Genomic DNA, 230,686 nt, shown 5'->3' on the forward strand with positions numbered 1-230,686 from the left:
GGCCAGCCGTCGTAATTTTTGCATTTGCTCTGATCTTTCGGGACTCTCTGTTTACGTCTTGGGCTGTGAGTGGCTTGCTTTTGTTCTTGGTCGTCTCAGAGGTACTGCTCATGTGCATTCGCGGTACTGTGGGCCCGAACCGTTTCGGCCCCGATCCGCTGGCGACCGGTGGGCCTGAGCAGGCTCCGGTGCCCGCTTCTGAATGAAAGGCCGCTTCTAGAGCAGTGAGCGCAAAAGTGATTCCGGTTTTGCGCAAAATCACTGCGTCAGGTTTAACGCACGCTGGTCTGGGGCGAGCTGAAGGACCGATAAGCCCGGCAGGAATATTGTCTCAATGATGTTTCTGCCTGGGCATATTGGTGCAGATTTGCAGGGAAAAATTCATCAAATTGCGTTCAATTGACCAGGCAGGCTGATTTGGTGTTGGCCTTTTGGGGTAAGGACGTGTACCCTGCATGGAGCAGTATGATTGTCATGCGTCCTTTTGGTTGATGGCCCTGTGATTTGTTTTTCAGGGCTGACGTGTGATAGGTGGGCATGGGGTGAACATGCCCTGCGAAGATGGGAATGTGGTGGGTAGCGCAGGAAAAGCTGAAGTGCTTTCTTTCCCGACGAACGCCGCCAGTTTTCATGAGGATTGTAGATCTGGGGAATGAGCGCCCTCTGGAATGAGAGGGCTGTTTTTGGGGTGTGAAGGAGAGGCATGCCATGAGCCTCAAGGTTGGACAGCAGACAATTACGATGCCGTCAGCATCGACGTCGCGCACTGCGGCGGCGAACCACGCTGCGCCAACCGATCTGTTTCAGCAAGTCAGCGGCCTGTCCGGGGCCAACACTGCTGGACCGGATAGCGACACCCTTGATTTCAGCAGCAGTTGGGGTGGCTTCCAGAGCTATGATGATCGTGGGCAGAAAAAGGGCAACCGCTCGCTGCTCGACGGTGTTCGCTTTGGGGACATTCTGGCTACCGAGGAAGTTGGGACCACGCTGGTCAATTATCAGGCCATGCATGACGTCCTGCCGATGCCGACCCTGCGCTTCGGGGCGATGCTGTACGAAAATGCGATGCGGGCAGTGACCAATAATGGTGTGGTCCGTCCCCTTGGTGGGACCGTCAACCGCTTGCTGTAAAGCCCCGCTCTTGTCAGAGCGGGCAGCCTTCCCCAAATCAAAAGCGTGCTTTTTGGGATAGGAACCCCGATCATGTCTGATTCCTTGTCAATGGCATTGGCCGGATTGCGCAACGCCGAGCAGCAGGCTGCGACGGCCGCGATCCACCTTGCCCACTCGAATTCCAGCGTTCAGGCTGAAGCCGAGAACGAAGCCCTGCGCAGCAACGCAGCAGCCTCTACCGGTCGGACGCAGATGGTGGATCAGGCGGCGGTCTGGTCGGCACGGGCCCCCGAGCAACAGGCTGTGCCCGCCGCAGAGGCTGCGACGGACCCGGTCAGCGATGTTGTTCAGTTGCAACAGGCCAGCAATGCCTATGCTGCCAGTGCCACCATGGTGAGCGCAGAAGAGAAAATGACCCAGCAGGCCCTGAGCGTTCTGGGTTGAGCGTTCTGGGTTGAGCGTTCAGGGGTAAGATGACGCCTTGTCAGGATCGGGAGCACACACGATGAGTGCCGGGCTGGAACCTCCTGACGGGCAAGGTAACGACGCCGCCGAGCGATCGCGCATCCTGTTGTATCATCAGGCCAGTAAGCATTCCTCACGTGGGTATGCTCCATCGCCGGGATTCCTTGACTGGGACTCTCAGCCGGACCCCTTTCGGACCTTTGAGCAGACCCGGCGTATTCCCCTGCCGCTGCACCGGCGCGTTCAGGCTGCTGGATTCCATCAGCTGCATCGGGACGCACTGCCATCGTTGTCTTTCAGTGCCTCAACCATTGGGCTGCTGTGCGAACTGGCATGGGGGCTGAGTGCATGGAAAGCCGCCGATGGGGCTCGCTGGGCTTTGCGCTGTGTGCCATCAAGTGGCAACCTGCACCCAACCGAAGCCTATCTGCTGCTGTGGGGAGAGGCGGTTGGGCTGCCTGCCGGGGTTTATCATTATCACCCGCTGGATCATGCGCTGGAATGCCGGGCCGAACTGGGCGAACAGCAGGTTCAGGCATTGCGGCATGCCTATCCTGACCATGTCGGCATGGCCGGGCTGTCGTCGATTGGCTGGCGGGAAGAGTGGAAATATGGCTCGCGCGCGTTCCGCTATTGCCAACTGGATGTGGGGCATGCGGTCGGAAGCCTGGCCTATGCCGCGCGCGTCTGTGGCTGGGGGGCTGCCGTTGACCCACGGCTGACCGATGATGATATCGAAGCCCTGCTGGGGCTGAGCGATCGCGACAGCTATGCGGATCGGGAACGGGAACGCCCGGACGTGCTGATCTGGCTTGAAAGCCGTGGTCAACAGGCGCTGCCGCCCGATCTGGCACCACTTCGTGCGGTGACCGGAACAGTGACCTGGCAGGGGCGGGCCTCGCAGGTCGGCCGTGAAATGATTGTCTGGCCAGAGGTGGCGCTGGCCGAATCCGTGACCCGGAAAACGGTGGACGTGCCCGTCTGCTGGCCTGAACCCCGGTGCTTGCCAGTGGACCCGGCCCCTGAACATGACTGCCCGGCAGACAGGCTGATTCGCCAGCGCCGTAGCGCCCAGCGCATGGACCCGGCGGGAACGATGCATGCCGCGGATTTCCGGCGGTTGCTCGGGCGCGTGTTGCCGGGGGTGGAGAGATGGTCGCCGCTGCATGCTCTGCCGTTTCAGCCTGCCATCCAGCTGATGTTTCTGGTGCATGGTGTCGAGGGTTTTGCCCCCGGGGCCTACCTTCTGGACCGGGGGCTACCGGACTGGCCGCAATGGTCCGCCGGGCGACCGTGGCAGGCTGCCGATCCGCATCTGCCCCTGTATGGCTTGCCCGAGGCGCAGGACCTGCGGCGACTGGCCTCGCAGATGTCGTGCTATCAGGGCATTGCAGGGCGGGGCGCTGTGACAGTGGTGATGGTGGCCGATATGGCCGAAACGCTGGCCCGCGAAGGGGCGTGGGCCTATCGGCGTCTGCACTGGGAAGCCGGGCTGTTGGGACAAATCCTCTATCTGGAGGCCGAAGCCAGCGGTTTGCGCGGCACCGGCATCGGGTGCTTCATGGATGATGACAGCGTGGCCCTCAGCGGGCTGCGCGGTGGGGCGGATGGTCGTTGGCAAACGGTCTATCATTTCACCATCGGGGCGGCGATTGACGACCCGCGCCTGCAAAGCGAACCGGCCTATCCTGTTGCTGTTTCTCTTGACGGATCAGCGCAGGAAGGCTGAAATACCACTGGCTCCCCCAAGGCCCTCCCACCCTGAGACCGGAGCCTTGTTGATGCCTGTTCCCGATATTGACGATTACCTTGACCTGTTCCGGCTGTACGGCGGTCGGCTGGACAAGATCTATCTGACCTCCGAAAAAGAAGATCAGTACCGGTTCCTGTTCGAGCAGGTGTGCCGGTTGCTGGCGCAGTCTTCGGGCTTTAACCTTGCCATGCCCCGCCCCTTTGTCACCACGGCACAGAAGTATCTGGCCGGGGATGCCGGTGCGCTCGCCAAGCTGTCCGACCCGGAGGTCCGTCACTTCATGCTGAGTGACCTGTATGACTATATCGAGTTACAGGCGCGCCTTGCGGGCAAATGGTCCGAGCTGTGAGCTTTCAATGTGAACCATGCTCACAGCTTTTCGCAACAACAATGCGCCAGCGGCGTAGCAGCAGGGAATTACTGACCACGCTGACACTGGAAAAGGCCATCGCCGCCCCGGCTAGCGCCGGGCTGAGGCTGCCACTGGCAGCCAGCGGCAGGGCGACCACGTTGTAGGCAAAAGCCCAGAACAGGTTCTGGCGGATTTTGCGATAGGTGGCGGCGCTGATGTCCAGCGCTTGCGCCACCAGTGCCGGATCACTGCGCATCAGGGTCAGGTCGGCGGTTTCCATCGCCACATCCGATCCGCTGCCCATCGCCATTGCCACATCGGCCTTGGCCAGAGCGGGAGCATCGTTGACACCATCCCCGACCATGGCGACGATATATCCCTGTGCCTGCAAGGATTCGACCTGCGCGGCTTTTTGATCGGGCAGGACTTCGGCCCGGATATCGCTGATCCCCAGCGGGGTGGCAATCGCTTCGGCGGTTTTGGCCCGGTCGCCGGTCAGCATCACCACATGAACGCCAGCCTGCTGCAACGCCTGTACCGCTGCTGCTGCCGTTGGGCGGGCGGCGTCGCTGAGGGCGATCAGGCCGTTCAGCGACGGGCCGTGTCCGCCATCCTGCGCTGCCCAGATCACGCTGTTGCCCTGCTGTTCCAGGTCGCTGGCCGTTTGCTCCAGCGCAGGTGGCACCGCCACTCCGTTCAGCTCCATAAAGACCCGACTGCCAATGATCACCGAAGCCCCGGCAAGGGTGGCCTGAATGCCGCGGCCGGGGACAGCCTGAAAGCCTTGCAGGGGCGGCAAGGGCAGGGACCGGCTGGCGGCTTCGCTGAGGATCGCTTTGCCAAGCGGGTGTTCGCTGCCCTGCTGGGCGGCGGCGACCAGCGTCAACAGCGCCTCGGGTGTTCCCGTGACCGGATGCAGGCTGCCGACCGTCGGCTGCCCAATGGTCAGGGTGCCGGTCTTGTCAAACACCACGGCGGTGACGGCATGGGCGCGTTCCAGGGCTTCGGCATTCTTGATCAGGATGCCATGACGGGCGGCAACGCCGGTGCCAACCATGATGGCGGTCGGTGTTGCCAGCCCCAGAGCGCAGGGGCAGGCGATCACCAGTACCGCGACGGCGGCGGCAAAGGCCAGATTGGGAGCCCCGAAACCCAACCACCAGACCGCAAAGGTCATCGCGGCCAGCACCAGAACCACCGGGACAAAGATAGCTGAAATACGGTCAACCAGTTTCTGCACCGGTGCCTTTGACGCTTGCGCATCGGAGACCAGCCGGATGATGCGGGCCAGCGTGCTGTTGCTGCCGACAGCGGTTGTCTCGACGATCAGCAGGCCGGTTCCGTTGATGGCTCCGCCGGTAACGCTGTCTCCGGGGGCCTTGGCAACAGGCAGGCTTTCGCCGGTCAGCAGGCTTTCGTCAACCGCGCTGTCCCCCTTGACCACCACACCATCGACCGGAAAACGCTCGCCGGGGCGCACGATTACCTGATCTCCCAACGCGACGGCTTCGGGGGGAAGCTCGACCTCTTGCCCGTTGCGCAGCACGCGAGCGACGGGGGGGCGGAGGGCCATCAGGGCATGGATGGCAGCCGCTGCACCGCGTTTGGCCCGTCCTTCCAGCCATTTGCCCAGCAGGACCAGCGTCACCACCACCGCCGAGGCTTCGAAATACAGTTCGGGGTGGTGCGGGATGGTGAAGGTGCGCCATGCCGACAGGCCCCAGGCGGCCGAGGTTCCCAGCACCACCAGCACATCCATGTTGCCACTGCCCGAGCGCAGGCTTTTCCACGCGCCGCGATAAAAGCGCAGCCCGACGGTGAACTGGACAATCGAGGCCAACAGCAGTTGCACCATCGGCGGCAACCGCCATGACAGCAGGCCAAAATGCGCCAGCATTTCGCTGAGTAGGGGCAGGGTCAGGGCTGCCGACAGCAGCACGACGGTCAGATCGTGGCGGCTGGCTTTGCGGGCGGTGGCCATTGCCTGCTGATGTTGTTCGGCGTCCGAGGTGAGCAGGGTTCCGCTGAAGCCGGCCCGCTGGACGGCATCCAGAATGTCTGCCGGGGGCACAACACCGGTCGGAACGGTCAGTCTGGCCTGTTCGGTGGCAAGATTGACGCTGACGCTGTGGATGCCGGGAACCTTGCCAAGAACCTTTTCCAGCCGGGTCGAGCAGGCGGCGCAGGTCATGCCACCAATCTGGACGGTCAGGGTTTGCTCGGGGACGCTGAAACCGGCGGCACTGACCGCCTGCGCCAATGCCTCGGTGGTGGTGCTGGCAGGGTCAAAGGTGATGTCGGCCCGCTCGCTGGCCAGACTGACGTCGGCACTCTGCACGCCGGGTTGTTTCCCCAGCACGCGCTGCAATCGCCCGGAACAGGCGGCACAGGTCATGCCGTTGATGGGGAAGCTGGCTTTTTTCAGCGCGGCGGCAGAATGGCTCATGACGGCGAGGCTTTCGTCAGGGAAAGGCGGCTGTCTCGATATAGAAGGCCCGCAGCGGGAACGGTCAAGGGGGTGATCGGGAATAAGCAAGCATTTAACGCGGGCTGCGGACAAAAGCGTAACCGCACAGGCTGGCAAGGATCGACAGGACCATCGCACCCAGAAACGCCAGTCCGCCAAAGGCCTGATAGGCCGGTCCGGCTGCCAGCAGAGCAATACCGGGGATCAGGCCCATCGCAACCGACGAATACAGCGCCTGGGCGCGGACTTGCAGGCGAGGATCAACGTCGCGGGCGATGGTGTGCATGGCGCCCAGATGGGTGGCCCCAAAGGTTGCGGCGTGCAGGGTCTGGAACGGAGCCAGCCCCAATGGAGACGTGATGAAGGCCAGTGCAGCCCAGCGGACAATGCCGGTGACGGCGCCGAACAACACCAGCTTGTCGGCACCGACCTTTTGCACAATCCGGCCGGAAAAGGCGAACAGGGCAATTTCGGCAACCACGCCAATGCTCCACAACAGCCCGATGGTGCCACCGTCCAGCCCCTGAGACTGCCAATACAGGGTGGCAAAGCCATAATAGACGCAGTGGCTGGCCTGCGTGATGGCGGCGGTGCCCAGAAACAGCAGATAGCGGCGGTTGCGGAACAGCGCCCTAAAGGGAAGTTTAGGGCCGCTGCGGCTGATCAGTGGCGGATCGGGCGCGCGCACGACGGTCACCACCGTTGCGGCCACTCCGAGCAGGATCAGCCACAGGATGCCGGACGCCGCCCAGTGATCGACCGCTTGCCCGGCCAGTGCGGACAGGGCGATGAACGACAGCGACCCCCACAGGCGGGTGCGGCCATAGTCAAGGCGTCCCTGTGTGGTCAGGGTCATGGTGATGGTTTCGGTCAGCGGCATCAGTCCGGCCAGCAGGGAGCCAGCGAGAACCCCCAGACACAACAGGGCAGGAAAGCTGTAGGCAAACGGATAGAGGGCGTATAGCAGCATTGATGCCGAGGCGAGGGCAATCATCACCATCCGGCGGTGCCCCCGGCTATCAACAAACTGCGCAATCAAGGGGTTGGTGACCACCTTGGCCCAATAGATCGCCCCCAGCAGGATACCGATTTCGACCGGCTGCATGCCCCGGTCCTTCAGCCACAGCGGCCAGAACGGCATCTGGACCCCGATCACCGAGAACAGGGCGGCATAGAGGAACCCCAGACGCAGCCCTTCGGACGAGCGGGGAGGGACGGGCGGGCGTGATGTCATGTGCAGGACAGCCAGAGGCAAGGCCCGCACGGCGGGCGATACGGTGGGCGAAAGTGCCGGAAAAGCCCGCCATGATGCTCTTTCGTCCAGGGAAGGGCAAGGGGCGAGATGCAGGGCGAAAAATAACCATAATCTCCCTGCATGGCAGGCATTGCCGAACAGGGGGTGCTGGAGTTAAAGTAAGGTTTAGAGCGTTGCACGGGGTGGTCGGCAAAAAGCCCGGGAACCGGTGTTTTCTGACTGCGGTGTGACGTCAAGGAAAAGACTGTCGTGCTTTGTGCGGGTTGCGTGCACGATGGTCTGGTTCGGTTAAAATCAATCGTGGAGGAAACACCGTGACCGGCACCAATCCCTATGAGTTGCACCTGGACCGCAATGCGGCGAACTATGTTCCGCTGACCCCGCTGTCGATGATCAAGCGGGCGGCGCACGTGTTCCCGGATCGGACTTCGGTGGTTCATGGTGCGCGCCGTTTCACCTGGAAAGAAACCTATGCCCGCAGCCGTCAACTGGCCTCTGTGCTGGAACGGCTGGGCGTTCAGACCGGGGATACGGTGTCGATTCTGGCGCACAACACGCCGGAAATGTACGAAGCCCATTTCGGGGTGCCGATGTGCGGCGGCGTTCTGAACGCCATCAACACCCGTCTGGATGCGGACAACATCGCCTTCATTCTCGATCACGGCGAATGCAAGATCCTGATTGCCGACCGCGAATTCGGTGAACTGGTGACCCATATTCTCGGCAAGGTCGCCTATAAGCCGAAGGTGTTCTTCATTGATGATCCGGAATGCGACAATCCCGGCCCGGCGATCGGCGAAAAGGATTACGAGGCGCTGATTGCCGATGGTGATCCGGATTACGCGTGGAAAATGCCGGACAATGAATGGGATGCCATTGCCCTGAACTACACCTCGGGCACCACCGGCAACCCCAAGGGGGTGGTCTATCACCATCGTGGTGCCTATCTGACCGCCGTGTCGAACGCGCTCGACTGGAATATGGACAAGCATCCGGTTCTGTTGTCGAACGTGCCGATGTTCCACTGCAACGCCTGGTGTTTCCCGTGGACGGTGGCGATGAAGGCCGGGACTTTTGTCTGTCAGCGCCGGGTGTCGGCCAAGGTGATCTATGATGCGATTGCCGATCACAAGGTGGCCTACATCAACGGGGCGCCGATCGTTCTGGGGTTGATCCTGAACGCCCGCGAAGATGAAAAGCGCGAGTTCAACCACATCGTCAACGTGATGACCGCCGCCGCCCCGCCGCCGGCAAGTGTGCTGGCCGGGATGGAGCGTGAAGGCTTCCGCGTGACCCACGTCTATGGCCTGACCGAAACCTATGGCCCGAGTGTGGTGTGTGCGTGGAAAGACGAGTGGGACGTCAACGACATGGACGAACGCGCCCGTCTGAAGTCCCGTCAGGGGGTGGCCTATACCGCGCAGGAAGACCTGATGGTCGCCGACGCGGAAACCATGCAGCCGGTGCCGTGGGATGGGCAGACGCTGGGCGAAGTGTTCTGCCGTGGCAATCAGGTGATGAAGGGTTACCTCAAGAACCCGCGCGCCAGCGACGAGGCCTTTGCCGGTGGCTGGTTCCATACCGGTGACCTGGGGGTGATGCACCCCGATGGCTATATTCAGCTGAAGGACCGCTCCAAGGACATCATCATCTCGGGCGGGGAAAACATCTCCTCGATCGAAGTCGAAGGCGTCCTGCACAAGCATCCGGCGGTGGCACTGGCCGCTGTGGTGGCCAAGCCCGATGAAAAGTGGGGGGAAACCCCGTGCGCCTTCATCGAGCTTAAGCCCGGCTCCTCGGTCACCATCGAGGACATGAAGGCGTTCTGCCGCGACAATCTGGCGCACTTCAAGTGCCCGCGTGACATTCGCTTCATCGAGCTGCCGAAGACCTCGACCGGGAAAATCCAGAAATTCATCCTGCGCAAGCAGTTGCAGGATGAAGTCGGTGACAGCATTCCGTTGTGAGGCTGATCACCCCATAACTGACCATAACTGCCATGATGAGGCCGCCCCTTGTTGACAGGGGGCGGCCTTTGTCATGAAACTCTCTGTGCAGGGCAGAAAGAAGGGTGGGGCGAATGGATGAGTGGATGTGGCTGATTGCCGGTGTTCTGGTGCTGTTGGGCATTATCGCAGTGGTGGTGGCCTTGCCGGTGTGGTTGATTGTCAGGCGGGTTCGCTCTCACTCTGGCGTGCCTGTTCCACCTGTTGCCCATGTCGATATCATCGAGGAAAAGACCGTGATGGAAGACTCCTCTCCGGTTGTCCAGCCTGTTGTCCATGCGGCCCCTGTGCCTGTTGCTGCGCCCCGCTCGATCTGGTCGGAACATGACGTGCTGGTGCGCTTTGTGCTGGTGGCGGTGATTGGCCTGTTCATGCTGGTGCCGCTGAGCCTGATTGATGGTCAGGCTCAGGATCGGGGCGATCTGCGGGCGTCGGTGACGCGCGACATTGCCGCGACCTGGGGGCAGGCGCAGGAACTGGGGGGGCCGACACTGCTGATCCCGGTGACCGTGCGGACCAAGAGCAAAGACGACGGGGTTGTCGAGGTTGCCGACACCCTGGTGCTGTTGCCAAAGGTTCTGCAGATCGGGGCGACCATCAACACCGAAATCCGCACGCGCGGGATTTACGAAAGCGTGGTCTATACCGCACCATTGCAGGTCAAGGGAACCTTTGACCTGAAGCCGGTGGCCGGTTTCCTGAAGGATCGCGGCTGGATCACCCCGCACTATGATCAGGCCTATTTCAGCTTTGGCCTGTCGCAAACCTCCTCCCTGCGCGATGTCGAGCCGCTGATGTTCGATGGCCAGAGCATTGCCTTTGCCCCCGGTGCCCGCAATCGCGCCCTGTTCGAGCAGGGATTTCATGCTCCGATAGCAGAAAAGCTCAGCGCCAGCGCGATCTATCCGTTTGAAATGACTGTCACCGTGAAGGGCTCGGAAGGGCTGCGGTTCCTGCCGTTGGGGGAACAGACCTCGGTGCAGGTCAACTCTGCCTGGCCGCATCCGTCCTTTCAGGGCAACGCCCTGCCGGACGAGCATCAGATTTCTGAAAGCGGCTTTTCAGCGCACTGGACCATTCCCAATCTGACGCGCAACTATCAGCAGGTTGCCTTGTCTTCGGAATGGAATGCCCGCATCAACGAATTCACCTTTGGCGTTGACCTGTTCGAGCCGGTCAAGCTGTACGGCGAAATCCTGCGGGCAACCAAATACGGCATCCTGTTTATCGCCCTGACCTTTGCCCTGTTTCTGGCCAACGAGCTGCATTCCACCAACCGCCGCCTGCACCCGGTGCAGTACGGCATGGTCGGGGTGGCGATGAGCCTGTTTTACCTGCTGTTGCTCGCTCTGGCCGAGCACATGCCCTTTGTCTGGGCCTATATTCTGGCCTCGCTGGTGGCGGTGGCGATGAATGGTGTCTATGTCGGCTTTGCCCTGCGCGCCTGGCCGCGCGGCATCCGGTTGGGAATTGGTCTGGCCCTGTTGCATGCATTGCTGTTTACCGTGCTGCGGATGGAAGATTACTCGCTGCTGATGGGGACGGTGTTGCTGCTGATCACGGTCGGCATGTTGATGCACGCCACCCGGCGACTGGGAAATAACGGATAACAGCCGGTCGCGGACTGGGTGTTTTGGCAAGGAGACGAAGTGCATGCGCTATCACCTGCTTGGGCAACGCTGCGCGGCTGCCCCGCTGAAGGTCAGCTCCATCAGCATGGGAACGATGACCTTTGGCGAGCAAAACACCCCTGAGCAAGCCCATGAGCTGCTGGATATCGCCTATGACGGCGGGGTGAACTTTTTTGATGTGGCCGAGATGTATCCGATTTCGCCCCGCCCGGAAACACAGGGGCGCAGCGAAGAAATCCTTGGGGATTGGGTGCGGGCGCGCAACAACCGCCATCAGGTGGTGATCGCCTCGAAAGTCACCGGGCGCGGGGTGATGCCGTGGATCAGGGGCGAAGAGCGTGTGCTGGATCGCCGTAACATCGCCGAAGCCATTGATGGTTCGTTGCGGCGGCTGAAAACCGATTACCTTGACCTTTATTATCTGCACTGGCCTGACCGGCAGACCAATAATTTCGGTCGCTTGGGCTATGTCCACAATCCCGAAGAGCAATCAACGCCGCTGGCGGAAAGCCTGCTGGCGCTGGCCGATCTGGTAAAGGCCGGGAAAATCCGCCATGTCGGAATTTCCAATGAAACTCCCTGGGGGCTGGCGCAATACCTGCTGCTGGCGGCGCAGAACCCGGAATTGCCTCGGGTGGCCGCCATTCAGAACCCCTATTCGCTGATCAACCGCACCTTTGAAATCGGTCTGGCGGAAATGGCCATCCGTGAAGACGTGCCGCTGGTGGCCTATTCGCCGCTGGCTGGCGGCGTCCTGACCGGAAAATACATGGACGGCGAGCGCCCGGCAGACTCGCGGATGGTGTTGTGGCCAAAGCGCTATACCCGCTATACCAAGCCGTTGGCACAGGTGGCGGTTGAACGCTATACCCTGATTGCCGAACGGCATGGCCTGCACCCGGCGCAAATGGCGCTGGCCTTTGCGGCCTCGCGGTCTTTTGCCGCTTCGGCCATTGTTGGTGCGACCAAGCCCGAGCAGTTGAAGCTGACGCTGGCGGCGCAGGATCTGGTGCTGGGGGGCGATGCGTTGATGGATATCGAGGCCGAGCATACGCTTTGCCCTAATCCTGCCCCATAAGGCGAGGTAGACTTTTCTGTCGGAGGGAGGCAATGCCCCCTTTCCGACGGGAGCGTTTTTTTGGAGAGTAAAACATGCAGCCAGGAAAAGTTCCGGGTCAGCAGGGGCGCCTGTCAGGGCGTGTTCGCGCCTGTTCCCGCACCCTGATACTGGCCTCCTTGCTCGGCGTGGCTGCCTGTCAGCCGACGATCAAGGTCGAGGCCCCGGACAAGCCGATTGTGATCAACCTGAACGTCAAGATCGAGCAGGAAGTCCGGATCAAGGTTGAAAAGGATGTGGACAGCTTGCTGGAGCAGAACAATGAACTGTTCTAACGTCATGGTCCGAGCGGTGGGGCTGGGTATTCTGGCCGGCTGGCTGCTGCTGGCTGCGCCGCAGGCGGCATGGGCCGGGCCGGTCGACGATGCCAAGGCTCAGGGCGAGATCGGCGAGCGGGCCGATGGCTTGCTGGGGGCGGTCAAGCCCGCTGGTGTTTCATCTGACGTGGCACAGATGATCAGCCGGATCAACAGCGAACGGATGGGCAAATATCGTGACATCGCCAACCAGAACAGCACCTCTGTTCAGGCAGTTCAGGCGATTGCCGGACGCAAACTGATGGATAAGGCGGCTGCCGGTCAGTACATCAATCAGGGAAGCGGCTGGGTCAAGAAGTAGGGAGCGGTTCAGGCGGGGCGCTTGTCGGCAAAATCCTGGAGCTGGATACGCTGGACACCCCCGCTGCGGACGACCGAGTTACCAGCGGGTTCTGTCACCGATGGAGTGGCGCCAGACCCGAACACGGTCGGATGAACCGCCTCGAATTCGTTCCGGTTTCCGCTCTGCTCTGGCCGGTTCCCGCTCTGCTCTGGCCGACCGTATTCAGGTGAGGCGGCAGGCGGTGCGGCCGTTTCGGCCATCGGAGCCGCCGCGTGCTCTGCCTCGTCCCGCGGGCGATCGTCGCGGCGTTTCTGGCTGATGGCGGCACGGCGGGCGGCTTCTTCGCGCAGGGCGGCGATTTCCTGCTCGGCAGTGGACAGGCGCTTGCGTAGTTGGGCAATGATGTTGCGCAGCTCGGCGCGCTCGTCGCGGGAGCCAGCATCAAGGTCCTGCGCCAGAGAGGTCAGGCGATCTTCGATGGTTTGCAGGCGGTTGCTGTTTTCCTGCTCGATGGCCTGCTTGATCTTGCTGATGTCTTCACCAACTTCCGATCGCATCCATTTGGCTTTTTTGCCCAGATCTTCCTCGATCTTGCGCAAGCCGCCTTCCATGTCCGAGCGGATTTCCACCTTGATCTGATAGGCGTTCTTGACCAGCTGTGACATATAAGACAGCAGGCCGATCACGAAAACGGCGACGACAGCAACGCCGAGTGTAATGCCTGTGATCGAAACATAATCCATTGATCGCGTCCTATCCACACAGGGGAATTGCCATCGGGCGAAAGAGGCAGGAAAAAGCCGAAGTTCGCCGGGCTCAGGCAGCCGAGTATAGGCCTGTGTGCGCGGCTTGTCGTCAGACCGTACAAAGACAGAGATGCTGCCTCTTGTTATGACCTGTCGAGCGTATGGGGTCAATGGTCTAGATGGGGTGAGGAGGGAAGCGATGAATAAAAGGTGTATCCCCTGATTGCTCCCTTTTGATGAGAAAAATGGTTGATTCCGTTTCCCGGTTTTACAACGTCGGGCTTTCGGTTTAGCATCGGGGGGATGGGATTTGAATCCCGGATATCGAACGTCCTGCCTGTATTGTAGCAAACCCCTGGCGCAGTCTGTGCCTGCTGGTACCGGTTTATCGTGGAGCAGGTATTGTGTGCGGTAAAGGCCGATCAAATGACTCGTTTATGGTGTCATATGTTCGGGGTGCGCGGTCTGCGGGACCACATGGCGTGCTGGCAATATGTCAGGTGCTGATATGTGCGGATTGGTTGTGAAACTGATCCGGGCGGTGTCTGTTGCCAAGGCAGGATATCCGGCTTCACACTCATCATTATAAAGATCTGTTCCTCGCTGATAACGAGCAAACAAGAGGCATCCCATGTCTGATAGTAAAGCTGCTTTTGGCGCCTCGTCCAAAACCAGCTCCCGGGGGCGCGAACCGCGCGAGCGTACGCCCTCTGATGACGTTTCTGCCCAGACTACAGAAGAATTGATTGCCTGGATTACCGCACGCGGGATTACCGAGGTCGAATGCCTGGTCCCGGACATGGCCGGTGTGCCGCGCGGCAAAATCCTTCCGGCCCACAAATTCATCTCCGGCTTGAAAGACCGTGGTCTTCGGTTGCCGGAAAGCCTGTTTATCCAGTCTGTGACCGGTGATTATCCCGAAGAGGAAATCATGCCGGATGTTGATCAGGACATGTACCTGCGGCCCGACCCGGCAACAGTGCGAATGGTGCCGTGGTATCAGGAGCCAACGGCGCAGGTGATCAACGATTGCTATTACCGTGATGCATCGCCGGTAGAAATGGCTCCGCGTCATGTGCTGCGGCGGGTTCTCGCGCTCTATGAAGAGCGTGGCTGGAAACCGATTATCGCCCCCGAGCTGGAATTCTATCTGGTGAAGGTCAACCCTGACCCGGATTATCCGCTGGAACCACCGATCGGGCGTTCCGGGCGTCCCGAAATCGGCCGTCAGGCCTATGGCATTGATGCCGTCAACGAGTTCGATCCGCTATTTGAAGACGTTTATGATTATGCCGAAGCGCAGAATCTGGACGTGGACACCCTGCACCACGAAGCCGGTGCGGCGCAGATGGAGATCAACTTTGAACATGGGGAACCGCTTGATCTGGCCGATCAGGTGTTCCTGTTCAAGCGCACGGTGCATCAGACCGCGCTCCGGCACAATGTTTATGCCACCTTTATGGCCAAGCCGCTGGAAGGGCAGCCGGGAAGTGCCATGCACATCCATCAGTCGGTGTGGGATCTTGATGGCAACAAGACGCTGTTTGCCAACGAGGACGGCAGCGAAAGCGACCTGTTCCGCTGGCACATCGGCGGGCTGCAAAAGTATCTGCCGCAGGCGATGCTGCTGCTGGCTCCGAACGTCAACAGTTACCGTCGTCTGGTGAAAAACTACTCGGCTCCGATCAACATGCATTGGGGGCGTGACAACCGCACGGTCGGTTTGCGTGTTCCGTTGTCCGAGGCACGTAATACCCGTATTGAAAACCGCCTGTCCGGGGCCGATGCCAATCCGTATCTGGCGATGGCGGCGTCGTTGCTGTGTGGCTATCTGGGGATGGTGGACCGGCTGGAACCGACCAAGCCGATCACTGGTTCGGGCTATACCAAGGCCCACGCCCTGCCCAAGCATTTGCCGGATGCCATCGAACGGTTCCAGCATGCCCGCCGCCTGCATGAAATGTTCGGGCCGATGTTCTGTCAGGCCTTCGTCGCGGTCAAAGGGGCCGAGTGGGACGCCTATCAGGATGTGGTCTCGTCGTGGGAGCGGGAATTCCTGTTGCTGAACGTGTAAGCCAGAGCTGTGGGCGCAAAGGCGGGCACAGGACACGACAAAAAGATCATGGAGCGCTGCTCCACACCTCGCCGGGGCCTTGAGGCCCCGGACTTCATTGACTTGATATTGAAAGAAAAATGGGGGTTCTGGGCCTCAGGCCCCGAATGGGTTTGGGCGAGAGCCCATTCCTTTCCATCAACTGTCGTGCACTGTGGCGTCAGGTTTAACGCTCATTGCTCTAGAAACGCTCGCCGTCCTTATGGCGCAGGTTCCAGGCCTCGTTGACGTGGCCGGGGTTTCCCCAAACCGACGTTGGCTTTTCCCGCCAGTGAGACAAGACGAACTCCGCCTGACGCTGGCTCAGGCGTTTGAAAGCGGCCATTGCGACCGCATATTCCTTGGAACTTATAAACGTGCTATAGGGCGGGCGGGCTTGCAGGCGGGTGACCACTTCGGAAAACAGACAGCGATCTGCGCCCACTGCGCGGCAAACGACAGCCAGGGCTTCCCCGTTATCGTGATAAAGAATCCGATGCACCGCTGCGACCGGCAGGCGGGTCAGGTGCTGCATTTCAGTTTCTGCTGCCTTCATGTCGCCATTGCGCAGGGCAACCATCAGACCGCCAAATCCTGATGGAATGGACGAGGGGGCATGGGTTTGCCGGACAGATTCTTCATGCAGAGCCGAATGGCTGGCCTGACTGATTTCGGCATCAAGACGGGCACTAAGGGCTTCACCATAGTTTTGTGCAATAAACTGCTTCAGGGCTTGACCGACCCACTGGTACATCAGTGCCGCCATTTCGGCCCGCATCTCCGGGCGCAGGAGCAACGGCTGATGCAGCGGGGCCGTCGTGCGTGAAATCGTGACGACCCGCTTGAAGGCATGATCGGAGAACCGTGTGCCTTGATTGCGGACCAGATTCAGGATGACGTCTTCGTCCCCCAGATAGACCAGCACATCACAGACCTTGCTGGAAACGTCTTCGCGGACACTGACGGCCAGACGATGTTCATGGGTGCGCTCGACGATGATCTTGATCAGATCATCATCATTCAGGCGTGGGCTCAGCATGATCACTGGCCGGGCAATCTCGATCTGATCGTTGGCGAGCAGAACCAGCAACGAATGCGGGATATCGTCGCGAACGGCAAACTGCTCTGCCAGCCGCCGCCGGATGGCATGTTCAGCTCCGGGGTACAGGCGTTCCAGAATATCATAGGCAATGATGGCTTCGTTGTGGGTCAGCGGGTCGCCGTCATTGATGCACATATCGGAAACGACGCAGGCGAGTTCTGCTTCGTCCAGATGATCTGCTGGTTCCAGGAACGACAGCAGCAAGGCGGTGCGAGAGCGTGTCATGCCATTCGGCCCATAGAGAGACAGGGAGAGCGCATCGGTCAAGCTTCCCCCTTTTCTAAGCAAGGCTAAACCATACCGATCTTACCGCTTAGTATCCATCTATCATACCGCATACGCTGTGATCTGGGTCACTGATCAAAAGTCTATGGAACACCACACAGGTGTATGATCCGAAGCCTTTTCTTCCCCGCGTGGCTTGCGATCTATGCCGGAAGCCATAAGACGGTCTGCGGCCAGCGGAGAGAGCAACAGGTGATCAATGCGCACGCCGCGATCTTTTGGCCAGGCTCCGGCCTGATAGTCCCAAAAAGAATAGCGATTCGGCTCGCGGTTCAGGGCACGATAGGCATCCGTCCAGCCCGCATGGCGCAGACTCCAGAACCGCTGACGGCTCTCTGGGCGGCACAGCGCATCATCCCGCCATCCGATCGGGTCGTACACATCCTCATCCGTGGGGCAGATGTTGTAATCACCGGCCAGAACGGTCATCTCGTTGCGGGCGAAAAGGCGCTGGGCGTGGCGGTTCAGTCGGTCCATCCACGACAGCTTGTAAGGAAACTTTTCGGTATCGACGGGGTTGCCATTGGGCAGGTACAGGCTGGCAATGGTGATGCGGTCAGCGATGCGGGCCTGAATGTACCGCGCTTGCGGATCGTCGGGGCAGGGTGAGCCATCGAGATCGGGCAGCCCTCGCTGCACATCAGCGACGGGCAGGCGCGACAGGATTGCAACGCCGTTATAGGTCTTTTGACCATGGACCTCGCAGCGATAGCCAAGAGCCTCGATTTCCAGAAAAGGAAACGCCTCGTCCACGCACTTCAATTCCTGTAGCAGGACCACATCCGGGCTTGCCTCCTGGAGCCAGCGGAGAACATGCGGCAGGCGCGCCTTGATCGAGTTTACGTTCCAGGTAGCAATCTTGACCATGATAACCTTATCTTCTTACAAACAGGGCGGAGCCGCCTGCCTTGATCCGACGACAGCCCTTGATCCGACGACAGCAGCGTGAGCGCAGAAAGAGGAATAGAACCATGCCTGGGGGGCCAATGGATAGAGCCTTTTCAATTCGGGTCGGGTGTGCCGCGACGATCCTGATGGCACTGGCGATGCCGTCTTACGCGCAGTCACAAGGTCAATGCCCCGCAGTGACCGAGCCGGTGCGGCTGGACATCAAGCCGCAGCCGGGAGGAGAGCGGATTGACCACAGCAAAAGCAAAAAGGCCATTCAGGATCTGGTGAACCGGGCAAAAACAAAGGGGCAATTTGTCGCGGGAGTCCAAAATCCTGACGGCGGCCAGTATGTCTGGTCTTCCATTGGCGTCACCAATGCCAGTTTCGTGGTCAGCTCGACGGCAGAGACCATGGTCAGCCGAACGCCGTCCGGGGTCTGCGGCCATTTTACGGCGGTCACGCTGGTGATCGGCTTTCAGGAGCAGGTGATTTATATCCCGCGGGACTATCCGGAAGGCAGTTGTCAGTATCAGGCGGTGCTGGATCACGAACGCCAGCATGTTGCCATCAACCGCCGGACCGTGGCCGAATACCTGCCGGGGCTGCAAGGGCAGGCACAGCAGGTTCTGGATCGCGCAGGAAGTTCCTTTGCCAGCAGTCAGAGCGGGTTGGAGCGGAAAATGAACGATCGTCTTGGTACGCTGATCGAGCCTTTGCTGGTGCCGATGCAGCAGACCCAGCGTCAGCGTAACCAGACGCTGGACAGTGCCGAGAACTATCGTTCAATTCAGGCGTTGTGCTCCGACTGGTGAGGCTGCCTTCGTGTGGGGGAGCACGTTAGATCAGCGTGCGTTAAATCTGACGCCACAGTAACGACAGTAAGGAAACAAGGACGTGGAGCGCTGCTTCACACCTCGCTGGGGCCAGTCGGCCCCAGACCTCATTGACTTGATATTGAAAGAAAAAATGGGGGTTCGGGGCCTCAGGCCCCGAGCGGTTTCAGGCGGCAGCCTGCACCTTCTTGCTAACTGCCGTGTACCGTGACTTGACACAGGCACACTGATCTAACCTTTTGTTCTGTCGCATTGTTTTTGCGAAAACAGGTTTCCACTTTTCGCACCCGGCTAACGCCGCAGGCGATAGCCGGTTGTGTCAATGGCGGTGGGGCGGCCAGCCACCAGATCGGCCAGTATCTGGGCGCTGCCCGCAGCCATCGTCCAGCCCAGCGTGCCGTGTCCGGTGTTCAGGTACAAGTTTGCGACCGGGCTTTGGCACAGGTACGGCAGGCTGTCCGGTGTTTTGGGGCGTAGGCCACACCATAAGGTCGCCTGACGATAATCTCCTGCCTTGGGAAACAGGGCCTCGGCGTTGGAACGGATTTGCTCGGCCCGCTTTTGGCGCAACTGCTGATCCCAACCAGCCAGCTCGGCAGTACCAGCCCCTCGCAGGCGGTTACCCAGTCGGGAATAGACCATTTTATGTTCATCGTCAGTGATGGAAATGGTCGGAGCGTTGGGTTCGTTGTCTGCCAGAGGCAAGGTCATCGAATACCCCTTGGCCGGATAAATGGGCAGAGAAAAACCTAATGAACGTACGATTTTTGGGCTGAAGCTACCCATGCACAGCACATAGGCGTCGGCCTGAAACCGGCGACTAACCGGTTGTCCGGTGGGGTCCAGTTGCTCGCAGACAACGCCCGCAATGCCGCTTTTGCTGGTCTCCAGGCATTGGACACTCGTTCCATATTGAAAGTCTACTCCGATGGCTGCCGCCTGCCGGGCAATGGCCTGAGTGAACCTGTGGGCATCGCCGGATTCATCATCGGCGGAATACAACCCGCCGACCAGCTGGGGGGCGGCTGAGGCAAGGGCTGGTTCGAGGGCGACCACGGCGGCAGGGGTCAGGATGTCCTGCGGCAGCCCGCTCCGCCCCATGATTTCGGCTGAACGGCATTGGGCTTCGTATTCCCGGGGATCGCGGAAAATATGCAGGATACCCCGTGTCAGGGCATCATAGGACAAGCCCAGCTCTTGCCTCAGCCCCTGGAGAACCGTGCGGGAATGCATGGCAAGGGCGACGGTGTGCCGGGTGTTGTGGGCGCAGGCAGAGGGCGTGCAGTTGGCGAGGAAACGCAGCCCCCATGCCCATAGCGCCGGATCCCGGCGGAACCAGCGGAAAATCAGCGGGGCATCATCACGGCCAAGCCATTTCAAGGCTTTGAGCGGTGTCTGGGGCGTGGCCCATGGGGTGGCGTGCGAAACGGAAATCTGGCCGCCATTGGCAAAGCTGGTTTCCATTCCTGCTGCAGGCTGGCGGTCGATAACTGTAACGCGATGACCGTCACGGGCCAGAAACCAGGCGCTGGTGGCGCCAGTAACCCCAGCCCCCAAAACCACGATATCCACCGCCTATCCTCCTGATGGGATTGGGCCAATTGACTGCTGACGTTATAAGGCCTGTGGGCCGGGCTGGAAAGGGGCGGGAAGCCCTGCTACCCTGTTTTCATGCCTGCCATACAGTTGGCGCACGTCCCGCATACGATCCGCGAGGTCCGTCGTGAGTGTTTCCGGTCTTTTGCCTTCGAGCCAGCACGCCGCGTTGCTGACTGTCGAACAAATGTCCGCCGTTGATGCCGCCGCCGCCCGGGCCGGGGTGCCAACGCTGGACTTGATGGAAAATGCCGGTCGTGCGGTGGCCCGTGACGTGATGGCGATACACGAGGACCGCAAGGGGTTGGTGGTGGTGCTGTGTGGCCCCGGCAATAACGGCGGAGACGGCTTTGTCGTCGCCCGCCTGTTGCGTCAAGGCGGCTATCGGGTTCGGTTGGCCTGCTGTGTTGATGTGACGGTGCTGCGTGGGGATGCTCTGGTGAATGCGCATCGGTGGCAGGCCCTGCAGGAGCCGGTCGTGCCATTGACCGAGGATTGCCTGGACGGGGCTGCTCTGGTTGTTGATGCGATGTTCGGGGCTGGCCTCAGCCGTCCGGTAGACGGTGATGTTCTGGCATGCATCCGTAGAATAAACGATCGTTCTATAAAGTGTATTGCGGTCGATGTGCCGTCTGGTGTGGCAGGGAATAGTGGGGAGATTCTGGGGGACGCACCGCGCTGCCTCTCGACAGTGACCTTTTTCCGCCCCAAGCCTGCTCATTTCCTGTATCCCGCCAAGGCGTACTGCGGAGCCTTGCGGGTGGCTGACATCGGCTTGACCCCGCAGCATGAAGCAGGGTTGCTTTGCCAGACATTCCTCAACGGAACGGCTGTCTGGGCTTTGCCGCGCCCATCGTGGAGCGACCATAAATACAGCCGTGGGCATGTGCTGATCTTTGGCAGTGCCGCCATGAGCGGAGCCGCCCGGCTGGCAATGCGGGGAGCCCGGCGCATTGGTGCCGGGCTGGTAACGGCGGCGGTTCCTGCATCGGCGTTGGCAGTCTATGGCAGCGATGCACCCGGCGCTTTGCAGGTACCATGGGACAGCGAGGATGATGCGCTGAAGGCTTTGCAGGATGCACACCGGACCGTGGTTGTCATCGGACCGGGGCTGCCTGCCGATGACGAAACCCGCAGGTTGGTGCTGATGGCCTTGAGGCAAGGGCAGAGAACGATTGTTCTGGATGCCGGTGGGCTGTCCGCTTTTGCTGATCACCCTGATGTTTTGTTTGCTGCGATCCAGTCCTCTGCCGGGCAGGTGGTGCTGACACCCCACGAAGGAGAGTTCAAGCGACTGTTCAGCAGTCTGGCGGGGAGCCGTCTTGACCGCAGCCGTCAAGCCGCCGTCCTGAGCGGGGCGTGCGTTTTGCTGAAGGGGGCCGATACGCTGGTGGCGCGACCTGATGGTGCGGTGGTCATCACGCCGCAGGCCTCGCCCTATCTGGCCACCGCAGGCAGTGGCGATGTGCTGGCCGGATTTATCGCCGGGCTGGCAGCGCAAGGCATGTCTGCGTTTTCCGCTACGGCTGCCGGAGCCTGGCTCCATGCCGAGGTGGGGCGGCAGCTTGGGCCGGGACTGATCGCAGAGGATCTTCCCGAATGTCTACCCACAGTCTTGCGTCGTCTGCTGGTGGAGACCACCTTATAAGGGTAGGCATATTAGGATATTATAGCGATCGGTGAAAATGCGTCGCGCAATGATCAAAACCAGTTTGGGGCAAAACCAGTTTGGGGGGAGTGCCATGGCAGAATTCTTTTCACCGGGCCTGATGGAGCGCCTGGGAACCTTGTGGCGCGATTTGGTGCCGCAACGTGAAGAGCCGATGGTCGAAGGGCTGCAGCCGGACCTGCCTGATAGTGACCGCGAGATTGTGCGGGCACAGATGCAGTCCTGCCTTGAAGGCAAGGGTGGGGACGTATCCGCCCGCACCCGCGCAGCGCAACTGGGGAAGGCTTACCTCAGCCTGAATGCCAAGGGAAAGGAGCGTTTCCTGCGTCTGATGGCCGAAGACTTTGACACCGATCATCGGGCGGTGGATGCCGCGATTTCGCGCCTGCTGGCGGCTGTTGATCCCGAGGTGCGGGATAAGGCTGAACGGTCGTTGCGAAAAACACTTGATGCGCCGCGCCGCAAGCTGTTGACGCAGTTCAATGCCCTGCCGAATGGCGTCAAGTTTCTGGTGGACATGCGTTCGGATTTGATGCCGCTGGCTAAAAAGGATCGCCATCTGCGCGGGTTGGAAAATGACCTGAAGTATCTGCTGCGCAGTTGGTTTGATGTGGGTTTTCTGGAATTGCGGCAGATCACCTGGGACAGCCCGGCGAGCATTCTGGAAAAAATCGTTGCCTACGAAGCGGTGCATGCGATCAAGGATTGGCACGATCTGAAGAACCGCCTGGATTCAGACCGGCGGCTCTATGCCTTTTTCCACCCACGGATGCCTGATGAGCCGCTGATTTTTGTCCAGGTGGCCCTGTTGGCCGGTCTGGCGGGGAACATTCAGGAGTTGCTGGATATCGGTGCGCCGGTGGGGGATGCCAGTGAAGCCAATACAGCGATTTTCTATTCGATCTCGAATGCCCAGCGCGGGCTGGATGGCATCTCGTTCGGCAATTTCCTGATCAAGAAAGTGGTGCAGACGCTGTCCAAGGAATTCAGTAACCTGAAGACGTTTGCCACCTTGTCGCCGATGCCGGGGTTCCGCAAATGGCTGGATGGCTATCTGGCGGAAAAGGGCGATGCAGCCTTGCTGCCCGCCGAGCAGAAGCAACTGGCAGCCTTTGCCAAAAAGCAGGGGCTGAGTGGAAAAACTGGCTTGGCAGGATGCCTGCAACGTCCGGATTTGCTGGAGGATGCTGCCCTGGCCGAGGTGGTCCGTGAGCCGTTGATCCGGCTGGGGGCCCTGTATCTGGCGCTGGAAAAACGTCCGGCACGCGAGGAAGGCGGAGTGGCAACGGCGGCCAATCCGGTGGCGCATTTTCATCTGACCAACGGTGCGCGGATCGAACGGCTGAACTGGGTGGGCGACCGTTCGGTGAACGGAATGGAGCAGGCCTATGGCCTGATGGTCAACTATCTGTACAAGCTGAATGAAATCGAGCGGAACCATGAAATCTACAGCGAGCAGGGCAAGGCTGTCCTGTCATCGTCTGTGCGGGCTTTGCTCAAGGGTTGAATGGCACAGGTACAGGACCACAACGGCTCTTTCCGACCTTGTGGTCCTGTGCCCGTGACGTCAAATGGTTAGCGGGTCTTGGGAATAGGGGAGAGGGAAAAGCCGGTAATGTCCGGCAACGGGCGTCCAAAGAAATACCCCTGCCCGAAATCCACCCCGACCTCTTTCAGCAACCACATGGTCCGGCTGTCTTCCACCATTTCGCCGATGCTCTGAATGTTCATGTCACGGCACAGGTGTGCGATGGCCTTCAGAAAAGGCTTGCCATGTGTGGTGTGGAAGGCGTCCAGAATATAGCTGCCGTCAATTTTGACGTAATCAACCTTCAGGGCCTTGAGATAGTTGAAGGCAGCGGCTCCGGCGCCAAAATCGTCAATCGAGACCTTACAGCCGAACGAGCGTATTTTCTGCAGGATCTTGTTGGCAGATTCGAGGTCGGCCAGTTCGGAGGATTCCGTCAATTCGAACATCATCCGTGGCAGGATATCGCGGTTTTCCAGCAGCAACAGGAACAGTCCATGGACGAACGCCTCGTTTGACAGGCTTTTTCCTGACAGATTAACGGCAATTTGCGCTGATCCGTGCAGCTTTTTACCTGCCCGCAACGCGGCAATGGCTTTTTTGACCACCATGGTGTCGAATTCGTTGACCACCCCGAAATCTTCGGCAAAGCCGATGAAACGCGCCGGCAGGAACAGTCGTTCTCCTTGCTGCATGCGGGCGAGGGCTTCGTAGTGGTGGACGCTCCATGCCTTCAGGTCGACGATGGGCTGGTACACCAAAGTAAACGAATCAGAATTCAAAGCCTCGCGGAATGCTGTCACCTTGGTCAGCGTTTCGTCCAGTGCTTGCTGGTAACCCTGACTGAGGGATTTCAGCGTAAAATCCTTACCGCCATTTTCGGCAAACGAGGTCAGGGTATAGATCAGCGCCTTGTTCAGGTCTTCTTCGGTGATCACGCTGCGATCCAGCTCGACACTGACCGCCTTGACTTCCAGCCCGGCGCCGGACGGGTCGAACAGGGATGCGATGTCGGAAATGCGACTGGACATCTGTTCGACTTGCAGGGACTTATCGTGGATGATGCCGAATTTGGTATCGTCGATCTGCCCGATTGAATTCCCGCCCACCGACCAGGCACGCAGGTAACTTTCGACGCCTTGCAAAAAGGTACCGATAGCCTCGGAATCCATCCGTTCGTTCAGCGATGAATCTGCCAGATCGATCAGGGTCATGCGCAATTCGTCCCCGAACTGGGCTGCCTCCTGCATCCGCTGTTCGGCCATCTGGGCGAATTCTTCTTTGGTACGCGCAGGCGCGGTAATCTGTGTCTTGCCCGGATTGCCGCCATGGGCACGGCTGGCTGTCAGGTAAAGGGTTTCCTTGCGGCCGGGAAAGCACAAACCCGACAGGGATGCGGCGACGGGTTGACGCCCTGCAGCCTGAAAATGGATGCGGATGCGGTCCATGCGACCGACAGTCTCAATACGGCGGATCAGTTCCTGCAGCATGGTCTGATCTTCGGGGGCGACCAGATTCAGCAGGGATTGACCGACAAGGGCCTCGGGGGCTCCCCCCAGCAGGGATTCCGATGCTCCGGCGCAGTAGGTGATTGTCCGCTGGTCATCCAGCTCGATCAATGCCTCGGCGCCTGCGAAGGCAAAGGCCACAAAGCGGTCGCGTTGTTCGCGCAATTTGGCAGAGGAGTCTGGGCTCTGCGACATCGGCAGCCTCTCGGAGTGGGGGGTAAAGAATGGTATAAGCGACTAAAATCGTAATTTTTTCTCTATCACATATTGTTCTATATTGATAGAGATCATGGATAGTCTTTTTATACCAATGAATGGAACTAATGCTTGAAGTGAATGTTCATTCATTCGTCTTATGCGGAAAGCGATAAAAAAGGAGGTTTGTCCGGCGTTTCTCATCTTTTCAGACTTTCCAGTGAAAGGGATCAGAGAAAAGGGATATACGCGCCATACTGGCATGCAGTAGGTTGAAGAGGTTGAGTGTCGGGGCTTGAGAGCCTGGTGCAGACAGGTATAGTGCCCGCCAAGGGGATGGCTCCCCGGCAGTCTTCAGGAAACCTTCGGAGGTTGGCAAGATGAGCAGCGCCGTGCAGGCAGAACGTATCGGCTTTATCGGTCTTGGGATCATGGGCCAAAGCATGGCAGGCCACATTCTGGCGGCCGGATATGAGGTGCATGTTTTCAGCCGGACGAAGGAAAAAGCCGAAGCATTGCTGGAGGCTGGTGCCGTCTGGCACGATACGCCCGCTTCGCTGGCGCGGGTCTGCACCATTGTTATCACCATGGTCGGCTACCCCCATGATGTCGAAGCCGTTTATCTGGGCGATGACGGGCTGGTCCCGAACATGGCGCCCGGTGGTTTGGTGATCGACATGACCACCTCGCAACCGGCCTTGGCCCGCCGCATTCATGCGCAGGCTGCCGAGCGGGGAATTGCCGCGCTTGATGCTCCGGTATCAGGGGGAGATGTGGGCGCCCGCAATGCGACGCTGGCGATCATGGTCGGTGGTGATGAAGCCGCCTATCTGCGTGCCCTGCCGTTGTTTCAGGTAATGGGCAAGTCGATTGCCCTGCTGGGGGGCGCAGGTGCCGGTCAACACACCAAAATGGTGAATCAGATCGTGATCGCCGGGACCATTGTCGGGGTGGCCGAAGCCCTGAGCTATGGTGCCCATGCCGGGCTTGATCTGGAAAAGGTATTGGGGGTCATCGGTGGCGGTGCGGCTGGTGGGTTCCAGTTGAATGTTCTGGGCAAGCGAATGAGCGAGGGCGATTTTGCCCCTGGTTTCTTTGTGCACCATTTCCTGAAGGATATGGGGATCGCGGCCAGTGAGGCCGAGGCCATGGGGCTGGACCTGCGGGGGTTGCAGACCGCGTTGCACCAGTTTGGCCGGTTTGCCGAACAGGGTGGCCGCGAGTGCGGGACGCAGGGGATCTTTACGTTGTACCAGCAGCAAGGGCAGGGGGCTGGGCCCTCGGCAGACGGCGACGAGTAGCAGGGAGGGGAATGATGCAGTTTACCGGTGAATACAGCGTTCCTGCACCACGGAGCAAAGTGTGGGATGCCTTGAACGACCCCTCCATTTTGCGCGTGTGCATTGAGGGATGTGAAGAACTGGCATGGAGTGGTCCGGAAACCCTGTCGGCGACGATCAGGGCCAGCGTTGGCCCGATCAGTGCCCGTTTTGCCGGAAAACTCTGGCTGAGCGACGTGGTGCCGTTGTGCTCCTATACCCTGAATGGGCAGGGGGAAGGTGGTGCAGCGGGCTTTGTCAAAGGCTTTGCCTCTGTCAAGCTGAGTGATCAGGACGATGGCGGGTGCTGCCTGCGCTACCGTTGTGAAACCAATATTGGCGGCATCCTGGCCGACGTTGGCAGCAAGCTGGTCAAGGGAATGGCGGACCGTACGGCCCATGAATTCTTTGACCGCTTTACCCGCCGTCTGATTGTTGCCATGGCAGCAGCCTCCAAGCAGGAGGAAGATCGCCTGAGTGGGGGTGAGGCGGAGCCTGTGGGCGACGACATTCTTTTTGCCTCGACCGGTGCTGCGCGCACGTTGCTGGCAGACTGGGATGCGCTCCTGGATGATGGGAGTGTCGCCGCCAAAGCACCGAGTGGGTCCATCACATCCTTGCCGCGGCCCGTGGTTCCGCTGAGTGATCCCCGGCTGCTGGTTATTGCGGGTGGGTTTGGTTTGTTTGCGTTGATCGTCCTGTTGCTGGCGGTGTTGCGGTAACGCTGAGGGCGGGTTTCGTATTTTTTAAAGCCACGATACCCGCTCTGGATCCTGGTGTTTGGCGTGGAGATGGATATGGATATGTCCAGGCAGACAGAAGTTGACGTGCAGATTCTGTATTGTACTGCGGCAGATCAGCAGCAAGCCTTGGCGATTGGGCAATCGCTGGTTGATGCCCGACTGGCGGCATGCGTGAATATTCTAGGACCGACGACGTCAATATATCGCTGGGAAGACAAAACTGAAACCTCTACAGAGGTTGCATTCATAGTGAAGACGACAGCGACGTGTGTCGACCCGGCCATTTCATTAATCAAGAATATGCATTCTTACGAATTACCATGCATTGTTACAGTTCCTGTATCCGGGGGTTGTGGCGACTTTCTGTCATGGATGAGGCAGAGTGTTGCTCGCTGATATGAATTTATGCGTTATTTATAGAAAGTAGTATTATCGGCAGGGCAGGTGATGTAGTTCTTTTGGCTGCCATTTTTTATGTGATTACATGTTGAAATAGCCTGCAACAAAGGACTATTGTCACCCTTGCGTATGACGCAAAGGGTCCTGCCTGTGGGGCATGAGACCAGTGAGGCCAAAAAGGCCCATCATAATAACAAGCAGTCTTCGGCTGTAGCGCTCAAGGAGAAGGACGTGTGCGAGTTCCTGCTCTTGCTTTTTGTGTTGGTGTTTCCGTTGCGTTTACTGGCTCGGCGTGAAACCCAGCGCCGTCATCGTCTGGACGTTGCCTTCCATCGTGCATCATCCAGTCGGGGATCCGGAATTGGGTCTGCGTACTCGGTATTCGGGCGGCGGTAGTCGGCGCGTTCGGCATCCTGTCCAATGGGAACATTCACAGGGTGTCTTCGTCGGCAGTATGAAAGATGGTGCGCCGTTTCGATCGTGCCTGATCGTGGTGTATCGTCTGTTTGTTACCTCGGTGGCGTGTGTAACGCGTTGTTGATGTAACTGGAGAACCGCGACCACGAGTTTGCGGTGACTCGGGTAATAAAAAAGAGAGTCCCCAAAGCAGGGGGACTCTCTTTTTCATCTATGGTTCTGAGTATGGTGCAGGGTCATGGCGGCCAGCCAGCGCTGTCCATCGGCGGCCAGCATGCTCAGCCGTGCGGCCGCTTGCCAGACAGTTTCAGCCTGCATTTTTGCCTGCTGTTCGATCTCGGCTGCCGCGTCAGCCAGTTCCCGTATCCCCAGAAAGCCTGCCGCACTTTTCAGGCTGTGCGTCGCATATTCCATTTCCGAGTGATTGCGGGTCGAAATGGCGGTGTTGATGGTATCCAGCAGGTTTCGGCAGCTATGGCTGAAATCGTTGTTCAGTTCCTGCAGGATGTCGATTCCCAGATCCCGGACCAAATCTGCAATGATGGCAGGATCGTTCGGATTATGCCCGGCACAGATGCCCCGCGTGGGGAGCAGGGTTGGAGCGGGCAGGCGCAGGGCCGGTGTCTGCGCCGATGATGATGGCTCTACCAGAGACAGAATGACCTGATAAAGCTGCTTGGGGTCAATGGGCTTGGAAACAAAAGCATTCATGCCGGCATCAAGGCATTCTTGGGCATCGGCTTGCGAAGCGGCGGCCGTCAAGGCGATAACGGGTAAGGTTCCATAGGGAGGTGGCAGTCGGCGCAGCGCCTGTACAGCCTCAATCCCGTTCATGTCCGGCATGTGCCGATCCATCAGGATCAGGTCGAACCGGGTGTGCTGCAGGGCGGCCAGTGCCTGCCGGCCATTTTCAACGGCGACAACACGCGCGCCCTGACGTTCGAGCAACCCAATGGCAACCCGCTGGTTGACAATATTGTCCTCAGCCAAAAGAATCGAGAGGGATGGCAGAGAGGGAGAGGGGCCTTCCACCGGGGGGCTCATGACGGCGAAGTGTGGTGATGGCGTGTTTGACCGCTTGGACGGGGCGGCAAACAGCCACTCGATGGCTGCTTTCAGGCTGCTTTCCCGTATCGGCTCGGCAATCCACGGAATGGCAGTCTCTTTGGCTGGCGGTAAGCGCTTTGACCCACAGGAAAGGATCAGGGCTCGCGGTGAGCTGCCGACACCGCTGTTGCTGGCCACCGTTTGCAGGCAGGCGGCGATGTCGGCCCCCAAACGCGTGCTGGCAATGATGGCTCCGCCCTGCTGCAGCAATGGGCCGCAATCGTACAGGTCTTCCATGGTCGCGGCCTGACCAACGATCAGTCCCCACATTTCCAGTTGCCGGGTCAGAAGCTGACGGGCTATCGGGTCCGGGTCGGCGATCAGGACCATCTGGCCTTCCGGGATATGGGGAATGGGGCGACCGGGGCCAGTGGAGGAGGAATGGCCCAGACGCAGGGTGACAATAAAGGTTGTCCCCTGGTCAAGGGTGCTGTGAACGGTGATGGTGCCATCCATCAGCTCGGCCAGTTGTTTGCTGATCGACAGTCCCAGACCGGTGCCACCAAAACGGCGGTTGACCCATGCCCCTGCCTGTTCATAGCGGCGGAACAAACGGGTTTTTTCCTCCTCTGACAGGCCAATGCCGGTATCCGTGATGCTGAACAGCACCGTTACGCCAGCATCACCGGGCAGGGGCGGGGCGATGCTGGTTGCCACACTGACGCTGCCGCGTTCCGTAAACTTGACCGCATTGCCGATCAGGTTCATCAGGATCTGGCGCACACGGGCTCCGTCGCCGATCAGTGTGTCCGGGACATCGGCGGCGGCGTGGCAGGCCAGCGCCAGCCCCTTGTCGGATGCCTGGGCGGCGATCAGGGCCATGCAGTCTTCGACCATGCTGACCGGGTGGAACGGCAGCTTCTCCAGCTCGATACGACCAGCCTCCAGTTTGGACAGATCCAGAATTTCGTTCAGAATACCCAGCAAGGTCTCCCCGGATGAAACGATCGTTTGTGCCAAATCCTGCTGTTCGGGTTGCAGGTCACTGTCCAGCAACAGGCGACTGAGCCCCAGTACGCCGTTCATCGGGGTGCGGACTTCGTGGGAAATGACCGCAATGAACTCACTCTTGGCCTTTGCCAGCCCTTCGGCCTGCTCTTTGGCCATGGAAATACGCTCATTCTCCAGCCGCAAACGCTGGTTCATGTGCTCGACATCCAGCATCGCTCCCTGGGCAAAAATGGCGCTGACATAGGCGGCAATGGCCTGCAACGTCTCCCGGTCCCCTTGCCCCAGCCGGGGCATGAACGGTTTCTGCTCACGGGTGCGGCCGGTGATGATGATTGCCATCACGTCGTTGTCCTGAATGACCGGAACAGCGATCAGGAATGGCAGCGACAGAGCGGTCCGCAGGTCGTGCAGGTGATCGCGGCCACTTTCTCTGGTGATCAGTACGTAACCGTTCTGCAGCAGGGTATCAACAGGCACATGGATCTCTGTTGCCAGCAGGGCTTCGGCCTGATTGCGCTCATAGCCCTGGGTCAGGGCGACGGTGAACGTGTCGCGGGCAACCGGCCTGAGAACGACTGTCCGTTCCATGTTCAGGGTGGCGTTAACCCGTTGGCAGGTGGTCTGGAAAATGGCGTGGGCGTTCGAGGTCGGGGTCAGCGCTGCACTCAGGCCCGCCAGCAGCGAAAAGCCCCGTCGCTTCTGCTCCAGCTCGTGGCGCAGGGTTGATCCAACCGCATCGGCCTTGACCAGTCGGGCGGCCAATTGTTCGGCCTGCCGCTGGAAATAGTCGGCTCGTTGCTGCTGTTCGGACAGGGCTGCCAGCAGTGCGGTGGGGTCATCTGTTGGGGGGGCAGAGGTTGGGGCTGGCCGTTCGTTCATGGCATTCCCCTATGCAGGCAGACTGAACAGGCAGAACACCCCGGTCCAGTCCAGTGGTTGCGGGCGGCCACGCACCGGAGCAATTTCGACACCCGAGTAAAAGCCCAGCAAGGGGACGCGTCCGGCAACGGCATCCTGCACGACGGCACCGTCTTCTCCGTCCAGCCCGGAATATGCCGCAGCACGGCCCGCGCAGTTGATGTACAGGGCAAACAGGGGGCGTCGGGCCGCTGCCGCCTCAAACAGGGCGTCAATTTTGGGGGCGATGTAATCAAAAGTGACCGAGCGGTGCATCAGCTGGACCTCGCACCCTTGTACGAGATCCGGTTCAAACATGATCAGGCTGCCGGTTTCTTCGTTGGCTTTCAGGCACATGCGGTTGACATAGGCAGTTTCATCCGGCTCGTCCCATTTTTCCCCCATGTTGCGGCCAAGGGTGACGAAAAAGCCGTATTCCTTGGGACTGACTCCGGAATCCCCCAGCAGTTCGGCAATCACCTCCAGTGCGGGACGGTGATCTATCTCGTGGATGACGGCTCCGTCAGCCTTGGTGATGGTGCGATAGCCGGTGGCGGGCATGCAGCCATGCATGATCACGCTGTCCATCCGGATACCACCCCACAGGACCAGAGCAAAAACGCTCTGCTGGCGCAGGTCGTCGTCAATCCACTGCCAGGTCGGGCGGCCCGTCATGTCTCCGCACAGGCCCGCCCCGACCAGATGGGGAAAGCCGTCCATGGCGGTGTGGACCCCATTCAGAATGGGGGTGGCCATGTTCAGCTTCATGCGGCCACTGGTCCGATCAACGGAGTCATACAACATGATGACCGCCGCATCATCATCCAGCGGCAGGGCGCGCAGGCTTTCGCCCAGTCGATGACCGGCGGCTTCCTGATCACGGGCGAGATCGCCTTCGGCAAGGATCGCCCATTGCACGGTCTCGAAGTGGAAAACCGCAATGCCGACCTGCAGGCCGCCATAGCCGAGGCAGTTATTGGTAATTGCCCCAACCGACCAGCCACCGATCAGGCGGGGCGATGGGCCGACCACCGAACGGATACCGGCATGCAAGGCCGCCGGATCGTGCTGGGCGGTCGAGAAAATCATCACCAGATCACAGGAAGATGCAGGGGGGAGGCCGGAAAGGGCCGTCGAGACGGCCTCAATTCCCGCCATGCGGCTGTCGCCGTGTTCGCTGTATCCGACACCGACGCGCATTGCCCTTCCCCCTTTTTGGTCCCGTACATTCGAGCTTTGTTTGTTGATGAGTGGCGATTTTACTCGATGACAACCGTGGTGGTCACGGGAATCATTGCTTCAATGGTTTTCAGGATGGCGGATTTGCGGTCGAGGGTTTCCTTGGCCCGGCGCAGCTTTTCGGGATCATTGCCTTTCAGCCGGACAGTGTAATGGACGCCTTTGGCGCTGCTGGGGACGCTCCGGTCCAATCCCAGCAGCCCCAGCATGTTCCAGTCAACTTCGGTGGTGACCTCGATGTCGTCCAGCTCGGTGTCGAACAGGGCAGCATTGGTGGCGATGCCAGCGGTCAGGCAGCCGCACAGGGCCGCAGCAATCAGTTCACCGGGGCCGGGGCCCTGATCGGTTCCCCCCAGAACGGCAGGCTCATCGCAAACGATTTTGAACGAACGGCCTGCCGGGGCTGCCGGTTGGCCGTTGGCATAAAACTGGTCTACCGAGATGGTGCTGCGTGTGCCGCCTTCCCAGCGGGATGTGGCGACGAATTTGACCTGTCCCTGAGCGGGGTCAGTTTTCACCGCATCGACGTAAGTGGCGATAGAAGCAAGATCAACGCCATTGTTCTGTGTTGCCATGGGGATACTCCCTGTCAGAGATCAGTCTTGCCCCTATGCTAACAGTAAGCTCTGGCGATGGCGAACGGCGTTCTTCCTATGGGGGTGGCAAATACCCATTTTCTAGGTATGGATATGCTTGTTGAGCGAAAGTCGTCGCCATATTTTCCATCAAGAGGGATAGTGGATGGCGATGATTTCAAGGTGATCAGCTCCGGCAGGGGTTTGAACGGGCACCACATCCCCGACCTGAGCTTTCATCAAGGCGCGGGCAACGGGCGAAAGCCAGGAAATGCTGCCTTGTGTCAGGTCGGCTTCGTCTTGTCCGAGGATGGTGACGGTGACTTCTTCGTCCCGATCATTGATGTAGACCACCGTGGCACCAAAAAACACCCGTGAGCGGTTCTTTTGCTGGGTCGGGTCAACGACCTCGGCGCAATCAAGGCGCTTGGTCAGAAAGCGGACCCGACGGTCAATCTCGCGCAGGCGCTTTTTGCCATAGATGTAATCGCCGTTTTCCGAGCGGTCACCGTTGGCGGCGGCCCGGCTGACGGCCTCAACCACCTTTGGGCGTTCGCTGCCCCACAGATGCTTCAGCTCGGCGCGCAGTTTTTCCAGCCCGGCCGGGGAAACCAGGTTGCGGGGGCCGGGGGTGACCGTATCAGGGGGAGGGGCGGGGGGACGTGCCATGGGGGTGTTTGCGTCCGATACAAGAAAGGCTGGCACCAAAAAGATCGGGGACGCCTTGCGACATCCCCGCCCTTTTTGGTGTGCTTGAGCATTGTGCGAAAAGTGGGAACCGGTTTTCGCAAAACAATGCGGCATTAAAAAACCTGCATTGTGCGAAAAGTGGGAACCGGTTTTCGCAAAACAATGCGGCATGGAAAAACCTGCATTGTGCGAAAAGTGGGAACCGGTTTTCGCAAAACAATGCGATAATACAAAAGGCAAGACCAGCGTGCGTCAGGTTTGACGCACGCTGGTCTGGAAAAATCAGCCCAGTTCTTTGGCCAGTTCCGGCAGAGCCTGGAACAGGTCGGCCACCAGACCATAGTCGGCAACCTGGAAAATCGGGGCTTCTTCGTCCTTGTTGATGGCGACGATCACCTTGCTGTCCTTCATCCCGGCCAGATGCTGGATCGCACCCGAGATGCCGACGGCAACGTACAGTTCCGGTGCCACGATCTTGCCGGTCTGACCGACCTGATAGTCGTTCGGCACGAACCCGGCATCGACGGCGGCGCGCGAGGCACCGACGGCGGCACCCAGCTTGTCGGCCACGGCTTCGACCAGCACGAAGTTCTCGCCCGAACCCATGCCGCGACCACCGGACACGATGATTTTGGCCGAGGTCAGTTCGGGACGTTCCGACTTGGACAGTTCCTGACCGACGAAGCTGGAGGTGCCAGCGGTGGCAGCAGCCGGAGCCGCTTCGACCGCAGCCGAACCACCGGTGGCGGCAACGGCATCAAAGGCGGTGGCACGCACGGTGAGCACCTTCAGGGCATCGCTGCTCTGCACGGTGGCCAGAGCGTTGCCGGCATAGATCGGACGGACGAAGGTGTCCGCCGAAACCACGCCGCAGACGTCGGACAGCATCGCAACGTCCTTCAGGGCGGCCACGCGCGGCAGGAAATTCTTGCCGAAGGTGGTCGCCGGAGCCAGAACGTGGCTGTAGCCACCGGCCAGCGAAGCGACCAGATCGCCCATCGGCTCGGCGAGAGCGTGGGTGTAGGCGGCATCATCAACCACCAGCACCTTTGCCACGCCAGCCACCTGAGCGACCGCCTGAGCTGCGGCCTGGCAGCCCGAACCGGCAACCAGAACGGTGATGTCGCCACCAATGGCCTGAGCAGCAGCCAGAGTGTTGAGGGTCGCTGCCTTCAGAGCCGAACCGTCGTGTTCGGCAATGACCAGAATGCTCATCGTCAGATCACCTTCGCTTCGTTCTTCAGCTTTTCCACCAGCTCGGCCACCGAGCCGACCTTCACGCCAGCCTGACGGACCGCCGGCTCTTCGACCGACAGGGTCTTCAGGCGCGGAGCCGGGTCAACGCCCAGATCGGCCGGAGAGACGGTTTCGATCGGCTTCTTCTTGGCCTTCATGATGTTCGGCAGCGACGCATAGCGCGGGGTGTTCAGGCGCAGGTCGGTGGTCACCACGGCCTTGCCCTTCAGGGCAACGGTTTCCAGACCGCCGTCGATTTCGCGGGTGACGTTGACCACGCCATCGCCAAGCTCGACCTTGGAGGCAAAGGTACCCTGCGGCCAGCCCAGCAGGGCGGCCAGCATCTGACCGGTCTGGTTGCTGTCGTCGTCAATGGCCTGCTTGCCGACGATCACCAGATCGGGGCTTTCCTTGTCAACCAGCGCCTTCAGGCACTTGGCAACGGCCAGCGGCTGCAGGTCGGCATCGGTCTGCACCAGAACGCCACGGTCGCCACCCATCGCCAGAGCGGTACGGATGGTTTCCTGGCACCCGGCAACGCCCATCGACACCACAACGATTTCCGAAACCTTGCCGGCTTCCTTGAGGCGAACGGCCTCTTCGACGGCGATTTCATCGAACGGGTTCATCGACATCTTGACGTTGGCAAGCTCAACGCCCGACTTGTCGGACTTAACGCGGACCTTGACGTTGTAGTCAACGACCCGCTTGACAGCGACCAGGACCTTCATGTCCGTTGGCTCCTCCGCAGGGGTGGGTGGGGGTAGAACAGCATTCCACAGGCCGGAACGGGCCAGTGGTTTCAACAGGACCGCCGTGGCCTGCGCGGGGCAGTCCGGGCGGACAGTAAAACTTTGCCAATGGCGGCATGATCTGCTGACGGTGACGTACCCGGCCAACCAAACAACCGTTCAACAGCTTGTGCTTATCGGCGTGGTCAGAAAAGCAGGCTCTGCTGTCTCTGGCAAGGGTCGTTTACGTGATAGCAGTCATATCGCAGCCTTTTGGCCCGACAAGCGCAGGATCAGCCTTCGGCAGTGTCGCCGGAGGCTGTGGACGCCCGTTCGGCATCCTCCAGCCGTCGAATGGCTTCTTCGCGCAGTTCATGCAACTCGGCAATCACCTCGTCGATTTCCTGCCGCTTGCGGTGCAATTCATCCAGTCGGCGGCCAATTTTTTGTAGACCGACACGATATTGGTGGGCGCCCCCAGGCCCCGTACCATAGAGTTCGATGTATTCAAGAACGTCATCCAGGGAAAACCCCAGGCGGCGCAGCTTGAGAATCAGGGTCAGGCGGGCGCGGTCCCGATAGTTGTAAACGCGCGCACCGGCTGAACGGGCAGGCTTCAGCAACCCTTTTTCCTCGTAAAAGCGCAAGGCTTGCGGGGTCAGGGCAACTTCTTTTGCCAGTTCGGAAACGCTGTACAGGCGCGCCTTATCGCTCATGCGAAACAGTCCTACCTTAACCAGTCCTGCCCGATTCCTGCTGTTCCGGTGGGTCACGGTCCACGGAATGATCAGGAGATTCGGATTACGAACCGGAGACTGCCGCAGCTTTACGTTAAAGTCAACTTTAGTTTGCGCCCTCTTCCGCTTTTTTTCAGCGTGAAAAGCTGAGATACGGCGGCTTCATGGGGCGGAAACGGGAGGCGCTGCCGGAAAGGAGAGGGATCACCTCTCTGTAAAGCGCGGCGGCATTTTACATGGATGGTGCGCCTATTCCATGAAAAAATACCATTCAAATGTTCTTTTTGTATCAATATTGCCAAAAACCGGGCCTCGCCTGTCATCAAAAGACGAGGCCCGGTCGCTGTCATCGTTCAAAATCGCCTTGTTCAGCACCCTTGTGGCAGGCTTTGCAATTGGCCTTGGAGCCGACCTGCTCCCACTGGCGGGGGGAGACTTCGTTGCGATGTTCGCGGACCCACCACCCCTGTTCGCTAATCCGTGTGAGCGGGGCGCCGGTGCTGAGCGAACCCCGTCCGGCATTGCGGGTCAGATAGTCGGTGATGGCGGTGACTTTGGCCGGGGGTAGGGAGGCATCTTCGCCAAAGTGATTGGAGAGGTCCCCCATCACCGCCTGCCAACTGGCGGCGGGCATCAGGGCTGCCGGAAACGGCATGTGACAGGCGCCGCATTCCTGCCGGGTCAACGGGTCGGTTACCGGGGGAACCCGGTCGTCGTCATCCCCCCGTGAGCCATGATGATCACCGGCAAAGCTGGCCGCCGGAAACAGCAGGCCGGTTCCGGCCATCAGGAGCGAGGCAAAGGTAAAGGAACGAAAAAAGCTCATGGCGCACCTTACTGCTGGCTGAGGTAGGTGATGAAGTCACCCTTTTCGACCGCCGTGCAGGCACGGCCAAGAACGCTCGAACAGTTCCGCTCGAACCACTTGTCGATCTTTTCCTGATCGGTAAAGCGGGTCGGTTGCTGCGAAACCGCCATCGGTTCGATGCTTTTCCCCGCTCGGGTCTGTCCGGGTTGACGGGGGTCCATGCCGTGGCAGGTGGTGCAAGACGGGGTGTCTGGCTTGCCTCCGCTGTGGGCGCTTTGGAAGAACGTCTTGCCACGGGCGGCGTCAAAGCCGGTAAAGGCAGGCTGTTCGGCTTTGGCCTGAGCTGCCAGTGCAGCCAGAATGTCGTCACGAGGACCCGCAGCCCAAGCCGCGGTGCCAGTGACCAGAGCGGCGGCAAGGCCGCCAACAATCAACAGAGAACGCATTCTACTTCTCCAACCAGTCCAGAACTCCCCGTTTTCATCGGGTGTTGTCTTGTGAGGGTGAGGGTATTGGGGCAGGCGCTTTTTACCGGGGTGGAATGGCGATCTCTGCCCGGTGGAAACCGCCGGAATCTGCCGGACTTTGAACATCCTGATGGCAGGCCCGGCAATTTCCCTGACTGCCGATATTTTTTTGACGAAAGGTTTCAATCGGTATCTGGCGGTGATGGTCTTGCCAGAAGGGGGTGGCGGTGATGCGGGTCGGGTTGTGATAGTCAACCCGCCGGAAGGCGTGTCCAGCCTTGTTATCCCAGCTTTCGGCAGCATGGCGGGGCAGCCAGCCCTGCAGGGCCGAGACTTTGGCAGCCGGAAGGGAGGCGTCTTCGCCGAAATGGTCATCCAGCGTTGCCAGCACGTCCGACCATGAGGATGCAGGCAGCAGTGCCGGAGGGTAGGCCATATGGCAGGCGCCGCACTCCTGCTCGTAGATGGCGGTGGCGTTGGCTTCTTCTTCTGTTTGCCAAAGGGGCAGCGGGTGCACAGGGCCATGGCCGCTGATCAACAGCGCCGACAGGCCGACCAATAGGGTAATCAGGCTGGCCCCACCCCACAGGCGAAGAGGGGGCAGCGATGCCGGAATCATCACTGGAGGGGTATGGCTGCCATCTCGTCGCCCGATAACCATCGCCCGTACCAGCGCGCTTCCGAGCAATCGGCTCTCGACGATGACGCCCAGCAAATGCCCCCCAACGGCCAGCAGCAGAAGGATGGCCATGGTTGCATGCAGGGTTCCGGCCAGCTCGCCGATCGAGAACGGAACCCATGATCCCAGTGGCCCGGCTTTTTCAATACCTCCATAGGCGATGGTGCCGGACAGCACCATGGTCAGGATCAGGACCAGCAGGGCCACAACCATCGCCGCCCCCAGAGGAGGGTGACCCGGCCAGGCATGACCTTCGGGCGGGTACTGGCGCGACAGAATCTGACGGGTATGCAGATGCAGGGTGGCTTTGCGGAGTGGAAAAAAGGCGAAACGTTCCCACCACGGCCCCCCCAGCCCCCACAGCAGGCGGACCAGCAGGATAAAGCCGGTACTGCTTCCAACCCAGACATGAACGGCCAATGCTGACGGAGGGCCAAGCCATGCTGTTCCCCACGCCGCAAAGCAGCAGCAGACCAGCCCCCAATGCAGGACACGGACGGTGAGGCTCCAGGGCGGCAAAGGGACGCGGGAGGGTGGCATGGTGCGACTTTCTGATTACCAGAGTGGCCCGAAGGTAAGGACAAGGTAACGGGATGCCATCCCGAATGCCTCGTGAATACCGTGTCAGGTAATCAGATTAGTGATTTTTAATGAATGAACCCTGAGCCGGATGTTCAGGATTCATTCATGTGTTGGGTCGGGCCATGAGGACGGTATTCCGTCCTGCGGCTTTTGCCTGATACAGGGCTTCATCGGCAAGGCGGATCAGTGACGGAACCGCGTCGCCATCATGCCCGACAGAAGCCAATGCTGATACGCCGCAGCTGAGGGTAACCGTGAAGCGGTGGCCATTGATGCTGTGTTTGATCTGCGAAAAAGCCTCGCGGATGGAGTTCATCACCTCCAGCCCCTTGTCGATCGGGGTATCGACCAGCAGTATGGCAAATTCTTCACCACCCATGCGGCCGATGATATCCGAGCGGCGCAATCTTTGCCGCAACAGACGTGACAGTGCCGTCAGCACGCTGTCACCCGCCTGATGGCCGTAGGTGTCGTTGACCGATTTGAAGTGGTCAAGGTCTACCAGGGCAAAGCACAGGGGCCACTTCAGGCGGTGGGCCAGGGCGACCTGGTGCTGGGCTTCGTGGACGATGGCAGCGTGGTTCAACAGGCCGGTCAGGCCGTCGGTCACAATTTTCTCCCGCAAGGCACGGGCGCGCAGGGCGCGGGCGCGGACCAGTGTGGCGAGATGGGCCCCATCAACCGGTTTGTGCAGATAGTCGTCCCCACCCAGTGCCAGACCGCGCAACCGGGAATCCGGGCGTTTGTCAGCGGTCAGGAACACCAGCGGCAAGGTCGCATATTGCGGAATCTGGCGAATGGCCATTGCCACTTCAAAGCCATCCCAGCGAGGCATGTTCCGGTCAAGAACCACAACGTCCGGCTGAACAGACCCCAGTGTTTCCAGCAGCGTCTGCGGGCTGGGCAGGCAGGTCGGGGTCATGCCGGCGTTGGAAAACTGATAGGACAGCAGTTCGGACAGGGCCGGGTCGTCATCGACCAGCACCACCTGAATTGGACGGTTGTCCTTTGGGCGGGTCAACCGGTCGAGCAGGGCAAGGATTTCTTGTCCTTCCAACGGCGGAGTCAACAGGCCCTGTACCCCGGCGCGGGCCATCAGAACACGGGCTTGCAGGCTCTGGTCCGTGCCGATAGCCAGCACAGGCACCCGACGCTGAATGATCCGGGCCACGCTGTCGGCATCCTGTTGCGAGCACAGAACGACCACTACCGACGACAGTTGGGGGGGCTGCAGATCGTTCAGGGGCAGGTCCAGTGCCAGTTGTTCGAGGGACTTTGCGGAAACAGTTAAACCAAACGGTTCCAGCAAGGTTGGCAGGGCCGGGTATTGCTCCATGATGTCCGGCAGAACCCAGACATCCGACGCGCTGGCCAGTGGGGCATGGGCATCCAGTGGATCGCCAAGGGCGGGGCTTCCGCTGGCGGAATGTGCCTGTAGAATGCTGCTCTCGGACAGGCGTTGCGTGTTCATTGACCCATCCAGTGCCTGATACAGGGCACGGAACTGGGCCAGATCGCTGTCGTTGAAGGAATCTCCCCGACGCTGAATGGCCGACATGTAGACATCCAGCGAGGCGGCGGCCTGCCCCAGACCATCCAGCCCCAGACTGCCCGCCGAACCGGCCAGCTTGTGGACATCATGATGCAGGTCCGACAGGGCCGACAGGTGGCGCAGGTCGCGCTGGGCGTCGATGGCGGTGCTGATCTGGGCATACAGGGCACGCAGGGTTTCCTGCCGTTCCCCCAGACTGTTGATGTATTTTTCGACCAGACCTTGCAGGCGGTTCAGGTGGGTCCCGCTCATTTCAGGCCCCCGTTTGTCTGAAGCCCCTGATGGTACAGGGCGATAACCTGTTCGGCCAAAGACATCGGGTCAAACGGCTTGGAAATGACCCCGACGGCGCCCAGCGCCTGATAGCGGGGGACTTCATGGGCCTGAACCTTGGCAGTCATGAAAATAACCGGCAAATGCTCGCCACCCGGCATCCGGCGCAGAGCATCGAGAGTGGTCGGGCCATCCATGCCCGGCATCATGACATCCAGCAGGACCAGATTGGCCCGTGATGTCGGAAACGCCTGCAGGGCTTCGCTACCCGACGAACAGACGGTCAGCGACATTCCCCCCAGATCTTCCAGGGCCAGACGGGCAATTTCCTGAATATCAGGGTCGTCTTCTACGTACAGGACCCGAATTGCCTCGTCACTCATGCTTTCCTCGATCTCGGCAGGCTGTAGGACACAAAATACAAGGTAATCCTTGGTTGGACAACGAAAGATGTGCCGCGCTTTCGTCGCATGCTTTCTCTCCCGCCGGGCTGAGCTCCTGCCTTTATCCAGCTTTGGGGGTCAACTGTCAGGCGTTGGCCTGATGCGGGCCAGTTGCCGAATGGTTTGCAGCAGGTATTCCCCACTGATTTTGCTTTTTTGCAGGGCAGCATCAACCCGGCGGGCGTCTTCCAGTGTCGGTTCAGAACCCGAGAAAATCACCACCTGCGGGCGGTCCGGGTGATGGGCGACATCGGTCAGCAGACTGTTACCGTCGCCGTCCGGCAAGCCGAGGTCCAGCAAAACCACATCCCAATGCCCTTGGGCCAGCAACGGGCGTGCTTCGGCCAATGTTGCAGCGCCTTGAATGTCGGCCATGTTCTGGAACAGCAGGCTGATGGTCTCGCGGAAATCGGGGTCGTCTTCGACATGCAGCATCCGCAGGCGGCTGCGCCCGGCGGCAGAGGCCCCGGCCACGCTTTGTCGCAGGGCTTCGCGCAGGCGCTTTTCATCAATGGGCTTGCCGATCCAGTCCACGATCCCCAACGCCGCCCCATCCAGTCGGCGGGCATTTTCCTGGGCCACGGCCGAGACAACGATCACGGGCAGAGAGGCGTACTGCGGATGGCGTTTCAGTTCGCGGGCCAGCGACAAGCCATCGGTGTCGGGCAACAGGACATCCATGGTGACGGCGGCATAGGCACTGTTTTTCAGCAGGTCCCAAGCCTGTGCGGCAGAACTGGCAACGTCGGTCACAAAGCCGTCGTTGGCCAGCAGCATCTGCATCAGGTGGGCAACATCGGGATCATCCTCGATCACCAGCACGCGCGGCATGACCAGGCTTTGCAGGCCACTGATGGTGCTGTCATTCCCCCGCAAGGCATTTTGCGTCGGGTCGGGGGCTTCGGAGGAGGTGGAAGAAAGGGATTTCTGCTGAATCTGGCGCGGCGATGCCAGCGGCAGGTTCATGATGAAGGTTGCCCCTTGTCCGGGAATGCTCTCAAAGCCCAGATCACCGCCGTGCCTTTCGGCGATGGCGCGGGAAATGGACAGCCCCAGACCGGTTCCGCCCTTGCTGCGGGTATCGGTGGCGTCTGCCTGCGAGAATTTTTCGAACACGTGGGGACGGAATTCGGTGCTGATCCCGGGACCGTGGTCCTTGACCTCCAGAATGACCTGATCGTCGCGCAGAATGACCCGGACGATCACCGTTTCATTCGGTGGCGAGAATTTCAGGGCGTTGGAGAGCAGGTTGGTGACCACCTGCAAGATGCGGTTGAAGTCGCCCTGAACGATGATGACCGAGTAATCCGTTTCCAGCGAAACGTGGACGCTGTACTGCTGGGCGTAGCTGGTATTTTCTTCGATTGCCCGCTCGGCCACGGCAATCAGATTGATCGCAGCCATGTCAAAGGCCATGCCGCCTGCTTCGATTTTCTGGATGTCCAGAATGTCGTTGACCAGATTGACCAGCCGTTGACAGTTGGAATGGGCGATTTCGATCAGGCGTTTGGCCTTGGGCGGCAGCTCCCCGACGGCTCCACCGGCGATCAGGCCCAGCGAGCCACGGATAGAGGTCAGGGGCGTGCGCAGTTCATGGCTGACGGTTGAAACGAATTCGTCTTTCAGACGCTCCATCCGCTTGCGCTCGGAAACGTCGCGGCACATGCCGATGAAAAACCGCTGTGAGCCGAAATAAACTTCGCTGACCCCCAGTTCCAGCGGAAAGGCGCTGCCATCCTTGCGCTGTCCGGTGACTTCCCGTCCACCGGTGCCGATGATCTTGCGCAATCCGGTGGACAGGTAGCTGGACAGATAGCTGTCGTGGATGCTGCGATGGGGTTCGCTCATCAGCAAGGAGACGTTGCGACCGATCAGTTCCCGGGCCGAATAGCCAAAGATGGTTTCGGCGGCCGGGTTGACCGACTGCATGATGCCGCGTTCGTCGATGGTGATGATGCCGTCAACCACCGTGTTGACGATGCTGCGATAGCGGGCCTCGCTATCCGCCAGGGCCTGACGGGACATTTTGGCTTCGGTAATTTCGACGCCCGCCCCACGGAAACCGACCACCGTTCCATCGGGGGACACAACCGGAACGCCGGAAAGACGCAGCCAGATCATCTGTGCGGTATGGTTGCTGCGCAGGTCGGGACGGACAACGGCATTGGACAGGTTTTCCGTCTGGGTGTTGCGGTTGGCAATCACCTCCATCACGAACGGCGTTCCGCGCAGGATGGCCTGTGTCAGACGGTCACTGCTGGAGGTGTCGAGAACGGTTGACAGCGGTTTGCCCAGCAGCTCGGCCGGGGTCAGGCCCAACGTTGAGCGGGCCCGTTCAGACAGATAGCTGAGATGGCCGTCCCCATTGATTTCCCAGATGAATTCGCCTAATGCCTCGGCGACATCCCGGAAACGTTCTTCGCTTTTCTGCAAGGCGCGCTCGGCATCGCGGCGGCGGGTCATGTCGCGGGCAATGGCAAAGACACGCCCGCCTTCTCCCACCGCTGACCAGGACAGCCAGACGGACTTGCCAGTGGCCGTGCGGTAGCGCAGGGAAACGTCCTGGACGGCTTCGCCGGTGATCAGACGGGCATTCAGGCGGCGGGCTTCTTCGCGGTCCAGCGGGTGAACCAGATCAAAGTGGCTGATCCCCTCCAGTTCTTCGGTGGAATAGCCCAAAACGCGATGCCATGCCGGGTTGGCGCGCAAAAAGAAACCTGCGGCATCCGTAATGCATACCGGGTCCGGGGAGAGGTCAAACAGACGGTCGCGATCACGGGTGGCGCGGGAGACCGGGCCCCACATGGCGACCAGCACAATCAGGACGACACCCAGCAATCCGGCGTCACGGAACAGGCCGCGCTGGAAATCGCCCATGATGGCATCCCACGGCCTGCTGACGGCAACGGCCAGTGGCAGGTCTGCCACGCGATGGACGGCCACCAGCCCAAGGGATTGACCGTCAGGGGAAACCGCCTCGAACAGCAGCTCTGGGGGCGAGTCCGGCTGGAAGATGGTCTGCCACATGCGGTTGTTGAGAAACGGAACCGAAGAGGCAGGCATGCCACTGCTGGGTGGATTGGCCTGTGCGCCTTCCTGTTGCACGCTGTCAATCAGTCGTTCGCCCTGGGAAATCAAGGCGATGGAAATGGCATCGGTCTGGCTGAGGCGTTGATGCTGTTCGTGAAACCAGTTGACGCTGAGGGTGGCCAGTACGACCCCGGCAAAGTCGCTGCGGGAGTCTATCAGGGGGCGGCTCATGCCGACAAACCAGCGGCCCAGCAGGCGGCCATAGGTTGGTTCCCCGATGAACAGGTGGTCAGCAATGGGAACACCGGGGGGACGTTGGGCGAAATACTGGAAATAGTCGCGATCGGCCACCAGCAGGGAAGACGCCCCCAGCGCCGTCGATTGCCCGGTCATCAGCGTGCCGCCAACATCGACCAGCGACAGGGATTCGACATGGGGTAACGCTGCCTTCAGGCTGCGCAAATAATTTTCGCTTTTGGCGGAAATGTTGCCGTTCACCCCTTCCTGTGAAGCCTGAACCGATCGCAGGGCCGTATCGGCAACCTCGATGGCCCGCGCGGTGTTCTCTGCCAGAATGGCGGAGCGGGCATGGAGGAAGGCTGCCCCTGCGTCCCTGGCGGCGCGCCAGCTTTGCAGCTCGAACCAGCCAGCCCACCCGACCAGCACGGTCAGGGCGAGTAACAGCGCAAAAATGAACGTACGGTTTCCTTGCGACACGCTGGCGTACCTTTTCTTCTCTTGCTGCTGCCAGGGGCGGTCTGCGTTGGCAGGGTCTGGCCATTTTGGCGTTTGCTTGACTGGCTGGGAAACCGGCGTGTATTTCCCGTGCGACACCCCGAACAGAGTACCGACCGAACAGAAGGCTGACCAGATCGGATCGTGGTGGAAAACAGGGCAAGCGGGAATTTTTGTATTCTGTTTTATCCTTGAAATGAAGGAAAAGATTGCAACCACCCTCGGATCAGGTCTGGAAAGACAGCCCGCTGATGTGTGTCGCTCTGGCGGCAGGCCGTAAACCGCTTGCGCAAACAGCCAGAGTGGTAAAAACTCGGGGCATAAATTCTCTGATCATATCTGAACCTATGGGTGCCCCGATGTCGCGCCGCCAGCAGTTTATCGAAGAAATCAACACGCTCACCCTGACATTTCCCGGGAACGCGACCACCAGGCGGATCAGCGGGAACGCATTTGACATGTCGCATTATCGTGCCTTGCTGTTGTCAATGTTCCTGGTCGCGCGGGAAGGCCCGGTTGTTTCCGAACTGGCGGCGGAAAATTGCCCGTCCGGGTTGGGCGGGATCAGGGATACCCTGCTGCGGAGCGCCGAAGACGGGGCTGATCACTGGACGTGGATCATTGATGATTTGCAGGCCGTCGGCTATGACGGCCCAGACCCGGCAGAGTGTATCCCCCCTGCTGCAACGCAGGCATACGTTGGTTACAACCACTTTCTCGCGTCCCGCCATCCGGTCGCCCGTCTGGGAGTGATTGCGGCGGTCGAGGCCATTGGCCGGAATTTCAGCAGTAATTACAGCTCGAAGGTCTTTCAGCGCCTGCAATTGAAGTCCGCTCAGGCAACATTTTTCTTTCGCCGCTCGCGCGAGGAAACCTCGCTGCAAGACATCTTGCAGGTTCTGGAGCAGGCTGATCTGTGTGACCGCACCTGGCAATGGGTGGTGGCGGGAACCCGCACAGGGGGAAGCCTCTATCGCGCCATCTACGATACCCAGGAGTAAGACTCAGATGTCCCCGGCAATACGGCGCAGGGCAGGGATGTCGCAGCGGTAGCGATTGAGCTGGACATCCGTCAGAACGCCCTGTCGGCGGAATTCGGCGATGGTTCTGCTGGCGGTTTCGGTGGTGACGCCCAACATCGCACCGACATCTTCGCGGGAAAACAGGTCGCAATAGGCTTCGCTGTCTTCCAGTCTTGTGGGTCTGCAGTATGGCACGGCATCCCGACCCGTCGAATCCCTGCCTGCCAGTTGTTGACCGGTCGAGGCAAGGGTCAGCAGCAGGCGGGCCACCCGCGCCTTGGCATTGCCGGTTGACAATTCGGTCAGCCATTCGTCGGCCTGCCGGACGGACTGGTGCCATCGTTTCATCAGCTGGCTGTGCAGGCGAGGTGTTTCGACGGACAGACGGTTGACGACGTCTTGCGGAATACGGCACAGCAGGGCAGGGCGGAGAACGAGCGCACTGTGCTCGTAGGTTTGTCCGACCAGAATCTCCAGCCCCAGAGTGTCACCGGGACGCAGCAGGCGGACAATGCGCTGGCTGCCGTCGGGCAGGTATTGCACCAGTTTGATCAGCCCGCTGCGCAGGGTGAAAACGGCATGGCCTTCGTCTTCCGCATGATAGACTGCCTGACCGGGGTCCAGAGACAATTCGTCAATGGGCAAGTGAATCAGGTTGAAATCACTGGCCTGAAGATCAGCAAACAAGGCCAGATCACGGATGGAACATCCCTGGCATTCTGCCTGTCCCCCCCAGGCTGCCTCAATTCTGCTTGTCTTCACGGTCCTTGCGGCCTCCAATAGTCAGGACTGGATGAGAGCATTTTCAAGGTGACCGTCTACGGCCAACGGTTCGGAAAATGCGGCACTAAAAGCAGAGAGCGTTTTCGCTCCGTGTGAGAACGCTCTAAATATGAACCACGCTTCCCGGCTGTTTAGCAACCGGGAAAGTATGCTTTCTGACAGACCCCCTGAAAAATGAACGGGATAGGTCCGATGTCGTGTGATGGCAGAGAGGTCTTGCCAATGCCGCCGTTACTGAAGCTGGAGGCTCTGGCCCCGTTGGTGCAGTCACCGTTGCACCCTGAAGGTGCCTCGTTCGAGGTCCGGGCTGGAACGACCGTCGCCATCATGGGGCCGTCCGGGTGCGGGAAATCCCGCCTGTTGCGGACCATCGCCGATCTCGAGCCGTCCAGTGGGACGGTTTGGCTGAATGGGCAGGAAAAGAAGACCATACCCGCTCCGCTCTGGCGGCGCAGAGTGGTCTATTGTGCCGCTGAGTCTGGCTGGTGGGCCGATCGCGTGGGCGATCACTTTCAGCCGTCGGTCCGGTTGACGATGGCTCTGGAGGCTGTCGGGCTTCCGGCCGAGGCGATGGAGTGGAGTGTTCCCCGCTTGTCCAGTGGCGAACGCCAACGGCTGGCTTTGCTGCGTGCCCTGACCTTGCCATCGGAAGACGGCGAGGGCAGGGTCTACCTGCTGGATGAGCCAACCGCCGCCCTCGACCCGGACAGTACTCTGCGAGTGGAGGCTCTGCTGCGCACCGTTCTGTCCCCATCCTGTGCAGTTCTGATGATCACGCATCATCGCGAGCAGGCTGCCCGGCTGGCCAATCGCTTGCTTTGTTTCGATGCGGGACGGCTTGTTGCAAAGGCTCTGGCACCATGATCAACACCAGCACCTATATCGCCCTGCGCGATCTTGATTTGTTCATCGCCTCGGGGCTGGTGATCCTGAATGCCATCCTGTCATTGTTGTTGGGGCTGGGGGTGGCCCGCCAGATGCTGATCGCGGCGGTGCGGATGGTGGTTCAGCTGGCGGTGATGGCGCTGGTCCTGGTGGCGCTGTTCCGTCACGCAACGCCAGCCCTGACCGCGCTGACCTGTCTGGTGATGCTGGTTTTTGCCGGCTACGAGATCAGTAACCGGCAGGCCCGACCCTTGGCGGGCTGGTGGACGTGGGGCCTGAGCACCGGGGCGGTCTTCCTGTCCGGGACCGCCGTCAGCCTGTTGGCCCTGACCACCCAGATCCACGCCGAGCCATGGTGGGATCCCCGCTATGCCCTGCCTTTGCTGGGAATGATCGTCGGCAATACCATGAACGGCATCAGCCAGAGCCTGAATGCACTGACCTCGCAGGCCTATGGCGACCGTCTGGCCATCGAAGCCCGTCTGGCGTTGGGCGGCACACGCTGGCAGGCCTTGCAACCCGCAATCCGGGCTGCGGCGCGGGCTGGACTGATGGGGATCATCAACAGCATGGCCAGTTCTGGACTGGTGTTCATTCCCGGTATGATGGCAGGCCAGTTGTTGACCGGTGTGCCGCCGATGGATGCCGCTCGTTACCAGATTTTGATCATGTTCCTGATTGCGGGCGGGACCGGGTTGGGAACCGTGATCGCCATCATACTGGGAGCATTGCGCCTGACCGACGACCGGCACCGGCTGCGGCTGGAGCGTTTGCAGGTGCGAACGAAGCTTTAGGATAATTTACCCATATATAAAATAAGAGTACTATGGTTGCTGTTCTGAGACAGGGGGCGCAAAAGCAGCCCCGGTGTTGCGCACCACCCCTGCGACAGTACAAGCGACCAAAGACAGGAGGCCATCATGTCAACATCTCAGGAGCATGGATCCGCGCCGATCATGTACCGTGTGTGCTGGGCGTCAGTCGTCGGTGGTGCCTATGGGCAGGGCCGCCCGATGCCGCGTGACGTTGCCGAGTTTATCGCCTATGACGAATCCCTCGCTCATCCTTTGCGGACCTATTGGCTTGAACAGTGCCCCGATGGGCTGGAAAACGGGATGCATCGGGCCAGAAAGCACTGATCATCATGAAACTTGCCATTGCACCCCACTGATCCTGCCGGATCGGTGGGGTTTTCTGTTTTTACTCTTCTGCGGTGTCATCCTGCCCGGCGAGATCAGTCAGCCGCTGGCGGTCGGCGACGAAAATACGGCCCCCCTGGCTGGTGATGCCATCGGCCTTCAGGCGGTTGAGGGCGCGTGAAAAGCTTTCTGGCGTCATCCCCAGACGAGCCGCTACCAGCCCCTTGTCATAGGGCAGGTTCAGAACGATTGGCTCTCCGTCGGCGGTGGCCTGATCGGCATCGCGGAGAAGATCGGCCAGAAAGGCGGCCAGACGGTGGGCGGTGGATAGGAAATGGCGTCGCTCGGTTTCGGCAATCAGTCCATGCAGGCGCTGGGACAGCAGGCCGATGATCTTCATTGCCAGACCGGGGGTTCTATCCACTTCGGCCATCAGCACGGCGGCAGGGATCACCAGCAACCGCCCATCGGCAGCTCCCTCGGCCTGCGCGGGATAGCGGCCCAGACCAAAGGCTGCCGGCTCGGCAAAGCTTTCACCGGGACGGAACACATGGAGAACAGCCTCGCCGCCATCGGCGGTCAGGCGGAATACCTTGACCCAGCCTTCCAGCACCAGAAACAGGTTTTCGGCCAGATCACCCTGACAGAACAGGGTCTCCCCGCGTTTGAAAGAACGTTGATGGCACCGGGCCAGAACCATCTCGCGGGTGCTGACCGGCAAGGCAGCATAGAGCGGAGCCCGTAAAATGGTCTGTTCGTCGTGGACAGAGGGCTGAAAGGGCATGATGCGCTGGGCTTTCAGGAAGACGCAGGGGGGAAGGTGTGGGCTGGATACCAGACCCGCAGGCTGTGCCGGATCGTCCGCAGGATTGCGGGCAACGCCATCAACAGGGACTGCAGTCCGTCAGACGGGGCCTGGAGCAGCGCGATAATCTCCTGCGTGGCTGCATCCAGTGCGGTGAAGCCAAAATTTCGCGCTGTTGCTTGCAAGTCGCGGGTGATGGCAATGGCGCTGGGCCAGTCTTGCTGCTGGGCATGAAGGCGTATGCTGTGGCAAAGGCTGTCGGCATCTCCCAGGAACAAATCAAGAAGATTAAGGGTGTCCTCTTCCCCAAGGGCATCCTCCAGGGCTTGCAAAGTCGCCGGTTTATCCGCCGGAAGGGCTTTGTCGGCAAGAGGGAGGGGTACGACTTGCGCGATGCTGCGTTCCAGATCGCTCAGGGCGATCGGTTTGGTGATGGCCAGCGATGCCCCGGCCAGCAGACTGTCTTCGGCGCTTTGCGGGTCGGTTGCAGCGGTGATGATGATCACCGGCAAGTCCGAAATCGGAGGCGGCAACTGACGCAGGCGGCGCACCGTTCCCAGACCGTCCAGCAGCGGCATGCGCAGATCCAGCAGCACCAGGTCTATAGCGTGCGTTTGCAGGGCTTCCAGCGCTTTCAGACCATTCTCGACGGCAACAACCGTATGACCCAGCCGTTGCAACAGGCCGCTGATGACCTTGCGGTTGACGATGTTGTCCTCGGCAATCAGGACCGTCAGGGGGCGTACCGGTTTCCGGGGGACAACAGGCGGTGCGTCAAACAGTTGGGCGGCGAGGGAGGGCGGTGGTGTCTCTGAGCGGGAGGTCGGGCTTTGCGGCAGGTCGATCCAGAACCAGAACCGCGAACCGCGCCCTTCCTCGCTTTCAAAGCCGATATCCCCGTCCATCAGGGAGATGATCTTGCGGGAAATGGCCAGCCCCAGTCCTGTCCCCCCAAAGCGGCGGGAAATCGAGCTGTTCGCCTGCATGAAGTGGGTAAACAAAAGGGGCTGAACGTCGCTGGCGATGCCGATGCCGGTATCGCTGACGGAAAAATGCAGGCGCTGCAGGGGCGGTTCGGCGGTCGTGAGCACTTCACAGTGGGCAGTCACGCAGATTTCGCCGGAACTGGTGAACTTGATGGCGTTGGAAATCAGGTTCAGCAGAACTTGCTGGACGCGATGACCATCTCCCAGGACAAAGGCTGGCAGCTCGTTCGGAATCTGCTTGGTGAAACGCAGACCCTTTTCTTCCGCTTTGCCGTCCATCAGGGAACAGACCTGCTGAAGAAGCACGCGGGGCGAGAACGGAGCAGCCTCCAGATCCATGCGGCCAGCTTCCAGCTTGGAAAAGTCGAGGATGTCGTTCAGGACGGTCAGCAACGACTGGCCGGACTGGTTGATCGTTTCGGCATAGTCCCGCTGCTGCTCATCAAGATCGCAGTCCAGCAGCAACTGGCTCATCCCCAGAATGCCGTTCATTGGCGTTCTGATTTCGTGGCTCATCATCGCCAGAAATTCGGACTTGGCCCGCGCGGCCTGCTCGGCGGCTTCTTTGGCCCGGCGGAGGGCTTCCTGTTCTGCCCGGCGGGTGGTGGTGTCGCGGACGGTGGAAACAAACAGGTCTTCGCCGCCAATTTCGGCCTGATTGATCGACAGGTCCATCGGGAACAACGACCCGTCACGGCGACGGCCAATAACTTCGCGTGCCGGAATGCCAACCACATGCGAGGAACGGGTCTGGCGATAGTGGGTCAGATAGCGGTCATGGGTCAGGGCGTCGCGGTCCGCCATGAGAACATTGATGGAACGCCCGAGGATATCGACGCTTCTCCAGCCGAAAATCCGTTCGGCGGCGGGGCTGAAGGTGCGGATGTGGCCATAAAGATCAATGGTGACGATGCCCTCGGGGACCGCTTCGACCAGCGCCCGGGAATGGGCTTCGCTGGCCTGCAGGGCGCGGGTCCGTTCGGCCACGGCCAGTTCCAGATTGCGCCGTCCCGTTTCAAGGTCCGCCAACGCCTGATAGCTGCGCAGGGCGGTAATGGTGGCGGTCAGCAGGCTCTGGGCGGTCAGTTCGCTTTTGGCGCGGTAGTCATTGATGTCATAGCGCAGGATCACATCCCGCTCAGGGGCCTGACCGGGCTGCCCCGTGCGCAGGATGATCCGCAGGGCGCTCAGGCCCAGTTCCTCCCGGAGCCAGGGGACCAGAGCCAGTCCGGCATCGTCGGTTTCCATCACCACGTCCAGCAACAGCACGGCAGTGTCGAGGTTTTCGCTTAGCAGGCGGCGGGCCCCGGCAGCCGAGGTCGCAGACAGCATGGTGACCGGGCGACCGGCAAAGATGAAGCCGTCGATCACCAGATTGGTGACATGGTGCATTTCGGGGTCGTCATCGACCACCAGAACCTTCCACGGGGTTGCCCCGGGAATGACGGCGCTTTTCTCACAGGGGTCTTCGGGTAAAAAAGCGATATCGTCGTTCATGGGAGGTCAATACCAGCTATCACGGGTGGCACGGTCTGCCGATGTCCTTCAGGGTGCAGTGTAACCGGTCAGGATGCAAGGGTAACTCAGGCATATCCGACGGTTGCGACACATTTGCAGATATACGTCAATGGTAATATAGTCGTATCATTGGAAACAAATACGATGCTCTGGCCAAAGGATATATTGCGGCGCACCATCCGGATGGCCACGATGAGGGCGTCAGGGCAGCATGTGCAAACATCAACACCTGCTCTAACAGGCCGACAGAGGGGTGTCACGGAAATTTCTTTGGTTTTGCAGGCCATTCCTGCGAACTTGGACCCATTCATTGTAGGGGATTGTGTCCGTCGTTGCGGATATGGTTTCCTGCCAGTCTTTCCTGCCCCCTCGTGTGCCCCTGTCGTCTCAGGCAGGCTCCGCACCACGCGACCCACCTCAAAGCCCAAGGACCCAAGGCTCGAGCCATGAAAACCATCGAGAACAAGACCTTTGACGAGCTGTCGATCGGGGACACCGCGACGATGACTCGCACCCTGACCCGTGACGACGCTGAAATGTTTGCCGTTCTGTCGTCGGATTACAATCCGACCCATCTGGACGATGAATGGGCCAGCCGGTTGCTGAAGTCGCAAAAGATCAGCGGACATGGCATGTGGGGCGGCTCGCTGTTTTCTGCCTTGTTGGGCAATGAACTGCCGGGGCCGGGATCGGTCTACAAGAAACAGGATCTGGTATTCCATCGCGCCATCGAGTTGGGGGATACCCTGACCCTGACCCTGACCTTGAAGGAAAAGGATGCGGCAACCCAGCATCTGGTGTTTGCCTGTGAGGCCCTGAACCAGAAGGGTGAACTGGTGATCGAAGGCACCGCCGAGGTGCTGGCGCCGACGGAAAAGGTTACTTTCGATGCCAGCGCCCTGCCGGAAGTTCATCTGCGCCACCGTCACCATGTTTTCGAGAACCTGATTGCCAAGGTCAAGGAAACGCCGTCGGTGAAGGTGGCTGTCTGTCATCCGTGCGATGAAGTGTCGCTCGGCGGGGCCGTTGAGGCGGCGCGTCTTGGCATGATCGAGCCGGTTCTGGTCGGCCCGTCGGACAAGATCAAGGCGACCGCCGAACAGTACGGTTATGACATCAGCGGCTACGAGATTGTGGATGTCGAACACAGCCACGGTGCCGCCGAGACCTCGGTTGCCCTGTGCCGCAGCGGTGTCTGTGAGGCGCTGATGAAAGGCAGCCTGCACACCGACGAGCTGATGCACGAAGTGGCCCGTCGTGACACCGGCCTGCGCACCGGTCGCCGGATCAGCCATATTTTCGTGATGGACGTCCCGACCTATCCCAAGCCGCTGTACATCACCGATGCGGCGATCAACATTTATCCGACGCTGGAAGACAAGGTGGACATTGCCCAGAACTGCATCGATCTGGTGCAGGTGATGGGGGTTGAGAAGCCGCTGGTGGCCATTCTGTCCGCCGTTGAAACGGTGTACCCGAAAATCCAGTCTACTCTGGATGCCGCGGCGCTGTGCAAAATGGCCGACCGTGGGCAGATCACCGGGGCGATTCTCGATGGTCCGCTGGCCTTTGACAATGCCATCTCGGCCGAAGCGGCCCGCATCAAGAAGATCAGCAGCCCGGTTGCCGGGCAGGCCGACATTCTGCTGGTCCCCGATCTGGAAGCGGGCAACATGCTGGCCAAGCAGTTGTCCTATCTGGCCGAAGCCGATGCCGCCGGTATCGTTCTGGGCGCGCGGGTGCCGATCATTCTGACCAGCCGTGCGGACAGTGCCAAGGCGCGTCTGGCGTCGTGTGCGGTGGCTGCCCTCTATGCGCAGGCCCGCCGCACTGGCCAGAAAAAGCTGATGACCGGCAAGGGAGCTTGAGTCCATGAGTAACGGTATTCTGGTGATCAACGCCGGGTCTTCGTCATCGAAGTTCTCGGTGTATGTGATGGATGGTGGTCTGCACTTTGTCACCAAGGGGCAGGTCGAAGGTATTGGGGTTGGCATCCAGCCCCATTTCTCGGCGGTCAACGCCGCCGGGGAAACCATTGCCGATGAGCTGTGGCCGTCCTTTGAGGTCGGCAAGCGGCATTCCAGCCTGTTGCGTCTGCTGATCGACTGGATCGAGGGCCATCTGGGCGATGCCACCCTGAAGGCCGTCGGCCATCGTGTCGTTCACGGGGGACAAAAGTTTGCCGCCCCGGCGATAGTGACGCCCGAGGTGGTGAGTGAGCTGAAGGGGCTGGTGGCCTTGGCCCCGCTGCACCAGCCGCACAACATCGGTCCGATCGAAACGCTGCACGACATGCATCCCGAGCTGCCGCAGGTGGCCTGCTTTGATACGGCGTTCCACACCACCAAGCGGCTGGAGGCGTCGTTGCTGGGCCTGCCGCGCAAGTATCTGGACGCCGGTGTTCGCCGCTATGGCTTCCACGGTTTGTCCTATGAGTACATCGCCAGCAAGCTGGCCGAAGTGGCGCCGCAGGTGGCCAAGGGCCGGGTGGTGATCGCTCATCTCGGTTCAGGGGCCAGCATGTGCGGGATCAAGGATGGCCGTTCGGTAGATAGCTCGATGGGCTTTACCGCCGTTGATGGCTTGATGATGGGAACCCGCACCGGTGCGCTTGATCCGGGCGTGGTCCTGCACATGGTCCAGAGTGAAGGCATGGACGGCAAGGCATTGGAAAAGCTCCTGTACAAGGACTCTGGCCTGCTGGGGGTGTCGGGGGGGCTGTCCAACGACATGCGCGTGCTGTTGGCGTCGGATGATCCGAATGCCCGCGAAGCGGTTGACCTGTTCGTCTATCGCATCGTCAAGGAAATCGGAGCCTTGGCCTGCGCGCTGGGCGGGATTGATGCGCTGGTGTTCACCGCCGGAATTGGCGAGCACTCCGCTGAAGTTCGCAAGCGGGTGATCGAACAGGTCAAATGGTTGGGCATCACCCTTGATCCGGTGGCCAACCAGAACAATGCCTTGTGTGTCAGTACGTCTGACAGCTCGGTGAGTGCGTGGGCCATTCCGACAGACGAAGAACTGATGATCGCCCGCCACACCCAGCGGCTGGTGTTCGGGGTGTAAATCTGCTGTCACGGGACAGGAGACGACAGCAACAAGATGTGGACTGCATGCTCCATGCCTCGCCGGGGCATTGGCCCCAAGTGAACGTTCGGGGCCGGAGGCCCCGGGCGGGTGCGGACGGCAGTCCACCACCCTCCTTCAACTGTCGTGACTGGGAAAGGCTTACCTCAGAGCATCGCTGTTGATGACCAGCGTCCCTGAGAAAATGTCATGCAAGGCCCGCCGACGGCTGTTGAACAGGGTGAATGCCAACAGCAGCGGGAAGGTGAGGGTTAGATAAAACAGGGCAACCATCAGGACCGCATGGAAAAAGCTCAAAGGGGAGCCTTCCAGTGTGCAGACCTCGATCCCCATCAAGCGCATGCCGATGGTCTGCCCTCGTGGGCCGATGATCAGCAGTGTGTGATAGGCGAGGGGGACCAGCGGAGCCAGCGGCCACAGGAACCAGCCAGCAAGGCCCAGAGTCATAAAGGACAGGGTGCTGATGCCCAGCCATAGCAGGCCACCAATCATCGCCAGAATGATCAGGTCGATCCCGTAAGCGAAACAGCGTTTTAAAGTGATGCCGTCATACAGGAACGGTGCCGCCATGGCGTCGGGCAAGGGGCGCCCACCATAGGATGAGTGAGACGAAGAAGGGGCCATCAGGACCTCGGGTAGAAGTATGGGGTAAAAAGAGCTGGGTCCATTTGATGTGGGGGCGGTAATCCGCGCCGCAAGTGGTGCTTTTTCATGCTTGTTTTCCGGTCAGGCTGAATGCAATCGGGGCCCCTGAAGTGTCTCAGGGGCCCCGACGGTCTGGAAAAGTTTACTGCCCGGTAATCACGCTGGGGATCGGCGGAGCCTCCAGTGGTTTGGGGGCCTTGCCGTCATGGTTGTCTTCACGCAGCAGGATGATGGAAATGCGGCGGTTCTGCGAGCTGTCCGGCTTGTTGGGCAGGAGGGGATCTGCTCCGGCCAACCCTGAAACACGGGCGATGCGGTCATCTTCGATACCGGCCTGTAACAGCACGCGCCGGCTCGCCAGGGCCCGGTCGGCCGACAGTTCCCAATTGCCATACCCGGAAGGGTCGGTGAATCCGGCGCTGTCAGTGTGGCCCGAGATGGCGACCTTTTGCGGCAACTGCTGAATGACGCGACCGACCAGTTGCAGCATCTTGCGGGTATGCTCGTACATGCCGCTGGACCCCGGCGGGAACATCGGCAGGCCATCCTGATCGACAATCTGAATACGCAGCCCTTCCGGGGTATTATCCACCATCAGGCTGTTCTTCATCTTTTTCATTTCAGGCATGGAGCCAATGGCTTCCAGCAGTTGTTTCTGCGTTTCCTGAAACTGCTTGTCTTCGGCGGCCTGACCAGCAGAGGGCTTCACGCCATCGCTGTCACTCTCGCCCGCGCCATCTTCGTTCTTGTCCGATTGCCCTTGCTGGGGATCGGTGAAATCCTGGCCGCCTGACCCGATGGTTGACGGCGGCAGGTTGATGGAGACGGTCGGCTGTCCGGCGTTGGACTGGCTGGCACCTTCCCCGATGACCTGCCCGCCCAGCATGCCGCCTGCACCACTGGGCGTCTGGGACACGGCAGTCGGGGCGAAGTAGTTGGAGATCCCCTTCAGCTGTTCTTCGGTGACCGAGTTCAACAGCCACAGCAGCAGGAAGAACGCCATCATCGCGGTCACGAAGTCAGCATAGGCCACCTTCCACGCACCACCATGGGCGGCGGCACCGCCCTTTTTGATGCGCTTGATGATAATCGGGGACTTGCCGTCTTCTTCTGCCATCGTCCGGAGGATCCTTGCAGTCCTGAGCCATCATGCCCAGCAGGGAAAGAGGAGGAGGGCTCCGGGGCGAAATAACCCCGGAGCGACTGTCACATCAATCACTGGTAAGGTTGGTGATTGTTTCTTCCACTTCCGCAAACGAAGGGCGGACGTGACCGGGCAGGATTTTGCGGGCAAATTCGATCGAAACCTGCGGTGCGTAGCCCTGCATGTGGGCAAGGAGCGCGGCCTTGATGCAGTTCAGATACTCGGTTTCCGACGCAAAGGCTGCCTCCATCGCGCGGGCAAACGGAGCAAAGAAGCCGTAAGACAGCAGCACGCCCATGAATGTCCCCACCAGGGCGGCACCGATCAGATGCCCCAGCACTTCCGGCGGCTCGGTGATCGACCCCATGGTGTGAATAACGCCGAGCACCGCGGCCACGATCCCCAGCGCGGGCATGCCGTCAGCCATGTTGTTGACGGCGTGGGCAACCTCATGGTGTTCGCGATGGTGGGCATCGATTTCCTCGGCGATGATCGTTTCGACTTCGTGGGCATTGTTGGTGCCCAGAGTCAAAAGGCGCAGATAATCGCACAGAAACACCAGCGTGTGGTGATCACTGGAAAAGCCGGGGAACTTCTGGAACAGCGGGCTTTCCTCTGGCCGTTCCACATGGCTTTCCAGCGCCAGATCGCCCTTGGTTTTGGCCAGGCGGAACACCGAGTACAGCATGCTCAGCAGTTCCATATAGCTGGCTTTGCTGTGCCGCGGACCTTTCATCATCGGGCCGAGGGCCTTGATGGTGCCACTGAGAACGGCCTTTGGACTGCCGATCACAAATGACCCGAAGGCCGCACCAAAAATGATGATGAATTCGAAGGGCTGCCAAAGGACGCCCAGATGGCCGCCGTTACCGGCGTAGCCGCCGATCACGCTGCCCAGAACAATGATTGTGCCAATGATGACTAGCATGAAGCCTTCCGTCGCCCCGTGAGACCGTGGTGATCATAACGGCCAATACCCTAATGAGGTTTTAATCAACGGTTACTGAAACTTCAACGAAAACCGATGCGCAGTGCAAAACTTCCTTCGCAATCGCTAAAAAAGACGCTGAAACACCTTGGATTGTAGAGCCTTTGGCAAATCTGTCGTTGGCTCGCCAGACCTTTCATGCTAATTCGGAATAAGGTCAGGAAGCGCGGCCATGAAATCAGGTGGAAGAATAATGGAACTGGATGAGCGTTCATTTCGTAAGGCATTGGGTTCGTTTGCCTCTGGCGTGACGGTGGTTACGGCAACCGACGCCGATGGCGCGCCGGTGGGGGTCACGGTCAGCGCCTTTTCGTCCCTGTCGCTGACACCGCCCCTGATCCTGTTCTGCCTTGACCGCCGCAACAAGGCGCTGGATGCCTATAGCAAAGGCCATTTTGTGGTCAATATCCTGCGCGAAGATCAGCGTCAGGCATCAATCCAGTTCGCCAGCAAGGTTGACGACAAGTGGAAGGGCATTGCCTATACCACCAACGAGCACGGCGTGCGGATGATTGAGAACAGCCTGGCCCAGATGGAATGCTCGGTGCATGAAGTGCTGGACGGCGGTGACCACCTGATCATCATCGGTAAGGTCGAAAAGATTGAATGCCAGACCGGTGGGCAGCCGCTGCTGTATTTCCGTGGGGCCTATGCCGATCTGGGCGAAGGCGTCTGAAGCGGTTTGCATCGCCGTTGTGCAGCATGAAAAAAGCCAGCCCTGATATTGGGCTGGCTTTTTTTTGTCATGCCGAACGCGGTTTTTACCCCATGTTGACGATGATCGTCTTTTTGTGGGTGAAGTGTTCAAGCATCGATTCCAGCGTGGCTTCCTTGCCAAGGCCCGACAGCTTGGTGCCGCCATAGGACAGGTTGGGCTGGACCACCAGGTTCTGGTTGACCTGCACAAAGCCCGCCTCCAGCCGGTGGGCAGCATCAAGCGCCGTTTTCAGGTCACGGGTCCAGATGGTTGCCGCCAGCCCGTATTCGGAATTGTTTGCCTCGGCCAGCACCGCTTCGTAATCGGTGAAGCGGAACACGCAGCAGACCGGGCCAAAGATTTCTTCGCGGGCCGGGGCGGCATCGGCAGGCAGGTCGGTGAAGATCACCGGCTGAATGAACAGCCCATCCTTCAGGGAAGGATCCTCAGGCAGCTGCGAGCAAACATGCGCGGTGCCATGCTTTTTGCCTTCGGAAATATAATGCTGCACCCGTGCGAACTGGTCGGGGGAAATGATGGTGCCGATGTCGGTGGCTTCGTCCAGTGGGTCACCCATCTTCATCGCATCGACGTTGGCCTTCAGGCGGCGGACGAATTCATCGTGCAGGCTGTCGTGAACGTAAATCCGCGAGCTGGCGGTGCAGCTTTGCCCCTGACGGGTAAAGCGCATCCCCGCCGTTGCTCCGGCGATGGCCTTTTCCAGATCGGCATCGCCCATAATGATCATCGGGCTTTTGCCGCCCAGCTCCAGCGTGACCGGGATCAACTTGTCGGCGGCCATGCGCGAGACGATCTTGCCGGTTTCGACCGAGCCGGTGAAGGTCACCTTGCCGACCTTGGGATGCGACACCAGCGGAGCGCCGCATTCCGGCCCAAAGCCGGAGAGAATGTTGAACAGGCCGGCGGGCAGCACCTCGTTCATGATCTGGCAGACGCGCAGAACGGTCAGTGGCGCTTCTTCGGCGGATTTCACCACCACCGCGTTGCCTGCGACCAGTGCCGGGGCAACCTTCAGCGCCATCAGCAGCAGCGGTACGTTCCACGGAATGATCGCCCCCACCACGCCGATCGGCTCGCGCACGGTGACGGTCAGCATCGAGGGGTTAAAGGGGACGCTTTCCCCCTTCAGTTCTGATGCCAGCCCACCAAAGAACACAAAGGCATCGGCCAGAACGCTGGCTTCGATCCGGCTTTCAGTGCGCAGGGCCTTGCCGGTTTCCAGCGCAATCAGGCGGCCAAGTTCATCCACATGGTCCATCAGGCGGCGACCACATTCGACCACCAGCTTGCCGCGTTCGCGGGCAGGCATGGCTTTCCAGGCCTTTTGCGCCTTGGCGGCTGCCGTGACAGCGGCGTCAACATCGCGGGCGTCGCCCTCGGCGGCGGTCCCGATCACGGCCCCTGTCGCCGGGTTGATCACGTCAAACGACGTGCCGGAGGCAGCCGGAACCAGAGCGCCGTTGATCAGGTGCAATCCTGACAGCGAGCGGGCGAGGGCGAACGGATCGGTATTCGGGGTGATGGTCATGAATGAACTCCGGCGGTTGTTTTCAGTCCTGGACGTTGGACCTGTTTGTTGTCTGTCATGATCGTGCCGGTGTTCCCGAGCTGCTGGCGGGCGTGGAATGCCCGCTCAGGAGGTCAGGTACCCGGTTGGCAGGGTTGACAGGAAGTCGGCAAAGACATCCCCCTGCACGTTGACATGGCGATTCATCGCCTTTCCGGCAGCTTCGGGATCCACGGCGAGGATCGCTTCGACCACCTTTTTGTGCTCGGCAAGAGATTCGTGGATACGGCCCGGACGGTTGAGCTGGTGACGGCGATAGGGGGCTGTCCGGTTGTGCAGGCTGCGGGTCATCTCCTCCAGCACATGGTTATGGCTGCCGTTGTAAATGGCATCATGAAACTGGCGGTTGTTGGTGTAATAGGCGTCAAGGTCGACCTGTTCGGCAAACTGGTCGGCTTCGGCGATAATGGTCTGCAAGGCATGGCGTTCGGCTTCGGTCATCCGGCGGGCGGCCAGACGGGCGCACATCCCCTCCAGCTCCGCCATGATCTCGAACATTTCGATCAACCGGGGCAGGGTGATCACTGCCACTACCGCTCCTTGCCGGGGGCGGACTTCGATCAGGTGAGAGGCAGACAACTGGCGCAAGGCCTCGCGCACCGGGGTGCGGGAGACGTTGAACCGCTGCGCCAGTGACTGTTCGTCCAGCCGGTCGCCGGGTTTCAGGCGACCGGTGAAAATTTCTTCTTCCAGCGTGCGGCGCAGTTGGTCGGCACGGGTTGGGTTGTGTTTTGACATGGGCCGTCAGTCTTTCCAGGCAAGAGCCGCCTTGGGCGGAGGGTGATCTTCCGTTGTAGGCGGCTTCGGCGACTTTTGGAACCCCACAGCGCGGCATTTCTGCACAGGATACCTGACTGTGAATCGCTCACCTGCAATTATTGTATACATTTATGTGCCATTTGGTATCCAAAAAAACAACGCGGTGAAAAAATTGCCTCAGCGTATGATGATCCATACCGGGAAGATCAAATTTCCGCGCATTCCACCACCAGCAATTCACCACAAGGAGAAACCATGACCGCAGGCGATATCCCGGCAACTCCACGGTTCGGCACCGTGCGCTGTCTTCGGCCCGAAGGCTTCCGGGCGATGGCCTATACCGAATGGGGAAGCGAGCACAGCACGCGTGTGGTGGTCTGTGTCCATGGGTTGACCCGCAACGGGCGCGACTTTGACTGGCTGGCCGCGGTTCTGGCCGGGCAGGGCTATCGGGTGGTATGCCCGGATGTTCTGGGGCGTGGCAGTTCGGACTGGCTGCTGGACCCGACCGGCTATGGCTATCCGCTGTACATGGCTGATCTGGCCGCCCTGCTGGCGCGTTATGAGGGCTGCGACATCAGCTGGATCGGCACGTCGATGGGCGGGCTGTTGGGAATGTTCCTCGCCGCAGCCGACAAGACCCCGATCCGGCGGCTGGTCATGAACGACGTCGGGCCGTTTTTGCCCAAAGCGGCGCTGGAGCGCATTGTGGAGTACGTGGGGAAGGCACCCACGTTCAGCTCTCCGGCATCGGCAGAAAGCTATCTGCGCACCATTCTGGCCGGGTTCGGGCCGCTGAGTGATGCCCAGTGGCAGCACCTGACCCAGCACAGCGTCAAGGCACAGACGCAAGGGGGCTTTGGTCTGGCCTATGATCCGGCGATTGCCGTGCCGCTACAGGCTGCTCCGGTGGATGATGTGAACCTGTGGCCGGTCTGGGGACAGGTCCGCTGCCCGGTGCTGGTTATCCGCGGTGCCCTGTCCGACCTGCTGCCGGTGGAGTGTGTGGCAGGCATGCGTGCCAGCCATCCGGCATGCAGCGAGTTCACCGTACCGGAGACGGGCCATGCGCCGCTGTTGGCTTCGGCGGCAGAGCAGGATGCGATCCTGAGATGGTTGCGGGCGGCGGAGTAGATTTATTTAAAGTGGTGAGCGCAAGGTTTTGCGCATCATCACTCCGTCAGATCACAGGGCATGACAGTTGGTGGAAACAGTGCAGGCTGCCGCCTGAACTGCTCGGGGGATAATTCCCCCGAACCCCCCATCTTTCTTTAAAAATCAAATCAATGGGGTCCGGGGCCTCAAGGCCCCGGCGAGGTATGGAGCAGCGCTCCATGACCCTTCTTTCTTTTTGTTGCCTACTGTGGCATGGCTTATTTTAGTTGTTGCAGGCGCTTGGCGGCATCAACGGCGAAATACGTCAGGATGGCTCCGGCTCCGGCGCGCTTGAAGCACAGCAGGCTTTCCAGGATGACCTTTTCCGGTGACAGCCAGCCGTTGTTCACCGCCGCCATGATCATGGCGTATTCGCCGCTGACCTGATAGGCCCAGGTGGGAACCTTAAAGGTGCTGCTGATGCGCTGAATGATGTCGAGATAAGGCATGCCGGGTTTGATGATGACCATGTCGGCGCCTTCTTCCAGATCGATGGCGACTTCGCGCAGCGCCTCGTCGGTGTTGGCGGGGTCCATCTGGTAGGTTTTCTTGTCGCCGCCCTGCAGGGTGCCGCCGGTGCCGACCGCATCGCGGAACGGGCCATAGAACCCCGAGGCATATTTGGCGGCGTAAGAGCACACCTGCGTATCAATGAACCCGTGCGCATCAAGACATTCACGCACCGCCCGAATGCGGCCATCCATCATGTCTGACGGGGCAACCACATCGCTGCCAGCCTGCGCCTGCACCAGCGCCTGCTTGCACAGGGCCTCGACGGTTTCGTCGTTGACGACATAACCATCACGCAGGATGCCGTCATGGCCCGAGGTGGTGTAAGGGTCCAGCGCCACGTCACAGATCACCCCCAGATTGGGCAGGGCGGCCTTCAGGGCGCGGGTGGCGCGGCAGATCAGGTTGTCGGGGTTGGCGGATTCGCTGCCCTCCAGATCCTTCAGGTGCTCCGGGGTGCGCGGAAACAGGGCGACTGCCGGAATGCCCAGGTCGTGGGCTTCGCGGCAGGCTTCGACCAGACGGTCAATGGAGTAACGGAACACACCCGGCATTGACGGAACCGGCTCGATCTGGTTTTCGCCTTCGATAATGAAAACCGGCCAGATCAGGTCATTCGCCGACAAGCTGTTCTCGGCCACCAGACGGCGGGACCAGTCATGGCGACGGTTCCGGCGCAGACGGATATGGGGGAACGGGCCGGTGAACGAAAGAGTGTCGGACGATGTGCTCACAATGACTCCTTTGCCGGAAAGAGCGGCGTATGGTGTGCTTCACAAAGGCTGACCCGCCGTCACCCTCCAGCGGATAACGGCGGGCCATGGAAAAAGGCTTTGAGTGTTTACACCTTTTCAAGCGCCTGGGCCAGATCGGCCAGAATGTCTTCGGGGTGTTCAATCCCGATCGACAGGCGGACATAGCCCGGCGTCACACCCGAAGACAGTTGATCTTCCGGGGAAAGTTGCGAATGGGTGGTGCTGGCCGGGTGGATGGCCAGCGAGCGGGCATCCCCAATATTGGCGACGTGATAGAACAGGTTCAAAGAGTCGATCAGCTTCTTTCCTGCCTCGACACCGCCCTTCAGTTCAAAGCCGATCAGGCTGCCGTAGCTGCGCGTCAGATAGGCATCGGCGCGACGGCGGGCTTCGCCGGTTTGCAGGCCGGGGAAGGTCACCGAGGATACCTTGGGGTGATCCTTGAGGAAGTCGGCCACCTTGAGGGCGTTTTCACCGTGGGCGCGCAGACGCAGGGGCAGGGTTTCGACGCCCTGAATCAACTGGAACGAATTGAACGGGCTGATGGCCGCGCCCATGTCGCGCAGCAGGGTGCAGCGCATGCGCAGGATGTAGGCAATCGGTCCCAGCGGCTTGACCGCCTCGGTCCACACCGCGCCGTGATAGGACGGATCGGGGCGGTTGAGGGTCGGGAAACGCTCGCCATAGGCTTCCCAGTCAAAATTACCGCCATCAATCACCAGACCACCGATCGAGGTGCCGTGCCCGCCAATCCATTTGGTGCCGGAATAGAGCACCACCGCAGCACCATGGTCCAGCGGACGGCAGATTACCGGGGCGGCGGTGTTGTCAACGATCAGCGGAATGCCGAGCGAGCGGCCAATATCGGCCACTTCCTTGATCGGGAACACCTGCAGCTTGGGGTTCGGCAGCGTTTCGGCATAGATGCAACGGGTGCGTTCGTCGGCGGCGGCGCGGAAGGCTTCGGGGTCTGCCGGGTCAACAAAGCGGGCTTCGATACCCATTTGCTTGAAAACGTTGGCAAACAGGTTCCAGGTGCCGCCGTAAAGGTCGGTCGAGGTCAGGAAGTTGTCGCCCGCTTCGCACAGGTTCAGCACGGCATAGGTCGAGGCCGCCTGCCCCGAGGCCACGGCCAGGGCCGCTGCGCCGCCTTCCAGTGCGGCAATGCGCTGTTCCAGCGCATCGGTGGTGGGGTTCATCAGGCGGGTATAGATGTTGCCCAGTTCTTTCAGGGCAAACAGGTTCGCCGCATGGGTGGTGTCGTGGAATTCATAGGACGTGGTCTGGTAAATTGGCACCGCGACGGCGGTCGTTGCCGGGTCGGCGCGATAACTGCCACCATGAAGGGCCAGTGTCTCAGGATGGGTGCTTTTGAAATCCATGGCGGACGTCTCTCCTTGAGAAGTGCGGGCGTACCCCGGCAGGCTCTGCCGGGTGGGGGGGAGGGGGTGGACCGTTGAGGTCTCATTTTTCCCGTTCCGAAACGGTCATATCACCGTTCCGGCACAGAGGACGGGTTTTTTCCGGGGGATTTTCAAACAGTGCGGATCTGCTGCAGGAACTGGACCACCGACGTGTTGAGCGCGTCCGCTTTCTGGTTGAGGTCCCTGGCTGCGCCGGAAACCTCTTCGGACGACTCGTTGGTTTCCTGTGCGGCCTGCAACACCGCCTGCACATTGGAAGAAACTTCGGCTGTTCCGCGGGCGGCTTCGGTGATGTTGTGCGAGATTTCCTGCGTTGCACTGCCCTGCTGTTGAACGGCGAAGGAAATGCTCTGGGCGATTTCTCCGACCCGTTCGATGGTCGAGGCGATTTCGCGCGTTGCCGAAACCGCCGCCTGGGCTTCGGCCTGAACCGAGGTGATGTGGCGGGTGATTTCCTCGGTTGCGCGGGCGGTCTGGGTGGCCAGAGCCTTCACCTCGTTGGCGACGACCGCAAAACCCTTGCCTGCTTCGCCGGCGCGGGCAGCCTCGATGGTGGCGTTCAGGGCCAGCAGGTTGGTCTGGCTGGCGATGTCATTGATCAGCTGGACGACTTCGCCGATCTTGACGGCGGCATCAGACAGCCCGGTCATGGTGCTGTTGGTCTGGCGTGCCTGCTGTTCGGCACGGGTGGCGACGTCGGTGGATTCCTGGACCTGCTCGGCGATGGCGACAATCGAGCGGTTGAGTTCTTCGGTTGCGGCTGCCACCGAGTCCGCGTTGCGGCTGGCGGCCTGCGTCGCCTCGGCGGCGGCTTCGGCTTGTCGGGAGGTCTGGTTGGCGGAATTGTCCAGAGAGCGTGCCGTTCCCCCCAGTGCCGTCACCGAGCCGTTGACCGCTGTCAGCAAACCGGAAATGGTCTGCTCAAAATCAGAGGTCAGGGTTGCCATCCGGCGGGCGCGTTGAACCTGCTGTTCGGCTTCCTGTGCCTCGCGGGCCAGCATGGCCGCCCGCTCCACCGCATTGGCCTTGAAGATTTCAAGCGCCTGCACGATGTCGCCCACCTCGTCCTTGCTGCTGGCGTGCGGAACATCGGCCTGCAGGTCACCATCGGCCAGCCGCAGCATGGCGGTGGTTGCCGCTCGCAGCGGGCGCACCGAACGGATGTTCCACCAGGCAAAGCTGGCCCCGACCGCCACCGCAACGGCACACATGATGATCATCAGGGTGACAAAGGCACTGGCCACCTCGCGGGTTTCGTGGGACAGCGTCTGGTTCTTGCTTTCCTGCAGGTCAATGAAGGCATTGATCCGGGCCAGCCATTCGACAAAAATCGGGCGGACAGTGTGCAGGGTGTTGGTTGCCGTTGCCATGTCGCCGGATTTACGACTGTTGATCACGGTGGTGATCAGGGGGAGGGCTTTGGCTTCGGTTTCCTTGATCGCGGCGTACATCTGGCGTTCTTGCGGCGAAATGTCACTCATCTTGCCAAACAGATCGTCCATGGCGGTCGATGCCTGCTTGTAAAAGCCGCTCAGGCGCTCGATGTCTGCCAAAGTACGCTGCAGCTCGGTTTGGTCTTCCAGCAAGACAACGTCGCGGATGGCGATCGAGCGATCATGGACGCTGCCCCGAAAGTTGATGGCATGGCGTTGCTTGACGCTGTTGACGTCGATCATCGTGCCCAGATTGCCACTGATGATATTGACTTTCAGGGCAGCGATGATGGTCAGCAGGATCATCAGCAACAGGATTGCGCTAAAGCCGATCACCTGCCGACTGGCGATGCTGAGGGATCGTCCGTTTGACGGTGGTGTGGGGGACAGCTGGGAATGGGCCGACATTCTGGGGCTCCGTGCGCAAGGGATGGCGTGATCCGGCAGGGCGGTATCGGCCGGTTAATATGGACCATATTGCGGAATATACAAGGGTGGCATCGATCGTGGGTCTCTGTGTATGGAATGTGATAAAATTTTGTATACAATGATTGACCGCACGTACAAAAAAGCTATGATCAGACAAAACAGGTCGCCTGCAGGCCGTGTCCAGTCGGGCCGGATGCACACAAGGGGCGACAAGAAATGCCGATGGAGGATGTGATGGATTTTCAGCTGTCAGACGATCAGCGCCAGTTTCAGGACGTGGCCCGGGATTTTGCCAGGAACGAAATGGCCCCCCATGCCAAGGATTGGGATGAACATCACATTTTTCCCGAAGATACCTTGCGCAAGGCCGCCGGGCTGGGCTTTGCCGGTATTTATGTGCGCGAAGACGTTGGCGGCAGCGGGCTGGGGCGGCTGGATGCGGCGGTCATTTTTGAAGAACTGGCGAGCGCCTGCCCGTCAACCGCGGCCTACATCTCGATCCACAACATGGCATCGTGGATGATCGACCGCTTCGGGTCGGATGAACAGCGCCGGATGTGGTTGCCATCCCTGTGTACCATGGAGCATTTTGCCAGCTATTGCCTGACCGAGCCGGGTGCCGGTTCGGATGCTGCCAGCCTGAAGACCCGCGCCGAGCGGGACGGTGACCATTATGTGCTGAATGGCTCCAAGGCGTTCATTTCCGGGGGTGGGCGATCGGATGTCTATGTGGTGATGGTCCGAACCGGTGGCGATGGCCCGAAAGGCATCTCAACGCTGGTTGTCCCCAAAGGAACGCCCGGGCTGTCGTTTGGCAAGCAGGAAGAAAAGATGGGCTGGAACAGCCAGCCCACCGCCGCGGTGATTTTCGAGGACTGCCGCGTTCCGGTTGCCAATCGTCTGGGTGAAGAGGGCGATGGTTTCAAAATCGCCATGATGGGGCTGGACGGCGGACGCCTGAACATCGGGGCTTGCTCTTTGGGCGGCGCAAAGGCGGCCTTGGCAGCCGCACTGGACTATGCGCAGGTGCGCAAGCAGTTCGGCAAGGCTCTGGTGGAATTCCAGGCCCTGCAATTCAAGCTGGCAGATATGGAAACCGACCTGACAGCGGCCCGGTTGCTGCTGCACCGGGCGGCCACGGCACTGGATGCCAAAGAGCCCGATGCTACCAAGCTCTGTGCGATGGCCAAGCGCTATGCCACCGATGCCGGGTTCAGGATTTGCAATGACTCTCTCCAGCTGCATGGTGGTTACGGGTATATCCGGGAATATCCCATCGAACGCCTGCTGCGTGATCTGCGGGTTCACCAGATTCTGGAGGGAACCAACGAAATCATGCGCGTGATCATTGCGCGAAAGATGCTGTCCTGAGAGCATAGGAACATCTGATATGCGCAGAGGGAGCTCGCGATGAGCGTCGAGACTGAAACCGCTGGTGAAATTCTGTTCGCATCTGCCGATGGGCTGGCCACGGTCCTGCTGAACCGACCTAGGGCGCTGAACGCCTTGTCATTGAACAAGGTTCGTCAGTTGGACCCGATGCTGCGGCAATGGGCGGCGGATGACAGCGTCCATTGTGTGGTGGTCGAGGGGGCCGGGGACAAGGCGTTTTGCGCCGGGGGGGACATTCGCGCCCTGTGGGATGCCAACCGGACGGGCGATCTGGAAACCCTGCGGACCTTCTTTGCCGAGGAATACCGCCTGAACCGGCTGATTCGGACCTATCCCAAACCCTATGTCGCCCTGATGGACGGCATCACCATGGGCGGTGGGGTTGGTATTTCCATTCATGGCTCGCACCGGATTGCCACGGAACGGACGCTGTTTGCGATGCCGGAAACCGGTATCGGGATGATCCCGGATGTGGGGGGAACGTATTTCCTGCCCCGCCTGCCCGGGCATGTCGGGCTGTTTCTGGGACTGACCGGTGCACGGCTGAAGGCAGCGGATGCCTATGCGATCGGGATTGCCACCCACGTCATTCCCAGCGAACGGCGGGACGAGGTGGTTGCGGCGCTGCGTGAGGCCGAGCGTGAAGAATTGACGCCGGACCAGTTGCAGACGGCAGTGACCTGCATTCTTGAAATGTTCCATGAGGATCCGGGAACCGGGGCGCTGGAACGCCATCAGGATGACATCGAAAACCTGTTCAACCGGGCCAGTGTCGAAGAGATCATGGAAGCCTTGCTCAGCGATGGCCGCCCATGGGCGCAGGAGCAGGCAAAAACTCTGGCCAGCAAGTCCCCCTTTGCGCTGAAGGTGACCTTCCGGCAATTGCAACTGGGGGCACAGCTGGAATTTGATCGCTGCATGCAGGTCGAATGGCGTGTTTCCCAGCGTCTTGCCGCCGGTCCCGACTTTGCCGAAGGGGTGCGGGCGGTGATTGTGGACAAGGATAATGCACCGCGGTGGTCTGCGGCATCGCTGGCCGAGGTGGACAACGCGGTGGTTGATGCTCTGTTTGCCCCCTTGCCGGGGGGAGATCTGGAGCTGTCGTAAAGGCAGAGCGGGCACAAGCCTGCCTGTCTTCATCATAACAATGACGGGAGACGTTCTATGGCAAGTGTTGGGTTTATCGGTCTGGGCAACATGGGTGGCCCGATGGCAGCCAACCTGGTGAAGGCCGGTTTTGCGGTCAAGGCGTTCGATCTGGGCGAAGCTGCCTGCGCGCGTGCCCGCGAGCGTGGATGCACGATCGTTCCCAGTGTTGCCGAGGCGGCATCCGACGTTGATGTGGTGGTCAGCATGCTGCCTGCCGGAACCCATGTGCGGGCCGTTTATACCGGTCCCGAGGGTGTTCTGGCCCATGCCCGGCCGGGGACGTTGATGATTGATTGTTCGACCATCGATGTGGATTCTGCCCGCGTGGTGGCAAAGGCCTGTGACGATGCTGGCATGGCCATGATTGATGCCCCGGTTTCCGGTGGTGTTGGCGGGGCTGAGGCGGGAACCCTGACTTTTATGGTCGGAGGACCGGACGCATCCTTTGAGGCAGCTCAGCCTTATCTGCAGGCGATGGGAAAGACCATTGTCCATGCTGGTGGGGCAGGGAACGGGCAGGCGGCAAAAATCTGCAACAACATGCTGTTGGGGATCGGCATGATCGGGACTTGCGAGGCTTTTGCCCTTGCTGGCCGGTTGGGGCTTGATGCCCAGAAACTGTTCGATATCAGCTCCAAGGCATCGGGGCAGAACTGGTCGATGACCTCATACTGCCCTGTTCCGGGGCCGGTTCCGACGTCGCCGGCCAATCGGGCCTATCAGCCGGGTTTTGCTGCCGACATGATGCTGAAAGACCTGAAGCTGGCGCAGGATGCGGCGGCAAAGGTTGGGGCCGCGACGCCATTGGGCGGGGCTGCCGAGGCCCTGTACCAGTTGTTCAGTGCCCAGGGGCATGGAGGCATGGACTTTTCGGGGATCATCAAAATGCTGGACGGCAGCCTGGGCCGGGATGCCTGAGCTGTTCGGTACGATCAGCAGATGACGACAGGTGTTTGAAAAATGGCTTTGGAGCAGGGCTCTGCGTCCTGCGGGTTTACAGTCAAGGCTTTTAAAGCGTTCAGGTTACAGGAAAAGAGGCTTTACGCTCTGGACGGTTCGCGCCATGCTGGGGCCTCTTTTTTCTGCGGCGAGACAGGATCATGCCTGCAAATGTGCCAACCGGCGGTTCCGGTTTGGGTGAAGTTTTATTCGAAATCAAAGTGTTTGGAGCATCTGCGCGAGTGTCAGCGCTTCATGTCTCCAGTAACACCGAAGTGACAGTAATCTGTCCGGCAACCTTGCACAAGACATCGATGCAGCAAGCGGCCCTGCGGAAGCTTCGCTTCGTGCTGGAGAAAAAGCCGTAGTGGGCAGGGAGCGTTTTCACACTGAGTGAAAGCGTTCCCCGTTCCCACTTTTATTCTCATATATTCTCGATCTTTTGCGAACAAGCTACTCCCTTTATACAAATAACTATTCAGAAGATAAATTATGCGACTGAAGCACGAGGATTCTTAACGAGAGTAGACAAAGAAAGCGCCATACCAGATTACAAAGCCAACAAAACCCTCAAACGCCGCAATCTGTTTACAGGGCAGGGGCGTCTGGGGTCATGATTGCTCATAACCCCAGAGCCACAGGGTAGGGGGCTTATTCGGCGCCAAGAATTTCCAGCACCAACCGCATGGCCATCTCGGCAGTTTGCAGGCGGATGCTATCGCGATCACCATCAAACAGGCAGATCCGGTGCAGTGTGTTGCCACCTTCTGTCACCACTGCAATATGGACCGTTCCAACCGGCTTGCTCTCGCTGCCGCCTCCGGGCCCCGCGACGCCGGTAACGGCAACAGCCACACCCGCCGGGCTTTCTTCCAGCGCGCCACGGGCCATCGCAAAGGCAACGGCTTCGCTGACCGCCCCGTCCCGGCGGATCAAGGACGGAGGGATTTCCAGCATGGTTTCTTTGGCGCTGTTGCCATAGGTCACATAGCCCGCATGAAAAACGTCCGAGCTGCCCGGAATGGCGGTGATAATCGCTCCGATCAGGCCGCCAGTGCAGGATTCAGCCGTGACCAGCAGAATACCTCGCTCCCGGCAGGCTTTGAGAACGTTTTCAGCCAGATCCAGCACCGAGGAGGGAAAAAATGCCATGATGGGCCTCTTGTTATCGCCTTGGATAATCAGGGAAGGGGGAGAGTTGTCAGAGACAGTATAATAATAATGGGTATAGCGGCAAGTGCACCAGCCAGCAGATCATCGAGCATGATCCCCAGGCCGCCATGAATGGAGCGGTCAAACCAGCAAATGGGCCAGGGCTTCAGGATGTCAAAAATGCGAAAGGCAACGAAGGAAAGGATATACGCTGGCTGGCCGACACTCAGCAGGCACAGGGCAATGGTCATCCAGACCCCGGCAACCTCATCAATCACAATAAGTCCAGGGTCTTGGGTATTGGTTTTCCTGACATAGAGAGCGCTGCCCCACCACCCGATGACAAAAACGGTGAGGGCGGCAGAAAGCAGCACATATCCAGCATGAGCATCACCGGAAAGTGTTATGATTCCCCACGCAAATGGTAAAGCTGCAAGCGTTCCGAACGTTCCCGGTGCCTTGGGCGACAGGCCCGAACCAAGCCAGGTCACCAACATGAGTAATGCGAATGAAACGGTCTTCCGGCCTCTTTCAACTACAGGGGGAGCCGGTGGCGCGGGCGGGTGGGTGTGCATGGGAATGCTCTTGAATTTTGAGACTGTATGACGCTTTTACTTGATATACCGTGCGAGGGAAAGGTACCTTGGCTGATAATATGCTCATGAAAACCGCCCGCCTTTCAGACGGGGTGCGCCCCTGTGACAAAGGATAAGCATGTCAGACTTCGATCCGCGCAAATACCACCTGTCACCCAGCCAAAAGGCCCTTGAACGCCTTTTTCCTGAGCGTCAGGTCATGGTGCGGAGCGACGAGCGGACTCGCAGCCTGCGTTTTTCAACTGCAGCGCAGGTTTCTGCTACAGCAATTCTAGCCTTGGTTGCGGGTTGGGTTGGTTTCAGCACCTATATGTATCTGAATAACGAAGCCATCATTGCGACAAAGCAGGAAGAGGTGGCCCGGGCGCAGACCGCGTATAAGGGGTTGCTGGCTCAGGTCACGGTTTACCGTGACAAGATTTCAGAAGTTACTGAAAATCTTGAAGAAAACCATGCCAGATCCCTTTCTCTGGCCGATCAGGCTACGGTGCCGTCTGTTGCCTTGAATGATGATGTCGGGAAGGATCGACCGGGGCAGCACATGCGGAATGTCCGGGAGGGCCTTGCCGAGCCTGCCCGGCAGGGAGCGCAGGATATCGCTTCGGCGGCGACCGATCTTGACCGGGAACGGGCCACGCAGGAGCGAGCCGGGTTGCGCCAGCAGCTTCGGCGGCTTGAGCAGGAAATGACCACGCTGGCAACGGCGGCGGAAACCTTCGATCCGAACCAGAGCGGCGTTGATGATCTGGAAGTCCGCCGTGTCGTATTACAGCGGGATCTGGCAACCAGCGAGAGCCAATCGCTGAAGGAGCAGATCAAGACGCTGGAAAACCGAATTGCTGAGTTGCAAAACACTCAATTGCAATTGGTCAAGAATTTCTCGACTGTCGCCCGCAACCGGTCGCAGGATCTGGAAGAGGCTTTGAAGGGCACGGGTCTGAGCATTGATGCTCTGGTGAAAGACCGCTCTTCATCCCTTAACCAGGGCGGGCCGTTCATCCCGGTGGCTGCCGTTGATCCAGCGGACCCGTCGGCAAAAACCCTGGTCAGTCTGAACGAGCAGTATTCCCGCTGGAACAGCATGCAAGGGCTGGCGGAAATTCTGCCAATCGGGCAACCTTTAAGGGATTATCGAGTTACCAGTACGTTTGGGGTGCGGGTTGACCCGGTGAATGGTGATCGCGCCATTCACGAAGGGCTTGATCTATCCGCACCGTATCAAACCCCGGTGGCGGCGACAGGGGAAGGACGTGTCTCTTTTGCCGGGTGGCGTGGCCGGTATGGCAGGGTCGTTGAAATTGACCACGGAAACGGGTTGAAGACCCGCTATGGTCATCTTTACAAAACTTTGGTGCGCAAGGGAGATCTGGTGGACCGGAACACCAGGATCGGCTTGTTGGGAAATTCTGGACGGAGCACGGGGCCGCACGTCCACTACGAAGTCATCGTGAATGGTCAGCCGTGTGACCCTTCCATTTTTATCAAGGCGGGCATTAATGTTCTCTAAGGCTAGCAAGTCATCCAGCCGCGATACGCGTTCCGAAAATTCAGGGCGCTCTGTTCCGTCCATCATTAGTGCAGACCTGACCATCACTGGCGACCTTTCCAGCACCGGCGAGATTCAAATCGACGGTACAGTGCGCGGCGATATTCGTTGCAGCGCACTGATTATTGGCTCGAACGGGTCCGTTTCCGGTGAAGTCGATGCCGAGAGCGTCCGCCTGCACGGCAAACTGGAAGGTCAGGTGCGGGCCAAGACAGTCTTTCTTGCGTCGACGGCTCATATGGTCGGTGACATCACCCATGAAAGTCTGGCCATCGAGCCCGGTGCCTTCATGGAAGGCCACTGCCGCCGCATGACCGACAACGCCAAAAAGGCTTCGGCCATTGAGAGCGGAAAGAGTCCGGCTCTGGGGTTCGAAGCTGCCCGGTCGGTGATCACCGCGATTGATGCCAAGGACAAAAAAGCCGAAGCCGCTGCGGGTTAAGTTTATTTAGAGCAGTGTGCAGTGTTCTGGATGCGCCTGACGGACAGGTTCCGTCAGGCGCATTTGTGTGCCTTATCCGCCCCGCTTAAGGTCTTGTTCAAGCGTGTAGCGGATTTCGCTTTTGCTCAGTCGGGCGCGATAAACGGCAACGGATTCCAGCACGCGCTGGACATAGTTCCGCGTCTCGGTAAAGGGGATCATTTCAACCCAGTCGATGGGATCGATTTCACCCTGCCGGGGATCGCCAAATTCCTGCACCCAGTTTTTAGGCCGACCGGGGCCGGCATTATACCCGGCAACGGCCATGATGTATGACCCCTGAAACCCGTTGATCAGGCCTTCCAGATAACTGCTGCCCAGTTGCACATTGTGACTGGGGTCGCTGGTCAACTGATAGGTCGCATGCGGGATACCCTGCTTTTTGGCCACATGCTGGGCGGTGGCTGGCAGCAACTGCATCAACCCCTGAGCCCCTGCACCCGAGATGGCACGGCTGTTGAAATTGCTTTCCTGCCGGATGACCGACAGAACCAGAGCTTTTTCCGGGGTGTTGTCGGTAATCTGCAACGATGCCGGCAGCGGGTATGCCACATCCAGAACATGCGTTCCCTTTTGTGCCGCCCGGCGGGACATGGCGACGGCCAGATCAGGGCGCAACTCGGTGCCGAGCATGACGGCAAGGGCACGTTGTCCCTCGGTCGGGGCGTCTTCGGTCAGGCGGAACAGGAAGGAACGGGCCTGATCCTCCTGACTGATCTGCCCTAGAGCGCGGACGACCGCGGTCAGGTCGCTGTTGTTAAAGGCGCGTCGGTCTTCGTCGGTGATCTGCGGGGCACGGGGCAATCCCGGACGCTGGCTTGGGTCGAGGCGGGCGGCAGCCAGCTGACCATAATAGCTGGTGGCCTGTTCTGCTGCCTTGGTATACCACCGCTGGGCTTCGGCCTTTTGTCCCCCGGCTTCGGCGGCGCGACCGGTCCAGTAGGCGGCACGGCCAACGCTGATTGGCGAGGTGACAACGGCATCCGCGCGTTTAAAGTGCTTGAGGGCGGTGTCCGTATCTTTCAGGAACCGCAGGGCAATCCAGCCCGCCAGCCATTCAGCTTCGGCATAACTGGTCCCCGAGGTCATTTTGTGACCAGCGGCCAGCCGATATGCCTGAGAGACAAAGCCCCGCCGGAGGTAGCTGCGGGCCAGCAGGGATCGTTCCTGCCACCAGTGTTGAGGATGTACACTATCGGCTTCACGGGCCTTGAAAAGCTCGATGGCCTCGTCTTCCTGCCCCTGCTTGCGGCGGAAGGTGATCCGGTCGAGCAGCAGGCCGGGGTCATTGCGCAGGGCAGCCGGCACCTTGTTGAGCAGCGCATTGGCCGTCTTGTCGCGGCGCTGCAAGGCCATCCGGGCCTGGATCAGGGCGCGGTGGTCGGGGTCAAGCAGCTTGAGCATCCGCTCGGCTGAAACGTCATGGTCGTTCCACAGCAGGGCACTGGCGCGCCGTTGATGATGGGCAAGAGTGAGGTAGGACGAGAAGCGGGCCAGAAATTCTTGTTCATCCCTGGCGGAAAATGCCTCGTTAACCCATGCATCCCGCACAACTTCGATCGCCTGTTCGGTTTTGCCGGTGGCCATCAGCGTTGTGGCGAGAATCATTTTCCCTTTGGCGCTGAACGGCGGGTTGCTGGCAAACCAGCGCAACAGCGTTTGCGGAGACTCATCGCCACTCATGGCGTCTTCGGCGCGGCGGAGCAGGGCCGTCTGTGCTGGCCAGCCGGGGTGAGTGGTCACAAAGGCTGAAATGGTCTCGAAGCTATAGCCGCTATCAGGTTGTTGCATGTACCGCCACAGCAGGACGTCACGCAAAACAGGATTGCGGGCCTGATCCGCCAGTGAAATGGCGCTCGGCCATTGCCCGCGGGTGGCAAGGTCAAAGGCCTGCTGATAAAGGCTTTGATCGCCGTCGCTCAGGGGGGCCGCCTGCGCCGCCGCAATGGCCGGACTGTCGCCAACAGGCAGCAGGAAGGGGGAGGAAAATCCCAGCAGAGCGGCAACCAGCAACGCCGGGGAGGCAATCTTGAGGGAATGATGCCGGAACCGGCGGGCGGGTGAATGCTGGGTCTGCAGGACAGCGGATAACTTGAGCACGGCACTTCCCCTCTGGTGCGCCACCTGAAAGCGATGACTGCTCAATTTAGGGGTTAGCGCGTTCTTCAACAACCCTTCCTTCACAAAAGCTGATGTGACATCTTGCCGAACGGGCAAGAGATCGCTATGGTCGTCGCCTTATTTCTGCACACTTTAGGCTCAACGGAGCACAGCATGTTCAAGGGGTCCATCACCGCCCTCATTACGCCTTTCACTGCCGATGGCGCCGTGGATGAAAAGGCGTTCCAGGACTTCGTCCAGTGGCAGATCGACCAGGGCACCGACGGCCTGGTTCCGGTCGGCACCACCGGCGAATCTCCCACCCTGACCCACGACGAGCACAAACGTGTCGTCGAGCTGTGCATCGAAGTGGCTAAAGGTAAAGTGCCGGTGATCGCGGGCTCTGGCTCGAATTCGACGCATGAAACCATCGATCTGACCCGTTCGGCGGAAAAGGCCGGTGCCGATGCGGCGTTGCTGGTCATGCCGTACTACAACAAGCCGTCGCAGGAAGGCATGTACCAGCATTTCAAGGCTGTGCATGACGCCACCGACATCCCGCTGGTGATCTACAACATCCCCGGCCGCAGCGTTGTCGATATGTCGGTCGAGACCATGGCCCGTCTGGCCGAGCTGCCGCGCATCGTTGGTGTGAAGGATGCCACCGCTGATCTTGCCCGTCCGCTGAAGACCCGTCTGGCAATCAAGTCTGATTTCTGCCAGCTGTCGGGTGAAGATGCCACCATCACCGCCTTCCTGGCTCAGGGTGGCGTGGGGTGCATTTCGGTGACCTCGAACGTGGCTCCGGCCCTGTGCGCCCAGCTGCATGATGCCTGGCAGGCTGGCGACTATGCCACCGTCTGGGAACTGCGTGATCGCCTGATGCCGCTGCATGATGCGATGTTCTGCGAAACCAGCCCGGCTCCGGTCAAGTATGCCGCGTCGCTGCTGGGCAAGTGCCAGAATGTCCTGCGCCTGCCGATGATTCCGGTCAGCCCGGCCGCACAGGAAAAAGTCAAGGCCGCAATGGTCTCTGCCGGTGTGCTGGACGCCTGATCCTTCATGGCGAAAGATAAAGGCGGAAGTGGTCTGATCTCTGTCGGGCGGGTGGCTGAAAACCGCCGCGCCCGCCATGACTATTTCATTCAGGACACAATAGAAGTTGGTATTGTGCTGTTCGGGACGGAGGTCAAAAGCCTCCGCCTCGGGCGCGCAAACATTCAGGATGCCTATGCCGGTCGCAAAGGAGACCTGACCGAGCTGTGGCTGTATAACGTCTATATTCCCGAATACAGCCCGGCCAAACACTTCACGCACGAAACCCGCCGTCCGCGCAAGCTGCTGCTGCACAAGCGCGAGATCGTCCGGTTGCTGAATGCGGTCAACCGTGACGGGATGACCATTGTTCCGCTGTCGATCTATTTCAATGATCAGGGCCGCGCCAAGCTCAGCCTCGGACTGGCCAAAGGCAAGAACGCGGTCGACAAGCGCGAGACGATCAAGGAACGCGACTGGAACCGGCAGAAGCAGCGGGTTTTGCGGGATCGCGGTTAAGAAGGACAGAATAATTTTGCGATTGGGGGGCTTCGGCTCCCCTTTCTGCATTTTAAGACAGCTTTTCGTTCATTCCTCTGGTTTCCCTGCTCATTCCGCCTTATATCGGAGCAACGTGCTGCGGTAATGGGATGCAAAAATGAGCGACGAGTTTCTGCCTCCGACCAGTAAGTTAACAGCGACAAAGGAAATTTGGGCTGATCAGCGCCGGGGCGAAAGCGGGGAAAAATCCGAGCGAAAGCGGCGGCTTCCTCCGGGGCAGCACCAGACGCAGGGACTGCCGGTACTGGATCTGGGCATGCAGCCGGTTGTATCGCAACAGGACTGGCAGTTTACCGTGGGTGGCCTGATCGGTGCGCCTGTCACCTGGGACTGGGCGACGTTCATGGCGCAGCCCCAAACAACGGTCACCGTTGATATTCACTGCGTCACCACCTGGAGCAGCTATGACAACGAGTTTTCCGGGGTATCCTTCCGCCACTTGCTTGATCTGATTCAGCCTGCTCCGAACGCCCGTTTTGTGATGGCGCGGAGCTTTGACGGCTATTCAACCAATGTACCGCTGGAATGGCTGGCCGATCATGATGTACTGCTGTGCCATAGCTGGAACGGCGCACCGTTATCGCGCGAGCATGGCGGGCCGGTACGCTTATTGGTGCCGAAGCTGTATTTCTGGAAAAGCGCCAAGTGGTTGCGTCATCTGACCTTCATGGAGAAAGACCAGCCGGGTTTTTGGGAGGCACGTGGATATCACATGCGCGGCGAGCCATTTCTGGAGGAACGGTATGGTTAGAGCAAATCCCGAGCAGATGGACTCATCTGCGACGACGTATTTTCTTTCAAGCCGAAGCATTAAAGTAAATGTTGTGATCGAAGGAGAGCGATATGCACTCTAATCGTCGCACTGTCATGTTGGGAGGGGCAGGGGCCATGCTGTTTGGATTGTTCGGGCGGCGCAAGGAGAGCCAGGCGATGACCGCAGAAAATGCCTACAGCTTTTCGTTTCCGGCCATCGATGGCGGAGATTTGCCCCTGTCATCGTTCCGGGGGAAAGCGGTTCTGGTGGTGAACACCGCCAGTCAGTGCGGCTTCACCAAGCAATATGAAGGCTTGCAGGCCCTGTGGGATGCCTATCGTGAGCGCGGGCTGGTCGTTCTGGGTATTCCCTCCAACGACTTCGGCGGACAGGAGCCGGGGACAGAGCAGCAAATTCAGGATTTTTGCACCACGACCTTTCGGGTCAACTTTCCGATGACCGCCAAGCAGGTTGTCTCTGGTGAGGCGGCCCACCCATTCTATCGCTGGGCGCGGGAGACACTGGGAGTCATTGCCGCCCCGAAATGGAATTTCCACAAGTACCTGATTGCCCCGGATGGCTCGTTGGTCGACTGGTTTTCGTCCGTCACCGATCCGATGAGCGACAAGGTGCGCGCTGCTGTTGATGCGGCCTTGAAAAAAAGCTGATCACAGCAGCAAGGGGGAGATGTTTCTCAGCACCTGATGGAACATCTCTTCGGTCAGCCGACCGGTGTTCACATTGTAGCGCGAGCAGTGATAGCTGTCGGCCAGAACAATGCCACAGCCCAGGTGATGCTGGGCACCGTGAGAAAAGGGGAAGCTGACTTTCCGTTCTTTCATGGTCGAAAGAACAGCGTTATGCGCAATCAACCCCAAAGCCAGAATGACCCGCAGGTTGGGCATGGCCTGCAGCTCGTCGATCAGGAACGGGCGGCAGGTGTTCTGCTCGGCAGGGGTTGGTTTGTTTTCCGGCGGAACGCAGCGTACCGCATTGGTGATGCGGGTGTTTTTCAGCATAAAGCCATCGTCGGGGCGACGCTGGTAATCGCCACCCGCCAAGCCAAAGACCTTCAGCGACGGATACAGCAGGTCGCCGGCATAGTCGCCAGTAAACGGACGTCCGGTGCAATTGGCTCCGCGCAGACCGGGGGCCAGGCCAACCACCAGCAGACTGGCATCCAGCGATCCAAACGACGGGACGGGGGCATTATGCCAGTCCGGCCATTGGCGCTGGTTGTCATTACGGAATTCGACCAGACGTGAACAGAGCTGGCAGGTGGCTTCAGGAGGGGTAAAGGTCATGGCAGGATGGCTCTGCTGAAAGGGCTATCGTCCCGGGGGGTATCAAGACAGTCGCGAAGAACGGGTACCGGTTTTCGCGCACTGTTCCAGAAAAGGCAAAGACCACCGCGCACATCGGCGCGATGGTCTTGATCTCGGTGGGTGAAGGACAGGCGTTGGAGCTGTCTTTACGTCCACAGATCCAAAGTCGTCCTTACAGATCTTCACCGTGCTGAGCCGGAGCATGCGGAGCTGGCGAAGACGGTGCGTATTGCTCGCGGTCAACCTGACGACGGATAACCGGGGCCAGTTCCAGCAGTTCCTGGAAGTGGTCGGCCTGACGGCGCAGTTCATCGGCAACCATCGGCGGCTGAGACTTGATGGTCGAAACGACGGTCACGCGCACGCCCTTGCGCTGCACGGCTTCGACCAGTCGACGGAAATCGCCATCGCCGGAAAACAGCACGATGTGGTCCACATGATCGGCCATTTCCATCACGTCGATGGCCAGCTCGATGTCCATGTTGCCCTTGACCTTGCGGCGGCCCATGGAATCGGTGAATTCCTTGGTCGGCTTGGTCACCATCGTATAGCCGTTATAATCGAGCCAATCGACCAGCGGGCGGATGGGGGAGTATTCCTGATCTTCGACCAGCGCGGTGTAATAGAACGCGCGGATCAGATGACCCTTGGAGGCGAACAGGTCGAGCAGACGCTTGTAATCGATATCGAAGCCTAAAGCCCGAGCTGCAGCGTACAGATTTGACCCGTCAATGAAGAGGGCAATGCGCTCTTGCGGATAGAAAATCATTGTCTATGCCTTTCGACTTATTGTCTATATTTTCAAGGTTTATCGGGGCCGTCTGTCTTTTCGGCAAACGTGCCAGCGATTATTTGAGTCAGCGATATGATTCATAAGCTGATGGATGAGTGGTAGAAGGCCGAACGGGACTTTACCGTCTTCGTCTTTCTAAGTAAGCCTAACCGGGTGCGATGACAAGCCCATGTTCAGGTAAATTTTTTGTAAAACCATCGGGACAACGGAGAAAAAATATAATGATACTCGTTGCGGTTGGGGCCAATCTTGACAGCATGTACGGGTCTCCCCTGAACGCTTGTCAGCAGGCAGTTCGTCTTCTTGCTGATGAAAAAATGGAAGTCCTAAGCCTGTCTCGCTGGTATGAAACGGCCCCGGTACCAATGTCTGATCAGCCATGGTACGTCAACGGGGTGGCGCTTGTTCAGTCATCCTTGTCTGCGGAAGAATGCCTGAGTGGGTTGCATCGAATTGAAGATCGCATGGGGCGCGTGCGAACGGTGGTCAATGCCCCCCGGGTCATTGACCTCGATCTGCTGGCCCATGGCGGTGACGTGCGGGAGAATGCCTCCCTCTCTCTCCCCCATCCTCGCCTGCAGGAGCGGGCCTTTGTCCTGTACCCGTTGCGCGACGTTGCCCCGGACTGGGTTCATCCCCGCCTGGGTCTGTCCGTTGACCAAATGATGGTCAGCCTGCCGCCGGATCAACAGATCCGCCCCTTGCTGCATGACTGATATTCCTTGACCTTGTGCATTGCGGTGTTGCCTTTGTTCAGGTGAGCCGCTATACACATCGGTTCCCAAAGCTTCGTCAGAATGGTGCGCCAAGCCCGAAACGGGGTGTGCACGCGGGCGTTCTGGCGGCTCGTCCTTATTGCCTGTGCGGGAGTACCCCATGGCTCGTGTTACCGTTGAAGATTGCGTTCAAAGGGTTCCGAACCGTTTTGATCTGGTTCTGCTGGCTGCGCAGCGGGCGCGGGATATCTCTGCCGGGTCGGCCCTGACCGTTGATCGTGACAACGACAAGAACCCGGTTGTTGCCCTGCGTGAAATCGCGGAATTCATGGTCTCGACCGACGAACTCGACAATGCTCTGGTGCAAAGCCTGCAGAAGCATGTCGAAGTCGATGAACCGGAAGATGACGAGTTCGATACACTGGCCAGCGAAATTGCTGTCGAGATGAGCGAAGCCATGATGGGCGGCGAGTCGGGTGACGACCTGCTGGCCGGTGAAGATGGCATGAGCGAAGATCTTGGCGACGCTGCCGTCGGTGATGACGATCTGTAAGGCTCGGTACCGCGATTGCATCTCGTGATACAGCTATAGCATCAGGGGAGTAACCAACCCACATTAGGGTGAGTTACTCCCCTGTTTTGTTTTGATGGTGGGGGTTCAGGCATCATGATGCGTCAATTTGAACTGGTGGAGCGGGTTCGGTCTTACGATCCCGGCGCCGATGAAGATGCGTTGAACCGGGCTTATGTCTATGCCGTGCAAAAGCATGGATCGCAGACCCGTGCCTCGGGTGACCCCTATTTCTCTCATCCAGTCGAGGTCGCGGGGATTCTGACCCGCTACAAACTGGACACCGCCACCATCATCACTGCCTTGCTGCACGACACCATCGAAGACACCGATGCCACCGCCGAAGAAATTCAGCGCCTGTTCGGGGATGATGTTGCCCGGCTGGTCGATGGTGTCACCAAGCTGACCCGCATCCAGTTGCAGTCTGACCAGACCAAGCAGGCAGAAAATTTCCGCAAGCTGCTGCTGGCGATGAGCGAGGACATCCGGGTTCTGCTGGTCAAGCTGGCCGACCGCGTGCACAACATGCGGACGCTGCACTATATTAAAAAGCCCGAGAAGCGCCGTCGTATCGCACTGGAAACGATGGAAATTTACGCCCCGCTGGCCGAGCGGATCGGAATGGCGGAGTTCAAGACCGAGCTTGAGGAAAACTCGTTTGCCGAGCTGCATCCCGATGCCCGCGACAGTATCGTCAATCGCCTGAAATTCCTGGAAGAGCAAGGCGGCGATCTGGTCCAGCGGATTATGGGCGAGCTGAACCAGACCTTGGCGCACAGCGGCATTCAGGCCAGCCTGGCCGGACGCGAAAAAAGCCCCTATTCGATTTGGCGCAAGATGCAGCGCAAGGATGTCGCCTTTGAACAATTGTCCGATATCATGGCCTTTCGGGTGACGGTTGACAGCCTCGAAAACTGCTATCGTGCTCTTGGTGTTCTGCATGCCGCTTACCCGATGGTGCCGGGCCGCTTCAAGGATTACATCTCGACCCCCAAACCGAACGGCTATCGGTCACTGCATACCGGAGTGATCGGCCCGGAGCGTCATCGCATCGAAATCCAGATCCGCACCGCTGAAATGCATGAAGTGGCCGAAATGGGGGTGGCAGCCCACTGGAGCTACAAGCAGGATGCCGCGGCCGCTCGAGCCCTGACCGAAGGGCGGCAATACCGCTGGCTACGGGAACTGCTGGAAATTCTGGAGCATGCCTCCAACCCGGAAGAATTCCTTGAACATACCAAACTGGAAATGTTCCAGGATCAGGTGTTCTGCTTTACTCCGAAAGGCGACCTGATTGCCTTGCCGCGTGGTGCAACGCCGGTGGATTTTGCCTATAACGTCCATTCCGAGGTGGGGGATCGCTGCGTCGGCTCCAAGGTAAACGGGCGGATGGTGCCGCTGCGGTCGCAGTTGAATAATGGTGATCAGGTCGAGATCATCACCAATCCCAAGCAGACACCCAGCCCGGAATGGGAACGCTTTGTGGTGACCGGCAAAGCGCGGGCCCGGATCCGTCGCTTCGTCCGTGGTCAGCAGCGCGGCCAGAATGTCGAGCTGGGCAAAAAGATCCTGCAACAAGCCTTCCGCTCCGAAGGCTATGACATGACCGAAAAAGGTCTGGCGGGGGTTACCAATCGCTTCCGGGCGGAAGATGTCGAAGACATCTACTGGATGGTCGGGGAGGGGCAGCTTTCTGGTCACGAAGTGGTGATGGCCGTCTACCCGGGCCTGAAAATGGCCCAGAAGGTCGGGTCAATGGTGTCGCTGGTCAAAGGGCTGGCCGGGGCGAAAAAGAAAGACACCGAAGGTACGCACCACAGCATGCCGATCCGTGGGCTGATCCCGGGGATGGCTTTGCATTATGCCCGCTGTTGCCACCCTCTGCCGGGAGACCGGATTGTTGGTATTGTGACCACTGGCAAGGGGGTGACGATTCACACCATCGACTGCGATCAGCTGGAGCAATTTTCCGAGCAGCCAGAGCGCTGGCTTGATCTGGCGTGGGATACGGAAAACGACAGTCAGCATCATGTGGGGCGCATCAACATGGTGGTCGCAAATGAACCGGGGTCGCTTGGCTCGCTGTCAACGGTCATTGCCAAGAACATGGGTAATATCACCAACCTGAAGATCACCAATCGCAGCGCTGATTTCTTTGACATGATCATTGATGTTGACGTGCGGGATGTTCGCCACCTGGTAAACATTATTGCTGCATTGAGGGCAACCCCGGCAGTGAATTCGGTGGAGCGTGCTCGCCGCTAGGGCGTTGTGCGTTCAATCTGATGCCCACGGTACACGATAGAAAGGAAACAAGGACGTGGAGCGCTGCTCCACACCTCGCCGGGGCCTTCAGGCCCCGGACCCCATGAGTTTGAGGGGGAAACAGAAGTGAGGCTGCGAGCCTCGCGGTTCCACATCCTGTTTGGACAAAAAAAGAGGGCCGCAACAAAGTGCGGCCCCTGAAGTTTAGGGAGGAAACGTCCAAGAAAGACAACATAGCCTCGCAGGGCGAGGGACACGCTATGTTGCGATGCACAAGATCGCAGGTGTAATCGTTCTTGTAAAGGCTTTTTTTCGTCAGCACGGTAATAAGTCGTAAAAGTTCTCTTGCTTTTAATCTGCGTACACAAATGAAAAGTTTTGGTTGGGCGAAAGATATTTTATTGCTCTGGGCGGAGGTTAGCTGACCGGTACCGGAGCCCTCCAGCCATCTTCCAGAGCGATACGCACCGCCTGAGCCCTGTTTGCCGCTCCCAGCTTGCGATAGATGTTGCGCAGGTGAACCTTGACCGTAATCTCCTGCACTTCGAGTTGGCGGGCGATTTCCTTGTTGGTTCCTCCGGCGATCATCAGCCCGAGAATTTCTGTTTCCCGCTGAGACAGCTTGCTCAAAAGCGGTTCCTGTTGTGCTGTCCTGATCATCGCCGGTGGGGTTGCGGCTGCCACTGGCTGCACGGGTTCAAGAAAGGCATCCAGAGCGATTGCCGGAAAAAACCGTTCTCCGCTGATAATGAAACGCAAGGCATGAACCATGGTTGGACCGCTATAGGTCTTGGGGATGTATCCTGCAGCACCAAGGGCATAGGCGTTCAGGATGTCCCCATGGCTGGTCGATCCGGACAGAATGACAACCGGAACATCTTTCAGGGTGGAGCAAAATCTTTGCAGCGCACCGTCTTCGTATCCAGGCATTCTGAGGTCGATGACGGCCAGATCGGGCTTCCTGTCTTTTTCCAGAACAGAAAAAGCCTGTTGATAGCTCTCTGCTTCAATCAGCTCAACCACCGGGGCAAGCTCATGGAGGAATGGACGAATTCCCGCGCGAACCAGTTCGTGGTCATCGGCCAGAAGAATAAGCATGACGCACCTCGTTTACCGGGTAACTTTCCTACTGTACCACCCTTTTGGGCCTATACAAAAGATTAGGATGTATGGCAGCCCACGCTGAAAGACATGGATTGAATTTCAGCCGGTCAGGCACCACAATGCCCTGAACAGATTTAGGGTGGAAACGGATTGCCTTTCCCCGTACAAAGGCAGCCGTGAGGCTTGGCACGTTACGAAGAGAGAAGGGGCGGCCATAATGGCGCTGCTTGAGTGGACCGATAAGATGAGCGTCGGCATTGACACAATCGATGCGGACCATAAAAAACTTTTATCTCTGGTGAATGAATTACATAGCGTTGTGCGCAAAAAGGAGTCGCCTGATACTGTCGGCCGCGTTTTGCGTGACCTGATGGCATATGCAGATTATCATTTCGAGGCCGAGGAACAATTGTTGCGCTTGATCCGCTACCCGGATCTGGATCGCCACAAGGAAATTCATGGCAAGCTGAAGGATCAGGTTGCCGCTCTGGAAGAGCGTTACCGTGATGATCCGAAAAAAGGCAGCGTCAGGATGTTTGACTTCCTGTCCGATTGGCTGATGCGCCATATCCTTGGCGAAGACATGAAATACAAGGCACTGCTGCTGGAAAAGCTGGGCAAGAACGCTCAGAAATAATCCTGCAGGAGGGTGGCGGCCTGATGGTTGCCACTGACCACCCGCAATGGCGTCCGTGGCGCAGAGCAGGCACGCTCAAGGGCAGGGAGAATGGTGCCGGTCTGAAAATCCTGCTCGCTGATCTCCTCAACGCCAGTGTAGTGCGCCAACCAGCGGGCAAGGCCGGTTGTCTCTGGCCATAACGGGCGGGAGCGGTAGAGCAGGGGCGTCCCGGCACAGGCTGCTTCGATATAGGTGCCATATCCGGGTTTGGTGATCACCGCATCAACGCAGGTCAGGGCCTGGTTGACGCTGAGCCCGATCCGGGGCAGATCACTGGATGCCAGCCATAGCCAGTCCGGGGTGTCGGGCCAGTGGTCCAGCATGCTCAAGGGTTCCTGAATGCCACCAAGGGCGACCAGAGCAATTTTGCGCCCCGCTCCCACAGCGGCCTCCATCTGTTGGCGTAACTGCCGGGACGGCGTGGAGCAGGGCGAGCCGACCGGGCCAATATGTATGCGGCGGTCGGTCACGCAATCCTCCCACACAATCGCCGGAGTGGTCGCCAGCAGGGCCGAGGCGTGGCCGTAGGCGTCCCGCATCGGGGCCATCAGGCTCTCGTAATCCGGCTGCCCGGTGAAAAAGCTGGCAGCAATCCCCAGCCAGGTAAACGGGCCAATGCTGCAAGCCGGAATGCCCAGCGTGCTGGCCGCGGCAAGGGGCAGATAAGCCGCGCAGGACAAGACCAGCGATGGCTTCAGGGACCGCAGAAAATCCTGTTCCTCCTGAACGTGCTGTTTCCAGTGCCGATGGCCAGCGCGATAGGCTGCGGCGCTGTCATCAACCAGCACATCGCTGGCCGAAGCCATTTTCATGCCAAAATCCAGCGCCACACCCCGCCCATAGTGCTGAAAATCCATACCTGTCAGGCGTTCGTGGAAAAAGGCACCGGGGACCGTCGAGACCACCGAAATCCGCACATCGGGCCGCTGTTCGGCAACCGACCGCAGGGCAGCGGTCAGGATGGCGGCATGCCCGTACCCATGGGGGGTAGCATAGGCAACGATGTGCGGAGAGGACGACATGCTTTAGTCAATCTGCACGGAATGGCGACCGGCGAGGTCCTGAAAGAACTGCCATGCCACACGGCCCGAACGGGAACCACGGGTGCGGTACCATTCGGTTGCTTCCCGTTGCAGGTCTTCATCCGAGATATGCAGGCCATAATGCGTGCAATAGCCGCGCACGATATCAAAGAAGGTATCCTGATTGACGTTGTGGAACCCCAGCCACAGGCCAAAGCGATCGGACAGCGAGACTTTTTCTTCCACCGCTTCGCTGGCGTGAATGGCGGTCGATTGCTCGTTCTCGATCATGTCGCGCGACAGCAGGTGGCGGCGATTCGAGGTGGCGTAGAAAATCACGTTCTTCGGGCGGCCTTCCAGCCCGCCCTCAAGGACAGCCTTCAGGGATTTATAGCTTTCATCCTGACCGTCAAACGACAGGTCATCGCAGAACAAAATGGTCGGGCGACCACCGTTTTTCAGGATCTGCAACAGGGCAGGCAGCGAAACGATGTCTTCGCGGTGAATTTCGACCAGTGCCAGACAGCCCGGACGTTCGGCATTCAGCGAGCCATGAATGGCCTTGACCAGCGAGCTTTTCCCGGTACCGCGCGCGCCCCACAGCAGGGCATTGTTGGCCGGCAGCCCGTCAACAAAGCGGCGGGTATTGTCCATCAATTGCTGGCACTGGCGCTCAACGCCCTTCAGCAGGGTGAGATCAAGACGGCTGACATCATGAACCGGAGCCAGCCATTCACCATCGGCATGCCAGACAAAAGCGTCGGCAGTGGCGGTGTCAAAGGCCGGACGGGGAGGGGGCGCCATCCGCTCCAAAGCCTCGGCAATGCGGGTCAGCAGGGGAACAATGGCTTCAGCCGAAAAGGTCACGATGATTATCCTTGTATCTGGAACGCCTTATTCCGTGCACCACAGGCCTTATTGTTGCCGTTTTCCTGCCTATAGTGCCGATAGGGGGACCGTACCATAGCGGTTTGCGTTTGCAACTCGATGTGAGGCAGTTATAGTCCCGCACCAAGACATCTTGTGTCGCACACAGGCACAAGACCATGTGCCATCCTTTACCTACTGGAGCTATTTTCGATGCTGATTTCCCCCGCTTTTGCCCAGACCGCGGCTGCCGGTGGCGTTGATCCCATGGCCATGCTGCAACAGTTCGGCCCGCTGGCGCTGATTTTTGTGGTGTTCTACATGCTGCTGATCCGCCCGCAGCAAAAGCGCATGAAGGAACACAAGGCAAAGCTGGAAGCGATCCGTCGTGGTGATCAGGTCCTGACCGGCGGCGGCATCATCGGCACCGTGATCAAGGTCGAAGACGACAAGGTGATTGTCGATCTGGCCGACAACGTGCGCGTGACCGTGCTGCGTGCCACCATCACCGACGTTCTGACCAAGACTCAGCCGGTCAAGGGCGGCAAGGACGAAGGCGATGCCGACAAGGCCGAAGACGGCAAGGCTGGTGGTCTGAAGGGCCTGCTGTCCAAAAAGTAAGGGAAAAAGCCTTGCGGCCGCGAGCAATTGCTCCTTAGCTGCCGTACAGGTCCAAAGCGTGCCACGGGGGCGTGATTGCCCTCCTGGCACGTTTATGCCATTCCCGCCGACGTTCTTGGGATGAAACTCCCCATGTTATATTTTGCCAAATGGAAAATCGGGCTGATTCTGGCGGTTTGCGTTGCCGGTATTTTTTATGCCCTTCCCAATCTGATGGCTCCACTGGGGAAGCATGACTTCCCGAGCTGGTGGCAACCGGTCAATCTGGGCCTTGACCTGCAAGGGGGCTCGCACCTGCTGCTGGAAGTCGCCGTTGACGATGTGGTCAAGGAGCAACTGAACGGTCTGGTCGAAAGCACCCGCACCACCCTGCGCGAACAAAAGATCGTCTACCGCGACCTCAGCCTGGACGGGCAGACGGTGGTGGTGCGCATTCCGGATGCCGCTGGGCGTGATGCCGCCATTGGTCAGTTGAGCAAGCTGGATCAGGCCATCACGGTCAAGGCCGAAGGGGACGATCTGGTTCGTCTGGCCTACACCGCACAGGCCCTGAATGACCGCAAGCAGGCCGCCGTCAAGCAGTCGATCGAAATCGTGCGTCGCCGTATTGATGAAAGCGGCACCCGCGAGCCGACCATCCAGCGTCAGGGCGCCGACCGCATCATCGTCGAGCTGCCGGGCGAAAGCGATCCCGAGCGGGTCAAACGCCTGATTGGCAAGACCGCCAAGCTGAATTTCCATATGGTTGATTCCTCGGTCTCGCCGGAAGACGCCCTGCGTGGTCGTGTTCCGCCGGGGTCGCGCCTGTTGCCTGCCGCTGAAGGCAGCCATGGTCCGAAGCAGTATGTCGTCAAGCGCGCGGTGGAAGTCGGCGGCGACCGCCTGACCGATGCCTCGGCAACCTTCCAGAGCACCAACAACGAACCGGTGGTGTCATTCCGCTTTGACAGCATCGGGGGCCGCCGCTTTGGCGAAGCGACCACCAAAAATGTTGGTCAGCAGTTGGCGATCGTGCTGGACGATCAGGTGATTTCCGCACCGGTGGTACGGGAACCGATCCTTGGCGGCAGTGGGGTGATCTCGGGCAGCTTTACCGTTCAGGGAGCGCAGGATCTGGCGCTGCTGCTGCGTGCTGGTGCCTTGCCTGCGCCGTTGACCGTGCTGGAAGAACGCAGCGTTGGTCCGGGGCTGGGCCAGGACTCCATTCAGGCCGGTGCCGCTGCGTCGGTGATTGGTCTGGTGGTGGTGGTGGTGTTCATGATGCTGTGCTACGGCATGTTTGGACTGATCGCCAACGTTGCGCTGGTGCTGAACCTTGTTTTGCTGCTGGCCTGCCTGCAGTTGCTGGGGGCTACCCTGACCCTGCCGGGCATCGCCGGGATCGTGCTGACCATGGGGATGGCCGTTGACGCCAACGTGCTGATCTATGAACGCATGCGTGAAGAAGAGCGGGCCGGTCGTGGAGCCTTGAATGCGGCGGAATCCGGTTTCCGCCATGCCTTCGGGACCATCTTTGACTCCAACATCACCACTCTGGCGGCGGCTGTCCTGCTGTTCTTCTTCGGGACCGGGCCGGTGCGTGGCTTCGCGGTAACCCTCAGTCTGGGGATCATCACCTCGATGTTCACCGCCACCATGTTCACCCGTTTCCTGGTATCGCTGTGGTTCCGTCGGGCTCGCCCCAAGACGTTGCCGATCTGATGATCCGCTGACAGGTAAGAGACAAAGATGATGATCAGTTTGCTCAAATTCCTGCCGCAGGAATTTACGATCGACTTCATGCGGCGGCGGTGGATCGGCTTCATTTTCTCGGCGGCGCTGACGCTGGCCTCGCTGGTGTCGATTGCGGTGCAGGGCTTCAACTTCGGGATCGACTTTTCCGGCGGTGTGCTGATCGAAGCCGAAGTCCCCGAAGGCGTCCACGTTTCAGACATCCGCGCCAAGGTGTCGAGCCTTGATCTGGGCGAAGTCGCCGTAACCACCCTGGGCGAGACCGGTCGCGAGGTTTCCTTGCGTCTGGGGCAGCCGAAGGACAGCGACGAAAAAAGCGAAATGCGTGCCGTTGCCAAGATCAAGGAAGTTCTGGGCGAAGGCTACACCTACAAGCGCGTTGATGTGGTTGGTCCGAAAGTTGGTGGCGAGCTGATTCAGGATGGCGTCTACGCCATTCTGGGGGCGATGGCCATCATCGGGATTTACATCTGGATCCGCTTTGAATGGCAGTATTCCATCGGGGCGATGCTCGGCTTGATCCATGACGTGGTGACGGCAGCGGGGATTTTCTCGATTTTCCAGATCGAATTTGACCTGACGGTGGTTGCTGCCCTGCTGACCGTGGCGGGCTATTCGATCAACGATACGGTGGTGCAGTTCGACCGCGTGCGTGAAAACCTGCGCCGCTACAAGAAAATGGAACTGTACGACCTGCTGAACCGCAGCCTGAACGAAGTGTTCACCCGCACACTGCTGACCAGCACCACCACCTTCCTTGCGGCGGCCTCGCTGCTGGCCTTTGGTGGTGACGTGCTGCGCGGCTTCAGCCTCGCGGTGACCTGGGGGGTGATCGCCGGGACCTACTCGTCGTTCTACATGGCTCTGCCGACCCTGCTGTACACCGGCCTGCGCCGCGATGACAGCGAAGACGCCGAAGTCGCCAAGACCGACGCAATGCCGTAACCGTCCGCTGCATTGCTGACATGAAAAGAGCCGCCGAGGGTGTCCCCGGCGGCTCTCTTTTTTGTACTTACGAAACCCGTCCGGGGTCCGTTTCCTGTGCTTCGTGCCACAGGGCATTGAGGATGGCAAAGCTACAGGCCAGTCCGATACCCAGAATCCAGGTGAAATACCACATTGTTGGCGTCTCCTTTAGAGCAGTGAGCGCAAAAGTGGTTCCGGGTTTGCGCAAAATCACTGCGACAAAAAACAAACAGATCGTGGAGCGCTGCTCCAAACCTCGCTGGGGCCTTAAGGCCCCAGACCCCATTCCTTTGATCATAAAAGAGAAAATGGGGGTTCGGGGCCTCAGGCCCCGAGCAGGTCCGGGCGGCAGCCCGCTCTTGTTTTCACAACTGTCGTGTACGGTGGCGTCAGGTTTAACGCACGCTGGTCTAGAGCAAATCCCGAGCAGATGGACACATCTGCGACGACGTATTTGCTTAAATAACAAATCATTAGAGCATTTATCGTGATCCTTGGAGACCGAGAAATGCTCTAGTGTGTCAGTACAGGCTCTTGCTGTTGCGGGCGACGTATTCGGCAGTAACCTTGCCACGCAACACCCGGAACACAAAGCTGGTGTAAGCCAGAATGATCGGCAGGAAGATCAAGGTGGCAATCAGCATCACGAACAGGGTGAAGGCCGACGATGTTGCATCATAGGCGGTCAGGCTGGATGCCGGATCGAGGCTGGAGGGCATCAGGAACGGGAACATGCTGACCCCGCAAGTTGCCACCACCGAGGCGATGAACAGCGAGTTGGCAATGAAGGCAATCCCCGGGCTGACCGACACCAGCAGGGCAGCGGCAAGCGCGGCAAAAATGCCGACCAGCGGCACGGCAATCATCCACGGATACTTGCCGTAATTGGCCATCCAGCTACCAGTCTCACGGACAACGGTCTTCAGCAGCGGGTTGGACGGACCATCTCCGACCACCGGCGACGAAATGGCATAGCCCTGAACGCCCGACGCCACCCACAGACCGGCCAGAATGAACAGCGCCAGCGCCACCAGCGTCATCACCCGGCCAACGGTGCGGGCCCGCTGTTGCAGAACACCTTCGGTCTTGATGTTCAGATAAGCGGCCCCCTGAGCGGCAAGCATCGTGACCGACAGCACGCCACACAGCAGGCCCAGCGGGTTCAGCAGGCCAAAGAACGAGCCTTCGTAGTAAACCCGCAAGGTGTCATCCAGCCGGAACGGCACCCCTTGCAGCAGGTTGCCAAAGGCGACGCCAAAAATCAGCGACGGCACAAAGCCACCGACAAACAGCGCCCAGTCCCAGCAGGTCCGCCACAGCGGATCACTGACCTTGTTGCGGTAATCAAAGCCAACCGGACGCATGATCAGACCGACCAGCGTCAGGAACATGGCGATGTAAAAGCCGGAAAAGGCAGCAGAATAGATGGCCGGAAAGGCAGCGAAGATGGCTCCGCCCCCCAGAATCAGCCACACCTGATTGCCTTCCCACACCGGGCCGATGCTGTTGATCATCACCCGCCGCTCGCTGTCGGTCCGGCCAATGAACGGCAACAACGTGCCGACCCCAAGATCAAAGCCGTCCATGATCGCAAAGCCGATCAGCAGAACGCCCAGGAACAGCCACCAGATCAGGCGCAGGGTTTCGTAATCGAGAAAAGAGGGAATCATGCTGTGCTCTCCCTTACACGTGCTGATGAGCGTCAGGGCTCACCGCATCGTTGACCCCCAGAGCTTCGGCGGGCCCCAGACGGATGTACTTGACCATCAGGAACACTTCGACGACCGCCAGAATGGAATAGAACAGGATGAACCCGGCCAGCGTGAACAAAACCTGCCCGCCGGTCAGCGATGACGCCGACAGGAAGGTGGGCAGCACCCCGTCAATGGTCCACGGCTGGCGGCCATGTTCGGCGACAAACCAGCCCAGTTCGGCAGCCAGCCACGGCAAGGGCAGGCTGTAGGTCAGCAGGCGCAGGAACCACGGGCTGCGCAGATAATCGCGCTTGCTGGACAGGTAAAAGGCGTAGACAAACACCACGATGAAGAACAGGCCCAGCCCGACCATCAGGCGGAACGACCAGAACAGGCTGGCGACATGCGGCACGGTGTCCAGAGCGGCAGACTGAATCTGCTGTTCACTGGCCTGACGCGGGTCTTCGACGTATTTTTTCAGCAGCAGGGCATAGCCCAGATCATCCTGACGGGCCAGCAGGGTGGCGCGGGCTTCCTGATCCTGCCGGTTGAGGCGGATTTTCTCCAGCGCATCATAGGCCACCAGCCCCTGACGGATACGCTCGGCATTTTTGGCCACCAGGTCCTTGATACCGGGAATTTCGGTGTCAATCGAGCGGGTGGCAATCAGCCCCATCAGCCACGGCAGCCTGACCTCGGCATGGGTTTCCTGCGCCTGCTGGTCCGGCAGGCCGAACAGGGTAAAGCTGGCCGGAGCGGGCTCGGTTTCCCACATCGCTTCGATGGCAGCCAGCTTCATCTGCTGGTGCTCGCTGACCGCATAGCCGCTTTCATCGCCCAGCACCACCACCGACAGCGAGGCAGCCAGACCAAAGCTGGCGGCAACGGTAAAGCTGCGCTTGGCAAAGGCGATATGCCTGCCGCGCAGCAGGTACAGCGCCGACAGCGCCAGCACGAACATCGAGCCGGTGACATAGCCCGCCGAGACGGTATGAACGAACTTTGACTGTGCCACCGGGTTGAACAGCAGGGCTCCAAAGCTGGTCAGTTCCATGCGCATGGTGTCAACGTTAAAGGTTGCCCCCACCGGATACTGCATCCAGCCGTTGGCAATCAAAATCCACAGCGCACTGAGGTTCGACCCCAACGCCACCAGCCAGGTGACGGTCAGGTGGCCGACCTTGCTCATGCGGTCCCAGCCAAAGAAGAACAGCCCGACAAAGGTGCTTTCGAGGAAGAACGCCATCAGGCCTTCGATAGCCAGCGGAGCGCCGAAAATGTCCCCGACATAATGACTGTAATAGCTCCAGTTGGTACCGAACTGGAATTCCATGGTGATACCGGTGGCCACGCCAACGGCAAAGTTGATGCCGAACAGCTTGCCCCAGAATTTGGTCATGTCGCGCCAGATTTCGCGACCGCTCATCACATAGGCGGTTTCCATGATGGCCAGCAGAAAGGACAGGCCAAGGGTCAGGGGAACAAACAGAAAATGGTACAGGGCTGTCATGCCGAATTGCAGGCGTGACAGTCCGACAAGATCCATATCGATCATGCGGTTGCTCTCGTGTCTGTCAGGGGATGCCAAACGGAGCCATGGCCCGCAACCGGGCACAAAGCCGCGTTTGCGCTGCCGCCATCGGCGAGAACGCAGGACATCACACTGAAATGAACGGTGTCGAGTGAACGAACGTCAAATTACGACACGAGAGGGCGGAGCACGGGCATCATGATCAAACCCGAGCAGGGCCATCGAGGGTTGGTCGCAAACCTGCACCGGGGGGGACAGTGCCAGGATGCGCAACGACGGCAGGGCATCCAGCAAGGCGTGCGAGAGGGAGTGCAGGCTTGCTTGCGATGCGATCGGCAAACACAACAGACACAGCCGCTCTGCGCCATGATCGCGCGTGGGCGGGGCCTTGATTTTGCCGGTGGTCAGATCCAGGATCTGGATGCCACCCGGCGTACAGATGACGATTTCGTCAGCAGATTGTGTTTGCCCGAAATCCTGTCGGGCGAATGGCAGACCGGCAAACGACGCGGTAAACAGGGTGCCGATGATCGCCAGCAGACCGAGCCACGCCATCATGCGACGGCGTGTGCGGATCGGCAGGAAAGGGAGTATCCCCAACGACGGCATGGATCACCTGTTGTGCGAAGGGCCGGTTGCCCTTCGGTCAAGGCGCATACCCTGCCTTGATCCCGGGCGGATTGTCAATATCCCTCTAAAAAGTCAGACTTATCCGAATTCATATGATAGTCCCCCGCCCAGCTTTTGCTGTGACGCGGCGCAAAAAGGTCTATAACCAGATGATGGTCAGGCTCCGCGAGGTGAGGGACGGAACATGGCAACACCCTTGACAGGATACGGCTTGCTCTGCCTGTGGGGCGGGGCGATGGCTTTGGGGGGCGTGGTGGTTTTGCGCCAGAAACGCCCGGTGCCGCCTCCTGCGCCCCCCGTTGCGCAGACGCCAAAAGACGGGAACGCCAGCGAAAAGGCCGAAGGGGAAGACAAGGCTCCGGCGATGACCCTTGACTGGTCGTCCCCGGTAGTGCGTAAAACGGTGGAAACCACCGGCCTGATCACCGGAGCAGCGGCGTTGATCGTTGGCCTGGGATTGTTGGGGCTGGGGGCCTTGCACTGAGCGATGGAATGGTGCGACGTCGGCATTGTGTTGTCCGCCCGGCCGCACGGGGAAGGCGGCGCCATCGCATCGCTGCTGACCGCCTCGCACGGGCGTCATGCCGGGCTAGTCCCCGCCGGGCGCAGCCGGTCCCAGCGCGCCACCCTTGAGCCGGGAACCCTGTTGACCTGCCGCTGGGGGGCGCGTCTGGAAAGCCACTTGGGGCGCTTTACCTGTGAGCCGGTGGAAAGCTCGGCCAGCCTGTTGCTGGGCGATCCCCGCCGCCTGAGCGTCCTGAACGCCTTTTGTGCGCTGGCAGACTGGGCGCTGCCGGAACGGCTGCCATGCCCGGACCTGTACGATGCCTCGCTGGCCTTGCTGGTCGCCCTGCAAGGGGAGGGCTGGGCTGCCGCCTATGTTCACTGGGAAATGCTGTTGCTGGCGGAAACGGGCTTTCCGCTCGATGTGTCAGCCTGTGCGGCAACTGGCCGACAGGACGAACTGGTGTGGGTGTCGCCACGCTCGGGGCGTGCGGTCTGCCGGGAGGCGGGGCAGCCCTATGCCGACCGTCTGCTGCCGTTGCCAGCCTTCCTGTTGCCAGAGCTGCCAGCGGGCATGGAGTGGCCGGAACAGTGGGATCATCCCGATATCTGCACCGGCCTCGCGCTGACCGGCTATTTCCTGCAGCACCATCTGCAAGTGACGATTGGCAAGCCACTGCCATGGGCACGCGGCCATCTGGTCAGCCGCCTGCAAACTGTTGACCGCTGAGGTCCGTTGCGGGATATAGTCAGCGCAGCCCGTTTATGGTACAGAGTTTTTGTTTTGTTCTCAGGTCTTTTCCGCCGAAGTGGACGCCGGCTCGGTGGAACGGACCCGTGTTGTATGAGCTTGGGGCATTTTCGGACGAAAAACCGGTATCCACTTTTTCTGATCCTGCCCCCGCTGCCTCAGGGATTCTCCCGCAATGACCGTTCCCGCCGAAGACATTCGCCCCGCACCTCTGGCCGATGCGCTGTCTGAACGCTATCTGGCCTATGCCCTGTCCACCATCGTTGCGCGCTCGCTGCCTGATGTGCGCGATGGCCTGAAGCCCGTGCACCGGCGTTTGCTCTATGCCATGCGCCTGCTGAAGCTGGACCCGGCAACCGGCTACAAAAAGTGCGCCCGCGTGGTGGGGGACGTGATCGGTAAGTATCACCCGCACGGGGATGCCTCGGTTTATGATGCGCTGGTGCGGCTGGCGCAGGATTTCGCCGTGCGCTATCCACTGGTGGACGGGCAGGGGAACTTTGGCAACATCGACGGCGACGGCGCGGCGGCGATGCGATACACCGAAGCCCGCCTGACCGACGTGGCGATGGCCCTGATGGACGGGCTGGATGAAAACGCCGTCGATTTCCGCGCCACCTATGACGGGGAAGAAAACGAGCCGATCGTGATGCCGGCCGCCTTTCCCAACCTGCTGGCCAACGGGTCATCCGGAATTGCGGTGGGGATGGCCACCAACATCCCGCCACACAACGCCGGGGAACTGTGCGATGCCTTGCAGCTTTTGATCCGCAACCCGGATGCTGGACTTCCCGAGCTGGTGGCGCACGTCAAGGGGCCGGACTTCCCGACCGGCGGCTCGCTGGTGGAAAGTCCGGATGCCATCCTGGAAGCCTATCGCACCGGACGCGGCAGTTTCCGTCTGCGGGCAAAGTGGGAGGTCGAACGTCTGTCCCATGGGCTGTATCAGATTGTTGTCACCGAAATTCCCTATCAGGTACAGAAATCCAAGGTCATCGAGCGCATTGCCGACCTGCTGAACGGCAAGAAACTGCCGATCCTGTCCGATGTGCGTGATGAGTCCGCCGAAGACGTGCGGATTGTTCTGGAGCCGAAAAACCGCAGCGTCGATCCCGACGTGTTGATGGAACATCTGTTCAAGAACACCGATCTGGAAATTCGCTTTGGCCTGAACATGAACGTTCTGGACGGCGACGGCGTGCCACGGGTGATGTCGCTGAAGGAGGTGCTGCAAGCCTTCCTCGACCATCGCCACGATGTGCTGATCCGTCGTTCCGGCCATCGCCTGGACAAGATCGCCCACCGGCTGGAAGTGCTGGAAGGCTATCTGATTGCCTATCTCAACCTTGATGAGGTGATCCGCATCATTCGTGAATACGATGATGCCAAGGTGCAGTTGATGAAGGCCTTCTCCCTTAGCGATGTTCAGGCTGACGCCATTCTGAACATGCGTTTGCGCTCGCTGCGCAAGCTGGAAGAAGACGAAATTCGCGGTGAGCACGGCAGCCTGTCCGGGGAAAAGGCCGAGCTTGAGGCCCTGTTGAGCAACGAGCCGCTGCGCTGGAAGGCCATTGCGGCGGAAATCACCCTGACTAAAAAGAAGTTCGGCCAGCATACCGCTCTGGGCAAGCGCCGGACGGTGGTTGCTGAGCCTCCCTCTGCCACCGTGGTGCCACTGGAAGCGGTGATCGAGCGCGAAGCCATCACCGTTCTGCTGTCGGAAAAGGGCTGGATCCGCGCGGTCAAGGGCCACGTTGACAGCTTTGACGATGTGAAGTTCAAGGATGGCGACCAGCTCAAGACCGCGTGTCAGACCCACACCACCGACCGCATCCTGATTTTCGGCACCAATGGCCGCTTTTATACCATTCTGGGCGACCGCATCCAGCGCGGGCGCGGCTTTGGCGAGCCGGTGCGCCTGATTGTCGATCTGCCGAACGAAGCCGAAATTGCCGCCCTGTTTGTGCATCAACCAAACCGCAAGCTGTTACTGGCGTCACAGGATGCCCGTGGGTTCATCGTGGCGGAAAATGACGTGATTGCGCAGACCCGGCAGGGCAAACAGATTTTGACTCCGGCGGATGGGGCGCAGGCGGTGTTCTGCCTGCCGATCGAGCCGGGCCATGATCATGTGGCGACGGTTGGTGATAACCGCAAGCTGCTGGTGTTTGCCTTGGAGGAAATCCCCGAGATGGCCCGTGGCCGGGGGGTGATCCTGCAAAAGTACAGCGATGGCGGCCTGTCGGACCTGAAGCTGTTCAAGGGCAGTGACGGCCTGACCTTCAGGCGCGGCGAGCAGACCCGCACCGAAAGCGATTTCTCGTCGTGGCTGGGCAAGCGCGCCAGTGTCGGCAAGTTACCGCCGCAGGGCTTCCCGCGGAACAATCGTTTTTAACGGAAACAAGGTCATGGAGCGCTGCTCCAAACCTCGCTGGGGCCTTTAGGCCCCAGACCCCATTCTTTTGATTATAAAAGAAAAAATGGGGGTTTGGGGCCTCAGGCCCCGAGCAGGTTCGGGCGGCAGCCCGCTCTAGTTTTCAAACTGTCATGTATTGCCCCACAAAACAAAACCCCCTCGGACATCTCTGCCCGAGGGGGTTTTCTAGAGCTGTGAGCCTTAAACATGAACCGCGCTCACAGCTCTAACCTTTTGTTCTGTCGCATTGTCTTTGCGAAAACCGGTTCCCACTTTTCGCACAATGCTTTGGACCCGGTAACGAGTTAGGCCTTGGCCAGGTTCTCGTTCACGAAGTCCCAGTTCACCAGATGATCCAGGAAGGTCGCCAGGAAGTCCGGGCGGCGGTTCTGGTAATCGAGGTAGTAGGCATGTTCCCACACGTCGCAGGTCAGCAGCGGGGTCTGGCCGTTCACCAGCGGGGTTTCGGCGTTCGGGGTCTTGGTGACCTTCAGGGTGCCGTTTTCGATCACCAGCCAAGCCCAGCCCGAACCGAACTGGGTGGCGCCAGCCTGCTTGAACTGTTCTTTGAAGGCATCAAACGAACCGAAGTCGGCGTTGATCTTGTCGGCAATCGCACCGGTCGGGGCGCCGCCGCCATTCGGCTTCATGCTGCTCCAGAAGAAGGTGTGATTCCACACCTGAGCGGCATTGTTGAACACACCAGCGTTCTTGTTCTGCCAGGAATCGGCAATCACCTCTTCGAGGGACTTGTCGACCAGCGGCGAGTCCTTCAGCAGGTTGTTCAGGTTCGTGACATACGCATTGTGATGCTTGCCGTGGTGGAACTCAAACGTCTGAGCCGACATGTGGGGTTCCAGAGCCGTCTTGTCGTAGGGCAGCGGCGGAAGTTCGAATGCCATAACCAACCTCGTTCCAGAGATATTATCGAAAAATTTTATGGTAGTTTAGAGGGATGCTAAACAGCCTGAGAAAACATAAGTGGCTGGCGGGGAGATTGTAAAGAGGCAACAGGTGAATTTTTCGGAAAAGGAAGCAGTTACCGGTCAAAAAGTGCCCGCCGGGCGGCGTCCTGACCGGATAAAACAGCGGCTTCCAGCGTGCAGGGCAGGGTTGGATGCCATGAATCTCCGGCTAAAATGATCGGGTATTGTGCCAACGCCTTTTTCATCTGCGCACAGGCCGGGTCCTGCAACAGTGTCGCCTGATGATGATTGAACAGGCGGGCAGCAGGCAAACGTTCGTACGGTCCCCCCAGACCCAAAGCGGCACGGACCTCGGCCCACAGTATCGGCAAGGCCGTTTCGTCCAGCCGCTCGGCAGCACTGATGGTCACCGAGGCGACATCCTGACGGCAGAAAATCCACTGCCCCAGCCCGCCGGTCAGCCCCAGCAGTGGAGGATAAGGACCGGGCGGCAAACGAAAATGAGCACTGACAATACGCTGAGTGGGCCGCACCGGCATGTCGGCCCTTAGTAATCGTGTGACGGCAGCCGGGGGAACAGCCAATACACATCGTTCGCCAGCCCCAAGGGCAACAGGTCCGGCTGGACAGTCAAAGGTCGCCACATCACCATCAGCCGTCCACTCGATCCGTCTGATCGGCTGACTGGTGTGCAGCCTGCACCCCTGTTGACGCAACCACGCCACCGCCGGATCAATCAGGGCGGCGGAAAGCCCCCGCGGCGCAAAGATTGGGCGGCAGGCCGCGCTTCCGCGCAGCAGGGTTTGCCGCAATACACTAGCCAGCAAGGCAGCAGACGCCTGTTCAGCTTTGGTATTCAGGATGGCTTCGGTCAGCGGCACCAACAGGCGTTGGTACAATGGAGACCCGGCAGTCTGTTGGGCAACCGTTTGTGTCTGGCCGGGCCAGCAGGCCCGCAACAACGCCAGATGGTCGCGCAGTCCCCCGTCTGGACAGCGGCGGGCAGCGGAAAACAGCCACCAGGGAATGATCCCCCTGTTCGGATGCAAGGCCCAGTGACGCTGCCGGTCGAGGTCATAAAAGGGAAAGCGGGCCTCGCCGATCTGCAATGCCGCCGCGCCACCGATGGTGCGGGCATAGGACAGCAGGGCGTGGTTGGCGGTCAGCATCAGGTGCGACCCGCCATCAATCACCCGATCCAGCAGCGGGTCATGGAAGGACCGGCAGCGCCCGCCAAACTGCGGGCTGGCTTCGTACAGAGTGACCTCGGCCCCCAACTGCCGGGCGGCGACGGCACAGGCCAGACCGGCAATGCCTCCTCCGATGATATGCAGGCGGGGGCGCGACATCGTGTGTTATGAACCGGGAGTGTAGCAGCGCAAGGCTTCGATCAGCAGGCGTATGGCTGACAGGCGGGTGCGGTTTCCAATCGCTTCGGCTTGCCATCCCCGCTGCTGCAGGCGACGGAGCAGCAGGCGGTAACTGCCCAGCATCACCCGGGCCGGACGCAACTGGCGGCGCTCCCGGTCACTGATCGCCGGGTCGTGGAACAAGTCCAGAGCTTCCTGATAGCGGCTTTCGGCTTCGGCGGCGAGCAGGGCACAGGCATGGGGGAGGGCAGGGTCGAGCAAAATCTGCGCCGGGTCATGGGTGGTGACACCGGCGTGGTCCAGCAGCGGGGCAGGCAGGTACAAACGCCCACAGTCGGCATCGGCTTTGACATCGCGCAGAATGTTGGTGAACTGCAATGCGTCCCCGGTCGCCAGGGCAAAACGGTCAATGGCCGGGCTGTTGCAGCCCAGTAAACGCACCAGTGCCATGCCGACGTAACCGGCAACCCGGCGGCAATACAGGGTAAAGGTCGCCTGATCGGGAGCCTGCAAACCCGGCGGGAGGTCCATCGCCACCCCATCCAGAATTTCCACCAGCAACGAGCGCAACAGCGGATGGCGAACCAGCAGATCGCGGACATTGGCCGCCAGTGGCTCATGGGGCAGGGTGGCCGGATTGGTCAACAGCGTCCGCCATTGCTCCAGCGCACCGGCTTTGTCGTCCGGGGGTAGCGGGCCATCGGCAATATCGTCCACCGCTCGACAAAACAGATAAAGGATAGACAGATCAGTCCGCCTGCCGATGGGCAGCAGCCGGATGGCCCAATAAAAGCTGCTGCCGGTTGCCTTCAATTCGTCCAGCAGGGAAGTGGAATGCTCGGCCACAGGAAGCTTCACCATTGGATGAGCCTCCAAAGACTGGCACCACCAGCGCGAACCCAGTCGAAGCGGGAGGGTTTCGGCGCGCTGCGTAACAGGTCATGCTGGCGGATCTGGCGCAGCAGGGCATGGGCCATGCTCAATGTTGCCGCGCTTTGGGCCGCCAGCAAACGGCTGTGGATCAGCGGCGGCAGTGCTGCCGCCCGCTGCAGCAGGGAGGCACAGTAATCACAGATTTGTCCGATCACAGCGTGCAGGGCCGGAGATGTATCCGATGCGGCCAGATCATCCAGGCTCCCCCCCGCCCGTTCCAGCCAGTCAAGGGGCAGATAGCAGCGGTTCAGGCTGTGCCAATCCTCTTTCAATCCCTGCAAATGATTGAGAATTTGTAAGGCAGCACACAGCACATCAGAAGCTTTTTCTGCTTCAGGATTAGCTTCCCTGTTCAGAGCCAGCAAGAAGCGCCCGACCGGCATCGCCGACAGGCGACAGGATTCCATCAGGTCGTCCCATGTGCGCAGGCGGGCAGGCGATGCCGCATCAATCAGAAAGGCTGACAGCAGATCATCGGCAACAGACAGGGAAATGCCCCGCTCCTGCATGCGGTTTCGCAGGGCGGTGGTGATGGTCTCGCAGGGGCTGTTGCCCCGACTGCCATGGGGGGCGCGCAGACAGTTCCGCATTTTGTGCAGCAGGGCGATCTTGTTGCCGCTTTCAAGGTCGCCATGGTCGGCGATATGGTCGGCCAGCCGGGCAAAGCGATAATAGGCAGCAACGGTGGTCCGCTGTCCGGGGGGCAAAAGCCACAGCACGGGAAAGCTCTCGCTGTCCGGGCCGACGCACTGGCTGACAAGAACGGATTCCGAAAGGGCGGGGGCTAAAACCACGGTAGGGGATTTCTCTTTGCCGTTGATGGCTTATATATCGCTACATATAGACCCGCCGGGGGGCGGGACACAACCATGCTTCGCCCTTGCGGGCCGAAACTCACGGTCAGGATCAGGAAGGACCCCGTTCATGCCATCGTCGCCGCAGGCTGCTGCCGCCCTTTCGCCGATTGCCCGCGAGGTGCAGCGCGTGGACCCGGACCGTTTTCTGACCGCCCTGTTTGCTCCGGCAGAGTTCAGGGAAGACGTTTTGGCCGTCTATGCCTTCAACAGCGAGATTGCCCGTATCCGGGAAACGGTCAACGAGCCTGTTTTGGGGGTGATGCGCGTCCAATGGTGGCGGGATACGCTTGAGGCCATCTATCGCGATCCGCAGGCGGTTCCGGCCCACCCGGTGGCGCAGGCTCTGGCGGCGGCCATCCATCGCCATACTCTTCCGCAGGAGCTGTTTGACGAGCTGCTGGAGGCGCGGGAGCGGGATATGGATGAACGTCCAATCCCTGATCAGGAAAGCCTGGCGCTGTATGTCCGCTGTACCGGCGGACATCTGGCCCGGCTGGTGGCAATGGTTCTGTGTGGACATGATGCCTCAGTGGGGGAGGTGGCCGGGAAGGTCGGTGCCGCCTATGCTCTGGGAGGCTTGCTGCGGGCAGTGCCGTTCCATGCCCGCCACGACCGACTGTATGTGCCGACCGAAATCCTGAACGACCATCAGGCGGATGTCACGGGCTTGCTGGCCGGGAAGATTGATGCCGGTGGACGGTCTGCGGTTGCCGAGTTACGGGCTGCCGCGACGACCGCCCTGCGCGAGGCCCGCCATGTCTGGAAAGGCAGCGTTGCTGCGGACCATCGCAAGGCTGCCGTCGCAGCCGTCTTGCCGGGAACGATGGCGGAAGGCTACCTGAAGCGGCTGGAGCGGGCTGGCGATGATCCGTTTGAGTCGCGTCTGGCGGTCCCGACCCGGCGGCCGGTCACACTGGCGTGGCGGGCATGGCGATCAACGTTCTGAGGAATGCCGGGGAAGGGCAGGGCTTTCCCTGTCCTTTCAACGGCCTATCCGGCATGTCTTTTTCATCGTTTACATAAAATTGTGGCCATATCTCATTATAAAAAATAGATATTTCCATTCCTGATTTCCTGTGGCATTGTTCATGTAACGGATGAAGACGATGGCTTGGCGCCTCGCCATGATACGCGGATGGGAGAAGCATCATGAACAATCCCCGCTTTACCCTTGCCCACCACCTGGGGGCAATTGCCTGCGTTCTGGTTGTCAGTTTTGTCATGCATGGCGCAATGGTGTTGAGTGGCATCGAAGGGCCCGGGCTGACACAGGGCGCTGGTCATTACACCACTGCCCGCGTGATTGCCCTGCCGGGCAGCCTGCGGTAATCCCCCCCGCATCAGTAAGTCTGATCTATCGCCGCCACCCGTCTGCACGGGTGGCGGCGACGTCTTTTGCGGGGCCGGTCACAAGATATCAGGATCGTTTGTATACATGGCCCCATCTCGCGGGCCGTTAATTTATTCCACCAGACCAGCGGCATAGGGAACAATCGTGCGGATCACAGCCCGATTGCCGCCCTAAGATTGCGTGTATTTCATGCGCCTTCGCCCTTGCTGTTGCTGGCGGAATATGCTGAAAAGCACTGTGGTTGCGTGTGAGGAGAGATGTTTTGTCTGCTTTGGCGTCCTTCGTCCGCGCCGTTGATGCGATTAACGGTGTGATTGGCCGGTGCGTGGCGTGGCTGGTTCTTGGCGTGGTTCTGGTGTGCTTTACCGTTGTGGTGGCACGCTATGGCTTTAACTGGGGCGATATTCGCCTGCAGGAATCCTATGTGTGGATGCATGCCATCGTTTTTCTGGTTGGGGCGGGCTACACCCTGCGTGAAAACGAACATGTCCGGGTTGATCTGGTTTATGCCAATATGCGCCCCCGCACCAAAGCGTGGGTTGATCTGCTGGGCACAGTGTTCTGGCTGATGCCGTGGCTGGCGGTGCTGGTTTACTTTGGCTGGCCGTTTGTTGCTTCGTCATGGGCCGTGTACGAGCCGTCGATGGAGCAGGGCGGTCTGCCCGGATACTTCCTGCTGAAATCGGTTATTTTTGTCTTTGTCGGCGTTATTGGCCTGCAGGCTTTGGCGCTGGTTGCCCGCTGCCTGCTGGTGCTGTCCGGTGAAGAGCAATGGGCAACCAAAAGCGGGAGCCACTGATCATTCGCACGCCGGATGAGGCTGGTTTCAGTTCCGTGGCTTCCCGCTGGCGAAGCCACCAAATAACAACACGGGAAAGACTATGGACCCGGTACTGATTGGTGAAATTCTGGCTGTTGTGATGTTTGTTGCCGTTCTGGTAACCGTCATGATCGGCTATCCGGTAGCATTTACCCTCGCGGGCGTCGCACTGATGTTCAGTGTGGTGGGGCATCTGCTTGGAGCCTTTGACTATTCTCTGCTGACCGGGCTGGCATCCCGGTATTTCGGCACAATGGTCAGTGAGTCTCTGGTCGCTGTCCCCCTGTTCGTGTTCATGGGGGTGATGCTCGAGCGTTCCAAGCTGGCCGAGCAGTTGCTGGAAACCATGGGGTTGCTGTTCGGGCGCTTGCCCGGTGGTCTGGGGATCTCGGTGATCATCGTTGGCACCCTGCTGGCGGCCTCGACCGGGATCGTTGGTGCGACGGTGGTGACCATGGGCCTGCTGTCGCTGCCTGCCATGCTGCGGGCTGGTTATGACCCCAAACTGGCAACCGGGATCATCTGTTCGTCGGGAACACTGGGGCAAATCATTCCGCCGTCAACGGTGCTGATCTTTCTTGGTGACCTGTTGCAGGGGGCCAACACTACGGCCCAGATGAAAAAGGGCAATTTTGCCCCTGATCCGGTGTCCGTTGGTGACCTGTTCGTTGGCGCCCTGATCCCGGGCCTGATGCTTGTCGGCCTGTATATGAGCTGGGTGGTGATCAAGGCGATTTTTCAGCCGCAAAGCTGTCCTCCACTGCCTGATGCCGGCATTAGCCGTGCCGCCCTGTGGCGGCGGGTGGTGCTGGTTCTGATCCCCCCGTTGGCGCTGATTGTTGCTGTTCTTGGCTCGATCCTGTCCGGGATTGCAACGGCAACGGAATCTGCCTCGGTTGGCGGTATCGGTGCCCTGATCCTTGCGGCAGCAAACCGTCAGCTCAGTCTGAAGGTTCTGCGGGAGGTCATTGAATCAACACTGAAAATCAGCTCGATGGTCTTTATCATCCTGCTGGGAGCATCGGTTTTCTCACTGGTGTTCCGTGGCTTGGGCGGTGAGCATCTGGTCGAACAGATGTTCAACGGCATGCCGGGCGGCAAGATGGGGGCGATCTTCACCGTCATGCTGGTGATGTTCATCCTCGGCTTTTTCCTCGACACCTTTGAAATCATTTTCATTGTGGTGCCGATCACCGCTCCGATCCTGCTGGCCATGGACGGTGTTGACCCGATCTGGCTGGGTGTCATGATGGGGTTGAACCTGCAGACCAGCTTCCTGACCCCGCCGTTCGGGTTCTCGTTGTTTTACCTGCGGGGGGTGGCGCCGCGCAGTGTGACAACAGCCCATATCTACAAGGGGGTTATTCCGTTTGTTGCCATTCAGGCGCTGATGATGGTGATCCTGTATGCGTTCCCCACCATCGCCACGGCATTGCCGAAGTACATGTTTGCCCCCCCGCCCATTGCAGCCTCGGCTCCGTCAGTGCTTGACGAGAAGGGTGTGGAAGACGATTTGATGCCCGCCAACGAGAATGGTGGAGACGCCGGACAGGGCAAAAAAGACGACCTTGGCTTTGGTGGCGACAATTCGGGCGACGATCTGATGCCCAAGGGTGGTGACGATGTGAACAAGATGTTCAAATAGCATCTTTTTTTCACTACCATGCACGGATGCCCTTTCGGTTTTCCCACTTCTGTGGCATATCGAAAGGGCATCCTTTTTTGCATCCGGGCACACTGTGGATTTGTCCAATGCAAAAATAGCTGTATCATGGATCAATGTGGTGACTTTGTTTCATAAGTCATTGGCAGATTTTGGTGCGTCTGCGAGCCTGCCGCCCTGTTTGGCCTGACCAGACAAAGGCGTTGATTGGGCCTGAAGCATGAAGGGGACGGCTGCGAATGTCAGGAGAAAGTGCGGAGCCCATGGTCTGGACCGACGAGCGGATCGAGCAGCTGAAAGAGCTGTGGGCCGAAGGTCTGACCACCGGAGAAATTGGCAAGCGACTGGGCGTTTCCAAAAACGCCGTCGTGGGCAAGGCCCATCGTCTGGGCCTGAAGGGGCGCCCCTCTCCGATCAAGCGGACCAAGGCACCGCGCCAGACTCCTGCGGCGCCCAAGGAAAAAGAGCAGAAAATCCGCTCGGTGGTCGATCTGTCGGCCCATACCTGCCGCTGGCCGATCGGTGATCCGCGCGAGCCCGGCTTCCACTTCTGTGGCGCGCCGACGATCGCCAACAAGCCGTACTGTGCCGAACACGCGGCCATTGCCTACGTCGGGGCCTCATCCCCCAAATCGCCACCCCCTCGGGATGAAGACGCCGCCTGATCCGGGAGGGCGGTATGCCATGCGTAAACAAAAAGGCCGTCGCCATGGAAGCGACGGCCTTTTTGTTTCGTGAGCCGGATTACATGGCAAACGAGTTGCCACAGCCACAGGTCGCGGTGGCATGCGGGTTGCGCACCACAAAGGCGGCAGCCATCAGGTCTTCGGCATAATCAATTTCCGAACCGGCGATCAGGTCAAGGGACGCCTCGTCGATGACAACCTTCACCTCATGGGCTTCGATCACCTGATCGTCTTCGTTGACCACCGTATCCAGATCGAATTTGTATTGAAACCCCGAGCACCCACCACCGGACACGGACAGCCGCAGCATCAGGGCCGGATTGCCTTCGGCATTCATCAGAAAGCGGACACGACCAGCGGCAGACGGGCTGATCGACAGGGAAGCGGGCATGGCGGAACTCCGTGTAATCAGGCTGTTGGCCTGTGGTCGGGTTTGCTGGGGAGCTTTGGAGACTCTAAAGCATTGTGCGACAGGATGGTAGCCCCATCCCATAAAGATGGGGAGCTGTTTGCGCCGTGTCGACATCATATGAGAACGGTGAGACAAGCGACTGCCTGATTGGCGGTTGCCAGAAAAAGGCCAGAGGGGTACTGTCGCACCATGACACACAGCACTTCCACGGCGGTGGCTCCCTATGCCAGCGTTCCTGCGCTCAGTCGCGGACGCCTGTATCCCGAACAGGGAATGGTCGAGCGGGATGCCTTTCAACGGGACCGGGACCGCATTATCCATTGCGGCGCGTTTCGTCGTCTGCAGTACAAAACGCAGGTCTTTGTCTACCACGAGGGAGAGAACTTCCGCACCCGGCTGACGCACTCGCTGGAAGTGGCGCAGATTGCGCGCTCGGTCAGTCGGTCACTGGGGCTGAACGAAGACCTGGCCGAAGCACTGGCTCTGGCCCACGATCTGGGGCATACCCCGTTCGGCCATGCCGGAGAAGACGCCCTGAAGGTCTGCATGAAGGACTATCAGGGTTTTGACCACAATGCCCAGTCGCTGCGCATCCTGACCAAGCTGGAACATCGCTATCTCGACTTCGACGGTCTGAACCTGACGTGGGAAACCCTTGAGGGACTGGTCAAGCATAACGGCCCGCTGATCACCCCGACGCGGACCAGTGACAGCCTGCCGCTGGCCATCAAGGAATATGCCGGGCTGCATGATCTCGACCTGCACAGCTACGCCGGGCCCGAGGCTCAGGTGGCGGCGCTGGCCGACGATATCGCCTATAATGCGCATGATATCGACGATGGTCTGAAAGCTGGCCTGTTTCAGGCCCGGGACCTGCTGGATGTGCCGCTGATCGGTCCGATCCTGGCCGAAGTCTCCGGGGCGCGGCCCGATCTGGAAATCTCGCGGCTGGTCTATGAAACGGTTCGCCGCCTGATCACCGCCATGGTCTATGACCTGCTGAGCGAGACACGCCGCCGCGTCGCCGAAGATCGCCCGCACTGCGTGAATGATGTCCGGGCCAACCATCGCCCGGTCGTTTCTTTTTCGGCAGAAATGGCTGAAAATGATCGGGCCTTTAAAAACTTTCTTTTCCCGAATATGTACAGGCACTACAAGGTCAACCGTATGACCTCGAAAGCCCGTCGCGTCGTCCGCGACCTGTTCGGGTTGTTGCTTGATGAGCCGCGTTTGTTGCCGCCTGATTGGCAGCGTGGGTGTGATGGGCCGCACAGCCCAAAGACCGCGCGCCGTGTAGCTGACTACATTGCCGGGATGACGGACCGTTTCGCGTTGGATGAACACAGCCGCCTTTTTGACCCATCGGTAAAACCATGAACATTTATAACGAGTTCAAGACCCTGATTGTCCAAGCCCTGGCTGCCCTGGCGGCGGATGGTGCTATTCCCGCTGGCCTCGACACCAGCAAAATCACCGTCGAGCCGCCACGCGACCCGGCGCATGGGGACATGGCGACCAACGCCGCGATGGTGCTGTGCAAGGCTGCGGGCATGAAGCCGCGCGATCTGGCGGACCAGTTGGCGGCCAGGCTGATGACTCTGGATGGCGTCGACAGCGCCGAGCCCGCCGGGCCGGGGTTCCTGAACCTGCGTATTGCCCGCGGGCTGTGGGACCGGGCGCTGCGCTCTGCCCTGCAGGCCGGGGCCTCCTATGGCGACAGCCAGATGGGCGGTGGTGAGAAGGTCAACGTCGAATACGTTTCTGCCAACCCGACCGGCCCGATGCACGTCGGCCATGGTCGTGGAGCGGTGTTTGGCGATGCTCTGGCGGCGCTGCTGGCCAAGGCTGGCTATGCGGTAACCAAGGAATACTACGTCAACGACGCCGGTGCACAGGTTGATGTGCTGGCCCGCGCCCTGCACGGTCGCTATCTGGTGGCCTGTGGTGCGATTTCCCAGGCGGAATTCGATCGCCGTCTGGAAGCCAAAGAATACCAGTACGGCGGCGACTATCTGGTTGAAACCGCCGAAATCCTGAAGTCCCGTGACGGTGACCGCTGGGTGGCGGCGGACGAAGCCGAATGGCTGCCCGCGCTGCGCGCCTTCGGGATCAGCGAAATGATGGTGCTGATCAAACAGGACCTGCTGGCTCTGGGGGTCGAACACAACGTGTTCACCTCAGAACTCGGGCTGGTGCAGGCCGGGCAGGTTGCCAAGGCCAAGGAAGCACTGGAAACACAGGGGTTGATCTATACCGGCGTGCTTGAGCCGCCGAAGGGCAAGCTGCCGGATGACTGGGAACCACGCCCGCAGACCCTGTTCCGCGCCAGCCAGTTTGGCGACGAAGTGGACCGCCCGCTGCAGAAGTCCGACGGCTCGTGGACCTATTTTGCCTCGGACATTGCTTACCACCACGACAAGTACGTGCGCGGCTTCAACCAGATGATCGACGTGTTTGGCGCCGACCATGGTGGCTATGTCAAGCGCATGCAGGCGGCGGTCAAGGCTCTGTCGGCCGGAACGGCGCATCTGGATGTCAAGCTGTGCCAGCTGGTCAAGCTGATGGACAACGGCGAGCCGGTGAAGATGTCGAAACGGGCAGGGACCTTCATCACCCTGCGCGAAGTGATCGACCACCCGGGCATCGGCAAGGATGTGTTCCGCTTCATCATGCTGACCCGCAAGAATGATGCGCCGCTGGAATTCGACTATGCCAAGGTCACCGAGCAGTCCAAGGACAACCCGGTGTTCTACGTGCAGTACGCCCACGCCCGCGCCTGTTCGGTGCAGCGGAATTTCATCGAGGCATTCCCCGACGCCGACGTGTCTGCCGAGGCTCTGGCCGGCGCGGACCTCAGCCTGCTGGCTGACGACGATGAAGTCGGGCTGATGAAGCTGATCGCCGCCTGGCCACGGGCTGTCGAGCAGGCGGCGGAATCGCATGAACCGCATCGTCTGGCCTATTTCCTGCACGATGTGGCCTCGGCGTTCCACGCTCTGTGGAACAAGGGGCGTGAGCATACGCATTTGCGGTTTGTTGAGGCCGGCAATCTGCCGCTGTCCCGGGCGCGCCTGGCGCTTGTCTGGGGCATGGTGACGGTGATAGCGTCCGGTCTGAGCGTATTCGGCGTGGAAGCGAAGAAGGAGATGCGCTGATGACAGGCGGTCGGCAACCTGGCTTCGATCAGGATGATGATGATTACGGTTACGGGAATAACCGTAACGATCTGTTGGACATTATCCCTGAGCGTTTCTCGGACGAGCCCACAGCGGAAGAAGAGCCGCAAAAGGGCCGTGGCCTGCTGATGGGGGCTGCGCTGGTCGGGATCGCTGTGGCGGGTGCCGCCGCGTGGTACCTGTTCTCGGGCAGCAGCACGCCCCAGGCCCAGGTTGACGGGGTGCCGACCATTGCAGCGACCGATGACACCTACAAGGTGAAGCCGGAACAGCCGGGCGGTATGCAGGTGCCCAATCAGGACAAGCAGGTGTATCAACGCCTGAATCCGGCGGACACCACCTCGCCGACGGCAGCCCAGCAGCAACAGCAGCAGGTCGAACGCCTGCTGCCGACCCCGGCACAGCCCAAGGCTCCGCCTGCTGTTGATCCGATGAGCGAAAGCCGGGCCGCGATGGAAAACACCCCACCGCCCGCTCCGGCACTGACCACCCAGCCGCAGGCCACAACCCGGCCGCCGTCCGTGCTCAGCACACCGGCGCCTGCGCCGGTCGCTCCGGCTCCGGTGGCGACGACGCATCCGACCGCTCTGGCGCCAACACCCAGCAAACCGGCGACGATTGCCGCCGCGCCGACGCCGCAGGCAACACCGGCTCCGGCCACTCCGGCCCCGGCTCCGCAGCAGAAAACGGCGATGGTGACGCCTCCGGCTCCGGCAGCCCCTGCCACTTCGGCGGGTGTCCCGTCGGGAAGTGGCACCGGGCCGTTCACCATTCAGCTGGCCGCTCTGCGCGACGAGGCTTCGGCTCGCAAGGTCTGGCAGCAGATGCAGCAGAAATATCCGGCCCTTCTTGGCAGCCTGTCGCTGGCCATTGAAAAATCGGATCAGGGTGCCAAGGGCGTTTTCTATCGCGTCCGTGGTACCGGACTTCCCAGCGAAGAGCGGGCGCGGTATGTTTGCGCCGAACTGTCCAAGGATAAAGTGGGGTGCTTGTTTGTCGGTAAATAACCTTCCGCCACGGGCCGTCATTCTGGGCTGTGCTGGCACGGTCCTGTCTGATGACGAAAAGCGCTTCTTTGCCGAAGCTGACCCGTTTGGCTTTATCCTGTTTGCCCGCAACGTGGAAAGCCCGCAACAATTGCGGACCTTGACCGCCGACTTGCGCGAATGCGTTGACCGGGATGCACCGATCCTGATCGATCAGGAAGGGGGGCGTGTTCGCCGCCTGCGACCGCCCCTGTGGCGCGATGCACCGCCGATGCAGCCCTTTGGTCGCTGGTATCAAAAGAACCCGCCAGCTGCCGAGGCCGCGTTGCGTCTGAACATCCACCTGATGGCCGATGAATTGCGCCAGATGGGGGTGACGGTGAACTGCGCGCCGGTTCTGGATGTTCCGGTCGAAGGGGCGCATGACATCATCGGTGACCGGGCCTTTTCGCATAAGCCGAAAATTGTTGGCCATCTGGGGCGAACCGTGTGCAAGGCATTCCTTGAGCGCGGGGTTTACCCGGTGATCAAGCATATTCCCGGCCATGGCCGTTCCCTGGAAGACAGCCATATTGGTCTGCCCGTGGTTACGGAAACGCTGGATGCGCTGGCTGAAACCGATTTTGTGCCGTTCGTGATGCTCAAGGATGCTCCTTTTGCGATGACCGCGCATATCGTCTACAGCGAAATTGACAAGGACCGTCCGGCAACGCTGTCCCCGATTGTCATCAATTCGGTGATCCGCCAGCAGATTGGTTTTGATGGCCTGCTGATGACCGATGACCTGTCGATGAAAGCGCTGAGCGGTGATTTCACCGAACTGGCGCAACAGTCTCTGGCTGCTGGCTGTGACCTGACCTTGCACTGCAACGGCGAGATGGCCGAAATGCAGGCGGTGGTCAAGGGCACTGGTCGGTTGTCTGACCGCGGGATGATGCGATGGCTGGAAGCTCAGGCACAAAAGAAAATTCCGGAAGGGCCTTTGGCCGCTGACGCTGAACAGCAACTGGAAGCAATGCTGAAGGTTGGCATGGAGATCGCCAGCAAGTCAGCCTGATACCAGACCAGCGTGCGTTACATCTGACGTCACAGGACACGACAGTTAGGGAACAAGGACGTGGAGCGCTGCTCCACACCTCGCTGGGGCCTTGAGGCCCCAGACCCCATTTCTTTGATCATAAAGGAAAAATGGGGGTTCGGGGCCTCAGGCCCCGAGCAGTTCAGGCGGCAGCCTGCACTGGTTTCACTAATTGTCGTGTACTGTGGTCTGATGCGGACAACGCCCACTGATCGCCTCTTGCCAGAGGGCTTTTCCTGACTCCATATAAACAGCACGACAGCAACCGCCGTCGTGCTGTTTTGTTTGTCGCAAGGATGAGAAAGACCGGATGGTAGACACTCTTTTGCTGGTATCGACCTGGATCATACCTGTTCTGTTTGCCATCACGCTGCACGAAGCAGCCCACGGATATGCGGCAAACGCCTTTGGCGACCCAACGGCCAAAATGGCCGGGCGACTGTCGTTGAACCCGATCCGCCATATTGATCCGTTCGGCACCGTGATCCTGCCCGGTTTGCTGTTGCTGGCCGGGCCGTTCTTGATTGGCTGGGCCAAGCCGGTGCCGGTTGATCCGCGCAATCTGCGCAATCCGCACCGGAACATGATCTGGGTTGCCCTTGCCGGACCTGCGACCAATGTGGCTCTGGCCGTCTTTACCATTTTGGCCTTGCATCTGGTTGTCACCATGCCGGATACCTTTTCGCGGGCGTGGCTGATCAAGACGGCCAGTAACATGATCAACTTTAACGTCATGCTGGCGGTGTTCAACATGCTGCCTGTGCCGCCGTTGGATGGGGGCCGGGTGCTGGTCGGGATTTTGCCGGTCCCGCTGGCCCGCAAAGTGGCGGCGCTGGAACACAAAGGGATGCTGATTCTGGTGGCCGTTCTGGTCCTGATCCCGCTGATTGGGCATCAACTGGATCAGGACTGGTCGATCATGGGGGATGTGATTGGCGTACCGACACAGTGGCTGACAAGGATGCTGCTGATTCTGTTCGGACCATAAAGTTGGAGGCGAGGGTGAGCGCAGTTGATGCCACAGACGATGCCGGGCGCGATCCGCTGCGTTCCCTCGTTCTCAATCTGGATGGCTATGAGGGCCCGATTGATGTCCTGCTGCAATTGGCGCGGGATCAAAAGGTCAATCTGATCCAGATTTCCATTCTGGCTTTGGCTGAGCAATATTTGGCCTTCATGACCATTGCCCGCGAAGAAAACCTTGAGTTGGCGGCAGATTATTTGGTCATGGCAGCATGGCTGGCCTATCTGAAATCCCGCCTGCTGCTCCCCCCCGAGCCGGGGGACGCCGAGCCCAGCGGCGAAGAAATGGCAGCGGCATTGCAATTCCAGCTGCAGCGGCTGGAAGCCATGCAAAAGGCTGGTCATGCCCTGATGGAGCGCCCCTTGCTGGGGCGCGATGTTTTTGCGCGCGGCATGCCGGAAGGCGCAACCATCATCTCCCATTCGATTTGGGACGTGACCCTGTATGATCTGCTGAAGGCCTATGCCGACCACAAACGGCGCGAAGGGGCCAGTTCGCTGGAAATTGAGCCGTTGACCCTCTATTCGGTCGATCAGGCGCTGCACCGCTTGCGGCAGGTTCTGGGGTCCATGCCGGACTGGACGCTGCTGCAACGCTATCTGCCAACGAATCTGGCCGACCCGCTGATGCACCGCTCGGCGGTTTGTGCACACTTCATCGCCTCGCTGGAACTGGTGAAGCAGGGAGTGCTGGAATTACGGCAGGAAGGCGGACATTTTTCCCCGATCCAAATCCGTGCCCGAACTGATGCTACAGTTGATGAAATCTAATCTTGCAGGTGCCCCTGTGACAGACTCCCCGTCTATCAGACGTAAAAAAACTCAGCCGAAACCCGAAGACTTTGATCATGGCCGCTTTCACGCCATCCGTCAGCTGGAAGCCATCCTGTTCGCCTCGGCCCAGCCATTGAGCGAGCGGTTGCTGGCGCAGCGGCTTTCCGTTGGATACGATATCGGGTCTTTGCTAGAGGAACTGGCCGATCATTATCGCGGCCGCGGGGTCGAACTGCGACAGGCTGACGGTCAATGGTCTTTCCGAACCGCTGCCGATCTGGCCGAAATCCTGACCATCGAACAAACGGAAAACCGCCGCCTGTCGCGGGCTGCGCTGGAAACGCTGGCGATCATTGCCTACCATCAGCCGGTGACACGGGGCGAAATCGAAGACATTCGCGGGGTCGCCCTGTCCAAAGGGACGCTTGATATCCTGCTCGAAGCCGGATGGATCCGCCCCCGGGGTCGCCGCAACACGCCGGGCCGCCCGCTGACATGGGGGACGTCAAACGGTTTCCTCGATCATTTCGGGCTGGACAGCCTGCGCGACCTGCCGGGACTGGAAGACCTGAAGGCCGCCGGCTTGCTGGATAATCGCCCGGCGATTGCCGCCTATGGGGCACGGGCGCATGATACGGAAAGTTTACTTGATACGGACGATGATTTCGCCGACAACGAAAGCCCGCAACTGGACATCCTCGAACAAAAATAGGGACTTCCGCACGGGAAGGGCAGCCTTGCGGGATGGGGGGCTTTCTGCGATGATCGGCCCCTGTTTTTATTCCTGCCCGGTCAATGCATTCAGCAGCGATTCTGGCAGGCCTGCCTGTAACAGGGAGAAGTGAGCGGTATGGGTTCCTTTAGTATTTGGCACTGGATCATCGTTCTGGTGATCATTCTGCTGCTGTTCGGCAAGAACAAGATCCCCGGCCTGATGGGGGATATGGCAAAGGGCATCACTGCCTTCAAGAAGGGTTTGAAGGACGAAGAGGCATCTCCGTCACAGCCCGCAAAGCCGATCGACCAGAATACCGCGTCGTCGCCGGTGTCCGACAAGGATCGCAGCGCCGACAAGAATTAAGGGGGTCGGGCATTCCGCCGCATGTGCGGGCTGCTGCTTTGGCAGGGCCTGGTCTGCGGTGGCGTGCCCATCTCTTTGTCGGGGGCAGTGGTCCCCCATGTTTGTTTTTATCGGTTGGGCACCAGTATCATGTTTGATCTTGGGTGGGACGAAATAGGACTGATCGTCATCGTGGCGGTGGTCGTCCTCGGGCCAAAAGAACTGCCGAATGCCATGCGCACGGCAGGGCAGTGGATGCGGAAATTCCGCATGCTGGCCAGTGATTTCCAGCGCCATCTTGATACCATGGTACAAGAGGCCGAGCTGACAGAATTACGTGACAAGGCCAAGCAGCTTGCCCAGACCGACCTGAAGTCCGAACTGACCCGGGCGGTCGATGCCGACGGAACGATCGGGCAGAGCCTGCAAACACCTGACCTGTCGTCCCCGACGTCAACGGCAGCGCCTGCTGCTCCCTCTGTAACGCCAGAGCCGGTGACTCCTGTCACGCCAGAGGCGGAAAAGGCCCCCGAAAGTGCCGCCGCCAAGCAGCCCTGAGCTTTCCCCCTGACGTGAAGTGATGTTTCAGCATGGCTAGTGCGAACAGCGAAAACCCAGACGAAAACAAGATGCCCCTGATGGAGCATCTGATCGAACTCCGGCGGCGTCTGGTGCTGTCGGCTGTTGCCTTCGTGATTGCCTTCTTTGGCTGTTATTATGTTGCCGAAGACATTTACGCCTTTCTGGTCCGCCCGCTGGCCACCATCATGGCTGAGGTCGGCGGATCGCAGCGCATGATTTATACCGCCTTGACCGAGGCCTTTTTCACCTACGTCAAGCTGGCCTCTTTCGGGGCGGCGGTGGTTTCCTTTCCGGTGATTGCCAGTCAGGTGTGGATGTTTATCGCGCCCGGCCTCTATCGCCATGAAAAGAAAGCCTTCTTTCCGTTCCTGATCGTTTCGCCGATCCTGTTCGCCGCCGGGGCGGCACTGGTCTATTTCTTTGTTATTCCAATGGCCTGGCACTTTTTACTCGGGTTTCAGACCACCCGGGCAGAAACCGTGCTGTCGATCGAGCTCGAAGCCAAGGTCGGGGAATATCTTGATCTGGTGATGAAGCTGATTCTGGCCTTTGGCATCAGCTTTCAGTTGCCGGTGGTTTTGACCCTGCTGGGCCGCGTCGGTCTGGTGACCTCTGCCGGGCTGGCGGCCAAACGGCGCTATGCCATCGTCGGTGTGTTCATCTTTGCGGCGGTGATCACGCCCCCGGACGTCATCAGCCAGGTTGGCCTCGCCGTGCCGATGCTGCTGCTGTATGAAATGTCGATCATTTCCGTCCGCATGGTGGAAAAGAGTGCCGCAGCACGCCAGCGTGAAGCAGAGGAAGAGGAGGCAGAACAGAACGCTGCCGCCGCCACTGTTGCCCCTGCCTTGACGGAACCGGCTATCAGCGAGCCGACCACTACCGAAGCTCCGAAAACCCTTTCTCAACGCCATGACTTCACCGATTCCGGCGCAAGCGGGGTTGAGGAAACCGATTTTAACACGTAAACCATAGGACAGGCCCCGGCGGAGACGGTTGTCTTTCGCCGGGGCCACCGCCGACCGCCTTTTATCCAATGGGGATACCATGCACGACCTGAAATGGATTCGCGAGAATCCGGCTGCTTTTGACGCTGGACTGGCACGCCGGGGGCTGGCCCCGATGGCAGAAACGATTCTGCGCCAGGACGAAAGCTTTCGCGCCACGGTGACCGAACTGCAATCGTTGCAGGCCCGTCGCAACGAAGCCTCAAAAGCCATTGGTGGTGCAAAAAAATCCGGCGATGACGCTCAGGCTCAGGCGCTGATGGACGAAGTGGCGACCATCAAGGAAAAGATGGCGCAACTGGAAGAGGTCCAACGGCAGGGCGAACAGGATATCGCCGCCATCCTGATGGCCATCCCGAACCTGCCGGGTGACGATGTTCCCGCTGGGGCCAGCGAAGACGACAATCAGGAAATCCGCCGCTGGGGCGAGCCGCGTGCCTTCGACTTCGAGCCAAAGGAACATGACATTCTGGGGGCCCGCCTCGGGATGGACTTTGAAACGGCGGCCAAGCTGTCCGGCGCCCGTTTTTGTGTCCTGCGAGGCCAGATGGCCCGGCTGGAACGCGCTCTGGCCCAGTTCATGCTGAACATGCATACCGAACAGCACGGCTACACCGAGATGAACACCCCGGTGATCGTCCGCGATGAGCCGCTGTATGGCACCGGCCAATTGCCGAAATTCAAGGAAGACCTGTTTGGCACCACCGAAGGTCGTTGGCTGATCCCGACTGCCGAAGTAACCTTGACCAATACCGTCAGCGACCAGATTCTGGACGCTGCCACCCTGCCGATCCGCATGACCGCCTTTACGCTGTGCTTCCGTTCCGAAGCCGGGTCGGCGGGCAAGGACACCCGTGGCATGATCCGCCAGCACCAGTTTGAAAAGGTTGAACTGGTCTCGGTCACCACGCCGGAACAGTCCGAAGACGAACACCAGCGGATGACCGCCTGCGCCGAAGAAGTCCTGCAAAAGCTGGGGCTACCTTATCGGGTGCTGGCGCTGTGTACCGGCGACATGGGCTTTTCCGCCCAGAAGACCTACGATCTGGAAGTCTGGCTGCCGGGGCAGGGCAAGTATCGCGAAATTTCATCCTGCTCGAACACTGGCGACTTTCAGGCGCGGCGCATGAAGGCCCGCTATCGCCCCGAAGGCGAGAAACAGACCCGCTTTGTCCATACCCTGAATGGATCGGCGCTTGCCGTTGGCCGGACGCTGGTTGCAGTGCTGGAAAATTACCAGCAGGCTGACGGCTCGGTGGTGATCCCCGACGTGCTGCGTCCGTACATGGGTGGTCTGGAGGTTCTGACTCCCAATGTTTGATTCCGTGTCAGACCTGTCGCACGCCCGCATCCTGATCTCCAACGACGATGGTCTGCACGGACCGGGCTTGCAGGTGCTGATCAGGATTGCCCGACAGCTGTCCAATGATGTGTGGGTGGTGGTACCGGAAACGGAACAGAGCGGGGCAGGGCACAGCCTGACCCTGCACCATCCGTTGCGCATTCGGGATGTTGACCCCGATCAACATCTCTATGCGGTCGATGGCACGCCAACAGACAGCGTTCTGCTGGCCATCAATGCGATCATGAAGGACCGCAAGCCGGATCTGGTTCTGTCCGGCGTCAATCGCGGTGCCAATCTGGCCGATGACGTAACCTATTCCGGCACGGTGGCCGCCGCAATGGAAGGAACCCTGCTGGGCGTGCCGTCCATTGCAATGAGCCAGGTGTTCACCAACGGCGATCCCGTTCGCTGGGAAACGGCGGAGCACTTTGCGCCGGACATCATCCGCAAACTGGTAGCCCATGGCTGGGGCCGCAACGTGCTGATGAACGTCAATTTCCCCGACCTGGCCCCCGAAGACGTGACCGGCATCCGGGTGACCAATCAGGGGCGGCGCAAAATCGGGGACGGGCTGATCGAACGCCACGACCCGCGAGGCCGGCCCTATATCTGGATCGGCCCCCAGCGCAGTGAGCATACCGGTCGGCCGGGGTCTGATCTGGAGGCAATCGAGCAGGGAGCCATTTCCGTGACCCCGCTGTGCATCGATCTGACCGAACAGGAAACCCTGGCGACGTTACAGCAGAAAGTCTTTGCATCGTGAGGGTGACAAGCGTGGGATGGGACAGTCTGTATCCGCAGTTGCTGGCTGCGGGCGTTTCTGACGCCCGTGTCCTTGAAGCAATGGCCTCAATCCCCCGCGAATCCTTCCTCGCCCCTCATCAGTACGGCGAAGCCTATACTGATCGTGCGTTGCCAATCGCTTGTGGCCAGACCATCAGCCAGCCAATCGTCGTCGGCCTGATGACGCAGGCCCTGATGCTGACCGGACAGGAAAAGGTCCTCGAAGTCGGAACCGGATCAGGATATCAGGCAGCGATTCTGTCCCGTCTGTGCCGCCGCCTTTATAGTCTGGAACGCCACCGCGACCTCCACACCACGGCAACAGCCCGCTTTCAGGACTTGCGCCTGCGCAACATCACCACCCTGTTGGGGGATGGCTGGCGAGGCTGGCCAGAACAAGGGCCGTTCGACCGCATTATCGTGACGGCCGCCGCCGATGAAATCCCGCAAACCCTGACCGAACAGTTGACGGTCGGGGGGATTATGGTCATTCCGGTTGGCGAACAATATCAGGACCAGCAAATGCTGCGTATTTATCGCAGCGAACAAGGGTTCCACGTCGAAGAGTTGTTTCCGGTCCGCTTTGTTCCCATGGTTCGCGGCCTGGCAACCGGCGGTCGATATTAAAAGCACGCAGGGAACGACACTTTTCGTTGCCCAAAGGATGGCCCCGAGGCTATACCAGAAGGATGAAAGAACAGACCTCTGACAGCCTCGTCCAGCGAGCCATCGCTCAGCGCTCTTGTGGCAACACAGCGCTTTTTCTGGCCGTTTCGGCAGTCCTGCTGGTCAGTGGATGCGCTCAGAACAACGCCACGCCGCCCTGGCTGCGGAAATCCCAACCCACCAGCGAAGCTCCTGTAACCAGTGGTCGGGACGTTACTTCGCTGCCCGCAACGATTACCGTCCAGCGGGGCGAGACGGTCTATGCCCTGTCACGGCGCTATGGGGTGTCGGTTAAAGAAATCATCGCCGCCAATGGAATGGAACCGCCCTATATGCTGCAAGCTGGCGGTCGGGTCACTATTCCCAAACCCGGACAGACTCCTCCGCCACGTTCTACTGCACCTGCGCCAGTGTCGGTGGCCGCAGCGCCGCCGCCGGAGCCGGTAAAGAGCGAGCCAGCAAAAGAACAACCGCCCGCACCGCCACCGCCGCCAGAAACGCAGGCCGCACCACCGCCTGCGCCCACCGCAGAGCCCGCACCTCCAACGGCACCTCCACCAGCACAGACATCGCCTGCCTCACGCGTCACCAAGCTGCCATCGCCTCCGGGGCGGGCCGGAAAGCTGTTCGGCTGGCCCGTCCAGGGCAAAGTGATCAGCGGATACGGGCCTTCGGATAACGGGACGCGCAATGACGGGATCAATATCGCCGTCCTGCGAGGAGCCTCCGTGCGAGCGGCGGAAAACGGAGTTGTGGTCTATGCGGGCAGTGAGCTGAAAGGCTTCGGGAATCTTCTGCTGATCAAGCATGATGGCGGCTGGATGACAGCCTATGCTCATAATGACAGCCTGGAGGTGGAAAAAGGGCAGGTTGTCAAAAAAGGGCAGGTGATTGCCAAGGCTGGACAAACCGGCAACGTGAGCACGCCACAGTTGCACTTTGAAGTCCGTAAAGGCTCGGGCCCGGTTAATCCGCTCGATTATATGGAAAAATCCGCTTCAAAGTAGGGGATCATCCCTGCTCGGCAACGATAAAGAAAGACCGCTCGCTGAATTGCAGGCGGTCTTTTTTCGAGCGTCTTGCGGGCTATCGTTATATCAGCCGATCGTGCTGACCTGTTCCAGCCAGGGGGTCAGCTCCGTATAGGCCCGCTTGCTGTAGGACTTCTTGCGATCACGCCCCTTCAGGCGCCGGCCACGCTCGTCGCGTTCTACCGGCGGCTCGGGGAACAGGCCAAAGTTGACATTCATCGGCTGATAGGTCTCAGCCTCGGCCCCGCCAGTGATATGCGACAGGATCGCCCCCAGCGCAGTGGTGTTCGGCGGAGACGCAAGGTCCCGGCCCAGCACTTCCGCAGCGGTAAACAGGCCAGCCATCAGACCAACAGCGGTGCTCTCCACATAGCCTTCGCAGCCGGTCACCTGTCCGGCAAAGCGGATATGCGGCAAGGCTTTCAGGCGGAGCTGCTGGTCCAGCAGGCGAGGGCTGTTCAGGAAGGTATTGCGGTGAATCCCGCCCAGCCGGGCAAATTCGGCACTTTCCAGTCCGGGAATCATGCGGAAAATGCGGCTCTGCTCGCCGTGCTTCAGCTTGGTCTGAAAGCCGACAATGTTATACAGGGTTCCCAGGGTGTTATCCTGCCGCAGCTGGATAATCGCATGGGGCTTGACCGTCGGATTGTGCGGGTTGGTCAGGCCAACCGGTTTCATCGGACCATAGGCCAGCGTCTGGCGGCCACGCTCGGCCATCACTTCGATCGGCAGGCAGCCTTCAAAATAAGGCGTGTCCTTTTCCCATTCCTTGAATTCGGTCTTTTCGGCGGCCAGCAAAGCATCAAGGAACGCCTCGTATTCGTCCTTGGTCATCGGGCAATTGATGTAGTCGGTCCCGGTGCCCTTGTCATAGCGTGACTGGAACCAAGCCTTGGAAAAGTCGATGCTGTCCTTGTAAACGATCGGAGCAATCGCATCAAAGAAAGCCAGGCTGTCTTCGGCGGTTGCCTGCCGGATGCTTTCAGCCAGCGGTGCAGAGGTCAGCGGGCCGGTGGCAATGATGGTCGGGCCCCAGTCGGCAGAGGGCAGGGTGGTCAGCTCTTCGCGGACGATGGTAATCAGCGGGTGGTCGTGCAGAGCGGTGGTGACGGCCTGCGAGAATGCCTCGCGGTCAACCGCCAGCGCGCCACCGGCAGGGACGGCGGTGGCATCGGCGGTGCGCAGGATCAGCGAGCCAGCGCGGCGCAATTCCTGATGCAGCAGGCCAACCGCATTGTATTCCGCATCATCGGAACGCAGGGAATTGGAGCAAACGAGCTCTGCCAGTCCATCGGTCTGATGGGCCTCGGTCCGCTTCACTGGCCGCATTTCGTGCAGGATCACCGGGATACCGCGTTCAGCCAACTGCCAGGCGGCTTCGCTGCCAGCAAGGCCGCCACCGACCACATGCAGGGGGGAAGAGGGAGAAGAGGGGCTCGTCATTTGCACTGCCTTATGAAAGTGGGTTTCTGGCAATTGCGGCCAGAGTCATTTATAAGGTTGGTCTAATGTTGATGCGCGCAAACCGAGGAATCCCCTGCATGCCAACCGATCCAAACCTTGAACATCTGTTCATTAGTGTCGCTGTCGCCGTCGTGGCTCTGCTGGTGATCAGAACCCTGTCCAGGCTGCTGGCCGGGATTCCGTTCGTTAGCCCTCAGACTGTCCAGCAGGCGTTAACCTCTGCCGTCTCAGACTGTCTCATTCTCGATGTCCGGCAACCGGCGGAGTTTAACGATGCGCTGGGGCATATCAAGGGGGCAATTAACATCCCGCTGGGAGATATCCCGGCTCGACTGGCCGATGTCCGCGCTCAGCTGCAAAACCATGCGCATGTGCCCGTTTATGTGGTGTGCCGTTCAGGGGCGCGGGCGACGTCGGCAGCAAAGATGCTGAAAAAGGCTGGTCTGGAGAATGTTGCAGTGATGAGCGGTGGAATGGTCTGCTGGAAGCGGGCAGGCCTGGCGACAGCGTAACACGCCAGCCTTCGGAGCCGGAATTTTGGGCCTTTGAAACAGCGGCATTGCCTTCAGGCAGTGCCGCTGTTTTTTGTTCTGTCGATCAATGCAGGCGCCAGCAAGATCGTCAAGGACTGAAGATATAGGTCTATAAGCCTATAAATGGCAGATGTCAGGTCATTTTTCAGATACTAAGCCTAGGAACTATAACCTAGGCTTAGTATCCTTGCACTTCCCCTATTCACTAAATGTCGCATAATCTATATTATGTATAATATTTATCTGAGAGAGACGTGTACTCTTCGTCCTCTGAAAAACATCAAGGATCCCGTATTCGAGACAGCGCCGAATTCTTCAGTGCTGATTTTACGCGCTTGTCGTAAGTGGGCGATTGTCGAACTGGCAGACCTCAAGAACCCCGTCACGCAAAATCCCAAAATCCAGCAAGGCCGGACAGGCCGAGGTGCCATCATAAATCGGGTGGGCCATCATGAAAGTGCCGGGCGTCTTGGCACAAAATGTCTCCATTTCGCGATAGCGTACTCCTTGATCCGACCAGCCTCGGTTCAATTTCCGCTCTTGCGGAAACCAGTTGATGCTGTCGAGGGTGTCACCGCCCGCTGAATGGGCAATGAAATGACCTTTGTCATAGCTCGATCCAAACACCTCCGCGGTCGGTCCCAAAAAACCGCGCATACGATTAGCGTCGCGCTTGTCCTGAGGTGGGCAGGAGAGGCCAAAGATACCCACGACACGAGCTTCCTGAGAAGCCTCCCCTCCAGCCTGATTACCAATGTCAAAAAACACCGTGAAAGTGGAACGATCTATCGTATTGATATAGCTTTCTGAAGTAGAATCTTCATAAGCATTAAGCCATAGGGCCTCCAGACCGCATTTTAAAATCTTGACTGCCTCAGCATGCGACTGGTTTGCAATTAGGGCATTTAGGTTTTGATAGGACTGGGAAGACATCGGTGCACTCCTTTAACGAGGGCTTACCGCATTGTGCAAAAATACCCTCTTTCTTACAAGGAAGTTAAACACAATAACTCTGTTCTTGGCATTATGCGACATCAATCACCATACCATCATAGGCAGGTTCAACCCCGGCCGGCAAAGACCGTCGTAATGTCTGATAATCAAGTCCTGGCCCCATATGGGTCAAAATTGCCCGCTTGGGACGGATGCGTTCAATCCACTCCAGCGCCAGCCCCACATGGGCATGGGTGACGTGTGGCGTGTCGGTCAGGGTTCCAATGATCCACAGGTCTACGCCGTGCAGCTTATCGAACGCTTGCTCGGACAGACGGATCACATCTGTCGTATAGGCCATCTGCCCAAAGCGGAAGCCGGTTGTCTCGCTCCATCCATGGTCCTGCGTCCAGCTGGAAACCGGTACTGGCCCAATATGGAAATCATCCTGAACCACATTCGGAACCAGCCAAGGCCGGAAGATCGGCTGTCCCTGCTCTATTCCCAGAAAGCAATATCCAAACCGTTCATGCAAAGACCCGAGAGTGTGATGGCTGGCCCAGCACGGGATTGCCCGCCCCATGGCCCGGTTGACCTCGCGCAGTTCGTCCATGCCATGGGTATGGTCGGCATGCTCGTGGGTAAAGACCACCGCATCCAGATGCCGGACATCGGCCCGCAGCAATTGTTCACGCAAATCAGGGCTGGTATCGACCAGAATACGGGTCAACCCCGCCCCTGCCCCATCCTCCACCAGAATGGAAGGTCGCAAGCGGCGATTCCGTGGCTCCTGGGGGTCACACCGTCCCCACCCCGCGCTGACCATGGGAACCCCGCCAGCACCGCCACAGCCCAGAATGGTGATCCGCATTGCCGGCAGCCTCCACAATCAAGTTGACCGTCACATATACGACCATTGGTGGAAAAAAATGGGCTATCGCCCAACCCCATTCGGGGCCTGAGGCCCCGAACCCCCATTTTTTCTTTTATGATCAAAGGAATGGGGTCTGGGGCCTCAAGGCCCCAGCGAGGTGTGGAGCAGCGCTCCACGTCCTTGTTCCTTACTATCGTGTACTGTGATGTGACGCAGGCACCCAAGTCTACCCTTTTGATTTATCGCAGTGATAGCGCGCAAAACCGGAACCATTTTTGCGATCACCGCTCTAAAACGGCGATGGAACCTTTTTGAACAGCGTAAAGAAATTCCGGCTGGTCGCCTCGGCAAACGCCTGTTCGCTCAATCCCAGTTCCTTGGCAAGACAGGCGGCGGTATGGCGGGTAAAGGCCGGTTCGTTACGCTTGCCCCGGTGCGGGATCGGTGCCAGATACGGGGCATCGGTTTCCACCAGCAGGCGATCAAGAGGCAGCATCCGGGCGCTGCCCCGGATTTCCTCGGCCTTCTTGAAGGTCGCAATCCCCGAGAACGAGATATACATCCCGTGCTCCACCGCCCGTTCGGCCACCTGATGGCTGCTGCTGAAACAGTGGATCAGGCCGGGGAAAGCCCCCTTCTCCATCTCGTCATCCAGAATGCGCAGGGTGTCGTCATCGGCATTGCGCGTGTGGATGATGATCGGCAATTGAGCCGTCCGTGCCGCCGCGATGTGAGCGCGAAAGCTGCGTTCCTGCTCGGCCCGCGGGCTATGCTCGTAATAAAAATCCAGCCCGGTTTCGCCAAAGCCGACCACCTTCGGATGCTCGGCCAGACGCATCAGGGTTTCGGCATCCACCTCTGGCTCGTTGGCGGCCTCATGCGGGTGAATGCCAACCGTGCAATAGACCTCGGGATAGGCCTCGGCCACTGCCCTCACCTGCTCGAACTTGCTGAGGTGAGTGCAGATGGTCAGCATCATCTGTACCCCGGCATCACGCGAACGAGCGATCACATCGTCCAGCTCGGCAGCAAAATCGGGAAAATCGAGATGGCAGTGGCTATCAACCAGAAACATGACCTCAGGCACCCTGACTTTCTTCAACATAGCGCGGGAACACGCCCTGCGGCTTGGGCAGCGCGGTTCCGGCCTTCAGGGCCCCCGCCTCACCCCAAAACTCAAACGACCGCTGATCAGCGGGAACCGCCAGCTGGTCCAGCATCAGACCGGCCGAGGTCGGCACCACCGTCTGCATCAGCAGCGCCACATGGCGCACGGTTTCCATCAACACCCACAGGACGGTTCCCATGCGGTCAATGTCGGTCTTGCGCAGCGCCCATGGTGCCTGATGATCGACATAGGCATTGGCGGCACGCACCACCACCCAGATGCTTTCCAGAGCATCATGGAACGCCTGCCGGTCCAGAGCCGCCCGCACCGTCGCCAGCAAATCGCGCGCCGGGGTCAACAGGGCCAGATCGTGCTCGGTCAGCGGGCCGGGGGTCGGCACCGCCGCGTCACAGTTCTTGTTGACCATCGACAGCACCCGCTGGGCCAGGTTGCCCAGATCGTTGGCCAGTTCGCTGTTCATGCGGTTGATCATCGCCTGATGGGAAAAATCGCCATCATTGCCGAACGGCACTTCGCGCAGCAGGAAATAGCGGGTCTGGTCAAGACCATAGCGATTCACCAACTCATAGGGGCTGATCACGTTGCCCAGCGACTTGGAAATCTTTTGGCCTTCGTTGGTCCACCAGCCATGAGCGAACACCCGTTGCGGGGTCGGCAGGTTGGCGGCCATCAGGAAGGCTGGCCAGTACACCGCATGGAAGCGCAGGATGTCCTTGCCGACCATGTGCAGGCTGGCCGGCCAATAGGCCTGATAATCTGCCGCCGACTGGTCGGGATAGCCGCAAGCGGTGATGTAGTTGGTCAGGGCATCCAGCCACACATACATGATGTGCGCGTCATCGCCGGGAACCGGCACCCCCCACGAGAAGGTGGTCCGCGACACCGACAGGTCGTTCAGGCCACCCTTGACGAAGCTGATCACTTCGTTGCGGCGGCTGTCGGGGGCAATGAAGTCCGGGTTCTGCTCATAGAAATCGAGCAGCGGCTGCTGCCATTTCGACAGGCGGAAGAAATAGCTCGGCTCTTCCACCCACTCGACCGGCGCGCCGGTCGGGGCCAGCTTTTCGCCGTTCGGGCCGTCCTTCAGTTCGCCTTCGCCGTAAAAGGCCTCGTCGCGGACGGCGTACCAGCCCTTGTAAGCCCCCAGATAAATCTCGTCGCGCTCGATCAGGGTTTGCCACAGGGCCTGGCAGGCCTTGCGGTGACGCTCTTCGGTGGTGCGAATGAAGTCATCATTCGAATATCCCATCGCCGCCGCCAGATCGCGGAAATTCTGCGACACCTGATCGGTAAACTCCTGCGGCGCGATTCCGCGCGCCATTGCCGACTTTTCGACCTTTTGCCCGTGTTCGTCGGTGCCGGTCAGGAACTTGACGTCGTAGCCATCCAACCGCTTGAAACGCGCCAGAACATCGCAGGCCAACGTGGTGTAGGCATGCCCGATATGCGGAGCATCGTTGACGTAGTAAATCGGGGTCGTGACGTAATAGCGCGGTTTTTCAGCAGCGGCCATGGCCTGCAATCTCCTGGGATACGGCACCGCCCCGTGGAAAGGAGGCGGAAAAACGGGGGTCAGCGGGGGCGCACCAGACGCTCGATGGCAGAAAAGGCACTGATCAGGACCTGTTTCTTGTCCAGGTTCACCGCATCGGCCCGCTCGAACAAACGGTTCACCTTTTCCCACACCTGCACCCACTGATCAAGGGGTGCTGACGCCATCAGGGTCCGAACCAAAGCATTCTCGCCGGGGATCACCTCGACCGGAGCCTGCCCGCGCCCGCCAGCGGCCAGAGCCCGCCCGAACCACCACAGGAACAGTTCGGCGGTCATCCGAAAGCCGTCATCCCCGCGCAAGGCGTGATCGGCAAAGGCATGCAGCCCGACCACATCAAGCCGTGGAAGCCCGCGCAACAACGCGATCATGGTCTGGTACAGCTCCAGCCCGCCAGCCTCGGCCAGCTCCAGCGCCCGCCCTGCGCTGCCTTCCCCCAGATGGGCCAGCGACTGCGCATCGTCAACGCCAAGGTTTGGCATGGCAGAGCGAACGAGTGTCACAACCTGCTCATCGGCCAGCGGCGACAGGGTCAGGCGGCGGCAGCGGGACCGGATGGTCGGCAACAGGCGAGCCGGATTATGGGCCAGCAACAGCAATAACGATCGTTTGGGCGGTTCTTCCAGAACCTTTAGCAAGGCATTGGCGGCATTGCGGTTCATCTCGTCGGCGGCATCCACCACCACCACTCGCCAGCCGCCATCGCCCGAGGTCATCGACAAAAAGGTGCCGATGCTGCGCACATCATCAATGACGATTTCACCTTTGCGGCGCTTCTTTTTCTCGTCCCACTGACGTTGGACGATCCGCAAGTCGGGATGCGCCCCCTGTGCAATGCGGCGGCTGACCGGATGATCTGCCGGAATGTCCAGGCTTTGCGGCGGCCCGAACAAGCCTTGCGCGCCCTGCCCGCTGCCCTCGGCCAGCACGAAGCGGGCCAGCCGATAGGCAAAGGTCGCCTTGCCGATCCCGCGCTTGCCACTGATCAGCCAGGCATGATGCATCCGACCCGATGCCCACGACGCCAGCACTTCCTGCTCGCTGGCCTCGTGGCCGACCAGATGATGGTTGGCATGGGGTTCGGGCAAGGGGGCCTGATCGGCCAGGGTTTCAGCGGCGTTCTTTTTCATGAAGCCGCCGCCAGCTCTTTAAACGACTGTTCTATTACCGCAACAATCTCACCGTGGACCGCATCAAGGGGTTGATCGGCGCTGATCACCCGGCAGCGTTCCGGCTCGGCGGCGGCAATGGTCAGAAAGCCCGTCCGCAACCGCTGATGAAAGGCCGAAGCCATGCCTTCATAGCGGTTCTCGTCGCCACCGCGCAGCCCTGCCCGTTGCAGGCCAACCTCCACCGGCAGATCAAGAACGATCGTCAAATCTGGAGAAAGTCCTTCGGAAACAAGCTGATACAGGGCGGCAAGATCACCCTGCGGCAAGCCGTGACCATAGCCCTGATAGGCCCGGGTGGAATCGTTGAAACGGTCTGAAATGACCCACGTCCCTGCCGCCAGTGCGGGGCGGATCACCCGACGCAGGTGATCCCGGCGGGCGGCGTAGTGCAACAGCGTCTCGGTCAGGCCATCCCAGCGGTCGGCACTCCCCTCGACCAGCAAGCGGCGGATTTGTTCAGCGCCTTCTGATCCCCCCGGCTCACGGGTGGTCAGGACATCGATGCCTCGGGCGCGCAAAGCCTCGGCCAGACGGCGGACCTGCGTTGACTTGCCCGCACCTTCTCCACCCTCAAAGGTGATAAAACGACCGTTAGACATGACACCCCGACAATGCTCTGAACCAGTGGGCGGTAAATGTGACGCGACAGCAGGTAACACACAGGCAACAGGAGCATGGAGCGCTGCTCTAACCTGGTTGAACGCAAAGAGTACCTTCAGGGCGTGACAGCCCCAAAGGTACCCTCTAAAAAAACAAACGTTCAGGCCTGCGGATCAATCACTGCTTGACAGCAGACGCCACGGACTCGATCTGCTTCTGGGCATGGCCAAAGATCAGGTGCTGGGCCGCAGCCCCCAGACGCCCAAAGAACCCCAGCCGGTCCACATCGGTGGCCGCCACCAGCGGCACTTCCAGCGGGGTCGGCATGTCGGTACCGTTTACCACCAGCCTTGCAATCGGCTGCCCTTTGGTGATCGGTGCCGGGATCGGGCCATTATAGACCACTTTGACATCCAGATTCTGCGCGGCCCGACGGGGCAAGGTAAAGCGCAGGTCGTGGTCGGCGACCAACTGCACTTCGTCCATATCCCCCAGCCACACATCGGCAGTGTTGACCACCTCACCCTTGGTGAACAGGGTGCGGTTTTCAAAATTCCGGAAGCCCCAGTCCATCAGCTTTTGCGCTTCATCCGACCGCGCCGCCATGGTGTCGAGACCATTGATCACCAGAATCTGGCGACGGTCATCAATCTTGGCGGTTGCCGTCAGGCCATACCCCGCCACCGAGGTGTGGCCGGTCTTCATCCCGTCGGCACCCGGCATGGTGTACAGCAACGGGTTACGGTTGTGCTGACGAATGTTGTTATAGCTGAATTCCTTCTCGCTGTAGATCGAGAAGTATTCCGGGAAGCGTTCCATGATGAAGCGCGCCAGTTTGGCCAGATCGCGCGGGGTCATGTAGTGGTTTTCGTCCGGCAGGCCGGTGGCATTCATGAAATGGCTGCCAGTCAAGCCGATTTCCTTCGCCCGGCGGTTCATCGCCTCGGCAAAGGCGGCTTCGGTACCCAGCAGGTTTTCCGCCACGGTGATGCAGGCGTCGTTCCCGGACTGGATGATGATACCGCGCAGCAGGTCTTCAACACGGACTTCCTGATTGGGATGCAGGAACATCGTCGAACTGCCCGAGGCCGCGCCGCCGGTTTTCCAGGCGTTCTGGCTGACGCGGAACTTTTCGTCCAGAGACAGCGAACCCTCCTTCAGACGATCAAAGATCATCACGGCGGTCATCAGCTTGCTCATCGAAGACGGCGGCATCCGCTCGTCGGCATTCTTGTTGAGGAGGACGGTCCCGGTTTCGTAATCCAGCAGCAAAGCCTCGCGGGCTTTGGTTTCGACAGCTTGCTGGGCATATCCGGGGGCAGCCCCCCCGAACAGGGCAGCCAGGGCCACCGCACTGGCAGCCAGGGACAGGGAAAGGCGGTAGCGGGCCATGGTCTTGATATCAGCCTCACAAGGATCCGAAAGAAAAACTGCGCTGAAACTGGCCGCTGGAGACCAGCCCGCGCATGGTACGTCAGTCGTTCACGACCTTCGCACCCGAGACACCCTTGGCCTGAACCGCCGACAACAGACGTTCGGCCTCGGATGTGCTGGACAGGGGCCCGAGGCGCACGCGATATAGCTCGCGCCCGTTGACCTGAACCGTCGAGATGGTGGCCGCCCCCAGATTTTTCAACTCTTTTTTCAGGCGTTCCGCGTTGTATTTGTCCGAGAACGCCCCCGCCTGCACATAGCTGGTCCCGGTTGTGGTCGGGGTATAGCTGGCGGCTCCGTGAGACGCGCTGCTTCCCGCCGTCGAGGTCGAGGCCCCGCCACTATAAGAAGATGAGGATGAGGATGAGGATGACGGCGGCGGCGATGACAGCGACGCCGTCGTGACCGCACCGCTACCACTGCTGCTTCCGCCCGATGACGGCGGGCTGTCCAGGCTTTCCGAACTGATCGACCCACGCGGGGCCGCCGTCACCGCCGGCATGTCCCCCGAAGCCGCAATGGCCTGCGCCTTCAGCGCCCGGCTTTCATCGGCGAGGATTTCAACACGGACGCGGGTGGTCCCCTGTTCGTGGAATCCCAGCAACTGCGCCGCCCGTTTGGACACGTCGATGATGCGGTTGCGGGCGAACGGCCCACGGTCGTTGACCCGAACCACCAGCGAGCGACCGTTTTCCATGTTGGTCACCCGCACGACGCTGGGCATCGGCAAGGTCCGGTGCGCGGCGGTCAGGTCCATCATGTCATAGGTCTCACCGTTGGCGGTGGACTTGCCATGGAACGTCGGGCCATACCACGAGGAAACGCCTTCCTCGACGTAGTTGAAATCTTCCTGCGGATAGTACCAGACGCCATCAATCTGATAGGGCTTGCCGATTTTATAGCCGCCGATCTTGCTTTGCGTCGGCGCGACCTCCTTGGCCGTATTGACGGCCAGCTTGGTTTCCGAGCAGGCACCCAGGCTCAAGGCAAGGCATGCTCCCGCCAGGACAGCCAAACGATAAGCAGCTTGTGGCTTCAACAGCGTGGGCATCTGACAGTACTGTCCTTCGGGTGCTGGAAATGGCGGAAACAGACTAGCCATAACGGGTCACAGGCGCAACCTTTACTGAGCCACCGAACGCAAACGAGACAAAACTTCCTGACTGGGATAGGCATCGGCAATCAGGCCTTGTCGGGTCTGGAATGCCTTGAGGGCGGAACGGGTCTGCCCCCCGGCCATGCCGTCAGCCGGACCGGGGTCATAGCCCAGACGGGCCAACAGGGTCTGCATCTCAGTGATGTCACTGCGCCGCAGGGGTACATCGTCGGCGGGTGGCTGCACCACCAACCCTGCCCCGCCCACCATCTGGTCGGCCAGATAAGACACCCCCAGCGCGTAGAGGATCGACTTGTTCCACACCATGATGACGCGGAAATTGTCATAGACCATAAAGGCCGGACCGCGCGCCCCGGCCGGGACAACGATGGAGGCCTGCACCCCACCCTCGCTGGCTGGCAGGGCGCTGGCACTGGCGGGCCTGACGCCTTGCGCCAGCCATTCGGAAACCGGCTTGCGAATGCTCAGGTCAGCCTGCTCATAGCTGAACCCGGTCGGCAGGATGACTTCGCGGCCCCAGCCCTGCCCGCGCTTCCAGCCTTCATCGGACAGGTATTTCGCCGCCGAGGCAAAGGTGTCCGGCAGACTGCCCCAGATGTCGCGCCGTCCGTCGCCATCGCGGTCCACCGCATGGGCGCGGAAGGTAGACGGCATGAATTGCAGGTTCCCCATCGCCCCGGCCCACGAGCCAACCATCTTGTCGGCTGGAATGTCTCCGGCATCGACAATCGCCAGCGCCGCCATCAGCTCGCGGCGGAAAAAGGCCGGGCGACGCTGATCATAGGCCAGCGTCGCCAGCGAACCGAGCACCGGAAAGCCGCCAAAGTTGCTGCCATAGTTGGTCTCCAGCCCCCAGAAGGCCAGCAGGAAACGCGCCTGCACACCGTATTGCGCCTCGATGGGCCCCAGCAACGCCTGATGTTTGGCCAACATCGCCTTGCCATCGGCAATCCGGCGGGCGGAAACGGTTTTTTGCAGATAGCTGCCAAAGGTCTGGGTGAATTCCGGCTGGCGGCGGTCCAGCTCCAGCACCCGAGGCTGCGGCTGAATACCCGGCAAGGCACGATCGAGCGTGCGGGCTGAAATGCCTTGCGCCAGAGCATCACTGCGCACCCCGTCCAGCCAGCGGCGGAAATCGGCGGGGTCGATGGTCACGCTGTCAGCGGTCGGGGCGGCCGCAGTGGAGGGAGCTGTGGTCGCCTGTGCCTGCGGAGCAGGAGGCGTTGCCTTCGCTGCATTGGTAGTAGTGGCGGACGATGCACAGCCAAACACCATCAGTGCGGCAACACAGGTGGAACCAATCACCGAGCATTTCTTGCTAACAGACTGATATGAAACCACCTGCTTTCTCCTGTTGATGGTCCGTCTGAAGACGGAAAATTTATTTCGAAGCCGGAATTAACCCGCTCTTATTCGCTGATACCCTGCAATTTCCGCAGCAAATCGTTCAGCATCTGCTGCTCGTCGCTGGTCAGCACGGACAGAACGGTTTGTTCGTTTTGAATATGCAACGGTAGCAGCTCGTCAATCAGCGCCCTCCCCTGCGGAGTGAGCACAACCAGCGTTCCCCGCCGGTCGGTCGGATGGCGCTGCCGCTCAATAAAGCCTGCTTTTTCCAGCCGATCAAGTCGATTGGTCATCCCGCCCGAGGAAACCATCGTCGCCTCGTACAGCGCGGTCGGGGTCAGGGCACAGGGATCACCGCTGCGCCGCAGGGTTGCCAGCACGTCGAATTCCCCCCCTTGCAAGCCATACCGCTCGAACAGCGGCAACAGGCGATCCCGCGAAATGTGCTGGGACGCTTCGGCCAGCCGACCGAGCACTTCCATCGGAAACGGGTCCAGATCGGGCCGTTCCCGTCGCCACTGGGCGGCAGCAAAGGCTGCCCGGTCTGACGGCTTTTGTGGAGGGTGAGACATTATGCACCAATATATCTTGATGTTAAGATACTTTTCGATAAGACAATTATAGCGCCGATCCCCTCCCGGACCAAGGGTCAATCCCCGGCAGTCCCCTGATCAAAGGGCCTTTTTGCCATGTCATCCCCCCATGCCCCCCACGCCCCCATGCTGCCGGTCATCGGTTGCGTCGTTATCGTCGGCAGCCTGTTGGGCGTCCTGACCAACACCGCCAAGCTGGCCCTGCACCACGGCTGGCAACCGCTGCCCTTCCTGTTCTGGTCCACCCTGTTCGGCGGCCTCGGCCTGTGGGGCGTGGCCATCGCCAGCCGCCAGCCGCCCGCGCTGGGCAAACGCCACCTGCTGTATTATGCCATCGCAGGCATTTTCAGCTTTGCCGTTCCCAACGGCCTGTCATTTCTGGCCATCCAGCACGTCGGCGCCAGCTTCATCGCCTTTTGCCTCGCCTTCCCGCCCCTGCTGACCTATGTGCTGGCGGTGGCGATGCGACTGGAACCCCCGGCCCTGCTGCGCACGCTGGGCATCATTCTCGGCCTGACCGGCGCCGGTGGCCTCGCCCTCAGCAAAGGCATCGCCCAGCAGGACGCCCTGCTGTGGGTGGCAATGGCCGTTGCCTCGCCGGTCTTTATCGCCATCGGCAACATCTATCGCAGCCTGCATTGGCCGCAGGGGTCGTCTCCGCTGTCGCTGGCTCCCGGCATGATGGTCGCTGCCGCGCTGGAGGTCGGGCTGGCGTCCCTGCTGGCCGGTGAAAACCCGGTCATCAGCCCCGCCGGTGTGGGCGCGTGGAGCGATATCGCCATCCAGTCCGCCATTCTGGCCATCACCTATGCGGTGTTCTTTTACCTGCAAAAGCTGGGTGGCCCGGTCGCCCTCAGCCAGATCGGCTGGGTTGCCGCCATCGTCGGCTCAACCATCGCCGTTCTGGTCCTCGGCGAAGTTCCCCCCGCCGGGCTGGGCATCGCCATGGTGCTGATTGTGCTGGGGATTGTGTTGGTCAGCCGTCGCCGGGCTGCATAAAATACTGGACGGCGGGGCAAGAACTCGATACATAAGGGGCGCTTCGGCGCCCCAACTGCGGAGGGGTGGTCGAGTGGTTTAAGGCAGCGGTCTTGAAAACCGCCGTAGGTGGAAGCCTACCGTGGGTTCGAATCCCACCCCCTCCGCCATAAAAAGCCGTCTGTCTCAAGGAGATAGACGGCTTTTTTGTTGCCTGTCGAGGAGGTGGGGAACAAAAAACAGGGTCGTGGAGCGCTGCTCCACACCTCGCCGGGGCCAGTCGGCCCCGGACCCCGTTCCTTTGGCGGTGCAGGTTGGGTTGACCGCATTTTCTGAACAGCTAAGATATTTTTGCGTACCGATCCAGAACATTCCCAGTTGCGGGTTGACCGCATTTTCTGAACAGCTAAGATTTCCGTGGTCCTTATGATGTGTATGTGCTTGTTGCGGGTTGACCGCATTTTCTGAACAGCTAAGATCGCCCCACCACCCCCAAACTACCGTTGCTCATGTTGCGGGTTGACCGCATTTTCTGAACAGCTAAGATAGGAAGGAACCCTTCCAGCGCGCATCGCCGGTTGCGGGTTGACCGCATTTTCTGAACAGCTAAGATACTGGTCTTGAAACGGTCGATTTGATTACTGTTGCGGGTTGACCGCATTTTCTGAACAGCTAAGATTGTATTTTTGCTCTCAGGCGCATTCCGTTTGTTGCGGGTTGACCGCATTTTCTGAACAGCTAAGATAGCTAGGCCGTAGTTGTGCATTGACGAACCGTTGCGGGTTGACCGCATTTTCTGAACAGCTAAGATAGAGAGCCTGTACCCCATTGATCCATATGGGATACAGGCTTTTTTCTGCGAGAAAAACCGATAGAATCAGCCCATCAAAACAGCGAAAGTTGCTCGTTTTCTGGCGAAGGCTCGTATTCACGCCCCCGCAGGCTGACGATGTTGGCATACTGTTTGTCCGTCAAGGTCACAATCTGGATATGCCCTTTGGGCGGAGCGGCGGCGGCAATATGCTTGGTCATTGCCTCGGCGGCCTCTTTCCCGGCCAGAATGCGATAATAGACGGAATACTGGGCCATGGCAAAACCATGGTCCAGCAGAACGTGGCGAAATTTTGTTGCCTGATGGCGTTCCTCAGCCTCGACCACCGGCAGATCAAACATGACCAGCATCCACAACAGACGATACCCGCTTGCCCAAGGGCCAGTCTCGCGCACCCGCATCAGGGCACCTCGGTCGAGAGTGACACCGCCGGAATGACGCGAGCATTGTGCGAAAAGTGGGAACCGGTTTTCGCAAAAACAATGCGACACAACAAAAGACTAAAGCTGTGAGCACGGCTCACGGCTTTAGGGACGCATTCCGCTCGCCCAATGCCGCCACTAATGACGACGCCAAAATCCGCACCGCTGTCATCAACGGCGTAATGCCGTCCGGCCCGGCACAATCATGCAACAACACCGCCACCAGCCGTTTTTTGACGGCAGGTGTCACCATCAGGTCAGCAGTCTCGCCGATATCCCCCACCACCGCCCGAACCACATGGTCAACGGCCGGGCGGTATGGTTCCATCAGGTCATCAATCAGGGCAAAGGCATTGGACTCATTGCAGTGATGAATGCCCAATGCCGGGGTCAGACCGACAGAAATGGCCGCCCGCGCGGTGGCCGCCCGCACCACTGCATAGCCGTAATTCAGGCAGGCATTGATCCCCGGTTCCTGTTGATCACGGCGGAAGGCGGTTCCCATCAAGGTTTGCCAGTACAGTCGGGCCGCCTGCGCCTCGATATTGTGCGGATCACCGGATTGCACCTGCTGTTGCAAAAGGCGCAATGCCTGACGAATGTGTTCATCCCCCTGCCATTGCGCCAACACCTGTTCCTGCTGGGCGATTTTTGCCCGCACGATCTGTTGCCACAACCGCTTGCGCCGCGTTTCGGACAGCGCAATCTGCTGTTTCAAAACCCCCGTCTGTTGGTAATAACCGCGATAGGGCAACATCAGACCATCAGGATGATAGTTGTCACCACATCAAATCAGCGGAATGCCGCGTTCCATCAATGCCGACAGCACCGGTTTGGTCAGGGTGATTTGATGGGCCGTTAACAGGACGGCGGTCAAATCATCCAGCGGCACCCGACCGATTTCGGTGTGATGGTCATAAATGCAGGCAAAGCCGTGCGCCAATCCCAGCGAGCGGCCTTCCTGCGCCAGTTCCAGCACGCCCCCGATCATGATGGCACCTGCACCACCCCGCTTGGGGAAATGCTCGCCTTGCGAAAATGATGCTTCTGAAGCTCATTAATCGTAACAGAACGACCATTACTTTTTGCAATTACGATGGGTTGCATATGGATACGCTTAGAAGAAGCCAGAAGTTTTACCACACGATACAGAACATCCCGGCCTCCCTCAGACAGGGCGATTACATCATCCTTGAACAGGCGGGTAATGAATTTCGCCGCCGGATGAGGTTTTCCACTGGTGACCGAAGGCGGAAGACCCTTGCTACACTCACCGTAGGACCAGAATTTCCCTTTCCATTTGAAACTCCCTGCCTTCCAGTTCCCTGGCTCCCCATCAGGCAGGGACCAGACGTCGCAACAGGCATAGCTGCCCTTGGCGTAGCCTTTGTACGGCGCACTTTTGACAGGTTCGACCGACTGGTCTTTTGCCAGAATGCGGATTGAGCGCACCCCGTGTTTTTGTCCGAATTCCGCCAACAGCCGCCGCCGCTCCGTGTCATTACTCAACGGCTTTTGGGCATTTGCCTCCAGGTACTCCCGCACCTGTGCACGCCATTGCCCGTCACGGATGACATCCAGCTCGTCTAAAGACAGATCGTCCAGCCGTTTGCGAGTCACTAGATTGTAATCGGGCTTGTGGCCATCGGGGGTTTTGACAAAGCCATAAGCGGTTTTTTTGAACATCGCCCCGCTGCCACCGTGATCGGGCTTGAACGATACCGCCAGACTGTTCAGCCGGTCGCGCAGGGCTTGCCGCAGGGGATCGGGCAAATCGGGCAGCCGCACCTGTTCGCGGTCGTGGCTCATCGCTGACGACACCCGCTGAAGCATCGAGCGGTTGGCCAGCCCGATCACAAAGGCATCCACCGTATGGTGGCGATGGTCATTGCGGTTTTTCTGGTTGTCATCGGACAACAGGCCATTCAGCCGCCACTGGCTGCGGATCATCGCCGTCAAGCGTCCCGGCGCGGGCATCACGTCCTCGCAGACGGCTGTCAGATACCGCCGGGCGGCACGGGAAATAAAGGCGGTGTCGGTCATCTGGCGGGCGATAAAGTTGGTCCCGACTTCCCAGTCATCCATCGCTGACGCGCCAAAGCGGGCCGCTTTGGCCGGAGACAGCCCCTTGGCACGCTCCAGCACTTCGGCCCAGACGATCCCTTGTTCGGCATGTTGATTGAGCCCGAATGCCTCGTAAGGGGTGCGGTTGCCCTTTAGCCGGTTGGCATTGCGGAAACTGAGGGTCAGGTTGTTCATTCCGTCGTCCAGCGTGCGCGAACGGGGCAGCAGGTGTTCCACCTCCACCTCTCCGTTCACCAGATGCTGGGCAGAGATCACCCGGCCAGTAAACACGCACCGGCGGGCGACCTCATCGCGGGCCAGCTCTTCCCACAGCTTGATCTTGCGCAGGTCTGCTGCTGTTGGCTCGGCGCCATTGGTCATCACTTTCCATTGATCAATGCGATTTTTATTGGCCTTCTCGTTTTTGGCAATCTGGCTGCTGATCGCCTCGCGCTTGACCTTGGGCAGCTTCAGGTCCCGCGACAGTTCGACCTGAATGGTGGCTGGCGGCTCGCCAAAACGGTCGATCAGTTCGTTGACCAGCTTGCGCACCTGATTGAGGGCAATATGAACTGTCGGATTGCCGATCTTGCCATAGTGCCCCTCGGGATCACTGTCTTCGGGTTTGCGTGGGTCCGCCCCCAACAGGCTACCGCGCAAGACTTCCCCGTAATACGGCAACCGCTCGTACAGGGTTTCCGACGCCTGAAAGCCCGCCAGCCGACGTTTGGCTTCGTCTTCCCCCAGCAACTCGACGGCAGCATCGTATTCATCCAGTCCCTGCGTTGCCATGATCGGCAACAGGTCTTCCATCGCCTGTCGGGAATAGCTGGTGGTCAAGGCCCCCAGCGGCAATTCCATCAACGCATGGGCCGCCGCATTGGTCAGGCCAAAGTCACGCACCAGCGACCCGACCAGCGCCGCATCATCCATGATCCGCCCGCTATCAACCGGGTTGTGCAGGCGTTCAAAGATATCATTCAGCACGTTGTCAGGCAGCGTATCCCACAGCGGCATCAGGATATTTGCTTTGGACGACTTGCGCAGGGCAGTTGCCACACGGTTGCCCTCAAGATGCTTGCGGCGATCGTCTTCGATGTTGAAACGGCTTTCTTTGGGGAACAGCGGCGTGCCGTCGGTTCCTTTCAGTTTACGGATTCCTGCAAAGGTGGCTTTCTCCTGACGGCCCAGAACATCGGCAATGGCCCGGTACTGCCCGGCAGTCAGGCGCTGGCTGCTCTGGTCCGGCATGATCACACGCAGGATGCTCAGTTCCTTGGAGATGCGGAACTGTTGCGCAATCGGGGTGTCGCGGAACGTCCGGGGATGCTGGGGATAAAAAGAGCACGCCCCCCGTTTAACTGGCCGCAAGGGGTGCTGAAACAAAATGTGGTTGTCGCGCAAGCGGTCCCAGTCCGCTGCCGTCAGCGAGGGATGGAACGGTGCCTGTACGGCGCGGATACGGTCAAATTCTGCGCGATACATGGCGCGGTCGGGATACAAATCCCCCTGCTCGCCCCGGAAACGGATCATCAGGCCAGCTTGCTCCCGTTGCCACAGGAACTCGCCCAGTGTCCATGGGGTCTGTGCGGGCGGGGCATCGTCGGGGAGAGCTTCCAGATCGGCAGTGGTCAGGACACGATACTGCAATACCCGATGAAGCTGGCTGATCTTTTGCTTGAAAACCGTCGCGTCGTCATCGGCCTTGTCCGTCTTGCGATTGGACAAAAAGCCGCGACGCACCCCCAGATGCAGCAAGACACGCCCCAGTTGGTGCGCCGTCAGCGGATGGCCTGTGGTGACCGCCAAGGCGCGCAACTGATAGGGGCTTTCCGTTAACAGGGCTGATCGTTGACTGCTCTCAACGGGTAACAGGCCATAATCGATCAGCGCCTTTGCCAATGCCTTGATACGATTGTTGCCATGGTCGCGGTTGCGCCGCATCCCCCGCGCTTGCCTTCGGTTGACAGCCAGGGATTCTCCGACACGTCCATCCGCCGCCGGTTCGCGGCCGTCAGGAATAATCCGCACCCCGGCATCGGTCAGTCGCCAGTCGCTCCAGTCAGGATCGTGTCCCTCGGAAAACGTAAAAGCACACCAGCCAATCGAATTGGTACCCAGATCAAGCCCCAGCTTCCACACCGTCACTCTCCACTTTAACGTGTTTATGCGGATCATATTGACGGATGGACTGTTTTATGACAACGTGCTCGCGTTGTTCAGAAAATGCGGTCAGCCTGTTAACACGGCTGATGCCACCAAATGCGAAAGCGGGCTCCGGCCCGCTTTTGTTTTTTCTCCGTCCCCCAGCAAACAGCCGCACACCGTGAAGCCGGAGTGGCGGCTTTTTTGTTGTCTGGACAGCAATGCTGCGCAGGCCATTCTCCTGTTCAGCCGGTGAACTGACCGTCGATGCTTTGGCAACTCCACAGACGGTGCAACAGCTTGTTATGGAAAGAATTACGGCCACTCCAGGGCCTGCAAGCCCGGTGAGGGCATTCACATGTCCCCTGTGAAGCCTGTTCCAACTCAAAAAAATAAACTCATAGGATGTATATCTCGGCAGGACGCATCGCGGGGCATCTTCCCAGAGATCCTTGTCGCTGGAATTCCAGCCACCAGACAAAAACAAGCATGGATTGCATTTGGCAGGCTTCATTTACTTTCATATGAAACAATTTTTCTCGTAAAAGTCGTATCCGTGGAATGTTAATTCAAAATAAACAAAAAGAAACTCTTCCAATAAAAACAAAATTACAATTCAAATATTGTAACACTAACAATCATTGATACAGATATGAGAATCATGTCCAAATAAAAAATCACTATTTTTCTCATTGACTCTCCATGACATCATGATGTTCCGTCTATGCCATCACTGGATGACGTGCCTTGACCACACACGTCTCTGGATGATGAACCCTAGAATGAGTTCCGGGGAAGGCAGGCGCACGCCATGAATTGCAACTTATGAGAATAATATATCCATAAGATCATTTTATGGTGGAATGCGAAACGCATAAACCCTTCAGGAGACGACAATGATTGATTTGTCCACATCCCAGCTGATCACCTACACCTATAACGGGAGCAGCTACAGTATTCAGGTCTATAAAGACAATCTGAAGGACGGTGTTTATTACATTTTGCCGCAACCGATCATCCAGATCGGCAACACGGGTCTGCCTTCGTTCTCCCTGACCTCGTTCAACAATGGCCAGGAAACGACCGGGCAGTGCAATTTCACCACCGTGCTGCAGACACCGCCCGGTGCGGTCGGAGCCGTGCAGGAGAAGTTCCCCGGTGCCATCATCGGTGCGTGGGAATGGAGCGGCGGCAGCGCCTGGTTCAACTATCAGTATCCCGACGAACAGGGTGCCATGCAGGCATTTTCGACGGTTGCCTGGCCGTCGCTGCAGCCCACCACCACCATCGGTCAGGCCGCCCAAAGCTCGGGGCAGGCATCGTGGAGCGTCAGCCTGCCCAGCCAGGCGGCTGTCCAGGCCTTCGTCAACGCTTTCAACGGGCCGAATGCCGGTGTTTTCTCGGTTGAATACCAGATGCAGGTTCCGGGATCGCTGCCCGGGGTTGATGTGACCATCTCCTTTGACTCCCAGACCGCCTACCAGTTCGAACAGACCATCAAGGTTGACAAGAACATCTGGGGGTCGGTCACCAAGGAAACCGTCACCATCAACCAGTATCTGAAGCAGTCGCAGGCCGGGACGATCAATATCGTCTGGGGTGCGATTGACCCGGACTCGTCACAGGGCCAACAGATTACCAACTGGGCCAACCAGACCCTGCAAAATCAGGTGCAGGCATCGGTCAACCAGACCATGGCCATGATGTCGCAGAATGTGCCGGCTGGTCAGGACTACACCTTCAGCATGAATCAGGTGTCGTCGTTCTCGACACACTACGTGCAGAATCAGGTGGTGATCTGGGTAGCACAAAGCGCGACCCAGCTGCCGGGCTTTACACCCGCGGTGTGGGCAGAAGTGTTCCGTACCGTTGATACCCGCCCGCTGACCGTTGTTTTTGCGCTGGAAAACACCAACCTGTCGGTGGTGGGGATCTCTGGCGTCATGCTTTACGTCAGCTCGCCGTCGGGGAATGACATTGGTACGCTGACCGATGCCTCGTCCAACTGGATCTTCTCCCGCCCGGCGGCAGTGTCTCCCTCTGGTGCACCCAACCTGAACTACAGCTATTACTATGTCGTTCAGTACGTCAGCGGACAGTCCTGGCAGTCTCCGTCGGTTGCCACCAATGCCCTGACAACTCCGGCGGTCACCATCAATGCCGGTGATCTGAAGGCGCTGGCCGTTTCGTTCCAGTGCACCAACATTCCGTTCGGGCTGGGAGCCGGCAAGGTCGACTACGTCGAAGTTGATTTCACCTTCGTCAATCCTGCCTCCGACACCCAGACGGATCCGCAGACGGTCACACAGGTTCTGACCTTCCGCGACAACCAGACGGTGACGCCGATCCAGTTCTTCACCTACCTGCCCTATACGACCCCCTACCAGTATGCGGTCAAGTACATTATGGGCGATGGCACGGCGATTACCATGGCTCCGACCACGCCGGACAATGCCAACCGGGTGCTGATCAACTCGCCGCTGACCCCGCAGACCGTGATGCTGTACGTCGAGTGGTCGAACGGCATGTCCAACGTTGGCGTCAGTGCCCGCTGGGTGGACCCCAACAACGACGTCTCGGCACCGTCAAAGACCTGGTATCTGCCGAGTTCGTCGGCCCAGCCTGCCGACTGGGAGTTTACCGCCCCCAACAATCCGGCGGCCTATCCGCAGATCACCTCTCAGCAGATGGTCATCAACGGCAAGATCGTGCGGCCGAACACCCCGTGGAACAATGACGGGGTCTTTATTGGCGTCAGTGGCACCCAGACCTCGTACACCGTTATCATCGATCCATCGCTGGTGGACTGGAACATCTGGCGAATGGTGTCGCTGAATGCCTACCTGATTGATTCTCGGGGCGGGCTGGAACAGATGCAGAGCTATTCGTTCATCAAGGGGACCGGGCCGAAGTTCCGCACCTTCCTGGTGGACGGGATCAAGACCCAGCTCGACTGGTATTACACCATGAGCTACATCCCGGCTCCCGGCATGGGGCAGACGATCAACGTGCCGCAGACCCTGTGCCAGTACAACACCCTGATCCTGTCCTCGACGGTTACCACGCGGGCGCTGTACACCAACCAGCAACTGCATCTGGATCCGGATGTGGCGGCCCCGACGCTGGCGGCGGCGCACAAGCGCCTGTGGCCTGGTCTGGCGACCCTGCCCGAGGCTGAACCTGCGACCTTTGCCTGAAAAACGGCGTGCGCCATCCAACGCACGCCCGGGGGAAACGGGGAAGACCAGCAACGGTCTTCCCCGACCTTTTCAGTCACCCTTCATCCCGGCAGGCCCGTGAGGATCCGTCCATGAGTTCGATTACCTATCACGTCCAGTCGCAAGGACTGACCGGTCCCGGTGCGACCTTATCGGAAATTGCGGTCGGCTTGACCTATGTGGACACGCTGAACGCCTACAGCGCCGAACAGTGGTTCATTCTGACTGCGGCCGAGCCAACGGCATCGTGGACCTTTGATCCTGGCCCTGCGGTGGATGGCACGCTGTTTTACCACGGCATGCTGGTCCCGCAGGCCGGTGCCGCAACATCCTTTGGCATGGCGGTGGCCGCCGGAGCGGGCAGCCCGATCGTGGTCGGTGCCAATGTTTCCCTGCCCCGTACCCTGTCGATCGTACCTGTCCAGATTGCCTGGTCGCGGGTCAGCGAGGCAGAGGTACAGGTGAACGGGCAGTACTTCCGCTTCAGCCCCAACGACACGGTTGCACGCTATCTTCCCCTGTCTGCTGCCAGCTATGACTGGTCCCTGATTTATACCCTGAACGAAGGACAAACGTTCTCCGTCCAGGCGACCGGAGCCACGGCACCGGTTCTGCTGTTGCCGCCGGTGCCTCCGCTGGCAACCATCGCCTTCTCGGTGGACTCGGCTTATTTTGACTGCCTGCCGATTGACCACATTACGGTGATGCCAACCAATCCGGGTGGACAGCCGCCGCAGATCACCCTGACGGCCAGCCAGCCCGGTCCGACAGGTGCCGATATTTTTGAAACACAGCAAGGAAGCGCCTGGACCCTGCTGTACGATTATACCTATACCGTCCACTATACCCAGGCTTCGGGCCTGTCCAGCTACACCGCGACGGTGACCGGCGAACGCAACAGCACGGTTGTCCTGAGTGAAATGGGAGTGCGCATTTTTGATGTCGCTCCGGCAATGGCTCCGGTGCTGGGCGGCATCAGCATCAGCTATACCTATGGTGCCACCACCAAAACGACACAGGCACCGGCCATCTTGCAAATCACCAGCGGTGACTATCAGCCTGGCCCGTTCTCGTATGCCGTCACCTATGCCCTCAGCGGCAGCATCGAGCCGGGAGCCGCGCTCCAGACCGGCAGCTATGCGCTGCCAGCACAAGTACCGCCGTTACCGCGGGTGATCCTTGACGGGAATCCGTTCACGGTGAAAACCACCACCGTCACTGCCAGCGGCCTGACGGACTCCCAGCGGTTTAACCTGACCCTGTTCTCGACCGAGAACGGCAACCTTGGCCTGCCCGACAACAGCCAGTGGACGATGAACGGAGCCAACAAGCCCGTGATGCTGACCAAAGCCGCTCCCAGCCAGACCTATACCTTTGCCGCCATTTCCCCGGACCTCGCAGCCTTGTCCTTTGCCGGTTCGCTGATTGATCAAACGATGGGGACTTTCACCAACGCCATTTCGGCCAACAGCAGTCTCCATCTGGCCCCGCATGCCATTCCCTATTCCATCACCGTCAACCCGACGCTGGTGGACTGGAAGACTGTTGACAGCGTGACCCTGACCCTCTGCAATGATGCCCACCCTGCTGAATCCTCAACGATGACCTTCACCCCGGCCAGCGGTTTCGAGTATGCGACCTATCCCGTCGCCCGCCCCGGATCGGTTCCCACCATCAGCTATTGCGCGGTTTACAGCCTGAGCGATGGCAGCAAGCGGACAGAAAAGCAGACGTCCGTTCCTGCACCGGCAACCCTGATACTCCCTGCAACCGGCTCATTGACAGGAGACCAATGCTGAGTCCCGATCCAACCGTCCCGGTGGGGGGAGGCCTTCCCCCCACCCTGTCGTGGGCGCACGCGGTCATATCCCGCTGGCTCCCGGCCGAGGCAGCGCGCATGGCAGAGGTACTACCCGTCGCGCTGGCGCGCCGACTGACCAGCGGGGGCGACTGGGGAGGCAGCACCCTGACCATGCCGGGCGACCCGCTGGAAATTGCCTTTGCCACCCATGATCCGCTGTCCCTGCGCTATACCGTCGATCCGGGGGTGCAAGATCTGCCGGAGTTGCTGGCCCTGTGGCACCGGCTGGGAGCCCCGACCCTGCCCTCCGAACCGCTGGAGACGGCTCAAGCCTTGTGGCAACAGGGTCAGCCGCGCTTCCACGCCTTTATCGGTGTCCGCCACCGACAGGCCGAAGACCGTTTCAAGCTGTATCTGGAAGTCCCGGAACAGGCTGCCTCTGCAGCCGAAGCCTATGCCAGCGGAGTGCTGGAGTGTCCGGGGGTTCTCCCCAACCGCCCGCAGCGGGTTGAGATGATTGGCGTTGACCCCACCGATGGCCGGATCGAAATTTACGGGCGCATCACCGACATGATGAGCCACGAAGTCGGAACCGTCCTGTGGCGGGGCGGGCTGGCTCACCGCAAGGCCGAGCTGCTGGAGCTGCTGTCGTTGTGTTTCGGCTTTCCCGTCCAGCGGGACTTGCCGGGATCGGTGTTCGGATACAGTTACGCCCGCGCCCCCACCGGCCCGGTCGCCGTCACCCTCTATACCCACGCCCGCACCCTGTTTGGCCGGGAAGGCAGCATTCGCAGTTCCCTGCTGTCGCTGGGGCGGCGGTATGGCTGGGATCTGGGGCTGTACGCCGACCTGTCCGCACCGCTGGCAAATCTGGCCGACCTGACCACCCGCCACACCATGTTCGGCATCACCTTGGTCGGCGACGCACCGCCAACGGTGAGCTTTGGACTGGCACCACCCGAGGAGAGCTGCGGATGAGCATCCCCATCAGGGCCGATCGCCTGCAACGGATTCTCGCCACCCAGACAGACCGTGGAGCCTTTCCATCGGTGGTCTTTCTGCCCGATGGGCCGGCTGACGATGAAAACGGCTTTGTCACGGCTCTGGTGCTGGATGCCCTGGCGGCTGCCGGGGAGTCACAGGCGGCCACCGCCGCCCGTGAACGGGCTCTGGACTTCCTTGCCCGCTGCGAGGCCCCGGACCAGCCGGGCAGCTTCCGCTTTTATCCCCTTGGCGAACATCCGTCCTGGATGCCCCTGCCACTGGTACCGGATGCCGATGATACCGCCCTGTTCTCGTTGGCGCTGGTCAACGGCGGACGCTGGCCTCGGGCATCTCTGGCCGAACGGGTGCTGCCGGTCCTGAACCGCTTCCGCATGGCCTGGGTCTCGGGGGCTGCCAAACCATGGCATACCGAAGGATGCCATTTCACCTGGCTGGATCCGCGCTACGTTCCCAACGACGTTGACCTGTGCGCGAATGTCAACGTTGCCACCATGGCGTGGGTGGCAGATACCCCGGCGGCGCTGACCAGCGTCACCGCCGTCGCCACCATGGTCAAGCGCGGACTCGACTGGGCGGGGCCATCGGCAGCCCGGGCCCGCCTGCTGTCACCCTATTACCCGTCCCCTGCCGAATTGGCTCACGCCCTGGCCCGTGCTGTCCGGCTGGGGGTGACTCCTTTGCGCCCACTGTGGGAGATTGCCCGAACCCATCCATGGGCGCAGGACGAAGACGACGCCCCGCTGTGCTCCTCCGACGATGGCCGCATCATCTGGCGCGCCCCTGTATTGCGAGAGGCCCGTGCGCTGGCAGCAGAGGAGAAAGCACTCACCCCGGACTGTTTTCTTTAGCCAGGGGCCCCTACCGCCGCTCGAAATCTCCGAAACGGTCTTGCAGGCGGCGGATGGCCTTGCTGCGCTCCAGCACGCTTTCCCCCTGCACGGCGATGGCGCTGGTCACCAGCAAGTCCAGCAGCGCCGCCAGCGGCATGAAGGAATCCCACGCCCGCCAGCTCATCGCCGGAATGCTGAGGGTAACGGCCCCCTCGGCCTGCCCCCAATCGCAGTGGGTGTCGGTGATCAGCAAAATCGGGATGCCTGCGGCACAGGCTTCATCAAACAACAGCTGCGACTTGCTGGCAAAGCGGCGACAGTCGATCAGCACCAGCAAGCGCCCGGCGGGATCGCCGTCGAACAGCTCCAGATAAGTTCCGTTCAGGCCATCCATATAGCGGACCGCCGGCCGAACATAGGACATCTGTTCGGAAAAATAGCGGGCGATACCGCTGATATTCTGAAAAGAGGCGATAAACACACCGCCAGCCTGCGTCAGACGACGCACGGCCTCGTCCCATTCCGGGCTGTGGGACAGCTTGTTCAGGCTTTGCAGGGCTTCGATTTGCTGGATCACCATCCCGGACACCAAACGCCCGTTCCCCTGATCGCGCCGCAGGTCATCAACCGTATCCTGCAACTCCCACGCCGAGCTGATCGGGCCGTGGCGCAGTTCGGATTTCAGGGCGTCCAGACTGCCATACCCCAACTCGCGCAGGTAGCGGGTGACGGTCATCGCACTCAGCCCGACATGGGCGGCGATGGAGGCGGCCGTCTCGAACGGAATGGTTGCCAGATTCTGGGCAAAGTACTCCGACAGCAAGCGCCCGGCCTTGGTGCGGCGGGCCTCGGGGGATTGGAACACGGCAAGAAGACTATCCATCACATCCCGCATGGCTCAGGAAAACAGCGACGCCAAGTATGCGCCATCCAGGGCTTCGACAAAACGCCCCTTGCGCCCCAGACAGGGCGTAGCGGCCAGCATGGCGTTCAGGACTGCTTCGTCAACCGCCTCGACCACCGCCATGAACATCGGGTCCAGCAGGTCATTGCCGACGGCGGTCAATGACAGCTCCGGCGGCTCGGGGAGAGGTCCGGGAGAGTTGGCGGTGCTGAAGGCCAGAAAGATATCGCCCGAGTTGTTGCCCGATGGCGTGCCGCCGCGACCAATGCCGATTGCCGCCCGTCGCGCCAGTCGTTGCAACTGGATCGGCAGCAAGGGCGCATCGGTGGTCACAATCGCAATGATCGAGCCTTTTTCCTGCGTCCACACCGCCTTGCCCGGCAACGCCTTGCCGACCGGCTTGCCGCACACCGTCAGCCATGGCCGCAGGCCGTGGTTCGCCTGCACCAGCACGCCAACGGTATAGTCCTTCCCTTTCAGGGTCACCACGCGCGAGGCAGTGCCGGTTCCGCCCTTGTACTCATAGGCGATCATCCCGGTGCCACCGCCGACACTGCCTTCGGCCACCGGCCCCGCCGTGGCGGCATCAATGGCGGCCAGCACATGATCTTCGGTGACCGACTGGGCGTAGATGTCATTCAGCCAGCCATCATAGGTCTCGGCGGCGACCGGCAGCAGCCATAGCCCGTGTCGGTCAAGGCGTGGGCCAAACTCGCGGATCATCCAGCGAATGGTGCCATGGTGCGCCCGCCCCAGAGACAGGCTGTTGGTGATGGTGATCGGCCCGGTGAACCAGCCTGCTTCGTGCAGCCAGTGCGTTCCGGTCATTTCACCATTGCCGTTCATCGCAAAGGCCCCCCCCCACACCGGCGCCAGCAAGTCCTGTCGCGGACGGGGCAGAATGGCGGTGACGCCGGTGTGCAGGGCCGGGTTGGCGGGATCGGTCAGGGTGGTCATGCCAACCGTGACACCTGCCACGTCGGTGATGGCGTTATGCAGGCCGGTCCGGCCTGGCACGGGCAGGCCCAATCCACGGGCACGCAACGAGCCGGATGGCGAGACCAGAGCAGGATCGGGCGATGAAGACATGGGGGAACCTCGCGGGCAGGGAAGCAGAACAGGGCAAACGATGCTCTGACCGGCGCATGTTAGTCAATCAACATTTTCAGAAAAATATTGTTGACTAACATTCCTTCTCTCCATCACACTTGCACAAATGATGGGCGGAAAAATTATCGCTCAAATTTTATGCATCACGATCAAAGGACGCCTCCCCCATGATGTCCGCCCCCCCATTCCCCGCCCCCGGCACCACGCCCATCGTCTGCGTCTCTGCCGCCTCCAAAAGCTTCCACACCCCCGACGGGCGGCTGGTCGAAGCCTTGAAGGCGGTCAGCCTCGACATTCCGGCAGGCAGGTTCACCACCCTGCTCGGGCCATCCGGCTGCGGCAAGACCACGCTGTTGCGCCTGATCGGCGGCTTTGAGGAACCGACCGGCGGCGGCATCTTCATTGACGGCAAGCTGATGGAAGGTATCCCGGCCCATCACCGCCCGACCAACACCGTTTTTCAGCACTATGGCCTGTTCCCTCACCTGACGGTGGCAGGCAACGTTGCTTACGGGCTGGAAATCGCCAAGGTGCCGAAAGCCGAAATACGCCAGCGGGTCGCGGAAGCGCTGGAGATGGTCCGCCTGCCGGGGATGGAAACGCGCAAGATCACCCAGCTTTCCGGCGGCCAGCAACAGCGGGTGGCGCTGGCGCGGGCATTGGTCCTGCGCCCCAAAATCCTGCTGCTGGACGAGCCGATGGCCGCGCTGGACCGGAAACTGCGCAAGGAGATGCAGACCGAGTTGAAACGCCTGCAGCACGAACTGGGCATTGCCTTCCTGTGCGTCACCCACGATCAGGAAGAAGCCCTGTCGATGTCCGATCTGGTGGTGGTGATGAATCGCGGCCAGATCGAACAGCAAGGAACGCCGCGCCAGATTTACGACCAGCCGGAAACGGAGTTTGTCGCTGGCTTTGTGGGGGAAATCTCGCTGTTCCGGGGCCGGATCGTCGGCGACAGCCTGCAAACAGAGGCAGGCACCACCCTGTTGATCGATGCCCTTGCTTCACCGCCGGATCAGCCGGTGACCGCCTGTCTGCGTCCCGAGAAACTGGCACTGGCGAAGCCCGATAGCACCACCCCCCTGCTGCACGGCACTGTCCGCGATGCCACCTATCTCGGCACGTCGACACGCCTTGAGGTCAGTCTGGGAAACAGCGAAGGAGGCATGAGCGACACCGTGATTGCCACCCTGCACGGTGACAGCCCGGCCATCGGTCAGCCGATCACCCTGACCTATTCCCCCGCCGATGTGCGCTTGCTCCGCCACCAAGGTTAAGGATATCGCCATGTCCTTTGCATCCCCCCCACCCATTCCCCGCCGCCCCTTGCTCCGTCCGGGCATGGGCAAGCTGGCACCGGGCTTTTTCCTGTTTCTCTGCCTGTTTCTGGCCCCGGTGCTGATTGTTGTGGTGTACAGCCTGCTGACCCGTGGCACCTATGGCGGGGTGGTGTGGCACCTCGATCTGGACTCCTATGCCCGTGTCCTTGGCCTGCCCAACGAAGACGAGCTGCGCGACTGGGATTTCGTCTATCTCGGCATCTTTGCCAAATCGGCGATGGTCGCCGCCGCCACCGCTGGCTTGACCCTGCTGATGGCCTTTCCCGCCGCCTGGTACATTGCCCGCCAGCCTGACCGGCGCAAGTTCATGCTGTTGACGCTGGTCACCCTGCCCTTTTTCGTCAATGCGCTGGTGCGGGTCTATGCCTGGATGCTGATCCTGCGCGCAGACGGCCTGATCAACAACCTGCTGATGGCGAGCGGGCTGATTGATCAGCCCCTGCACCTGATCTACACGCCGGGCGCAGTGGTGGTGGCGATGGTGTACCAGTATCTGCCGTTCATGGTCCTGCCGCTGTTTGCCTCGCTGGAGAAAATGGACCTCCGCCTGCTGGAAGCCTCCCGCGATCTGGGAGCCAGCGGCAGCATCACCTTTCGCCGGGTGGTTCTGCCGCTGGCCATGCCGGGGATTGTGGCTGGCATGGTGCTGGTGTTCGTGCCGGCCTTTGGCAACTTCCTTGCGCCAACCCTGATCGGGGGAGCCAAGGACCTGCAACTCGGCCCGTTGCTGGCGCAAGCCTTTCTGTCGGCCCGCGACTGGCCGTTCGGGTCGGCCATTGCCACCCTGCTCAGTGCCGTGGTGCTGCTGTGCCTGTTCGTGATGGCGCGCAGCGAAGGCCGCCAGGCCAAGGAGGCCGTGTGATGTCGCTCCGTCCCTCGCCCCTCAAGGCCGCCCTACTGGCACACCTGTGGCTGTTCTTTCTGTTCCTGTACCTGCCGATTGCCATGCTGGTGGTCTATTCGTTCAATGACAATGCCGTCAGCATGATGACGTGGAACGGCTTTACCTTTGACTGGTACTGGCGGGTGCTCGCCAATATTGGACTGATCAGTCCATCCAGCGATCTGGCCGGATCGGGCAATCTTCAGCTTTACTCCGACCCCAACCTCGGCCCGGCGGCCCTGAACAGTGTGATCGTGGCGCTGGGCTCGGCCAGTCTGGCCACCGTGATCGGCACCCTCAGCGCTCTGGGGCTGGCGCGATGCACGTTCCCCGGCAAGCTGGCCTATCGTACCGCGCTGTACCTGCCGATCGTGATCCCCGATATCGTGCTGGGGATTGCCCTGCTGGTGTTCCTGGCCGCCCTTTCCTTTCCGCTGGGTCGGGTCTCGGTGATCCTTGCCCACACGGTGTTCCTTGCCTCTTACGTCACCGTGGTGGTTGGTGCCCGTCTGGCCGGGATGAACACCGCCCTCGAAGAAGCCTCGGCCGATCTCGGGGCTTCGCCGTGGATCACCTTCTGGCGTGTCACCTTTCCCCAGCTTGTTCCCGGTATCGTCGGCGGCTTTTTGCTGTCGGTGGTGATTTCCTTCGACGATCTGGTGATCGCCTATTTCACCAGTGGTGTCGGGGCGACCACCCTGCCGGTGTACCTGTTCGGTGCCATCAAGCGCAACGTCTCGCCCGAGATCAACGCGATTTCCGTCCTGATGATGCTGTTGTCGATGGTGATCGTCGCCCTTGCCCTGTGGTTGCGCCGTCCGACACGGGCGTAATTCCCTTCCCTTTTCTTCCCCGACCTGATGGAGTTTGCTCATGCGTCGTTTGCGTCACCTTGCTGCCGCCTCGCTGACCGCCATGGCCATCGCAGCTGGCCTGCCCTCGGCCCCCGCCAGCGCGGCTCAGGAACTGCACCTTTACAACTGGACCATCTACATTGATCCCGCCGTGGTTGACGACTTCCAGAAGGAAAGCGGGATCAAGGTCACTCTGGACAACTATGGTACCAACGAAGAAATGCTGGCCAAGGTGCAGGCCGGGGCCGATGGCTATGACATCGTGTTCCCGTCGGTATTCATGCAGGATATCATGAGCCAGTTGAACCTGCTGGGGAATCCCGGGCTGAAGAGCATCGACGGCTATAACAATCTGGACCAGAAATACTTCATCGCCAAAAGCGACCCGCAGCACGAAATCTGCCTGCCCTATAACTGGGGCACCACCGGCCTGATCTATAACAAGGCCTTGACCAAAGGACAGGCCGTCGATAGCTGGAAGGTGATTTTCGAGCCGCCCGAAGCCTTGCGCGGCAAGATTGCCGTGTTGGATGACGTGCGGGAAACCATCGGGGCCGCATTGGTTTACAATGGCTTCTCGTTCAATTCTACCGATCCGAAGGAACTGGCCAAGGCACGGGACACCATCGCCAAGGCCAAGCCCTATTGGGCGGCGATGCTGACCGACGGCATCGGCGACAAGGTGATCAACGGCGACTTTGCCGTGGCGCAATGGTGGTCCGGCTCGGCGGCGCAGACGGTGGCCTCCAAGCCCGATGCGGTTGGCTATGTGATCCCCAAGGAAGGCGCCAACGGGTTCCAGGAACAGATGTGCATGCTGGCCAAGGCCCCCAATGTCGCCTCGGCCAAGGCGTTCTTCAGCTACATGATGCGCCCGGATGTCGCCGCCAAGAATACCAACTGGCTGCATGGCGGCACCACCAACAAGGCGGCTCTGACGATGGTCAACCCGGCCCTGCGCAGTGATCCGAACCTCTATCCGTCCGACGAAGTCCGCCAGCGTCTGCATCTGGTGCAGGATCTGGGCGACAAAATCCGCCTGTACGATGCGGTGTGGACCAAGATCAAGGCTGAATAACAAAGAATATACTGTATGATCTTACGCTGCTGCCCGGCGTTCCCCTGACGCCGGGCCTCTTTTCCCCGGAGCCCCCTCATGCGCCTTGCCGCCTACCAGTGCCGAGCCCTGACCGGGGACATTGCCGCCAACCTGCACCGCCTTGATCGCATTGCCTGCGCCGCCAGTGCCGCCGAGGCTGACGTGTTGGTGGTCCCGGAACTGTACCTGACCGGCTATTGTCTGGGGGACCGGACCAGCGAATTTGCCATGTCGCCCGATGCCGCTGCGTTACAGGAAGTGTCGGCCATTGCCCGCCGTCATGCGGTGGCGCTGGTGGTGGGCTATCCCGAACTGCGGGCTGGCGCGGTTTATAACACTGCCGCCCTGTGGGATCGCAGCGGAGCCTTGCTAAGCCGCTATCGCAAGATCAACCTGTTTGGCGATGAAGAAAAACGGCTTTTCCGCCCCGGCGATGCCACCGAGACCACCGCCATCGCCGGAATGAGCGTCGGCATGCTGATTTGCTATGACGTCGAATGTCCTGCCGCTGCCCGTTCGTTGGCCGATGATGGCGCACAGGTCATTCTGGCCCCAACGGCCAACATGCTGCCCTACCGTGCTGCCGCCATCACCGCCCCCCGCGCCCGTACGCTGGAAAGCGGAGCGGCGCTGGTTTACGCCAACTATACCGGCGATGAAGGCCCCCTGACCTATACCGGCCTGAGCGTCATCGTCGGCGCGGACGGCGAAGACCGCGCCCGCGCCGGAGACCAGGGTGAAGCCCTGCTGATTGCCGAGGTGTAACTGACGGGCCCGCCCGGTCAGAGCATTTTCAAGTTGACCGTCGACGGTCAACGGCTCGGAAAATGCGGCACTAAAAGGGAAGAGCGTTTTCGCTCGATGTGAAAACGCTCTAAAGCGGTAGCAGCCCACTCCACCACACTGCCCCGGCCAATACACAGGCTGCCAGCAGAACCAGATACACCCCCCACGGCTGCTTCTTTTCGGCAAACGGGTCATGCAGGGACCGAACCGCTCCGGCAGGCAAGCGGGCCTGCGTGGTCAACGAATTTCCGAACGGAATGTTGATCCGCACCCGGGCATTGACCGCCCAGCCGGTGGCGTCAAGGATCGGGGCCAGATTGCGCTGCCGCAGCTTCAGATAGGCGATCACCATCGCCGGTCCCGAGATCACCAGCACCAATCCCAGCACCGCCAGCGGCATCTGCCACCACGTCAGCCGCAGGAAGCCAGTCACCACCGAGGCAATCGCCGTCCCGATGGCCCCGACCGCCAGACCGATGGCGGCAAAGATCCCGGCAAACCGCCCGACATCAAACGCTGCCGGAACCGCCGGGGCGGGAGATGCCGCAGCTGGAGCAGGTGTTTTCGCTGCCGGAGCAGGGGCTGAAGCTGCGGCTGGGGGGGCAACGGGCAACTGGAACGATGACAGCGGGGATTGCTGCGAATGCAGGGTTGCCAGCTTCTCCAACTGGTCGTTGATCATTTTGGCAAATTTCTTGTATGGCGACCAGAACGCCTGTCCCAGACTGATCGGATGGTCAACGATCTTGATAATCGTGGCATCCCAATCCCGCCCCTCCCGGTCATAAAAGACGCCGTTGCGCCCGACCATCAACTGGTCGCTGTCCCCGACGGTGAAGGCGGCGGCGATGGTCATTTTTTCACTGCCACCTTTGCGCTGGCAGGAACAATAGACCAGATAAATCCGCGACAGGGCGGCCAGCGTGGCATGGGCCGCCACATCATTGACCCGCACACACAGATCGGCACTGCGGCCATCCAGATACAGCCGTCCGGCGAGGAAAATGGCCTTGCCCCTTCCGGCGTAGAAGTCGCGGAAGGAGACGAAATTGTTCAGCAGCCGATGCAGCCCCAGACGCAACCGAAGCAGCCGTTCGACTTCTTCGATCGCTTCGACATCCCTGGCGACGGCCAGATCAGAGGCCACCAGCGCCTCCAGATCAGCCTGCCGGTTTTGCCCGGCAATCTGCCGCAGGCGCTCCGCCCCCAGCGTCATCACTGCTGACGTCGGCTCTTGCGCCATCCACTCCAGACGGGGCTGATAGAGCGCGCAAATGTCTTGCCACTGCGCCATGGTCAGAGTCTCACACTCCCCCAGCACGGGCAGGACGACCTGCTGGCGGAAAGCCTCCAGTGCCGCTCCCCACGCCGGGTTCACCCCGCTGCGCAATGGCAGGGAGCCTTCGGCGTGGACTTCGGCCAGCGGCAGGGGAGTCAACAGGGCCAGACTGTCACTCAGTCCCTTGTCAGCCAGTTGCCCCAGAAGGTCCGGGCCGGGATTGAGCAGGTCGGTGGCATCCCGGCGATAGGCTGCCAACTGACAGCGCAGGAAATAGCCATCAATTTTCTCGCGCACCGCCAGCAGGGCTTCGGCTCCGTCCGGCGTTCCGGCCAATCCGCTGTCACCGTCCAGCCAGCCAGTCGCTTCGACAACCGCGCTGTAGAATGCCGTGATGGTGTCCAGCGTCACCCCATCGGCGCCAGAACGGTCGGTGGTTGCCCCCTGACACTGGATAATGTCGTTGATCAGGGCGATCAGGTCCGGGTCATCGCCCGCCGTTGCCACCGGAACCACGCCATCACCGTTAAAGCGGGTGGACTGGAAAATGCTTTCCGTATCCAGAGCATCACTCAGGGCCAGGGTTTCGGCATCGGGCCGCCCCTGATGAGCCAGAATCCGCCGCGCCGAGGCCAAAACCCGCGCTCCGGCCTCGCTGTCTGCGTTAATCGCCAACAGGCGCAAATCGACCCCCGGACGCACCAGTTCTTCGGGGTCGGCCAAAACGGTCTTCAGCCAGGCGATTTCGCGCAGAATGTCAGCGGCGCGCACCCGCCCGCTGCCGTCAAGGTCGAGCAGGCTCAGGGTTTGCCGATCAAATTCCAGTCCGTCAACCGGGCAGGCCAGCGCAACCCACAGCTTTTGATCAAGCGTATCAAGGGCCAGAATATCTGCACCAGTCTCCAGCCGGGCCTGATCAAAGCCACCGGCCCGGAAAAACTGCATTGCCTCTTTGCTCACCTGAAACACCTCCTGCTGTTTGTGCGTCTGGTCAGCATAGCCGATTTCGCCGGAAAGCTGCGTGCCGTTCCATCACAGTGGCACAAATTTGTTTTGACGGTGTGTTTGCCCGCCCGCGCTAGAGCAGCGTGCGCTAAATCAGAGGCAGGCACGCTGCTCTAGCTTTTTGTTTTGCCGCATTGTTGTTGCGAAAACCGGTTCCCACTTTTCGCACAATGCTGGTTTGTTCTGTCGCATTGTTGTTGCGAAAACCGGTTCCCACTTTTCGCACAATGCTCTAAACCTCTGTGCAATCCCGCAGGGATGGTCAGATGTTGGAGAGAGAAGCATGTCACTGCCCGGTGCACCCCATGGTGCGGCACGGGGTGCAACCCCTGCGCCGTTGTGGCTCAGTTACCCCGAGGCTTTCAGCCCGGAAGAATGTGCCAGCCTGATCGACATGATGATCTTTGGGGCCCATAAAAGCGCCGGGCTGGTCAACGGCAAGGCTGAACAGTCCATCCGGCAAACCGATATCCACTGGATCCCGGAAAACGACGAAACATCGTGGGTCTATCAACGTCTGGCCCAACTGGTGGCGCAAGGCAACCGCGATGCCTTTGGCTATACCCTGTCCGGCTTTGACGAGGACGCCCAGATTGGCCGCTACCAGAACGGCGGTTTTTATGACTGGCATATCGACCGTGGCGGTCGTGGGATTGGTGCCCGCCGCAAACTGACCGTTTCCGTACAGTTGTCCGATCCGACCGACTATCAGGGGGGCGAATTGCAGCTTAATCCCGATGGCCGCGTTGTGACCGCTGAAACAGCCATCGGGACCGCCGTCGTGTTCCCGGCCTATATGCTGCACCGGGTTGCCCCGGTGACGCAGGGCGTTCGCCATTCGCTGGTTATCTGGACCCACGGTCCTGATTTCACCTGATTTGTTTATCGCTGCTGCCAAAGAAAGACCCTGCCATGGCTCCGCCCCGCTCGTTCCGCCCGTCCAATCGTCCTTCCGGCCCCGGCAAGGGGCCTGCCAAAGGGCGGGGTGGCAAACGTCCGTCCACTCCGCCAGCGGCAACCCCGCACGGACCAATCCTGTCCCTGAGCATTGACCGTCTGGGAGCCCGTGGCGATGGCATCGCCCATGCTGATGGACAGACGGTCTTCGTTCCTTTTGCCTTGCCCGGCGAAACGGTGCAGGCTCAGGCGCTGTCGCGCAGCAGCGATGGCGTCAGCACGGTCCTGAAGGGGATCGAACAGCCGTCCGAACACCGTGCAGACCCTGTCTGCCCGCATTTTACCCGCTGTGGCGGTTGCGTAACCCAGCACATGGTCCGCGAGGACGAAAGCGTCTGGAAGCGGTCGCTGATCGTCGAAGCCCTCAAGCATCGGGGCTTTGAGGATGCCGACGCCCTGGTGTCGTCCACCATCGCCCTGCCCGCCGGAAGCCGCCGCCGGGCCGTGTTTGGCTATCGCCGGTTGGCGGAACGGGTGGTGGTCGGTTTCAACGAACGCGCCAGTCACCAGATCATTCCGCTGGATGCGTGCCCGGTGCTGGTCCCGGCCCTGTCATCCCTGCCAGCCCGCTTGTCTGCCCTGCTGGCCCCGGTGCTGCCCAAGGGCAGCCAGGGCGACATCATGGTCGTTGCCAGCGATACCGGCGTTGACATGATGCTGGATATCCCCGCAATTCCGGACCTCGCCGGACGGGAAGGACTGGCGGCGGTGGCAGACCAGCTTGACCTCGCCCGCCTGACGGTACGGATCGGCAAGACCCCCGAGCCGATGGTGATGCGTCGCCAACCGGTGATCACCCTGGGGAACACCCGGTTGCCGCTGCCCATTGGAGCCTTCCTGCAGCCGAGTGCCGAAGGTCAGCAGGCCTTGCAGGATCTGGTGCTGGCTGCGGTCCGGGATACCACCGGGGCGGTTGCAGACCTGTTCTGCGGCATGGGGACCTTTGCCCTGCCAATCGCAGAACTGGGCCGACAGGTGACCGCCTACGACCTCGAAGCCGTCCAGACCGCCCCCCTGCACACCACCGGCCGGGTCAAGGCTCAGGCCCGTGACCTGTTCCGCCTGCCGTTGATCATTGACGAGCTGAAGCCGTTCTCCACCATCGTCCTTGATCCTCCGCGCGCCGGAGCCCAGCAGCAATGTCAGGAACTGGTCAGGCTACCCTCCGGCGTCGGGCCGCAACGGGTGGTGATGGTGTCCTGTAGTCCGGCCACCTTCTCACGCGATGCCCGCATTCTGGCTGATGGTGGATATCAGCTGAATTCCGTCACCCCGGTTGACCAGTTTGTCTGGTCTGCCCATGTGGAACTGGTGGCAGTTTTCACCCGATAACGCTATCCTCATAGCATAATAAGGGATTCTGCACACGGACCCATCCTTCGACATGACCTTTGGGGGGCAACGCACGATGCATACTGTGGCAACCATCCTTCTTGCGACCCCTCACCCTGATGCGGTTGCGGCCTTGCTGACCAGCCTGAGCCGTAGCGGCTATGCCTGCCGGTTGACCTCCCCGGACACCCTGTCGTCGGCCATCGCGCAGGAGGCCCCTGACATTCTCCTGCTCGGGCCGGGCTTCAGCGGGAATCTGCTGGAAACAGCCCTGCACAGCGCCGCCAATGCCCCCTGCCCGGCCCTGTTGCTCGCAGCCCCCGGAGATGAGGCCGCAGTCCTCAGCGCGCAGGAGCATGCCCTGGCTGGCATTCTGCCCTGGCCTGACAGCATCGACGCCCTGCCGTACTATCTGCATCCTCTCACCCGGCTGGCAACCATGCAGAGCGAGCTGGCTCGCCGGCAACAGACCTGCCATTTGCCAGCCACGGCAGCAGGGCACGGCAATCCGTCGCTGTCAGACCCGCCTGCGTCGGTTTTGATCATCAGCACCCATCCGTCCGTGGCCAGTCTGCAGGCAACGCTGGCCCCAGAGGTTGACGTTACCACTGCGCCAGACACCTTTTCCGCACAGAGCCTGATGGAAGGACGCCGTTTTGACGCCTGCATCATGGTGCCCGACACCGACCGGGAGGCGCTGTTTGACCTGTGCCTGCAAATCCGCCGCAATCCGCGGTTGTTCAACCTGCCCGTTCTGTTTCTGGATGATGAGCAGCCGTTGAAGGCTCTGTCCATGGGGGCATCGCACGGCTTGCCACTGTCAGCCAGTGCCGCAGACCTGCGGTTTGCATTAAGGACGCTCGTTCAGCGCCAAAGGCAACGCTGGGCCTTGCGGCAAGCCATGGAGCAGACACGCTCTGCACCTTTCGCCTCCCCCATCGCCCGCGAAGCCTATAACAGCCAGTTCATGGACCAGTATGCGCGGGCTTTCCTCGCAGAACGGGCCCATCCCCATGCTTTTGCCATCGTTGGCCTGCTGTTTGCCGGGGTTGACGCCATCGAACATGAATTCGGGGCCGATGCCGAACAGAACCTGATCGCGCAAATCGCCCAGTGGTTGACGTTGCTGGTCCGCGCCGAAGATATGGTGGTGCATCTTGACGGGGCCCGCTTCTGTGTCATCCTGCCCGATACGCCACCCGAAGAAGCGGCACTGGTCATGAATCGCATTGCCGGGGTGATCTCGAACACCGACTTCGCCGTTCGCGACGTCTATCGGGTTGTCACCGTCTGGCCCTATGTCGTTCCAATGGACTTGACCCTGTGCCAACAGGCACCTAGCCTTGCTACAGAGGTCATTCAGGTGCTGGAAAGCAAAACAGCCCTGCTGTAACGCCTCCCTGGACTCTGACAGATATACTTGAGGTATCACAAAAACTGGCGCCCATGTTTGCGCACGCTGCTTCGGGACACACCATGCGGGTTGACATTATCTTTGATACGATTTGCCCTTGGTGCTTTGTTGGCAAGCGCCGTCTTGAACGCGCCCTCGCCCAGCGGCCAACTGTTGCGGCACAAATCCATTGGCGGCCATTCCTGCTGAATCCGGACATGCCGGAGCAAGGTATCCCTCGTGCTGCCTATCTGGAACGCAAGTTCGGCGGAGCGGCTAGGGTCACCCGCATGCTGAACAGTCTGGCCGAGGCAGGCAAGGCAGAGTCGATCGATTTTTGTTTTGATGCCATCCAGGTTACTCCCAACTCGGTGGACTCTCACCGTCTGGTCCAGTTCGCCCACCGACATGGCGTTGCCAATCAGGCCGTGGAAGCATTGTTCCAGGCCTATTTCGTTCATGGTCGCAATATTGGTGATCGTGACGAGCTGTTGGGCATTACCGAAGACTGTGACCTGTCCGCCGATGAATTCGAGCGCATGCTGAACAGCAATGAAGGACGGGGCGAGATTTACCTCGATAATGCCCAGACGCACCGCCTCAGCATCAACGGCGTGCCGTGCTTTATCTTTGAAAACGCCTACGGCATCGCCGGGGCACAAGATCCTGACATTCTGGTACGCATGATCGATATGGCCATTGAAGGGCCGCTCAACGACCCTCTCAGCAGCCTGCGCCCGCATGGCGATCTGGTCGGAAAGTCGGATCACGGCACACGACAGTAAGAGGACAGGGGTGTGGAGCGCTGCTCCACACCCCGCCCCCGATCTTCCTCCCTTACGGCACCGGGATCAATGCCACGGCAACGCGGCGATCCTCGGCCATCAGGACATTATAGGTCCGGCACGCGGCACCGGTATCCATCAGATCGGTCACCACACCCCGCTCTTTCAGTGCAGTCCGGACCGAGGGCGACACCAGAGCCATACGGGGTCCACAGCCGATCAACAGCACCTCCACCGCCGGTGACGCGGTCAGGATCGGTTCGAACGTCTCGAACGTCATGCTGGCAACATCGGTGGCCTGCCAGGGAACTGTCCGCAATGGCATGACGAGAACCGGCTGCTGCCACACCGTTCCCGAGATCCGAAACAGGTTATCGCCATACGACTGAATGACCTGCCGTCCTTCAGGAATTGCCGGAGTGATATCCATCAGATCATCCCTTGTCAGATCATCAAGCGCCAAACAGAAAACAGGGTTATGGAGCACTGCTCCAAACCTCGCCGGGGCCATTAGGCCCCGGACCCCATTAATTTGATATTGAAAGAAAAAATGGGGGTTCGGGGCCTCAGGCCCCGAGTGGTTCAGGCGGCAGCCTGCACTTTTCCTTCAACTGTCGTGTACTGTGATGTGAAACACATTCACAGCTCCAAGTTTCTGTTTTACCGCATTGTTTTTTTTGCGAAAACCAGAACCGCTTTTCGCACGGTGATCCAGCATCAGGCGTCGAAATCAAGGCCCCACTCGGAATAGCGTGCCCGGTCTTCGGCCCAGTCTTCGCGAACCTTGATGAACAGGAACAGATGCACCTTTTGCCCAAGGATCTCTTCCAGTTCCTTGCGGGCAGCGGCCCCGATGTGCTTGATCTGATCGCCACCCTTGCCCAGAACGATGCTTTTCTGGCTGTCGCGAGCAACAAAAATGGTCTGGTCGATCTTCACCGAGCCATCAGGACGCTCGGTCCATTTGTCCGTTTCAACGGTGATGCTGTACGGCAGTTCGTGGTACAGCTTCAGGAAGACCTTTTCACGGGTGATTTCCGCCGCCAGCATGCGCATCGGCAGATCGGACACCTCGTCTTCGGGGAACATGTAGGGCCCCAGCGGCGCGCGCGAGGCAAGGTAGCGCAGAATGTCTGCCGTACCGCGTTCCTTCAGGGCCGAAATCATGAACACTTCGCTAAAGATACCCTCGGCGTGCAGCTTGGCAGCCAGATCCAGCAGCACCGGCGGATTGACCAGATCGACCTTGTTCAGAACCAGAATCACGTCCCGATAGCCGTTCTTTTTCAGCGTCTCGATGATCGAGCTGCTGTCTTCATCCAGCCCACGCTTGCCGCTGGCCCGCTGGACATCAATCACCAGCATCACCGTGTCGGCATCGGCCAGACCAGCCCATGCCGCCGCCACCATCGCCCGTTCCAGCCGTTTTTTGGGCCGGAAGATACCGGGAGTATCAATAAAGATGATCTGAGTGTTGTCCTGCATCGCAATACCGCGAATGCGGGTACGGGTGGTCTGCACCTTGGGCGAAACAATAGAAACCTTTGTGCCGACCATCGCGTTGGTCAGCGTCGATTTGCCGGCATTCGGCGCGCCCAGCACGGCCACAAAGCCGCAACGGGTCGGAACATCATCCTGGGTGGTCGGAATCACATCATCACTCATCGTTTATCGTTTGGCCTTTTCTGCCAGGGCCTTATCCAGAAGGGTCTGTGCAGCCAACTGGGCTGCGGCACGTTTTGAAGTTCCCGTGGCGCGGGCAGGTGCCAACCCCTGCACGGAAACCTGAATGGTAAAGACAGGGCTGTGGTCCGGGCCCTCGCTGCCGACAGTCTCATAGACCGGCAGGGGCTTGCCACGCTGTTGCGCCCACTCCTGCAAGGCGGTCTTGGCGTCCTTTGGCGGGGCAGCGGCTTCTTCCATGATTGCCGACCAGTGGCGCTCGATGAACGCCTTGGCCGGGGCCAGCCCGCCATCCAGATACAGCGCGCCAAGAACAGCTTCGCACACATCGGCCAGGATCGCCGGATTTTCACGTCCACCGGCATCTTCTTCGCCCTTGGACATGGTGATAAAGCGACCGAGTTGCACCGCATCAGCCACACGCGCCAAGGCTTCCTTGCGGACCAGCGCGGTGTGACGACGAGCCAGCGACCCTTCGGCCTCGGTCGGGAATCGGCGATAAAGAATCTCGGCCACGGCCAGCCCGAGAACCCGGTCCCCAAGAAACTCCAGCCGCTCATACGAAGTCGTATCGCTGGTTGCCGCGCTGCGATGGATCAGTGCACGCGCCAGAACAGCCGGGGCTTTGAAAGAATGCCCCAGCTGCCCCATCGCACCAACCAGAATTTCATCCGGTGACACAGTCACCTTGTTCCCTTTACTCACTGCGCCTGCCCTTTGGTTTCATCCCACGCATCACTGTTTGCCACCGGCCCGATACGATCAAACAGACGTTCCCAACGAATGGCCAGCGGCCACTTCCAGACTTCCCACAGACTGGCTTCGCCATTGACGGACAAGAACAGGAACTCGGCACGACCGACAAAATTTTCAAGAGGAACAAAGCCGACATCCGCCCGGCTATCGGCAGAATTGTCGCGGTTGTCACCCATCATGAAATAGTGATCCGCCGGAACGGTAAACAGGCGGGTATCATCAAAACGGTTGTTATCGCCATTTTCGATGATCACGTGCTGCACGCCCCCGGGCAGGGTTTCAACATAGCGCTGAAACCGCAACACGCTGCCATCCGGTTCGCGGGCAACGTAGTCCGCCACACGTTGACGCGGCACTTCCTCGCCGTTGATATAGAGGCGACCGCCCCGCATCTGGACCGTATCCCCCGGCAGGCCGATCACCCGCTTGATATAGTCCTTGCTGGTATCGCGCGGCAGCTTGAACACCGCCACGTCCCCGCGTTGCGGGTCGCTCTGCATCACCCGACCGTCGAACAGCGGCAGCCCGAGCGGCAACGAATAGCGGCTGTAGCCATACGAGGACTTGGAGACGAACAGGTAGTCACCAATCAGCAGAGTCGGAATCATCGAGCCTGAAGGGATATTGAAGGGTTCGAAGGCCAGGGTCCGAATCCCCAAAGCAATGACAACTGCGTAGATGACCACACGGATCATCTCTCCAATGCCACCGTTTTTCTTATGAGACATGAAAAAGCCGCTCTAACAGATTGATAAAAGGTGAAGGTGCGGAAAACCACCTCCGGCAAGGGCTGTTGGATTGAACCCCCACACCGGAACGCTGTCAAGTTACCCGGCAGAAATTTCACCAGGAATTGCCGAACAGATGACATAGGCCTGCGCCAAAGGCCATTCATCACTGAGGCTTAGGTGAATTTGTTCCCGCCATCCGGCAGGAAGCTTTTCCCTGAGCAGAGCCAGGGCCAGCCCGTGCATCCGCAAGGATGGCTGACCACCCTGCAGGCTGATCACCTCGAAATCACAAAACCGCAACCCCTTGGCTATCCCCGTCCCCAATGCCTTTGCCCCTGCTTCCTTGGCTGCAAAGCGCTTGGCAAAAAAACCATAATAAGCCGCCTCGGTCGTACGTTGACGAGCAGCTTCGCATTCCTGTCCGGTGAAGGTTCTTTGAAGAAACCGCTCGCCAAAACGCTCGATGGTTTTCTGTATCCGGCGAATGTCCACCAGATCGCTGCCAATACCCAAGATCATTCGACCATCCGATCGCTCTGTTTTATGCCCCATCGTCCCGATCAGCACATTTTTGACCAAGGAGACATAAATATCACTATTACGAAAATCATCTTTTCCTCCCGCCCAGTTCATCGCGGCGGCCTGTTCTGTGCTCATTCTGCAACAGCCCCTCTGCAATGAGCCGCGGATATGCAAGAAGGGCTGTTCTTATCAGAAAGTTGTGCAATAAGTAGATCAGAAAAGCGTGTCGCGCTGCATCATGCATGCCGACACAGACAGTGCATGATAGACTCTTGCGAAAGGCCTGCACGATGCGTCGTTTTAAATTTGCCATGGCGGCCGGGCTTCTCGCCAGCTTGCCGCTCTCTGCTGCCAACGCTGGCTGGTACGTCGGTGCTGACGGTGGCGTGTCCTTCATTCAGGGCACCGATGCCGGTTCGTCGACCAACGAAACCGATTATGACCTCGGCATGGTTGCCCTGGGTCAGGTCGGCTACAAGGTTGGCGCCTTCGGCTTCGAAGGTGAACTGGGCTGGCGCGGTGCCGATATCGACAAGATCGGCTCGTTCAACAACACCAGCGGTGACATCAACGTTTACAGCGTGATGGGTAACGTTGTGGTTGACGTCGCCAACTTCAACGGCCTGCGTCCGTTCGTCGGCGTCGGTGTTGGTACCGCCTATGTCGATAGCGAAGGCTCGGTCGGCAACAGCCGCCAGTACGAAGGCAACGACTGGACCTTTGCCTACCAGATGTTCGCCGGCGCCGCCTATGACGTCAGCGACAACTGGAGCCTGAAGGGCCAGTACCGCTACTTCGACACCACCGAGTTCAACACCAACACCCGTTCGGGTGGCAAGTACGATCCGGACTTCAAGACCCATGAAGTGCTGGTCGGCTTCACCTACTCGTTCGGCGCTCCGGCTCCGGCTCCGACCCCTGCTCCGGCCCCGACCCCGGCTCCGGCCGCTCCGGCCCCGGCTCCGGTCGCTGCCCCGCCGAGCAACTACATGGTGTTCTTCGACTGGAACCAGTCGACCATCACCCCGGTTGCCCGTGACATTATCGTCAAGGCCGCCTCTGCTGCCAAGGCTGGCAGCAAGGCCCGTATCGACCTGACCGGCCACACCGACCGCTCGGGCACCGATGCCTATAACCTGAAGCTGTCCCTGGCCCGCGCCGAAGCCGTGAAGGCCGAACTGGCCAGCCTGGGCATCCCGGCTGAAATCGTCAACGTCGATGCCAAGGGTGAAAGCAACCCGATGGTCAAGACCGACGACGGCATCCGTGAGCCGCAGAACCGCCGCGTGGAAATCATCATCCCCTGATACGGGGGTGATGGCCTTCGGAAAGGGGAACCTCCCCTTTCCGAAGAGAACGCCAAGCAATAAAAAAACACCCTGCTTTTCGGCAGGGTGTTTTTTTATGCGCAGGAGTTATCAAATCAATGGGGTCCGGGCCTACACGGACACCACAGTACACGACAGTTAAGGAACAAGGTCGTGGAGCGCCGCTCCACACCTCGCTGGGGCCAGTCGGCCCCAGACCCCATTCCTTTGATAGTGAAGGGGTTCGGGGCCACAGGCCCCGAGCAGTCAAGGCAGCAGCCTGCACTTTCCTGTCAACTGTCGTGCCGTGTGATCTGCCGCAGTGATTTTGCGAAAACCGGTTCTCACTTTTCGCTCAAGACTCTAAAACTCCGGCATCCCCTGCAACAGGCGACCACCCAGCCGCACCGGCTGAATCTTGCGGACCAAACCGGTCAGATCATCCGTTTCAACCACACAGCCGCAAACCGTTGCCTCGCCATCGGCCGGAGCCAGACGGTCGGTCGGCATCTTGCGGGTGAAGCGAGCGATAGCCGCCTCTTTCCGCATCCCGATAACAGAATTATAATCACCACACATCCCCAAATCCGTCTGACATGCAGTCCCGCCCGGCAAAATCTGGGCATCAGCCGTGGGAATGTGGGAATGCGTCCCGAACACCAGCGATGCACGACCATCAGCAAAATGAGCCATCGACATTTTTTCGCTGGTTGCTTCGGCATGGACATCAATCACGATGGCATCCACGCCGCCTTTCCCCAAACGATATTTGTTCAGTTCCTGAGCGACAGCGGCAAACGGATCATCGAGCGGGTCCATGAACAACCGCCCCATCACCTGCATCACCAGAACTTTTTTCCCTTGCGGCGCCTGAAAAATCCCGGCCCCCCGTCCGGGCGTACCGCTCGGATAATTCATTGGCCGCAAAATGCGCGGTTCCTTGTCGATGTGGGCGATCATTTCGCGCTGGTCCCATGAATGGTTCCCCAACGTCACCACATCCACGCCCGCTTCAAAAAGATCGGATGCAATTTTGGCCGTCAGGCCAAAGCCATGGGCGGCATTTTCGGCACAGACCACCACAAAATCCAGAGCCAGGTCCTGCCGGAGCCGGGGGACTGCCGCCACCACGGCATCTCGACCGGAACGCCCCACCACATCACCAAGCGCCAGAATTCGCATTATTTATCCAGTCCCTGACAGGTCCATACCCGACCGGGTACGGCTTTCACAAAGAAAGCGATGATACAGCCGGGGAGTACAGGGGCAAGGAAAAGTTGACAGCAGGACACTGATAAACAAGCGTTTGCGCTCACGGCGGCAAATCAAAAGGTTAGATCAGTGTGCCTGCGTCAGATCACAGTACACGACAGCTGGTGCTATTCGCCCGAACCCGTTTGGCGGCGATGCCCCCAAACCCCCATTTTTCTTTAAAAATCAAGTCAATGGGGTCTGGGGCCTAAAGGCCCCAGCGAGGTGTGGAGCAGCGCTCCATGATCCTGTTTTCTGTTTGTCGTGTACTGTGGCATCAGATTCAACCCACGCTGGTCTAGGCGGCCCCGTTACTCCAGAGCAATCCGCGCTCAGTCAAAATGGCATCGAGAGGCTGATCATGCGGCAAACGCGGGACATGGGGCACCTGCTGACAGGCATAGGCCACGCCGATCGCCACCACAGACATCCCGCCCGCGCGATAGGCATCCAGCGTGCGGTCATAAAAACCACCACCATACCCCAGCCGGAATCCGGCTGGATCAAAAGCCAACAGCGGGATCAGCAGGACGGTCGGCCACACCCCCATTCCAACCGGGTGGTGGGTACCATAAAGACCGTCTTCCAGCGGCTCGCCAGCACGCCAGCGACGGAACTCCAGCGCCATCCCCTTCGCGATGACCACCGGCAAAGCGGTGGCAATTCTCCGCTCGGCCAGATCGGCCATCAAGGGCAGGATGTTGGCCTCACTGCGGATCGGCATATAGCCCGCCACCAGCGCTGCATCAGACATCCCACGGGCATAGGCGGAAAACGCCACGCGCAACCCATCGGCTGCGGCATTCCGTTCGGCAGCCGACACGGCCAAACGCTGCGCCGACATTGCCGCGCGCAAGGCTTTTTTCTCGTTTTCGATCAGGGAAGGGTCGGACAGCGGGATGATCCCCAAAGTCACAAAAGAAGCGGCGAGCCACCGTGGCCGTTGACGTCGCGTTACCTCCAATGGGCCGCGAGCACAAGGTGGGGACCATATACCAGGACCTGGATCCTGACAGAGACAGCCCCCTATCTTTATTTATAGCCCCGGGAGTAGTGCAGTCTGACGCACCCGGCAGCATCGCCTGCCATCATGTTTAAGCTGTTACCAACGACTCTGCAACACTTTCAACACGCTCAGCCAAAGATTCAATGGCAACCGCGATTGCTTCCTGTGTCCGCTCACGCACAACCTCGTCATCGCGCTTCTGTTCCAGCCGCTGACAAGCCGTTTCCAGGGTCGTTTTCATCTCGGCAACCCGCGCTTCTGCGGCCTGCACGGCAGCCTTGGCTTCGTCCAGCTCGGCCCGTGCGGCCTCGGCTTCGGACTTGCTGGTTTGCAGTTCGGCCCGCACCCCCTCAAGCTCGGACTGAACCTTTTCCATTTCGTGCTGGGCAATGGTTGCGCCCTGCAGAACGGCCAGTTCGCCGACGGTTTCCGCCAGCTCGGCCTTGAGGCCATCAATCTGCGTCTGCTGTTCGACCAGTCGGGCGGACTGCTCTTCGGTTGCCTGCTCGGCCGCCAAAGCGCGTCCTTCGGCTTGCTCCAGAGCCGAGACCAGTTCGTCCCGCTCGGACTGCAAGGCTCCAAACCGCTGCTCGACTTCAATATCCAGAGCGTCAATCGCCGAGGCATGATCGGCCTTCAGTTGCTTGACCTCGGCCTGCAGGCGAGTAATCGTGTCCTTGGCTTCGGTCGCACTGTTGCGGGCCTCGAACATCTCGTCGATGATCATCAGGCCGGTCAGGGTCAGCAGCAGCCCTTCGGACACAGCTCCCGTTGCCTTGGACAGCATCAGGGCGCGGCGGTCAAGTTCCCGCCCCAGCGATTGCGCCTGAGTTTCCTGACCATCTTCGCAGGCAACCTGATAGTTGCGACCCGCAATCGTAAGAGTAACCTGAGCCATGAACGATTAGGACTCCAGAACGGCGCGCAGGCGACCGATGGCGGCATCAATGCGCCCGGATGCCTGCTGGCTGGTCAGCTGCAAGCTTTCATAGTTGCTGCGCATGGCAGCCAGCTCGGCACTGAGGTGGGCAATGGCAGCGGCATCGGCGGCATCTTCAGCCGACGCGCTGATACGATCCTGACCGACCGCTTCCAGTCGGCTGACGGCTTTTCCCAGTCGCTGCAGGGCTTGTTCGATGCGTGTCACGGCAAAAAAATCCTGTTTTCAATGCTCTAGGAGCGAGCCTTTTTAGGCCACATCAGGATAGGGCCGAGCAGGGAAATGGTCAACCATTTTGCATCCCCTTTCCGGTCGCTCATGCTATGGTATAGGCATGATGAATGAGCCACTTTTCTTTCGCATTACATCGTATACCGATGCAATCGCGGCCTTTGCCGCTGCGTCCGGGCAGGACAGACCCCTTGCCCTGATCAGCCCGCAAACGGTTCTGTACGCACAAGGTGCCGCATGGTTCCTCAGTCTGTGCCATCAGGCTGCGACACACTTTCCACAGGTTCCCTGCACGATGATTGTTGATTGTGCCGATGCGGCGGGCTATGCCCTTGCTGCACTCGATGCCGGAGCCCCTGCCCTTGCATTGAACGCGATGCCTGCCCCGGCACGTCAGCGCCTGCAGGACATCGCGCGCCAGATGGGCCGCACCGTATACACCGATCCGCTCCCCCTCTGATCCCTTTGCACAAAGCGAGCTTTTCTGATGGCCAAGCCGAAATCCAGAAACAACAAGAAAAAGAAGTCATCCCACGACAATGTCCAGGATGGACCGGCCCAGTGCCGCCTGTACCTGATCACTCCGCCGTCAATTGCCGATCTGGACGACTTTGCCCGGACGCTCGCCGAGACCCTTGAGGCTGGTGATGTTGCCGCCTTGCAGATCCGCCTGAAAGACGTGGAGGATGATGTCATCCGCGCCGTCACCACCCGCCTGTTGCCCATTGCGCAGGACCGTGGCGTTGCGGTGCTGATGAACGACCGCCCCGATCTGGCGCAGGAACTGGGATGCGACGGGGTGCACGTCGGCCAGGAAGACACCCCTTATGACGAAGCCCGCGCCCTTGTCGGCCCGGATGCCATCGTTGGCATCACCTGCCATGACAGCCGTCATCTGGGGATGGTGGCCGCTGAGCAGGGCGCCGATTATGTGGCCTTTGGGGCATTTTTCCCGACCACCACCAAGGAAGCCCCGACCCAGGCAGACGTCGAGTTGTTGACCTGGTGGCAGGAAATGATGACCACTCCGTGCGTGGCCATTGGCGGCATCACCCCGGATAACGCCGAACCGCTGATCGCTGCTGGCGCAGATTTTCTGGCAGTTTCCTCGGGCGTGTGGGCCCATCCGCAAGGCCCGGCCGAAGCGGTGCGCCAGTTCAGCGCCCTGATCGACAAATACCTGTAACAGGCTGATTTATCAGAGAAGAGGCCGGTGCAGAAATATTGCACCGGCCTTTTTTTTGTTATCGATTAGAGCATTTTCAAGTTGACCGTCTCCGGTCAGCGGCTCGGAAAATGCGGCACTAAAAACGGAGAGCGTTTTCGCTCAGTGTGAAAACGCTCTAACCGTGGCAACCTCGGCCCACAAGACGTCTTCCAGCCGCTCGGCCCCCAGCAGGACCATCACCAGCCGGTCAATCCCCAGCGCGATCCCGGCACACTCCGGCAAGCCCAGTTCCAACGCGGCAAGAAACTCTTCGTCAATCGGATAGCGGAAGCCATACAGACGCTCTTTCAGCACCATGTCATGCTCGAAACGGCGGCGCTGCTCGGCGGCATCGGTCAGCTCGCCAAAGGCATTGGCCAGCTCGACACCCTTCCAGTAGACCTCGAACCGCTCGCAAACGCGCGGATCATCGACCTTGCGACGCGACAACGCCGCCATCGACGCTGGCCAGTCGTACAGGATCACCGGCCCGTCTTCGCCAAGGCGCGGCTCGATACGGTCAAGGGAGATGTGAAAAAAGGCATCGTCCCAGCTATCGTTCTCACCGACATAAACGCCGATGCGCCGCGCCTCGGCCTTCAGCGCCGCCGGATCGGGGGACGGATTGGCCGGATCATCGACCGTCGCCAGAATATCGATTCCGGCATATACCTGAAATGCTTCGGCAATGGTCATCCGCGTACAAGGCGGTACCGGACAGCCGGCCGCCTGCGCGGTGGCAGCAATCAGTCCTTCGACATCCTCCATCAGGTCCAGATAACTGGCCCCCCGGCGATACCATTCCAACATGGCAAATTCCGGGTGATGGGTCGTCGAGCGTTCGTTGTTGCGAAAGACCCGCGCAATCTGGAAAATGCGCGGCAGGCCACCGACCAGCAGCTTTTTCATCGCAAATTCAGGACTGGTGTGCAGGTACAGGCGCCGTTTTTCACCATACGGATCAACGAGATCCGTCCCGAATGCCTGCAAGTGCGGCTCGAGCCCCGGTGAGACCTGTAAACAGGGAGTCTCGACCTCTAGGAACTCCTGATCGGTGAAAAACCGGCGCACCGCTGCCACAATGCGGGCGCGGGCTTCCAGGGCGGGACGGCGGCGGGCAACCTGATCCGGGTGCCACCACGGCAAGGACGACGGGGTTTTGCTGTTGCTCATCATGTCAAAAGCTCTACACCGCGCAGAACATCTTGCCAAGCCGCGCCGTTCGTGTTGCCTTTGGTGGTTCAACCTGATAAGAACCGCCCCCAAGCCTGTTCTGCGGGCATACCTGTTCCACCAAACGTAAAGAAGAAGTTCGCGCCATGAAGATTCAGGCCAACAACATTCGCCCCGGCATGGTCATCGAAAACGAAGGCCGCAGCTGGACGGTCATCAAGACCCAGATCGTGCAGCCGGGCAAGGGCGGCGCCTTCATTCAGGTCGAAATGCGTGACGTCGAATCCGGCACCAAGACCCAGAGCCGCTGGCGCACCGCCGACACCGTCGAAAAGCTGGATGTGCGTCAGATCGACTGCACCTATCTGTTCGAAGACGAGTCCGGCTACAACTTCATGGACAAGGAAACCTTCGACCAGTTCTTCATGCCGGTTGACGCCGTTGGCGAAAAGGGCGGCTATCTGCAGGACGGCATGGAAGTGGTGATCGACACCATCGAAGGCAAGCCGGTTTCCGTGCAGTTGCCGCAGACCGTCGTCGTCGAAGTGATCCAGGCCGACCCGGTGGTCAAGGGCCAGACCGCGTCGTCGTCCTACAAGCCGGGCATGCTGGCCAATGGCATGCGCATCATGATTCCGCCGCACATCGAAGCCCCGATCAAGATCGTTGTGAACACCGAAAGCGGTGAATACGTCGAACGTTTCAAGGGTTAAAGTTAGGATTTCCCCGTTCTATGGCTCTTTTGCGTTCTCCCGTTCTGAATGTGATGGTCAAGGCTGCCGAAAAGGCGGCCAAGGGCCTCGTGCGCGACTTCGGCGAGCTGGAGCAGCTGCAGGTTTCCGTCAAGGGTGTGGGCGACTTCGTCTCCGCCGCCGACCTGCGTTCAGAGAAAATCATTCGCCACGAGCTTGAAAAGGCTCGCCCGGGCTATGGCTTCCTGATGGAAGAAAGCGGCTACACCGAAGGAACCGACGGCGTTCATCGCTGGATTGTCGATCCTCTGGATGGCACCACCAACTTCCTGCACGGGATTCCGCACTTTGCGATTTCGATCGCTCTGGAGCGGGAGGGCGAAATTATCGCCGGCCTGATCTACAACCCGGTCACCGATGACCGCTTCTATGCCGAAAAAGGCACCGGAGCGTTCTTCAATGACCGCCGCATGCGCGTTTCGGCCCGCCGCAAGATGGAAGAGTCCGTCATTGCCACCGGTATCCCGCACAGGGGCCGTGGCGATCACATGGCCTACATCAAGCAGTTGGCCAAAGTGATGAGCACCACTGCCGGTATCCGTCGCAATGGCGCAGCCTCGCTGGATCTGGCGTGGACCGCCGCCGGACGCGTTGATGGTTTCTGGGAAGAAGGTCTGGCCCCGTGGGATGTGGCCGCCGGCGTGCTGATGGTGCGCGAAGCCGGTGGGTACGTCAGCGGGCTGGACAGCCGCGACCCGGTGATCAGTGGCAACATCCTTGCCTCGAACGAGCCGCTGCATTACGCCCTGCTGAAACTGCTGCAAACCCAGCAGAAGCCCGCAGGTGATACCGCCGCCGCTGACAAGCAAGGCTGATCCGGGGCCTGAAGCAGTGAGCGCAAAAGTGGGAACCGGTTTTGCGCGCCATCACTGCGGCAATATAAAGAGCCAGACCAGTGTGCGTCAGATTTAACGCACACTGGTCTGGACACGGCACTCCCTGTAACGAACAGCGCGGCAACGGGCCTGAAAGCCGGTTGCCGCGCTTTCGTTGCATGGTATAGTGTGCCCCGTCCGCACCGGGATATCGACTTTGCCCGTTGAATATTCTGCCAAATACGACACAGCCGTATCCGCATGGGAGAACCGATACCGTGCTCACCGATCCCGCCGCCAAACAGCGTTCCAGCCACGCCCGCACGCGGCGTCTTGGCGTTGCAACTGCGGTCCTGCTGGCCTGTAGTCCGTTGACGGCACACGCGCAATATGTCGCCTCTTCGACATCCAGTGTGCAGGTGGACACATCGGTTCTGGAAACCCTCGGTGCCCCGCAAACCATCGCTGACCTGATGCTGCCGATGGCGTCCCGCCCGACCTCGCAGCGCCCGGGAGCGCCGTTGTCCTCAACCGGGGCCCCACCCCGGCAGGGCTTGCTGCCCGATCCCCGTCGTGCTCCGCAAAGCGAATTGCTGGTCTCACCGGGCAAGTCCCACACCACCGTTGCCCAGACTCACAAGCCGCACAAGCCATCGGTGGCAGTCACCATTCCGGCCCCGCCACCCCAGCAGGCCAGCTACACACCGCCAGCCGACGTTCCAGCCACGGCCGATGCCGGGCAGGCCGAAGCCACCGCACAGGCACGCGCCATTGCCGCCGCCAAACAGGAACTTGCCGAGCGCGACCGCATCGCCAAAGCGGATCAGATCGCCGCCCAGCGAACCGCCGAGGCTCAGGAACAACATCTCAAGGAACAGCAGGCCAAGGAACAGGCTGCCAAAGAACAGCTAGCTCGTGAGGCGGAGCTGAAAGCCGCCGCCGACGCGGAAGCAGAAGCGCAAGCCAAGGCCGCACAGGAGCAAGCCGCGGCACAGGCTGAAGCCAGCCGGAAGGCGGAAGAGCAAGCTGCCGAACAGGCCCGTCAAGCACAGCAGGCCGCCAAGGCCCGCGCTGATGCCGAAGCCCGCGAAGCCCAAGCCCAGGCTGAAGCTGAAGCCAGTCGGCGCGCTGCCGAGCAGGCCGCTGCCGAACAAGCCGCCCGCAAGGCACAAAGCGCCAGGGAAACGGCGGTTGCCGCCCTGCCCTCAGCCCCGATCGTCCCCAGCCTTCCGAGCGCCGCCCCGGCCAAGGCCAGCAGTACTCCGGCCCCGGCCTACAGCAGTGGTGAAAACCTGACCATTCCTTTTGCCTCCAATGCGGCCGACATTCCTGCCCAATCCGGCTCGGCGCTGGAAAGCATCGTCCAGAAGTTGAACAGCAACCCGGAACTGAGTGCCCGCATTCAAGCCTATGCTGCGGGTGATGACTCCAGCGTTTCAAAAGCGCGCCGCCTGTCGCTGTCCCGCGCTCTGGCGATCCGCTCGTATCTGCTGGATCGGGGCATCGCCCCCACCCGGATCGAGGTCCGCGCCCTTGGCACCCCCACCAGGGGGAACCCGGACCGGGTTGATGTCGAGATGGTCAAATCCTAGAGCAGTGAGCGCAGAAGTGGGAACCGGTTTTGCGCGCTATCACTGCGACAGATCAAAAGGTCAGACCAGCGTGCCCGCGTCATATTTAACCCACGCTGGTCTAAATCGGTGCCCAGACAGGTTAACCCGGTCATCGCTTACCTGACACAACAAGGGAGACTGCCCGCATGACCCGTCCCCATCGTTTCATGGTCCGCATGACCATCTTTCTGGCGACGGTCGCAGCCATTGCCGCAGCCCTCGCACACGGCGTTCTCCCGGCGTTTCTGGCGAACCCGGCCCTGAATGGCCTGATTTTCGGCGTCCTGTTTATCGGTATCACCCTGAACTTCCGCAACGTTCTGCGGCTGAACCCGGAAGTAAAATGGATCGAAGGCTTCCGCCGGGATGAAACGGCTGCGGTCAGCAGCACCATGTCGGTGCCTCCGCCCCGCCTGCTCGCGCCAATGGCCACCATGCTGAATGAGCACAAAGGCCGTTCGCGGTTTTCCATTTCAGCCCCGGCGATGCGCTCGCTGCTCGACGGGATCGGGTCCCGCCTTGAAGAAGAACGCGACCTCGCCCGCTACTTCATTGGCCTGTCGATCTTCCTCGGCCTGCTGGGAACGTTCTGGGGGTTGATGCAGACCGTCGGCACCATTTCCGATGTCATCAACTCGCTGGAAGTATCGGGACAACAGGAAATGGCCGCCATGTTCTCCCAGCTCAAGCAGGGCCTTGGTGGTCCGCTGCACGGCATGGGAACGGCGTTTTCCTCTTCCATGTTCGGGTTAACCGGCTCGCTGATCCTTGGCTTTCTCGATTTGCAGGCCGGGCAGGCGCAGAATGCCTTTTACAATGATCTGGAAGAATGGCTGTCCGGCGTCACCAAGCTGACCTCTGGCGGCGGCGACGGCGGTGGCGATCAGTCGGTACCGGTGTACATTCAGGCATTGCTGGAGCAGACAGCCGAAAGCATTGACGAACTTCAGCGCAGCATTGCGCGCGGCGAAGACAACCGTTCCGCCGGGCTGGCCTATCAGCGCGACCTGATTGACCGCCTGACCACCCTGACCGACCAGATGCGCGCCGAACAGCAGGTGTTGCTGAAAATGGCGGAAAGCCAGGTCGAGATGAAGGGTCTGCTAAGCAGACTGACTGAGGCTATCACCTCGATGAAGACCCCGACCGCCGGGGGAATGGACGATGCAACGCGAAGCCACATCCGCAACATGGATGTGTCCCTCAACCGGCTGGTTGATGATACCAACCGGGGCCGGGATGATGCGGTCAAGGATATCCGCTCGGAAATCAAGCTGCTGGCTCGCACGCTGGCTGCCATTGCCGATGATAATCGCCGCTGATCCCTTCCCTTTCACCTCAAAGGAGACTTCGCCATGCCGATGCGCCGTCGCCGCCAGCATAGCGTCGATATCTGGCCCGGCTTTGTCGATGCCTTGGGAAATCTGCTGATTATCCTGATCTTCGTCCTGATGGTGTTTGTTGTGGCTCAGTTTTTCCTGGGCCAAACCCTGTCGGGACGAGAAGAAGCCCTGGCCCGCGTCACCCGGCAAATCACCGAGATGACCGACCTGTTGAACATGGAAAAATCCGCCAATGCCGATCTGCGGACCAGTGTCTCCCGCCTGTCTTCGCAACTGGCCAGCGCCAACGCCCGCATTGAAGAACTGAGTGAAAACGAGCGCAGGAACGCCGAAGCCGGCCAGCGGCTGAACGATGACATTGCTGCCTTGCGGGCGCTGAAAGACAAGCTGGAACGGGAAATCACCGAAAAGGACCGCCAGCTTGCCGACCAAAGTGGTCGCCTGAATGAACAGACCCAGATTTCCGAGCAGGAACGGGCGCAAGCAGCCTTGCTGCGGGAACAACTGGCAGCGTTACAGCAGGAAATGGCCCGACTGGGTGATGCTCTGGATGCCGCAGAAAAGACCAATAAAGAGCAGCAGGTGCAAATCTCTGATCTTGGGCGGCAACTGAACCGGGCGCTGGCCACCAAGGTGGCAGAGCTGCAAAAGTACCGCTCTGAATTCTTTGGCCGCCTGCGTGGCCTGCTGGGGGATCGCAGCGATATTCGCATCGAAGGTGACCGCTTTGTCTTTCAGTCCGAAGTGCTGTTTGATACCGGCTCGGCCGAACTGAACCCCGAAGGGCAAAAACAGATTGCGGCTCTGGCCAGCACCCTCACCCAGCTGGCCAAGGAAATCCCCCCGGATATTGACTGGATTCTGCGCGTTGACGGGCATACCGACCGCCGTCCGATCAATACCGCCCTGTTCCGCTCCAATTGGGATTTGTCGGCTGCCCGTGCGATTTCGGTGGTCAATTTCCTGTCGGCCCACGGCATCCCCCCACAGCGCCTTGCCGCAGCCGGATTTGGCGAATATCAGCCACTGGCAGCAGGCAACGACGAACCTTCGATGCGCAAAAATCGCCGGATCGAGCTGAAACTGGATCAAAGATAGCCTTTACCTCCGTAAAACTGTAACTCGACCCTTGCGTTAGGGTCGGCTCTGGGATATACGAACCGCTCGTTTCTGGAGAGCAGGCCATGAAAAAAGACATCCATCCTGAATACCATGAGATCACCGTCACCATGACTGACGGTACCGAGTTCAAGACCCGTTCGACCCTGAAGGGCGAAACCCTGCGTCTGGACATCGACCCGAAGTCGCATCCGGCTTGGACCGGTCAGCACCGCCTGATTGACACTGGCGGCCAGATCGCCAAGTTCAACAAGCGTTTTGCTGCTTTCGGCCTGAAGTAAGACCCAGGCCGATTCAGGGACATGTGACCTGCGTCGGCCCGTCTTGATGATGCCAAAGACTTGAAAGCCTTGCGCCCGATCCTGACAGGTCGGGCGCAAGGCTTTTTCGCCTGCCCTCGCACTGCGGATCGTATCAGGATGGCCCCTGTCCAGGCGTCGAGCTTGCCAAAACATGGCCGAAAGGCGCTTTTCTGCCAGACCTGCGAAACCTTTCTGCTATGATGGGCGACAGGTGCCATTGCTGTTCTGACGATAAACATCGTATAGTCCATAAGAACCAGTCCATAGCATGAAAGGTGGGCACTGTTTTTTCAGAAAAGACGATTTCAGGGCACCTGTCTGGCTCGTGCTGAGCCGGGTGACTTTCATTCTGTAGCCCCCTGTGTGCGCAGCCCTTACCATTTAGCAGGAACACGGACGTATGCCGGCTATCGTTCACTATGAAGTCTATTCGTATGATGTCCGCGGCTGGACGCTGGAAACGCGCTACCCCAGCACCGAGCGTGAAACCGCCATCAACGAGGCAAAAGTCCTGGAGATGACCCTGAGCCGTCCGGTGAAGGTCATCCGCGAGACCTATTACACGGAAAGCAATCTCAGCGAAGAGACGGTTACTTTTGTCGGGCGGATCAAGCCTCAGGCTCAGGCACCACGGCGCTCGAAGGTGGGCGGATATGCCGGCGGTCCGATTGGCGGCAGCAGTGCAGGCACAGCAGGGGCACCTCCGTTCCTGACGCCTGCCCAGAAAGCCAAGCAGACCGCCGACTTCATGTTCCGCGTGCTGGTGGTCATGATTGGGTCGCTGACTGTTTCCGTGCTGGGAACCGCAGTGGCATCGATGCTGATCAATCGCTATTCGATGGTTGGCGTCTCGCTGCTGCCATCCAGCAACTCTCTGGTCCTGTTCCTGATCTTCCTCAGCCTGTTCCTGATTACCGCCGTGCCGCTGGTCATGCTGTACGTGCCGCTGGATGTCCTGCTCGGCCCCAAAAAGGGCAAACGGGCGGGATCCAGCACGTTCTCGATGCCGCTGGATCTCGACAAGGAACCAACGCCAACCGAGGACGGCAACACCACACCCTATCCCCGTCTCAGCAACCCGACCGATGTTGTCGATGCCGTCATTGCATCCCAGAATGACGATGACAGCAACAACCGCATGTCTGCCACCCTCCATCAGGAGAAAGAAGCCGAAGCGGCAAAGCAGCAGGCCGCTGCCGCCCAGCAGATCGAGGCCGAAAAAGCCCGACGTGCCGAAGAAGAGCGGCAGCGCATCGAAGCATCGACCAAAGAGCAGCAGGAGCGGGATGCGGTCATCGCCAACCTTACGGCCAGCCTTGCCACAGGGGATGACACTGCGACAGCTCCTGCGCAAGCAACGGCGGCCTTTGATGACTTTGAGCCCTTTGACCCGAACAGGATGAAAGCCCCCCTGCCCGGTGAACCCGGCTGGGATGAATGGGTTGCCACGCAGGAAGGACTGGACGACGATGCAGGGGCACTCCAGCCCCAAGAAGTCCTCGGTCATCCCGGACAATGAGCAAGGCATGTCCCAGGCCCGTCTGGTGATCATGAAATTCCTGGGGGGAGCGGTCAATGCGATCAAGATGACCCACCCCCAACTGGATGCCTACAACAAGTTCGGCGTCAACCTGTATATGGCCGGAGCCTGCGAGCTGCTGGGCGAGCACAAGAAAATCTCACCCGAACAACGCAATATGCTCATTCAGGAGACTGTTGAGGTTATCGGGACAAGGCCAGAGCAAGCCCGCCACATGATTTCCCGTCTGGATGGCTACCGCAAGGAAGGTCGTTACCGCCAGATGATCAATGCCGGTCGTGTTGCCATGGATCGCCATATTCACGGCAGCGGCGACCCGTTCATGGCGATCGGCGGCATCATGAAAGACTGGAATACGCCCCAGTCCCAGCAGGTCGCGGCAACATCGGTCACCATCCTGTTTACCGACATGGTTGGCTCGACCGACATGACCCAGACGATCGGTGATTCCGCTGCTCAGGACATCATCCGCGCCCATAATTTTATTGTTCGGGCCGCGCTGTCGCACCATAACGGCAAGGAAGTCAAGCATACCGGCGATGGCATCATGGCCAGCTTTGATTCCCCCACCGATGCTGTTGGGGCCGCCATCGAGATTCAACAGCGCGCCCGCGAGCATAACGTAAAATGGCCCAAACTTTCTCTGGGCCTGCGGATTGGCATGAATACCGGCGAACCGATCATCGAGGAAAACGACTACTTCGGAACCACGGTACAAATCGCAGCCCGCGTCTGCGCCGCCGCCGGAGCCGACCAGATATGGCTCTCCGCCGATACCCGTGCCCTGATTCCGCCCGCCTCTGGCATGCGTTTTCACAGCCACGGGGCACAGCGCCTGAAAGGGGTCAAGGCCCCGCATGAGCTGTTTGAAGTCTTGTGGACCGAAGAGCGTGCTCAGGAACTGGACCGCCTGAAGCTGCGCCGTGAAGAGATGGGGCAGCAAAAGACCGCTCAGGTGGCTCCCCGTCCGGCAGCCCCGTCCGTTCTGCCAACCCCTTACAGCCCGGAAGAAACCGCGCGTGCGCGCGAAGCCGCCCGGCAGCATTTACAGCATGATGGCGGAAAGCGGTGAAAGACGCGTCACAGGACACGACAGTTGGTAGGGAATAGCGGACTGCCGTCCACACCTGCCCGGGGCCTCCGGCCCCGAACGTTCACTTAGGGACGATGCCCCCGGACCCTTATTTCCTCTTTCAATATCAAATTAATGGGGTCTGGGGCCTTAAGGCCCCAGCGAGGTGTGGAGCAGCGCTCCACATTACTGTTGTGTACCATGGCGTCAGATTTAACGCACACTGGTCCAAGACTATAAAATCTCAGCCGCCGTTTTCCAGCTCTTCCCGCAGCATCTCGATTTCCAGCCATTGCTCTTCGGCCTCCGCCAGAGCAGCCTTTTTGACCGTCAAGCTATCGACAGTCTTCTGGAACTCGGCAGGATTGCGGTTGAACAGCGTGGGGTCCGCCATGGTTTTTTCCAGTGCGGCAATTTCCTTTTCCAGCTTGGCCATCGCCTTCGGCAGCTCTTCCAGAGCCCGCTGATGCTTGTAAGACAGCTTGGCCGAAGAAGGCTTGTTGCCACGCGGCTTGTCACCACCAGCGGATTTTTCCTCGCTCCTGGCCGCCTTAGCCGGGGCTTCGGGTTTCGGACGCTGCCGCTCGTAATCGGCATAGCCACCCGGGTACTCGCGCACCACGCCCTGCCCTTCAAAGGCGATGGTCGATGTGACCACCCGGTCGAGGAAGTCACGATCGTGGCTGACCAGCACCAGCGTTCCGTCGTAATCGGCCAGCACGTCCTGCAACAGGTCGAGCGTGTCCATGTCGAGGTCATTGGTCGGTTCGTCGAGGATCAGGAAGTTTGATGACTTGGCCAACGCTTTGGCCAGCAACAGGCGATTGCGCTCGCCTCCTGACAGGCTTCCTACCGGGCTGCGGGCCTGGCGGTCATCGAACAGGAAATCACGCATATAGCTGACGACATGGCGCAAGCGACCACGAACATCAATGCTGTCTCCGCCACTGTCGGCCAGCGTATCCCAGACCGTCCTGTTGGGGTCGAGCGCACTGCGGGTTTGGTCAAGGTAGACCATTTCCAGATTGGTCCCCAACCGCACGTCGCCGCCATCGGGCTGCAACTGTCCGGTCAGAATCTTCAGCAGGGTCGACTTGCCTGCCCCGTTCGGGCCAATGATCCCCAGTTTATCGCCACGCAGAATACGGGTTGAAAAGGGTTTCAGAATCTCGCGTCCTTCAAAGGACTTGAAAATTCCCTCAACCTCGACCACCAGCTTGCCCGATGTCGGTCCACTGTCGGCATCCATCTTCACGCTGCCGGTGCGGGCAACCATCGCCGCCCGCTCGCTGCGCATATCCTGCAATCGCCGCATCCGCCCCATGTTGCGGGTCCGGCGTGCCTTGATCCCTTGCCGGGACCAGGCAATTTCCTGCTCGATCAACTTATCAAACTTGGCCGTCTCGGTGGCCTCGCGCTCGAGGATGTCTTCGCTCCAGCTTTCAAACTGCACAAAGCCCGCCTCCAGCCGGCGGACAATGCCGCGATCCAGCCAGAACGTCACTCCTGTCAACCGGTTCAGAAAAGCGCGATCGTGGGAAATCAGCACAAAGCCACCGCGATAGGCCAGCAGCTTTTCTTCCAGCCACTGAATGGTCGGCAGATCAAGGTGGTTGGTCGGTTCATCCAGCAGCAGGATGTCCGGCTCGCCTACCAGAATGCGGGCAATCGCCGCGCGACGCTTTTCCCCGCCGGACAGGGTGGTCGGGTCGCAGTGCGGGTCCAGCTTGACCTCATCAATCAGGATGTCGACCTTGTGCAGCTCGTCCAGATGATCGCCAAGCCCGCCAGCGACGTAATCATGCAGGGTCGCATAGCCCGATGGGTCAGGTTCCTGCGGCAGATAGGCAATCCGCACGCCCGGTTGCAGGAACAGCTCCCCCTCCTCGGCATCGACCAGCCCGGCCATCACCTTGAGCAGGGTCGATTTCCCCGAGCCATTCCGGCCCACCAGACAGACACGATCACCGCGCCCGACCGAACAATCCACGCCGGTAAACAGGGGGTTCCCACCAAATCCGAGACGAATATTGCGCAGCGTCAGTAACGGGGGCGGAGCGGCCACGGGCTATTTCCTTGTTTCAAGACAATCAACGGCAAGGGTGTTCAGGGCTATCAGGGGCCACAGCCCCTGAACGCACGCTAATTCCTTTGTTCCCCCAGAGCATAGGGGCTGGTGCCGTGTACGTCCCATATCTCGCGGGCGTAATCAAGTATCGTCGCATCGGCCGAGAATTTCCCCATTCGGGCAACAGTCAGGATCGCTTTCCGTGTCCAGTCCCCCTGCTGGAGATAAGCCGCATCCACACGGTCCTGACAGGCGATATAGTCGCCATAATCTGCCAGCACGCGATACCGGTCACCACCACTGGTCAGGCTGTCAAACAGTGGCTTGAAGGCATCCGGCTCGCCGGGAGAAAAGGCTCCGTTCCGCACCATCTCCAGGGCCTCGGCCAGTTCATGGTTATCCCGGTAGATGGCCCATGGATCGTATCCATCACGGACGGTCGCGGCCACCTGATCCGCCGACAGGCCAAAGAAGAACAGGTTTTCCTCCCCGACTTCTTCGGCGATTTCGATGGTCGCGCCATCGCGGGTTCCGATGGTCAGCGCGCCATTGAGGGCCAGCTTCATGTTGCCAGTCCCCGAAGCTTCGGTGCCAGCCGTCGAAATCTGCTGGGACAGCTCGGCGGCCGGAATGATCAGCTCGGCTGTCGAAACATCGTAGTTGGGAACAAACAGAACCCTTAATGCATCACGGGAGCGGGGGTCACGGTTCACCACATCGGCCACGGCCAGAATCAAGCGGATGGTCAGCTTGGCCAGAACATAGCCCGGTGCGGCCTTGCCTGCAAAGACCACCGTCCGTGGAACCACATTCTGCCGAAACTGACGCTGGCACAAACGGTTATAGCGGGTAATGACGTGCAGCACGTTCAGAATTTGCCGCTTGTATTCGTGAATTCGTTTGATCTGAACATCGAACAGGCTGTCAGGATGGATCACCGCCCCCAGCGAACGACTGGCGAACAGGGCCAGACGCCGTTTGTTGGCCTGCTTGATGCTCAGGAATTCATCCCGGAATGCACTGTCATCCGCCAACGGCAGCAAGGCGCGCAGTCGGTCAAGGTTGGTTTGCCAACCGTCCCCGATACTGTGGGTGATCAGGCGGGCCAGCGGACGATTGGCTTGGTTCAACCAGCGACGCGGCGTGATCCCATTGGTCTTGTTGACAATTTTCCCAGGGTACAACTGTTCGAAATCAGCAAAAATGCCGTTTTTCATCAGCTCGGTATGCAGATTGGCCACACCGTTGACGTGATGACTGCCCACCACCGCCAGATGGCTCATCCGAACACGCCGCTCGCCGCTTTCATCAATCAGCGACATCCGCCGGACCAGATCATCATCACCCGGTCGCAACTGACGGATTTCGGCCAGAAAAACCGCGTTGATGTCATAAATAATCTGCAGATGACGCGGTAACAGGGCCTCGAACACCGCCACCGGCCATGTTTCCAAAGCCTCGGGCAGCAGCGTGTGATTGGTGTACGAGAACACCCCTTTGCAGATGGTCCAGGCATCAGCCCACGGGCAATGGTGCTCATCCAGCAACAACCGCATCAGCTCGGCCACGGCAATTGCCGGGTGCGTATCATTCAGCTGAATGGCAACCTTTTGCGGCATCAGGTCGAAATCGTCATCCTGCTCGCGGCGGAAACGACGCAGAATGTCTTGCAGCGATGCCGAGGAGAAAAAATATTCCTGCTTGAAGCGCAAGATGCGCCCTTGCTGAGTGCTGTCGTTGGGGTACAGCACACGAGACAGGCTTTCCGAGTCCACTTCGGCCCTGACCGCATCAAGGTATTCACCCTTGTTGAACTGGACCAGATCAAAGCCATGGGAGGCCCGTGCGGCCCACAAGCGGATCGAGTTGGCAGAAAACCCCCCATATCCGGGCACCGCCATGTCTACCGCCACCGCCATCAGTTCTTCGGCGGGATGCCAACGGAAAAAGGGCCGACCAAGGGCGTCCTGCCCCTGCTCTACCCAGCCACCGAAACGGATCGGATGCGTATATTCAGGCCGCTCGAATTCCCACGGGTTCCCATGGGTCAGCCAGTTTTCCGGCAGTTCGATCTGCTGACCATCGCGGATTTCCTGCCGGAACATGCCATGATGATAGTGGATACCATAGCCAACACCGGCAATCCCCAGTGTTGCCATGCTGTCCATGAAACAGGCTGCCAGACGCCCCAGCCCACCATTCCCAAGCGCCGCCTCTGGCTCTTCGGTTTTGATCCCCCCAAAGTCCAGACCCATGTCGGCAAAGGTCGCAAGGCACACATCCCACATGCCAACGGCAAGCAGGTTGCTTTCCAGCGACCGCCCCATCAGGAACTCAAGGGAAAGATAATAAACCTGCTTGCTGTCCGCATGGGCTGCGGCCCGCACGCTGTCCATCCACGTTTCGACCAGCATGTCCCGCACAGCCAGCGCGGTCACCTGATACCAGTCGTTCGAGGTCGCCGTTTCCGGATTTTTGGCACGCGAATGCTTCAGGTGGCTGAACAGACGACGCTTGAAAGCGTCAATATCGTTCTGAGCAACCGGATCCCACCCATCTGTAACCAGAGACTGCGGTACGGAAGGAAACGGGCTGTCCATGGCAGTATCCTCCTGCGACGGGTCATGTCCCTGACACGATTGCATCCCGGACGCTATTCCGCGTCAGGCCATCACGCGCCCGGCCATCTCCAGAAAGCCGCGCGCCGTGATCGGTTTTTCCAGAAACCCGTCAACCCCGATCTGCAAGGCCTGTTGGCGCACATCATCCGTGCTGTAGCCTGACATCATGATGACTTTGGACGCAATTCCGGCTCCCCGTGCGCGCTCGACGAACTCCAGGCCATCCATGCCGTCCATCCGCCAGTCACAAAGAACCAGATCAAAGGACCGGGTAGACAGGACCTCCAGCCCTTCCGCTCCACTTGATACAACAGAGATGGTGCGGACCCCGAGGCTTTTCAGGATCGTCTGGATAATCAACTGAAAATTACGGTTGTCTTCGACAATCAAAACCGACAGGGCGGACCAGACCAACCCCTTCTTTTCTGGCTGCGGGATTGTGCCTTGCGGAGAAAACAGGATTTGTTCAGCCGCTTGATAGGCAGCCTCGTTCCCCAGGCATTGGGCCAGATAGCCCATGTCATGCTTCTGGATGTGCTGAACCAGCCACGACCGCAGGAACTCCAGAACCTCGGCCCCCTGGACGGTCGAATTGTCCGCTTCATAGCGCTGGCAAATATCCTGAACCTGCTTCGCCAGTTCATGATGACGCTGCTGGTGTGCGATCAATCCGGGATAGCCCGCAACATCCTGCAGCCGTTCTTCGCGGGCGAAGTGATAGCGCGTGTATTCCAGCAGGGAATTCAGGGCACTGCCCAGAACGGCCCGCTCTTCGAAATTTCCAATGGCGTCATAGACCTGATTCAGTATGCTGACCAGAACCTTGTGGTCCTTGTCGATCAGCGGAATCCCGGTCTCCAGTTCTTTGGTCCAAACGATACAGGGCATGGTTCCCCCCGTTTACATGCATTATTCTCAATGCATGGCCACAGCCCGGCGGAATGTGCCCCCCACGCTCCGCCGGGCTGTCTTGCTTGTTTACGAACGCTCCAGACGCTCCACGTCACGCACGGCCCCATCCGCTGCGCTGGTGGTCATCGCCGCATAGGCCCGCAGGGCCGCCGAGACGGTCCGCTGGCGCGACGCCGGTTTCCACGCCTTGGCACCACGGGCATCCATCGCGGCCCGGCGTTCAGCCAGCACAGCATCAGACACCCGCAGGTTGATCGAACGGCCCGGAATGTCGATATCGATCATGTCGCCCGGCTCGACCAGCCCGATGGCACCACCCTGAGCGGCCTCGGGCGAGGCATGCCCGATCGACAGCCCCGACGTCCCGCCAGAGAAACGACCGTCCGTGATCAGGGCGCACTGCTTGCCCAGCCCCATCGACTTCAGATAGCTGGTCGGATACAGCATTTCCTGCATCCCGGGGCCACCCTTCGGGCCTTCGTACAGCACGACCACCACATCGCCAGCCTTGACGTCACCGCCCAGAATTTTGGCGACCGCTTCGTCCTGGCTTTCGCACACCACCGCCGGACCGGAGAACTTCAGAATGCTGTCGTCAACGCCAGCGGTCTTGACGATGCAGCCATCCAGAGCAATGTTGCCGAACAGAACCGCCAGACCACCATCCCTGGAATAGGCATGGTCCATATCCCGGATCACACCCTTGGCGCGGTCGCGGTCGACTTCGCTGTAACGGCGGGACTGCGAGAAGGCTTCAGTGGTGCGTATCCCCCCCGGAGCCGCCCGGAAGAACTCGTCAACCGCCGCATCCTGGGTCAACATCACGTCCCAGCGGTCAATGGCCTCTTTCAGGCTGGCCGCGTGGACGCTGCCGCAGTCCAGATTCAGCAGGCCACAGCGGGCCAGTTCGCCCAGAATGGCAATCACGCCACCGGCGCGATGGACGTCTTCCATGTGGATGTTGGCAACGGCGGGCGCCACCTTGGACAGGCACGGCACCTTGCGCGACAGGCGGTCGATGTCGGACATGTGGAAATCGACCTGCCCTTCACGGGCGGCGGCCAACAGGTGCAGAACGGTGTTGGTGGAACCACCCATCGCAATGTCAAGGGTCATGGCGTTCTCGAACGCCGCCTTGTTGGCGATGGCGCGCGGCAGAACCGACGCATCATCCTGTTCATAATAACGGCGGGTCAGCTCGACAATCGTCCGCGCCGCCTGCAGGAACACGCCCTTGCGATCCTCATGGGTCGCCACCAGCGAGCCGTTCCCCGGCAGGGCCAGCCCGAGGGCTTCGGTCAGGCAGTTCATCGAATTGGCGGTGAACATCCCCGAACACGATCCGCAGGTCGGGCAGGCCGAACGTTCGTATGCCGCGACGTCCTCATCGCTGACGTTCTTGTCAGCGGCGACGATCATCGCATCGATCAGGTCGATCATCTTTTCGCCGTCCTTCAGGATCACCTTGCCGGCTTCCATCGGGCCACCCGAAACGAAAATGGTCGGAATGTTGAGGCGCATCGACGCCATCAGCATGCCCGGGGTGATCTTGTCGCAGTTGGAAATGCAGATCAGGGCATCAGCGCAGTGGGCATTGACCATGTATTCCACAGAGTCAGCGATGATTTCACGCGACGGCAGGGAATACAGCATGCCATCATGGCCCATGGCGATCCCGTCATCGACCGCGATGGTATTGAATTCCTTGGCAACACCGCCAGCCGCCTCGATTTCCCGCGCTACCATCTGCCCCAGGTCCTTCAGATGGACGTGGCCCGGCACGAACTGGGTGAAGGAATTGGCGATGGCAATAATCGGCTTGCCGAAATCACTGTCGGTCATCCCGGTGGCACGCCACAGGCCACGGGCACCAGCCATATTACGACCATGGGTCGAGGTACGGGAACGATAGGCAGGCATGGGGGTCCCCAATCAGAAAGAGCATCACAGGGTAAGCCCGCCGTCATCACCGGAACATCGCGCCATCAGACCAACCGTCACGCGATCCCCAACCTGAAGCCAACGCTTTCTGGCATCCAGACACTGGAACCTTTCGCAATCAGCTTTCAGCACAGCGAGCAAGCACCCGTTAGGTTTAGACGGGTTCCCTCGGCTTGGCAAGCAAAGGCAGGAAATTCTTCACAAAGACGCCAAAGCAGCCATCCTCAGACGAACGGAGCAATCCAGTCGGGCCACAGGCCACTTTCCTGACAGCATCGCTGGCTGTCCTGCCCTGACAGGAACCCGCTTTCGACCAGCAGACAGTCCAGTCCGGCAGAGCGGCTGCCCAGCACATCAGTATGGGGACTGTCACCAATCATCAGGATCTGCGCCGGAGAAACATCGGGAAAGCGCTGGCACAAGGCCTCATACACCGCCGGGAATGGCTTGCCGAGAAACAGCGGTTCAACGCTGCCATGCCCGGCGATCCGGTGGGCATAGTATCCCGGTTCAGCGGACATTCGGCCCAGAAAGGGGCACCCCACATCCGGGTTGCAAACAATCAACGGCCGAGGGTGCTGTAGCAATGCCTGTTCAAGACGTTGGTCATCACCGTCTTCCCAGTGATTGTTGTCAATGAACAGAAACCCGTCAACCGCATCGAACTGCTCCGGCTCACGCGCCAGCGGGCGCAAGGCAAAGTCCGGCAAGGCGGTCAGAACGTCTTCGGGCACCGATGAGATGACCCCGAACACCTGCCCCGGAGACATTGCTTCCCGCAGGACCTTTGGCAACAGCGTCCGCCCTGAAATGACTTCGCTGGCCGCAAAGTCAAAGCCCCGCAGCCGTAGCCCTGCCGCGACGGCAGCAGGCTCCCGCGTAACGTCATTGGTCAGGACGCAGACCGATTTTCCCGCCTGTCGCGCCAAGGCAACCGCCCGCACAGCCTGCGGAAAGGCCTGATCGCCACAATGCAGGACGCCATAGGCATCGAATGCCAGCACCTGATAACGATCGAGGACATCAACCAGCCCTTTGACCCGTTGCGGTGTAACGGCGGCTGGTGCGGCAGGCAACCGCGGCCCGGCCTGCAGATAGACCTGCCAGGCATCGGCGAAATCGGTAAACAGCATACCGGTTATTCCTCTGGCATCTCATCCAGCTCTTTTTCCAGAGCCTTTTTCCGCTTTTTCAGCTGGTGTTCCAGATCGCGCACCGTCTTGTTGATCGACCGCACCCGCTCCAGCGCCATCCGGGCGTTGTCCACCTGGAACTGCCGGAACGGCGTGCGCAGCCCCAAAGCGCCCACGCCCCACAGCACGATAAAGCCACCGAGCAGGGTCAGAATGGCCGCCAAAACACGCTCAGGCGCCATCGACAGCGCCAGAGCCGTCCCCCAGACGCCAATCGTTGCCAGACCGGCCCCGATCAGCATTAACGTTCGTTCGATATAGCAATGATCCTGTGCCTGCTGGCTTTCCTGTTCGCGCAGCAAGTCGGCGATCTCGCTTTTCGCCAGATCCTGCCATTTGCGGAACGACACCCCGCGCGACAAGGTGCGGTGATCCCGGATGAAACGCTCCAGACGCGTCACCACAATCTCGGCTTTTTCTTCGACTTTCAGGCTGGGAGCCTTTGGCGCAGAAGAAGAACGATCGTTAGGACGGCGGGCCATGCAGCCGGTCTCCCTTTTTTCACCAGTAAAAAGGGCCCTGTCATCAGGGCCCTTTCCGTCTTTTTATCCCAGTCGGCTCAGCGCTGCGCTTAGCTTGGCGATGGCGGCTTCGGCCTCGACCAGACGGTCGCGTTGTTCTTCAACCACTTCGGGCTTGGCCTTGGCGATAAAGCTTTCGTTGCCCAGCTTGCTGGACAGCTTTTTCGCTTCGGCATCGTTCTTCTTGATTTCCTTGGCAAGACGCTGCTTTTCCGCCTCGACGTCAATCACGCCTTCCAGCGGCAGGATCGCCGTCACCTCACCAATCACCACCTGCGCCGAAGCTTTGGGGGCTTCCTCGCCCACGGTAATGCCGGACAAACGGGCCAGAGTTTCGATCAGCGGGCGATGGGCCGCCAGACGGCGGGCAACGTCGTCCCCCACGCCCTGCAGGATCATCGGCATCTTGATCGACGGCGGCACGTTCATTTCAGCGCGCACCGACCGAACCGAAGAGATCATCTCCACCACCCAGTCCATTTCCTGACGGGCAGCGGCATCATCCAGACCATCCAGCGACGGCCATTGCTGCACGATCAGCATGCCGTCACGCGGGGCAATCTGCTCCCACAGGCTTTCGGTGATGTAAGGCATGAACGGGTGCAACAGCAGCAGGATCTGGTCCAGAGCCCACGCTGCCGTCGCCCGCGCCTCGGCCTTGGCGACCTCATCGCTGCCACCGAACACCGGTTTGGCAAATTCCAGATACCAGTCGCAGAAGCTGCCCCAAGTAAACTGATAGATGGCGTTGGCCGCATCGTTGAAGCGGTAGCTGGTGATGCCATCCCGCACCGCCTGCGCCGCCTCGGCCACCTTGGCCACGATCCACTTGTTCAGCGTCGATTTCACCGAGCGCGGATCATAGCCCACCACCGGATGACATTCGTTCATCTGGCAGAACCGGGCGGCGTTCCACAGCTTGGTGGCAAAATTGCGATAGCCGGCAACGCGCTGCTCGCTCATCTTGATATCGCGGCCCTGAGCGGCCATCGCCGCCAGGGTAAAGCGCAGGGCATCGGTACCGTACTGGTCGGCAATCACCAGCGGGTCAATGACGTTGCCCTTGGACTTTGACATCTTCTGGCCCTTTTCGTCGCGGACCAGAGCATGGATATAGACATCGCGGAACGGCACATCGCCCATGGCATACATGCCGAACATCATCATGCGGGCGACCCAGAAGAAGATGATGTCAAAACCGGTGACCAGCACGTCGGTGGGATAATAGCGCGCCAGTTCGGGCGTCTTGTCCGGCCAGCCGATGGTCGAGAACGGCCACAGCGCCGACGAGAACCAGGTGTCGAGCACGTCAGGATCACGCACCAGTTCGACCGCCTGCCCATAATGGGCGGCGGCAGCGGCGGCAGCGTCTTCGGCGGTCATCTCAACGAACGGATGTCCGTCCGGGCCGAACCATGCCGGAATCTGGTGCCCCCACCAGATTTGCCGCGACACGCACCACGGCTGGATGTTGCGCATCCATTCAAAGAAGGTCTTTTCCCACTGCTTGGGCACAAAGCGCGTGCGACCGGTTTCCACCGCTTCGATCGGCGCAATCGCCAGCTTGGGGGCATCAACGAACCACTGATCGGTCAGCCACGGTTCGATCACCACCCCCGACCGGTCACCATAGGGCACGGTCATCGGGTTTTCTTCGACCTTTTCAAACAGGCCGAGGGCTTCCAGCTCGCTGACCACCAGATCACGGGCGGCAAAGCGGTCCAGACCACGGAAGGCTTCCGGCAAGTCTTCCGTCACCGGCTGGCCATCCTCCCCAACCAGCGCCTTGGCGTGGCCGTTCTGGAAGGCGAGAACCTGCAGCGGCTCGGTCAGCACGCGGGCGTTCAGGTCAAAAATGTTGATCAGGCGCAACTGGTTACGCTTGCCGACTTCAAAGTCGTTGAAGTCATGCGCCGGGGTGATCTTCACTGCACCGGTGCCCTTTTCAGGGTCGGCATAGTCATCCGGCACGATCGGGATCAGTCGGCCGGTGATCGGCAGACGGACCATTTTGCCATGCAGGTGCTTGAAACGCTCGTCTTCCGGGTGAACGGCAACGGCGGTATCGCCCAGCATCGTTTCCGGGCGGGTGGTGCCGACGGTGACGAACTCATCCGTGCCCTCCACCGGATAGCGGAAGAACCACATCTTGCCCTTCACATCGCGCTGTTCGACTTCAAGGTCGGAAATGGCGGTGTGCAGCTTGGGATCCCAGTTCACCAGCCGCTTGTCGCGATAGATCAGGCCATCCTTGTGCAGACGGACGAAAATGGTCCGCACGGCCTTGCTCAGACCCTCGTCCATGGTAAAGCGTTCGCGCGCCCAGTCCGGCGACGCCCCCAGACGGCGCAACTGGCGGGTAATGGTCCCGCCGGAGTGTTCCTTCCACTCCCACACTTTTTCGATGAACGCATCACGGCCCAGATCGTGGCGGGTAATACCGTCCTTTTCCAGATTGCGCTCGACCACCATCTGGGTCGCGATCCCGGCATGATCGGTCCCCGGCTGCCACAGGGCATCTTTGCCGGTCATGCGGTTAAAACGGATCAGCAGATCCTGCAGGGTGAAGGTCAGCGCGTGTCCCATGTGCAGGCTGCCGGTGACATTCGGCGGCGGCATCATGATGGTATAGGGTACGTCGCTCGACTCCGGGTTTGCGGCAAATACCCCGGCTTTTTCCCAACGCTGATAGAGGGTCTCTTCGATGTCAGCGGGATCAAATGTCTTGTCGAGCATCATGAACCAATCCTGCAAGTGATGAGTGAAATCATGTGAGTGTCAGGAGTGCCACAGCATGGCACACAAAGCAATCGCCGGACCCTTTGACCAAGGATCCGGCGATGCTGTCCAAGGCGTACAGGCGTTGTTTACCCCTTGTCGGCGCCCGTTACCAGTCTTTCAATTTCCTTGCGCACCAGACGCTCCACCAGTTCCGGCAGGTTGGCGTCCAGCCATTCGCGCAACAGGGGCCGCAGAGCCTCGCGAACGATCTCTTCCAGCGTAATCCCGACCTTGCCGATCCCCAACCCGCGATCGCGGGCCAGCGCACCGTACAGCTCCGAGAAGATCGCAGCAGAGGCAACCTCGGTCGGCGGTGAAACCAGCCGGTCATCATCAACAGCCATCATTACCGGCGCAGGCGGCGGCGGTGGCGGAGGAACAACCACTGGAACCGGCTCGGGCTCCGGGTCCGGTTCGAGCAACAGCGGCTCTTCGTCATCCTCGGGCTCCGTCAGCTCAAGGACCTCCTCCGGCTCGTCCCAGACGGGCTCGGGTTCCGGTTCAGGCTCCGGCTCTTCCCAAACAGGTTCCGGCTCGGGCTCCGGTTCAGGCTCCGGAGGCGGCGGAGGGGGTGGTGGTGGCGGAGGCGGCGGAGGGGGTGGCGGCGGAGGCGGAGGCGGAGCCTTGGCTTCCTCTTCCTCATCCTCCGAAAGAATCTTCCGGATAGAGGCGAGAATGTCCTCCATCGATGGTTCTTGATTGCGATCATCCATGGCGTAACCCCGCCCCATAAAGCCAGCACATCAAATCGCTGCACGGCACCCCAATCGGCGCACGTTCAGAAAGGGATATAACATTGCTCCTTAACATTTTGCAAACGCAAGATGTTTAATCCGCGCAAAATGCCCGCAGCGCCATACCAAAGACCTTACTGCACAGCAAGACAACGCCACACTACACCATCATAGCGTTCTGATAGAAAATAAAAAAATCCATTGACCCTGTAAATGCCATAAAAAAGGCGAAGCTCAAGCTTCGCCTTTTTTTTCAATCGGCAGGAGCCATCAGCGGGCTCAGCGCCCTTCCGGTTCCTTCACCGGCTGCTGCTTTTCCGGGTCGGATGCATAGTCGTAATCCTGATCCGCCTCATCATTGCCGCCAATCCACTGACCACGAACATCATCATAGTGCCCGGCAGACTTGTGCGTTTCGACCGGCAACGCCAGATGTTCGGCAGTCAGGGTTCCAACAGCAGACATCAACTGATAGGCCGCCACTTTCTCGTTGCGCTGCGCGGTCACCAGACTGACCTGGGCATCGAGCAATTCCTGCTCGGCATCCAGAACGTCGAGCACGGTCCGCGCCCCGACCTGAGCCTCACGCTGGACGCCTTCCAGAGCCACCCGGGAGGAATCGACCTGCGACACCAGCGACGAGATCTGCGCCCGTGCCGATTGCAAGGTTTCCCACGACTGCACGGCCTGAGCCCGCACGCTCAGCAACATTTCATCGACCTGCAACCGGCGCTGCCCTGCGGTGCTCTTCGCTTCGCGGATCCGGGAATAGACGCTACCAGATTCGTACAGCGGCACACTGACCGTCGCCACCAGTGACTGCACGTCACGATAAGAATCATGATCGCTGGCGTTCCAGCTTTTACTGCTCGAAGCCTGCAAGGACACCGTCGGCAGCAATTCGCCACGCACCTGCTGCACCGTATCCACGGCTGCACGGGCCGTGTATTCGGCTGCGATCAGTTCCGGCTGCTGATTTTCCGCCATGCTGATCGTATCATCAAGGGTCGCAGGCAGGGTCTTTACCTCGGCTGGCCAATCGAGGTTCTCAGCCGGAACCCCGACAACCCTGGCAAAAGTCGCCCGCGTCGATGCCAGCGTTGATTCCGCTGCCGCCCGCGCCGCCACAGCCCCCGCATGGCGGGCTTCGGCCTGACTGACGTCGGTGCGGGTAATTTCCCCCACCGCAAAGCGGTCACGGGTGGCATCCAGCTGGCGACGCAGGACCTGTTCGTTGTTCACGCGCAGTTCCAGCACCGACATGTCGCGCAGAACGTCCATATATGCCTGCGTCGCAGCCAGCAGGACAGCCTGTTCGGTGGCAACCAGCGTTCCGCGCGACGCCTTGACGGTATTTTCCGCAGCGTCCGTGGCATGGACGGTGCGGAAGCCATTAAAAACCGGCTGCGTCACGGTAAAGGTCGACGTCTGCGGCACAGTGCCGATCTTTCGTTCGGTGGTGGTCGAGGTGTTCTGCTCGATGGTCTGCCGGCCATAGCTGCCACTGACGGTAACGGTCGGGCGCCAGCCAGACAGGGCCTGCGGCACCTTTTCATCGGTTGCCCGCTGACCGGCCCGCGCCGCCAACAACTGCGGATTTCCCGTGTAGGTCGCCACCAGAGCCTCTTCCAGACTCATCGCCGAGGCGGTCACCGGGCACAAAACAGTCCCGGCCAGCGCGGCCAGCACAGCATAGGAGACGGCAGAGGAAGCGGTCTTTTTCATCACGGTTGTCCCATATATGACAGCGGGAGAAAGTTCAAAATCAAAACTGAACTCACCAGTTCACTATCGAGCAGCATAGCGGGCAAAATCAGAATGGCAAGCCCTGCCTCAGCAAAAAGGGGTGCCCTTTTGCACTGGACACCCCTTCCCGTACTTCAGGACCAGTCGGCCCGCGCCAATCAGAAGACGAAGCGCGGCGGAGCGGCAAAGCCCGGCAGGACCGGCACGTTGGCATCAAACAGGGCCCGCTCGCCAACCACACCGTTCTGGCGGGTGCACAGCACCGCCGTCCCCAGCGGCGCCGTCGCCGAACGCACAACAGCCACCAGACGCCCACCTTCGGCCAGCTGATCCAGCAGCGACGCCGGAATGGCTTCGACCGCACCGTTGATCAGGATGACATTATAGGGCCCCTGCGCCGGATAGCCGTCGGTCAGGTCGGCATCCATCACCGCCACGTTGTCGATCCCCAGATCGTTCAGAACGGTGGTCGCGCTCTTTACGAAATCGGCATCCGTTTCAACCGCAACAACGGTCGAGGCAATTTTAGCCAGCACGGCGGCTTCGTATCCACTGCCACAACCGACATCGAGTGCAATGTCGTTGCTGTCAATATCTGCAGCCTGCAGCAGACGGGCCAGAACCACCGGTTCCATCAGACAACGGCCATCGCCAAGGCTGATGTCTTCATCGGTGTAGGCAATGCCGCGCAGGTGCTTCGGCAGGAACTGTTCACGCGGAAGGCTCTCCATGGCCTGGATAACCAACTGGTCCGTCACCTTGTTCGGACGGATCTGACCTTCAACCATGTTGTGCCGAGCGATGGCGTAATCCATGCCTGAGCCTCTTTGCTTTGCTCTGGGGCTGGCAACATTCCGCCAGGCCACCCACGTTCCAAACCACAGGCATGGGTTCGGCCCCCCGTAGGGTGACCTCCCTGCCCTTATGGGCGGTTTTATACTTCTCTCTGGCTTTTCTGACAATCGAAACCATCATTCACGCCCCCGCGTGAGGGAAAATTGCCGCCTGTCACGCCCGCAAAAGCCGCATGAAAACTGGGGCTCCGGCAAAGGATCAATCCCACCCCGGCACACGTTGATAAAAAAAATGATTTTTTTGAAAAATTCCTGTTGACCGCTCCGGCGGTGGCCATTATAAACCGCCTCCTCGACGCCGCGATGCGAAACGAAAAAACGCAAAACGGCAAGAGAAAACAAAGATGCGGCCGGATGGCAGAATGGTTATGCAGAGGATTGCAAATCCTCGTATCTCGGTTCGATTCCGGGTCCGGCCTCCACATCCTGATCGGGTTCGCCTGTTGATGGTGTGATTGTAGAAGTGACTATTCCGGCGTAGCTCAGCGGTAGAGCCCCCGACTGTTAATCGGGTTGTCGTAGGTTCGAATCCTACCGCCGGAGCCACTTCAGCAATGCTTCTCGCAAGAGATGCGGGTCGTAGCCGACCGCAGCTTTGTTATGAAAGATATTCCGGCGTAGCTCAGCGGTAGAGCCCCCGACTGTTAATCGGGTTGTCGTAGGTTCGAATCCTACCGCCGGAGCCATCTTTCACAGAGACAGACCTGACGCAACCGTCCTGAAATTTCGGGGCGGTTTTTTGTTTTTCCTCCGGCATCATGGTCTTTTGTCCATTCCAACGCCTGATCGTGATCGGGCGCATAGGCCTTCCGGGCGGCTCCCTTCCTTCCCAAAATACGCTATTGTATAGTCATGATTGCCAAAGGGGTTTTCATGCCTGCGCCACGGTTTTCGGACAGGGGTTTTATCCATCATCATACATAGTCCATTTTTCATATTGCGGCGCAGCATAAAACCCCTACTCTGTACGCCCTACCTTGATGCCCCGGAAACGGCTACCCCGTTTTCGCGATTACCCTCCCCCACCCGCGAGGCCCCCATGAGCGTCCGAAATCTGAAGAAACTGTTCCGCCCACAATCCGTGGCCATCATCGGCGCATCGAATGCGCCCGGAACAGTGGGCGCAATTGCCATGCGCAACCTGCTGCAAGGTGGTTTCAAGGGGCCGATCATGCCGGTCAATCCGAAATATCAGGCTATTCAGGGCGTCCTTGCCTATAAGGATGTCAATGACCTGCCGCTGGTTCCGGATCTGGCCGTGGTCTGTGTTCCACCAGCAGAACTCAGCGGTGTCATTGACCGACTGGGGGCACGAGGATGTCCGGCGGCGGTGGTGGTCACCACCGGACTGGATCTGCTCCCCTCCGCAGACGGGCAAACCTCGCTAACCCAGGACCTGATGGCCACCGCACAGCGCCATGACCTGCGCCTGCTGGGGCCATCCAGTCTGGGGGTGATGGTGCCGGGGATTGGCCTGAATGCCAGCTTTGCCCCCCATGCGGCCCTGCCCGGACGGATTGCCTTTGTCTCGCAGTCTGGCGCCATGTGTGCTGCCGTTCTCGACTGGGCAGCCCCGAAAGGCATCGGCTTTTCGCACTTCATTTCGCTGGGTGCCGGGCTGGATACCAATTTTGGCGATATTCTCGATTATCTGGGATCGGACCCCGATACCCGCGCCATCCTGCTGTATATTGAATCGATCGACGAGCGCCGCAATTTCATGTCGGCAGCCCGAGCGGCGGCTCGCAACAAACCGGTGCTGGCAATCAAGGCGGGCCGCAACGCCGACGGAGCCCGCGCCGCACGCTCGCACACCGGTCAGATGGCGGGCTCGGATCTGGTCTATGATGCGGCCATGCGCCGTGCTGGCATGCTGCGGGTGTATGATATCGAAGAATTGTTCGCCGCGGTGGAAACCCTGTCGGTGGTTTCCCGCCCCAAAGGCGAACGCCTGGCCATTCTGACCAATGGCGGCGGTATCGGAGTGATGGCGGTTGATGATCTCTATGATCTTGGTGGATCGCTGGCAGAACTGAGCGAAGAAACCCTCGGGAAGCTGGACACGGTTCTTCCGGCGGGCTGGTCCTACAGCAATCCGGTTGACATCATCGGCGATGCCCCCGGCACCCGCTATGCCGACGCCCTCAGCGTTCTGGTGCAGGCGCGCGAAATTGATTCCATTCTGGTGATGCACACCCCTGTCTCGGTGGCCTCGTCGACCGAGATCGCGGAAAAGGTCATTGCCCTGGCCCGCCAGCACAAACGCAGCAACATCACCACCTGTTGGGTAGGCGATCAGCTGGTTTCCTCGGCCCGCAAAGCCTTTCACGCTGCGGGCATTCCCACCTTTGACACGCCCCGCCAGGCCGTACAGGCGTTCATGCACACCGTCGAGTACCGGCGGAACCAGGAATTGCTGATGGAAACCCCCCTCAGCCTGCCGACCGAATTCACCCCCAACACGGTGATTGCCCGGATGGTGGTTGAAACTGCCCTCAGTCAGGGTCGCACGGTCCTCAGCGAGCCGGAAGCCAAAGCAATCCTGAATGCCTATGGCATTCCGACGGTTGAAACCCACATTGCCCGCACCCCCGAAGACTGCCGGGCGATTGCCGAAGAGATGGGGGGGCCACTAGCGCTGAAAATCCTGTCGCCCGACCTGACCCACAAAAGCGACCGCGGCGGCGTCCAGCTGAACATCGAGACCCCGGAAGAATGCTTCCAGGCCGCCGAGCAGATGACCCGACGCCTGCGCGCGGCCCTGCCCGATGTCCGCCTCGAAGGCTTCACCGTCCAGCGCATGGAACGCCGCCCCGGTGCGCATGAACTGATTGTCGGTGTCGCAACCGATCCAATTTTCGGTCCGGTGATCCTGTTCGGTCAGGGCGGCACTGCCGTCGAGGTGATCGGTGACCGCGCGGTTGCCCTGCCGCCGCTGAACATGGCTCTGGGCGCAGAACTGATCTCGCGCACACGGGTTTACAAGCTGCTGCAAGGCTATCGCGCCCATGCTCCGGCCGATATGGAAGCCATTTGCCTGACCTTGATTCAGGTCGCCCAGATGATTGTCGATATCCCCGAAATCATCGAACTGGACATTAACCCGCTGTTTGCCGATGAAAACGGCGTGGTGGCGCTGGATGCCCGCATGGCCATCCGCAAAACCTCACTGACCTCGGGCGCAGATCGCATGGCGATTCGCCCCTATCCGCGCGAGCTGGAAGAAGACTTCACCATGAAGGGCGGCCGGACCTGCCTGCTCCGCCCCATCCGCCCGGAAGACGAGCCCAACCACCACATTCTGGTCTCGCGCCTGACCCCCGAAGATATCCGCTTCCGCTTCTTCGGGCTGGTGCAGGAACTCCCCCATAGCCAGATGGCCCGCTTGACCCAGATCGATTATGACCGCGAAATGGCGTTCATCGCCACCGACACCGACGCCAATGGCCAGCAGGAAACGCTGGGGGTGGTGCGGGCTGTTACCGACCCGGACAACGAGGAAACCGAATTTTCCATCGTGGTCCGCTCGGACCTGAAAGGCAGCGGTCTGGCACGCCAGATGATGAAGAAAATGATCCGCTATTGTCGTGACCGCGGAACGCATACCATGGTCGGGCAAGTGCTGAAGGACAATGGCCGCATGCTGCACTTTGTCGAAAGCCTCGGCTTCCGGCGGGTGAAGACCATCGACCATGATGTCGTCGAGGTTGCTCTCGACCTGCAGGGAAGCCTACCATTCTAAAGCAGGGAGCGTGGTCCACGTTCAAGGCGCAGATCTAAGGCACGACCTTTGTCTACCCAATAAACCAGAATAATGGAGACGTGTATGGGATGGGATCCGGTTGCCTACCTGAAATACGGAGGAGAGCGCACGCGCCCTGCCGCGGACTTGCTGGCGCGCGTACCGGAAACAGACCCCAACGTTATCTATGATCTGGGATGCGGGCCGGGCAATTCGACCGCCCTTCTGTCATCCCGCTGGCCTGCTGCCCATCTAACCGGTCTGGATGCCGACCCGACCATGCTGGCGCGGGCGCGGAAAAACGGCCCCCGCGCACGCTGGGCTGAAACCGATATCGAGACATGGGAGGCCCCCCAACCGGCGGACCTGATTTTCTCCAATGCCGTGCTGCACTGGCTGGATCATCATGACCGCCTGTTTCCCCGCCTGATCCAGCAACTGCGCAGCGGTGGTATCCTTGCCGTCCAGATGCCGCGCAATCACCATGCGCCGAGCCATGCACTGTTGCGTGAACTGGCCCGCAGCAGTCCGTGGGCCAGCCAACTGGAAAGCATCCTGCGCGATGAGCCGGTAGCCTCCCCCGAGGCATACTGGCGCTGGCTTTCGCCCCATTGCAGCGAACTGGAAATCTGGGAGACAACCTATCTGATGCCGTTACGGGGGCAAGATCCGATTCTGGCATGGATCAAGGGCAGTTCCCTCCGTCCCGTTCTGGCAGCGCTCGCCCCGGAAGATGCCTTGACGTTTGAGAAGGCCCTGGCCGCCCAGTTGCGCGAGGCGTATCCGGCAGAAGATGACGGCTGTACGCTGTTTCCGTTTCGGCGCCTGTTCATTCTGGCAACCCGGTAGAGCCGCAAGACAACCGGGACGTGGAGCGCTGCTCCACACCTCGCCGGGGCCTTGAGGCCCCGGACCCCATTAATTTGATATTGAAAGAAAAAATGGGGGTCCGGGGGCATTGTCCCCAAGTGAACGGTCGGGGCCGGAGGCCCCGGGCAGGTGCGGACGGCAGTCCGCTATCCTTCTTCAACTGTCGTGTACTGTGGCGTCACATTTAACGCACACCGGTCTAACCTTTTGATTTACCGCAGTGATAGCGCGCAAAACCGGAACCACTTTTGCGCTCACTGCTCTAATGCCGGGGTCGCCGATAGCGTCCGGCTTCGCTGTCGCTGTCCTCTTGCTGGCCCTGCTGGAATCGCCCGGCATCGGCCGGGTCCAGACGAACCAGCATGGTCACGGCCTCGTCGTCATCCTGCCGGGACAGAACCTCACCTTTCCGGTACAGCCAGGCGATGGTCGCGCCATCGCTGATCGGCAAGGTAATTTCCAGTGTGATGCGGCTGTGGCTGAGGCGTTCATCAATCAGGGCCAGCAGGGTATCGGTTCCCTGACCAGTCACTGCCGACAGGGCCACCAGACGATCATCGCGGGCGGCCTCCATCTGCAGGGCGGCGCGGTTGTCGTCATCCAGCAGGTCGATCTTGTTCAGGGCCTCGATCAAACCGGCTTCGACCTCGGTTTCCAGTCCCAGCTCGACCTTCAGCACCTTTTCCACATCGGCTTTTTGCGCCAGCGTGTCCGGGTGCGCCACGTCGCGCACATGAACCACCACATCGGCTTCCAGCACTTCTTCCAGTGTGGCATGGAATGCCGCCACCAGTTCATGCGGCAGATGAGACACAAAGCCGACGGTGTCCGACAGGATGATCATCCGGCCAGAGGGCAGTTGCAACGACCGCATGGTCGGGTCCAGCGTGGCGAACAACTGGTCCTGCGCCAGAACATCGGCGGAGGTCACCCGATTGAACAGCGTCGATTTCCCGGCGTTGGTATAGCCGACCAAGGCGACAATCGGATAGGGCACCCGTTTGCGCGCCTGCCGGTGCAGGTGGCGGGTGCGCTTGACTTCTTCCAGTTCTTTCCGCAGGCGGGTAATACGGTCGCCGATCAGGCGGCGGTCGATTTCGATCTGGGATTCCCCCGGACCCCCCATAAAGCCGAAGCCACCGCGTTGCCGCTCAAGGTGAGTCCACGACCGCACCAGCCGCGAGCGTTGATAGTTCAGGTGGGCCAGTTCGACCTGCAGCATCCCTTCACGGGTGCGGGCTCGGGCACCAAAGATTTCCAGAATCAGGCCGGTACGGTCAATGACCTTGACGTTCCATGCCTTTTCCAGATTGCGCTGCTGAATGGGGGTGACATGGCAATCCATCACCACCAGCTCGGCCTCGGTGTTTTCGAGGATTGGCACCATGCGCTCGACAGCCCCGGAACCGATGTAGGTCGCCGGTTTGGGCTTTGGCATCGGCACCACTTCGCCGTGGACCACATCCAGATCAATGGCATGGGCCAGACCGATGGCTTCTTCCAGGCGGGCTTCGGGCAAGCGCCCATCACCCGGCCCTCGTTTGAGGGCCGGGTGGATCACAACGGCACGGGACCGCTTTTGTTTACTGTCCAAGAGGACTCCACACATGAGGGTATTGTGCGAAAAATGGGAACCGGTTTTCGCAAAAACAATGCGACAAAACAAAAGGCTGAAGCTGTGAGCCTGAAAGGTGAATCACGCTCACAGCGCCAACAGGGACAGGAAGCACCGGGCTTCCGTCGAGATCGGGTGGGATCGGGCGGGATCAGACCTCGCCGTCTTCCTTCTGCGGCTCGAACAGCTGGATCGGCGTCGCCGGCATGACGGTCGAAATCGCATGCTTGTAAACCAGCTGGGTATGACCATCCCGACGCAGCAACAGCGAGAAATTGTCGAACCAGGTCACGATCCCTTGCAGCTTTACACCGTTCACCAGGAAGACCGTCACCGGGGTCTTGTTTTTACGGATGTAGTTCAGAAACACATCCTGCACATTTTGATTTTTTTCGTTCGACATCACTTCAGCCCTTCCGCTGTTCTTTTGTTGCCCCTGGGGGAGCGGGGTTCCTAACCCCTGGATGAGAGGTATCACTGAACGGTACCAGAGGGAACCGCCAGTGTTTCCAGAAACACAGTAAAATCCGCGCAGCCACAGAATACATGGTGCGGGGTATAAGCTCCAAAGTTTTTATGGCTCTCTGGATCTGGATGCAAGAGGACCGTGCGGCATCCAGCGTTCTGGCCACACTCGATATCCACCTGATTATCGCCAATGAACCAGACCTGGGCCATGTCCTTTACCGGACTGCCCGCCAGCGCCATTTCAACCGGTTCCCGCGCGGGCTTGTCCCGGCTGGCATCACCGGCCCCCACCAAACGGATGAAATACTGATCCCATCCCAGTCGGGTTGACTCCGCGCGCAAAAAGCCACCGCTTTTGTTCGAGACAACGGCGACATAAAGCCCAAGGCGACGGGCTGCTTTCAACAGATCCTCCGCCCCCGGCAAGGTTGCCAGCATGTCGAGATGGATCGCGGCGAACGAAGACTGAAAGATGTCCTTTGCTTCCAGCCAGCGGTCCCCGAACAAGGCGGGGAAGGCATCACGCATGGACTTGGCAATCCGCCCTTTGGCTTCGCTTTCACTCCACGGCTGATGCCCCATCGCGACCAGAGTGGCATTCATCGCCTGAATGATGCTGGGCCAGGTATCGACCAGCGTGTTGTCCCAGTCGAAGATCAACGCCTGCGGCAGCGGCGGCAAAGACATCGCATTCTCTCGTTATCATCAAAAAAGTCTTCAGGACCAAGCCACTGCGGGCGTTATTCCGGCCACATGCCCGACATAGAGTGTTCGCAGGGCCAGCGCAAGAGGCCCCGGAACACCCTCCCCGATTTTGACCCCGTCAACCGACACGATCGGCATCACATAGGCAATGGTTGAGGATACGAACACTTCGCGGGCCACTTTGGCTTCTTCCAGAGTAAACGAACGCTCGACAACAGTATAACCCGCCGCACGGGCCAGCCGGATCAGCACCATCCGGGTCACACCGGGCAAAATATCGTGGCCAACCGGATGGGTCAGGATTTCACCGCTGGCGTTCACCATCCATGCGTTGGAAGACCCGGCCTCGGTTACAGTCCCGTCCGGGGCAACCAGCAGAGCCTCATAGGCTCCCTGCTCAGCGGCCTGCTGTTTGGCGAGAATGTTGGGGAGCAAGGACACCGACTTGATATCCCGGCGGCGCCAACGGATATCCGCAACACTCACAGCCGAAACACCCACAGAGATACTCTCGGCTGACGGGCCGCTCCCCGGTCGGGCGGTGATCACCACCGACGGCATCACACCGTGCGGGAACAGGTGGTTCCGGGGGGAAACGCCGCGCGTCACCTGCAGATAGAGTATCCCGTCGCGCACCCGGTTGCGCTGGATCATCTGGCGCAGGACCACAATCCACGCCGCACGCTGTAACGGGTTGGCGATCTGCAAGGCCGCCAGTCCCGTACACAGCCGGTCATAATGCAGGGCAAAATCCACCGGCAGGCCACCGCGCACCGCAACGACCTCGTACAAGCCATCGGCGAATTGATACCCACGATCCTCGACATGAACCGACGCCTCGCGGTGAGGAACATAACGACCGTTCACATAAGCGACACGCGACATCAGGCAACCGCTTTCCCGTCAGAAGTATTCAAAACGCACCGAGCACAGCTTTTCGACTTTCTTGACCGCTTCGGCAGCAGCAAACAGGATCACCCGGTCACCGCCCTGCACCACCGTATTGCCGCGTGGCATGATCACGGTATCTCCGCGCACCACGGCCCCCAGCATCACCCCCAAAGGCAGCTTGATGTCTTTCAGCGGCCGACCAACAAGGCTGGATGTCTCGAGGGCATCAGCCTCGATCAGCTCGCCAAAGCCTTCGTGCAGGGAATGTACCGAGTGAATGCGGCCCCGGCGAACATGGTGCAGGATGTTGGAAACGGTGATCGAGCGCGGATTGACCACCACGTCAATCCCCAGGCCCCCCATCAGGGTGTTATAGGTGGTCTTGTTCAGCAGGGAAATGGTGCGGGCCGCACCGTACCGTTTGGCCAGCAACGCCGCCATGATGTTGGTTTCATCATCATCGGTCAGGGCAATGCAGGTTTCCACTGCCCCCACTCCGGCCTCATCAAGGATTTCCGGCTCCAGGCAGTCACCACACAGAACCATCGTCCGGTTCAGTGTTCTGGCGACATATTCCGCCTGCTCTTTATTCTGTTCGACGATTCTGACCGAGATTTCAGGATGTTCGGCCTCCAGCTGTTGCGCAAGGAACAGCCCGATATTGCCACCTCCCAGAATCAGAATTCGGCGCGTCTGCTTTTCTTCATGCCCAAAGGCTGCCATGGCGCGCGCAGTGTGGGCAGCGGCGACGACGAAATAGACTTCATCTCCCGGCAGCATCTGGTCTTCGGGGGTTGGTACGATCGGGCGATCGTTCCGCACGATGCCGACCACCACCAGCTGCAAATCCGGGAACAGCACCGACAACTGGCGCAACGGGGTGTGAACCACCGGGGTATCTTCGGTGCAGCGCACGGCCAGCAAACGGACCTTGTTGTCTGCCAGCGGAATCAGGTCAATGGCACCCGGCACCTGCAAGCGACGGGTAATGGCCCGCGCCACCTCGATTTCCGGGCTGATGATCACGTCAATCGGCAGATTCTCGCGGGAAAACAACTGTGCCCACATCGGATTCAGGTAAGAGCGGTTGCGCACCCGGGCGATTTTGGTCGGAACGTTGAACAGGGAATGCGCCACCTGACAGGCGACCATGTTGACTTCGTCCGCATGGGTCACGGCCACCAGCATGTCGCAGTCCTGTACCCCGGCCTGCTCCAGCACGTCAGGGTGCGAGGCATGCCCGATAACCACCTTGGCATCCAGCGCATCGGCCATCTTTCGCACCAGCTCGGGCCGCTGGTCGATGACGGTAATATCGTTTCCTTCATCGGCCAGATAGCGGGCAATGTTATAGCCAACCTGCCCTGCCCCACAGATGATCACTTTCACCGTCGTTCCCCTTTTCTCATCCCTTGCCGCGTTCTTCGCCCGTGACACCCAGAGACTTCAGTTTACGATGCAAGGCAGACCGCTCCATACCGACAAACTCCGCCGTCCGCGAAATATTGCCGTTAAAGCGGGTAACCTGAGCCAGCAGATATTCCCGTTCAAACATTTCCCGGGCTTCGCGCAGCGGCAAGGCCATGATCTCGCCCGATCGTTCCAGACGCAGCACCTCTGGCGTGATCGAACCGATTTCCGCTGGCAGCATATCGACCCGGATCACCTCACGCGCATCGCCCGGTGCCATGATCAGCAGCCAGTCGATCACGTTGCGCAACTGGCGCACGTTGCCGGGCCATTCATAGGCCTGCAAAGCCGCCAGCGCGTCTTCCCCCAGCCGCCGGGGCACAGTGCCAGCCGCCTGAGCCGCACGCGCCATGAAGTAATCTGCCAGCACCGGAATGTCTTCGCGACGGTCCCGCAGGGCCGGAATTTTCAGCGGTACCACATTCAGCCGATAGAACAGGTCTTCGCGGAACTCTCCGCTCTGGATCAGCAGGTGCAGATCACGGGTGGTACTGGCCAGAACACGGACATCAACGGCAACCCTGTGTGTTCCGCCCACACGCTCGAACATCTGATCCTGCAGAACCCGAACGATCTTTCCCTGCGTCTCCAGGGGCATGTCGGCGATTTCATCCAGCAGCAAAGTGCCGCCATCGGCCTGTTCCAGCAGGCCAACCTTGCGCGGACCGTCCTGACCATCAAAACCGCGCTCGGTACCGAACAGCTCGGTTTCCATCCGGTCCGGGTGCATGGCCGCACAGTTGACCACCACAAACGGCGCTTCGGCGCGGCGGGATTTCTCGTGGATCAGGCGGGCGGCCACTTCCTTGCCGGACCCTGCCGGCCCGGTAATCAGAATCCGCGAGCCCGACGGTGCTACCTTGTCAATGGCTTGCCGGATTTGCGACATTGCCGACGAGCGCCCATGCATTTCGCCGGTGTTGCTTTGCTGGCGGCGCAATTCCTCGTTCTCGCGCCGCAGACGGGCGGCCTCGTTGGCCCGTTCCAGAATCAGCAACAAGCGATCGGTCTTGAACGGCTTTTCAATAAAATCGTAAGCCCCGATCTTGATCGCAGACACCGCCGTTTCGATGTTGCCATGTCCCGAGATCATCACCACCGGAATCCCCGGTTGTTCGGCCTTGATCACTTCCAGCAACTGCAGGCCGTCAAGGCGCGACCCTTCCAGCCAGATATCAAGAATGATCAAATGCGGAGCCCGCTCGCCAATCGTAGCCAAAGCCTGATCAGCGTTTGATGCCTCGCGGGTAGCATAGCCTTCATCCTCCAGAATGCCAGCCAGCATCATCCGGATATCGGCTTCGTCATCGACAATAAGAATATCGCGCGCCATTTAGTGACTGTTTTCTTTACTGCTTAACAGGACGACTGGGCATCAGCATCCCGATGCGGAAACGCCATAACGACACGAGCCCCTCCATGCGGAGAATCTTCGAGGCTCAACGTACCATGATGGTCTTCCATGATTTTTTTGACAATTGCCAACCCCAGCCCGGTCCCTTTGGCCCGGGTGGTTACATAAGGCTCCGTCAAGCGGGACCGATCCTCCGGCAACCCCTTGCCATTATCCTCGATGATCACGCGATATGCCCCATCATCCCCCGCCGTGGTGTCCATGCTCAGCGCAATACATCCCCCACCCCGTTGTGCCACAACAGCCGGATCAGCGCCTTCGATTGCTTCGATGGCGTTTTTCAGCAAATTCGTCAAGGCCTGACCAACCTGTTGAGCATCGCACGACACAACAAGCGGCGTCGAGGGCAAGTTTACCTCAAAGCGAACCGCCGGATAGGCGGTCTTTTGCAGGAACACCGCCTGTCTGGCCAATGTCACCAGATTTTCCGGCTTCATGGTCGGGGTCGGCATGCGGGCAAATGACGAAAATTCATCAACCATCTGACCAATATGCACCACATGACGAACGATCGTATCCGTACATTGGGTGAACACTTCGGGATCATCGGTGATCTGTTTCAGATAGCGGCGCTTCAGGCGTTCGGCAGACAGTTGAATCGGGGTCAGAGGATTTTTGATCTCGTGGGCAATGCGGCGGGCAACATCGGCCCACGCCGCCTGCCGCTGGGCGCTTTGCAGGGCGGTGATATCGTCAAAGGTCAACACATGCCCGATCAGTTCCCCGTCCAGATTTTCCGCCGTCACCCGCACCAGAAAGGTCAGGGCCTGACCATCACGCTGGATCACGATTTCCTGCTGAAGCTGATGATCGGCACGGCGAGGCTCGACCGCCAGCAAGGTGGCCAGTTCAGGAACCACATCATCAAGCGGCTCGCCCAGCAGATAATCCAGTTCCTGCCGCAGCAACAACGACGCCGAGCGGTTTGACAGGGTGATGCGCCCTTGCGGATCGGTCGAGATGATCCCGGCAGATACCCCCGCCAGCACCGTTTCGGCAAAGCGGCGGCGCTCGTCAAGGGCGCGGTTGGTGGTCAGCAGACGCGCCTGCTGTGCCGCCAGCTGGCTGGTCATACGGTTAAAGGTCCGCGACAGGACGGCAATTTCATCGCTGGCGGCAATCTCGGGAACCCGTACCGTCAGCTCACCGTTACGGATGCGTTCAGCGGCGTCGATCAGGTCGCTGATCGGCTGCGCCAGGCGGGTGGCAATCGACAACCCCAAGCCCACCGCCGCCATCAGCACCATCAGGGCAACGACGATAAAGATCAGCGAGAAGGTCAGTTCCAGACTGGACCGCCCCGTTTGCAGTCGCCGGTATTCCTCGACGGCACGATCAGTGCGTTCCATCGACTGAATCACCTGCTGTTCAACGAACCGCCCGACATACAGGTAATAGTCCGGCACCACATCCAGCTTGACCAGCGCCCGCACCCGGTCATCAGACTCCCCGGTCAGCACCGCGACTTCGCCGTTATTGGCCCGCTCCAGCGCCCAGTACGGGACTTCTTCGAACTGCAGCGAGTAGGTGTAGCCAGCCCGTGCCACCACCTTGCCGCCGGCATCAAAGATCACCGCTTCGGTCAGGCCGCGAATGTTGGCCTGCGACGCCAGATAGCGTTCCAGCACCTGCTGGTCGAGCATCAGACGCGCCCAGCCGCGCTGGACATCACCAGCAACAGCCAGCACTTCCCCGGCGATCACCCGTTGGTGTTCCTTGAGGTAGGCTTGCGCCACCGCCTGCGATTCATTCAACGCGGTACTGACCCGCTCGCCGAACCACGACTGCACACCGATATTGAAGAACAGGGCCGAAAACACCGCCACCAGAATGGCCGGAGCCACCGCAATGGCCGAGAACAGCCCGACAAAGCGCAATTGCAGCCGGGACCCGGCGCTTTTCGACCGATGCCGCAGCCACAGGCCCACCAGCCGCTGGGCAACCATCGCCCCCAGACACAGTAACAGCACCAGATCAAGGTTCAGCAGGATGATCAGCGCATTGGACTCAGGGTCCGTCGGCGCCCAGCCGGTCATCACCGCATAGGTGGCAATTCCTGAAATCAGCGCTGCCACCGACAGGAAAACAGCCAGCTTGCGGCCAAAGGTTCCATTGCGGAACCAGACCCCCATACGCAGCATCAGGCGGCGCATGGAAACGCCGCCTGTCTGACCATCCCGCCGCCTGCTGACCACGGTCTATTTCACCCCGCGAATGACGGAAATATCCAGATCACGGATCTTCTTGCGCAGGGTGTTCCGGTTCAGGCCCAACACCTGAGCAGCCTTGATCTGGTTGCCGCGTGTCGCATCCAGAGTCAGCGAAATCAGCGGACGTTCCAGTTCCCGCAGAATACGGTCATACAGCCCGGCAGGCGGCAATCCATCGGGATGGGCGGCAAAATAGGTGCGCAGATGGCGTTCGATCATGTCCGACAGCCCCTCGTCGGGGTTGCCTTCGCTGATGGTGGGCGGCTCGACGGTCGCCAGCTCCATTTCGATCGCCTCGACCCCGACCACCTCATCGGCATGCAGGGCGGCCAGACGGCGGACCAGATTTTCCAGCTCGCGGATGTTGCCCGGCCAGCGGTGGCGCTTCATGCGCTCCATGGCGGCGGCATCGCAGGTCTTGTGCGGCAGCCCTTCTTCGGCAGCGATGTTAAAGAAGTGCTGGACCAGTTCCGGAATGTCGTCCGCCCGCTCACGCAGGGGCGGCAGGCGGATCGGCACTACGTTCAGGCGATAGAACAGGTCTTCGCGGAACAGCCCTTGACGGATCAGCTGGGTCAGGTCGCGGTGAGTGGCCGCAACGATACGCACGTTGGCCCGAATCGGGGTCCGGCCGCCGACCGTGGTATACTCGCCTTCCTGCAGCACACGCAGCAGGCGGGTCTGCGCCTCGGGCGGCATGTCACCGATTTCGTCCAGGAACAGCGTCCCGCCTTCGGCCTGCTCGAAACGGCCCTGCGCCCGGGCTGTTGCCCCGGTAAAGGCACCCTTTTCGTGGCCGAACAGCTCGGACTCAATCAGTTCGCGCGGGATTGCCGCCATGTTGACCGCAACGAACGGCCCGTTCCGCCGTTTGCCGTAGTTGTGCAGGGCGCGCGCCACCAGCTCTTTGCCGGTCCCGGACTCGCCGGTGATCATCACCGTCAGGTCGGTGTTCATCAGGCGTGCCAGCGTGCGATAGATTTCCTGCATCGCCGCCGAGCGACCGATCAACGGCAGACGGTCTTCGTCACCCTGCGCCTCGTGCGGAACGCCCAGGCTCGGCTTGGGCAGGGACAGTGCGCGGCGGACCACCGACACCAGTTCCTGCAAGTCAAACGGCTTGGGCAGGTACTCGAACGCACCGCGCTCGGTCGCCTTGACGGCGGTCAGCAGGGTGTTCTGTGCGCTCATCACAATGATGCGCAGTTCCGGGCGCAGCTTTTTGATGCGCGGGATCAGGTCCAGACCGTTTTCATCTGGCATCACCACATCGGTGATCACCAGATCGCCATCCCCATCCGACACCCAGCGCCACAGCGTTGCCGCATTGCCGGTGGTCCGCACGTCATAGCCTGCCCGCCCCAGCGCCTGAGTCAAAACAGTACGAACGCCGTGGTCGTCATCGGCCACCAAAATTGTCGGAGAGGTCGTCATTGCAGGCTGAATCCTGATCGGGGGAAACGGGAACGCTCAGTCAGTACACGAAAAGCGGCAGTACACAAAAAGCGCAGGGGAAAACAAGGGTCAGGCAAGATCCGGGGCAGGCTGGGACTTGACAATCGGCAGCATGACCTTAAAGACCGTCCGCCGGGGCAGGCTGTCAAATTCAATGATCCCGCCATGGTCATTGATGATCTTGGCCACCAGAGCCAGCCCCAGGCCGCTGCCTTTCGGCTTGGTGGTCACGAACGGGTCAAACAGGTTCTGACGGATATCCTCGGGGATGCCTTCACCATTATCCTGCACGCTGACCACCAGCGGCAGGTGGATCATCGAGCTGGTGCCCGGCACCTGCACCCGCACTCCGTGCTGATAGGCGGTGCTGAGGACGATTTCGGCATTCTCCAGCGGACAGGCTTCGGCGGCATTCTTCACCAGATTGAGGAACACCTGCACCAACTGGTCACGATTGCCCCATACTGGCGGCAGCGAAGGGTCGAAATGCTCGAAAAAGCGCACATGCTTGCCAAAGCCGTTTTCGGCCAGACGACGGACACGTTCGAGCACACTATGGATGTTGACCGCTTCCCGTTCCAGTGGCGGCTGCTCCGAGAAGACTTCCATCCGGTCAACCAGTTGCACGATCCGGTCGGTTTCGTCACGGATCAGAGTGGTCAGAACCCGGTCTTCCTCGCTGACCACCTGCTCCAGCAACTGGGCAGAGCCACGGATACCCGACAACGGGTTCTTGATTTCGTGCGCCAGCAACTGGCTCATCGCCGTCACCGAGCGGGCAGCACTGCGATGGGCGAGCTGCTGGCCGATCCGCATCGCCAGCGTATGTTCCAGAATGGACAGCAGTGCCCAGCCCGAGCGGTCCACCATCGGCGACACCTGCACGGTGACAGTCCGGGTTCCGGTACGCAGGGAATCAAGCGTTGCGCCAAATTCCGATACCGGGCTGTGGTTGGCCAGCGACTGACGGACCAGCGCGCAAATGGTGCTGTCCTGCGGAATCAGGCTATCCAGCCGCTGCCCGCACATGTGCAGGGCACTCAGCTCGAACAGTTGCTCGCCCGCCAGATTGACATAGCGGATGACCCCATCCAGATCGATGGCAAAGACCGCCGTCGGCAACGTCCCGAGAACGGCTTGCAGGTCAGGCTTCAGGGCCTCGGTGAGGTTTTTGCGTGTTGAACGTCCGAACATCAGGCTGCTAACCGTTCCTGCTGGAGAAGGAAAAAATCGCCAAGAGCAGCCCGCGCAGTGGCGGGCTCCTCCAGCGCATTAAAGGCTTCACGGAACGCATTGGCGCCCGTCAAGCCATGAACCGACCAGGCGACATGCTTGCGAGCCACCCGCAGGCCCTTGTAAGACCCATAGTGCTCCAGCAGGCTGTCGAAATGCTCCTGTACCACCGCCGCCCGCTCTGCCAGCGGCGGGTCTTCCGGCTGTTCCCCGCTGGCAAGGAAGCGGGCGATCTGCCCCAAAAGCCACGGTCGTCCCTGACTGCCACGCCCGACCATCACCCCGTCAGCGCCAGAGGCCTGCAAGGCTGTCGCAGCCGCCGCACAACTGTCAATATCACCATTGACCACCAGCGGCAGCGACATCGCCTCGCGGACGGCCCGCACCGCCGACCAGTCAGCGGAGCCGGTATACATCTGGCAGCGGGTCCGGCCATGGACGGTCACCATCGCCATCCCGCTTTGCTCGGCAATCCGCGCCAAAGCCGGAGCGTTCAGGGCATCATTATCCCAGCCGAGCCGCATTTTAACCGTCACCGGCACCGAAACCGCTTTGGCGACCGATTCCATGATCTGCCCGGCCAGACGCTCGTCCCGCATCAGGGCCGACCCGGCAAAGCCCTTGACCACCTTTTTCACCGGGCAGCCCATGTTGATGTCAATCAGCGCCGCTCCGCGATCGACGTTGATGCGGGCGGCTTCGGCCATCACCCACGGCTCGTTGCCAGCAAGCTGCACCGCCATCGGGAATTCTTCCTCGCACGGCGTGGACATCCGCAAGGTATCATGGTGAGCCCGAACCATCTGGGAACTGGCGATCATTTCGGAATAGACCAGCCCGGCGCCATAGCGTTTCACCAGGCGGCGAAACGGCATGTCGGTGACTCCGGACATCGGAGCCAGCAACACCGGGTTTTCAATGGTCAGGGATCCAATTGCTAACGACATGATCTCACAGATAAAAGGCGCGCCCCATCACCGGGCACGCCTGCATAATAATTAGGCAACGACAGGAAAATCAAATAGAAATATCGCCTAGCTGATAAGCACATCTGTAACGAATTTCACGCCGGGGTATGCCAGCGTCAGCAACAGCCACGCTACCAGAATCAACCGGGCGGCAATTCTGCCCCGCATACCAACGAAACGATGAGCCGCCAACAGCAAGCCAATCAGGAAAAAGGCCAGCAAAGACAACAGGGTCTTGTGATCGAGCGTCAACAGGCGCCCCCGTTCGAACCATTCGACCGCCATCCCTGATCCCAGCCCGATCGCCAGCACCGCCTCGCCCGCCATCAGCAATCTGGTCGACAACCGCTCGGCATCGGCCATCGCCGGCAACTGGGTCGTCAGGCGGGTACGCCGCTTTTGCTTCAGGGCACGCTCTTGCAGGAACGACGCCAGCGCCGCCACCGCTGCCAGCGTCAGCAAGGCATAGGTTCCCACCCCGACCAGGATGTGCAACCCCAGCCAGCCCGATGGCAGCGTCCCCGGCAAGGCATGGCCCTGCGCCTGCTGCCAGACGGTTGCCATCACCGCCATCAGCACCACATAGGGCATCAGCAGCGGCAACAGTCGCCACATGTGTGCCAACAGCACCGAAGCGGCCCCAAAGGTGAAAATGATGGCAGTCAGCGTCACCCACAGCGTCGGGGCAAAGCCGGTCACCCAGTGCCCCCAGACCAGCGCCAGCGCCAGCAGGGCCGGACCGATGAACGCCAATCCCCCCGCGGCCCAAAAGGCATGATCGCGGGCAGGTACGGGCCGGACCACCAGCAGGGCTGCGGGCAGCAGGCAAAGCAACGCCGTCAGGCTATGGAGGAGTCCTGGTAACATGGCGCTGATCATAGCCAGTTGGCGGGTAAAGACAATGCTGCCCTGCATGATGATCGTCATTTCTGGCGGGGTCGGGTCATTTTCCAGAAAGCGATTCCCTTTGTCGCCGGATCGCTTTACGCTCGCGCCCCCATCATCAGCATCCGGGCCCGAGCATCCATGAAGGTTGCCATCCTTGTTGTCGCCGCCGGGCGGGGAAGCCGCTTTGGCGGACCTTTGCCCAAGCAGTACCAGCCCCTGCAAGGCCGTCCCGTCCTGCGCCACTGCCTCGCCACCTTTGCCGCCCACCCCGGCGTGGCGGCCATCCGGGTGGTGATCCACCCCGATGACCGCACCCTGTACGATCAGGCTGCCGCTGGTTTGACCCTGCTCGATCCGGTGGCGGGGGGAGCCGAGCGTCAGGACAGCGTGCGTCTGGGACTGGAAAGCCTCGATGGCATGGGCTTTGATGTGGTGCTGATCCATGACGCCGCCCGCCCGGCGATCAGTCGGGCGGTGATTGACCGCGTGCTGCAGCCCCTGCGCAATGGCACCGCCGACGCCGTGCTGCCCGGCCTGCCGGTTGCCGACACCATCAAACGGGTGAGCGCCGACGGCTCGGTCGAAGCCACTGTCCCGCGCGTGGGCCTGTGGCGGGCGCAGACCCCGCAAGGTTTCCGCTTTGTTCCCCTATTGGCCGCCCACCGGGCCGCCAGCGGACTGGCCCTGACCGATGATGCCGCCGTGGCCGAACATGCCGGGCTGCGGGTGCGGATGGTGGAGGGGGATGGTGACAACGGCAAAATCACCCTGCCCGCCGACCTGCTGTCAACCGATGCCGCCCCGGTGCAGTGGGAAACCCGCACCGGACAGGGCTTTGACGTCCATGCCTTTGCCGAAGGCGATCATGTCACCCTGTGCGGGGTCAACATCCCGCACAGCCACCGCCTGTCGGGGCATTCCGATGCCGACGTGGCGATGCATGCCCTGACCGATGCCATCTATGGCACCATTGCAGCCGGAGACATCGGCCATCACTTCCCGCCGTCGCAAAGCCGCTGGAAAGGCTGTGATTCTGCGGTCTTCCTGCGCCATGCCCATGACCTGCTGCGCGCTGCCGGGGGCCGATTGCGCCATGTGGACCTGACCATCATCTGCGAAGCGCCAAAGATCGGCCCGCACCGATTGACGATGGCTGCCCGGCTGGCGGAGATCCTCGACCTGCCCGCTCACCGGATCAGCGTCAAGGCCACCACCACCGAACAGCTCGGCTTCACAGGCCGTCGCGAAGGCATTGCCACCCAGGCCATGGTAACCGTGCAGGTGCCCGATGATGGCTCATGATGCATAGATAAACCCCTGTGCCGCCGCCTGCTGATGTGGAACATCCGTTCGGCAGGCCAGCACCTGACCAACCGGGCAGTCTTCGGCATGACTGCCCGGCAGATAGCCGGTGGACATCAGGAATTCATTGACCACTTCCGGCCCGGTAAAGCGAAAGGTCTTGCGGAACAGCTTGACCCACTCGGCCTTTTGCAGCGGATGATGCGCCGCCAGCCAAGTGGCAAAACTGCCAGAGGCTGCCTGCAGCGCCTGTACCACCTGCGCATTGTGGACGATGGCGGCGACTTTCAGGCGGTTGCGGATGATCCGGGCATCTTCCAGCAACGCCTGTTGGCGTTTGGCATCATAGGCCGCCACCGTTGCCACATCAAAACCCTCGAACGCCGCCACGATTCCCGGACGGCGCTTGAGGATCAGTTCCCACGACAGCCCGGCCTGAAAAATTTCCAGACACAGACGTTCAAACAGGGCGTTGTCATCGTGTAACGGCACACCGTACTCATTGGCGTGGTAGTCATGATGAACCGGATGCCCCGGTGCCAGCGAGCAATACCAGCTCATCGCCAAAACCTCCTGTTATTGGCCTCTCGTTATTGGGCCGTCCAGCCACCATCAACCGGCAACGCTGTTCCGGTAATGTTCTGGGCCGCTGGAGAACACAGGAACACCGCCAGTGCCCCGATGTCTTCGGGCGAGGCAAACCGCTTGGACGGCTGCTTTTCGCCCAGCAAGTCCTTGGCACCCTCTTCGTTCGGCACCCCCAGCGCCTGCGCGCGGGCTTCGATCTGCGCCTGCACCAGCGGAGTATTGACCCAGCCCGGACAGATGGCGTTGCAGGTGATGCCGCCCTCGGCATTTTCCAGCGCAATCACCTTGGTCATGCCGACCACGCCGTGTTTCGCCGCCACATAGGCCACCTTGTTGATCGAGGCGACCAGCCCATGGACCGAGGCGGTGTTGATGATCCGCCCCCAGCCGCGCTGCTTCATGCCGGGCAGCAACAGGCGGGTGGTGTGGAAATACGAGGTCAGGTTGATCGCCAGAATGCTGTCCCACTTTTCCGGCGGAAAGCTCTCGGTCGGCGACACATGCTGAATCCCGGCGTTGTTCACCAGAATGTCCACCCCGCCCAGCGCCTGCTCGGCGGCACTGACCAGCGCGCTACAGCCCTCGGCGGTAGAGATATCCGAGCCATCATGAAAGACCGGGACGGAAAACTCCTCGGTCATTGCCTCGCGTTCGGCGTTGATCACCGCCGGATCACCCAGCCCGTGAATCATCACCTGACAGCCCTGCCCGGCCAGCGCACGGGCAATTCCCAGACCAATCCCGCTGGTCGAGCCGGTGACCAGAGCGGTTTTTCCCTTCAGCATGGCATACGCCTCCCTTGTTTGATTTACACCAACCCTTGCCGAGTCAGCGAGCCTTGAAAAAGCGTTCCGCCGCAGTCCGCGCCCCGTCCTTGGCAGCGATGGCGGCCCGCGCCCGCAGGATTTCCTGCTCCAGAGAGCTGATATAGTCCTGCAAGGCCTCCACACTCATCATTTCGAAGTCTGGGGCCGCCAGCGGGCGGGGGCGCGGGTCCAGCTCGTCAGTGTCCATAACCAAATCCTCATGAAGGGGCCGACGACAGAGGTTGTCGTTGCCAATGATCGTGATAGGGTAACGCGCCACCCCTTTGGCACGTCAAGCTGACAATCGCATACCAGCCACAGGCAATAGCCGGGTTATCGGGATATAAGGAGCCGCCCCATGTCCGCCAGCATGAACTGCATCGAAATGACCGGCCCCGGCGGCCCCGAGGTTCTGGTGAGTGCCCAGCGCCCGCGCCCCGAGCCCAAAGCCGGTGAAGTGCTGATTCAGGTGGCCGCAGCCGGTGTCAACCGCCCCGATTGCCTGCAACGGCTGGGCCTGTACCCGGCTCCGGCAGATGCCTCGGACCTGCTGGGGCTGGAAGCCGCCGGGATTGTCGCTGCCGTCGGCCCCGGTGTCACCACCCTGAAAGAGGGAGACGCCGTTTGCGCCCTGTTGCACGGTGGCGGCTATGCCAGCCATGTGACCGCCCACGCCGGCCACTGCCTGCCGGTGCCCAAGGGCTTTTCGATGGTTCAGGCCGCCGCCCTGCCGGAAACCTTTTTTACCGTCTGGCATAACGTGTTCCAGCGTGGCGCCTTGAAAGCCGGGGAAAGCCTGCTGATCCATGGCGGCAGCTCGGGCATCGGCACCACCGCCATCCAGCTTGCCAAGGCCTTTGGCGCAACCGTGTTTACCACCGCCGGATCGGCGGACAAGTGCGCCGCCTGTCAGGAGCTGGGCGCCGACCGGGCCATCAATTACCGCGAAGAAGATTTCGTCGAGGTGATCAAGGCCAGCCCGTCCAGGGGCGTTGACGTGATCCTCGATATGGTTGGCGGCGACTATCTGCCCAAGGCGGTCAAGGTCCTGCGTCCCGACGGGCGGCATGTGTCGATTGCCTTCCTGCAAGGGTCGAAAGTGCAGATGGATTTCATGGCGGTGATGCTGAAACGCCTGACCTTCACCGGCTCGACCCTGCGGTCGCAGACCATTGCCTTCAAGAGCGCCGTTGCCAGCGCCCTGCGGGATCAGGTGTGGCCGTTGCTCGATCAGGGGAAAATCGCTCCGGTGATTCACCAGACGTTCCCGCTGGCCCATGCTGCCGAAGCCCATCGCCTGATGGAAAGCTCGGGCCATATCGGAAAATTGGTCCTGACAGTGGATTAGGGGTGGTGAACGCCCGCCGTTATGGTGATAATCTTGGTAGCTGGTGACCCTGCCCCCGTGAGGGGTCACCACCATATCGCCCCTTGTACGGGCAGGCAAATTCCACTAAAGGAACGGCTTGCTCGTCCGAAGTCCAAGAACAATCCGAAAGGGAATAACCATGGCGCTGCCTCTGATGCCGAAGGCAACGGCCGTTTGGCTGGTGGAAAATACCGCTCTGAGCTTTGAGCAGATCGCTGAATTCTGCGGGATGCACGAGCTGGAAGTGCAAGCCATCGCTGACGGTGAAGTCGCGGCCGGTATCGTGGGTCAGGACCCGCTCGCCAATGGCCAGCTGACACGCGCAGAGATCGAACGCTGCGAAAAGAACGAGAATGCCAAGCTGAAGCTGAGCATCAGCGACATTCCCCGTCCGCAGCAGCGGGCCAAAGGCGCGCGCTATACCCCCGTTTCCAAGCGGCATGACCGTCCCGATGCCATCGCCTGGCTGCTGAAGCATCACCCCGAACTGAGCGATGCCCAGCTGTCCAAGCTGATCGGCACCACCAAGCCGACCATCGGCTCCGTCCGCGACAAGTCCCACTGGAACGCGACCAACATCAAGCCGCGCAACCCGGTGACCTTGGGCCTGTGCACCGAAGCCGACCTCGAAAAGGAAATCGCTCTGGCGCCGCGTCGTCCGGGCGTGGTCCAGCCGGTGGTGGATTACGGTTCGGACGTCGAGGAAGAAGAAGAACCCCGGCAGGAGCCGCTGGTTCCCAGCTTCCTGGCCGATGCCATGACGCGCCGCCCGCATGGTGGCGGGGACCGTTCCTGATACAGCGGTACGTTAAGAGCGATACAAACAGGGCCAGCAATGGCCCTGTTTGCTTTCAGAGCATTGTGCGAAAAGTGGGAACTGGTTTTCGCAAAAACAATGCGACAAAACAAAAGCTTAGAGCAGCGGGCCTGCATCCGGTTTAACGCACGCTGCTCTAAGGAAACAGGATCATGGAGCGCTGCTCCATACCTCGCCGGGGCCTTGAGGCTCCAGACCCCATTGAATGGATTTCTAAAGAAAAATGGGGGCTTGGGGGCATCGCCACCAAACGGGTTCGGGCGGTAGCCCGCACTGATGCCACCAACTGTTGTGCACTCTTGTGCCTTGCGTCATCGGTCAGAAAAGCGCAGATAAGACCCACCTGCCTTGTCTTCCATTCGTTCTCTTTACGGTGATTGGCTGCCATGCTCGTTGTTCTTTCCCCGGCCAAGGCGCTGGATTTTTCTCCCGCCCCTGCCTCGCTGCCCCACACCACACCGCTGCTTGGTGATGATACCGCTGATCTCGCCACCGTCACCCGCACCCTGACCGCAGGCGACCTGCGTCGCCTGATGGATATCTCGGACGCACTGGCCGACCTTAACCACGCCCGCTTTCAGGCGTTCGGCAGCCCGGTCGCTGGGGAAACCGCCAAACAGGCGGCGCTGGCCTTTGATGGTGATACCTACACCGGCCTCGATGCCCCCTCGCTCAGTGCCGACGACCTGGCCTGGTCACAGGACCATCTGCGCATTCTGTCCGGCTTTTATGGCGTGCTGCGTCCGCTCGACCTGATCGAACCTTACCGTCTGGAGATGGGCACCAAACTGCCCACCAGCCGGGGGAAAGACCTGTACGCCTTCTGGAAAGGACGACTGGCGCCATTGCTGGATCAGGCGGTGGCCGGGCACAGCACCCCGCTGATCGTCAACTGCGCCTCGACCGAGTACTTCAAGGCCGCCGAAGAAAAGACCCTCATCGCCCGCGTCATCACTCCGGTGTTTCAGGAACTCCGCGATGGCAAGGCCCGCGTGCTGGGAATGATGGCCAAACGCGCCCGTGGCATGATGGCCCGCTACATCATCACCAACCGGCTGGAAAACCCGCTTGATCTGCAAGGCTTTGACCTCGGTGGCTATCGCTTCCAGCCCGAGCTGTCCGATCCGCTCGACAGCCCGAAACACAGTCTGAGCTGGGTGTTCAGCCGCCCGCAGCCTTGAAAAATCTACACACTGTTTTCATTCCGTGGAGTTCACAATGTCCAGCCTGGCCTTTCTTGAACACGGCGATGCCTCCCGCCCGCCGTTGCTGATTCTGCACGGCCTGTTCGGCTCTGGCCGCAACTGGGGAACCATTGCCCGCAAACTGGCCAACAGCTATCACGTCTTTGCCCTTGACCTGCCGAACCATGGCCGCAGCGAATGGACCGCCGGGGCGATGGACTACCCCTATATGGCACAGGTCGTTGCCAACTGGATGGATGAGCATGCCTTGCCCTCGGCCACGATCATCGGCCACTCGATGGGGGGGAAGACTGCAATGCAGCTTGCCCTGCTGCACCCCGAGCGGGTGGACCTGCTGGTGGCGGTCGATGTGGCCCCGGTGCCCTATGGTCCGCGCGAACACGGCGGCTATATCAAGGCAATGCAGGACGTCACCCTGACCGGCATCAGCCGCCGGTCAGAGGTCGAGGCGCTGCTGGAAGACACCATCACCGAAACGATGATCCGCAAGTTCCTGATGCAGAATCTGGTACAGGATGAGGGCAGCGAGCAGTTGCGCTGGCAGATCAATCTGGATGGTCTGGCCGCCAGCCTGCCCGCCCTGATGGACTTTCCGCTGCCGGAAGATGTCGAGCCATTCACCAACCCCAGCTTCTTCCTCGCGGGCGGAGCCTCCAACTACGTCCTGCCGGACTACGAATCGGCCATCCGCCGCCTGTTCCTCGACCACGGGCTGTACCGCATTCCCGGTGGGGGTCACTGGCCGCACGCCGAAACGCCGGAGATCTTCATGGAACAGGTGATGGGTTTCCTTGACCGCCATCGGGGATAGGGCGTGTGCCCATGACAAAACCGCCGTGCATCGGCTGTGATGCACGGCGGCCTGAACAGGGATTGTTTCTGTAGCGTCCGCCGGCTCGACTGGCAACCGCTCCAAACGATACCACTCCGGTCAGTTCTAAATCATTCGCGGAGGGGCTTACAGAAACAACCAGCACCGATGCTGCCGTCTCCGCCTGCCCTGCGACCAGTCAAGGCCCCTCGACCTCCATCGGGTAAGGTCTGAGGATGAACAGGACATACGAAGAGGTTGTTTCCGCAGCGTCCGTCGGCTCGGCTGGCAACCGCCCCAAACGATACCGCTCCGGTCAGCTCTCAATCATTCGCGGAGGGGCCTATGGAAACAACCACCGCTGATGCTACGCCTGTTTTGCCCGCCAGACAAGCGAATGAGACATCACCCCGGCAGCAATTCGTCAGCCAGAACCGGCCGTAGCAGGTCATTCTGTCCCAGCAACGGCCGCAGAGCTTGGGCAAAGTGCCCCGCCCATGCCTTGGCCCCGTCGGTATCTCCGATCAAATCCTGCCGGATTTCAACCCCGACATGGGCCAGCCCCGCCGGTTCGGCATGGGTGTTCAGGGTGTGGGCAATCTCGCGCCCGGAATAGGGCTGGTTATCACCAACGCACCAGCCCTGCTGCTGCAAGGCCGATTGCAAGGCGGTAAACAGGCGGCCATCACGGTTCCACAACAGCCCGACATGCCATGGCCGGTCGCACCCGGCATCCTTCAGGCAGGGGGTGAAGCTGTGCATTGCCACGATCATCGGCGTCCGCCCCTGCAGGCGCTCGCAGGATGAAATCACCACGTCGGTAATTGCCGCATGATAAGGATAGAAAATCGCCTCGCGCCGGGCGGCACGATGGATTTCCGTCAGTCCGAGGTTGGCCGGGATCACCGTGCCGTCGCTTGTCTCCGGCATTGCCGTGCCGTCGTGCGGAGCCCGGTTGCAATCGACCACCAACCGCGAGTAATTGCACAGTACCGCCGGGCAATCGAGCGCCATCGCCAAATGGCGCGTGACCTCAGCAATGCCGATGTCATAGCCGATATGACGATCCAGCTCACCCGCGGGTAACCCCAGATTATTCAAGGCATGGGGCACACGGTTGCTGGCATGGTCACAGACCAGCACTAACGGAGCTTGCCCAAGAGGATTGATCACCTGACAGGCGGCCGGTTCGTCGGCGGCCAGCAGGCGATGGGCCAAATCCCGATGGTTACCCTTCAACGCAGCAGCCTCTCCGCCAACAGCACGGGACCGCTGCACATGAGCAAAAGCAGAAGAAGAGGTCATTGGACAGTGACACTCCGGCAAGGAAACAAGGGGGGATGCGAGGCTGCATTTCACGAAGCAACCGTATGCGTGACAAATCTATCACGGCACGCCCCTGCTTGACCATAGTTGCAGTGCAGCACCCACCAATGCGGCAGGGCAAAAGAGGGAACCTCTGGCACCGCAGTGCTCCCGGCCAAATCCAGTCGGATTCGTCGGCCTTATCCCTGCTTTATGCTAAAGGCGTCCCGCCCCGCATCGGCAAACTGGAAATCAGGGCCGTTTCCCTGTATGGCCTGCTCAGCCCGCCAGCACCTTTTTGATCAGAAAGCATCGCCATCACCATGAGTACCGTGTCCTCTGCCGCCCCTCACCCTGCGGCCTCTGTCGTCAAGCTGGCCCTTCCCGCCCTGATGCTGGGAGCAACGGCCATCGGCTTTGCCCCGATCTTCGTCCGCCTGTCGGAAATCGGCCCGGTTGCCACCGGCTTTTGGCGTCTGGCGCTGGCATGGCCCCTGCTGTGGGTGTGGATGCTGTGGGAACAACGGCAGGCCAGAGCCAAGGGGATGCAGGTCCGCCGACCACAAACCGTACAGGATTGGGTCCGGCTCAGTATTCCCGGTCTGTTCTTTGCCGCTGACCTGGCGGTCTGGCACATCGCCATTACCCTGACCACCGTCACCAATGCGACCTTGCTGGCAAATTTTGCCCCGGTGTTCGTCGCCCTGTTTGCCTGGATCCTGTTCTCGCACCGGCCCACCCTGACCTTTGTTGTCGGGATGGTGATGGCCATGGTCGGGGCCATCACCCTGATGGGCGACAGCCTGAGCGTGTCGCGTGATCACTTGTCCGGCGATGCCCTTGGCCTTTTGACCTCGGTCTTTTATGCTGGCTACATCCTGTCGGTTGGTCGCCTGCGCAGCCTGTATTCCACCGCCACCATCATGACCTGGAGCGCGGTGTCCAACATTCTGATCCTGTCAGTGGTTTCCTGGGCAATGGGGGAATCCCTCTGGCCGCAAAGCTCCTACGCCTGGTCGGTACTGATCGGGCTGGCCCTGATTTCCCACGTCGCCGGGCAAAGCCTGATCACCTTTGCCCTCGCCCACCTTCCGCCCGCTTTCAGCTCGGTCAGCCTGCTGTGGCAACCCGCCTGCGCAGCTTTATTAGCCTGGCTTTTGCTCGGTGAAAGCATGTCGCCGTGGCAGGGAATTGGTGGCCTGATCGTTCTGGCCGGTATCCTGATTGCCCGCCGAGCCAGTCAAAAAGTCTAAAGACCATCGGCTAAAGCTTTCTTTGGGCAGAAGAATTTTGTGATGGTCCGATTAAACCGACTCTCTGCGTGCGGATTTCGGTTACCATCGGACACAGGAACGAGCTATAGTTTCCTTCCATATTCTTCTGCCCAGGGACGGTCAATTTCGCCATGAGACGCACAAGAAACGCTAAGATTATTGCTACGCTTGGCCCCTCCAGCAGCACCCCCGAGGCAATCGAGAGCCTGTTTCGCGCCGGTGCGGACGTGTTCCGGCTGAATTTCAGCCACGGAACCCACGAAGACCACAAGAAACGCTATGACATGATTCGGGCGATCGAAAGCAAGCTCGGCCGCCCGATTGCAATCCTGATGGACCTGCAAGGCCCCAAGCTGCGCGTCGGCACCTTTGCCGAAGGCCGCGTCGAGCTGCTGCCCGGCACCACCCTGCGCCTTGACATGGACCCAACCCCCGGCGATGCCAGCCGCGTCGCCCTGCCCCACCCGGAAATCTTTGCCGCCATGCAGATCGGCACCGAGCTGCTGATGGATGATGGCAAAATCCGGGTTCGCGTTGAAGAACACGGTGGCGACTTTGCCCTGACCCGCGTGCTGGTCGGCGGGCCGCTGTCCGACCGCAAGGGCGTCAATGTCCCCGGCGAAGTGCTGCCGATTTCTGCCCTGACCGACAAGGACCGCCGCGATCTGGCCTTTGGTCTTGATCTGGGGGCCGACTGGGTGGCCCTGTCGTTCGTTCAGCGCCCGGAAGACGTCGCCGAAGCCCGCAAGCTGATTGCCGGGCGGGCAGCGGTGATTTCCAAGCTCGAAAAGCCGTCGGCGATTGACTATCTCGATGAAATCGTCGAGCTGTCCGACGCCATCATGGTCGCCCGTGGTGACCTGGGGGTCGAAAGCCCGCCGGAAACCGTGCCGATCCTGCAAAAGCGCATCATCGAATGCTGCCACCGCATTGGCAAGCCGGTGGTGGTCGCCACCCAGATGCTGGAAAGCATGATTTTCGCCCCGACCCCGACCCGCGCCGAAGCATCGGACGTGGCCACCGCCATTTATGACGGTGCCGACGCGGTGATGCTGTCGGCGGAAACGGCCTCGGGCAAGTATCCGCTCGACGCGGTGGCGATCATGAACAAGATCATTCACACCGTCGAACAGGACACCACCTATTTCCGCATTCGCGACAGCGAGCGCGAAGACCCGGAAAGCACTGCCGCCGACGCCATTGCCGCCGCCGCCAGTCAGGTGGCCGCCACCATCGGCGCCAAGGCCATCGTGACCTTTACCTCGTCCGGTTCGACCACCCTGCGCGTTGCCCGCCAGCGCCCGAAGGCTCCGATCCTCAGCCTGACGCCGGAAAAAAGCACCGCCCGCCGTCTGGCTCTGGTGTGGGGGGCCCACTCGGTCGAAGTCGAAGACCTCGCCTTCTTTGCCGACATGGTACGCCGGGGCTGCAAGGTCGCCCGTCACGACGAATTCGCCGCCCTCGGCGAGCGGGTGGTGATCGTGGCTGGCGTTCCTTTTGGCACACCGGGGACCACCAATATCCTGCGCATCGCCTGGATCGACGACGAAGTGTAAGACCACCCTCGACCAATCCGCGCCCGGCACTTTTTTAAGCATGCTTAAAAAAACATCCGTGCGCGGATTGTGGATAATCTGCTACAGTCTGTCCACCTGTCGGAAAGGGCCACAAAAGGCCTCTGGCTGCTCCCCCAATATGTAGCCCCGTGAGTGGAGAAGATGGATGCAGTCTGTAGAACAATTCCTTGTCTATGCCGCGCGCCTGGAACAGGAAGCCGCTTTGCGCTTTGATGAACTTGCCGACATGGCGCAAACCTTTGAAAACCGCGAGGTCGAACAGTTCTTCCGCCAGATGGCGACGTTCTCGCGCATGCACCTCGACGAAGCCCGCCAGCGCGGCGGCTTCCACGACCTGCCGGAGATTGGCCCCGACGGCTTTGAGTGGCCCAGCATCGAAAGCCCCGAAGCCGCAGCCATCTGGGGTGCCGACCCCAACATGGATGTCCAGCAGGCCCTCGCCCTCGCCCTTGAGGCCGAAAAAGGCGGGCTGGCCTTTTATGCCAAGGTGCTGGCCGAAACCAGCGACCCGGAAATCAAGGCGATGGCCGAAGAGTTCGTTGCCGAGGAAAGCGAGCACGTCGCCGCCATTGAAAAATGGATCGCCCGCGCTGCGGCCTGATCAGGAAGGGAAACAGGATGTGGAGCGCTGCTCCACACCTCGCCGGGGCCTTGAGGCCCCGGACCCCATTTTATGGCATTCAAAGAGAAAAATGCTCGGCAATCAGGGCCACAACCTGTGAACTGTGCGTCACGGCCAGATCGTGGCCTGCATCGGGCAGGACATGCAGGGTAGAATTCATCAGCATCTGCCGAAGCCGCTGCCCCACCACCGGCGGGCTGATGCGGTCCTTATCCCCCCATAGCAACAGGGTTGGGATCGAAAGTTCTGCCATCCGGTCTGATAAATCCTCGACCGGATCGGCAATCCAGCGGGCCGCCTGCGGAAAAGCGGCGAAATATTCGGGCCGCCAGTCTTCGCCTCCCAGATCGGCCACCGGCACACCGCCCGAAGTCACGGTCAATACCAGACGGTTGACCAAATCCGGCATCGCCAAAGCCAGCCGGATAGCAATCACCCCACCCATCGACTGGGCCACGATGTTCACCGGCTGCTGCATGTGCCCGGCAACCAGTGCCACCAGATCATCCAGCCCGGCAATGCGGGGATCGGCAGGCTCATCCCCCAGACCGGGCCAGGACAACAGCACCGCCTCATCGATCACACCGCGCTGTTGCAAAGCCGTCGCCACTGTCTGCCAGAATGAGGCACTCCCACCGGCCCCCGGCAGAAACAGCGTTTTACACGGTGCCATGACGTCCCCTTTCAGAAAATATCCGACAACCATACGACGCCAAAAAAGTCAGCCCAAAGCATAAAAAACGGGGCCTGCCCTGCACAATGGCAGAGCAGGCCCCGTTTCCGTTTACACCCGCCAGCTTATGCCGCTGCCTGCGCCGCCGGAGCGTCTTCGTTCAGCATCAACAGCGAGGCATTGCCACCGGCAGCGGTCATGTCCACCGACAGCGAGCGCTCGACCAGATAGCGGTGCAAGGTCGCCGGGCTGACCGGGTCGCTGTCCACCGGAATGATCGCCCGCGGACGCGCCGCCAGCGTTGCCACCGCCTGCGGCAGGTCGCCTTCCAGACCGGCGGCCTGCAGGTCCAGCGAGGTCAGCAGGGCGCACAGCTCTTCCTGATTGGCGGCATGGACGGTCGCCAGATCACTGGGCACAGCGGCGGTCTTCAGCAGGGCCGACAGGGCCGAGGCCAGCGAAGCCACCCCGGCAGCCACCACCCGGTTGCCACCGGCCAGGGCCGCCGCCACCCGCAGGACAAAGCCGCTGAAGCTGCCATTCTGGGCGGCAACCACCGCCACCACCCCGCGCGGATGAACGGACATTTCGTTCCGTTCGCCGGTCGGGCCGGGCAGCGCGAGCGGCTTGGCGGTTTCTTCCAGCGTCTGCGCCTGCAAGCGGTTCAGGCCATCCAGCGACAGCGCCACCTGCTGGGCAGCCTGCTCGGCACTGACCGCACCGCCATCGCGCAGCAGGGTCGCCGCCACCGTTGCCGCCTGCGACGACAGGGCCGACAGCAGCGACTGCACCAGCGCCACCCGTGCCTCAACTGCCGCCGGACGGGCCGGAGCATGCAGGGCCAGAGCTTCCGCTGCCCGGCCCAGCGCCGCCGAGCTGGCCGGAGTCAGGGCCGCAGGCAGGCTGCTGGCCGCCACGCGGGCCGCCTGCTGGGCCAGATCGGTCCCGGCCTGCGCCTGCGGAGCCACCTGTTCGGCAAAGCGGCCAAAGCGGGTCAGATAGTTCGGGCCACCGGCTTTCGGGCCGGTCCCCGACAGACCTTCGCCACCGAACGGCTGCACACCAACGACCGCGCCGATCATCGACCGGTTGACATAGGTGTTGCCAACGGCGCTGGCGGCCTGAATGCGGCGGGCATTGGCATCAATGCGGGTGTGGATGCCCATGGTCAGGCCATAGCCGGTATCCCGCACTTCGCGCAGGATCGCTGGCAACTCGCTGGCCTGATAGCGCACCACATGCAGGATCGGGCCGAACACTTCGTGCGGCAGAGCCTTCAGGTTGCTGATTTCATAGGCGCGCGGCGCAAAGAAGGTGCCGTTGCGGGCATCGCTGCTCAGCGGGCTGGTGGCGATCAAACGGGCCTCGCGGTCCATCCGCTGGGCATGCTTTTCCAGCGCCTCCAGCGCCGGAGCATCGATCACCGGGCCGACATCGGTATCCAGACGGGCCGGATCACCGACGCGCAGTTCTTCCATCGCGCCCTTCAGCATCTTCATGATGCCATCGGCGACATCGGTCTGCACGTACATCACCCGCAGCGCCGAGCACCGCTGCCCCGCCGAACCAAAGGCTGACAGAACCGCATCGCGGATCACCTGTTCGGGCAAGGCCGAACTGTCAACGATCATCGCATTCAGACCACCGGTTTCGGCAATCAGAGGGATCGACTGACCGCGCCTGGCCAGCGTGCGGTTGAGGATATGGGCAACCTCGACCGAGCCGGTAAAGGCAATGCCAGCCACCCGCTCATCGCTCACCAGAGCCGCACCGACCGTTTCGCCCAGCCCCGGCACCAACTGCAACGCACCAGTCGGAATACCGGCGTCGTGCAGCAGGCGCACCATCGCGGCGGCCACCAGCGTGGTCTGTTCCGCCGGTTTGGCCACCACGGTGTTGCCGACCACCAGCGCCGCCACCACCTGACCGGTGAAAATGGCCAGCGGGAAGTTCCACGGGCTGATGCAGACGAACACGCCCCGGCCCTTCAGGCCAGCGGCGGCCTGCTTGCGGGCTTCGATGGCGTAATAACGCAGGAAGTCCACCGCTTCACGCACCTCGGCCACGCCATCGGGCAGGGTCTTGCCCGCTTCGCGCAGGCACAGCGACATGAATTCAGTCATGCGGGCTTCCAGCGCGTCGGCGGCCCGCTCCAGAGTGGCTGCCCGGTCTTCCGCCGAGGTTGCCGACCATGCCGGGAACGCCGCCTGAGCCGCCGCCATCGCGGCCTTCGCCTCGTCCACGGTGGCTTCGGCAGCATATCCAACCAGAGTATCACGATCCGCCGGAGACAGGACCGCCTTCGCCCCGGCAGTGCGTTCAACGCCGTTGATGATCGGGCCAGCCTTGGGCTGGGTCTGGGCGTGGGCGGTCAGGTCGGCAAACAGGCGCTCGTTCAGCAGGCTGTCGGACAGGTCCAGACCGCTGGAATTCCGGCGCTGTTGGCCGTACAGGGCCTTGGGCATCGGAATGTACGGGTGGCGCTTGCTGGCCAGAGCCGCCACGCGGGCCACCGGATCGGCAATGATGTCTTCGATCGGGGTCTTGTCGTCCACCAGCCGGTTGACAAAGCTGCTGTTCGAGCCGTTTTCCAGCAGGCGACGGACCAGATAGGACAGCAGTTCGGCATGCCCCCCCACCGGCGCATAAATGCGGCAGGCAATCCCCAGCCTGTCCGCTGGCGTAATCTCGTCGTACAGCTCTTCGCCCATGCCGTGCAGGCGCTGGAACTCGAACTGACGGCCCTGCGACAGCTCCAGAATGGTGGCAACGGTCAGGGCGTTGTGGGTGGCAAACTGCGGGAAAAACAGGTCACCATAGTCAAACAGCTTGCGGGCGCAGGCCATATAGGACACGTCGGTCGAAACCTTGCGGGTATAGACCGGGTAATCGGGCAGCCCCAAATCCTGGGCGCGCTTGATTTCCGCATCCCAATAGGCACCCTTGACCAGACGGACATTCATCCGGCGACCAACCCGCTTGGACATTTCCGCCAGCACGTCAATCAGCTTGTAGGTGCGCTTGGAATAGGCCTGAATGGCCAGCCCGAAGCCAGTCCAGCCATCGAGGGCCTGATTGCCATAGACCGCTTCCATCACTTCCAGCGACAGCTCCAGCCGTTCGGCTTCTTCGGCGTCAACGCAGAAGCCGATGTCATAGGCCTTGGCAATCTTGGCCAGTTCCAGCGTGCGGCGGGTCAGAATATCCAGAACCTGCTCACGCTTGGCGACTTCATAGCGCGGATACAGCGCCGACAGCTTGACCGAAATCCCCGGACCGGCAATCACGCCACGACCGTTGGATGCCTTGCCAATCGCATGGATCGCCTGCTCATAGGAGACATAATACTTCTGGGCGTCTTCCTCGGTGCGGGCGGCCTCACCCAGCATGTCAAAGGAATAGCGGTAGCCGCGCTTTTCGCTGTCGGCACCACGCTCCATCGCTTCGGCCATCGTGCGACCCAGCACAAACTGCTTGCCCATGATGCGCATCGCCTGCCGCAGAGCCTGACGGATCACCGGTTCGCCCAGACGCGACACCAGACGACGCATCACCCCGTTCGGCGCATCGGTCGGCAGGTCGCCCTTGCCCAGAATGCGCCCGGTCAGCATCAGGCCAATGGTCGAGGCATTGACGAAAATCGACGACGAGTTCCCCAGATGCTTTTCCCAGTCGGTCCCGGCCAGTTTGTCGCGGATCAGCGCATCAGCCGTATCGCTATCAGGGATACGCAGCAGGGCTTCGGCCAGGCACATCAGCACCAGACCTTCCTGCGTTGACAGGTCGTATTCGTGCATCAGGGCATCCACACCGCCCTTGCGCAGACGATTGTCCCGCACGGACTGGATCAGGCTGCGGGCACGCTGGCGGATCTGTTCCTGCCGCTGCGGATCATTGATGCGCGCGGCGGCAACCCGTTCACTGACCACCGCGTCTTCGTCACGGCGGTAATCAGCGGCCAGAAAATCACGCCAGGACGGCGTCGGAGTGTGGTGCAGCATGTGATGGCCTCCCGAAGACCTGTCTGTCCATATTTGATATGGGTACCCTGAAGGGGCGATTTCATGTGGTACCCTCAAGGTACCGTGTCGCCCTTCCCTAACAGAAAGCTCCGCAGAATATCTCACTTTTGTTTTGCGATTTTTTAGGATAAGATGCGATCAGTAACGCAATATGAAGGACGAAAGGTCTATAATAATGCCTGATAGCAGACGAATCGACGCTATCGATCTAAAGATCCTCGACGAGCTGCAACGCGACGGTCGAATCAGCAATGCCGAGCTGTCGCGTCGGGTCAATCTGTCCCCCACGCCCTGCCTCGAGCGGATGCGCCGCCTGGAACGGGAAGGCTATATTTTAGGGTATACCGCCGTCCTTGATCCACACAAGCTTGGTCGCAGCCTGTCGTGCTTTATCGAGGTCGGGCTTGATCGCACCACCCCCGAGATTTTCGACCAGTTCCACGAAGCGGTCAGCCAGCGCCCGGAAGTGCAGGAATGCCACATGGTGGCAGGTGGCTTTGATTACGTCCTGAAGGTCCGTCTGCCGGACATGGCCAGCTATCGCACGTTCCTGGGGGACGTACTGGTATCCCTGCCCGGGGTCAAGGAAACCCATACCTATGTGGTGATGGAAGAAATCCTGTCGCGGGCCACCATTCCGCTGAATGCCATCGTCGGGGAATAACTGTGTATTCTTTTGAATTACAATGATCCTTTCGCAAATGGGGATTCGCAAGAATCCCCATTTGCGTTTCAAGGCGACGCCATTACGAACACAGCTGTATCAGGCAAAATCCAGAACCAGCAATTCAACGGTCAGGTTCCCATCCCCCCTGAGATAGAATGGCATTGACAATTTGCTTACTTACAAGAGATGCCGCGTATGGAGAGATGTGATTATCATCAACATACAG

General features: G+C 60.1%; 207 protein-coding genes, 4 tRNA genes, 1 other RNA gene, 1 pseudogene and 1 CRISPR repeat array (2 of these 214 cut by a window edge). Of the genes and pseudogenes, 105 read left to right on the forward strand and 108 right to left on the reverse strand.

What is annotated here, in order from left to right; genetic code table 11:
* From BW995_RS02865 to BW995_RS02885, 5 genes are all read left to right on the forward strand, one after another.
* Positions 1-206: the 3' portion of a DUF805 domain-containing protein gene (locus BW995_RS02865; protein WP_076398654.1), read on the forward strand. Its footprint begins 301 nt before the window's first position; only the last 206 of its 507 coding nucleotides appear in the window; the start codon falls outside the window, past its left edge; it ends in the stop codon at positions 204-206.
* Positions 207-708: 502 nt separating this feature from the next.
* The gene (locus tag BW995_RS02870; protein ID WP_076398655.1) at positions 709-1,131 is read left to right on the forward strand and encodes a hypothetical protein; all 423 of its coding nucleotides are present in this window, start codon (positions 709-711) and stop codon (positions 1,129-1,131) included.
* A 72-nt stretch (positions 1,132-1,203) separates the two neighbouring features.
* Positions 1,204-1,557 (forward strand): hypothetical protein, encoded by a 354-nt coding sequence (locus BW995_RS02875; protein ID WP_076398656.1) that lies wholly within the window; start codon positions 1,204-1,206, stop codon positions 1,555-1,557.
* Between the two features lie 61 nt (positions 1,558-1,618).
* Positions 1,619-3,307 (forward strand): nitroreductase family protein, encoded by a 1,689-nt coding sequence (locus tag BW995_RS02880; RefSeq protein ID WP_084194520.1) that lies wholly within the window; start codon positions 1,619-1,621, stop codon positions 3,305-3,307.
* A 52-nt stretch (positions 3,308-3,359) separates the two neighbouring features.
* Positions 3,360-3,680, forward strand: coding sequence for a hypothetical protein (locus BW995_RS02885; protein ID WP_076398657.1), 321 nt, complete (start codon positions 3,360-3,362; stop codon positions 3,678-3,680).
* Between the two features lie 4 nt (positions 3,681-3,684).
* On the opposite strand, the gene BW995_RS02890 is transcribed toward BW995_RS02885, so the two are convergent.
* Positions 3,685-6,129, reverse strand: a complete 2,445-nt coding sequence (locus BW995_RS02890; protein ID WP_076398658.1) for a heavy metal translocating P-type ATPase — start codon at positions 6,127-6,129, stop codon at positions 3,685-3,687.
* Positions 6,130-6,223: 94 nt separating this feature from the next.
* Positions 6,224-7,384 carry an MFS transporter gene (locus BW995_RS02895; RefSeq protein ID WP_076398659.1) on the reverse strand — a complete coding sequence of 387 codons (1,161 nt, stop codon included), beginning with the start codon at positions 7,382-7,384 and terminating at the stop codon, positions 6,224-6,226.
* Positions 7,385-7,719: 335 nt separating this feature from the next.
* On the opposite strand from BW995_RS02895, the gene BW995_RS02900 reads away from it, so the two are divergent.
* The 5 genes from BW995_RS02900 (at position 7,720) to BW995_RS02920 (ending at position 12,777) form a co-directional block, all read left to right on the forward strand.
* On the forward strand, positions 7,720-9,372 hold the full coding sequence (locus tag BW995_RS02900) for an acyl-CoA synthetase (RefSeq protein WP_076398660.1): 1,653 nt from the start codon (positions 7,720-7,722) through the stop codon (positions 9,370-9,372).
* 113 nt (positions 9,373-9,485) lie between these two features.
* Positions 9,486-11,021, forward strand: coding sequence for a cell envelope integrity protein CreD (creD, locus tag BW995_RS02905; protein WP_076398661.1), 1,536 nt, complete (start codon positions 9,486-9,488; stop codon positions 11,019-11,021).
* 43 nt (positions 11,022-11,064) lie between these two features.
* Entirely contained in the window at positions 11,065-12,120 is a 1,056-nt protein-coding gene (locus BW995_RS02910; RefSeq protein ID WP_076398662.1) for an aldo/keto reductase, read from the forward strand.
* A gap of 74 nt (positions 12,121-12,194) precedes the next feature.
* On the forward strand, positions 12,195-12,434 hold the full coding sequence (locus tag BW995_RS02915) for a YnbE family lipoprotein (RefSeq protein WP_084194521.1): 240 nt from the start codon (positions 12,195-12,197) through the stop codon (positions 12,432-12,434).
* Entirely contained in the window at positions 12,421-12,777 is a 357-nt protein-coding gene (locus BW995_RS02920; RefSeq protein ID WP_076398663.1) for a YdbL family protein, read from the forward strand. Before BW995_RS02915 ends, BW995_RS02920 begins: the two co-directional genes overlap by 14 nt.
* 8 nt (positions 12,778-12,785) lie before the next feature.
* Here BW995_RS02920 and BW995_RS02925 read toward each other — a convergent pair whose 3' ends face one another.
* Entirely contained in the window at positions 12,786-13,502 is a 717-nt protein-coding gene (locus tag BW995_RS02925) for an Atg14 domain-containing protein (protein ID WP_076398664.1), read from the reverse strand.
* Between the two features lie 634 nt (positions 13,503-14,136).
* On the opposite strand from BW995_RS02925, the gene BW995_RS02930 reads away from it, so the two are divergent.
* Complete coding sequence (locus tag BW995_RS02930) at positions 14,137-15,579, forward strand: glutamine synthetase family protein (protein ID WP_084194523.1); 1,443 nt, start codon at positions 14,137-14,139, stop codon at positions 15,577-15,579.
* A gap of 220 nt (positions 15,580-15,799) precedes the next feature.
* Here BW995_RS02930 and BW995_RS02935 read toward each other — a convergent pair whose 3' ends face one another.
* Together BW995_RS02935 and xth are read right to left on the reverse strand one after the other, a co-directional pair.
* Positions 15,800-16,924 carry a DUF2336 domain-containing protein gene (locus BW995_RS02935; protein WP_139332725.1) on the reverse strand — a complete coding sequence of 375 codons (1,125 nt, stop codon included), beginning with the start codon at positions 16,922-16,924 and terminating at the stop codon, positions 15,800-15,802.
* Between the two features lie 135 nt (positions 16,925-17,059).
* Positions 17,060-17,851 carry an exodeoxyribonuclease III gene (xth, locus tag BW995_RS02940; protein ID WP_076398666.1) on the reverse strand — a complete coding sequence of 264 codons (792 nt, stop codon included), beginning with the start codon at positions 17,849-17,851 and terminating at the stop codon, positions 17,060-17,062.
* 119 nt (positions 17,852-17,970) lie between these two features.
* Here xth and BW995_RS02945 point away from each other — a divergent pair, with 119 nt between their 5' ends.
* Positions 17,971-18,687: a hypothetical protein gene (locus BW995_RS02945; RefSeq protein ID WP_139332726.1), complete on the forward strand. Its 717-nt coding sequence runs from the start codon at positions 17,971-17,973 to the stop codon at positions 18,685-18,687.
* Between the two features lie 312 nt (positions 18,688-18,999).
* Here BW995_RS02945 and BW995_RS02950 read toward each other — a convergent pair whose 3' ends face one another.
* Positions 19,000-20,280, reverse strand: coding sequence for a D-amino acid dehydrogenase (locus BW995_RS02950; protein ID WP_076398668.1), 1,281 nt, complete (start codon positions 20,278-20,280; stop codon positions 19,000-19,002).
* A gap of 151 nt (positions 20,281-20,431) precedes the next feature.
* Here BW995_RS02950 and BW995_RS02955 point away from each other — a divergent pair, with 151 nt between their 5' ends.
* Positions 20,432-21,952 (forward strand): NAD(P)H-hydrate dehydratase, encoded by a 1,521-nt coding sequence (locus BW995_RS02955; protein ID WP_322099107.1) that lies wholly within the window; start codon positions 20,432-20,434, stop codon positions 21,950-21,952.
* Between the two features lie 94 nt (positions 21,953-22,046).
* Positions 22,047-23,480 (forward strand): malonyl-CoA decarboxylase, encoded by a 1,434-nt coding sequence (locus BW995_RS02960; RefSeq protein ID WP_076398913.1) that lies wholly within the window; start codon positions 22,047-22,049, stop codon positions 23,478-23,480.
* Positions 23,481-23,548: 68 nt separating this feature from the next.
* Here the strand turns inward: BW995_RS02960 and BW995_RS02965 are convergent, their stop codons facing one another.
* Complete coding sequence (locus BW995_RS02965; RefSeq protein ID WP_076398669.1) at positions 23,549-25,204, reverse strand: EAL domain-containing protein; 1,656 nt, start codon at positions 25,202-25,204, stop codon at positions 23,549-23,551.
* A 380-nt stretch (positions 25,205-25,584) separates the two neighbouring features.
* Between BW995_RS02965 and BW995_RS02970 the strand changes: the two genes are divergently transcribed.
* The 3 genes from BW995_RS02970 (at position 25,585) to cutA (ending at position 27,662) form a co-directional block, all read left to right on the forward strand.
* Entirely contained in the window at positions 25,585-26,505 is a 921-nt protein-coding gene (locus tag BW995_RS02970) for an NAD(P)-dependent oxidoreductase (protein WP_076398670.1), read from the forward strand.
* Positions 26,506-26,516: 11 nt separating this feature from the next.
* The gene (locus BW995_RS02975) at positions 26,517-27,245 is read left to right on the forward strand and encodes a CoxG family protein (RefSeq protein ID WP_076398671.1); all 729 of its coding nucleotides are present in this window, start codon (positions 26,517-26,519) and stop codon (positions 27,243-27,245) included.
* Positions 27,246-27,326: 81 nt separating this feature from the next.
* Entirely contained in the window at positions 27,327-27,662 is a 336-nt protein-coding gene (cutA, locus tag BW995_RS21310; RefSeq protein ID WP_076398914.1) for a divalent-cation tolerance protein CutA, read from the forward strand.
* A gap of 627 nt (positions 27,663-28,289) precedes the next feature.
* On the opposite strand, the gene BW995_RS02985 is transcribed toward cutA, so the two are convergent.
* From BW995_RS02985 to BW995_RS03045, 13 genes are all read right to left on the reverse strand, one after another.
* Entirely contained in the window at positions 28,290-31,019 is a 2,730-nt protein-coding gene (locus BW995_RS02985; RefSeq protein WP_076398672.1) for a response regulator, read from the reverse strand.
* Positions 31,020-31,028: 9 nt separating this feature from the next.
* The gene (locus tag BW995_RS02990) at positions 31,029-32,237 is read right to left on the reverse strand and encodes an FIST signal transduction protein (protein ID WP_076398673.1); all 1,209 of its coding nucleotides are present in this window, start codon (positions 32,235-32,237) and stop codon (positions 31,029-31,031) included.
* Between the two features lie 59 nt (positions 32,238-32,296).
* On the reverse strand, positions 32,297-32,851 hold the full coding sequence (locus tag BW995_RS02995) for an OsmC family protein (protein WP_076398674.1): 555 nt from the start codon (positions 32,849-32,851) through the stop codon (positions 32,297-32,299).
* Between the two features lie 150 nt (positions 32,852-33,001).
* Positions 33,002-33,520 carry a transcription elongation factor GreB gene (gene greB, locus BW995_RS03000; protein WP_076398675.1) on the reverse strand — a complete coding sequence of 173 codons (519 nt, stop codon included), beginning with the start codon at positions 33,518-33,520 and terminating at the stop codon, positions 33,002-33,004.
* Between the two features lie 303 nt (positions 33,521-33,823).
* Positions 33,824-34,756, reverse strand: coding sequence for an FAD-binding protein (locus BW995_RS03005; RefSeq protein ID WP_076398676.1), 933 nt, complete (start codon positions 34,754-34,756; stop codon positions 33,824-33,826).
* A gap of 2 nt (positions 34,757-34,758) precedes the next feature.
* Positions 34,759-35,508 (reverse strand): electron transfer flavoprotein subunit beta/FixA family protein, encoded by a 750-nt coding sequence (locus BW995_RS03010; RefSeq protein WP_076398677.1) that lies wholly within the window; start codon positions 35,506-35,508, stop codon positions 34,759-34,761.
* A 293-nt stretch (positions 35,509-35,801) separates the two neighbouring features.
* Positions 35,802-36,224, reverse strand: a complete 423-nt coding sequence (locus BW995_RS03015; protein WP_076398678.1) for a MerR family transcriptional regulator — start codon at positions 36,222-36,224, stop codon at positions 35,802-35,804.
* 367 nt (positions 36,225-36,591) lie between these two features.
* Positions 36,592-37,071, reverse strand: a complete 480-nt coding sequence (locus BW995_RS03020; protein ID WP_076398679.1) for a diheme cytochrome c — start codon at positions 37,069-37,071, stop codon at positions 36,592-36,594.
* Positions 37,072-37,079: 8 nt separating this feature from the next.
* Positions 37,080-37,499 (reverse strand): DUF1924 domain-containing protein, encoded by a 420-nt coding sequence (locus BW995_RS03025; protein WP_076398680.1) that lies wholly within the window; start codon positions 37,497-37,499, stop codon positions 37,080-37,082.
* A gap of 82 nt (positions 37,500-37,581) precedes the next feature.
* Positions 37,582-38,739 (reverse strand): cytochrome b/b6 domain-containing protein, encoded by a 1,158-nt coding sequence (locus BW995_RS03030; RefSeq protein ID WP_076398681.1) that lies wholly within the window; start codon positions 38,737-38,739, stop codon positions 37,582-37,584.
* Between the two features lie 145 nt (positions 38,740-38,884).
* Positions 38,885-40,585, reverse strand: coding sequence for a diguanylate cyclase (locus tag BW995_RS03035; protein ID WP_076398682.1), 1,701 nt, complete (start codon positions 40,583-40,585; stop codon positions 38,885-38,887).
* Entirely contained in the window at positions 40,582-40,989 is a 408-nt protein-coding gene (locus tag BW995_RS03040; RefSeq protein WP_076398683.1) for a response regulator, read from the reverse strand. The genes BW995_RS03035 and BW995_RS03040 overlap by 4 nt, the downstream gene beginning before the upstream one ends.
* A 138-nt stretch (positions 40,990-41,127) precedes the next feature.
* Positions 41,128-44,796, reverse strand: a complete 3,669-nt coding sequence (locus tag BW995_RS03045) for a PAS domain S-box protein (protein ID WP_076398684.1) — start codon at positions 44,794-44,796, stop codon at positions 41,128-41,130.
* A 476-nt stretch (positions 44,797-45,272) separates the two neighbouring features.
* Here BW995_RS03045 and BW995_RS03050 point away from each other — a divergent pair, with 476 nt between their 5' ends.
* Positions 45,273-45,815 carry an iron-containing redox enzyme family protein gene (locus BW995_RS03050; RefSeq protein WP_139332728.1) on the forward strand — a complete coding sequence of 181 codons (543 nt, stop codon included), beginning with the start codon at positions 45,273-45,275 and terminating at the stop codon, positions 45,813-45,815.
* Positions 45,816-45,818: 3 nt separating this feature from the next.
* On the opposite strand, the gene BW995_RS03055 is transcribed toward BW995_RS03050, so the two are convergent.
* Positions 45,819-46,598 carry a Crp/Fnr family transcriptional regulator gene (locus BW995_RS03055; RefSeq protein ID WP_076398686.1) on the reverse strand — a complete coding sequence of 260 codons (780 nt, stop codon included), beginning with the start codon at positions 46,596-46,598 and terminating at the stop codon, positions 45,819-45,821.
* Positions 46,599-46,841: 243 nt separating this feature from the next.
* Here BW995_RS03055 and BW995_RS03060 point away from each other — a divergent pair, with 243 nt between their 5' ends.
* The 3 genes from BW995_RS03060 (at position 46,842) to BW995_RS03070 (ending at position 48,643) form a co-directional block, all read left to right on the forward strand.
* Positions 46,842-47,483: an ABC transporter ATP-binding protein gene (locus BW995_RS03060; protein WP_076398687.1), complete on the forward strand. Its 642-nt coding sequence runs from the start codon at positions 46,842-46,844 to the stop codon at positions 47,481-47,483.
* Positions 47,480-48,298: an ABC transporter permease gene (locus BW995_RS03065; protein ID WP_076398688.1), complete on the forward strand. Its 819-nt coding sequence runs from the start codon at positions 47,480-47,482 to the stop codon at positions 48,296-48,298. The genes BW995_RS03060 and BW995_RS03065 overlap by 4 nt, the downstream gene beginning before the upstream one ends.
* A 126-nt stretch (positions 48,299-48,424) precedes the next feature.
* On the forward strand, positions 48,425-48,643 hold the full coding sequence (locus BW995_RS03070; RefSeq protein ID WP_139332729.1) for a hypothetical protein: 219 nt from the start codon (positions 48,425-48,427) through the stop codon (positions 48,641-48,643).
* Positions 48,644-48,704: 61 nt separating this feature from the next.
* Here BW995_RS03070 and BW995_RS03075 read toward each other — a convergent pair whose 3' ends face one another.
* Together BW995_RS03075 and BW995_RS03080 are read right to left on the reverse strand one after the other, a co-directional pair.
* Positions 48,705-49,427 carry a Crp/Fnr family transcriptional regulator gene (locus BW995_RS03075; RefSeq protein WP_084194524.1) on the reverse strand — a complete coding sequence of 241 codons (723 nt, stop codon included), beginning with the start codon at positions 49,425-49,427 and terminating at the stop codon, positions 48,705-48,707.
* A gap of 14 nt (positions 49,428-49,441) precedes the next feature.
* A complete protein-coding gene (locus BW995_RS03080) occupies positions 49,442-51,931 on the reverse strand; it encodes a response regulator (RefSeq protein ID WP_076398690.1) in 2,490 nt (829 codons plus the stop codon).
* Positions 51,932-52,398: 467 nt separating this feature from the next.
* On the opposite strand from BW995_RS03080, the gene BW995_RS03085 reads away from it, so the two are divergent.
* Both BW995_RS03085 and BW995_RS03090 read left to right on the forward strand, forming a co-directional pair.
* Positions 52,399-53,820, forward strand: coding sequence for a bifunctional enoyl-CoA hydratase/phosphate acetyltransferase (locus tag BW995_RS03085; protein WP_076398691.1), 1,422 nt, complete (start codon positions 52,399-52,401; stop codon positions 53,818-53,820).
* A 4-nt stretch (positions 53,821-53,824) separates the two neighbouring features.
* A complete protein-coding gene (locus tag BW995_RS03090; RefSeq protein ID WP_076398692.1) occupies positions 53,825-55,018 on the forward strand; it encodes an acetate/propionate family kinase in 1,194 nt (397 codons plus the stop codon).
* Between the two features lie 162 nt (positions 55,019-55,180).
* Here BW995_RS03090 and BW995_RS03095 read toward each other — a convergent pair whose 3' ends face one another.
* The 3 genes from BW995_RS03095 to motA form a co-directional block, all read right to left on the reverse strand.
* On the reverse strand, positions 55,181-55,663 hold the full coding sequence (locus BW995_RS03095) for an RDD family protein (protein WP_084194525.1): 483 nt from the start codon (positions 55,661-55,663) through the stop codon (positions 55,181-55,183).
* Positions 55,664-55,826: 163 nt separating this feature from the next.
* A complete protein-coding gene (locus tag BW995_RS03100; RefSeq protein ID WP_076398694.1) occupies positions 55,827-56,801 on the reverse strand; it encodes a flagellar motor protein MotB in 975 nt (324 codons plus the stop codon).
* Positions 56,802-56,895: 94 nt separating this feature from the next.
* Positions 56,896-57,756 carry a flagellar motor stator protein MotA gene (gene motA / locus BW995_RS03105; protein WP_076398695.1) on the reverse strand — a complete coding sequence of 287 codons (861 nt, stop codon included), beginning with the start codon at positions 57,754-57,756 and terminating at the stop codon, positions 56,896-56,898.
* Positions 57,757-58,009: 253 nt separating this feature from the next.
* Between motA and BW995_RS03110 the strand changes: the two genes are divergently transcribed.
* Entirely contained in the window at positions 58,010-58,492 is a 483-nt protein-coding gene (locus BW995_RS03110; RefSeq protein WP_076398696.1) for a flavin reductase family protein, read from the forward strand.
* 85 nt (positions 58,493-58,577) lie between these two features.
* On the opposite strand, the gene BW995_RS03115 is transcribed toward BW995_RS03110, so the two are convergent.
* A complete protein-coding gene (locus BW995_RS03115) occupies positions 58,578-60,062 on the reverse strand; it encodes an aldehyde dehydrogenase family protein (protein ID WP_076398697.1) in 1,485 nt (494 codons plus the stop codon).
* A gap of 105 nt (positions 60,063-60,167) precedes the next feature.
* The gene (locus BW995_RS03120; protein ID WP_076398698.1) at positions 60,168-60,839 is read right to left on the reverse strand and encodes a GntR family transcriptional regulator; all 672 of its coding nucleotides are present in this window, start codon (positions 60,837-60,839) and stop codon (positions 60,168-60,170) included.
* A 276-nt stretch (positions 60,840-61,115) separates the two neighbouring features.
* Here BW995_RS03120 and BW995_RS03125 point away from each other — a divergent pair, with 276 nt between their 5' ends.
* Positions 61,116-61,994, forward strand: coding sequence for an alpha/beta fold hydrolase (locus BW995_RS03125; protein WP_076398699.1), 879 nt, complete (start codon positions 61,116-61,118; stop codon positions 61,992-61,994).
* 239 nt (positions 61,995-62,233) lie between these two features.
* Here BW995_RS03125 and hemB read toward each other — a convergent pair whose 3' ends face one another.
* The 3 genes from hemB to BW995_RS03140 all read right to left on the reverse strand — a co-directional run bounded on the left by hemB (position 62,234) and on the right by BW995_RS03140 (position 66,545).
* The gene (gene hemB / locus BW995_RS03130; RefSeq protein WP_076398700.1) at positions 62,234-63,259 is read right to left on the reverse strand and encodes a porphobilinogen synthase; all 1,026 of its coding nucleotides are present in this window, start codon (positions 63,257-63,259) and stop codon (positions 62,234-62,236) included.
* A gap of 107 nt (positions 63,260-63,366) precedes the next feature.
* Positions 63,367-64,662: an O-acetylhomoserine aminocarboxypropyltransferase/cysteine synthase family protein gene (locus BW995_RS03135; RefSeq protein ID WP_076398701.1), complete on the reverse strand. Its 1,296-nt coding sequence runs from the start codon at positions 64,660-64,662 to the stop codon at positions 63,367-63,369.
* A 152-nt stretch (positions 64,663-64,814) separates the two neighbouring features.
* Positions 64,815-66,545 carry a methyl-accepting chemotaxis protein gene (locus BW995_RS03140; RefSeq protein WP_076398702.1) on the reverse strand — a complete coding sequence of 577 codons (1,731 nt, stop codon included), beginning with the start codon at positions 66,543-66,545 and terminating at the stop codon, positions 64,815-64,817.
* A gap of 255 nt (positions 66,546-66,800) precedes the next feature.
* Here BW995_RS03140 and BW995_RS03145 point away from each other — a divergent pair, with 255 nt between their 5' ends.
* The 4 genes from BW995_RS03145 (at position 66,801) to BW995_RS21315 (ending at position 70,414) form a co-directional block, all read left to right on the forward strand.
* A complete protein-coding gene (locus BW995_RS03145; RefSeq protein ID WP_076398916.1) occupies positions 66,801-67,937 on the forward strand; it encodes an isobutyryl-CoA dehydrogenase in 1,137 nt (378 codons plus the stop codon).
* Between the two features lie 39 nt (positions 67,938-67,976).
* Entirely contained in the window at positions 67,977-69,065 is a 1,089-nt protein-coding gene (locus tag BW995_RS03150; protein WP_076398703.1) for an enoyl-CoA hydratase/isomerase family protein, read from the forward strand.
* A gap of 57 nt (positions 69,066-69,122) precedes the next feature.
* Positions 69,123-70,025 carry a 3-hydroxyisobutyrate dehydrogenase gene (mmsB, locus tag BW995_RS03155; protein WP_076398704.1) on the forward strand — a complete coding sequence of 301 codons (903 nt, stop codon included), beginning with the start codon at positions 69,123-69,125 and terminating at the stop codon, positions 70,023-70,025.
* 182 nt (positions 70,026-70,207) lie between these two features.
* Positions 70,208-70,414 (forward strand): DUF6898 family protein, encoded by a 207-nt coding sequence (locus tag BW995_RS21315; RefSeq protein ID WP_076398705.1) that lies wholly within the window; start codon positions 70,208-70,210, stop codon positions 70,412-70,414.
* 283 nt (positions 70,415-70,697) lie between these two features.
* On the opposite strand, the gene BW995_RS03165 is transcribed toward BW995_RS21315, so the two are convergent.
* Positions 70,698-71,198 carry a CinA family protein gene (locus BW995_RS03165; RefSeq protein ID WP_076398706.1) on the reverse strand — a complete coding sequence of 167 codons (501 nt, stop codon included), beginning with the start codon at positions 71,196-71,198 and terminating at the stop codon, positions 70,698-70,700.
* A 29-nt stretch (positions 71,199-71,227) separates the two neighbouring features.
* Entirely contained in the window at positions 71,228-71,773 is a 546-nt protein-coding gene (locus BW995_RS03170) for a phosphatidylglycerophosphatase A family protein (protein WP_139332730.1), read from the reverse strand.
* Between the two features lie 139 nt (positions 71,774-71,912).
* Here BW995_RS03170 and BW995_RS21060 point away from each other — a divergent pair, with 139 nt between their 5' ends.
* Both BW995_RS21060 and BW995_RS03180 read left to right on the forward strand, forming a co-directional pair.
* Positions 71,913-73,301: a peptidoglycan DD-metalloendopeptidase family protein gene (locus BW995_RS21060; RefSeq protein WP_076398708.1), complete on the forward strand. Its 1,389-nt coding sequence runs from the start codon at positions 71,913-71,915 to the stop codon at positions 73,299-73,301.
* Complete coding sequence (locus tag BW995_RS03180) at positions 73,291-73,782, forward strand: bactofilin family protein (RefSeq protein WP_084194526.1); 492 nt, start codon at positions 73,291-73,293, stop codon at positions 73,780-73,782. Before BW995_RS21060 ends, BW995_RS03180 begins: the two co-directional genes overlap by 11 nt.
* 72 nt (positions 73,783-73,854) lie before the next feature.
* Here the strand turns inward: BW995_RS03180 and BW995_RS03185 are convergent, their stop codons facing one another.
* Positions 73,855-75,921 carry a lytic transglycosylase domain-containing protein gene (locus BW995_RS03185; protein ID WP_084194527.1) on the reverse strand — a complete coding sequence of 689 codons (2,067 nt, stop codon included), beginning with the start codon at positions 75,919-75,921 and terminating at the stop codon, positions 73,855-73,857.
* Positions 75,922-76,095: 174 nt separating this feature from the next.
* Here BW995_RS03185 and dapA point away from each other — a divergent pair, with 174 nt between their 5' ends.
* From dapA to BW995_RS03205, 4 genes are all read left to right on the forward strand, one after another.
* On the forward strand, positions 76,096-76,977 hold the full coding sequence (dapA, locus tag BW995_RS03190; RefSeq protein WP_076398709.1) for a 4-hydroxy-tetrahydrodipicolinate synthase: 882 nt from the start codon (positions 76,096-76,098) through the stop codon (positions 76,975-76,977).
* A 6-nt stretch (positions 76,978-76,983) separates the two neighbouring features.
* Positions 76,984-77,475, forward strand: coding sequence for an SsrA-binding protein SmpB (smpB, locus tag BW995_RS03195; RefSeq protein WP_076398710.1), 492 nt, complete (start codon positions 76,984-76,986; stop codon positions 77,473-77,475).
* 139 nt (positions 77,476-77,614) lie between these two features.
* Positions 77,615-78,268: a sulfite oxidase-like oxidoreductase gene (locus BW995_RS03200; protein ID WP_076398711.1), complete on the forward strand. Its 654-nt coding sequence runs from the start codon at positions 77,615-77,617 to the stop codon at positions 78,266-78,268.
* A 179-nt stretch (positions 78,269-78,447) separates the two neighbouring features.
* Positions 78,448-78,939 (forward strand): glutathione peroxidase, encoded by a 492-nt coding sequence (locus tag BW995_RS03205; RefSeq protein ID WP_175616963.1) that lies wholly within the window; start codon positions 78,448-78,450, stop codon positions 78,937-78,939.
* Here the strand turns inward: BW995_RS03205 and BW995_RS03210 are convergent, their stop codons facing one another.
* Both BW995_RS03210 and BW995_RS03215 read right to left on the reverse strand, forming a co-directional pair.
* On the reverse strand, positions 78,940-79,575 hold the full coding sequence (locus BW995_RS03210) for a uracil-DNA glycosylase (protein WP_076398713.1): 636 nt from the start codon (positions 79,573-79,575) through the stop codon (positions 78,940-78,942). It abuts the gene before it with no gap.
* Between the two features lie 193 nt (positions 79,576-79,768).
* Complete coding sequence (locus tag BW995_RS03215; RefSeq protein WP_076398714.1) at positions 79,769-80,365, reverse strand: LabA-like NYN domain-containing protein; 597 nt, start codon at positions 80,363-80,365, stop codon at positions 79,769-79,771.
* A gap of 245 nt (positions 80,366-80,610) precedes the next feature.
* Here BW995_RS03215 and folK point away from each other — a divergent pair, with 245 nt between their 5' ends.
* From folK to BW995_RS03230, 3 genes are all read left to right on the forward strand, one after another.
* A complete protein-coding gene (gene folK, locus BW995_RS03220) occupies positions 80,611-81,105 on the forward strand; it encodes a 2-amino-4-hydroxy-6-hydroxymethyldihydropteridine diphosphokinase (RefSeq protein ID WP_076398715.1) in 495 nt (164 codons plus the stop codon).
* 160 nt (positions 81,106-81,265) lie between these two features.
* Positions 81,266-81,658, forward strand: a complete 393-nt coding sequence (gene rpoZ / locus BW995_RS03225; RefSeq protein WP_076398716.1) for a DNA-directed RNA polymerase subunit omega — start codon at positions 81,266-81,268, stop codon at positions 81,656-81,658.
* A 114-nt stretch (positions 81,659-81,772) separates the two neighbouring features.
* Entirely contained in the window at positions 81,773-83,941 is a 2,169-nt protein-coding gene (locus tag BW995_RS03230) for a RelA/SpoT family protein (RefSeq protein WP_076398717.1), read from the forward strand.
* A gap of 417 nt (positions 83,942-84,358) precedes the next feature.
* On the opposite strand, the gene BW995_RS03235 is transcribed toward BW995_RS03230, so the two are convergent.
* The gene (locus tag BW995_RS03235; RefSeq protein ID WP_076398718.1) at positions 84,359-85,039 is read right to left on the reverse strand and encodes a response regulator transcription factor; all 681 of its coding nucleotides are present in this window, start codon (positions 85,037-85,039) and stop codon (positions 84,359-84,361) included.
* 223 nt (positions 85,040-85,262) lie between these two features.
* Here BW995_RS03235 and BW995_RS03240 point away from each other — a divergent pair, with 223 nt between their 5' ends.
* Positions 85,263-85,682, forward strand: a complete 420-nt coding sequence (locus tag BW995_RS03240; protein ID WP_076398719.1) for a bacteriohemerythrin — start codon at positions 85,263-85,265, stop codon at positions 85,680-85,682.
* Here BW995_RS03240 and BW995_RS03245 read toward each other — a convergent pair.
* Together BW995_RS03245 and BW995_RS03250 are read right to left on the reverse strand one after the other, a co-directional pair.
* A complete protein-coding gene (locus BW995_RS03245) occupies positions 85,673-86,746 on the reverse strand; it encodes a hypothetical protein (RefSeq protein WP_076398720.1) in 1,074 nt (357 codons plus the stop codon). The two genes, BW995_RS03240 and BW995_RS03245, sit on opposite strands and share 10 nt — an antisense overlap.
* A gap of 3 nt (positions 86,747-86,749) precedes the next feature.
* The gene (locus BW995_RS03250; RefSeq protein WP_407656296.1) at positions 86,750-87,613 is read right to left on the reverse strand and encodes an ATP-binding protein; all 864 of its coding nucleotides are present in this window, start codon (positions 87,611-87,613) and stop codon (positions 86,750-86,752) included.
* A gap of 213 nt (positions 87,614-87,826) precedes the next feature.
* Here BW995_RS03250 and yajC point away from each other — a divergent pair, with 213 nt between their 5' ends.
* From yajC to secF, 3 genes are all read left to right on the forward strand, one after another.
* Positions 87,827-88,234: a preprotein translocase subunit YajC gene (gene yajC / locus BW995_RS03255; RefSeq protein WP_076398722.1), complete on the forward strand. Its 408-nt coding sequence runs from the start codon at positions 87,827-87,829 to the stop codon at positions 88,232-88,234.
* A 132-nt stretch (positions 88,235-88,366) separates the two neighbouring features.
* Positions 88,367-89,935: a protein translocase subunit SecD gene (secD, locus tag BW995_RS03260; RefSeq protein WP_076398723.1), complete on the forward strand. Its 1,569-nt coding sequence runs from the start codon at positions 88,367-88,369 to the stop codon at positions 89,933-89,935.
* 27 nt (positions 89,936-89,962) lie between these two features.
* The gene (gene secF / locus BW995_RS03265) at positions 89,963-90,910 is read left to right on the forward strand and encodes a protein translocase subunit SecF (RefSeq protein WP_245821229.1); all 948 of its coding nucleotides are present in this window, start codon (positions 89,963-89,965) and stop codon (positions 90,908-90,910) included.
* Positions 90,911-90,977: 67 nt separating this feature from the next.
* Here the strand turns inward: secF and cydX are convergent, their stop codons facing one another.
* The 4 genes from cydX to BW995_RS03285 form a co-directional block, all read right to left on the reverse strand.
* Complete coding sequence (cydX, locus tag BW995_RS03270; RefSeq protein ID WP_076398724.1) at positions 90,978-91,085, reverse strand: cytochrome bd-I oxidase subunit CydX; 108 nt, start codon at positions 91,083-91,085, stop codon at positions 90,978-90,980.
* 367 nt (positions 91,086-91,452) lie between these two features.
* A complete protein-coding gene (gene cydB, locus BW995_RS03275; RefSeq protein ID WP_076398725.1) occupies positions 91,453-92,601 on the reverse strand; it encodes a cytochrome d ubiquinol oxidase subunit II in 1,149 nt (382 codons plus the stop codon).
* A 13-nt stretch (positions 92,602-92,614) separates the two neighbouring features.
* Positions 92,615-94,180, reverse strand: a complete 1,566-nt coding sequence (locus BW995_RS03280; RefSeq protein ID WP_076398726.1) for a cytochrome ubiquinol oxidase subunit I — start codon at positions 94,178-94,180, stop codon at positions 92,615-92,617.
* A 138-nt stretch (positions 94,181-94,318) separates the two neighbouring features.
* The gene (locus tag BW995_RS03285) at positions 94,319-94,714 is read right to left on the reverse strand and encodes a hypothetical protein (RefSeq protein ID WP_076398727.1); all 396 of its coding nucleotides are present in this window, start codon (positions 94,712-94,714) and stop codon (positions 94,319-94,321) included.
* 256 nt (positions 94,715-94,970) lie between these two features.
* On the opposite strand from BW995_RS03285, the gene BW995_RS03290 reads away from it, so the two are divergent.
* From BW995_RS03290 to parC, 3 genes are all read left to right on the forward strand, one after another.
* Positions 94,971-95,270 (forward strand): hypothetical protein, encoded by a 300-nt coding sequence (locus tag BW995_RS03290; RefSeq protein ID WP_139332732.1) that lies wholly within the window; start codon positions 94,971-94,973, stop codon positions 95,268-95,270.
* Positions 95,271-95,273: 3 nt separating this feature from the next.
* Positions 95,274-96,020 (forward strand): DNA repair protein RecO, encoded by a 747-nt coding sequence (gene recO / locus BW995_RS03295; RefSeq protein WP_076398729.1) that lies wholly within the window; start codon positions 95,274-95,276, stop codon positions 96,018-96,020.
* A gap of 196 nt (positions 96,021-96,216) precedes the next feature.
* Positions 96,217-98,436 (forward strand): DNA topoisomerase IV subunit A, encoded by a 2,220-nt coding sequence (gene parC, locus BW995_RS03300; protein ID WP_076398730.1) that lies wholly within the window; start codon positions 96,217-96,219, stop codon positions 98,434-98,436.
* A gap of 326 nt (positions 98,437-98,762) precedes the next feature.
* Here the strand turns inward: parC and BW995_RS03305 are convergent, their stop codons facing one another.
* The 4 genes from BW995_RS03305 to BW995_RS03320 all read right to left on the reverse strand — a co-directional run bounded on the left by BW995_RS03305 (position 98,763) and on the right by BW995_RS03320 (position 102,480).
* Positions 98,763-99,359: a superoxide dismutase gene (locus BW995_RS03305; RefSeq protein ID WP_076398731.1), complete on the reverse strand. Its 597-nt coding sequence runs from the start codon at positions 99,357-99,359 to the stop codon at positions 98,763-98,765.
* Positions 99,360-99,496: 137 nt separating this feature from the next.
* The gene (locus tag BW995_RS03310; protein ID WP_076398732.1) at positions 99,497-100,732 is read right to left on the reverse strand and encodes a hydroxysqualene dehydroxylase; all 1,236 of its coding nucleotides are present in this window, start codon (positions 100,730-100,732) and stop codon (positions 99,497-99,499) included.
* A 6-nt stretch (positions 100,733-100,738) separates the two neighbouring features.
* Positions 100,739-101,614 carry a squalene/phytoene synthase family protein gene (locus tag BW995_RS03315; RefSeq protein ID WP_076398733.1) on the reverse strand — a complete coding sequence of 292 codons (876 nt, stop codon included), beginning with the start codon at positions 101,612-101,614 and terminating at the stop codon, positions 100,739-100,741.
* Positions 101,608-102,480 carry a squalene/phytoene synthase family protein gene (locus tag BW995_RS03320; protein WP_175616964.1) on the reverse strand — a complete coding sequence of 291 codons (873 nt, stop codon included), beginning with the start codon at positions 102,478-102,480 and terminating at the stop codon, positions 101,608-101,610. Before BW995_RS03320 ends, BW995_RS03315 begins: the two co-directional genes overlap by 7 nt.
* A gap of 130 nt (positions 102,481-102,610) precedes the next feature.
* On the opposite strand from BW995_RS03320, the gene BW995_RS03325 reads away from it, so the two are divergent.
* The 5 genes from BW995_RS03325 (at position 102,611) to BW995_RS03345 (ending at position 107,042) form a co-directional block, all read left to right on the forward strand.
* Positions 102,611-103,489: a phytoene/squalene synthase family protein gene (locus tag BW995_RS03325; protein WP_076398734.1), complete on the forward strand. Its 879-nt coding sequence runs from the start codon at positions 102,611-102,613 to the stop codon at positions 103,487-103,489.
* A 203-nt stretch (positions 103,490-103,692) separates the two neighbouring features.
* Positions 103,693-103,872 (forward strand): hypothetical protein, encoded by a 180-nt coding sequence (locus BW995_RS03330; protein ID WP_076398735.1) that lies wholly within the window; start codon positions 103,693-103,695, stop codon positions 103,870-103,872.
* A gap of 284 nt (positions 103,873-104,156) precedes the next feature.
* The gene (locus tag BW995_RS03335) at positions 104,157-104,693 is read left to right on the forward strand and encodes a TRAP transporter small permease subunit (protein ID WP_076398736.1); all 537 of its coding nucleotides are present in this window, start codon (positions 104,157-104,159) and stop codon (positions 104,691-104,693) included.
* 82 nt (positions 104,694-104,775) lie between these two features.
* Positions 104,776-106,359: a TRAP transporter large permease gene (locus BW995_RS03340; protein ID WP_076398737.1), complete on the forward strand. Its 1,584-nt coding sequence runs from the start codon at positions 104,776-104,778 to the stop codon at positions 106,357-106,359.
* A gap of 281 nt (positions 106,360-106,640) precedes the next feature.
* A complete protein-coding gene (locus BW995_RS03345; protein WP_076398738.1) occupies positions 106,641-107,042 on the forward strand; it encodes a GcrA family cell cycle regulator in 402 nt (133 codons plus the stop codon).
* Positions 107,043-107,121: 79 nt separating this feature from the next.
* Here the strand turns inward: BW995_RS03345 and erpA are convergent, their stop codons facing one another.
* Positions 107,122-107,454 carry an iron-sulfur cluster insertion protein ErpA gene (erpA, locus tag BW995_RS03350; RefSeq protein ID WP_076398739.1) on the reverse strand — a complete coding sequence of 111 codons (333 nt, stop codon included), beginning with the start codon at positions 107,452-107,454 and terminating at the stop codon, positions 107,122-107,124.
* A gap of 210 nt (positions 107,455-107,664) precedes the next feature.
* Here erpA and BW995_RS03355 point away from each other — a divergent pair, with 210 nt between their 5' ends.
* The 13 genes from BW995_RS03355 to BW995_RS03415 all read left to right on the forward strand — a co-directional run bounded on the left by BW995_RS03355 (position 107,665) and on the right by BW995_RS03415 (position 119,916).
* Positions 107,665-108,852 carry a deoxyguanosinetriphosphate triphosphohydrolase gene (locus BW995_RS03355; protein ID WP_076398740.1) on the forward strand — a complete coding sequence of 396 codons (1,188 nt, stop codon included), beginning with the start codon at positions 107,665-107,667 and terminating at the stop codon, positions 108,850-108,852.
* Entirely contained in the window at positions 108,849-110,630 is a 1,782-nt protein-coding gene (argS, locus tag BW995_RS03360; RefSeq protein WP_076398741.1) for an arginine--tRNA ligase, read from the forward strand. Before BW995_RS03355 ends, argS begins: the two co-directional genes overlap by 4 nt.
* Complete coding sequence (locus tag BW995_RS03365) at positions 110,630-111,658, forward strand: SPOR domain-containing protein (protein WP_084194531.1); 1,029 nt, start codon at positions 110,630-110,632, stop codon at positions 111,656-111,658. The genes argS and BW995_RS03365 overlap by 1 nt, the downstream gene beginning before the upstream one ends.
* Complete coding sequence (gene nagZ, locus BW995_RS03370) at positions 111,645-112,694, forward strand: beta-N-acetylhexosaminidase (protein ID WP_076398742.1); 1,050 nt, start codon at positions 111,645-111,647, stop codon at positions 112,692-112,694. The genes BW995_RS03365 and nagZ overlap by 14 nt, the downstream gene beginning before the upstream one ends.
* A 331-nt stretch (positions 112,695-113,025) precedes the next feature.
* Positions 113,026-113,703: a site-2 protease family protein gene (locus BW995_RS03375; protein WP_076398743.1), complete on the forward strand. Its 678-nt coding sequence runs from the start codon at positions 113,026-113,028 to the stop codon at positions 113,701-113,703.
* A gap of 14 nt (positions 113,704-113,717) precedes the next feature.
* On the forward strand, positions 113,718-114,509 hold the full coding sequence (locus BW995_RS03380; protein ID WP_076398920.1) for a segregation and condensation protein A: 792 nt from the start codon (positions 113,718-113,720) through the stop codon (positions 114,507-114,509).
* Positions 114,510-114,525: 16 nt separating this feature from the next.
* Positions 114,526-115,224: an SMC-Scp complex subunit ScpB gene (gene scpB, locus BW995_RS03385; protein ID WP_407656298.1), complete on the forward strand. Its 699-nt coding sequence runs from the start codon at positions 114,526-114,528 to the stop codon at positions 115,222-115,224.
* A 138-nt stretch (positions 115,225-115,362) separates the two neighbouring features.
* Complete coding sequence (locus BW995_RS03390; RefSeq protein WP_076398744.1) at positions 115,363-115,593, forward strand: twin-arginine translocase TatA/TatE family subunit; 231 nt, start codon at positions 115,363-115,365, stop codon at positions 115,591-115,593.
* 129 nt (positions 115,594-115,722) lie between these two features.
* A complete protein-coding gene (tatB, locus tag BW995_RS03395) occupies positions 115,723-116,130 on the forward strand; it encodes a Sec-independent protein translocase protein TatB (protein WP_076398922.1) in 408 nt (135 codons plus the stop codon).
* A 32-nt stretch (positions 116,131-116,162) separates the two neighbouring features.
* Positions 116,163-117,122, forward strand: coding sequence for a twin-arginine translocase subunit TatC (gene tatC, locus BW995_RS03400; protein ID WP_076398745.1), 960 nt, complete (start codon positions 116,163-116,165; stop codon positions 117,120-117,122).
* 79 nt (positions 117,123-117,201) lie between these two features.
* A complete protein-coding gene (serS, locus tag BW995_RS03405; RefSeq protein WP_076398746.1) occupies positions 117,202-118,482 on the forward strand; it encodes a serine--tRNA ligase in 1,281 nt (426 codons plus the stop codon).
* Positions 118,475-119,269, forward strand: a complete 795-nt coding sequence (gene surE, locus BW995_RS03410) for a 5'/3'-nucleotidase SurE (protein ID WP_076398747.1) — start codon at positions 118,475-118,477, stop codon at positions 119,267-119,269. Before serS ends, surE begins: the two co-directional genes overlap by 8 nt.
* Before the next feature lie 11 nt (positions 119,270-119,280).
* The gene (locus tag BW995_RS03415; RefSeq protein WP_245821231.1) at positions 119,281-119,916 is read left to right on the forward strand and encodes a protein-L-isoaspartate(D-aspartate) O-methyltransferase; all 636 of its coding nucleotides are present in this window, start codon (positions 119,281-119,283) and stop codon (positions 119,914-119,916) included.
* 432 nt (positions 119,917-120,348) lie between these two features.
* Here BW995_RS03415 and BW995_RS21065 read toward each other — a convergent pair whose 3' ends face one another.
* The gene (locus BW995_RS21065; RefSeq protein WP_245821233.1) at positions 120,349-120,525 is read right to left on the reverse strand and encodes a hypothetical protein; all 177 of its coding nucleotides are present in this window, start codon (positions 120,523-120,525) and stop codon (positions 120,349-120,351) included.
* An 80-nt stretch (positions 120,526-120,605) separates the two neighbouring features.
* On the opposite strand from BW995_RS21065, the gene BW995_RS21070 reads away from it, so the two are divergent.
* The gene (locus BW995_RS21070; protein ID WP_281251114.1) at positions 120,606-120,962 is read left to right on the forward strand and encodes a murein hydrolase activator EnvC family protein; all 357 of its coding nucleotides are present in this window, start codon (positions 120,606-120,608) and stop codon (positions 120,960-120,962) included.
* Between the two features lie 90 nt (positions 120,963-121,052).
* On the opposite strand, the gene trmFO is transcribed toward BW995_RS21070, so the two are convergent.
* A complete protein-coding gene (trmFO, locus tag BW995_RS03425) occupies positions 121,053-122,429 on the reverse strand; it encodes a methylenetetrahydrofolate--tRNA-(uracil(54)-C(5))-methyltransferase (FADH(2)-oxidizing) TrmFO (protein ID WP_076398749.1) in 1,377 nt (458 codons plus the stop codon).
* Positions 122,430-122,527: 98 nt separating this feature from the next.
* Here trmFO and BW995_RS03430 point away from each other — a divergent pair, with 98 nt between their 5' ends.
* Positions 122,528-122,962 (forward strand): rhodanese-like domain-containing protein, encoded by a 435-nt coding sequence (locus tag BW995_RS03430; RefSeq protein ID WP_076398750.1) that lies wholly within the window; start codon positions 122,528-122,530, stop codon positions 122,960-122,962.
* A gap of 348 nt (positions 122,963-123,310) precedes the next feature.
* Here BW995_RS03430 and BW995_RS20380 read toward each other — a convergent pair whose 3' ends face one another.
* The 10 genes from BW995_RS20380 to BW995_RS03480 all read right to left on the reverse strand — a co-directional run bounded on the left by BW995_RS20380 (position 123,311) and on the right by BW995_RS03480 (position 133,713).
* A complete protein-coding gene (locus BW995_RS20380; protein ID WP_139332734.1) occupies positions 123,311-123,916 on the reverse strand; it encodes a hypothetical protein in 606 nt (201 codons plus the stop codon).
* Between the two features lie 91 nt (positions 123,917-124,007).
* Entirely contained in the window at positions 124,008-124,688 is a 681-nt protein-coding gene (locus BW995_RS03440; protein ID WP_322099109.1) for an MBL fold metallo-hydrolase, read from the reverse strand.
* Positions 124,689-125,079: 391 nt separating this feature from the next.
* Positions 125,080-125,865 carry a TatD family hydrolase gene (locus BW995_RS03445; RefSeq protein ID WP_076398924.1) on the reverse strand — a complete coding sequence of 262 codons (786 nt, stop codon included), beginning with the start codon at positions 125,863-125,865 and terminating at the stop codon, positions 125,080-125,082.
* A gap of 4 nt (positions 125,866-125,869) precedes the next feature.
* Positions 125,870-127,432, reverse strand: a complete 1,563-nt coding sequence (gene metG / locus BW995_RS03450) for a methionine--tRNA ligase (protein ID WP_076398753.1) — start codon at positions 127,430-127,432, stop codon at positions 125,870-125,872.
* Positions 127,433-127,491: 59 nt separating this feature from the next.
* On the reverse strand, positions 127,492-128,601 hold the full coding sequence (locus BW995_RS03455) for a DNA polymerase III subunit delta' (protein ID WP_076398754.1): 1,110 nt from the start codon (positions 128,599-128,601) through the stop codon (positions 127,492-127,494).
* On the reverse strand, positions 128,598-129,242 hold the full coding sequence (gene tmk / locus BW995_RS03460) for a dTMP kinase (RefSeq protein WP_076398755.1): 645 nt from the start codon (positions 129,240-129,242) through the stop codon (positions 128,598-128,600). The genes BW995_RS03455 and tmk overlap by 4 nt, the downstream gene beginning before the upstream one ends.
* A gap of 178 nt (positions 129,243-129,420) precedes the next feature.
* On the reverse strand, positions 129,421-130,635 hold the full coding sequence (locus tag BW995_RS03465) for a D-alanyl-D-alanine carboxypeptidase family protein (RefSeq protein ID WP_076398756.1): 1,215 nt from the start codon (positions 130,633-130,635) through the stop codon (positions 129,421-129,423).
* A gap of 82 nt (positions 130,636-130,717) precedes the next feature.
* A complete protein-coding gene (locus BW995_RS03470) occupies positions 130,718-131,662 on the reverse strand; it encodes a septal ring lytic transglycosylase RlpA family protein (RefSeq protein WP_245821236.1) in 945 nt (314 codons plus the stop codon).
* A gap of 138 nt (positions 131,663-131,800) precedes the next feature.
* Positions 131,801-133,099: a lytic murein transglycosylase gene (locus BW995_RS03475; RefSeq protein WP_245821238.1), complete on the reverse strand. Its 1,299-nt coding sequence runs from the start codon at positions 133,097-133,099 to the stop codon at positions 131,801-131,803.
* A gap of 104 nt (positions 133,100-133,203) precedes the next feature.
* Positions 133,204-133,713: a MarR family winged helix-turn-helix transcriptional regulator gene (locus tag BW995_RS03480; protein ID WP_076398759.1), complete on the reverse strand. Its 510-nt coding sequence runs from the start codon at positions 133,711-133,713 to the stop codon at positions 133,204-133,206.
* A gap of 117 nt (positions 133,714-133,830) precedes the next feature.
* Here BW995_RS03480 and BW995_RS03485 point away from each other — a divergent pair, with 117 nt between their 5' ends.
* A complete protein-coding gene (locus BW995_RS03485; RefSeq protein ID WP_076398760.1) occupies positions 133,831-134,733 on the forward strand; it encodes a DMT family transporter in 903 nt (300 codons plus the stop codon).
* Between the two features lie 59 nt (positions 134,734-134,792).
* Positions 134,793-134,882 (forward strand) — tRNA-Ser (locus BW995_RS03490).
* Positions 134,883-135,023: 141 nt separating this feature from the next.
* A CRISPR array of direct repeats spans positions 135,024-135,523; the repeat unit is 36 nt; unit sequence GTTGCGGGTTGACCGCATTTTCTGAACAGCTAAGAT.
* Positions 135,524-135,597: 74 nt separating this feature from the next.
* Here the strand turns inward: BW995_RS03490 and cas2 are convergent.
* The 5 genes and pseudogenes from cas2 to BW995_RS20385 form a co-directional block, all read right to left on the reverse strand.
* Complete coding sequence (gene cas2 / locus BW995_RS03495) at positions 135,598-135,885, reverse strand: CRISPR-associated endonuclease Cas2 (RefSeq protein WP_217696037.1); 288 nt, start codon at positions 135,883-135,885, stop codon at positions 135,598-135,600.
* Between the two features lie 178 nt (positions 135,886-136,063).
* Positions 136,064-136,741, reverse strand: a pseudogene (gene cas1 / locus BW995_RS03500) (type II CRISPR-associated endonuclease Cas1); the annotation flags it as partial.
* A 12-nt stretch (positions 136,742-136,753) separates the two neighbouring features.
* Positions 136,754-136,957 (reverse strand): hypothetical protein, encoded by a 204-nt coding sequence (locus BW995_RS03505; protein ID WP_076398762.1) that lies wholly within the window; start codon positions 136,955-136,957, stop codon positions 136,754-136,756.
* Positions 136,954-140,178 carry a type II CRISPR RNA-guided endonuclease Cas9 gene (cas9, locus tag BW995_RS03510; RefSeq protein WP_175616966.1) on the reverse strand — a complete coding sequence of 1,075 codons (3,225 nt, stop codon included), beginning with the start codon at positions 140,176-140,178 and terminating at the stop codon, positions 136,954-136,956. The genes BW995_RS03505 and cas9 overlap by 4 nt, the downstream gene beginning before the upstream one ends.
* Positions 140,153-140,689: a hypothetical protein gene (locus tag BW995_RS20385; RefSeq protein ID WP_139332735.1), complete on the reverse strand. Its 537-nt coding sequence runs from the start codon at positions 140,687-140,689 to the stop codon at positions 140,153-140,155. The genes cas9 and BW995_RS20385 overlap by 26 nt, the downstream gene beginning before the upstream one ends.
* 382 nt (positions 140,690-141,071) lie before the next feature.
* Here BW995_RS20385 and BW995_RS03515 point away from each other — a divergent pair, with 382 nt between their 5' ends.
* From BW995_RS03515 to BW995_RS03530, 4 genes are all read left to right on the forward strand, one after another.
* Complete coding sequence (locus tag BW995_RS03515) at positions 141,072-143,372, forward strand: hypothetical protein (RefSeq protein ID WP_076398764.1); 2,301 nt, start codon at positions 141,072-141,074, stop codon at positions 143,370-143,372.
* A 113-nt stretch (positions 143,373-143,485) separates the two neighbouring features.
* The gene (locus BW995_RS03520) at positions 143,486-145,192 is read left to right on the forward strand and encodes a hypothetical protein (RefSeq protein ID WP_076398765.1); all 1,707 of its coding nucleotides are present in this window, start codon (positions 143,486-143,488) and stop codon (positions 145,190-145,192) included.
* Positions 145,193-145,290: 98 nt separating this feature from the next.
* The gene (locus BW995_RS03525; protein WP_139332736.1) at positions 145,291-146,172 is read left to right on the forward strand and encodes a hypothetical protein; all 882 of its coding nucleotides are present in this window, start codon (positions 145,291-145,293) and stop codon (positions 146,170-146,172) included.
* Entirely contained in the window at positions 146,169-147,047 is an 879-nt protein-coding gene (locus BW995_RS03530) for a hypothetical protein (protein ID WP_076398767.1), read from the forward strand. The genes BW995_RS03525 and BW995_RS03530 overlap by 4 nt, the downstream gene beginning before the upstream one ends.
* A 10-nt stretch (positions 147,048-147,057) precedes the next feature.
* Here the strand turns inward: BW995_RS03530 and BW995_RS03535 are convergent, their stop codons facing one another.
* Together BW995_RS03535 and BW995_RS03540 are read right to left on the reverse strand one after the other, a co-directional pair.
* Entirely contained in the window at positions 147,058-147,912 is an 855-nt protein-coding gene (locus tag BW995_RS03535) for a MurR/RpiR family transcriptional regulator (protein ID WP_076398926.1), read from the reverse strand.
* A gap of 15 nt (positions 147,913-147,927) precedes the next feature.
* A complete protein-coding gene (locus BW995_RS03540) occupies positions 147,928-149,022 on the reverse strand; it encodes a DmpA family aminopeptidase (RefSeq protein ID WP_076398768.1) in 1,095 nt (364 codons plus the stop codon).
* Positions 149,023-149,210: 188 nt separating this feature from the next.
* Between BW995_RS03540 and BW995_RS03545 the strand changes: the two genes are divergently transcribed.
* The 5 genes from BW995_RS03545 (at position 149,211) to BW995_RS03565 (ending at position 153,987) form a co-directional block, all read left to right on the forward strand.
* Positions 149,211-150,323, forward strand: a complete 1,113-nt coding sequence (locus BW995_RS03545; RefSeq protein WP_217696038.1) for an ABC transporter ATP-binding protein — start codon at positions 149,211-149,213, stop codon at positions 150,321-150,323.
* A gap of 10 nt (positions 150,324-150,333) precedes the next feature.
* Positions 150,334-151,248, forward strand: a complete 915-nt coding sequence (locus tag BW995_RS03550) for an ABC transporter permease (protein WP_084194540.1) — start codon at positions 150,334-150,336, stop codon at positions 151,246-151,248.
* Positions 151,248-152,102: an ABC transporter permease gene (locus tag BW995_RS03555; RefSeq protein WP_076398769.1), complete on the forward strand. Its 855-nt coding sequence runs from the start codon at positions 151,248-151,250 to the stop codon at positions 152,100-152,102. The genes BW995_RS03550 and BW995_RS03555 overlap by 1 nt, the downstream gene beginning before the upstream one ends.
* 40 nt (positions 152,103-152,142) lie before the next feature.
* The gene (locus BW995_RS03560; RefSeq protein WP_076398770.1) at positions 152,143-153,201 is read left to right on the forward strand and encodes an ABC transporter substrate-binding protein; all 1,059 of its coding nucleotides are present in this window, start codon (positions 152,143-152,145) and stop codon (positions 153,199-153,201) included.
* A gap of 78 nt (positions 153,202-153,279) precedes the next feature.
* A complete protein-coding gene (locus BW995_RS03565; protein ID WP_076398771.1) occupies positions 153,280-153,987 on the forward strand; it encodes a nitrilase-related carbon-nitrogen hydrolase in 708 nt (235 codons plus the stop codon).
* A 109-nt stretch (positions 153,988-154,096) separates the two neighbouring features.
* Here BW995_RS03565 and BW995_RS03570 read toward each other — a convergent pair whose 3' ends face one another.
* A complete protein-coding gene (locus tag BW995_RS03570) occupies positions 154,097-156,247 on the reverse strand; it encodes a hypothetical protein (RefSeq protein ID WP_245821240.1) in 2,151 nt (716 codons plus the stop codon).
* 328 nt (positions 156,248-156,575) lie between these two features.
* On the opposite strand from BW995_RS03570, the gene BW995_RS03575 reads away from it, so the two are divergent.
* The 4 genes from BW995_RS03575 (at position 156,576) to BW995_RS03590 (ending at position 160,759) form a co-directional block, all read left to right on the forward strand.
* Positions 156,576-157,169, forward strand: coding sequence for a 2OG-Fe(II) oxygenase (locus tag BW995_RS03575; protein ID WP_076398773.1), 594 nt, complete (start codon positions 156,576-156,578; stop codon positions 157,167-157,169).
* Positions 157,170-157,204: 35 nt separating this feature from the next.
* The gene (locus BW995_RS03580; protein WP_076398774.1) at positions 157,205-158,581 is read left to right on the forward strand and encodes a class I SAM-dependent RNA methyltransferase; all 1,377 of its coding nucleotides are present in this window, start codon (positions 157,205-157,207) and stop codon (positions 158,579-158,581) included.
* An 85-nt stretch (positions 158,582-158,666) separates the two neighbouring features.
* On the forward strand, positions 158,667-159,974 hold the full coding sequence (locus BW995_RS03585) for a diguanylate cyclase domain-containing protein (RefSeq protein WP_175616967.1): 1,308 nt from the start codon (positions 158,667-158,669) through the stop codon (positions 159,972-159,974).
* Positions 159,975-160,057: 83 nt separating this feature from the next.
* Positions 160,058-160,759: a DsbA family oxidoreductase gene (locus tag BW995_RS03590; protein WP_076398929.1), complete on the forward strand. Its 702-nt coding sequence runs from the start codon at positions 160,058-160,060 to the stop codon at positions 160,757-160,759.
* 52 nt (positions 160,760-160,811) lie between these two features.
* Here BW995_RS03590 and BW995_RS03595 read toward each other — a convergent pair whose 3' ends face one another.
* The 5 genes from BW995_RS03595 to acpS form a co-directional block, all read right to left on the reverse strand.
* Complete coding sequence (locus BW995_RS03595; RefSeq protein WP_076398776.1) at positions 160,812-161,189, reverse strand: Mth938-like domain-containing protein; 378 nt, start codon at positions 161,187-161,189, stop codon at positions 160,812-160,814.
* Positions 161,190-161,476: 287 nt separating this feature from the next.
* Positions 161,477-162,424, reverse strand: a complete 948-nt coding sequence (era, locus tag BW995_RS03600; RefSeq protein ID WP_076398777.1) for a GTPase Era — start codon at positions 162,422-162,424, stop codon at positions 161,477-161,479.
* 3 nt (positions 162,425-162,427) lie between these two features.
* Entirely contained in the window at positions 162,428-163,093 is a 666-nt protein-coding gene (gene rnc / locus BW995_RS03605) for a ribonuclease III (RefSeq protein ID WP_076398930.1), read from the reverse strand.
* A 50-nt stretch (positions 163,094-163,143) separates the two neighbouring features.
* The gene (gene lepB / locus BW995_RS03610; RefSeq protein ID WP_076398778.1) at positions 163,144-163,926 is read right to left on the reverse strand and encodes a signal peptidase I; all 783 of its coding nucleotides are present in this window, start codon (positions 163,924-163,926) and stop codon (positions 163,144-163,146) included.
* A 99-nt stretch (positions 163,927-164,025) separates the two neighbouring features.
* Positions 164,026-164,586: a holo-ACP synthase gene (gene acpS, locus BW995_RS03615; protein WP_456152093.1), complete on the reverse strand. Its 561-nt coding sequence runs from the start codon at positions 164,584-164,586 to the stop codon at positions 164,026-164,028.
* A 155-nt stretch (positions 164,587-164,741) separates the two neighbouring features.
* On the opposite strand from acpS, the gene BW995_RS03620 reads away from it, so the two are divergent.
* Positions 164,742-165,758, forward strand: a complete 1,017-nt coding sequence (locus tag BW995_RS03620; RefSeq protein ID WP_076398780.1) for an OmpA family protein — start codon at positions 164,742-164,744, stop codon at positions 165,756-165,758.
* 363 nt (positions 165,759-166,121) lie between these two features.
* Here BW995_RS03620 and BW995_RS03625 read toward each other — a convergent pair whose 3' ends face one another.
* From BW995_RS03625 to BW995_RS03640, 5 genes are all read right to left on the reverse strand, one after another.
* Complete coding sequence (locus BW995_RS03625) at positions 166,122-166,940, reverse strand: TIGR00282 family metallophosphoesterase (RefSeq protein WP_076398781.1); 819 nt, start codon at positions 166,938-166,940, stop codon at positions 166,122-166,124.
* Between the two features lie 367 nt (positions 166,941-167,307).
* A complete protein-coding gene (locus BW995_RS03630) occupies positions 167,308-167,925 on the reverse strand; it encodes a 5-formyltetrahydrofolate cyclo-ligase (RefSeq protein WP_245821242.1) in 618 nt (205 codons plus the stop codon).
* A gap of 9 nt (positions 167,926-167,934) precedes the next feature.
* Positions 167,935-168,091, reverse strand: a non-coding RNA gene (gene ssrS / locus BW995_RS21400) — 6S RNA.
* Positions 168,092-168,103: 12 nt separating this feature from the next.
* Positions 168,104-168,913: a cell division protein ZapA gene (gene zapA / locus BW995_RS03635; protein WP_076398782.1), complete on the reverse strand. Its 810-nt coding sequence runs from the start codon at positions 168,911-168,913 to the stop codon at positions 168,104-168,106.
* 6 nt (positions 168,914-168,919) lie between these two features.
* A complete protein-coding gene (locus BW995_RS03640) occupies positions 168,920-169,162 on the reverse strand; it encodes a DUF4164 family protein (RefSeq protein WP_076398783.1) in 243 nt (80 codons plus the stop codon).
* A gap of 130 nt (positions 169,163-169,292) precedes the next feature.
* Between BW995_RS03640 and BW995_RS03645 the strand changes: the two genes are divergently transcribed.
* Positions 169,293-169,646 (forward strand): hypothetical protein, encoded by a 354-nt coding sequence (locus BW995_RS03645; protein ID WP_139332737.1) that lies wholly within the window; start codon positions 169,293-169,295, stop codon positions 169,644-169,646.
* A 27-nt stretch (positions 169,647-169,673) separates the two neighbouring features.
* A complete protein-coding gene (gene thiE, locus BW995_RS03650; protein WP_084194541.1) occupies positions 169,674-170,372 on the forward strand; it encodes a thiamine phosphate synthase in 699 nt (232 codons plus the stop codon).
* Positions 170,373-170,513: 141 nt separating this feature from the next.
* Here thiE and epmA read toward each other — a convergent pair whose 3' ends face one another.
* Positions 170,514-171,566 (reverse strand): EF-P lysine aminoacylase EpmA, encoded by a 1,053-nt coding sequence (gene epmA, locus BW995_RS03655; RefSeq protein ID WP_076398785.1) that lies wholly within the window; start codon positions 171,564-171,566, stop codon positions 170,514-170,516.
* Positions 171,567-171,712: 146 nt separating this feature from the next.
* Between epmA and efp the strand changes: the two genes are divergently transcribed.
* From efp to BW995_RS03695, 8 genes are all read left to right on the forward strand, one after another.
* Positions 171,713-172,279, forward strand: a complete 567-nt coding sequence (gene efp, locus BW995_RS03660; RefSeq protein ID WP_076398786.1) for an elongation factor P — start codon at positions 171,713-171,715, stop codon at positions 172,277-172,279.
* Positions 172,280-172,299: 20 nt separating this feature from the next.
* The gene (locus BW995_RS03665; RefSeq protein WP_076398787.1) at positions 172,300-173,133 is read left to right on the forward strand and encodes an inositol monophosphatase family protein; all 834 of its coding nucleotides are present in this window, start codon (positions 172,300-172,302) and stop codon (positions 173,131-173,133) included.
* 278 nt (positions 173,134-173,411) lie between these two features.
* A complete protein-coding gene (locus BW995_RS03670) occupies positions 173,412-174,725 on the forward strand; it encodes an OmpA family protein (protein WP_076398788.1) in 1,314 nt (437 codons plus the stop codon).
* A 167-nt stretch (positions 174,726-174,892) separates the two neighbouring features.
* Entirely contained in the window at positions 174,893-176,068 is a 1,176-nt protein-coding gene (locus BW995_RS03675; protein ID WP_076398789.1) for a flagellar motor protein MotA, read from the forward strand.
* A 33-nt stretch (positions 176,069-176,101) separates the two neighbouring features.
* Positions 176,102-177,187 (forward strand): peptidoglycan -binding protein, encoded by a 1,086-nt coding sequence (locus tag BW995_RS03680; RefSeq protein ID WP_076398790.1) that lies wholly within the window; start codon positions 176,102-176,104, stop codon positions 177,185-177,187.
* A gap of 86 nt (positions 177,188-177,273) precedes the next feature.
* Positions 177,274-177,489, forward strand: a complete 216-nt coding sequence (gene rpmE, locus BW995_RS03685) for a 50S ribosomal protein L31 (RefSeq protein WP_076398791.1) — start codon at positions 177,274-177,276, stop codon at positions 177,487-177,489.
* A 421-nt stretch (positions 177,490-177,910) separates the two neighbouring features.
* Positions 177,911-179,029 (forward strand): hypothetical protein, encoded by a 1,119-nt coding sequence (locus tag BW995_RS03690; RefSeq protein WP_076398792.1) that lies wholly within the window; start codon positions 177,911-177,913, stop codon positions 179,027-179,029.
* 7 nt (positions 179,030-179,036) lie between these two features.
* The gene (locus BW995_RS03695) at positions 179,037-180,122 is read left to right on the forward strand and encodes an adenylate/guanylate cyclase domain-containing protein (protein ID WP_175616968.1); all 1,086 of its coding nucleotides are present in this window, start codon (positions 179,037-179,039) and stop codon (positions 180,120-180,122) included.
* A 244-nt stretch (positions 180,123-180,366) separates the two neighbouring features.
* On the opposite strand, the gene BW995_RS03700 is transcribed toward BW995_RS03695, so the two are convergent.
* From BW995_RS03700 to BW995_RS20390, 11 genes are all read right to left on the reverse strand, one after another.
* Entirely contained in the window at positions 180,367-182,187 is a 1,821-nt protein-coding gene (locus BW995_RS03700) for an ATP-binding cassette domain-containing protein (RefSeq protein WP_076398794.1), read from the reverse strand.
* A 77-nt stretch (positions 182,188-182,264) separates the two neighbouring features.
* Complete coding sequence (locus tag BW995_RS03705) at positions 182,265-184,790, reverse strand: glycogen/starch/alpha-glucan phosphorylase (RefSeq protein ID WP_084194543.1); 2,526 nt, start codon at positions 184,788-184,790, stop codon at positions 182,265-182,267.
* A gap of 63 nt (positions 184,791-184,853) precedes the next feature.
* Positions 184,854-185,699 (reverse strand): bacteriohemerythrin, encoded by an 846-nt coding sequence (locus BW995_RS03710; RefSeq protein ID WP_076398795.1) that lies wholly within the window; start codon positions 185,697-185,699, stop codon positions 184,854-184,856.
* A gap of 90 nt (positions 185,700-185,789) precedes the next feature.
* Positions 185,790-187,643, reverse strand: coding sequence for a dihydroxy-acid dehydratase (ilvD, locus tag BW995_RS03715; protein WP_076398796.1), 1,854 nt, complete (start codon positions 187,641-187,643; stop codon positions 185,790-185,792).
* Positions 187,644-187,888: 245 nt separating this feature from the next.
* On the reverse strand, positions 187,889-188,797 hold the full coding sequence (locus BW995_RS03720; RefSeq protein WP_076398797.1) for an HAD-IIA family hydrolase: 909 nt from the start codon (positions 188,795-188,797) through the stop codon (positions 187,889-187,891).
* A gap of 5 nt (positions 188,798-188,802) precedes the next feature.
* A complete protein-coding gene (locus BW995_RS03725) occupies positions 188,803-189,339 on the reverse strand; it encodes a hypothetical protein (protein ID WP_076398798.1) in 537 nt (178 codons plus the stop codon).
* A 63-nt stretch (positions 189,340-189,402) separates the two neighbouring features.
* Complete coding sequence (locus tag BW995_RS03730; RefSeq protein ID WP_076398934.1) at positions 189,403-192,114, reverse strand: valine--tRNA ligase; 2,712 nt, start codon at positions 192,112-192,114, stop codon at positions 189,403-189,405.
* Positions 192,115-192,245: 131 nt separating this feature from the next.
* The gene (locus BW995_RS03735) at positions 192,246-192,872 is read right to left on the reverse strand and encodes a DUF2497 domain-containing protein (RefSeq protein ID WP_245821244.1); all 627 of its coding nucleotides are present in this window, start codon (positions 192,870-192,872) and stop codon (positions 192,246-192,248) included.
* A 300-nt stretch (positions 192,873-193,172) separates the two neighbouring features.
* On the reverse strand, positions 193,173-194,618 hold the full coding sequence (locus BW995_RS03740; protein ID WP_076398800.1) for a TolC family outer membrane protein: 1,446 nt from the start codon (positions 194,616-194,618) through the stop codon (positions 193,173-193,175).
* 179 nt (positions 194,619-194,797) lie between these two features.
* Positions 194,798-195,454, reverse strand: a complete 657-nt coding sequence (locus tag BW995_RS03745; RefSeq protein ID WP_076398801.1) for a protein-L-isoaspartate O-methyltransferase family protein — start codon at positions 195,452-195,454, stop codon at positions 194,798-194,800.
* A gap of 119 nt (positions 195,455-195,573) precedes the next feature.
* Positions 195,574-195,771: a hypothetical protein gene (locus BW995_RS20390; protein WP_139332738.1), complete on the reverse strand. Its 198-nt coding sequence runs from the start codon at positions 195,769-195,771 to the stop codon at positions 195,574-195,576.
* A gap of 70 nt (positions 195,772-195,841) precedes the next feature.
* Here BW995_RS20390 and BW995_RS03750 point away from each other — a divergent pair.
* The 5 genes from BW995_RS03750 to BW995_RS03770 all read left to right on the forward strand — a co-directional run bounded on the left by BW995_RS03750 (position 195,842) and on the right by BW995_RS03770 (position 200,084).
* Positions 195,842-195,915, forward strand: a tRNA-Cys gene (locus BW995_RS03750).
* Between the two features lie 49 nt (positions 195,916-195,964).
* Positions 195,965-196,039 (forward strand) — tRNA-Asn (locus BW995_RS03755).
* A gap of 65 nt (positions 196,040-196,104) precedes the next feature.
* A tRNA-Asn gene (locus BW995_RS03760) sits at positions 196,105-196,179 on the forward strand.
* A 353-nt stretch (positions 196,180-196,532) separates the two neighbouring features.
* Positions 196,533-199,235, forward strand: a complete 2,703-nt coding sequence (locus tag BW995_RS03765) for a bifunctional acetate--CoA ligase family protein/GNAT family N-acetyltransferase (protein WP_076398802.1) — start codon at positions 196,533-196,535, stop codon at positions 199,233-199,235.
* Positions 199,236-199,319: 84 nt separating this feature from the next.
* Positions 199,320-200,084 carry a methyltransferase domain-containing protein gene (locus BW995_RS03770; protein ID WP_076398803.1) on the forward strand — a complete coding sequence of 255 codons (765 nt, stop codon included), beginning with the start codon at positions 199,320-199,322 and terminating at the stop codon, positions 200,082-200,084.
* Between the two features lie 283 nt (positions 200,085-200,367).
* Here the strand turns inward: BW995_RS03770 and hflX are convergent, their stop codons facing one another.
* The 11 genes from hflX to BW995_RS03825 all read right to left on the reverse strand — a co-directional run bounded on the left by hflX (position 200,368) and on the right by BW995_RS03825 (position 213,461).
* Positions 200,368-201,714 carry a GTPase HflX gene (hflX, locus tag BW995_RS03775; protein WP_076398935.1) on the reverse strand — a complete coding sequence of 449 codons (1,347 nt, stop codon included), beginning with the start codon at positions 201,712-201,714 and terminating at the stop codon, positions 200,368-200,370.
* 157 nt (positions 201,715-201,871) lie between these two features.
* Entirely contained in the window at positions 201,872-202,123 is a 252-nt protein-coding gene (gene hfq, locus BW995_RS03780; protein ID WP_076398804.1) for an RNA chaperone Hfq, read from the reverse strand.
* 71 nt (positions 202,124-202,194) lie between these two features.
* A complete protein-coding gene (locus tag BW995_RS03785; RefSeq protein WP_076398805.1) occupies positions 202,195-202,875 on the reverse strand; it encodes an HAD family hydrolase in 681 nt (226 codons plus the stop codon).
* A gap of 30 nt (positions 202,876-202,905) precedes the next feature.
* Positions 202,906-203,778 carry a D-amino-acid transaminase gene (locus tag BW995_RS03790; protein ID WP_076398806.1) on the reverse strand — a complete coding sequence of 291 codons (873 nt, stop codon included), beginning with the start codon at positions 203,776-203,778 and terminating at the stop codon, positions 202,906-202,908.
* Between the two features lie 18 nt (positions 203,779-203,796).
* On the reverse strand, positions 203,797-205,173 hold the full coding sequence (gene trkA / locus BW995_RS03795; protein WP_076398807.1) for a Trk system potassium transporter TrkA: 1,377 nt from the start codon (positions 205,171-205,173) through the stop codon (positions 203,797-203,799).
* 16 nt (positions 205,174-205,189) lie between these two features.
* Entirely contained in the window at positions 205,190-206,587 is a 1,398-nt protein-coding gene (ntrX, locus tag BW995_RS03800; RefSeq protein ID WP_076398808.1) for a nitrogen assimilation response regulator NtrX, read from the reverse strand.
* A 23-nt stretch (positions 206,588-206,610) separates the two neighbouring features.
* On the reverse strand, positions 206,611-208,821 hold the full coding sequence (locus BW995_RS03805; protein ID WP_139332739.1) for a sensor histidine kinase NtrY-like: 2,211 nt from the start codon (positions 208,819-208,821) through the stop codon (positions 206,611-206,613).
* 45 nt (positions 208,822-208,866) lie between these two features.
* Positions 208,867-210,312 carry a nitrogen regulation protein NR(I) gene (gene ntrC, locus BW995_RS03810; protein WP_076398809.1) on the reverse strand — a complete coding sequence of 482 codons (1,446 nt, stop codon included), beginning with the start codon at positions 210,310-210,312 and terminating at the stop codon, positions 208,867-208,869.
* A gap of 90 nt (positions 210,313-210,402) precedes the next feature.
* Positions 210,403-211,527 carry a two-component system sensor histidine kinase NtrB gene (locus BW995_RS03815; protein ID WP_076398810.1) on the reverse strand — a complete coding sequence of 375 codons (1,125 nt, stop codon included), beginning with the start codon at positions 211,525-211,527 and terminating at the stop codon, positions 210,403-210,405.
* Positions 211,527-212,513: a tRNA dihydrouridine synthase DusB gene (gene dusB, locus BW995_RS03820; RefSeq protein WP_076398811.1), complete on the reverse strand. Its 987-nt coding sequence runs from the start codon at positions 212,511-212,513 to the stop codon at positions 211,527-211,529. The genes BW995_RS03815 and dusB overlap by 1 nt, the downstream gene beginning before the upstream one ends.
* Positions 212,514-212,600: 87 nt before the next feature.
* Complete coding sequence (locus BW995_RS03825; protein WP_245821245.1) at positions 212,601-213,461, reverse strand: cytochrome C assembly family protein; 861 nt, start codon at positions 213,459-213,461, stop codon at positions 212,601-212,603.
* A gap of 99 nt (positions 213,462-213,560) precedes the next feature.
* Between BW995_RS03825 and BW995_RS03830 the strand changes: the two genes are divergently transcribed.
* Positions 213,561-214,724 (forward strand): bifunctional 2-C-methyl-D-erythritol 4-phosphate cytidylyltransferase/2-C-methyl-D-erythritol 2,4-cyclodiphosphate synthase, encoded by a 1,164-nt coding sequence (locus BW995_RS03830; protein WP_076398938.1) that lies wholly within the window; start codon positions 213,561-213,563, stop codon positions 214,722-214,724.
* On the opposite strand, the gene BW995_RS03835 is transcribed toward BW995_RS03830, so the two are convergent.
* The 3 genes from BW995_RS03835 to BW995_RS03845 are packed head-to-tail and all read right to left on the reverse strand — an operon-like array spanning position 214,719 to position 216,326.
* Complete coding sequence (locus BW995_RS03835; protein ID WP_076398812.1) at positions 214,719-215,285, reverse strand: DNA-3-methyladenine glycosylase I; 567 nt, start codon at positions 215,283-215,285, stop codon at positions 214,719-214,721. The genes BW995_RS03830 and BW995_RS03835 overlap by 6 nt on opposite strands.
* Before the next feature lie 29 nt (positions 215,286-215,314).
* Positions 215,315-216,097: a 3-hydroxybutyrate dehydrogenase gene (locus BW995_RS03840; protein ID WP_076398813.1), complete on the reverse strand. Its 783-nt coding sequence runs from the start codon at positions 216,095-216,097 to the stop codon at positions 215,315-215,317.
* A 43-nt stretch (positions 216,098-216,140) separates the two neighbouring features.
* The gene (locus BW995_RS03845; protein ID WP_076398814.1) at positions 216,141-216,326 is read right to left on the reverse strand and encodes a DUF1192 family protein; all 186 of its coding nucleotides are present in this window, start codon (positions 216,324-216,326) and stop codon (positions 216,141-216,143) included.
* Positions 216,327-216,476: 150 nt separating this feature from the next.
* On the opposite strand from BW995_RS03845, the gene BW995_RS03850 reads away from it, so the two are divergent.
* The 4 genes from BW995_RS03850 (at position 216,477) to BW995_RS03865 (ending at position 220,320) form a co-directional block, all read left to right on the forward strand.
* Complete coding sequence (locus BW995_RS03850) at positions 216,477-217,466, forward strand: NAD(P)H-quinone oxidoreductase (protein WP_076398815.1); 990 nt, start codon at positions 216,477-216,479, stop codon at positions 217,464-217,466.
* Positions 217,467-217,626: 160 nt separating this feature from the next.
* Entirely contained in the window at positions 217,627-218,283 is a 657-nt protein-coding gene (locus BW995_RS03855; RefSeq protein WP_076398816.1) for a DUF1013 domain-containing protein, read from the forward strand.
* Positions 218,284-218,690: 407 nt separating this feature from the next.
* Positions 218,691-219,485, forward strand: a complete 795-nt coding sequence (yaaA, locus tag BW995_RS03860) for a peroxide stress protein YaaA (protein WP_076398817.1) — start codon at positions 218,691-218,693, stop codon at positions 219,483-219,485.
* 37 nt (positions 219,486-219,522) lie between these two features.
* Positions 219,523-220,320, forward strand: coding sequence for an alpha/beta fold hydrolase (locus BW995_RS03865; protein ID WP_076398818.1), 798 nt, complete (start codon positions 219,523-219,525; stop codon positions 220,318-220,320).
* A 405-nt stretch (positions 220,321-220,725) separates the two neighbouring features.
* Here BW995_RS03865 and BW995_RS03870 read toward each other — a convergent pair whose 3' ends face one another.
* Positions 220,726-221,625: an N-formylglutamate amidohydrolase gene (locus BW995_RS03870; protein ID WP_084194545.1), complete on the reverse strand. Its 900-nt coding sequence runs from the start codon at positions 221,623-221,625 to the stop codon at positions 220,726-220,728.
* A 323-nt stretch (positions 221,626-221,948) separates the two neighbouring features.
* On the opposite strand from BW995_RS03870, the gene BW995_RS03875 reads away from it, so the two are divergent.
* The 3 genes from BW995_RS03875 (at position 221,949) to BW995_RS03885 (ending at position 225,077) form a co-directional block, all read left to right on the forward strand.
* A complete protein-coding gene (locus tag BW995_RS03875; protein WP_076398819.1) occupies positions 221,949-222,878 on the forward strand; it encodes a DMT family transporter in 930 nt (309 codons plus the stop codon).
* 152 nt (positions 222,879-223,030) lie between these two features.
* Positions 223,031-224,455, forward strand: a complete 1,425-nt coding sequence (gene pyk / locus BW995_RS03880) for a pyruvate kinase (protein WP_076398820.1) — start codon at positions 223,031-223,033, stop codon at positions 224,453-224,455.
* 166 nt (positions 224,456-224,621) lie between these two features.
* On the forward strand, positions 224,622-225,077 hold the full coding sequence (locus BW995_RS03885; RefSeq protein ID WP_076398821.1) for a ferritin-like domain-containing protein: 456 nt from the start codon (positions 224,622-224,624) through the stop codon (positions 225,075-225,077).
* A gap of 79 nt (positions 225,078-225,156) precedes the next feature.
* On the opposite strand, the gene BW995_RS03890 is transcribed toward BW995_RS03885, so the two are convergent.
* Together BW995_RS03890 and putA are read right to left on the reverse strand one after the other, a co-directional pair.
* The gene (locus tag BW995_RS03890) at positions 225,157-225,771 is read right to left on the reverse strand and encodes an alpha/beta fold hydrolase (protein WP_076398822.1); all 615 of its coding nucleotides are present in this window, start codon (positions 225,769-225,771) and stop codon (positions 225,157-225,159) included.
* A 125-nt stretch (positions 225,772-225,896) separates the two neighbouring features.
* Positions 225,897-229,772 carry a bifunctional proline dehydrogenase/L-glutamate gamma-semialdehyde dehydrogenase PutA gene (gene putA, locus BW995_RS03895; protein ID WP_076398823.1) on the reverse strand — a complete coding sequence of 1,292 codons (3,876 nt, stop codon included), beginning with the start codon at positions 229,770-229,772 and terminating at the stop codon, positions 225,897-225,899.
* A gap of 196 nt (positions 229,773-229,968) precedes the next feature.
* On the opposite strand from putA, the gene BW995_RS03900 reads away from it, so the two are divergent.
* The gene (locus BW995_RS03900) at positions 229,969-230,457 is read left to right on the forward strand and encodes an Lrp/AsnC ligand binding domain-containing protein (RefSeq protein ID WP_175616969.1); all 489 of its coding nucleotides are present in this window, start codon (positions 229,969-229,971) and stop codon (positions 230,455-230,457) included.
* Positions 230,458-230,581: 124 nt separating this feature from the next.
* Here BW995_RS03900 and BW995_RS03905 read toward each other — a convergent pair whose 3' ends face one another.
* Positions 230,582-230,686, reverse strand: the 3' end of a protein-coding gene (locus BW995_RS03905; RefSeq protein ID WP_076398825.1) for an acyltransferase family protein. 1,830 nt of this gene lie beyond the right edge of the window; the window shows 105 of its 1,935 coding nt (coding positions 1,831-1,935); its start codon lies beyond the right edge, outside the window — the gene reads right to left on this strand; its stop codon occupies positions 230,582-230,584.

The organism is Insolitispirillum peregrinum (genome assembly GCF_900156605.1).
Taxonomy (GTDB): domain Bacteria; phylum Pseudomonadota; class Alphaproteobacteria; order Rhodospirillales; family Rhodospirillaceae; genus Insolitispirillum; species Insolitispirillum peregrinum.

Coding starts and splice junctions, on each gene's coding strand:
- BW995_RS03085 (WP_076398691.1), top strand. CDS start 52,399: ATGAAAACCATCGAGAACAAGACCTTTGACGAGCTGTCGATCGGGGAC.
- BW995_RS03695 (WP_175616968.1), top strand. CDS start 179,037: ATGTCCCAGGCCCGTCTGGTGATCATGAAATTCCTGGGGGGAGCGGTC.
- BW995_RS03310 (WP_076398732.1), bottom strand. CDS start 100,732: ATGTCGCGCCCCCGCCTGCATATCATCGGAGGAGGCATTGCCGGTCTG.
- BW995_RS20380 (WP_139332734.1), bottom strand. CDS start 123,916: ATGTCTTCCCAGTCCTATCAAAACCTAAATGCCCTAATTGCAAACCAG.
- yajC (WP_076398722.1), top strand. CDS start 87,827: ATGCTGATTTCCCCCGCTTTTGCCCAGACCGCGGCTGCCGGTGGCGTT.
- yaaA (WP_076398817.1), top strand. CDS start 218,691: ATGCTCGTTGTTCTTTCCCCGGCCAAGGCGCTGGATTTTTCTCCCGCC.
- BW995_RS20390 (WP_139332738.1), bottom strand. CDS start 195,771: ATGGCCACCGCCGGAGCGGTCAACAGGAATTTTTCAAAAAAATCATTT.
- BW995_RS03325 (WP_076398734.1), top strand. CDS start 102,611: ATGCCATCGTCGCCGCAGGCTGCTGCCGCCCTTTCGCCGATTGCCCGC.
- BW995_RS03145 (WP_076398916.1), top strand. CDS start 66,801: ATGGATTTTCAGCTGTCAGACGATCAGCGCCAGTTTCAGGACGTGGCC.
- BW995_RS02930 (WP_084194523.1), top strand. CDS start 14,137: ATGTCTGATAGTAAAGCTGCTTTTGGCGCCTCGTCCAAAACCAGCTCC.
- BW995_RS03785 (WP_076398805.1), bottom strand. CDS start 202,875: ATGTCTTTGCCGCCGCTGCCGCAGGCGTTGATCTTCGACTGGGACAAC.
- BW995_RS03090 (WP_076398692.1), top strand. CDS start 53,825: ATGAGTAACGGTATTCTGGTGATCAACGCCGGGTCTTCGTCATCGAAG.
- BW995_RS03120 (WP_076398698.1), bottom strand. CDS start 60,839: ATGTCAAAACACAACCCAACCCGTGCCGACCAACTGCGCCGCACGCTG.
- BW995_RS03855 (WP_076398816.1), top strand. CDS start 217,627: ATGGCGCTGCCTCTGATGCCGAAGGCAACGGCCGTTTGGCTGGTGGAA.
- BW995_RS03170 (WP_139332730.1), bottom strand. CDS start 71,773: ATGCACACCCACCCGCCCGCGCCACCGGCTCCCCCTGTAGTTGAAAGA.
- BW995_RS03100 (WP_076398694.1), bottom strand. CDS start 56,801: ATGGCAGAAGAAGACGGCAAGTCCCCGATTATCATCAAGCGCATCAAA.
- BW995_RS02890 (WP_076398658.1), bottom strand. CDS start 6,129: ATGAGCCATTCTGCCGCCGCGCTGAAAAAAGCCAGCTTCCCCATCAAC.
- BW995_RS03035 (WP_076398682.1), bottom strand. CDS start 40,585: ATGAGCGGGACCCACCTGAACCGCCTGCAAGGTCTGGTCGAAAAATAC.
- BW995_RS03725 (WP_076398798.1), bottom strand. CDS start 189,339: ATGGCCCGCCGTCCTAACGATCGTTCTTCTTCTGCGCCAAAGGCTCCC.
- BW995_RS03065 (WP_076398688.1), top strand. CDS start 47,480: ATGATCAACACCAGCACCTATATCGCCCTGCGCGATCTTGATTTGTTC.
- BW995_RS03025 (WP_076398680.1), bottom strand. CDS start 37,499: ATGCGTTCTCTGTTGATTGTTGGCGGCCTTGCCGCCGCTCTGGTCACT.
- BW995_RS03745 (WP_076398801.1), bottom strand. CDS start 195,454: ATGGATTACGCCATCGCTCGGCACAACATGGTTGAAGGTCAGATCCGT.
- BW995_RS03315 (WP_076398733.1), bottom strand. CDS start 101,614: ATGGTGAAGCTTCCTGTGGCCGAGCATTCCACTTCCCTGCTGGACGAA.
- BW995_RS03805 (WP_139332739.1), bottom strand. CDS start 208,821: ATGCGCCGCCTGATGCTGCGTATGGGGGTCTGGTTCCGCAATGGAACC.
- BW995_RS03885 (WP_076398821.1), top strand. CDS start 224,622: ATGCAGTCTGTAGAACAATTCCTTGTCTATGCCGCGCGCCTGGAACAG.
- BW995_RS03850 (WP_076398815.1), top strand. CDS start 216,477: ATGTCCGCCAGCATGAACTGCATCGAAATGACCGGCCCCGGCGGCCCC.
- BW995_RS03550 (WP_084194540.1), top strand. CDS start 150,334: ATGTCCTTTGCATCCCCCCCACCCATTCCCCGCCGCCCCTTGCTCCGT.
- BW995_RS02915 (WP_084194521.1), top strand. CDS start 12,195: ATGCAGCCAGGAAAAGTTCCGGGTCAGCAGGGGCGCCTGTCAGGGCGT.
- BW995_RS03545 (WP_217696038.1), top strand. CDS start 149,211: ATGATGTCCGCCCCCCCATTCCCCGCCCCCGGCACCACGCCCATCGTC.
- dapA (WP_076398709.1), top strand. CDS start 76,096: ATGTTCAAGGGGTCCATCACCGCCCTCATTACGCCTTTCACTGCCGAT.
- BW995_RS03110 (WP_076398696.1), top strand. CDS start 58,010: ATGGAACTGGATGAGCGTTCATTTCGTAAGGCATTGGGTTCGTTTGCC.
- BW995_RS03480 (WP_076398759.1), bottom strand. CDS start 133,713: ATGTCTCACCCTCCACAAAAGCCGTCAGACCGGGCAGCCTTTGCTGCC.
- BW995_RS03625 (WP_076398781.1), bottom strand. CDS start 166,940: ATGCGAATTCTGGCGCTTGGTGATGTGGTGGGGCGTTCCGGTCGAGAT.
- BW995_RS03675 (WP_076398789.1), top strand. CDS start 174,893: ATGACCCGTCCCCATCGTTTCATGGTCCGCATGACCATCTTTCTGGCG.
- BW995_RS03555 (WP_076398769.1), top strand. CDS start 151,248: ATGTCGCTCCGTCCCTCGCCCCTCAAGGCCGCCCTACTGGCACACCTG.
- epmA (WP_076398785.1), bottom strand. CDS start 171,566: ATGAGCAACAGCAAAACCCCGTCGTCCTTGCCGTGGTGGCACCCGGAT.
- BW995_RS02990 (WP_076398673.1), bottom strand. CDS start 32,237: ATGCGCGTCGGTGTCGGATACAGCGAACACGGCGACAGCCGCATGGCG.
- BW995_RS03240 (WP_076398719.1), top strand. CDS start 85,263: ATGGCGCTGCTTGAGTGGACCGATAAGATGAGCGTCGGCATTGACACA.
- BW995_RS03020 (WP_076398679.1), bottom strand. CDS start 37,071: ATGAGCTTTTTTCGTTCCTTTACCTTTGCCTCGCTCCTGATGGCCGGA.
- mmsB (WP_076398704.1), top strand. CDS start 69,123: ATGGCAAGTGTTGGGTTTATCGGTCTGGGCAACATGGGTGGCCCGATG.
- BW995_RS03465 (WP_076398756.1), bottom strand. CDS start 130,635: ATGGCCCGCTACCGCCTTTCCCTGTCCCTGGCTGCCAGTGCGGTGGCC.
- cas2 (WP_217696037.1), bottom strand. CDS start 135,885: ATGTTTGATCTGCCGGTGGTCGAGGCTGAGGAACGCCATCAGGCAACA.
- BW995_RS03825 (WP_245821245.1), bottom strand. CDS start 213,461: ATGACGATCATCATGCAGGGCAGCATTGTCTTTACCCGCCAACTGGCT.
- BW995_RS03430 (WP_076398750.1), top strand. CDS start 122,528: ATGCCAACCGATCCAAACCTTGAACATCTGTTCATTAGTGTCGCTGTC.
- BW995_RS03005 (WP_076398676.1), bottom strand. CDS start 34,756: ATGAGCATTCTGGTCATTGCCGAACACGACGGTTCGGCTCTGAAGGCA.
- BW995_RS03365 (WP_084194531.1), top strand. CDS start 110,630: ATGACAGGCGGTCGGCAACCTGGCTTCGATCAGGATGATGATGATTAC.
- BW995_RS03645 (WP_139332737.1), top strand. CDS start 169,293: ATGAATGAGCCACTTTTCTTTCGCATTACATCGTATACCGATGCAATC.
- BW995_RS02870 (WP_076398655.1), top strand. CDS start 709: ATGAGCCTCAAGGTTGGACAGCAGACAATTACGATGCCGTCAGCATCG.
- BW995_RS03505 (WP_076398762.1), bottom strand. CDS start 136,957: ATGATCGGGGGCGTGCTGGAACTGGCGCAGGAAGGCCGCTCGCTGGGA.
- BW995_RS03710 (WP_076398795.1), bottom strand. CDS start 185,699: ATGCCCTGTATCGTTTGGACCAAAGAACTGGAGACCGGGATTCCGCTG.
- tmk (WP_076398755.1), bottom strand. CDS start 129,242: ATGTCTAACGGTCGTTTTATCACCTTTGAGGGTGGAGAAGGTGCGGGC.
- xth (WP_076398666.1), bottom strand. CDS start 17,851: ATGGTCAAGATTGCTACCTGGAACGTAAACTCGATCAAGGCGCGCCTG.
- BW995_RS03665 (WP_076398787.1), top strand. CDS start 172,300: ATGGCTCTTTTGCGTTCTCCCGTTCTGAATGTGATGGTCAAGGCTGCC.
- BW995_RS03150 (WP_076398703.1), top strand. CDS start 67,977: ATGAGCGTCGAGACTGAAACCGCTGGTGAAATTCTGTTCGCATCTGCC.
- acpS (WP_456152093.1), bottom strand. CDS start 164,586: ATGAGCACAGAACAGGCCGCCGCGATGAACTGGGCGGGAGGAAAAGAT.
- BW995_RS03080 (WP_076398690.1), bottom strand. CDS start 51,931: ATGAACGACGATATCGCTTTTTTACCCGAAGACCCCTGTGAGAAAAGC.
- BW995_RS03095 (WP_084194525.1), bottom strand. CDS start 55,663: ATGGCCCCTTCTTCGTCTCACTCATCCTATGGTGGGCGCCCCTTGCCC.
- BW995_RS03340 (WP_076398737.1), top strand. CDS start 104,776: ATGGACCCGGTACTGATTGGTGAAATTCTGGCTGTTGTGATGTTTGTT.
- parC (WP_076398730.1), top strand. CDS start 96,217: ATGACCGTTCCCGCCGAAGACATTCGCCCCGCACCTCTGGCCGATGCG.
- rnc (WP_076398930.1), bottom strand. CDS start 163,093: ATGGGGCAGCTGGGGCATTCTTTCAAAGCCCCGGCTGTTCTGGCGCGT.
- BW995_RS03575 (WP_076398773.1), top strand. CDS start 156,576: ATGTCACTGCCCGGTGCACCCCATGGTGCGGCACGGGGTGCAACCCCT.
- BW995_RS03280 (WP_076398726.1), bottom strand. CDS start 94,180: ATGATCGATATGGATCTTGTCGGACTGTCACGCCTGCAATTCGGCATG.
- BW995_RS02910 (WP_076398662.1), top strand. CDS start 11,065: ATGCGCTATCACCTGCTTGGGCAACGCTGCGCGGCTGCCCCGCTGAAG.
- BW995_RS03010 (WP_076398677.1), bottom strand. CDS start 35,508: ATGAAGGTCCTGGTCGCTGTCAAGCGGGTCGTTGACTACAACGTCAAG.
- BW995_RS03590 (WP_076398929.1), top strand. CDS start 160,058: ATGCGGGTTGACATTATCTTTGATACGATTTGCCCTTGGTGCTTTGTT.
- BW995_RS03330 (WP_076398735.1), top strand. CDS start 103,693: ATGAACAATCCCCGCTTTACCCTTGCCCACCACCTGGGGGCAATTGCC.
- smpB (WP_076398710.1), top strand. CDS start 76,984: ATGGCGAAAGATAAAGGCGGAAGTGGTCTGATCTCTGTCGGGCGGGTG.
- BW995_RS03540 (WP_076398768.1), bottom strand. CDS start 149,022: ATGTCTTCATCGCCCGATCCTGCTCTGGTCTCGCCATCCGGCTCGTTG.
- BW995_RS03390 (WP_076398744.1), top strand. CDS start 115,363: ATGGGTTCCTTTAGTATTTGGCACTGGATCATCGTTCTGGTGATCATT.
- BW995_RS03875 (WP_076398819.1), top strand. CDS start 221,949: ATGAGTACCGTGTCCTCTGCCGCCCCTCACCCTGCGGCCTCTGTCGTC.
- argS (WP_076398741.1), top strand. CDS start 108,849: ATGAACATTTATAACGAGTTCAAGACCCTGATTGTCCAAGCCCTGGCT.
- BW995_RS02885 (WP_076398657.1), top strand. CDS start 3,360: ATGCCTGTTCCCGATATTGACGATTACCTTGACCTGTTCCGGCTGTAC.
- BW995_RS03200 (WP_076398711.1), top strand. CDS start 77,615: ATGAGCGACGAGTTTCTGCCTCCGACCAGTAAGTTAACAGCGACAAAG.
- BW995_RS02925 (WP_076398664.1), bottom strand. CDS start 13,502: ATGGATTATGTTTCGATCACAGGCATTACACTCGGCGTTGCTGTCGTC.
- BW995_RS03245 (WP_076398720.1), bottom strand. CDS start 86,746: ATGTCGTCCTCTCCGCACATCGTTGCCTATGCTACCCCCCATGGGTAC.
- BW995_RS03445 (WP_076398924.1), bottom strand. CDS start 125,865: ATGTTTCTGGTTGATAGCCACTGCCATCTCGATTTTCCCGATTTTGCT.
- BW995_RS21315 (WP_076398705.1), top strand. CDS start 70,208: ATGCCTGCAAATGTGCCAACCGGCGGTTCCGGTTTGGGTGAAGTTTTA.
- BW995_RS02920 (WP_076398663.1), top strand. CDS start 12,421: ATGAACTGTTCTAACGTCATGGTCCGAGCGGTGGGGCTGGGTATTCTG.
- BW995_RS03565 (WP_076398771.1), top strand. CDS start 153,280: ATGCGCCTTGCCGCCTACCAGTGCCGAGCCCTGACCGGGGACATTGCC.
- BW995_RS03215 (WP_076398714.1), bottom strand. CDS start 80,365: ATGATTTTCTATCCGCAAGAGCGCATTGCCCTCTTCATTGACGGGTCA.
- BW995_RS03835 (WP_076398812.1), bottom strand. CDS start 215,285: ATGAGCTGGTATTGCTCGCTGGCACCGGGGCATCCGGTTCATCATGAC.
- BW995_RS03900 (WP_175616969.1), top strand. CDS start 229,969: ATGCCTGATAGCAGACGAATCGACGCTATCGATCTAAAGATCCTCGAC.
- BW995_RS03830 (WP_076398938.1), top strand. CDS start 213,561: ATGAAGGTTGCCATCCTTGTTGTCGCCGCCGGGCGGGGAAGCCGCTTT.
- BW995_RS03305 (WP_076398731.1), bottom strand. CDS start 99,359: ATGGCATTCGAACTTCCGCCGCTGCCCTACGACAAGACGGCTCTGGAA.
- BW995_RS03485 (WP_076398760.1), top strand. CDS start 133,831: ATGTCATCCCCCCATGCCCCCCACGCCCCCATGCTGCCGGTCATCGGT.
- BW995_RS03285 (WP_076398727.1), bottom strand. CDS start 94,714: ATGATGGCGTGGCTCGGTCTGCTGGCGATCATCGGCACCCTGTTTACC.
- BW995_RS21060 (WP_076398708.1), top strand. CDS start 71,913: ATGTCAGACTTCGATCCGCGCAAATACCACCTGTCACCCAGCCAAAAG.
- BW995_RS02985 (WP_076398672.1), bottom strand. CDS start 31,019: ATGAACGAACGGCCAGCCCCAACCTCTGCCCCCCCAACAGATGACCCC.
- BW995_RS03040 (WP_076398683.1), bottom strand. CDS start 40,989: ATGAGTGACGAGGCAATTCGGGTCCTGTACGTAGAAGACGACCCTGAT.
- BW995_RS20385 (WP_139332735.1), bottom strand. CDS start 140,689: ATGAAGCCTGCCAAATGCAATCCATGCTTGTTTTTGTCTGGTGGCTGG.
- BW995_RS03730 (WP_076398934.1), bottom strand. CDS start 192,114: ATGCTCGACAAGACATTTGATCCCGCTGACATCGAAGAGACCCTCTAT.
- BW995_RS03290 (WP_139332732.1), top strand. CDS start 94,971: ATGGCAACACCCTTGACAGGATACGGCTTGCTCTGCCTGTGGGGCGGG.
- lepB (WP_076398778.1), bottom strand. CDS start 163,926: ATGTCTCATAAGAAAAACGGTGGCATTGGAGAGATGATCCGTGTGGTC.
- BW995_RS03680 (WP_076398790.1), top strand. CDS start 176,102: ATGCCGATGCGCCGTCGCCGCCAGCATAGCGTCGATATCTGGCCCGGC.
- BW995_RS03560 (WP_076398770.1), top strand. CDS start 152,143: ATGCGTCGTTTGCGTCACCTTGCTGCCGCCTCGCTGACCGCCATGGCC.
- dusB (WP_076398811.1), bottom strand. CDS start 212,513: ATGTCGTTAGCAATTGGATCCCTGACCATTGAAAACCCGGTGTTGCTG.
- BW995_RS02995 (WP_076398674.1), bottom strand. CDS start 32,851: ATGGCAACACAGAACAATGGCGTTGATCTTGCTTCTATCGCCACTTAC.
- BW995_RS02945 (WP_139332726.1), top strand. CDS start 17,971: ATGGATAGAGCCTTTTCAATTCGGGTCGGGTGTGCCGCGACGATCCTG.
- BW995_RS03595 (WP_076398776.1), bottom strand. CDS start 161,189: ATGGATATCACTCCGGCAATTCCTGAAGGACGGCAGGTCATTCAGTCG.
- BW995_RS03235 (WP_076398718.1), bottom strand. CDS start 85,039: ATGCTTATTCTTCTGGCCGATGACCACGAACTGGTTCGCGCGGGAATT.
- BW995_RS03165 (WP_076398706.1), bottom strand. CDS start 71,198: ATGGCATTTTTTCCCTCCTCGGTGCTGGATCTGGCTGAAAACGTTCTC.
- creD (WP_076398661.1), top strand. CDS start 9,486: ATGGATGAGTGGATGTGGCTGATTGCCGGTGTTCTGGTGCTGTTGGGC.
- BW995_RS03530 (WP_076398767.1), top strand. CDS start 146,169: ATGAGCATCCCCATCAGGGCCGATCGCCTGCAACGGATTCTCGCCACC.
- BW995_RS03345 (WP_076398738.1), top strand. CDS start 106,641: ATGGTCTGGACCGACGAGCGGATCGAGCAGCTGAAAGAGCTGTGGGCC.
- BW995_RS03375 (WP_076398743.1), top strand. CDS start 113,026: ATGGTAGACACTCTTTTGCTGGTATCGACCTGGATCATACCTGTTCTG.
- era (WP_076398777.1), bottom strand. CDS start 162,424: ATGAGTGATGATGTGATTCCGACCACCCAGGATGATGTTCCGACCCGT.
- BW995_RS03060 (WP_076398687.1), top strand. CDS start 46,842: ATGCCGCCGTTACTGAAGCTGGAGGCTCTGGCCCCGTTGGTGCAGTCA.
- tatC (WP_076398745.1), top strand. CDS start 116,163: ATGGCTAGTGCGAACAGCGAAAACCCAGACGAAAACAAGATGCCCCTG.
- BW995_RS03050 (WP_139332728.1), top strand. CDS start 45,273: ATGTCGCATTATCGTGCCTTGCTGTTGTCAATGTTCCTGGTCGCGCGG.
- BW995_RS03765 (WP_076398802.1), top strand. CDS start 196,533: ATGAGCGTCCGAAATCTGAAGAAACTGTTCCGCCCACAATCCGTGGCC.
- trmFO (WP_076398749.1), bottom strand. CDS start 122,429: ATGACGAGCCCCTCTTCTCCCTCTTCCCCCCTGCATGTGGTCGGTGGC.
- efp (WP_076398786.1), top strand. CDS start 171,713: ATGAAGATTCAGGCCAACAACATTCGCCCCGGCATGGTCATCGAAAAC.
- BW995_RS03520 (WP_076398765.1), top strand. CDS start 143,486: ATGAGTTCGATTACCTATCACGTCCAGTCGCAAGGACTGACCGGTCCC.
- BW995_RS03030 (WP_076398681.1), bottom strand. CDS start 38,739: ATGCCACCCTCCCGCGTCCCTTTGCCGCCCTGGAGCCTCACCGTCCGT.
- erpA (WP_076398739.1), bottom strand. CDS start 107,454: ATGCCCGCTTCCCTGTCGATCAGCCCGTCTGCCGCTGGTCGTGTCCGC.
- zapA (WP_076398782.1), bottom strand. CDS start 168,913: ATGGCTCAGGTTACTCTTACGATTGCGGGTCGCAACTATCAGGTTGCC.
- BW995_RS03865 (WP_076398818.1), top strand. CDS start 219,523: ATGTCCAGCCTGGCCTTTCTTGAACACGGCGATGCCTCCCGCCCGCCG.
- BW995_RS03690 (WP_076398792.1), top strand. CDS start 177,911: ATGCCGGCTATCGTTCACTATGAAGTCTATTCGTATGATGTCCGCGGC.
- recO (WP_076398729.1), top strand. CDS start 95,274: ATGGAATGGTGCGACGTCGGCATTGTGTTGTCCGCCCGGCCGCACGGG.
- rpoZ (WP_076398716.1), top strand. CDS start 81,266: ATGGCTCGTGTTACCGTTGAAGATTGCGTTCAAAGGGTTCCGAACCGT.
- BW995_RS02975 (WP_076398671.1), top strand. CDS start 26,517: ATGATGCAGTTTACCGGTGAATACAGCGTTCCTGCACCACGGAGCAAA.
- BW995_RS03180 (WP_084194526.1), top strand. CDS start 73,291: ATGTTCTCTAAGGCTAGCAAGTCATCCAGCCGCGATACGCGTTCCGAA.
- BW995_RS03125 (WP_076398699.1), top strand. CDS start 61,116: ATGACCGCAGGCGATATCCCGGCAACTCCACGGTTCGGCACCGTGCGC.
- thiE (WP_084194541.1), top strand. CDS start 169,674: ATGGCCAAGCCGAAATCCAGAAACAACAAGAAAAAGAAGTCATCCCAC.
- BW995_RS03210 (WP_076398713.1), bottom strand. CDS start 79,575: ATGACCTTTACCCCTCCTGAAGCCACCTGCCAGCTCTGTTCACGTCTG.
- BW995_RS03790 (WP_076398806.1), bottom strand. CDS start 203,778: ATGTCGCGTGTCGCTTATGTGAACGGTCGTTATGTTCCTCACCGCGAG.
- secD (WP_076398723.1), top strand. CDS start 88,367: ATGTTATATTTTGCCAAATGGAAAATCGGGCTGATTCTGGCGGTTTGC.
- putA (WP_076398823.1), bottom strand. CDS start 229,772: ATGCTGCACCACACTCCGACGCCGTCCTGGCGTGATTTTCTGGCCGCT.
- BW995_RS03840 (WP_076398813.1), bottom strand. CDS start 216,097: ATGCTGAAGGGAAAAACCGCTCTGGTCACCGGCTCGACCAGCGGGATT.
- BW995_RS02935 (WP_139332725.1), bottom strand. CDS start 16,924: ATGACACGCTCTCGCACCGCCTTGCTGCTGTCGTTCCTGGAACCAGCA.
- pyk (WP_076398820.1), top strand. CDS start 223,031: ATGAGACGCACAAGAAACGCTAAGATTATTGCTACGCTTGGCCCCTCC.
- motA (WP_076398695.1), bottom strand. CDS start 57,756: ATGCTAGTCATCATTGGCACAATCATTGTTCTGGGCAGCGTGATCGGC.
- BW995_RS03735 (WP_245821244.1), bottom strand. CDS start 192,872: ATGGATGATCGCAATCAAGAACCATCGATGGAGGACATTCTCGCCTCT.
- hfq (WP_076398804.1), bottom strand. CDS start 202,123: ATGTCGAACGAAAAAAATCAAAATGTGCAGGATGTGTTTCTGAACTAC.
- serS (WP_076398746.1), top strand. CDS start 117,202: ATGCACGACCTGAAATGGATTCGCGAGAATCCGGCTGCTTTTGACGCT.
- ntrC (WP_076398809.1), bottom strand. CDS start 210,312: ATGACGACCTCTCCGACAATTTTGGTGGCCGATGACGACCACGGCGTT.
- BW995_RS03740 (WP_076398800.1), bottom strand. CDS start 194,618: ATGAAAAAGACCGCTTCCTCTGCCGTCTCCTATGCTGTGCTGGCCGCG.
- BW995_RS02875 (WP_076398656.1), top strand. CDS start 1,204: ATGTCTGATTCCTTGTCAATGGCATTGGCCGGATTGCGCAACGCCGAG.
- BW995_RS02965 (WP_076398669.1), bottom strand. CDS start 25,204: ATGTCGCAGAGCCCAGACTCCTCTGCCAAATTGCGCGAACAACGCGAC.
- BW995_RS03140 (WP_076398702.1), bottom strand. CDS start 66,545: ATGTCGGCCCATTCCCAGCTGTCCCCCACACCACCGTCAAACGGACGA.
- BW995_RS03515 (WP_076398764.1), top strand. CDS start 141,072: ATGATTGATTTGTCCACATCCCAGCTGATCACCTACACCTATAACGGG.
- cydX (WP_076398724.1), bottom strand. CDS start 91,085: ATGTGGTATTTCACCTGGATTCTGGGTATCGGACTGGCCTGTAGCTTT.
- BW995_RS21065 (WP_245821233.1), bottom strand. CDS start 120,525: ATGTCTGTGCTGGTGGAGGTGCCGTTGGAGGTGCGGGCTCTGCGGTGG.
- BW995_RS03355 (WP_076398740.1), top strand. CDS start 107,665: ATGACACACAGCACTTCCACGGCGGTGGCTCCCTATGCCAGCGTTCCT.
- BW995_RS03870 (WP_084194545.1), bottom strand. CDS start 221,625: ATGACCTCTTCTTCTGCTTTTGCTCATGTGCAGCGGTCCCGTGCTGTT.
- BW995_RS03705 (WP_084194543.1), bottom strand. CDS start 184,790: ATGGACAGCCCGTTTCCTTCCGTACCGCAGTCTCTGGTTACAGATGGG.
- BW995_RS03230 (WP_076398717.1), top strand. CDS start 81,773: ATGATGCGTCAATTTGAACTGGTGGAGCGGGTTCGGTCTTACGATCCC.
- BW995_RS03075 (WP_084194524.1), bottom strand. CDS start 49,427: ATGCCCTTTCAGCCCTCTGTCCACGACGAACAGACCATTTTACGGGCT.
- BW995_RS02970 (WP_076398670.1), top strand. CDS start 25,585: ATGAGCAGCGCCGTGCAGGCAGAACGTATCGGCTTTATCGGTCTTGGG.
- BW995_RS03115 (WP_076398697.1), bottom strand. CDS start 60,062: ATGACCATCACCCCGAATACCGATCCGTTCGCCCTCGCCCGCTCGCTG.
- folK (WP_076398715.1), top strand. CDS start 80,611: ATGATACTCGTTGCGGTTGGGGCCAATCTTGACAGCATGTACGGGTCT.
- BW995_RS03455 (WP_076398754.1), bottom strand. CDS start 128,601: ATGAAAAAGAACGCCGCTGAAACCCTGGCCGATCAGGCCCCCTTGCCC.
- BW995_RS03070 (WP_139332729.1), top strand. CDS start 48,425: ATGTCAACATCTCAGGAGCATGGATCCGCGCCGATCATGTACCGTGTG.
- cydB (WP_076398725.1), bottom strand. CDS start 92,601: ATGATTCCCTCTTTTCTCGATTACGAAACCCTGCGCCTGATCTGGTGG.
- secF (WP_245821229.1), top strand. CDS start 89,963: ATGATGATCAGTTTGCTCAAATTCCTGCCGCAGGAATTTACGATCGAC.
- ilvD (WP_076398796.1), bottom strand. CDS start 187,643: ATGCCTGCCTATCGTTCCCGTACCTCGACCCATGGTCGTAATATGGCT.
- BW995_RS03525 (WP_139332736.1), top strand. CDS start 145,291: ATGGCAGAGGTACTACCCGTCGCGCTGGCGCGCCGACTGACCAGCGGG.
- metG (WP_076398753.1), bottom strand. CDS start 127,432: ATGGCCGCTGCTGAAAAACCGCGCTATTACGTCACGACCCCGATTTAC.
- greB (WP_076398675.1), bottom strand. CDS start 33,520: ATGGCACGTCCCCCCGCCCCTCCCCCTGATACGGTCACCCCCGGCCCC.
- BW995_RS03135 (WP_076398701.1), bottom strand. CDS start 64,662: ATGGATTTCAAAAGCACCCATCCTGAGACACTGGCCCTTCATGGTGGC.
- BW995_RS03015 (WP_076398678.1), bottom strand. CDS start 36,224: ATGAGCGATAAGGCGCGCCTGTACAGCGTTTCCGAACTGGCAAAAGAA.
- BW995_RS03890 (WP_076398822.1), bottom strand. CDS start 225,771: ATGGCACCGTGTAAAACGCTGTTTCTGCCGGGGGCCGGTGGGAGTGCC.
- BW995_RS02895 (WP_076398659.1), bottom strand. CDS start 7,384: ATGACATCACGCCCGCCCGTCCCTCCCCGCTCGTCCGAAGGGCTGCGT.
- BW995_RS03815 (WP_076398810.1), bottom strand. CDS start 211,527: ATGTTCGGACGTTCAACACGCAAAAACCTCACCGAGGCCCTGAAGCCT.
- BW995_RS03770 (WP_076398803.1), top strand. CDS start 199,320: ATGGGATGGGATCCGGTTGCCTACCTGAAATACGGAGGAGAGCGCACG.
- rpmE (WP_076398791.1), top strand. CDS start 177,274: ATGAAAAAAGACATCCATCCTGAATACCATGAGATCACCGTCACCATG.
- BW995_RS02880 (WP_084194520.1), top strand. CDS start 1,619: ATGAGTGCCGGGCTGGAACCTCCTGACGGGCAAGGTAACGACGCCGCC.
- tatB (WP_076398922.1), top strand. CDS start 115,723: ATGTTTGATCTTGGGTGGGACGAAATAGGACTGATCGTCATCGTGGCG.
- BW995_RS03535 (WP_076398926.1), bottom strand. CDS start 147,912: ATGGATAGTCTTCTTGCCGTGTTCCAATCCCCCGAGGCCCGCCGCACC.
- BW995_RS03620 (WP_076398780.1), top strand. CDS start 164,742: ATGCGTCGTTTTAAATTTGCCATGGCGGCCGGGCTTCTCGCCAGCTTG.
- hflX (WP_076398935.1), bottom strand. CDS start 201,714: ATGTGTGGAGTCCTCTTGGACAGTAAACAAAAGCGGTCCCGTGCCGTT.
- BW995_RS03845 (WP_076398814.1), bottom strand. CDS start 216,326: ATGGACACTGACGAGCTGGACCCGCGCCCCCGCCCGCTGGCGGCCCCA.
- BW995_RS03720 (WP_076398797.1), bottom strand. CDS start 188,797: ATGCTGTTTACCGATTTCGCCGATGCCTGGCAGGTCTATCTGCAGGCC.
- BW995_RS03580 (WP_076398774.1), top strand. CDS start 157,205: ATGGCTCCGCCCCGCTCGTTCCGCCCGTCCAATCGTCCTTCCGGCCCC.
- surE (WP_076398747.1), top strand. CDS start 118,475: ATGTTTGATTCCGTGTCAGACCTGTCGCACGCCCGCATCCTGATCTCC.
- cutA (WP_076398914.1), top strand. CDS start 27,327: ATGTCCAGGCAGACAGAAGTTGACGTGCAGATTCTGTATTGTACTGCG.
- BW995_RS03205 (WP_175616963.1), top strand. CDS start 78,448: ATGACCGCAGAAAATGCCTACAGCTTTTCGTTTCCGGCCATCGATGGC.
- BW995_RS02960 (WP_076398913.1), top strand. CDS start 22,047: ATGGCAGAATTCTTTTCACCGGGCCTGATGGAGCGCCTGGGAACCTTG.
- ntrX (WP_076398808.1), bottom strand. CDS start 206,587: ATGGCGCGCGATATTCTTATTGTCGATGACGAAGCCGATATCCGGATG.